The sequence below is a fragment of the Paucisalibacillus globulus DSM 18846 genome (assembly GCF_000482485.1).
GTDB lineage: Bacteria > Bacillota > Bacilli > Bacillales > Amphibacillaceae > Ornithinibacillus > Ornithinibacillus globulus.
Genome location: NZ_KI519436.1, coordinates 164657 through 326617 on the forward strand (window position 1 = coordinate 164657; position 161961 = coordinate 326617).

At 35.4% G+C, this 161961-nt stretch carries 155 protein-coding genes, 1 rRNA gene and 3 pseudogenes; 104 read left to right on the forward strand and 55 right to left on the reverse strand.

Annotated elements, in window-relative coordinates:
• The first annotated feature begins 176 nt into the window (after nucleotides 1-176).
• On the forward strand, nucleotides 177-1667 hold the full coding sequence (gene putP, locus K332_RS0114600) for a sodium/proline symporter PutP (protein WP_036689038.1): 1491 nt from the start codon (nucleotides 177-179) through the stop codon (nucleotides 1665-1667).
• 107 nt (nucleotides 1668-1774) lie between these two features.
• Here putP and K332_RS0114605 read toward each other — a convergent pair whose 3' ends face one another.
• Nucleotides 1775-2266, reverse strand: coding sequence for a hypothetical protein (locus tag K332_RS0114605; protein WP_026908126.1), 492 nt, complete (start codon nucleotides 2264-2266; stop codon nucleotides 1775-1777).
• Nucleotides 2267-2367: 101 nt separating this feature from the next.
• Here K332_RS0114605 and K332_RS0114610 point away from each other — a divergent pair, with 101 nt between their 5' ends.
• Nucleotides 2368-2874, forward strand: coding sequence for a DUF1648 domain-containing protein (locus tag K332_RS0114610; RefSeq protein WP_026908127.1), 507 nt, complete (start codon nucleotides 2368-2370; stop codon nucleotides 2872-2874).
• 114 nt (nucleotides 2875-2988) lie between these two features.
• Here K332_RS0114610 and K332_RS0114615 read toward each other — a convergent pair whose 3' ends face one another.
• From K332_RS0114615 to K332_RS0114625, 3 genes are read right to left on the reverse strand one after another with little or no spacing between them, the layout of a single operon-like run.
• Entirely contained in the window at nucleotides 2989-3771 is a 783-nt protein-coding gene (locus tag K332_RS0114615) for a hypothetical protein (protein WP_026908128.1), read from the reverse strand.
• A complete protein-coding gene (locus tag K332_RS0114620) occupies nucleotides 3761-4639 on the reverse strand; it encodes an ATP-binding cassette domain-containing protein (protein WP_026908129.1) in 879 nt (292 codons plus the stop codon). The genes K332_RS0114615 and K332_RS0114620 overlap by 11 nt, the downstream gene beginning before the upstream one ends.
• Nucleotides 4636-5013, reverse strand: a complete 378-nt coding sequence (locus tag K332_RS0114625) for a GntR family transcriptional regulator (protein ID WP_026908130.1) — start codon at nucleotides 5011-5013, stop codon at nucleotides 4636-4638. Before K332_RS0114625 ends, K332_RS0114620 begins: the two co-directional genes overlap by 4 nt.
• A 172-nt stretch (nucleotides 5014-5185) precedes the next feature.
• Between K332_RS0114625 and K332_RS0114630 the strand changes: the two genes are divergently transcribed.
• From K332_RS0114630 to rlmD, 14 genes are all read left to right on the forward strand, one after another.
• Nucleotides 5186-5908, forward strand: a complete 723-nt coding sequence (locus tag K332_RS0114630) for an MBL fold metallo-hydrolase (RefSeq protein WP_026908131.1) — start codon at nucleotides 5186-5188, stop codon at nucleotides 5906-5908.
• 3 nt (nucleotides 5909-5911) lie between these two features.
• Nucleotides 5912-6487 (forward strand): TetR/AcrR family transcriptional regulator, encoded by a 576-nt coding sequence (locus K332_RS0114635; protein WP_026908132.1) that lies wholly within the window; start codon nucleotides 5912-5914, stop codon nucleotides 6485-6487.
• Nucleotides 6488-6556: 69 nt separating this feature from the next.
• Nucleotides 6557-7180 (forward strand): GNAT family N-acetyltransferase, encoded by a 624-nt coding sequence (locus K332_RS0114640; protein ID WP_026908133.1) that lies wholly within the window; start codon nucleotides 6557-6559, stop codon nucleotides 7178-7180.
• A 20-nt stretch (nucleotides 7181-7200) separates the two neighbouring features.
• Nucleotides 7201-7797: a TetR/AcrR family transcriptional regulator gene (locus tag K332_RS0114645; RefSeq protein ID WP_026908134.1), complete on the forward strand. Its 597-nt coding sequence runs from the start codon at nucleotides 7201-7203 to the stop codon at nucleotides 7795-7797.
• 90 nt (nucleotides 7798-7887) lie between these two features.
• Nucleotides 7888-8760, forward strand: coding sequence for an AraC family transcriptional regulator (locus K332_RS0114650; protein ID WP_026908135.1), 873 nt, complete (start codon nucleotides 7888-7890; stop codon nucleotides 8758-8760).
• A 145-nt stretch (nucleotides 8761-8905) separates the two neighbouring features.
• Nucleotides 8906-9451 (forward strand): nucleotidyltransferase domain-containing protein, encoded by a 546-nt coding sequence (locus K332_RS0114655; RefSeq protein ID WP_026908136.1) that lies wholly within the window; start codon nucleotides 8906-8908, stop codon nucleotides 9449-9451.
• A gap of 39 nt (nucleotides 9452-9490) precedes the next feature.
• A complete protein-coding gene (locus tag K332_RS0114660) occupies nucleotides 9491-10222 on the forward strand; it encodes a class I SAM-dependent methyltransferase (protein WP_026908137.1) in 732 nt (243 codons plus the stop codon).
• Between the two features lie 93 nt (nucleotides 10223-10315).
• The gene (locus K332_RS0114665; RefSeq protein WP_026908138.1) at nucleotides 10316-11215 is read left to right on the forward strand and encodes a macrolide 2'-phosphotransferase; all 900 of its coding nucleotides are present in this window, start codon (nucleotides 10316-10318) and stop codon (nucleotides 11213-11215) included.
• Between the two features lie 42 nt (nucleotides 11216-11257).
• Nucleotides 11258-11626: a DUF1801 domain-containing protein gene (locus K332_RS0114670; RefSeq protein WP_026908139.1), complete on the forward strand. Its 369-nt coding sequence runs from the start codon at nucleotides 11258-11260 to the stop codon at nucleotides 11624-11626.
• A 123-nt stretch (nucleotides 11627-11749) separates the two neighbouring features.
• Entirely contained in the window at nucleotides 11750-11794 is a 45-nt protein-coding gene (locus K332_RS24880; protein WP_142305349.1) for an erythromycin resistance leader peptide, read from the forward strand.
• A 276-nt stretch (nucleotides 11795-12070) separates the two neighbouring features.
• Nucleotides 12071-13534: an Msr family ABC-F type ribosomal protection protein gene (locus K332_RS0114675; RefSeq protein WP_026908140.1), complete on the forward strand. Its 1464-nt coding sequence runs from the start codon at nucleotides 12071-12073 to the stop codon at nucleotides 13532-13534.
• 511 nt (nucleotides 13535-14045) lie between these two features.
• On the forward strand, nucleotides 14046-14966 hold the full coding sequence (locus K332_RS0114685) for an ABC transporter ATP-binding protein (protein ID WP_036689042.1): 921 nt from the start codon (nucleotides 14046-14048) through the stop codon (nucleotides 14964-14966).
• Nucleotides 14966-15922 carry an ABC transporter permease gene (locus K332_RS0114690; protein ID WP_026908143.1) on the forward strand — a complete coding sequence of 319 codons (957 nt, stop codon included), beginning with the start codon at nucleotides 14966-14968 and terminating at the stop codon, nucleotides 15920-15922. The genes K332_RS0114685 and K332_RS0114690 overlap by 1 nt, the downstream gene beginning before the upstream one ends.
• Before the next feature lie 639 nt (nucleotides 15923-16561).
• On the forward strand, nucleotides 16562-17953 hold the full coding sequence (rlmD, locus tag K332_RS0114695) for a 23S rRNA (uracil(1939)-C(5))-methyltransferase RlmD (protein ID WP_026908144.1): 1392 nt from the start codon (nucleotides 16562-16564) through the stop codon (nucleotides 17951-17953).
• A 61-nt stretch (nucleotides 17954-18014) separates the two neighbouring features.
• Here the strand turns inward: rlmD and K332_RS0114700 are convergent, their stop codons facing one another.
• From K332_RS0114700 to K332_RS0114715, 4 genes are all read right to left on the reverse strand, one after another.
• Entirely contained in the window at nucleotides 18015-19211 is a 1197-nt protein-coding gene (locus K332_RS0114700) for an aminotransferase class I/II-fold pyridoxal phosphate-dependent enzyme (protein ID WP_026908145.1), read from the reverse strand.
• A 244-nt stretch (nucleotides 19212-19455) separates the two neighbouring features.
• Complete coding sequence (locus K332_RS0114705; RefSeq protein WP_026908146.1) at nucleotides 19456-21141, reverse strand: methyl-accepting chemotaxis protein; 1686 nt, start codon at nucleotides 21139-21141, stop codon at nucleotides 19456-19458.
• A 364-nt stretch (nucleotides 21142-21505) separates the two neighbouring features.
• Nucleotides 21506-24586 (reverse strand): MMPL family transporter, encoded by a 3081-nt coding sequence (locus tag K332_RS0114710; RefSeq protein WP_026908147.1) that lies wholly within the window; start codon nucleotides 24584-24586, stop codon nucleotides 21506-21508.
• A gap of 29 nt (nucleotides 24587-24615) precedes the next feature.
• Nucleotides 24616-25119: a MarR family winged helix-turn-helix transcriptional regulator gene (locus K332_RS0114715; protein ID WP_026908148.1), complete on the reverse strand. Its 504-nt coding sequence runs from the start codon at nucleotides 25117-25119 to the stop codon at nucleotides 24616-24618.
• A 176-nt stretch (nucleotides 25120-25295) separates the two neighbouring features.
• On the opposite strand from K332_RS0114715, the gene K332_RS0114720 reads away from it, so the two are divergent.
• Nucleotides 25296-25532, forward strand: a complete 237-nt coding sequence (locus K332_RS0114720; RefSeq protein WP_026908149.1) for a hypothetical protein — start codon at nucleotides 25296-25298, stop codon at nucleotides 25530-25532.
• A 68-nt stretch (nucleotides 25533-25600) separates the two neighbouring features.
• Here the strand turns inward: K332_RS0114720 and K332_RS0114725 are convergent, their stop codons facing one another.
• Entirely contained in the window at nucleotides 25601-26341 is a 741-nt protein-coding gene (locus tag K332_RS0114725) for a type II toxin-antitoxin system Phd/YefM family antitoxin (protein ID WP_026908150.1), read from the reverse strand.
• A 211-nt stretch (nucleotides 26342-26552) separates the two neighbouring features.
• Here K332_RS0114725 and K332_RS0114730 point away from each other — a divergent pair, with 211 nt between their 5' ends.
• Nucleotides 26553-27905, forward strand: a complete 1353-nt coding sequence (locus tag K332_RS0114730) for a methyltransferase domain-containing protein (RefSeq protein ID WP_026908151.1) — start codon at nucleotides 26553-26555, stop codon at nucleotides 27903-27905.
• Nucleotides 27905-30499, forward strand: coding sequence for a polynucleotide kinase-phosphatase (locus K332_RS0114735; protein WP_026908152.1), 2595 nt, complete (start codon nucleotides 27905-27907; stop codon nucleotides 30497-30499). Before K332_RS0114730 ends, K332_RS0114735 begins: the two co-directional genes overlap by 1 nt.
• A 39-nt stretch (nucleotides 30500-30538) precedes the next feature.
• Here the strand turns inward: K332_RS0114735 and K332_RS22635 are convergent, their stop codons facing one another.
• Nucleotides 30539-31123, reverse strand: coding sequence for a TetR/AcrR family transcriptional regulator (locus K332_RS22635; protein ID WP_051359483.1), 585 nt, complete (start codon nucleotides 31121-31123; stop codon nucleotides 30539-30541).
• 201 nt (nucleotides 31124-31324) lie between these two features.
• Between K332_RS22635 and K332_RS0114745 the strand changes: the two genes are divergently transcribed.
• Complete coding sequence (locus K332_RS0114745; RefSeq protein ID WP_026908153.1) at nucleotides 31325-32059, forward strand: glucose 1-dehydrogenase; 735 nt, start codon at nucleotides 31325-31327, stop codon at nucleotides 32057-32059.
• Between the two features lie 56 nt (nucleotides 32060-32115).
• Here the strand turns inward: K332_RS0114745 and K332_RS0114750 are convergent, their stop codons facing one another.
• Nucleotides 32116-32805, reverse strand: a complete 690-nt coding sequence (locus tag K332_RS0114750) for a TerC family protein (RefSeq protein WP_026908154.1) — start codon at nucleotides 32803-32805, stop codon at nucleotides 32116-32118.
• 212 nt (nucleotides 32806-33017) lie between these two features.
• Between K332_RS0114750 and pepV the strand changes: the two genes are divergently transcribed.
• Both pepV and K332_RS0114760 read left to right on the forward strand, forming a co-directional pair.
• Complete coding sequence (pepV, locus tag K332_RS0114755) at nucleotides 33018-34427, forward strand: dipeptidase PepV (RefSeq protein WP_026908155.1); 1410 nt, start codon at nucleotides 33018-33020, stop codon at nucleotides 34425-34427.
• 83 nt (nucleotides 34428-34510) lie between these two features.
• Nucleotides 34511-36313, forward strand: coding sequence for a M3 family oligoendopeptidase (locus K332_RS0114760; protein ID WP_026908156.1), 1803 nt, complete (start codon nucleotides 34511-34513; stop codon nucleotides 36311-36313).
• A gap of 83 nt (nucleotides 36314-36396) precedes the next feature.
• Here K332_RS0114760 and K332_RS0114765 read toward each other — a convergent pair whose 3' ends face one another.
• Nucleotides 36397-37530: a zinc-dependent alcohol dehydrogenase gene (locus K332_RS0114765; RefSeq protein ID WP_026908157.1), complete on the reverse strand. Its 1134-nt coding sequence runs from the start codon at nucleotides 37528-37530 to the stop codon at nucleotides 36397-36399.
• A gap of 240 nt (nucleotides 37531-37770) precedes the next feature.
• Here K332_RS0114765 and K332_RS0114770 point away from each other — a divergent pair, with 240 nt between their 5' ends.
• From K332_RS0114770 to K332_RS24235, 4 genes are all read left to right on the forward strand, one after another.
• Nucleotides 37771-38376 (forward strand): cadmium resistance transporter, encoded by a 606-nt coding sequence (locus K332_RS0114770; protein ID WP_026908158.1) that lies wholly within the window; start codon nucleotides 37771-37773, stop codon nucleotides 38374-38376.
• A 66-nt stretch (nucleotides 38377-38442) separates the two neighbouring features.
• A complete protein-coding gene (locus K332_RS0114775) occupies nucleotides 38443-39501 on the forward strand; it encodes a permease (protein ID WP_026908159.1) in 1059 nt (352 codons plus the stop codon).
• 74 nt (nucleotides 39502-39575) lie between these two features.
• Nucleotides 39576-39767 (forward strand): DUF2187 family protein, encoded by a 192-nt coding sequence (locus K332_RS0114780; protein WP_026908160.1) that lies wholly within the window; start codon nucleotides 39576-39578, stop codon nucleotides 39765-39767.
• Between the two features lie 271 nt (nucleotides 39768-40038).
• Entirely contained in the window at nucleotides 40039-40212 is a 174-nt protein-coding gene (locus K332_RS24235; RefSeq protein ID WP_211237422.1) for a hypothetical protein, read from the forward strand.
• An 86-nt stretch (nucleotides 40213-40298) separates the two neighbouring features.
• Here the strand turns inward: K332_RS24235 and K332_RS0114790 are convergent, their stop codons facing one another.
• Nucleotides 40299-40490 carry a YbxH family protein gene (locus K332_RS0114790; protein WP_026908162.1) on the reverse strand — a complete coding sequence of 64 codons (192 nt, stop codon included), beginning with the start codon at nucleotides 40488-40490 and terminating at the stop codon, nucleotides 40299-40301.
• A gap of 200 nt (nucleotides 40491-40690) precedes the next feature.
• On the reverse strand, nucleotides 40691-41722 hold the full coding sequence (locus K332_RS0114795) for a ketopantoate reductase family protein (protein ID WP_026908163.1): 1032 nt from the start codon (nucleotides 41720-41722) through the stop codon (nucleotides 40691-40693).
• Between the two features lie 173 nt (nucleotides 41723-41895).
• On the opposite strand from K332_RS0114795, the gene K332_RS0114800 reads away from it, so the two are divergent.
• Both K332_RS0114800 and K332_RS0114805 read left to right on the forward strand, forming a co-directional pair.
• Nucleotides 41896-43380 (forward strand): methyl-accepting chemotaxis protein, encoded by a 1485-nt coding sequence (locus tag K332_RS0114800; protein WP_026908164.1) that lies wholly within the window; start codon nucleotides 41896-41898, stop codon nucleotides 43378-43380.
• A 143-nt stretch (nucleotides 43381-43523) separates the two neighbouring features.
• Complete coding sequence (locus tag K332_RS0114805; RefSeq protein ID WP_026908165.1) at nucleotides 43524-44255, forward strand: sulfite exporter TauE/SafE family protein; 732 nt, start codon at nucleotides 43524-43526, stop codon at nucleotides 44253-44255.
• 40 nt (nucleotides 44256-44295) lie between these two features.
• Here K332_RS0114805 and K332_RS0114810 read toward each other — a convergent pair whose 3' ends face one another.
• The 4 genes from K332_RS0114810 to pdxS form a co-directional block, all read right to left on the reverse strand.
• Nucleotides 44296-45900, reverse strand: a complete 1605-nt coding sequence (locus tag K332_RS0114810) for an amidohydrolase (RefSeq protein WP_026908166.1) — start codon at nucleotides 45898-45900, stop codon at nucleotides 44296-44298.
• A gap of 151 nt (nucleotides 45901-46051) precedes the next feature.
• Complete coding sequence (locus K332_RS0114820; RefSeq protein WP_026908167.1) at nucleotides 46052-46438, reverse strand: DUF2500 domain-containing protein; 387 nt, start codon at nucleotides 46436-46438, stop codon at nucleotides 46052-46054.
• A gap of 145 nt (nucleotides 46439-46583) precedes the next feature.
• Nucleotides 46584-47180 (reverse strand): pyridoxal 5'-phosphate synthase glutaminase subunit PdxT, encoded by a 597-nt coding sequence (pdxT, locus tag K332_RS0114825; RefSeq protein ID WP_036689046.1) that lies wholly within the window; start codon nucleotides 47178-47180, stop codon nucleotides 46584-46586.
• A 32-nt stretch (nucleotides 47181-47212) separates the two neighbouring features.
• Complete coding sequence (gene pdxS, locus K332_RS0114830) at nucleotides 47213-48100, reverse strand: pyridoxal 5'-phosphate synthase lyase subunit PdxS (RefSeq protein ID WP_026908169.1); 888 nt, start codon at nucleotides 48098-48100, stop codon at nucleotides 47213-47215.
• Between the two features lie 129 nt (nucleotides 48101-48229).
• On the opposite strand from pdxS, the gene pdxR reads away from it, so the two are divergent.
• Nucleotides 48230-49627 carry a MocR-like pyridoxine biosynthesis transcription factor PdxR gene (pdxR, locus tag K332_RS0114835; RefSeq protein ID WP_026908170.1) on the forward strand — a complete coding sequence of 466 codons (1398 nt, stop codon included), beginning with the start codon at nucleotides 48230-48232 and terminating at the stop codon, nucleotides 49625-49627.
• Between the two features lie 239 nt (nucleotides 49628-49866).
• On the opposite strand, the gene K332_RS0114840 is transcribed toward pdxR, so the two are convergent.
• Both K332_RS0114840 and K332_RS0114845 read right to left on the reverse strand, forming a co-directional pair.
• Nucleotides 49867-51774 carry a vWA domain-containing protein gene (locus K332_RS0114840; RefSeq protein ID WP_026908171.1) on the reverse strand — a complete coding sequence of 636 codons (1908 nt, stop codon included), beginning with the start codon at nucleotides 51772-51774 and terminating at the stop codon, nucleotides 49867-49869.
• Between the two features lie 12 nt (nucleotides 51775-51786).
• Complete coding sequence (locus K332_RS0114845; protein ID WP_026908172.1) at nucleotides 51787-52662, reverse strand: AAA family ATPase; 876 nt, start codon at nucleotides 52660-52662, stop codon at nucleotides 51787-51789.
• A gap of 202 nt (nucleotides 52663-52864) precedes the next feature.
• On the opposite strand from K332_RS0114845, the gene K332_RS0114850 reads away from it, so the two are divergent.
• Entirely contained in the window at nucleotides 52865-53290 is a 426-nt protein-coding gene (locus K332_RS0114850; RefSeq protein WP_026908173.1) for a transposase, read from the forward strand.
• A 91-nt stretch (nucleotides 53291-53381) separates the two neighbouring features.
• Here the strand turns inward: K332_RS0114850 and K332_RS0114855 are convergent, their stop codons facing one another.
• Nucleotides 53382-54740, reverse strand: a complete 1359-nt coding sequence (locus K332_RS0114855; RefSeq protein ID WP_026908174.1) for an alpha/beta hydrolase — start codon at nucleotides 54738-54740, stop codon at nucleotides 53382-53384.
• Nucleotides 54741-54884: 144 nt separating this feature from the next.
• Here K332_RS0114855 and K332_RS0114860 point away from each other — a divergent pair, with 144 nt between their 5' ends.
• The gene (locus K332_RS0114860) at nucleotides 54885-55115 is read left to right on the forward strand and encodes a helix-turn-helix domain-containing protein (protein ID WP_026908175.1); all 231 of its coding nucleotides are present in this window, start codon (nucleotides 54885-54887) and stop codon (nucleotides 55113-55115) included.
• 12 nt (nucleotides 55116-55127) lie between these two features.
• Complete coding sequence (locus K332_RS0114865) at nucleotides 55128-56027, forward strand: RluA family pseudouridine synthase (protein WP_026908176.1); 900 nt, start codon at nucleotides 55128-55130, stop codon at nucleotides 56025-56027.
• A gap of 119 nt (nucleotides 56028-56146) precedes the next feature.
• Here the strand turns inward: K332_RS0114865 and K332_RS0114870 are convergent, their stop codons facing one another.
• Nucleotides 56147-57136 (reverse strand): P1 family peptidase, encoded by a 990-nt coding sequence (locus K332_RS0114870; protein ID WP_026908177.1) that lies wholly within the window; start codon nucleotides 57134-57136, stop codon nucleotides 56147-56149.
• A 192-nt stretch (nucleotides 57137-57328) separates the two neighbouring features.
• Between K332_RS0114870 and K332_RS0114875 the strand changes: the two genes are divergently transcribed.
• From K332_RS0114875 to K332_RS23335, 5 genes are all read left to right on the forward strand, one after another.
• Nucleotides 57329-57514 (forward strand): hypothetical protein, encoded by a 186-nt coding sequence (locus tag K332_RS0114875; protein ID WP_245604705.1) that lies wholly within the window; start codon nucleotides 57329-57331, stop codon nucleotides 57512-57514.
• 26 nt (nucleotides 57515-57540) lie between these two features.
• Complete coding sequence (locus K332_RS0114880) at nucleotides 57541-59418, forward strand: ABC-F family ATP-binding cassette domain-containing protein (protein ID WP_026908179.1); 1878 nt, start codon at nucleotides 57541-57543, stop codon at nucleotides 59416-59418.
• Nucleotides 59419-59555: 137 nt separating this feature from the next.
• Nucleotides 59556-60608, forward strand: coding sequence for a C45 family autoproteolytic acyltransferase/hydrolase (locus K332_RS0114885; RefSeq protein WP_026908180.1), 1053 nt, complete (start codon nucleotides 59556-59558; stop codon nucleotides 60606-60608).
• Between the two features lie 245 nt (nucleotides 60609-60853).
• On the forward strand, nucleotides 60854-61528 hold the full coding sequence (locus K332_RS0114890; RefSeq protein ID WP_026908181.1) for a hypothetical protein: 675 nt from the start codon (nucleotides 60854-60856) through the stop codon (nucleotides 61526-61528).
• A gap of 162 nt (nucleotides 61529-61690) precedes the next feature.
• Nucleotides 61691-62770, forward strand: coding sequence for a DUF5667 domain-containing protein (locus tag K332_RS23335; RefSeq protein ID WP_026908182.1), 1080 nt, complete (start codon nucleotides 61691-61693; stop codon nucleotides 62768-62770).
• A 99-nt stretch (nucleotides 62771-62869) separates the two neighbouring features.
• Here the strand turns inward: K332_RS23335 and kynA are convergent, their stop codons facing one another.
• From kynA to kynU, 3 genes are read right to left on the reverse strand one after another with little or no spacing between them, the layout of a single operon-like run.
• Nucleotides 62870-63700, reverse strand: a complete 831-nt coding sequence (gene kynA / locus K332_RS0114900) for a tryptophan 2,3-dioxygenase (protein ID WP_026908183.1) — start codon at nucleotides 63698-63700, stop codon at nucleotides 62870-62872.
• A 10-nt stretch (nucleotides 63701-63710) separates the two neighbouring features.
• Nucleotides 63711-64355 (reverse strand): arylformamidase, encoded by a 645-nt coding sequence (gene kynB, locus K332_RS0114905; RefSeq protein WP_026908184.1) that lies wholly within the window; start codon nucleotides 64353-64355, stop codon nucleotides 63711-63713.
• Nucleotides 64355-65626: a kynureninase gene (kynU, locus tag K332_RS0114910; protein WP_026908185.1), complete on the reverse strand. Its 1272-nt coding sequence runs from the start codon at nucleotides 65624-65626 to the stop codon at nucleotides 64355-64357. The genes kynB and kynU overlap by 1 nt, the downstream gene beginning before the upstream one ends.
• A 162-nt stretch (nucleotides 65627-65788) precedes the next feature.
• Between kynU and K332_RS0114915 the strand changes: the two genes are divergently transcribed.
• From K332_RS0114915 to K332_RS0114940, 6 genes are all read left to right on the forward strand, one after another.
• Nucleotides 65789-66967: an LL-diaminopimelate aminotransferase gene (locus K332_RS0114915; protein WP_026908186.1), complete on the forward strand. Its 1179-nt coding sequence runs from the start codon at nucleotides 65789-65791 to the stop codon at nucleotides 66965-66967.
• Nucleotides 66964-68613 (forward strand): thiamine pyrophosphate-dependent enzyme, encoded by a 1650-nt coding sequence (locus K332_RS0114920; protein WP_026908187.1) that lies wholly within the window; start codon nucleotides 66964-66966, stop codon nucleotides 68611-68613. Before K332_RS0114915 ends, K332_RS0114920 begins: the two co-directional genes overlap by 4 nt.
• A 44-nt stretch (nucleotides 68614-68657) precedes the next feature.
• Complete coding sequence (locus tag K332_RS0114925) at nucleotides 68658-70148, forward strand: aldehyde dehydrogenase family protein (protein ID WP_026908188.1); 1491 nt, start codon at nucleotides 68658-68660, stop codon at nucleotides 70146-70148.
• Between the two features lie 227 nt (nucleotides 70149-70375).
• Nucleotides 70376-71548 carry a saccharopine dehydrogenase family protein gene (locus K332_RS0114930; RefSeq protein WP_026908189.1) on the forward strand — a complete coding sequence of 391 codons (1173 nt, stop codon included), beginning with the start codon at nucleotides 70376-70378 and terminating at the stop codon, nucleotides 71546-71548.
• 68 nt (nucleotides 71549-71616) lie between these two features.
• Entirely contained in the window at nucleotides 71617-72384 is a 768-nt protein-coding gene (locus tag K332_RS0114935; RefSeq protein ID WP_026908190.1) for an IclR family transcriptional regulator, read from the forward strand.
• Nucleotides 72385-72717: a DUF3870 domain-containing protein gene (locus tag K332_RS0114940; RefSeq protein ID WP_026908191.1), complete on the forward strand. Its 333-nt coding sequence runs from the start codon at nucleotides 72385-72387 to the stop codon at nucleotides 72715-72717.
• A gap of 102 nt (nucleotides 72718-72819) precedes the next feature.
• Here K332_RS0114940 and yiaA read toward each other — a convergent pair whose 3' ends face one another.
• Together yiaA and K332_RS0114955 are read right to left on the reverse strand one after the other, a co-directional pair.
• Complete coding sequence (gene yiaA, locus K332_RS0114945) at nucleotides 72820-73272, reverse strand: inner membrane protein YiaA (RefSeq protein WP_425414464.1); 453 nt, start codon at nucleotides 73270-73272, stop codon at nucleotides 72820-72822.
• 443 nt (nucleotides 73273-73715) lie between these two features.
• A complete protein-coding gene (locus tag K332_RS0114955; RefSeq protein ID WP_026908193.1) occupies nucleotides 73716-74525 on the reverse strand; it encodes an N-acetylmuramoyl-L-alanine amidase in 810 nt (269 codons plus the stop codon).
• A 161-nt stretch (nucleotides 74526-74686) separates the two neighbouring features.
• Here K332_RS0114955 and K332_RS0114960 point away from each other — a divergent pair, with 161 nt between their 5' ends.
• The 6 genes from K332_RS0114960 to K332_RS24520 all read left to right on the forward strand — a co-directional run bounded on the left by K332_RS0114960 (nucleotide 74687) and on the right by K332_RS24520 (nucleotide 80027).
• Nucleotides 74687-75532, forward strand: coding sequence for a DUF5700 domain-containing putative Zn-dependent protease (locus K332_RS0114960; RefSeq protein ID WP_026908194.1), 846 nt, complete (start codon nucleotides 74687-74689; stop codon nucleotides 75530-75532).
• Nucleotides 75533-75547: 15 nt separating this feature from the next.
• Nucleotides 75548-76348 carry an aminoglycoside adenylyltransferase domain-containing protein gene (locus K332_RS22645; protein WP_026908195.1) on the forward strand — a complete coding sequence of 267 codons (801 nt, stop codon included), beginning with the start codon at nucleotides 75548-75550 and terminating at the stop codon, nucleotides 76346-76348.
• A gap of 27 nt (nucleotides 76349-76375) precedes the next feature.
• Nucleotides 76376-77209 (forward strand): alpha/beta fold hydrolase, encoded by an 834-nt coding sequence (locus K332_RS0114970; RefSeq protein WP_026908196.1) that lies wholly within the window; start codon nucleotides 76376-76378, stop codon nucleotides 77207-77209.
• 202 nt (nucleotides 77210-77411) lie between these two features.
• On the forward strand, nucleotides 77412-78227 hold the full coding sequence (locus tag K332_RS0114975; RefSeq protein WP_026908197.1) for a ZIP family metal transporter: 816 nt from the start codon (nucleotides 77412-77414) through the stop codon (nucleotides 78225-78227).
• 224 nt (nucleotides 78228-78451) lie between these two features.
• On the forward strand, nucleotides 78452-78976 hold the full coding sequence (locus tag K332_RS0114980) for an RNA polymerase sigma factor (RefSeq protein WP_026908198.1): 525 nt from the start codon (nucleotides 78452-78454) through the stop codon (nucleotides 78974-78976).
• Nucleotides 78963-80027, forward strand: a complete 1065-nt coding sequence (locus K332_RS24520) for a hypothetical protein (RefSeq protein WP_051359485.1) — start codon at nucleotides 78963-78965, stop codon at nucleotides 80025-80027. The genes K332_RS0114980 and K332_RS24520 overlap by 14 nt, the downstream gene beginning before the upstream one ends.
• Before the next feature lie 118 nt (nucleotides 80028-80145).
• Here K332_RS24520 and K332_RS0114990 read toward each other — a convergent pair whose 3' ends face one another.
• From K332_RS0114990 to mreBH, 4 genes are all read right to left on the reverse strand, one after another.
• A complete protein-coding gene (locus K332_RS0114990) occupies nucleotides 80146-81594 on the reverse strand; it encodes an NAD-dependent succinate-semialdehyde dehydrogenase (protein ID WP_026908199.1) in 1449 nt (482 codons plus the stop codon).
• A gap of 98 nt (nucleotides 81595-81692) precedes the next feature.
• Nucleotides 81693-82895, reverse strand: a complete 1203-nt coding sequence (locus K332_RS0114995) for an acyl-CoA dehydrogenase family protein (RefSeq protein ID WP_026908200.1) — start codon at nucleotides 82893-82895, stop codon at nucleotides 81693-81695.
• A gap of 15 nt (nucleotides 82896-82910) precedes the next feature.
• Entirely contained in the window at nucleotides 82911-84068 is a 1158-nt protein-coding gene (locus K332_RS0115000) for a CaiB/BaiF CoA transferase family protein (RefSeq protein WP_026908201.1), read from the reverse strand.
• Between the two features lie 704 nt (nucleotides 84069-84772).
• Nucleotides 84773-85780 (reverse strand): rod-share determining protein MreBH, encoded by a 1008-nt coding sequence (gene mreBH / locus K332_RS0115005; RefSeq protein ID WP_026908202.1) that lies wholly within the window; start codon nucleotides 85778-85780, stop codon nucleotides 84773-84775.
• A gap of 725 nt (nucleotides 85781-86505) precedes the next feature.
• On the opposite strand from mreBH, the pseudogene K332_RS24525 reads away from it, so the two are divergent.
• The 6 genes and pseudogenes from K332_RS24525 to K332_RS0115030 all read left to right on the forward strand — a co-directional run.
• A pseudogene (locus K332_RS24525) lies at nucleotides 86506-86874 on the forward strand (CAP domain-containing protein); the annotation flags it as partial.
• Nucleotides 86875-86895: 21 nt separating this feature from the next.
• A pseudogene (locus tag K332_RS24530) lies at nucleotides 86896-87270 on the forward strand (CAP domain-containing protein); the annotation flags it as partial.
• A 93-nt stretch (nucleotides 87271-87363) separates the two neighbouring features.
• Nucleotides 87364-87882: a hypothetical protein gene (locus tag K332_RS0115015; protein WP_026908203.1), complete on the forward strand. Its 519-nt coding sequence runs from the start codon at nucleotides 87364-87366 to the stop codon at nucleotides 87880-87882.
• A gap of 110 nt (nucleotides 87883-87992) precedes the next feature.
• Complete coding sequence (locus K332_RS0115020) at nucleotides 87993-88709, forward strand: lysophospholipid acyltransferase family protein (RefSeq protein WP_026908204.1); 717 nt, start codon at nucleotides 87993-87995, stop codon at nucleotides 88707-88709.
• Nucleotides 88710-88889: 180 nt separating this feature from the next.
• Nucleotides 88890-89885 (forward strand): glutaminase, encoded by a 996-nt coding sequence (locus K332_RS0115025; protein ID WP_026908205.1) that lies wholly within the window; start codon nucleotides 88890-88892, stop codon nucleotides 89883-89885.
• A gap of 14 nt (nucleotides 89886-89899) precedes the next feature.
• Complete coding sequence (locus K332_RS0115030) at nucleotides 89900-90571, forward strand: SOS response-associated peptidase (RefSeq protein ID WP_026908206.1); 672 nt, start codon at nucleotides 89900-89902, stop codon at nucleotides 90569-90571.
• An 82-nt stretch (nucleotides 90572-90653) separates the two neighbouring features.
• On the opposite strand, the gene K332_RS0115035 is transcribed toward K332_RS0115030, so the two are convergent.
• Both K332_RS0115035 and K332_RS0115040 read right to left on the reverse strand, forming a co-directional pair.
• Nucleotides 90654-92123, reverse strand: coding sequence for a sodium:solute symporter family protein (locus K332_RS0115035; RefSeq protein ID WP_026908207.1), 1470 nt, complete (start codon nucleotides 92121-92123; stop codon nucleotides 90654-90656).
• Between the two features lies 1 nt (nucleotide 92124).
• Nucleotides 92125-92313, reverse strand: a complete 189-nt coding sequence (locus K332_RS0115040) for a hypothetical protein (RefSeq protein WP_026908208.1) — start codon at nucleotides 92311-92313, stop codon at nucleotides 92125-92127.
• A gap of 198 nt (nucleotides 92314-92511) precedes the next feature.
• On the opposite strand from K332_RS0115040, the gene K332_RS0115045 reads away from it, so the two are divergent.
• Nucleotides 92512-93054, forward strand: coding sequence for a transcription repressor NadR (locus K332_RS0115045; protein WP_026908209.1), 543 nt, complete (start codon nucleotides 92512-92514; stop codon nucleotides 93052-93054).
• Nucleotides 93055-93211: 157 nt separating this feature from the next.
• Here K332_RS0115045 and K332_RS0115050 read toward each other — a convergent pair whose 3' ends face one another.
• Nucleotides 93212-94573, reverse strand: coding sequence for an alanine/glycine:cation symporter family protein (locus K332_RS0115050; RefSeq protein WP_026908210.1), 1362 nt, complete (start codon nucleotides 94571-94573; stop codon nucleotides 93212-93214).
• Nucleotides 94574-94706: 133 nt separating this feature from the next.
• Between K332_RS0115050 and K332_RS0115055 the strand changes: the two genes are divergently transcribed.
• From K332_RS0115055 to K332_RS0115065, 3 genes are read left to right on the forward strand one after another with little or no spacing between them, the layout of a single operon-like run.
• Nucleotides 94707-95177, forward strand: coding sequence for a low molecular weight protein-tyrosine-phosphatase (locus tag K332_RS0115055; protein WP_026908211.1), 471 nt, complete (start codon nucleotides 94707-94709; stop codon nucleotides 95175-95177).
• 16 nt (nucleotides 95178-95193) lie between these two features.
• Entirely contained in the window at nucleotides 95194-95487 is a 294-nt protein-coding gene (locus K332_RS0115060) for a hypothetical protein (protein ID WP_026908212.1), read from the forward strand.
• A 27-nt stretch (nucleotides 95488-95514) separates the two neighbouring features.
• Nucleotides 95515-96336 carry a YihY/virulence factor BrkB family protein gene (locus K332_RS0115065; protein ID WP_026908213.1) on the forward strand — a complete coding sequence of 274 codons (822 nt, stop codon included), beginning with the start codon at nucleotides 95515-95517 and terminating at the stop codon, nucleotides 96334-96336.
• 113 nt (nucleotides 96337-96449) lie between these two features.
• On the opposite strand, the gene K332_RS0115070 is transcribed toward K332_RS0115065, so the two are convergent.
• The gene (locus K332_RS0115070) at nucleotides 96450-98354 is read right to left on the reverse strand and encodes a heavy metal translocating P-type ATPase (RefSeq protein ID WP_051359494.1); all 1905 of its coding nucleotides are present in this window, start codon (nucleotides 98352-98354) and stop codon (nucleotides 96450-96452) included.
• 279 nt (nucleotides 98355-98633) lie between these two features.
• Between K332_RS0115070 and K332_RS0115075 the strand changes: the two genes are divergently transcribed.
• Both K332_RS0115075 and K332_RS0115080 read left to right on the forward strand, forming a co-directional pair.
• A complete protein-coding gene (locus K332_RS0115075) occupies nucleotides 98634-99479 on the forward strand; it encodes a transporter substrate-binding domain-containing protein (protein ID WP_026908215.1) in 846 nt (281 codons plus the stop codon).
• 9 nt (nucleotides 99480-99488) lie between these two features.
• Nucleotides 99489-100190, forward strand: a complete 702-nt coding sequence (locus K332_RS0115080; protein ID WP_026908216.1) for an amino acid ABC transporter permease — start codon at nucleotides 99489-99491, stop codon at nucleotides 100188-100190.
• Nucleotides 100191-100224: 34 nt separating this feature from the next.
• On the opposite strand, the gene K332_RS0115085 is transcribed toward K332_RS0115080, so the two are convergent.
• Nucleotides 100225-101403: an MFS transporter gene (locus K332_RS0115085; RefSeq protein ID WP_026908217.1), complete on the reverse strand. Its 1179-nt coding sequence runs from the start codon at nucleotides 101401-101403 to the stop codon at nucleotides 100225-100227.
• 152 nt (nucleotides 101404-101555) lie between these two features.
• Here K332_RS0115085 and K332_RS0115090 point away from each other — a divergent pair, with 152 nt between their 5' ends.
• From K332_RS0115090 to pdaA, 3 genes are all read left to right on the forward strand, one after another.
• Complete coding sequence (locus K332_RS0115090) at nucleotides 101556-102359, forward strand: YfkD famly protein (RefSeq protein ID WP_026908218.1); 804 nt, start codon at nucleotides 101556-101558, stop codon at nucleotides 102357-102359.
• Nucleotides 102360-102530: 171 nt separating this feature from the next.
• Nucleotides 102531-103838, forward strand: coding sequence for a Na+/H+ antiporter family protein (locus K332_RS0115095; protein WP_026908219.1), 1308 nt, complete (start codon nucleotides 102531-102533; stop codon nucleotides 103836-103838).
• Between the two features lie 52 nt (nucleotides 103839-103890).
• Complete coding sequence (gene pdaA / locus K332_RS0115100) at nucleotides 103891-104682, forward strand: delta-lactam-biosynthetic de-N-acetylase (protein ID WP_026908220.1); 792 nt, start codon at nucleotides 103891-103893, stop codon at nucleotides 104680-104682.
• Between the two features lie 98 nt (nucleotides 104683-104780).
• Here pdaA and K332_RS0115105 read toward each other — a convergent pair whose 3' ends face one another.
• A complete protein-coding gene (locus tag K332_RS0115105) occupies nucleotides 104781-105668 on the reverse strand; it encodes a glycine betaine ABC transporter substrate-binding protein (protein ID WP_026908221.1) in 888 nt (295 codons plus the stop codon).
• Nucleotides 105669-106044: 376 nt separating this feature from the next.
• Nucleotides 106045-106524 (reverse strand): hypothetical protein, encoded by a 480-nt coding sequence (locus tag K332_RS0115110; protein ID WP_026908222.1) that lies wholly within the window; start codon nucleotides 106522-106524, stop codon nucleotides 106045-106047.
• 164 nt (nucleotides 106525-106688) lie between these two features.
• Between K332_RS0115110 and mbcS the strand changes: the two genes are divergently transcribed.
• Nucleotides 106689-108275 (forward strand): acyl-CoA synthetase MbcS, encoded by a 1587-nt coding sequence (gene mbcS, locus K332_RS0115115; protein WP_026908223.1) that lies wholly within the window; start codon nucleotides 106689-106691, stop codon nucleotides 108273-108275.
• 308 nt (nucleotides 108276-108583) lie between these two features.
• Nucleotides 108584-110731, forward strand: a complete 2148-nt coding sequence (locus K332_RS0115120; RefSeq protein ID WP_026908224.1) for an ATP-dependent Clp protease ATP-binding subunit — start codon at nucleotides 108584-108586, stop codon at nucleotides 110729-110731.
• Nucleotides 110732-110828: 97 nt separating this feature from the next.
• Here the strand turns inward: K332_RS0115120 and K332_RS0115125 are convergent, their stop codons facing one another.
• Together K332_RS0115125 and K332_RS0115130 are read right to left on the reverse strand one after the other, a co-directional pair.
• Nucleotides 110829-111098, reverse strand: a complete 270-nt coding sequence (locus K332_RS0115125; protein WP_156914210.1) for a hypothetical protein — start codon at nucleotides 111096-111098, stop codon at nucleotides 110829-110831.
• 159 nt (nucleotides 111099-111257) lie between these two features.
• Nucleotides 111258-111440, reverse strand: a complete 183-nt coding sequence (locus K332_RS0115130; protein WP_026908226.1) for a hypothetical protein — start codon at nucleotides 111438-111440, stop codon at nucleotides 111258-111260.
• A gap of 127 nt (nucleotides 111441-111567) precedes the next feature.
• Between K332_RS0115130 and K332_RS0115135 the strand changes: the two genes are divergently transcribed.
• The 4 genes from K332_RS0115135 (at nucleotide 111568) to K332_RS0115150 (ending at nucleotide 114511) form a co-directional block, all read left to right on the forward strand.
• Nucleotides 111568-112443: a ComEC/Rec2 family competence protein gene (locus K332_RS0115135; RefSeq protein ID WP_026908227.1), complete on the forward strand. Its 876-nt coding sequence runs from the start codon at nucleotides 111568-111570 to the stop codon at nucleotides 112441-112443.
• A gap of 147 nt (nucleotides 112444-112590) precedes the next feature.
• Nucleotides 112591-112956, forward strand: coding sequence for a GntR family transcriptional regulator (locus tag K332_RS0115140; protein ID WP_026908228.1), 366 nt, complete (start codon nucleotides 112591-112593; stop codon nucleotides 112954-112956).
• Nucleotides 112953-113807: an ABC transporter ATP-binding protein gene (locus K332_RS0115145; protein ID WP_026908229.1), complete on the forward strand. Its 855-nt coding sequence runs from the start codon at nucleotides 112953-112955 to the stop codon at nucleotides 113805-113807. Before K332_RS0115140 ends, K332_RS0115145 begins: the two co-directional genes overlap by 4 nt.
• A 2-nt stretch (nucleotides 113808-113809) precedes the next feature.
• Complete coding sequence (locus K332_RS0115150) at nucleotides 113810-114511, forward strand: hypothetical protein (RefSeq protein ID WP_026908230.1); 702 nt, start codon at nucleotides 113810-113812, stop codon at nucleotides 114509-114511.
• A gap of 193 nt (nucleotides 114512-114704) precedes the next feature.
• On the opposite strand, the gene mpaD is transcribed toward K332_RS0115150, so the two are convergent.
• On the reverse strand, nucleotides 114705-116030 hold the full coding sequence (gene mpaD / locus K332_RS22665; protein ID WP_051359487.1) for a daptide-type RiPP biosynthesis aminotransferase: 1326 nt from the start codon (nucleotides 116028-116030) through the stop codon (nucleotides 114705-114707).
• A 252-nt stretch (nucleotides 116031-116282) separates the two neighbouring features.
• Here mpaD and K332_RS0115160 point away from each other — a divergent pair, with 252 nt between their 5' ends.
• The 16 genes from K332_RS0115160 to K332_RS0115235 all read left to right on the forward strand — a co-directional run bounded on the left by K332_RS0115160 (nucleotide 116283) and on the right by K332_RS0115235 (nucleotide 134811).
• Nucleotides 116283-117449 (forward strand): hypothetical protein, encoded by a 1167-nt coding sequence (locus K332_RS0115160; RefSeq protein ID WP_156914211.1) that lies wholly within the window; start codon nucleotides 116283-116285, stop codon nucleotides 117447-117449.
• Nucleotides 117450-117478: 29 nt separating this feature from the next.
• Nucleotides 117479-118189 (forward strand): SDR family oxidoreductase, encoded by a 711-nt coding sequence (locus tag K332_RS0115165; protein ID WP_026908232.1) that lies wholly within the window; start codon nucleotides 117479-117481, stop codon nucleotides 118187-118189.
• A 22-nt stretch (nucleotides 118190-118211) separates the two neighbouring features.
• Nucleotides 118212-118403 (forward strand): thiazolylpeptide-type bacteriocin, encoded by a 192-nt coding sequence (locus K332_RS22670; protein ID WP_036689053.1) that lies wholly within the window; start codon nucleotides 118212-118214, stop codon nucleotides 118401-118403.
• A gap of 186 nt (nucleotides 118404-118589) precedes the next feature.
• Entirely contained in the window at nucleotides 118590-120989 is a 2400-nt protein-coding gene (locus tag K332_RS0115175; RefSeq protein WP_026908233.1) for a PqqD family protein, read from the forward strand.
• 64 nt (nucleotides 120990-121053) lie between these two features.
• Entirely contained in the window at nucleotides 121054-122109 is a 1056-nt protein-coding gene (locus K332_RS0115180) for a hypothetical protein (RefSeq protein WP_026908234.1), read from the forward strand.
• An 18-nt stretch (nucleotides 122110-122127) separates the two neighbouring features.
• On the forward strand, nucleotides 122128-124728 hold the full coding sequence (locus tag K332_RS0115185) for a hypothetical protein (protein WP_026908235.1): 2601 nt from the start codon (nucleotides 122128-122130) through the stop codon (nucleotides 124726-124728).
• A complete protein-coding gene (locus K332_RS0115190; RefSeq protein ID WP_026908236.1) occupies nucleotides 124679-126307 on the forward strand; it encodes a hypothetical protein in 1629 nt (542 codons plus the stop codon). The genes K332_RS0115185 and K332_RS0115190 overlap by 50 nt, the downstream gene beginning before the upstream one ends.
• The gene (locus K332_RS0115195; protein WP_084288017.1) at nucleotides 126246-128015 is read left to right on the forward strand and encodes a YcaO-like family protein; all 1770 of its coding nucleotides are present in this window, start codon (nucleotides 126246-126248) and stop codon (nucleotides 128013-128015) included. Before K332_RS0115190 ends, K332_RS0115195 begins: the two co-directional genes overlap by 62 nt.
• Entirely contained in the window at nucleotides 127993-129342 is a 1350-nt protein-coding gene (locus K332_RS0115200; protein ID WP_026908238.1) for a hypothetical protein, read from the forward strand. Before K332_RS0115195 ends, K332_RS0115200 begins: the two co-directional genes overlap by 23 nt.
• Nucleotides 129343-129416: 74 nt before the next feature.
• A complete protein-coding gene (locus K332_RS0115205) occupies nucleotides 129417-130235 on the forward strand; it encodes a lantibiotic dehydratase C-terminal domain-containing protein (protein WP_026908239.1) in 819 nt (272 codons plus the stop codon).
• Complete coding sequence (locus tag K332_RS0115210) at nucleotides 130222-130941, forward strand: SagB/ThcOx family dehydrogenase (RefSeq protein WP_026908240.1); 720 nt, start codon at nucleotides 130222-130224, stop codon at nucleotides 130939-130941. The genes K332_RS0115205 and K332_RS0115210 overlap by 14 nt, the downstream gene beginning before the upstream one ends.
• 5 nt (nucleotides 130942-130946) lie before the next feature.
• Entirely contained in the window at nucleotides 130947-131840 is an 894-nt protein-coding gene (locus K332_RS0115215; protein ID WP_026908241.1) for a hypothetical protein, read from the forward strand.
• A gap of 109 nt (nucleotides 131841-131949) precedes the next feature.
• Nucleotides 131950-132858 carry an ABC transporter ATP-binding protein gene (locus K332_RS0115220; RefSeq protein WP_026908242.1) on the forward strand — a complete coding sequence of 303 codons (909 nt, stop codon included), beginning with the start codon at nucleotides 131950-131952 and terminating at the stop codon, nucleotides 132856-132858.
• Nucleotides 132851-133609 carry an ABC transporter permease gene (locus K332_RS0115225; RefSeq protein WP_026908243.1) on the forward strand — a complete coding sequence of 253 codons (759 nt, stop codon included), beginning with the start codon at nucleotides 132851-132853 and terminating at the stop codon, nucleotides 133607-133609. The genes K332_RS0115220 and K332_RS0115225 overlap by 8 nt, the downstream gene beginning before the upstream one ends.
• A gap of 60 nt (nucleotides 133610-133669) precedes the next feature.
• Nucleotides 133670-134416: a class I SAM-dependent DNA methyltransferase gene (locus tag K332_RS0115230; RefSeq protein WP_036689056.1), complete on the forward strand. Its 747-nt coding sequence runs from the start codon at nucleotides 133670-133672 to the stop codon at nucleotides 134414-134416.
• 200 nt (nucleotides 134417-134616) lie between these two features.
• Nucleotides 134617-134811 carry a hypothetical protein gene (locus tag K332_RS0115235; RefSeq protein WP_026908245.1) on the forward strand — a complete coding sequence of 65 codons (195 nt, stop codon included), beginning with the start codon at nucleotides 134617-134619 and terminating at the stop codon, nucleotides 134809-134811.
• Between the two features lie 272 nt (nucleotides 134812-135083).
• Here K332_RS0115235 and K332_RS0115240 read toward each other — a convergent pair whose 3' ends face one another.
• The 8 genes from K332_RS0115240 to K332_RS0115280 all read right to left on the reverse strand — a co-directional run bounded on the left by K332_RS0115240 (nucleotide 135084) and on the right by K332_RS0115280 (nucleotide 140995).
• Nucleotides 135084-135860 carry an ABC transporter permease gene (locus tag K332_RS0115240; protein ID WP_051359488.1) on the reverse strand — a complete coding sequence of 259 codons (777 nt, stop codon included), beginning with the start codon at nucleotides 135858-135860 and terminating at the stop codon, nucleotides 135084-135086.
• Nucleotides 135860-136771, reverse strand: a complete 912-nt coding sequence (locus tag K332_RS0115245) for an ABC transporter ATP-binding protein (RefSeq protein WP_026908247.1) — start codon at nucleotides 136769-136771, stop codon at nucleotides 135860-135862. The genes K332_RS0115240 and K332_RS0115245 overlap by 1 nt, the downstream gene beginning before the upstream one ends.
• The gene (locus K332_RS0115250) at nucleotides 136772-136963 is read right to left on the reverse strand and encodes a PLD nuclease N-terminal domain-containing protein (protein ID WP_026908248.1); all 192 of its coding nucleotides are present in this window, start codon (nucleotides 136961-136963) and stop codon (nucleotides 136772-136774) included.
• A 22-nt stretch (nucleotides 136964-136985) separates the two neighbouring features.
• A complete protein-coding gene (locus K332_RS0115255; protein ID WP_026908249.1) occupies nucleotides 136986-138086 on the reverse strand; it encodes a DUF1648 domain-containing protein in 1101 nt (366 codons plus the stop codon).
• Entirely contained in the window at nucleotides 138087-138476 is a 390-nt protein-coding gene (locus K332_RS0115260; protein ID WP_026908250.1) for a GntR family transcriptional regulator, read from the reverse strand.
• Between the two features lie 546 nt (nucleotides 138477-139022).
• Nucleotides 139023-139139 carry a YfhE family protein gene (locus K332_RS23700; RefSeq protein WP_084288021.1) on the reverse strand — a complete coding sequence of 39 codons (117 nt, stop codon included), beginning with the start codon at nucleotides 139137-139139 and terminating at the stop codon, nucleotides 139023-139025.
• Nucleotides 139140-139204: 65 nt separating this feature from the next.
• The gene (locus K332_RS0115275) at nucleotides 139205-139759 is read right to left on the reverse strand and encodes a GNAT family N-acetyltransferase (RefSeq protein ID WP_026908251.1); all 555 of its coding nucleotides are present in this window, start codon (nucleotides 139757-139759) and stop codon (nucleotides 139205-139207) included.
• A 342-nt stretch (nucleotides 139760-140101) separates the two neighbouring features.
• On the reverse strand, nucleotides 140102-140995 hold the full coding sequence (locus K332_RS0115280) for a TIGR01777 family oxidoreductase (RefSeq protein ID WP_026908252.1): 894 nt from the start codon (nucleotides 140993-140995) through the stop codon (nucleotides 140102-140104).
• A 70-nt stretch (nucleotides 140996-141065) separates the two neighbouring features.
• On the opposite strand from K332_RS0115280, the gene recX reads away from it, so the two are divergent.
• Nucleotides 141066-141887, forward strand: a complete 822-nt coding sequence (gene recX / locus K332_RS0115285) for a recombination regulator RecX (RefSeq protein ID WP_084288024.1) — start codon at nucleotides 141066-141068, stop codon at nucleotides 141885-141887.
• A gap of 118 nt (nucleotides 141888-142005) precedes the next feature.
• Here the strand turns inward: recX and K332_RS0115290 are convergent, their stop codons facing one another.
• Nucleotides 142006-142665 carry an SDR family NAD(P)-dependent oxidoreductase gene (locus K332_RS0115290; RefSeq protein WP_026908254.1) on the reverse strand — a complete coding sequence of 220 codons (660 nt, stop codon included), beginning with the start codon at nucleotides 142663-142665 and terminating at the stop codon, nucleotides 142006-142008.
• Nucleotides 142666-142761: 96 nt separating this feature from the next.
• Between K332_RS0115290 and K332_RS0115295 the strand changes: the two genes are divergently transcribed.
• The 4 genes and pseudogenes from K332_RS0115295 to K332_RS0115310 all read left to right on the forward strand — a co-directional run bounded on the left by K332_RS0115295 (nucleotide 142762) and on the right by K332_RS0115310 (nucleotide 145805).
• On the forward strand, nucleotides 142762-143097 hold the full coding sequence (locus K332_RS0115295; protein ID WP_026908255.1) for a YfhH family protein: 336 nt from the start codon (nucleotides 142762-142764) through the stop codon (nucleotides 143095-143097).
• Between the two features lie 208 nt (nucleotides 143098-143305).
• Nucleotides 143306-143866, forward strand: coding sequence for a TetR/AcrR family transcriptional regulator (locus K332_RS0115300; RefSeq protein ID WP_026908256.1), 561 nt, complete (start codon nucleotides 143306-143308; stop codon nucleotides 143864-143866).
• A gap of 12 nt (nucleotides 143867-143878) precedes the next feature.
• Nucleotides 143879-145335 (forward strand): annotated as a pseudogene (locus K332_RS22675) (DHA2 family efflux MFS transporter permease subunit).
• Nucleotides 145336-145373: 38 nt separating this feature from the next.
• Nucleotides 145374-145805, forward strand: a complete 432-nt coding sequence (locus K332_RS0115310; protein ID WP_026908257.1) for a universal stress protein — start codon at nucleotides 145374-145376, stop codon at nucleotides 145803-145805.
• Nucleotides 145806-145872: 67 nt separating this feature from the next.
• Here the strand turns inward: K332_RS0115310 and K332_RS0115315 are convergent, their stop codons facing one another.
• A complete protein-coding gene (locus K332_RS0115315; RefSeq protein ID WP_026908258.1) occupies nucleotides 145873-146859 on the reverse strand; it encodes a metal-dependent hydrolase in 987 nt (328 codons plus the stop codon).
• Between the two features lie 88 nt (nucleotides 146860-146947).
• Here K332_RS0115315 and mutY point away from each other — a divergent pair, with 88 nt between their 5' ends.
• From mutY to yidC, 6 genes are all read left to right on the forward strand, one after another.
• Nucleotides 146948-148021 carry an A/G-specific adenine glycosylase gene (gene mutY / locus K332_RS0115320; protein WP_026908259.1) on the forward strand — a complete coding sequence of 358 codons (1074 nt, stop codon included), beginning with the start codon at nucleotides 146948-146950 and terminating at the stop codon, nucleotides 148019-148021.
• Between the two features lie 108 nt (nucleotides 148022-148129).
• A complete protein-coding gene (locus K332_RS0115325) occupies nucleotides 148130-148300 on the forward strand; it encodes a gamma-type small acid-soluble spore protein (protein ID WP_026908260.1) in 171 nt (56 codons plus the stop codon).
• A 259-nt stretch (nucleotides 148301-148559) separates the two neighbouring features.
• Nucleotides 148560-149090, forward strand: a complete 531-nt coding sequence (gene ntdP / locus K332_RS0115330; RefSeq protein ID WP_026908261.1) for a nucleoside tri-diphosphate phosphatase — start codon at nucleotides 148560-148562, stop codon at nucleotides 149088-149090.
• Between the two features lie 224 nt (nucleotides 149091-149314).
• Entirely contained in the window at nucleotides 149315-151060 is a 1746-nt protein-coding gene (locus K332_RS0115335; protein WP_026908262.1) for an ABC transporter ATP-binding protein, read from the forward strand.
• Between the two features lie 96 nt (nucleotides 151061-151156).
• The gene (locus K332_RS0115340) at nucleotides 151157-151543 is read left to right on the forward strand and encodes a hypothetical protein (RefSeq protein WP_026908263.1); all 387 of its coding nucleotides are present in this window, start codon (nucleotides 151157-151159) and stop codon (nucleotides 151541-151543) included.
• The gene (gene yidC, locus K332_RS0115345) at nucleotides 151480-152274 is read left to right on the forward strand and encodes a membrane protein insertase YidC (RefSeq protein WP_026908264.1); all 795 of its coding nucleotides are present in this window, start codon (nucleotides 151480-151482) and stop codon (nucleotides 152272-152274) included. Before K332_RS0115340 ends, yidC begins: the two co-directional genes overlap by 64 nt.
• Nucleotides 152275-152567: 293 nt before the next feature.
• Here yidC and K332_RS0115350 read toward each other — a convergent pair whose 3' ends face one another.
• Complete coding sequence (locus K332_RS0115350) at nucleotides 152568-153866, reverse strand: glutamate-1-semialdehyde 2,1-aminomutase (RefSeq protein WP_026908265.1); 1299 nt, start codon at nucleotides 153864-153866, stop codon at nucleotides 152568-152570.
• A gap of 133 nt (nucleotides 153867-153999) precedes the next feature.
• On the opposite strand from K332_RS0115350, the gene K332_RS0115355 reads away from it, so the two are divergent.
• The 6 genes from K332_RS0115355 to perR all read left to right on the forward strand — a co-directional run bounded on the left by K332_RS0115355 (nucleotide 154000) and on the right by perR (nucleotide 158431).
• Nucleotides 154000-154437 carry a potassium channel family protein gene (locus K332_RS0115355; RefSeq protein WP_026908266.1) on the forward strand — a complete coding sequence of 146 codons (438 nt, stop codon included), beginning with the start codon at nucleotides 154000-154002 and terminating at the stop codon, nucleotides 154435-154437.
• A 58-nt stretch (nucleotides 154438-154495) separates the two neighbouring features.
• On the forward strand, nucleotides 154496-154966 hold the full coding sequence (bcp, locus tag K332_RS0115360) for a thioredoxin-dependent thiol peroxidase (RefSeq protein WP_026908267.1): 471 nt from the start codon (nucleotides 154496-154498) through the stop codon (nucleotides 154964-154966).
• Nucleotides 154967-155413: 447 nt separating this feature from the next.
• Nucleotides 155414-156085 carry a sugar transferase gene (locus K332_RS22680; RefSeq protein ID WP_051359489.1) on the forward strand — a complete coding sequence of 224 codons (672 nt, stop codon included), beginning with the start codon at nucleotides 155414-155416 and terminating at the stop codon, nucleotides 156083-156085.
• Nucleotides 156086-156242: 157 nt separating this feature from the next.
• Nucleotides 156243-157193, forward strand: a complete 951-nt coding sequence (locus K332_RS0115375; protein ID WP_026908268.1) for a D-2-hydroxyacid dehydrogenase — start codon at nucleotides 156243-156245, stop codon at nucleotides 157191-157193.
• 1 nt (nucleotide 157194) lies between these two features.
• Nucleotides 157195-157752 carry a cob(I)yrinic acid a,c-diamide adenosyltransferase gene (locus tag K332_RS0115380; RefSeq protein ID WP_026908269.1) on the forward strand — a complete coding sequence of 186 codons (558 nt, stop codon included), beginning with the start codon at nucleotides 157195-157197 and terminating at the stop codon, nucleotides 157750-157752.
• A 232-nt stretch (nucleotides 157753-157984) separates the two neighbouring features.
• Entirely contained in the window at nucleotides 157985-158431 is a 447-nt protein-coding gene (gene perR / locus K332_RS0115385) for a peroxide-responsive transcriptional repressor PerR (protein ID WP_026908270.1), read from the forward strand.
• A 36-nt stretch (nucleotides 158432-158467) separates the two neighbouring features.
• On the opposite strand, the gene pabB is transcribed toward perR, so the two are convergent.
• The 3 genes from pabB to K332_RS0115400 all read right to left on the reverse strand — a co-directional run bounded on the left by pabB (nucleotide 158468) and on the right by K332_RS0115400 (nucleotide 161288).
• On the reverse strand, nucleotides 158468-160177 hold the full coding sequence (gene pabB / locus K332_RS0115390) for an aminodeoxychorismate synthase component I (RefSeq protein WP_026908271.1): 1710 nt from the start codon (nucleotides 160175-160177) through the stop codon (nucleotides 158468-158470).
• Nucleotides 160158-160754 (reverse strand): anthranilate synthase component II, encoded by a 597-nt coding sequence (locus K332_RS0115395; protein ID WP_026908272.1) that lies wholly within the window; start codon nucleotides 160752-160754, stop codon nucleotides 160158-160160. Before K332_RS0115395 ends, pabB begins: the two co-directional genes overlap by 20 nt.
• A 150-nt stretch (nucleotides 160755-160904) precedes the next feature.
• A complete protein-coding gene (locus K332_RS0115400) occupies nucleotides 160905-161288 on the reverse strand; it encodes a YgzB family protein (protein ID WP_026908273.1) in 384 nt (127 codons plus the stop codon).
• Nucleotides 161289-161864: 576 nt separating this feature from the next.
• Here K332_RS0115400 and K332_RS0115405 point away from each other — a divergent pair.
• Nucleotides 161865-161961, forward strand: a 16S ribosomal RNA gene (locus K332_RS0115405); the annotation flags it as partial.

A 161961-nucleotide genomic window follows, 5' to 3' on the forward strand; every position in this document is an offset into this window, starting at 1 on the left:
AGTGAACAGTAATATATTATATACAATATATAAAATGTTTAAAAAACATTTTATTGTATCGTAATGTGAAAGCGTTTTCTGTGATGGGGGTCAAGTGGCTTTTGTCATTGATTATAAAAATACATGGGTCTGATGCCTTGTACTGGGAGGAATGGCCAAAATAAGGAGGAGAAATTATGTCGAGTGATGAAATCTATCAACTCTTAGCCATCATCATTTATATGGTTGGGATGCTCGTCATCGGTTGGTATGCATACCGACGTATATCAAATCTAAATGATTACATGTTAGGGGGACGCTCTTTAGGTCCAGCGGTTACCGCACTTAGTGCAGGAGCAGCAGATATGTCTGGTTGGTTATTAATGGGTCTACCAGGCGCAATCTATGTATATGGTCTCGATCAGGCTTGGATTGCTATTGGACTTACGATAGGAGCCTATTTAAACTGGTTGTTTGTAGCACCACGACTTCGTACGTACACACAAGTATCCAATGACTCTATAACAATACCAAGTTATTTGGATAACCGTTTAAAAGATAATTCGAAAATTCTTCGTATTGCATCAGGAATTATTATTCTACTTTTCTTTACATTCTACGTTTCTTCAGGAATGGTAGCAGGTGGGGTGTTCTTTGAAAGTTCATTTGGACTTAGCTATCATACTGGTTTGCTTATTGTATCTGCAGTAGTTATTGCATACACATTATTTGGTGGATTCCTTGCAGTAAGTTATACAGATTTTGTTCAAGGATTAATTATGTTTTTAGCACTTATTCTTGTTCCTGTTTTTGCTATTTCCATAACAGGTGGGATAGGGGAGACTGTAGATTCTATTAAAACTGTAGACCCAGAATTATTAAGCTTTTTTGCAGGTGCATCTGCTGCAGGAATTATTTCTTCCCTTGCTTGGGGATTGGGGTATTTTGGTCAACCTCATATTATCGTTCGCTTTATGGCGATTAAAAGTGTTAAAGAAACGAAACAAGCTAGAAGAATTGGTATTGGTTGGATGATTTTATCACTAGTTGGCGCTATTCTAGTTGCATTAATTGGTGTTGCCTACTACCAACAAAACCCAGGAGCATCCCTTGCAGATCCAGAAGCTATCTTTATTGCTATTGGTCAAGTGGTATTCCATCCATTTATCGCTGGTATTATGCTTGCCGCTGTACTTGCAGCGATTATGAGTACAATATCTTCTCAATTAATCGTAACCTCTTCCGCGTTAATCGAGGACCTATATAAAGCGGTTGTTAAGAAGGATGCTTCAGAAGCAAGATATGTATTTTTAGGTAGAATTTCAATTCTAGTGGTTGCAGTTGCTGCTATGTACTTTGCTTGGACTAGAAACGAAACCATTCTTGATCTTGTAGGATTTGCTTGGGCAGGCTTTGGTGCTTCATTCGGACCTGCAATTCTATTATCTCTATATTGGAGAAAGATTACAGGTATTGGTGCACTTGCTGGTATGGTAGTGGGTGCTGTCACTGTTGTTATTTGGGGTAGTATTGAATATTTATCCAAAGAAGTATTATACGAAATTGTTCCTGGATTTGTATTAAGCTTAATTGTAACAGTTGTTATAAGTTTACTAACTTACAAGCCTAATAAGGAAATTGAAACTGAATTTGATGAAGCAATAAGATTATTAAAAGAAGAAAAGTAATAGTTTAGTAGAGGCTTAGTTAAAATTAGTCAAAATAACTTAAAATGGTTCCGCTTATCGACTTCTGATGAACGGAACCATTTTTGTTTGGTGTGTTTTTTTAAAAATCAAGTGGACTTTTTAGGTTTTGTAACAAAAATATATACGGAAACGAGAATACAGAATAACAAAGTGGAATGAAATAAAACATGGAACGTGTTAGGTACGATTCCATTCATTACAGGTAAGAAGGTATGCGTATTCCCGAACATGGTTGTATAGCTTTCGACTTTTTCTAGAGCGCCGATACCTGTAAAATAAGGGATCCACCAGCTCATCAATACTCCCGCAAAAATACATGATGGGTGGATAATAAGCCAAAGCTTAATAATCAATGGATATCTTTTACCAATGAATCTTAAAATTAGAAAGATGAAGAGAGCTATCTGTATTGCCCCAATGAAGGTAATCAGGATTAACTCATTAGTCGTTTTCTCTTGCTTTATTGCAGAAATATCATTTAGCGTGCCTAGTGGTACCCAGTCTTGAACAATCATGAATAGTAGTATAAAGCCATATCCAAGAAGTAGTGCCTTTTCAGAAAGTCGAATATTTCTCATCTTTACAAGTCCTCCATTTCATTTCTATATTTTCATGAAACTTTTAGGTTAGACATGTCGTATAAAAGTTAAGAATATGATTTTAAAGGGTGATGCAATAAATGGCTACTTCATTTAAACTACCAAAGTTAAAAATACCAAAAACCAAAAGTGAATGGGTATTTGATATCATTGGTTTAATCTTTTATGTTGGTTCGATTATATTGTTAATTACTGTTTGGAACTCACTACCGGACGAGGTACCAGCTCATTATAACGCCTTAGGTGAGGTAGACCGCTTTGGCTCAAAGTTTGAGCTTCTCATTCTACCGATAATTGGTGGATTTTTACTTCTAATGATGCAAGCTTTTGAGAAATTCCCAGAGATACATAATTATCCAAGTAGGATAAATAAATCAAATGCTGAGCAGTTTTACTTAAACAGTAGAAAAATGATTAATCAATTAAAAAATGTCTGTTTGATTTTATTTTCATTACTTGCATTTGAATCCATCTCTATTGCATTAGATTGGAATAATGGATTTGGCGGATGGTTTATGCCTATATTAATTGTTGGTACAGTTATTCCGATAGTATTATTGTTCATAAGGCAGAGAAAAATTAAGTAATGAGGCATTATTTGAACAATATTAGCAGAATAGATTCTCACAAATCCCTTCTAGCATTCCAGAAGGGATTTGGTTATTTGCTTTCGTTATGGTGCAATTACCACTGAAAGAAGTTTACATCTTTATCGATACCCGTTTTGTTATGGAACGTATCAACCAAGCTAGTAAACCAAGAAGTAGTAATAAAATCGGTATAGAAGCACTGGATGGAAGGAAGTCTAATGAAATATATTGATCAGGTAATGGTAAATCTAACGCTAATCGTAACAGTGAATCTTTAATTGTTATGATAATTATTCCAACTAATATAGAACCTAACCCAATTACGACATGGAATCGATAAAAACTAGCACCGATGAACCAACCGACAAGGAAAAAGAAAAGTATATTTAAGCTAAGTGTTGTAATAGCTAATAACCAATTACTACTAGGATCAATATGCGGTGCGATAATAAAAGCTTGCACAATATTACCCACGATATTACCATCAGTCTCCATGACAGCAGAATTAATATCTGCTTGATTTAGGGCTACCTTATCAATATTCATTACAATAAATTCGCCCAATTTAGAAACTAAAAATGCAATAATTGGAAGTGCAATGGATAGTCCAATAGAAGCAACTAGCGCACCTTTAAAATAATCCTTTCTTGTCACTCCATTTTCTACATAATGATGGAGAAAGTACGTAGATATTATTCCAATGACAAACATAGCAATGTTAGATGCGATAAAAACAGCGTTAAAGTAAGTATCTACCTCGGAGCCGTTGATGAAAGCAACTACTGTTTTACCGACCTGAACAAGGATCATGACCCCTAAGAATCCAAGAACCCAAGTACCTAGGACCGTAAGCATATCGGCAGCAACTTTAGGATAGATGGCTTTACTTTTCATTATCTTCTACCTCCTTTGTTAGGTGAACAAATAATTCGTGAAGTGAAATTGGTGCTATCTCAAGTCCTTTATCTACTGCAATTGTTCGTTCTGTTTTACTAAGTTCTCCATAAATTGTAACTGCTTTTGTATTCCCTAATTGTTCAACATTTAGTAGTTGTTTTGACTGAACAAAGTCATCCACTATTTCTGCGTTTCCTGTAATCTTAGCGCCTTTGGAGATGAGTGAATCATATTCCTCCTGAAGCATAAGATTACCTTCGTCGATAATAATAACTTCATCAAATAAATAATCCATTTCAGATACGAGGTGTGTGGAAAGGATGATGACCCTTGGATGATTTTGTTGATCCTCTAATAGTTCCTTGTAAAACATATCACGAGATGGTGCATCCATGCCTAGGTAAACTTCATCAAATATAGTCAATGGTGCTCTACTAGCTAAACCAATGATTACATTTAGAGCCGATTGCATTCCTTTTGAAAATTGTTTGATGGGCTTCTTTTTATCCAGTTTAAATCGCTTAACAAGATATTCTGCGTACTTCATATCAAAATAAGGACGATATCGTGCGACACCTTTCAATACATTTATTGCATGATCAGATTCATCTTTATAGTCTTTGTTATACATGAAAGCAACTTGTTGCATAATAGAAGCATTTTCAAATGGGACTTCTCCGTTGATTGTAATGGAACCTGAAGTTGGTTCGTGAAAGGATGCCATAATAGATAGAAGGGAGGTTTTCCCTGCACCGTTACGACCTAACAATCCATAAATTTTATAACTATCTAACTCAAAGGTTACATCTTTGAGAGCCCTATGATTCCCGTAGGTTAAACTTAAACTATTAACTTTTACATTCATTCTGTATCACGTCCTTTTATAAGTTTTATAAATCCAATCATTTCATTTTCCGTAATACCAAGTTTATCTGCTTCTCGGACGAGTTTAACAACGAATTCCTCAATAAAGGAATCTTTTCGTTTTTGAATAAGCTTCTCCCTTGCTCCTTCAGCTACAAACATCCCTATCCCTCTCTTTTTATAAAGAATACCTTCATCTACTAACTGGTTTACTCCCTTTGATACGGTGACATGGTTGATTTTATAGAAGTTTACTAGCTGATTAGTGGAGGGAGATTGGTCTCCCTCGCTTAGTTGGTTATTAATAATTTGATCTTCAATTTTTTCTCGAATCTGAATATATATAGGTTTATCTTGACCAAAAGGATTACTCAAACTTTCACCCCACTATTCTTATTAGTTATATTGTCTAATGGTTATATAGTTGTATATATAACTATAATAGTTAGTGTGAGTATTTTTGTCAATGGGAAAAGAAAATATTTTTTTGGAAGTGAAGTGTTGCAATAAACTAGTGCCATTAGTTTTATTTAGGGGAGAGATGATGATGAAGGTAACACGGTTTCAAAGTCTTTATCAGTTGACAGTTTTACCACGTATGTTTCCAGTAAATTGTTACATTTATGAGGAAGAGGACCAATTAACCTTAATAGATGCTGGTCTTCCAAATAGTTATAAAGGTATTGTAAAATTAATAAAGGAATGCAAGAAGCCATTAACAAATATTGTCTTAACGCATGGTCATGGGGATCATGTTGGTGCATTAGAACGGTTGAAGAAGAGTTTTCCTAATGCAGTTGTTTCTATATCTGTTCGTGATAATAGATTACTGCGAGGAGATACATCTTTGGACAAAGATGAACCAAAAACACAGATTAAAGGTGGAATACCAAAAGGATTAAAAGTAGTTCCAGATCTACTATTAAAAGAAGGTGACCGGGTAGGTTCATTAGAAGTTTATGAGACTCCTGGACATACTCCAGGTTCGATTTCTTTATTCGATACAAAGAATCATGGAATAATTGCTGGAGATACCTTTCAAACTCGAGGTAGAATAGCAGTTAGTGGGCAAATTGTACGGAGTTTTCCATTCCCTGCATTTGCAACATGGAATAAAGAGATAGCTCTTAAAAGTGCAAGGGAAATAGAGGCACTCAAACCTTCATTATTAGCTATAGGACATGGAAATGTAATTGAAAAACCAACAGAAAAAATTCAAAAGGCAATACTAGAAGCAGAAGAAAATATGAACATGAATCGAGTGAAATAAAATATGGCCAGAGTAGGATTAGATATAAAAAAGATTATCGAAGCTGCAACGGAAATAGCAGATAAAGAGGGGACAGAGGGTGTAACATTAGCCGCTATTGCCAGAAAGCTATCCGTTCGTCCACCATCTCTGTTTAATCATGTAAGAGGATTACCTCAAATTAAGCGAGAGTTGTCGTTATTCGGTGTGAGAAAACTCCACGAAAATATGCGGGTAATGTCTGAGGATAAGACGGGAGAAGCAGCAATTTTTGCTATGGCAAATGCCTATCTACAGTTTACACGCGAACATCCGGGCTTATATGAATATACCATAGCCCCACCGCAATCTAAAGATGAAGAAATTGAACAAGAAGGGAATAAGATTATTAGCCTCATAATAGATTCATTAAGTGATTATAAATTGTCTGAGGAAGATTCCATTCATGCTGTTAGAGGGCTAAGAAGTATTCTTCACGGATTTTCCTCCCTGGAACAAAAAGGTGGATTTGGAATGCCGTTAGATCGGGAAGAAAGTTTGAGGTTATTATTGCAGGCTTTCTTAACGGGCCTAAACAATGGAGCGCAATTCGATAAATAAGAATTGCGCTCCTTATTTTTGTATTTTATAATGAAAATATATTCATTCATTAAAAAGGAGAATTTACTTATGGAAACATCAGATAAGAAATTTGAAATAGTTAGAGCAGATAAAGCTGATATAGATGTAAGAATGCAGATGTCAAAAATATTTGCGGAAGGTTTTACACAGTGGCTAGAGTACTTTTCTAAAGATAAAAGCATTATTGCGAGTGCTTTTGCACATATGTTTGTCCCAGATCAATTTTTCGTAGCAATAGCAAATGGAAATGTTGTCGCAATGGCAGCTTGTACGGATGGAGAAACGTTATCGGTTAGGCTAGACAAAAAGGAGTTAAGGAAGCATTTAGGTTTTATTAGAGGTAGCATGGCAGGTATATTTTTGAAAAAGGAATTTGAAGCCCCTTATGAAAACTTCCCACCAAATACAGGATCGATTGAATTTGTTGGTACAGCCATAGAATTCAGAGGTCAAGGAGCTGCGTCTCAAATTTTCCATTATATAAAAGAAAATAAACCATACAACCAATACGTTATTGAAGAAGTTGCAGATACGAATATTCCAGCAATGAAATTATATGAAAAATGGGGATTTAAAGAATATAAAAGAAAACCAATACCAGAAAAAATAGCAAAGAGAAACGGTATTAATAATCTTTTATCATTGAAATACGTGAAAAATGAGGATAAATGAATCATAAGGAGGGAGATTCTATGCCAAGAACTAAAGAACAATTTGAAGCTATGAGAATGGCAACTAGGGATAAAATTCATTCTGCAGCGATAAAACTATTTGCTAAAAAAGGTTTTGCTGCAACAAGTGTTCAGGATATAGCGAATAGTGCTGGAATCAGTACAGGTCTCTTGTACCGTCATTATAAAACGAAAGATGATTTATTTAATGATCTTGTAACCTATGCTGCAATTGGATTAGAGAAAATTATAGAAACTTTCAAAACTGACTCCTCTCCAATAGAAATGATGGGTCAGTTTACATCTGAAATAATAAATGATTTTAAGAAAGATGATGAATTCGCAAACTTCCTTATGATTATGAATCAAGCTTCTACTGTAGATAATCAATCCACACAAGTTGTACATTTAAATATGCAAAGTATTGCAATGGTTGAACAAACTGCAAAGTTAATTGGGAGGGGGCAAGACCTTGGTCAATTTAAAGAAGGAGATCCTATGGAAATGGCCATATACTTTTTTGCTTCGATTCAAGGGTTATCAATGCTAAAGCTTACCATGAATGAAAGGTTCATTGCACCCAGTCCAGAAATAGTTACAGCATTTCTGATGAAGTAATGATAAAAACAATACCCGACAATCTTGTGCAAGAATAGTCGGGTAAACCAATTTTCTCTCTGCTAATCTAGGATTAAGGAGGTTACATTAGTGGATTCGCTTAAGAATATGAACAAAGCGTTGCAGTATATTGAAGAAAACCTAACGCAGGAAGTTAATTTTAAAGAAGTGGCTAAAATAGCTTTCTGTTCAGAATATCATTTTAAGAGAATGTTTTCCTTTCTCGCAGGTGTTACGCTATCCGAATACATTCGGAGAAGACGCCTTACTATAGCCGCGTTTGAGTTAACTAATAAGAATGTAAGGATCATCGATATTGCAATGAAATATGGATATAGTTCACCAGATTCTTTTACTAGAGCCTTCCAGGCTTTACATGGCGTAACTCCATCAGAAGCTAGAAATAATGGTCAGGAACTAAAAGCCTATCCTCGAATGACCTTCCAATTATATATTAAAGGAGGAAATGAAATGAATTACCGAATAGAAGAAAAAGAGGCTTTTCATATCGTTGGTATTATGAAAAGAGTTCCAATTATTTTTGAAGGAGAAAACCCAGAAATCACATCGATGTGGAAATCATTAAATCCAAAGAAGATCGCTGCACTGAAGGAAATTTCTAATGTTGAACCAGAAGGTATAATTCAAGCATCTACAAACTTTTCTGAGGGGAGAATGGAAGAAAAGGGCGAACTTGACCAATATATAGGTGTAGCGACTACAAAAGATTGTCCGGAGGGATTTATGAAATTAGAAGTTGCAGCTAGTACTTGGGCTGTATTTGATTCAGAAGGACCTTTTCCGAACACATTGCAGGAAACCTGGGGCCGTATCTATTCTGAGTGGTTTCCATCTTCAAATTATCAACAAATAGGAGGGCCAGAAATACTATCCATCAAAACGAAAGATTTAACCTCATCAACTGTAAAGAGTGAAATTTGGATTCCTGTTTTGAAGATATAATCAGACTTCAGTTATAATCTAACTTATTATGATCTTAAAACACTTATTAGCTATTCCGTTAATAGGTGTTTTTTGTTTTAATTGATATTGTAAAATGAAGAGACGGAACACTTTACTCACATTACTCAATATTAGGAGTGTTAAATTGTTAGAAACATTAACTATCATCGGTAAAAGTCTTAATGATAGAGAAATTACTTGGGGAATAGGGGGTTCGCTTCTACTTAGCTTTCACCAATTAATTACTAATCCCAATGACATCGACATATTAGTAGATGAGAATCATGCCAACCAATTAAATGAAATCATAGCACCAATGGGAGAGTCGAAGAAGGTACTACATTCGGACCCTTTTCGGACAAATTATTTCACTAAACATCGTATGAATAATACGGATATCGATATTATGGGTGGATTTGCCATACAACATAGTGAAGGAATCTATAAATTATCTTTAAATAAAGAATCCATTGTAGCCCATATAAATATTAATGGAGTAGAAATACCGTTATGTTCATTGGAAGATTGGTATATTCTTTATTGGTTAATTCCAGGTAAGCAGGAAAAAGCCGTTCTTATTGAAAACTATTTAAGAACAAATGGGGTTAAACATTCGTGGATGCTAGAAGAGGCACTAAAGCAACAATTACCATATGAAGTAAAAGAAAGGGTAAAGAAACTATTAAACTAAACCATACATAAAGGGGATTGATCTTGGTGGTGAAAACATATGAAACAGAATAAATATGATGATGTGAAATTCTTTTCAGCATATAAAAAAATGTCTCGTTCCATGAAAGGGTTGGAAGGAGCTGGTGAATGGCCAGTGTTAAAGGAATTAATACCAGACTTGCGAAATAAACATGTACTGGACCTTGGCTGTGGATTCGGTTGGCATTGTAGGTATGCCCGTGAGCAACATGCCAGTTCTGTGGTTGGTGTAGATATATCTGAGAAAATGCTGCAGAAGGCTCGTAATTTAACCAATGATCCTTTAATTTCATATATTCGTAAGCCAATTGAGGATCTCAACTTTACGGATTCACAGTTTGATGTGGTTATTAGTTCATTGGCTTTTCATTATATTGAGTCCTTTGAATCCATTTGCAAAAACGTTTATGATTGCTTAAAGCCTGGGGGTACATTTGTGTTTTCAGTAGAACATCCTATTTTCACCTCTCGGAAAGAACAAGATTGGCATTATGATGAACAAGGCAATCGGCTCCATTGGCCAGTGGATAATTATGCACAAGAAGGTTTGCGTGAAACAACCTTCCTTACAGATAATGTAACGAAATATCATCGTACGTTATCCACTTATATTAATGATTTAATCCAAGCTGGTTTTAACGTAAAGGCAGTTAAAGAACCAATGCCTACTGATATTATTGAAAAAAATATGCCTGAAATGAAAGATGAAAACCGAAGACCTATGTTTTTAATTATTCTAGCAGAAAAGTAAAACGATTTTATTAGACTATATAGAATAGCTGGTAAGTACATAGTTATCTACTTGAGTTTTAGGGAAGTATAAAGTGAAGGAGTGAATTTATAAATGAGCAAAACTAAAGATGAAGTAATGGAGATTGCAGAAAGACACGGGCTTAAACTAAAAGAAGATACATTCTGTTTCAATGAGTCAGGTTTAGACTTTCAAGTTGTATTTGCGAGAGATAAGGAAGAAAATGAATGGGCTCTACGTATTCCTAGGAGACCAGATGTATTTCCTAGAACGAAGCCCGAAAAAATAGCGTTAGATCTTATCAATCAGAATATTGACTTTGAAGCTCCTAACTGGGAAATCTACACAGAAGAGCTGATAGCTTATAAAAAATTACAAGGAGTTCCAGCAGGCACGATTGATCCTGAATTACAAGCTTATGTTTTCGAAATTGATGAAAAGAATGTACCGGAAAGCTTTTACCAGACGCTTGGAAAAGTACTAGCTACACTACATAACATTCCAAAGGAAAAAGTATCTGAAGTTGGAGTTGTAGTCCAAACACCGGAGGAAGTAAAACAGAGCATGAGAGAACGCATGGATGCCGTTAAGGAAAAATTCGGTGTTGGAGAGGCTTTGTGGAACCGGTGGCAGACATGGCTAAATGATGAAGAAATGTGGCCAAAAGAAACTGGTCTGATTCATGGCGACTTGCACCCTGGACACATACTAGTTGATAAGGAAGCTAATGTAACAGGTTTAATCGATTGGACCGAAGCAAAGGTTGCAGATATTTCTAGAGATTTTATGGGGCATCATAGAGTATTTGGTGAAGAGGGACTTGAAAAATTGATTGCAGCATACAAAGAAGCTGGAGGATATCATTGGCCAAAGATGAAAGAACATATCATTGAATTAAATGCATCATTTCCTGTAGATATAGCCGAGTTTGCTATCATATCTGGTCAGGATGAGTATGTACAGATGGCTAAAAAAGAATTGGGTTTGACCTAAAAGTAATTAGAACTGAATAATAGTGAAAAAGGAGTTTTATTTATGGGTGAAGAAACGAGAACGAATAAAGAGGTGGATCAGTATATAGAGAATTTACCGGAAGATATCCAAGAGATTACAATCGCATTGAGAGAAATTATTCTTAACTCTTCACCAAAACTTATAGAAGAGTATAAATGGTCTATGCCTAATTATTCCTATATGGGATTAACTTGTTATCTTCAAGCTAGTAAAAAGCATGTTAATCTTGGTTTTCAAAAAGGGAATGAACTAGAAGAAAAAGATACTCATAATTTGTTACAAGGTTCAGGCAAAACGATGAGACATATTCGACTGACTAAGATGGAAGATATTAAGCAAGAAGTTTTTACTACTCTTATACAAGCAGCCATGGAACTAAATGAAAAGTAGTATTTGGTAACTAAAAACCATTCTTACCCAGGCTATATACAGCAGGAAGGTATTGACTTATTCCGCAAGACTTCCTATAATGAACACTGTAAAATATAAATGTTAAGGAGGATTATTAAAAAAATGACACACGCGATGAGACTACGATTCCCAACTTTGAACTCGTAACTAAATACGTTCAAAGGCTCTGTTTGTGAATACAGAGTAAACGGGATTAGTCTGTCCTTTTTTAATAATCTTCATTTCATATAATATATGTCATGGAAAGAAAGGTGGATTTTTCTGCCTTTCTTTATTTATGTCTTTAAAATTTACCCTCCTTATAATGGTGGGTTATTTGTGGCAACCTTAGCAACCCTAATCGAATAAGGATGGGTCTTTTTCCCTTTACTCCAAATCACAGGCAGATGCTTGTGATTTTTTATTTTATTGGAGGTAGTAATAATGGAAAAAGTATGTATTGAAATTGAAAATTTAGAGCTCTCATTTTTAGATAGATTAGTATTGGAAATCCCAAGACTTGCGGTGCATCAGTTTGACCGTATTGGAATAGTTGGGAAAAATGGTGCAGGTAAAAGCACATTACTAAAGTTGATGGCGGGGCTATTCCATCCGGAAAAAGGTAAAATAAAGCGATTTGCAGATTTTGCTTATTTTGACCAATTATCTTCACCAGAAGAAAGTGAAGTAGATAATGAATTATTAGGAAAACTTTCCATTCCAAAGACTGAAATTGATAACTTTAGTGGTGGTGAGGAAACAAGGTTGAAGTTAGCGCAACTTTTTTCAACGTATCATGAAGGACTATTAATCGATGAACCGACGACGCACTTAGATCAAGAAGGTATCAAGTTTTTTATAGAAGAATTAACGTATTATTATGGTGCACTGGTACTTGTCAGTCATGATCGATATGTATTAGATCAGCTAGTTACAAAAATTTGGGAAGTGGAAGATGGTAAGGTAACCGAATATACAGGGAACTATTCTGACTATGTAGCACAAAAGGAACTACAGAAACAACAACAACTTGAAGAGCATGAAAATTTTATGAAAGAAAAAAATCGCCTTTTGAAAGCGGCAGAGGAAAAGATGAAAAAAGCTGATAAAATTACACAGGCAAATAAACAAATGTCCAAAAGAGAGGCGAATGCTAAACCGAATAAGTCGTTCATGACGAAATCGAAAGGCACGAGCCAAAAGTCCGTACAACGTGCAGCGAAAGCAATGGAGCAAAGGGTGGAACAACTGGAAGCGGTCGAGGCTCCGAAAGAGGAACAACTTATTCGTTTTCACCAGTCAGAAGCGCTAACATTACACAATAAGTTTCCGATTATGGCGGATCGTCTAACTTTAAAAATTGGTGATAAGGTACTTCTAGAAGATGCAAGTTTTCAGTTTCCATTAGGAAAGACAATAGCGATTACTGGAGAAAATGGTGTAGGTAAATCATCATTAATCCAACATATTTTACAATACGGTGATGGACTAACTATTTCACCGAAAGTAGTGTTTGGAACTTATGAACAAATGAATTATCAATTTAATCAAGAGCAGACCGTTATGGCTTATATGAAGGAGAGAAGTGACTTTAATGAAAGTAAGATTCGTTCTGTGCTTCACTCGATGAGTTTTACAGGGAATGATTTGAAGAAGAATGTACGTGACTTGAGTGGAGGAGAGGCAATTCGACTAGTTTTAAGTAGTCTGTTTTTAGGTAGATATAATGTGCTGGTATTAGATGAACCAACTAACTTTTTGGATGTTTTTTGTATTGAAGCATTGGAGAGATTTTTAGAAGGGTATGGAGGTACAGTACTTCTTGTGTCTCATGATCGATCCTTTATAAATCAAGTTGCAGATTCTGTTTATGTAATAGAAGAACAAAAATTAGTCTTGAAAAGGTAGAAAGATAAAGGGAGAAATGGGACTGTAATTCAGTAGGTAAAGTGCCTATCCTCAACTTTAGAATGGCAGAGGGTAGGTTCCTTTATTTTCTTATGTCGGCGGAAAGTATAAAAAACTTTCCGCCGCATAAGAAATGCTAACACATTCGCAAAAGGACGAACGAATGCGAGTTTTTCTAAACAGATAAGAAAGTATTCCTGTAATAAAGCAAAATGGAGGTTGTACAAAAAAAGCCTCCTTGGTAGGATACGAGGTGTCCACAGCTGATCAGCAAAAATGGACCCTTAAATAAACCAAGAAGGACTATGCATGAATTATAAACTAATAATAAATAAATTGCTATATTTCATAAATTGTTTTTTTATGAAACCTTAAATAAAGGAGAATCGTATAAAGTAAATAAGACCAAAAATAGCTTTTTTTTGACTATGCATATGAAAATCCCTAGCAAAGATTGACGAGTTTGCTAGAGTGCATTCACGAACTAGTAGTAAGTAAAGGAGTGTTATATTTGAGTGAACCTATTTTATCACTAAAGAAAGTAAATAAGAAAATTGGAAAAAAGCATCTTATTAAAGATCTTTCATTCGATGTCTATCCCGGTGAGGTATTTGGATTTCTCGGGCCAAATGGTGCTGGTAAAACCACAACCATTCGAATGATTGTGGGTTTAACCAATATTACGTCTGGTGAAATACTGGTTAATGGAAATAGCATTAGTAAAGATTATAAGAATGCAATTGAAAACATTGGAGCAATTGTAGAAAATCCAGAGATGTATCCTTATCTAACAGCGAGGAAAAACTTAATTCATTTTGGCCGTATGAGTAAGAATGTTACAAAAGAGGATATACAACATCGTCTAGAATTAGTAAGTCTAGACCATGTTAAGGATGAGAAAGTATCTCGTTTTTCTCTTGGAATGAAACAGCGACTTGGGATTGCACAAGCAATGCTTCATAATCCGAAGATTCTTATTTTGGATGAACCGACTAATGGGTTGGATCCAGCAGGAATACGACAAATGCGTGATTACCTGCGTAAAATTGCTAAAGAGGAAAATATTTCAATTCTTGTTTCAAGTCACGTATTATCTGAAATGGAATTGATGTGTGATCGTTTTGCAATTATTCAAAAGGGAGAACTTGTTCAAGTGGAAGATGTATCGAATGAGGAACAAGTTGATATAGCAAACCGCCATATTATTGAAGTGAATGATGTAGAGAAAGCCAAGGTTATCATGCAGGATGAATATCCAGAGCTAAGCATGGAAGCGCAGAATAATATTCTAAGAGTTATTGCGACTAAAGAGCAAATTGGTAGTTTCATAACATTGCTAACAAGTAAGGAAATTATTGTTTATCAAGTAATCAGAGAAAAGCAAACCTTAGAAGATAGATTCTTACAGGCTACGAACGGGGAGGTTTCCTAATGCTACTACTTAAATTAATTCAAAATGAATGGATGAAATTATTTAATCGCGTTGGTACATATGTGATGCTCGGAATATTAGTTTTGGGTGTTGGTTTAACTGCAGTTCTTCTTTATTTTAATCAAGCGGAAAGTAGTGATCTGCCAAGTGAAGAACAGTGGAAACAGGAATTAGTAGAAGCAAATGAAGGGTATGAACTGCAAGAAGAAGAAGCATTTAATTATTATTTAGAAACTATTGCTGTGAATCAGCAAGCAATCAACAATTATCGGATAGAAAACAATATTTCACCATATGAGGAAACAAATGTATGGTCCTATATGGATGATAATATCTTTTTAATACAATTAATTGGAGTATTTGTTATTATTGTCGGATCATCTATCGTTGCCCATGAATTTAACAAAGGAACGATTAAACTATTACTGGTACGCACTGCTTCTAGAACACAAATACTTGCATCTAAATTTATAACTACATTGCTATTTGGTGTCTTTTTATTAGCGGTACTCTTTGTACTGTCCTTTATTATTGGTAGTATATTATTCGGTTTTGATGGTTCATCCGTGCATTTATCGGCTATTGATGGTGAAGTAACAGAACGTTCTAGGATGCTGTTTATAGGATTGAACTATTTGGCAAGTTGTGTATCCATACTCATCCTAACAGCAATGGCGTTTATGATATCAACTATCTTTAGAAGTGAGACCCTTGCCATCGCATTGTCTGTAATGTTGTTATTTATTGGAAGTTCAATTACTGGTATATTAGCACTGTTTACTGATTGGGCTAAGTATTCCGTATTTGCAAATACCAACTTAGAGTTATACTTTACCGATGGTCCATTAATTGAAGGGATGACTCTTGGATTTTCCATCGTGGTACTAATTGTTTATCTAGTATTATTTCTATTCCTTTCCTTCTTGTTCTTTAAGAAGAGGGATGTAAGTATCTAATAAACTATGATGAATACTGATTCTATCCATGAACTCTGATATTAAAGCAATATCAGAGTTTTTTTAATCAGATAAGAAAGTATAAAAATTTGTCTTTGTTAAGTTCTTGTGTAGGAACAGCCACGTCTCACTCCGCACCCAGAGACTAGCGGACTTCCCTCACCTCATGACACGATAAAGAAGACTTGCCGATTGGCTTTGACAGAGGCTTAGTCGCACTTATACCCTTGTGGTGAAAGTCAACATCGACTCCCTACGGTCGTCGTGTTTCCTTTATCTCCTACGGCTCAGTCCAGTCCGTACGTCTCTAAACGGGTGCTTGCGCTTTTGTTCTTTCTATCGCATTCTTCTTTTCAATAGTAATTGAGACAGGAGTTTCAGTTGATCTACCAGACTATAATAGCCTTCGTGAATGAAAGTTTATGTATGAATGAATATTTTCAATTAAGCGTTGTTCGGCTATAATAGGTTAGTATGTAAAAAGGTTACTATGTTAAGATTGTATGCTAGAGGCATTTTTAGCAGTTAGGAAGGTATATAAACTTTCCGCAGGCATAAGAAAAACTAACACATTCGCAAAAGGACGAGCGAATGCGAGTTATTCTAATAGATAAGCAAAGCTTGAGAGGAGGACCAATCTTGACGACAATACAAAGTGAAACATATATTGCAGAAATCAATGATTTAGATAAGAAAGGTTCCGGACGTGCGGTGGTTTGGCGTGATGTTGGTGAGGTTAACCCAAGGAAGTTAAAACTTACCATTCCACAAACATTGCCTGGAGAAAAAGTGCAGGTAACGGTTGGACAACCGGAAAGAAAAAGAACCAGAGTAATGCCTGAGGAAATAGTAGAGGCCCATCCAGAACGAGTAGAAGCACCTTGTCCACATTTTGACAGGTGTGGTGGTTGTGTATGGCAACACTGGAGTTATTCAGGACAATTAAACCAAAAGACCGATCATGTTAAAAAGGTCTTGGAAGAACAGGGCTTTGACTCGAATCTAGTTCATAACACGATTGGTATGGACAATCCTTGGCATTATCGTAATAAAATGGAGTTCACCTTTGCAAAGGATGGTTCTTTAGGGTTACATGAACTAGGAAACTTCCGAAAAATCATTTCACTAGAAACTTGTTTAATAGCAGGTAAGGAAATGGTGGAGGCGACGATGGTAGTTGCAGATTGGGCTAAGGACCATGAGTTACCTGGCTATGATAAAGATAATCACAATGGTTTGCTTCGTCATTTGATGGTGCGTCAATCATTTGCTACCGGAGAAATTATGTTAGGTTTATTTGCAACCGAGGGTCCCGAGGGAGAGTTGAAGGTTGCTGCTGAGGACTTAGTAGAGAGAATTACTTCTAAGTTTTCTCAAGTGAAGAGTTTGATGTGGTTTAAAAATACCGATTGGGCTGACCGTACACAAGCAGAGGAAATTCATATACTTGCTGGCCGTGACTTTATTTATGATGAAATGTTAGATTACCGTTACCGGATTTGGTTTGATACCTTTTTCCAAACGAACCCAACTCAGGCACAAAAATTAGTTGAATTAGCGTTGGAAATGGGTAAACCTAAAGAAACGGAGAAAATGATTGATTTATTCTGTGGGGTAGGCACGTTCTCACTTCCATTTGCTAGCCGTGTTGGCAAGCTTGCAGGAATAGAAATCGTTGAAACATCTATTGAATCAGCAAAGCGCAATGCGACAGATAATGGAATTTCAAACACGTATTTCTTAGCGAAAGATGCAAGACGTGGGATTGATGAAGTATTAGAGAGCTTCGGCATTCCAGAACTCCTATTACTTGACCCCCCTCGTTCTGGAGCTGGTGGTAAAGTAATGCGTAGAATCGGTCGTGCACAACCAGAACGTGTAGTTTATGTATCCTGTAATCCAGATACATTTGCAGAAGATATTAAAGAACTAGAGCCATTTGGGTATGAGCTTGTAGAGGTTCAGCCGGTGGATTTATTCCCTCATACGATGCACGTGGAGTGTGTAGGGTTGTTAACTTTAAAAAAGTAATGAATTAGTATGTGGATTTTAGGGCGTAACCATTATTAGTTGGTTACGCCCAATTTATTGATTAGATTAGGACTGGACTTTTGATCTTAGAAAACGCATCTAGAATTTTTTCGATATGCTCTTCTTTATGGGTTGACATTAACCTAATACGAATCATTTGCTGCCCATCAGGAACTGCTGGACTGACTGCGGGGTTAGTGAATACTCCTTGTTCCATCAGTGCCTTCCAGGTTTTAAATACGAGCATGTCATCACCTAATATAACAGGGACAATCGGTATAATTCCATCAGGTACGCTATACCCGAGTGATTGTAATCCTTTTCGAAGCATCTGTGTATTAGATTGTAGTTTAACTATACGTTCAGGTTCTTTCTGTAGAATTTCAAGAGAGGTCATAGCTGCTGCTGCTTGTGCTGGTGGTAAACTAGATGAAAAAATATAGGAAGAACTTGTATATTTTAAATAATGAATCAGTTCCTTACTTCCTGCAATGAATCCCCCAATGGATCCTAATCCCTTTGAAAACGTACCAACGATGATATCTACTTCATCATCAAGGCCAAAGTAACTTGCTGTACCTGCGCCGTTTCTTCCAAGAACTCCAATTCCATGTGCATCATCAAGCATAATTTTAGCGCCAGTATTTTTTGCAGCTTGAACCATATTAGGGAGGTCAACAATATTACCTGACATTGAAAAAATACCATCTGAAACAATTAATTTTCCATTGTCAGCAGGTGCTTGTTGTAAACAACGACCCAGGTGATCCATATCATTATGTCTATAACGAATAATTTGATTCTTGTTCATAGACATTCCACGTGAAATGAGAGTCGCCTGTACGATACTATTATGATTGTCTTTATCACTAAAAATGAGATCATTCCGACTTATTAATGGAACGATAGCACCTTGATTGGTTTGATAACCAGTTGTATAGGTGAGGACAGCCTCTTTTCCAAGATATGTTGCTAAATTTTCTTCCAACTCCAAATGTAAATCTAATGTTCCATTATGTAATCTACTTCCATTGTTGCCAACACCATACTTACTCACGGCCTTCATTGCTGCTTCCTTTACTCTTTCATCCTGAGCAAATCCATGATAATCGCTAGAACCGGCCATTAGGACCGTATTGCCTTCTATTTTTACATATGTACCATAGTTTTCCTCAATTGTTCGATGAAAGGGGAATATAGGTGTATTGATAATGTCATCTGCCCTGGAATACGTTTTTACCTTATCGAATAAATCCATTAAAATCCCTCCTAATTTAACTTGTGTTTTTATGAGTTGATTGTATCATAAATATTCAATAAAATGTAAATAATTGTTATATTTTGTACAATTTTAAATGATTTCTTCGATTGACGGGTATTGTTAATGGAAATGGAGAAGTGTGAAGATTAATTGTTTACGTTTAACTATGAAAAAAGAAAAAGCCATTCTTTATTTAAAAAGAATGGCAGTTATTAGTTAATAAAGTATTTCAATCTCTCTTTCATTTGGTTTTGAATACATTTACCTCTGCTTGAAGCTTTTCAGCTAAGTTTGCAAGGTATTGTGCATTTGACGTAATTTCTTCATTCACAGCAAGTTGTTCTTCTGAAGATGCACTTGTTTCATTTGCTGAACTTGCGACAATGGAAGCGAGAGATTGAACTTCCATTGCGTTCTCACTGACATTTTCGGCTTTTTCTTTAACCTGTATGATGGAGCTAGATACAGATTCTACCTTCTTTACAACATCTACTACACTCGCTTCGATATCATTAAATACCGATAGTGATTCATTTGTTTTTAAAAGGCCTTCTTCAATTCTTTCTCCACCTGTAGAGACTGCTTTGACAGCATCGGTACTCGCCGTTTGGATTAAATGAACCATCGAAGCAATCTCAGTTGCTGAGTTTTTTGATTGCTCTGCAAGCTTACGAACTTCTTCAGCTACAACTGCAAATCCCTTTCCGTACTCTCCTGCTCGCGCAGCTTCAATTGCAGCATTTAAAGCTAGCAAATTCGTTTGTTCGGATATTTCCGTAATAAGTGAAGTAATCATTTGAATTTCATTTGAATGCTCTTCCATCTTTCTCATAAGTCCTGTTGTTTCTGTAAATGTACTGTTTAACGTATCCATTTGCGTGGCTACATTTGAAAGAACAGAAGATCCTTTTGAAACAAGTTTTTTCACATCATGGGTTGCATTTAACATTTCTTCATTATCATTTTCAATTTGATACACACCATCATTAAGTTCGGTCATTAATTGAACGGAAGTATTCATAAGGTGTGTCTGTTTTTCACTAGATACCATTTGTTGTTCTGCTGCACTAGATACCGCTTGTGCAGAAGCAAGACTCTCTTCTGTACTTGCTGTTAATTCCTCTGCATTTGCTGCTAGTTGTATCGATGAATCTTGTACACTATTTATGATATTTTTAATATCCGTTACCATTTTATTAAACGAAACGGCCATAGTTCCAACTTCATCCCTGTTTTTAATATTCACATGAGCTATTTCAAGGTTACCCTTTGAAACTTCTTCAAGACTCTCTGTGATTTTTTGTACGGGTTTAGAGATGTTACGACTGATAGTAATGGTAAGGATAATACTCACAATAATACTTAGTGTGGAAATGATTGCGATCATCAGCATGATGCCAGTCTGTGCTGATTCTAATTCACTTCTTTTATCATCAAGACTAGTTTGTTGGATGTCCTTTAATTGGGATAAAACAGATAATACTTCTGAATTATACTCTGTCGATTGTGCAGCATGCTGTTCAAAAGGTAAATTATTTTTACGCAAATCTATAATTTTATTATTCGATTCAAACAGTAAAAGAGTATTTTCTCGAAGAACTTCTAATAGTTTTTTAGATTCCTCATCGGTTGTTAATTCGATTAGTTCTTTTGCTTGTTCAGTACCAAGAGCTATTTCCTCGTCCATCTTTGTAATTGACTCTTCACTTCCGAACATAACAAACTCTAAAACGGCTGTTGCTAAATCTTTTTGGGTGACTTCAAGATCCGTTGCTAAGTTCATTTTTTTAAGTTCTTGATCAAACATTAAAGAATATTTATTTCCAACACTGTTCAATGAAATGATAGAAACAGTGCCAATTATTACTAATAAGACTAGTATTGAAATAAATCCAAATAACATTTTTTTCCTAATTGTAATCTTCATGCTCACATTCCTCTTGTTGTTTTTTATTTACTTTTCCATACTATGTATTTTTACAAATAAGTACTATAGTAGCATCATATCTTAAAATATAAAATGTTTAAACACACTATTATTCCCTTTACAGTTACTTTTTGCCATTTGAGTAATCTTGAACACCACTTTGAATAATATTTAATTTTAACTTAAAAAATATTTTGTTAGTATTTTTTCTATCCATTATAATTTCAAGTGCCAACCTAACCGCTTTAAATGAAGCTTACATGAATAAGAAAAAACTGACCAACTTTTCACTGTAGGAAAAGATGGTCAGTATCTTCAAGTGATGCCTTCATAAGGTTATTCTATCAGTAGAAAATAGTTATTCTCAATCGTGTACTACATCATTCAATTTCTTTTTATCTTTCTTTTTGGATAAACTTCCTAATTTCTCTGGAAGGACCATCAATGCTGGTACAAAAATTGGAAGCAGTATGAAACATAGAATGATTAAACCTAAAATAACTGCTGTAGCCAATTCAGTTAACAGTATGATTCCGGCCGGTGTTAGTGTCGCAAAGGTACCACCAAGTATAATTACTGCCGATATAATAACGCCACCTATTTGTTTAGAAGCGAGTACAATAGCTTCTTTTGGTGATAATTTAGGATATTCCTTAAAGCGCATCATTAGGAATATGCTGTAGTCAACACCTAATGAGACGACAATGATAAAGGAGAAGAATGGTACAAAGGAAGACAATCCTTCATATCCTAATATTGTTAAGAAAATAAAGTTAGTAATGAACATAGCAGCATAGTATGCACCAATAAGAGCTGCCGTTATAAACACTGGTGTCCAGAAGGAGCGAATTACAAAGAATAATACGATTAACACACCAATAATAACAATAATAGTTGTTTTATTTAAATCCCTTGATAAGATATCGTTCATATCCTTTGTTGTTGCACTTGACCCAGCTGTTCCACTTTTTGCATCTGCAAGAACAGTTCCTTTTAGTCCATTCGAAAGTGTTTCGTTTATCGTATCAATAGTCTCTAATGCTTCCGTTGAATAAGGGTCATCATTTAAAATTACGGTCATTTTTGTTGTTTTGCGGTCATTGGACAGGAATGAATCTAATGAAGCTTTGAAATCGTCATTTTCTAATGCCTCTTTTGGAATAAAGAAGTTTTTATTCGTATTTAGCTGTAATAAAAAATCATTTGTTTGTCCAATTCCATTCGATATTTGTTCTAGTCCATCATTTACCTCCGATAGTTGTTCTCCAAAGGTAGTGAAACCATTTAGACCAGAAACCAGTTGCTCTTGGCCAGACTTCATTTGGCCAAGACCTTCATTTACACTATTCATATTGGTTACAATTGTATCGATTCCTGATGATGCTTGGCCAAGTCCATCTTTTAGCTTTGTTAATCCGTTAGCCATTTGATCCAAGCCACTGCTTATCTCGACAAGTTTATCGTTTGCTGTACCAAATCCTGAAGTTACTGCATTGTAATTATTATTTAACTCATTAATTCCTTCAGGTGTGATTTCGCTTAAAGCCGTATTTAATTGATTAATTGTTTGCTTTAGCCCTTGGTAATTAGCATCGCTGTTAGAATCGGCATAACTATTACCTAAGGCTTCAATCATTGACTGCATCCCGGAAATGGCATCTTTTACACCAAGGAGTGCTTGAGCAACTTCTTGATAGTTCGTTCCCATTTCTTGATAACCGGCCTGCATCGGTGCATAATTTTCTGCAAGTGTCGCTACACCATCACTCATCATCTGTAGATTGGATTCGATTGTTGCTAAGCCATTTGAAATGGTTTCTGGGTTGCTTGTCTCATCGTCAATACCAGCTTGGATCGCCTGTAATCCACTGGATAAAGCGGTAACCCCGTCTTGAAGGTCAGCAGTACCTTCCACCATTTTATTTACTTCCGAAAAGTCAGCTGAACCTAGTTGTTCTTGAGCTTCTTTCATACCGTCGTATAGTTGGTCTACGCCATCCTTAGTTTGGGACAAGCCATCTGTTACGGTCCCCATTTGACCAGATACATAAAAGTCATCAATCTGTTCTCCGAGAGGCTGAGTTACGGATGAAACTTGTTTTACCCCATTAATATGTTTCAGTCTCTCTGTGATGTCGTCAATAACTGCTAGAGACTCGTTGTTATCCATGGTAGCATTACTTTCGATTACTACGGTAGCAGGCATAGATTGACCTTTACCAAAGTGTTCTGATACTAAATTTATAGCTTTAGAAGAAGGATAATCATTACCCAGTTCCCCAACGGTATCAAAATTCAGTTTTTCCTGATGGAAGAGAACCATTGGTCCAATTATTAGTAGAACAATGATGGTAATAATAATGGGATGCTTTGTTGCAAGAGAGGATGTTGCACCCCAGAATTTATTTTCTTTATGACCGCCTACATTTTTGGATGGCCAGAATATCTTTTTACCTAATACTTTCATAATAAACGGAGTTAGCGTTAATATTTCTAGTAATAATATCGATACACCAATGACGACAACCACACCAGATTGATAGATTGGTGATTCGGAAAAGACAAGCGCTAGGAACGCAATAAATACAGTGAGAATACTATATGCAATTGTTTTTCCTGCTGTTTTATACGTATTGACGATTGATTCATCGACGGAGTGCCCGTGTGATAGTTCTTCCTTAAATCGATTAAAAAGAAGAATATTATAGTCTGTACCAATCCCAAATAAAATTAATACCAAGAGCATTTGGGTCAGACTTGTCACTGGGAATCCAACTTTATCAATGAGTTGAGCAGCAATTCCCATGGAACAAAGATAGGAAAAGGCTACTGCTAATAGAGAAACAAAAGGGGTTACGACAGACCGAAAGGCAATAATCAGTACGACTAAAATAAAGACCACAGTCAATGCGGCACTCTTTTCAACCCCTGCTTGTGTTGCTTTTAAATAATCGTTATTTATAAAGTCTTCTCCACTAAGATAGTATTCAACAGGTGAGTCTTTTAGTTTGCTTTCAAATTGGGCTTGAATAACATCGATTTCCCGATCCATTTTATCAAGCTTATAACTGACAATTAAGGTTGTTCCATCTTCGGAGACTAGCGAACTTTTTGCATCTGGCATGTTAAAGGGATCAATCATATCTGTAATCCCAAGTTCTGAGCTACTGTCGGAGACAACTTTGACGACATCACCGATTTTTTCCATTTCGTCATTCGAGATCTTTTCTTTGTCATAAAAGACAATCAAGTTGTCGGTTCCTTTTGTAGTATCCATTTTTTCTAGCATTTTACTTGCTATAACGGATGGACTGTCACTACTTGTACCTTCTTGTCCCTTGTCTCGGAGTATGGCATTCACATCTGGTTGAAAAACAGTAAGTAATATGGTGGCAATGACCCAAATGGATAATATAACCCAACGCCATTTAATAATTCTTTTCACTTTATATCCTCCTAAAATAATTTAAATGTCTATCTTCTACGCTGGTCTTTTTCAGGAAAGTACAAAATGTCAAGGAACTCACGATTTTCCATTCCTTCTTCTATCATTTTATCCTTCACTGCCGAAACCAATAATTCCATTCCTTTTATTACAGTCTTCTGTTCATCCTGCTTTAAAAGATTCAATACGCCAACTAATGATTGATTGGTTAGTTCTGTTACACTCTCATTAATGTTATCTGCAAGTCTAGCAGATAGCGAAATATCTACTAATCTTTTGTCATTCTTATTAGGTGTTTTAACAAGATACTCTTTAGATATTAGTCTATCAACAATGTCCGAAACAGTACTTTGCGTCATTTTTAAGTTTTGTGTGAGCTGTTTAATACTAACAGTTTTATGTGCAAATACTTCGCCAATTACCCTTATTTGAGGAATAGTAACACCGTGTTCTTCCGCTGTTTTCTGAAGACTCTTCATCGTATATCGGTGAATGAAATCAATTGATTCCCCAATAAAATTAGCTGAATCCATATTTTAACCTCCTTGTAGTATATATCGTGTACGATGTATCGCATACGATATATACTAATTTGTCTTATCATATTTGTCAATGAGGAAGTAGATAAGCTTTAAGATTACCTTGTTTGTATATAAAAAATTAAAAAGAACCAAACTATAATAAAGGATAGAAATAATGGAGGTGCACCATGTCTAAACATAAACAACAAAACCCTGATAATAGAAAAAACAACGTGGAAAGACTACATGACATGATTGAAAATACGCAAAAGAAACTTCAAGAAACCGAAATAGGTTTGGAATTTGCAAGTGCGGAAGAACGAGGATCTATCAAGCAAAAAAATGAGAACCGCAGGCAATCGATTGTAGCCATGGAGAAAGAAATGAAGGAAGAGATGGAAGCACGAAAGAAAGGTGAATATTAATTAAAAGAAAGGACTGATACATAAGTAAGTTTATGTTTCAGTCCTTTCTTTTGGTGATTTATGGATTATTAAATTCTAAAAATCTGTTTAACATCTATACCCAGTCCAGTGAATACGAAAGACTTTACAACATCATCATTTTTAAAAGTAATCATGTTTTCAATGTTTTTGTCTTCAAAAAGATATACCGTTACTTCTTTATTGTCAGGATTAACAATCCAGTACTCATTTACACCACAAGACATGTATAGATCAAGCTTCTTAATCAGATCTTTTCTTTGCGTGCTTTTTGATAGTACTTCTACGACTAGGGATGGAACTCCTTTGTAATAGTCCTGTTCATTTAATTTTTCCACTAGGTCACAAATTATCATCAAGTCTGGTTGAACCATATTAATGTTTTCTTCCGTTCGTTTTAGCTCAATATCATATGGTGCAACCATTGGGGTACAATCCGTTCCCTGAAAAAAATTATAAAAAGTACCAAACAATTCGGTAATGGCTATTTGGTGAGCAGTTTTTGGTGATGAGAGCCAATAAATTTCTCCATCAATATATTCGAATCGTTCTTCCGATTCTTGGTGTAATTGAAGAAACTCATCGTATGTGGCCTTAACCCCTTCCGTACTATATATCGGTGCTTTCTCACGGATGTTCTCTGAATTAGGTAGTAGATCATCAGCTGAATCTTTAACCTTAGTCAATTTGGCAATTTCTGTACCGTTTCTTGTAATGATAATGTCTTCCTGAGTGGCTAGCATTAAATACTTTCCGAAGTTATTTTGTAACTCTGTTGAGTTAATAATCACGAATGTCACCTCCTCATTTAGCTAAAATAGCTATATTAGCTAATTTTAATTTTATCATTTTTGCTATGTGCATTACAACCAACTAACTAAGTAAAACGTTGATTTTTTTTCTAAAATACAAAACCCATATATTACTGAACAAAAGAGTGTGTCCTATAGGCATCTATGGTATATTTGTATAAAATTGGTACATGAAAATAGAGGTGTTTCGATGCAGCTAACAATAAAAGCTACAGGCAATAATGCCGAGGTAATCTCCTATTTACTTGCTAAAAATCCAAACAATCTATATGAAAGGCGCAATAATGGTCATTTCGTTCGAATGTTTTATAATAAATTTTCTCATGAAGAAGTAGAAGTGACATTATTTGTAACACCAGATCCTATTGGTCTAGCAAGAAATAGTTCCGAAACCTATGATATTACTTCTTATATTAATGATAGGGAATTTGTGGTTAGTAGTATTTTTTGTTCATTCATCAGATCATCCTTAGGCACAGCACTAAATGGAAAGCCAAAGGAAGAATACGCAGCTTGGGTAGATCATGCATTTAATATTGAATTTAGTTTTGGCCCGGTTGCATCCGATTTGTCGGATCATCAAATTATTGAATTGTTCAAGCCCCTAGGTTATGAAGTGGAAATTTCGTATGGTGAAGCCAATTATCAGATGGATATTAAAAATAAGAGTACTGCTAGATTTATAGTACTTAAAGGATTAACCACTTTACAGAATGGTTTAAGACAGCTTTTTGTTTTAATTCCTGTATTGGATAATTATAAGCATTACTACATCGATGAAAAAGAAATTGAAAAGATTGAGAGATATGGTGAGGGATGGTTAGATACACATCCACAGCGAGAAACTATTTTTCGTCGTGCGCTACGTTTTAAAGAATTATATCGTTCAGTGGAAAAGAGTACGGGAACGAACCAAAAAGGAAAAGTACTAGAAAATAAAGTACGGTTGAATGACCTTAGATATGAAAAAATAGTAGACTGCATTAATAACCTTAAAAATAAAGAGAGTATTGTTGACTTTGGATCTGGAGAAGGAAAGCTTTCCGTACGTTTAGGTTTTGTAAAAGGTGTCAGGGAAATATTGGCTGTAGAACCATCGGAGTACGCTACACTGAAAGCATTAAAACGTTTTGAGGAATTAAGTGATAAGGAAGACTTCATCCAACCAACACCTATCATGGGATCCCTTTTTTATTATGATGAAAGACTAAAATCTAAAGATATCATGGTGCTGTGTGAAGTGATTGAGCATATTGATGAATATCGCTTACCAAAAATTATGTCTACCATTTTAAGAGACTACAAGCCTAAGACATTAATCATTACAACACCAAACAAGGAATATAACCAAGTATATGATATGGGAAAAGAATATAGGCACCCTGATCATCGCTTTGAATGGACAAGGGAAGAATTTCATGAATGGTGTAATGGACAGAATCCTGGTAACTATGAATTAACATTTGATGGTATTGGGGAAGAACATCAATTATTTGGGTTTCCAACCCAACTATGTTTATTCACGCATAAGGGGGTACAATAATGGAAATCAGATTACCCTATTCCGGGATCGTATTACTAGTAGGGCCTTCTAATAGTGGAAAATCTACATTCTTAAAGAATTTGATAAATTCGAAGCAAATCCTTCCTTCTGAGGTTGTAAGTTCAGATGACTTTCGTGTGTTGGTAAGTGATGTCGAATTTATGGACTGGAAGCAAAAACCAAAGGATGAGGCAGATAGCATTTTTGACGAGTATCAATCTATTTCAAAAGAAGCTTTCTCCTTGATGGATTCTCTTATTGAGAAACGATGTCGGCTCAATAAGTTATCGTTTGTCGATGCAACCCATTTACATAGTGATGATCGTAAACGGTATATCGAGTTAGCTAGAAAAAATCACGTGCCTATTATGGCTCTGGTTTTTGATATTGACCAACATATATTACTTGCTAGGGATGAAATGCGGAAAAATCCTCGTGGAAACAGAAGGATTAAACAGCAATATCAAACATTTAAGAGAGAGAAGCGCTTTATTAAAAAGGAAGGTTACTTCGCATCTTATTTTATTTCTGATATGGATGATATTTCATTAATTAGAAAAAGTAATAATCCTGTTGAATTAGAGATTGGTAATGGAATAGATATTATTGGAGATATTCACGGTTGTTATGATGAGATGATTCAACTATTAGAAAAACTTGGATATGAGAAAAATGATGAGGGTTACTATGCCCATCCGGATGGTAGAAGATTTTTATCACTTGGAGATATTATGAGTCGTGGCCCTAATTCATTAGAGACTATTCAGTTCTTTTTAAGGCATGTGAATAATGGGCTTGCTTACATGATTGATAGTAATCATGGCTGGAAAATTGCTAGATGGTTAGATGGAAGAAATGTAACGATGAATCATGGTGACGAACGGATAGAAGAAGAATTCGAGCAATTTCAAGAAAATCTTGGAGAAGCAAGGGCATTAGAATTAAAACAGCAAACAAAGCATTTACTTTTGAAAGCACCGTCTCATTATGTGGTGACAAAGAATAATGTACCAACAGTAGTTTGTACCCATGCTGGAATAAAAGATGAGTTTATTGGTAAACAATCCTATGATATTAGTGACTTTTGTCGGTATGGAGATACAGATGGGGTGAATGATTTTGATAAACCAATAAGAAAAGATTGGACAATCCATCATAAGATTAGTTGTTTAATACTTTGGGGACATGATCCTAAACCGAAACCACTTATCATTAACAATACAATAAATATTGATCAAGGTGTTGTCTTTGGAGGAGAGTTAACAGCTTTCCGATATCCAGAAAAACAGTTTGTTTCTGTAAAAGCTAAGCAAGATTACTCTAATGGAGGTAATAATCCATTAATAGAGTGGGAGAAGAATAGGTTAAATCTACCTAATATTGTGAAGTTCATGAATGGCTATTCTGTATTGACGGATGAAATTGGAGAGGTTCATGTAGCAAAAAAACATGTCATCCCAGCTATGGATAGAGTCTCCCATTTTACTATTCCAATAGAAGAGCTTGTCTATATTCCTCCTACCATGAGTCCTACACCGAAGGCTTCTAATTTAAAAGATTATTTGGAACATCCAAAAGAGGCAATCGATTATTATCGTAGCGTAGGAATGAATCGTATGGTCGCGGAGAAGAAGCATATGGGGAGTAGAGGAGTACTTCTGATTTTTAAGGATAAAGAAGCGGCAATTAAATATATTGGTAGGGAAACACTAGGAGTCATTTATACTAGAACGGGTAAAAGATTCTTTCAGGAAGAAACTGAAAAAGAAATAATGAAGCAAATAAATGAGGGTATGCTATCCAACGACTATTTTACAACGTATGATACGGATTATGTGCTTTTAGATGCGGAGATTATGCCTTGGAATTTAAAGGCAAAAGAATTAATCAGTAGCCAATACGCCCATGTATCAGAAAATGCTATTTTAGATAGAAGCTATTTGGTCGATAAGTTAAAAGAAACGGTTCCTACAAATCAGCAATTGGAAGGTTGGCTTCGTGAGTATGAGGAGAAACTAGAACATGCGCTAGTTTTTAAGGAAGTTTTTCAAAAATATTGTTGGAATGTAGAGGGAGTCAAGGAGATTCAAATTGCACCTTTTCATGTTTTAGCTCATAGTAATGAAACGTTCTTCGATAAGCCACATACTTGGCATATGGAAATGAACCAAGAATTTGCAAAGTTAGCAGATATTTTTGTCGAAACAGAGTTCATGGTAATTGATAGTGAATCGAGCGAAGCAGAAGTTATTAACTGGTGGGAAACTATGACAAAAGATGGCCATGAGGGAATTGTGATTAAACCAGAAACCTTTATATCACGGTATAAAGGGAAGCTAATTCAACCTGCTATTAAAGTCAGAGGAAGAAAGTATTTACATATTATTTATGGGATGGACTACTTGGAACCTGAAAACCTTTCTAGATTGAAAGAGAGGAATACTTCAAAGAAGCAAAAACTTGCACTGAAAGAATTTGCACTTGGAATGGAAGGAATTAAGCGATTTGTTGATGGCGATTCATTGGAGAGAGTCCATGAATGCGTTCTTGGCGTGTTAGCTATGGAAACGGATCCTGTTGATCCCCGTCTTTAATAGTATGTGCAAAAAAAGTGGAGTAGGGCATAATATGCCTTACTCCTTTTCAATTACTTTCACATCCCCTAAAGCTGTCGTACGTAAATAGGCTAACCGTTTTCCCATTTCTTCGGGAGAGCTTTTAAACGCTTCTTTATACCAATAGATAAAGGAACCTAACATCGCGTATGTTTCATATAAATTAACAGCTTCTATATCGAACCAAACCTCATCGATTAGGGCTAGTTCTGTACGACTTATGCTAGCCATTGTTTCACAGAATTTATTCTGTGAGCCAGGAATAACTTCTCCCATTATCATTAATGAGAACACAAATTGATTGTTATACACAAATTCATATATTGGAATGAATATTGCAGGATCAGATAAGGAGAAAATATCTTTTCCTTTATAGCTTTTTCTATAAAACTGAGAAAGTTCGTCTAAGTAATCCTGAAATATGTCTGTAAGTAAAAGTGTGCTATCACTATAATGGGAATAAAAAGTTACACGATTACAGCCGGCAACTTTTGCAATTTCGGTAATAGAAATATCCTTGAATTCTTTTTCTTGAAGAATTTTTAACATTGCTTTTTTCAAATTAGAACGTGTACGTAGAAATCGACGATCTGTATTTTCCATTTATAAATCACCTTGTTTCGTGCATTCTAAAAAAAGTATACCATGATTAAAAGGAAGTTGGGTGTTATCTATTTGACTCATTATTCTAAATTAATATATTTTTATTTTGAGAGTAACTATACATTGATAAAAAATCCATTATCTGTTAATTTACACTTGTAGCGTAATAAATATTCATCATACACAAGGAGGAAAATATACATGGCTCGTTTAGAAGGAAAAGTCGCAATTATTACAGGAGCTGCTCAAGGAATGGGAGCATCCCATGCTCGTCGCTTTATTGAAGAGGGCGCAAAAGTAGTTTTAACTGATTTAAATGAAGAAAAAGGTACTGCTTTAGCAGAAGAGCTAGGGGAAAATGCATTATTTGTGAAACAAAATGTAGCTAGTCCTGAAGATTGGGATATGGTTGTTGCAAAAGCTGAGTCAGCTTTTGGTCCAGTAAATGTATTAGTAAATAACGCTGGTATCACAATGGCTAAATCTATTTTACAAACATCTGTGGAGGAATACCGCAGAATTGTGGAAATCAACCAAGTATCGGTATTTTTAGGAATGAAAACAGTAGTTCCTTCTATGCAAAAATCTGGTGGGGGCTCCATCGTAAATGTTTCCTCCATTAACGGTATTGTTGGAGGAGCAATTGGCTATACTGACACTAAATTTGCTGTTCGTGGTATGACAAAAGCGGCAGCAATGGAGTGTTCAAACTATGGTATTCGTGTAAATTCAGTGCACCCGGGTGTTATAGCAACTCCAATGGTAGTACAAGAAGACACGAAATCTGCTGTAGAGGAATTTGCTAAACATATTCCACTAAAGCGTGTTGCACAACCAGAAGAAGTTTCCAATATTGTACTTTACCTAGCATCTGATGAATCTAGTTATTCAACAGGAGCAGAATTCATTGTCGATGGTGGATTAACAGCAATGTAATATAATTATAATGAAATAGAAACCGGGTTTGTATATAAAACAAACCCGGTTTCTATTTATTTTAATGTAGTAGATTTCATCACATTCTTATTCTTATAATATGCAATTGCTAACAATAGAACAGTTACAATAATAGTAAAAATATAAGTTATCGCCCCTTCTTCTATATGAAGCCAGTCCAATATTTTTTCATCACCTATCATCATCTTTCCAGCGGTCCAGGCAAGTATGCCAGAACCAATATAGGCAATCCAAGGATATTTCTCCATATATTTTACAATGATTTTAGAACCGAATATCATGATTGGAATACTTATAAGTACGCCGATAGCTAATATGAAAATATTTCCTTTAGAAGCACCTGCAACGGCTACTACATTGTCCAAGCTCATGATCGCGTCAGCAGCAATAATTGTACCTACCGCTCCAGTAATGGAATCCTTTGCTTTGATATTACTTCCTTCCGATTCATTACTAACGAGAACGTGGTAAGCAATATAAAGAAGTAGGATGCCTCCGATAAAGTGAACTAACGGAATATCCAAAAGCAATGCAATGACTGTTGCAAAAAGAATTCTTAAAATAATTGCAAAACCAGTCCCTAAATAAATGGCTTTATTCCGATTATGTTCCGGTAACTTCCTTGTAGCCATTGCAATAACTACTGCATTATCCCCTGATAAAACTAAATCGATTGCGATGACTGTTAGTAGTGTTAGTATGGTTTCAACGGTAAAAAAATCCAATTTAATTCCTTCTTTTTTTAATATTTTTTGGCGACATGGAATAGTATACCTCTATATTAAATTCTCTTACCAATTGTTTGCGTTAATTCAAGTTTTTTATTCATAATACTTTGCATTATGTAAAAGAAACTGAAAGGGGTAAAATAGATAAGTATAGTAGGAAAAATATTTAATCAAACGTTTGTTTGAAATAATAAAGGAGTGACGACACGATGAGTTCTGTTAATTGGTTAGAAGAAGTTTTAAAAAGAAAAGATGAATTTATTAGTGATTTACAAGGTCTGTTGAGAATTAAAAGTGTATTGGATGAAGAAAATGCGAAGGAGGATGCTCCACTTGGCCAGGGAATAAAAGACGCACTACAATATATGCTTGACTTAGGTGAAAAGGATGGATTTTCTAGTAAGAATGTTGGGAATCTGGCTGGACACTTAGAAATGGGTGAAGGGAAAGAACTTGTTGGTATTCTTGGACATGTGGATGTTGTGCCTGAGGGGGACGGCTGGAGTGTTGAACCATATGGTGCAGAAGTAAAAGACGGAAAGATCTATGCGCGTGGTTCTAGTGATGATAAGGGTCCAACCATTGCGGCTTATTATGGAATGAAAATCGTAAAAGATCTCGGTCTACCATTAAGTAAGAGGGTACGATTGATTATCGGTACTGACGAAGAAAGTAATTGGCGTTGCGTGGATCATTATTTTCAACAGGAAGAAATGCCAACAACCGGTTTCGTTCCAGATGCCGACTTCCCAATTATATTTGCAGAAAAAGGAATTTCCGATTATGACATAGTACAACCTGCTCGGGACGGACAAGCTATCGGGAAATATGAATTAGTGTCATTCCAATCAGGTCGTCGTTATAATATGGTTCCGGATTATGCTGAAGCACATCTTAAAATGGATGAAATGAATACTGCCGAAGTTCAGAATTACCTTGCCTATTTAAATGAAATAAAGCTAGAAGGCGATGCTAAGTTTGTTGACAGTGAACTAGTTTTAACGCTGATTGGAAAAAGTGCGCATGGTGCGGAGCCTCGTAATGGTAATAATGCAGGTATCTTTATGGCTGAGTACCTAAAAACACTAGAACTAGACAATACTGGTAAAGAATATGTGGAAACAGTAGCTGGATTTTATGAGAAATCCCGTGGTGAGGTATTTGGTATTGCATATGAGGATGATGACTCAGGTGAATTAACCATTAATGTTGGCGTTATGAATTTCAGTAAGGATGAGGGCGGTCGTATTGGACTTAATATGCGTTATCCTGTTACATTTGATATAGATGAAGGAAAGCGAAAAATTGAAGCAACTTTAGCAGAAAAAGGGCTTCGATTGGAAAACTTTACTGATTCTAAGCCTACATACGTGAAAAAAGATGACCCGCTTATTAAGACATTACAAAAAGTGTATGAAGAGCAAACTGGGGAGAAAGCTGAACTTCTTGCGATTGGCGGAGGAACGTATTCTCGTGCATTAGACAAGGGAGTTGCCTTCGGTGCGATGTTCCCAGGTCGTGAAGATGTGATGCACCAGAAAGATGAGTATGCGATTGTAGAAGACTTATTTAAAGCATCCGCAATATATGCTCAGGCAATTTATGAGTTAGCGAAGTAAGAAGAAAGATTGCAGTGACATTTCGACATAATGTGACAATATTCGGGGAGTGACAGGCACCCCAACCAAAGGGAGAGGAAAAGATGAGGTATGTTGATACTTGGGATTTAGATACGATTTTTCCTGGGGGTACGAAATCTGGTGAACTTCAGGCTAAGCTAAAGGCGGTTCAGGAGGATATTGGGGAATATGGAAAGAGATTAAAGGATTGGGATACTAATTCAGTTGATGTTTTTAAGACAATCTTACAAGATCAAGATAAAATTGGTAAGGGACTTGGGCAATCAAGAACATTTGTCCAAATGTGGCATGACGCTTATATGAATGATGAAAATGCAAATGTAGTAATGGGTCAAATTATGAACCTTTACAGTGAAGTTCAAAAGCTCTCTAACACATTTACGAAGAAATTAGTAGCAATCCCTGATAAGGATTGGAACAGATTGCTAGAAGATAGTGATCTACAAGAAGTTTCTTTTACACTAAATGAAATCCGCGATGAAGGAAAACGTTTATTATCAGAGGAAGAGGAAAAGCTTATTGCAGAATTGAATAAGGATGGACTTTCTGCATGGAGCAGTCTATACGATACAACTGTTTCTATTATGACGATTCCATTTACCGATAAAGATGGGAAAATAACTGAATTATCGGTTGGACAAGCAATGAATAGAATGTATGCCGATCCAGATCCTGAAGTTCGCAAACAGTTATTTGAAAATTGGGAAGCAGCCTGGACAAAATTCGGTCCAATTTTTGCTGATACGATTAATCATTTAGATGGTTACAGAATCACTCTTCAAAAGAGTCATGATTATAAAAATCATTTGGAAGAGCCATTGGAATATAACCGTATGACAGAAGATACACTTAATGCCATGTGGTCTGCCGTATCGAATAATAAACAGCCTTTCTTAGATTTCCTAGGACAAAAGGCAAAACTTTTAGGTATGGAAAAACTAGGTTGGCAGGATGTTGATGCACCGATAGCAATTGGTAATACAAAACCAACTCGTTTCACATATGATGAAGCTTGCGATTTTGTAATTGAGAATTTTGCTTCATTTGGTGACAAGCTTTCTGGATTTTCGAAACATGCACTGGAGAACCGTTGGATTGAAGCAGAAGATAGACCAAATAAACGTCCAGGTGGATATTGTACAAGCCTACCAGAATTTGGGGAATCTCGAATATTTATGACATTCACAGGTTCACCAAGTGACACAAGTACATTAGCACATGAACTAGGCCATGCATTTCATAGTCATGTGATGAAGGACTTACCGACATTAAACCGTCGTTATGCTATGAACGTAGCTGAAACAGCATCTACTTTTGCGGAAACCATTATCGGTAATGCAACAGTTGCAAATGCAAAAACAAATGAAGAAAAGATTGCATTACTCAATTCTAAATTAGAAAATGCAACCGCAATGTTCATGAATATTCATGCACGATTCTTATTTGAAAATGCTTTTTATGAGGAGCGTTCAAAGGGAATTGTTTCTGAGAAAAGATTAAACGAATTAATGGTAGAAGCACAGAAAGAGGCATATGTAGATAGTTTAGATAGCTACCATCCGCATTTCTGGTGTAGTAAACTACACTTCTATATTGACAGTGTACCATTCTACAACTTCCCGTACACCTTTGGTTTCTTATTCAGCTTAGGAATATATGCCGAGTATCTGAAGAGTCCAGAGGGCTTTGAGGAAAAATATATTGCTCTATTAAAAGATACAGGTTCAATGAAAGTAGAAGACCTTGCACAGAAACATCTTGGTGTGGATATTACGAAAGAAGATTTCTGGGCAGCTGGGATACAGCTAATGGTTAAGGATACAGAAGAATTTATTCGTCTGACAAATGAAGTTGTAAATCAATAAAATAGTGGTGCCTGTTCATATAAAGTGAATAGGCACCACTTATTTTTACTTTGGTTACAGAAAATTTTGTAAACAAGAAATATCTAGGGCTTCAAAACAACTTTAATGCAGTTATCCTCTTTATCATTAAATATCTTATAACCATGTGATGCCTCAGACAATGGCAATTCATGTGTAATTATTTTTTTGGGGTCTATTTTTTCATTTATAATCATGTCATATAAATGTGGCATAAAATGACGTGCGGGTGCCTGTCCCATTTTAATCGTAATATTTCGAGAGAAAAATGGCCCTAATGGAAACATATTATATAGCCCACCATAAACGCCAGTAAGTTGCAATGTTCCACCTTTTCGAACAGCCTTTGTAGCAATTTGAATTGCTCCTAGCGTGCCACCTTGTAGCTTTAATTTTTGTCCGACCCATTCTGCTGGTGATTTTTTACCATCCATTCCAACGCAATCGATGACGATGTCAGCACCACCACTGGTTATTTCTTTTAACGTTTCGCCCATATCCTCATCTTGTGTAAAGTCGAATACTTCTGTTTTATTTATTTTTCTAGAATGCTCCAGTCTGTTTTTTACATAATCAACAGCAATAACACGTTCTGCACCTTGTTCCCAGGCAAACTGTTGCGTCATTAATCCGATAGGTCCAGAGCCAAGAACAACGACGGTATCACCTTTCTTTACACCAGCATTGACAACACTCCAGTATGCAGTAGGGAGAACATCGGATAGGAAAAGCAGGGAGTCATCTTCTAATTCACAGTCTTCTGGTACTTTATAAGGAGTGAAATTTCCAAAGGGGACGCGAAGATATTCTGCTTGCCCACCAGGATAATTTCCAAATTTCTCTGAGTACCCAAAGTAGCCTCCTGAGTCATAATGAGGATTTGAATTATCACACTGGCTTTCTAAATCATGATTGCAGTAATGACACTTGCCACATCCAACTGTGAATGGAATAACAACCCTGTCTCCTTTTTTAACTTTAGTTACATCAGGTCCGACCTCCTCCACAATTCCCATAGGTTCGTGGCCGATAATATAGCCAATAGGTAATGGGAAATTCCCTTGATACAAGTGAAGATCAGATCCACAAATAGCGGTAGAAGTAATTTTTACAATGACATCTTCTTTGTCCTGAATCTTTGGTGATTCCACATCTTTAACTGCAACTTCATATTTCCCTTGATATGTAACAGCCTTCATGATTGTCCTCCTGAAAGTTTTTTTATGAAGTTATCTTTTGCGCTATATTTAAATATATGCAGGTGTATTTAGTACGAAATGACAATATCTAAATCTTAATTTGTTGATAATTGTAGCTGTTTTGTAGGGGGATTATATTTGTAGCTTAAGTATATTCTTATCTTGTAAATCATGGTCTATCTGTTTATACCCAAGCTTATACTATACTGTACAAGCTTGTTTGTAAGGAGTGAAAAATTTATGGCTACAATTATAACGATAATCATTACTTTTATAGCAACAGGTATCGATGAAATGCTTGTTTTAATATTATTATTTGCCCATGCAAAAAGTCAAAAGCAAATATGCCAAGTTTATATGGGTCAACAAATTGGGATGACATTCATTTTAATTCTAGTAGTTATTGCTGTTTCAGGCATATCTTTTTTTACTGGGAAATGGACAGGCTTATTGGGTTTATTACCGATTTTTATAGGAATTATGGAACTATTTGAAGGTGATGAAGATAATGAAGCTAAGGGAATTCTTGATAAAATATCAATGTTTAGTAACCTTACGTTGAGAGTAGCAATCATTGCAATAGCAGGTGGAGCAGAGGAACTTGCAATTTATATTCCATATTTTACATCTTTAAATTGGAATGAAGTGATTTTAGCAATTTTGGCTTTTATAATCATGATTCCTATTTGGAGCGCTATTTGTCATATGATCGGATCGATGAAAAATGTATATAATTTTGTTAAACGATTCCAGCGTATTGTTATTCCGGTAGTTTTCATAGGAATAGGGCTTAAAGTATTATTAGAAAGTGACACGATCGAAGCAATTTTGGATATGTTTTTATAATAAAGGATAATTTTTGCAACTGAATAAAAAAATAGTGATATAATTATTCGGTTGGAGGGAAGAATTATGACTCATTCAGAAGGTTTTCACACATCACGAGGAAGTCAAAGGAAGACGTGGACTTTTATACTTATTTTTATACTAATAGCAGTAGTAGGTTTGGCATATGTAAAATGGGTTCCGTATTACCATAAAGCAGAATTGGCCAGAGCGACACATTCCATTGGAGATTCCATTTTAGGGGATTCAACAGGAGCTTCTTTACAAAGTGGTTGGGAATATGCAGTTATATATTTTAAATCTGTATGGAAGGCAGCAATTTTAGGGATTGTTCTCGGTTCCTTATTACAGGTTCTATTACCAACAAACTGGTTACTAAGAGTTCTAGGGAAGACAAGCTTTGGTAGTACAGCGGTTGGTGGATTAGCCTCATTGCCAGGTATGATGTGTACATGCTGTGCAGCACCGGTAGCAGTTGGGCTAAGAAAAAAGAACGTTTCAGTAGGAGCAAGTCTTGCTTTTTGGATGGGAAATCCAACACTAAATCCGGCTACATTAGTATTCATGACTTTTGTATTATCATGGAAATTCACATTGATACGTCTTGTGTTTGGATTAGTTATTGTTTTTGGCATCAGCTATTTAGCGAATCGTTTTGCACCAAAAGTTGACACTAATGAAATTAATAAAATGATGGAGGATGCTGAACAAGAACAAACAGGATCCTTTATGATAAGATGGTTAAAGTCGATGGGGACAATGATTTTGTATATTGTTCCAGCATATATCCTATCGGTACTTCTGTTAGGAGCAGCACGTGCGTGGTTATTCCCAGAAATTAGTGTAGAAGCGGCAAACGGTATTATTGCAATAATTCTTTTTGCTTTAGCGGGAATGCTATTTGTTATTCCAACAGCAGCAGAAATTCCAATTATCCAAACATTTATGGCATTTGGATTAGGTGGAGGTCCAGCAGCTGCATTATTGGTGACTTTACCGGCTATAAGTTTGCCTTCGATGATTATGGTTGGAAAATCCTTTCCAATGAAGGTGCTATTATTTGTAGCTGGTGCAGTAACAGTTATCGGAATACTGAGTGGTTTAGTTGGAATGTACTTTCTGTAACTTATGTGAATCTGAACTACACTCGTGAGCAATACTAGTAACAATATAAAATGAAGTAATAAAGGAGCAATAGCATGACAGAAAAAACGCAACCAAAAGTAAATGAAGGCGATACGATTGAAATTATGAATGGTGATCATAAAGGAAAGAAAGGTAAAGTTCTTATCGTCCGAGAAAACTCTGTGATTGTTGAGATTGGTCACAATAAAGTACGGGACGAACCGATAAAGACTGTGATTAACCATAAAAATTATAAGATTGTGTAGTTTGATAAAAACTGACTTTGTAAGGTAAGTTGTTCCGTATTAATGAAGAAAACTTGAAATTATAGTATAAATGTAGAGCTAGATCATATAGGATTTAGCTCTTAATTTTCTTGTTTCAACACCGTTTAATGACAATTGTTATTTTCCATCAACCAAACTACTTCTAAAGAATCAGACTATGTGCATACTAAACATAGATTAAATAAAGATAGCTATAAGGAACAAAACTTATTATAATAAAAGCATGACGAATAAAGAGGAGCTAAATACTATGTCTGAGAAAAAGAAGCTTAGTACCAGAGAAATTGTGCAACAGCAGCTGGAACGGAAAAAACAAGCACAAGCAAATAATATAAACACCACGCATGGCAAAGGGTCAGCAAAGAATATGCAAAGTCAACTTGCAAAGAAACCGAGTATGACACGCCGTAAAATGGGAAGTTAACAAAAATAGAGACATCAATTCAATGTTCAATTGAATTGATGTCTCTATTTTTGTTGTTATATCAATGATTTAATGGATGTAATGCGCTACAATCCTCGTTTTAAACAGTACTCATCTACTAATTCCTCTATTTTATTCTCTAAGGGGTACTTTCCAGAAAAGGTAAACTTTATCTCTTCCAGAAATTCTCCTTCTTGATATACATGTATTGCACCGTTTTGTTCAATCACACTGAATTCAGGTTCAAACCGATAACCACTGCGTTCTATCGCACCCAATTTCAACAACTCCTACAGATTTTATTGTTAGTATTTCACCATTTTGTTCATTTCAATTCATCTGGATTAAATTGGGGGAGTCTGTTGCTATGCAACATCAGTAAAATAGTACATATCATCAAAAAGAGGGAACGATGTATTAATGAACTGCCCCCTGTTAAGTAGACAGGGGGCAGTTCATAACTATCGTTCCCTTTCTTTTAGTTTTCTTTTAGTTCTTTAAAATAGCTTATATTTTTCTCAAAAGTAGGCACTGATTTTTCTTCTTCTGCTTTACTTACTAGTCGTACAACAAGATCATTATATGGTGTTGGAATACCTAGCTCTTTTCCTTTAGTTGCTACGACACCGTTAATAAAGTCAATCTCCGTTTTTCTTTGCTTTTCCAAATCTTGAAGCATGCTAGCTTTTAGTAATGCTTGTGGTTCGAAGGCTTTACGTGCAAATCCTACTGCCATCTGTAAATTGCTTCCATCCTCTGCAAGTTTAAAAATACCTAAATTAAATCCAGCAAGTTCAGAGAAAGTCACACCACTAGCTTCTCCAACACGAATGGTTTCATCTGCTAAACGAACGGCACTATAGACACCTACTTCGTCATGAATAACATCTCCAAATGTACATCCTAAAGCAGTAGACATACCGCTTAGTGCCACATTAACTAGGAGTTTAGACCATTTTGTTCCTACAAGGTTATCGGTAATATTAGTTCCACCAACTAGATCTAATACCTCTTTTATCGTTTGAATTCGATCAGTCATAGAACCGTCTAATTCGCCGATTTGAAAAGCGTTAGCTTGAAATGCTTCAGTAGCTGTTGTTAGCTCAGAAACACCCGGTTTTTTAAAAGTAGCGCCGAATTCAACGGAACCACCAATTACACGGTTCTGACCTAATATATGTACAAGACTTTCTTCTGGTACGCCATTTTGTAGGGATAAAACGACACTATCATCATGTAGATAGTTTTTAAGATTTGTAACGACTTCTTGGTTAAATACTTGTTTAGTAAGTAATAAAACCATATCATAGGTTCCGGACATTTCTTTAGGGGTGATTGCTTTGACAGGAATTGTCTCATCTATCGTACCCATAATGGTTGCACCGTATTCGTTTAAGGCTTGAACATGATCTTCATAGACATCGATTAGTTCTACCTTATCATTACCACGTGAGATAAGAGCACCAATTATAGTACCTAGTGATCCAGCCCCCATAATTCCAATTCTCATAATTAAAACCTCCAAATATTGTAAATGAAAGATAAGTTTGGTATCAATACAAAATTATACCCTTTTCCAAACAACTCATACAAATAAAACGACAAATTATATAATATTCGTTCAAAAAATCTTTAATTTGTCGATATAATAGTTATATACAAAATTTGGAAAGGGGATCCTTCATGAATCATCAAGATACGTACAATATACAAAGGGTTCATAAAGTGAATTTAATCTTATTAATCGCTACAGTCTTTCTTCTAGTTGTTCCAATAGTCATGGCAAGAGGCTTTAGTGATAGCGTAGGAATTATTATTGCAGGACTAGCAGTTCTTATTATTTCAATCATTAATTTTTTCATACCCATACCAGCATATATAAAGGGGTTTATTTTTGCGTTTATTCCAAGCGTAGTCGTTATTTTACTGTTTTATTTAGATGGATTTGCATTGAATAAGCATTACCTACTATTTCTTACAGTTGCCATGATTACGCTATATTTCAAAAAAGAGTTAATTTTAGTATTTGGGGTAGTACTAAATATTGCTTTAGTTGGGACATACTTTTTAAATCCAACAGAGCTATTAAGTATTGATAATAATCTTAAAGGTTTTATTACGATAATAGCTATAATAAATGGAATACTTGTGGCACTATACTTTTTAACAAAATGGGGTAGAGATTTAGTAGAGGATTCCTCTCGAAAAGAGCTTGAAACAAAGGAGTTACTTGATAAACTTCAAGAGACCTTCCAATCTATTGAATCGGGTACATTGAAATTAGATACAACAGTCGAACAATTTAATACTAATATCAAAACGATTAATGAATCTAGTAAGGTAGTATTAGAGTCTGTTCAACAAATGGCCGCTGCAATCCAAGACGAGGCAGAAAGTGTAAGTTTAGTAAATGAAACTATGGGGGCATCATTACAGAAAACTAATCACACAATGGAAATTTCTCAGGGTATTGTTAATAAATCGGAACAAACAAATGAAGAAGTACAAAATGGTTGGGAAAAGGTTGAATTAGCAACAAATCACATCCGTATAGTGAACGATGCTATTGGCACAACGACGATTACTGTTACAGACTTACAAGAAAGTCTTCTAAAAGTAAATTCATTGCTTGAGGGAATAAAGGATATTGCAGATCAAACGAATCTACTTGCATTAAATGCAGCGATAGAATCAGCTAGAGCAGGTGAGCATGGTAAAGGATTTGCGGTTGTTGCAGGTGAAGTTCGTAAATTAGCAGAACAAAGTGCTAATATTACGGTTAATATTACAGAAGTAACTAATAATCTTTTCGATAAATCACAGGAAGCTCAGGAAAAGTCATTAGCAGGTGAGCAGGCTGCTGCAGAAGGAATGAAACTACTGAATGAAGTAGCGGTCTTCTTTACGGAACTTAAAAACTCCTTTAGTGAAACGAATGATGGACTTTCAAAAGGAATGGGTGAGATTAACTCCGCCACGCATGATTTCAAAGGTATCCAAGTTCAACTTGAAAATGTGGCAAATATTTCTGAGGAAAATGCTTCTGCTACACAGGAGATCGTTTCTGCGTTGGAAAATGAACATGATTTAATTTCATCTATTAATCATGCTGTTACAGAGATTAGTGAACTAAGCAGAAATTTAAAGAAACAAGTAAATAAACAATAATATTATTCTCATAAACCACGCTTGGGCTTCATTTCAAGCGTGGTTTTTATTGGGTGATAATTAATGGTTATCAAAAGTGATACGAATTAAGTATTTTTACTTATACAAAGAAAGGACTATACTTATGGTAGGAGGTGTTAGGTATGGAGTATATGATTATTTTTTTTACGGGAATTATCTCCACAACGTTAGGAACCATTGCTGGTGGTGGTGGATTAATTAGTCTTCCAATGATGCTGCTCCTAGGAATTCCAATACACTCTGCGATTGGTGCGAATAAAGTATCGAATACCATTAGCTCTTTTTCTAGCTTTTTTCATTTGTTGAGGCAAAAGAAGATCGCAATGAAGGAGTGCTTCTGGATTATTCCGGTTAGCTTGATTGGCGGTATTAGTGGTGGTCTAGTTGCTTCCTTGATATCCGCAGAGTATCTTTATATCATTGCAATTATTCTTCTTATTTTTGCTTTCCTATCTTCCATGATTGGTAAACGGAATTTTACTGGGGGAAAAAAACTGGAACCAACGAAATTAAGTGTGCCAGGCCTCTATAGTATAGGAATTTATGATGGAATTTTCGGGCCAGGGCAGGGGACTTTGATGCTGTATCTATTTGCTTATTTAAAAGTTGACTATATACGAGCTGTTGGCTATACAAGACTAGCTACTTTTTCGAGTTGTATGGGTGCTGCCATCATGTATATCTCATCTGGAGTAATCATTTGGGGACTGACATTGACATTACTCTGTGGTTCAGTGATTGGTGCACAAATTGGTGTACGACTAGCTGAAAAATTAAAACCAGCCTATTTGAAGCCCATTTTGCGTATAGTTACCCTTGCAATAATTATCCAAGTGCTAGTGGAGAATATGTGATAATTGAAAGCCAGTTTGCTTACAAACTGGCTTTCATCATTTAATTTGTTGCATTATCATAGACTACTTTTCCATCGACCATAGTGAAAATAACGTTTGCTGTTTTAATTTCCTCTGGGGAAACAGTGAACAAATCACGGTCTAAGACTATTAAATCAGCAAGTTTTCCAGTTTCCAATGTCCCAAGTTCCTTCTCGCGAAAAGATCCGTAGGCAGGTCCAAACGTGTATGCTTTTAAAGCATCAGCTAAAGATATCGCCTCATCTTTACTCCAAACAACATTCTCATTATCAAGGCGGGTAACGGCACGGTAAATGGCAGATAATGGATTTAATCCAACAACAGGAAAATCACTACCATATACTAATGTAGCCCCAGTATCCATCAAAGTTTTTTGAAGCATATATAGCCGCATGCGTTCTTCACCAATTAAATTCTCGAAAACCTCAAAGGACGATCCATTAATATGCTCGGGCTGGATCGAAGCAAGCACTCCTAACTCTCCGAAACGGGAAATATCCTCCTGTTTAATCATTTCAATATGCTCAATGGAGTGTCTCGAGTCTCTTTTTCCATTTTGTTGTTGTGCCTCTTCAAAAGAATCAAGTGCAAGCTTTACTGCCTTATCACCAATACAGTGGAAACGAACACGGAAATTTTCTTTATCCGCTTCGATTGTCCACTTTTTAATGAGCTCTTCAGGAAATACCGTACCACCTGCTGTTTCCGGTTTATTTGTATAAGGTTCTTCTAAGTAGGCAGTATAGCTGGTAATTACGCCATCAATGAATTGCTTGAATCCAGTAAATTGCACCATATTGGAATGGTATGTATCACGAAGTTTTTTTGCTTCTGATACATCGCCGATTAAAGGAGCAACAAAATGTATGCGTGCAGTTAACTTGTCGTTTTTTTCAAAGTCTGCATAAATAGCAGCTTCTTCCGTACTCATTTCAGGAAGTCTCAGTAAATCATGGACGGAAGTTACACCAAACTGTGCAGCTTCTTGTAAAAACTGTTTCAATAACTGCTCTTTATGTTTTAATTCCATTGGCATTGCTTTTGTTACTAATCCAACAGCATGTTCTAATAACAGACCAGTAGGCTCACCAGTCATATCTTTTACGACTTCTCCAAATTCGGGGTTAGGAGTATTGTTGTTAACTCCTGCCAACTCTAGCATGGCAGAGTTTACCCAAACACTATGGAATTCCGCTTGATATAATATCACAGGACGTTCAGGAACAACTTGATCTAAAAAGGATTTATGAATACTAGAATTTGTCCAAGCATTATTATCCCATCCACTACCAATTATAATAGGAAGGTCAGAGTTTTCTAATGCGTATTCCCTAACTCTATTAGCAGCTTCTACTGCTGAGGTTGCATCTTGAAGCTGAACACTATTATTTAGCATGCTCCCTAACAAAAGGTGGATATGGAAGTCATGAAATCCGGGCATAATCAGTTTGTCCCCAAAGTCATAGAGTAAAGTGTTCTCGGTAATATACTGATTTGTTTGGTTTTTTTCTATTACTTCAATAATTTTATTTTGCCTAATTACAATCGCGGCAGATGTTGGGTGGTCGGCAGTTCCTGTGAAAACATTATTTCCTGTAATGATTATGTCAGGGGGTAGGGACATGAAATCTTTCTCCTTTTTAATGTTACTATTTTGTATATCATTTTATCCGATTGCAAAGACTTTTCCAATTCCTCTTTTGAAAAAACTTAATAAAGCGAAGGAATACTAGGTATACGAATTTTGTTATGTATCTGGATTCCTAATAACGTTTTCATTCTATATTTCGATCAAAATCTAAAAATCTACTACCTTGAAATGTTAGCGTTCCAAAGTCATTCTCGGCAAGAAGACCATATTCTTTTGCTGATAGACGAAATTCTTGTCTATCGCTGCTTTGAAATTCGAAGGTTGCGTAATACGTCGTGCTAGTATGTCCATGGTGGTCATCACCGTGATGATGATGACTTACATTTGTACGTTTACTTTTTACAGTAGCTGGTACAGATAATTGTGGGGATTGTTCATTTTTTTTCCACTCTGACATACCCCTGACTGCTCCGGTGATAAAAATGACCAAAATAATAATAAAAATAAGACCAAAAAGTATTGGGAATAAATCATCAAAAAAACTAAAACCTGCATCCATTGGGTAACTCATTTTTTTCAACCTCCCAAAAAAAGTTATATATAAAATACGGAAATTAAATGGAAAGGTTTCATTAGCAATTGAAAAATGTAATTAAAATTGGAATGGATAATAAAAAACAAACCAATTGGAGTATTCCTCTTGGTTTGTCTTATTTTTAATTTGTAATCGTTGTTAGAGATTTTACAACCATATCAACAAATATATTCAGAAATCGGTTATCACCTGTTAGTTCTGGATGGAATGAACTTACTAAAATATGCTCCTGTTTAGCAGCAACAATATGATTCTCATAGGTTGTCAGTATTTCGACATTTGCACCTGCCTTTGTAATATAAGGTGCACGAATGAAAATTGCAGGGTACTTTGTTTTCATACCTTTTACATCAAGCATTGCCTCGAAGCTTTCTTTTTGTCTGCCAAAAGCATTTCGTTTTACACAAATATCTATAAGATTGAGATGTGAGTCTGGTGATTCATGTAGCATATTTGCGACTAATACCATACCAGCACAAGTTCCGAATATAGGTTTCTTCTTAGAAGCAAATTGTTTTATGGGTTCATAGAATCCGTATCGATCAATAAGTTTTCTTATGACAGTACTTTCACCACCGGGAAGAATCAATCCATCAATATGATCCAATTGTTCTGGATGTTTAATAATGGCACTGTCATGGCCCAACGATTCAATTTGTTTTATATGCTCTTGGACTGCTCCTTGCAATCCAAGAACACCAATTGTTATTCTACGCATATTCATACAACCTTTCAGGTAACTCTAACACTCTACCAGCCACGTTCTTGCATTCTTTCTTCTTGACTGAGTTTGGAAATGTCAATCCCTTTCATAGGTGCTCCAAGTTCTTTGGATAGTTTTCCAATTAAATCATAATCATTGAAATAGGTTGTTGCTTGGACAATGGCACTTGCGAATTTTTCTGGGCTGTCTGATTTGAATATTCCCGAACCAACGAAGACGCCATCTGCACCTAGCTCCATCATTAAGGCAGCATCTGCGGGTGTTGCAACACCGCCAGCAGCAAAGTTTACCACTGGCAATCCTCCTGCAACTTTAATTTGCTTTAAGATTTCATATGGAGCTCCAAGAATTTTAGCCTCTGTCATAAGTTCATCATCACTCATCAAGGTTACTTTTCGTACCTGTGCTTGAACTTTACGCATATGACGCACGGCTTCTACTATGTTTCCTGTCCCAGGCTCACCTTTGGTTCGAAGCATGGAAGCACCTTCTCCAATACGTCTAGCTGCTTCACCTAAGTCTCTGCACCCACATACAAAAGGTACAGTGAAATCACTTTTTAAAAGATGAAATTCCTCATCAGCAGGAGTTAAGACTTCACTTTCGTCAATATAGTCTACGCCCATGGCTTCCAGTACTCGAGCTTCTACGATGTGACCAATCCGTGCTTTTGCCATAACTGGAATGGTAACAGCACGCATGACTTCTTCTACAATATGCGGGTCTGCCATTCTAGCAACTCCACCTGCCGCACGGATATCAGATGGTACTCGTTCCAATGCCATTACTGCAACGGCACCACTTGCTTCAGCAATTCTAGCTTGCTCTGCATTAACAACGTCCATAATAACGCCGCCCTTTTGCATTTGAGCCATTCCTCTTTTAACGATTTCAGTTCCTAGCACTTTTTCCAAATGAAACACTCCAATCGATTCAATATATTGATTAATACTAAAATTTTATCTTATTATATTAGGTAGTTGGCATTGTTGAAAGTGTCAGATTGATAGAGTGTGACAATGCCAGATAAGGAGATTTTAACTATGGAAATGTTGTCATGTAATCTTAATCGGGACAATGAAGTACCGTTGTATGAACAACTTTATAAATTTATAAAAAATGAAATTTTGGAAGGGCGAATTCCTTATGGGACAAAGCTGCCTTCGAAGCGGAAATTAGCTGAATTTCTAAAAATAAGCCAAAATACAGTTGAAACAACCTATGATCAATTAGTAGCTGAAGGCTATGTAGAAGGCATCGCGAGAAAAGGTTATTATGTATTAACTTATGAGGATTTGGAATATATCCAAGCGGCTAAACGACAGCAAAAGTCTTCTATGCCAAAGGAACGATTAATCCGATATGATTTTCACCCGAGCAGGATTGATACAGAAAATTTCCCGTTTGTTAAGTGGCGGAAATACGCAAAGAGCTTTATAGACCAGGAGCATCAATCCCTACTTTTAATGGGCCAAAGCCAGGGGGAATATGTGTTAAGAGAAGAAATTGCAAACTATCTCTATCAGGCTAGAGGTGTTCATTGTACAGCAGATGATATCGTTCTGGGAGCTGGAATAGAGATATTGTTACAGCAATTGATACTTTTATTGGGGCCAGAGGTAGCCTACGGAGTAGAGGATCCTGGTTATCATGTGATTTCTAGTATTCTAAAAAATTATCCCAATGAGGTTTGTCCGATTAAAGTAGATGATAGTGGTGCGCAAGTAGGTTCACTGGAACAATCAAAAATTGATGTCGTTTATGTAACACCATCACATCATTTTCCATATGGTTCTGTACTTTCTGCTAATAGACGAATTAAACTGTTAAATTGGGCAGCAAGTGGTGAAAATCGCTTTGTTATAGAAGATGATTATGATAGTGAATTTCGATATAGTGGAAAGTCAATTCCTTCATTGCAGAGTATGGATCATAGTGGAAAAGTCATTTATCTTGGTACGTTTTCAAAATCATTAATCCCTTCTATTCGGATCAGTTATATGGTGCTTCCAAAAGGATTGATGAAGAGATACCAAGAAGAGTTAACTTTCTTTCAGTGCTCTGTTTCTAGAATTGATCAGCATATTCTCGCACAGTTTATGAAACAAGGAGATTTTGAAAAGCACCTTAACCGTATGCGTAAAGTCTATCGAAGGAAAATGGAGAAGACAGTAGAATTATTAGTGCCACATCAGGAAAAATTAAAAGTGGTGGGAGATATATCAGGATTTCATATTGTCTTAGAGGTAAACAATACAATGAGTGAGAAGGATTTGGTTGAGAAAGCCAAAAATAACGATATGAGGGTTTACCCACTATCCGCTTATGCAATCGAAAAGCAATTCCATTCCCAACCGAGAATAATATTAGGATTTGCAGGAATACCAGAAGCAGAATTAGAACAAGCTATCAAGCTATTATTAGAAAGCTGGAACATATGACAGACAGGCATATAATGGTGGTGCCTTCTGAAATACGCTAAAGGCAACATCCATTCTAAAACATACTTGGATTATGCTTAATCATCGCGTCTGAAATGGAATCGGCCATTTTTTTACAGAAAAAGCTCAGTCTCCCGAGCCTTTTCTGTATTGTTTAAAGTGGTAGAAGAGTAAAAAAAGAGATTTACTTCCTGGTTAATCGACAAACTTTGACATAAATCGGGAAGTGACAGGCACCTCTAAACCAAATTCAGCAGGAGCTTTTTCAGTAATGGTGCAAAGTGTTCTGGTAGTTCTGCGACGCTTGGAATCATTAGGTGTTCTTTTCCGTATATGTTTTGCATGATGAGGTCTTCTCTTTCTTCTATTTCTCCGTTGGCTAGGAACATGCCGATTACGTCAATTCCTTTTTTACGTGCTTCCGTTACGGCAAGGTTTGTATCCACAATACCATTCTGATCATAATTTGCAGCTGCAGGTTGGCCATCGGAGAATACGAGTAGAAACTTATTCTTTTCTCTTCTTTCCTCAAGTTCCTTAGTCATTACTCGTATACTAAACCCATCTCGGTTATCTTCCTCAGGTTCCAACTGCATAATTTTTGGACCAGTTTGCTCGTAAAATGAATCAGTGAAGGAATGAATCCGATGGAAGTAATTTGGTTGATATTCTTCCTTAACCTCATTTGCATCTTCCCAAAAGCCAATAATGGAGTGGGGGATTTTCAAATAATTTAAAACCTCGTGAAAAAGAACAATACCTCGTTTAGTTTCATCCATTTTGTTATGCATGGAAGCGGAACAATCCACAAGCAATGTGAATACGGCATCGAATTCCTTGGAATCCTCATTTTTCTTATAAAAAACTCTAGGATTTTCATCGAAAACAATTGGTAACAGCTTTTTAGACAACCTTCCAAAAACAAGATCCTGTCTTGGTTGATTCTTTTTATGTTCCATGGTTTTCTCAATGGTCTTAGCAAGTTTTCGTTTATATGGTTCTATTTCTGCAACGAAGTTCTGATAGGCTTCTATATCCTCCAAAGTAGGATTAGTTGCTTCTTTATCAATCTTTTCAGCGTCCTTATTTTCTTCACCAAACTCATCGGATGAACTACCTTTACTAGAAGTTTCATCTTTCTCCAAAGCTTCCATTTCTGAGTAGTCATTTTGTTTACTTTGGCTAGATGCACCTTGAATGGAAGCCATTGCTTGATCTCCATCTTCTGTTTCACGTGCACCTCCTCCTAAAATGCTAGTTTTCGTTCCTTGTTCTAATTCGAATTGAAGGAAGTTTTGTTTGCGATTTTCATTTTTATTTTCGCGGTGCCAAGTGGAAAACTCTTGTTCAAAATATTCACTTTCATCTTGGTCAACCTCCTCGAAATCACAATTTGTAAGGGGATCGGTTCTAGTCAACTCATCAAATAAGGTATTTTTCTCGTAACGCTCGATATGACTGATTGGAAAAACAAAATACTCATTAAGTGTATCTTTGTAATCCGATAATCGAAACACAATTTGTTCAGCTATTCTTGCTGTATCCAAAGTACTTCCTGCTTCAAAAACTTGGAAAAGAAGCGGCTTTAAGTCTTCTAGCTGTTGAATTTGGTTAGCTGTTGCCTTTGGAAAAGATGGATCAGGATTATCAGCAGCAAGCTGTAAATAGATTAAACAAAAGAGTTCATCTAAAGGGAAATTTCGACTAGCATTAACAACTAACTGGGTTCCGAAATAATGCTGATAAGCTTGTCTTCTTATGGTAAAAGCTCTGACAGTTCCAGGGCGGTCGCGTTTTATAATTTCCTCTAGACGAAGATCTTCCAGTAACGCAAATAGCTGATAAGCAAATTTTGGTAATGAAGACTCCGTAATGTTTTCTATGAAAGCTTTCATTTCTGGTATAGTAGAATGCCTCAATGTGCCAAGTGCACGTAGATAAACATCTGTTTTAAGACCAGGTTCTTTAATGGTAGATTTGGTATTATCCCAAAAGCGGCTGGCAGTGAGTTTGTAATCAACGAGGTCTAAAAACGTCCCATAATTATATTCGAATTTTAAATCTACATCACCGGATAATACGGTGGCCAGGTCTTGAAGCTGTAGGAAGAGATTGGTATCGACCCTTGCATCATTAAAGACATGCATTCTTAAATTCTCCTAACTAAAATAAGTTTCCGCTAAGTTCTTTACAAACTCTTTTTCTCGTTCTTCATCAAGCTTATCAACAATGGAACGAAGAATAGCACGTTTTGGTGGGATAAGTACACTTAAATCACAAGCATCAAGTAACGCACGAATAGATGCTGCATCCTCAGAAAGTTTACCTTGTGTTACAGCTTGGATTAAGTCTGATGATAATTTTACAAATAGATTAATCATTGTTTCATCCGTTAATTTTGTATTGGATTGAATTAATTGCTTTAACTGATTGCCTTCTATATAAGGAATCTCCAGTACAATAAAGCGGTTTTTCAGTGCTTCATTTAACGGGACTGTTCCAATATAACCCTCATTAATCGCAGCGATTACCCCGAAGCCTTCCGTTGCTGTTATCACGTCATTGGTAAATGGATTTGTAATGGTTCTTCTGTAATCTAGCACACCATTTATTAATGGTAATGTCTCTGGCTTTGCCATATTTACCTCATCAATGTATAGAAAGGTTCCATGTGTCATTGCACTCACGACTGGCCCCGGGACAAATTCGATTACTTGTTTCTCTCCTTGATAGGACAATGTTTTGAAACCGAGTAAGCTTTCTGCATCTAAATCAACTGAACAGTTTACGCTAAACATAGGTTGGCTGAATAAGTTAGACAATGTTTCAGCAAACTTTGTTTTCCCTGCTCCAGTAGGACCTTTTAGTAAAATATTTTTTCCCATGCTTAAAGCAGTAATGGCATCTATTAGTAAATCTATGCTAGGTGGCATGTAGCCTCCCGTACGAATAAGCTCTTGAAATTTATTAGAGTCATTTCTTTTCTGCCTTAAAAGTTCACTAATTTCATTGGGTAATGAATAGTTTATATTCATGATGTATCACACTCCTCCAAACATTGTAAGCTTTTTTTAAGCTAATCACAAAGGGTATGTTTTTAATAGAAAAATTTTGGGGAAGGATAGTTTAAGATAGCAATTTATTCCTGTTTTGTAATGAAAGTGTAATGATGCATTTTGTATGATAAAGATATCTCACAATTATATATGGGACTATAATTAATTAGGGGTGTTGGGCATGAAAACTAAAAAGCAGCCATATAGTCGATATAGTAAACAGATAAAATTAGAAGCGGTTCGACGTGTTCTAGAGGAAGAGCAACCTGTTCAGGAGGTTATCTTAGACTTAGGCATAAGGCATCGTGATAATGTGTATGAATGGATCAAAAAATATAAAAAAGAAGGTTCTAATGCCTTTGAACGATCTATTCATCATGTGGAGAAAGAAAGTAAACAAGATTCAGTTGAAAAACAAATTGAAGAACTAAAAATGGAAGTAGAGGAATTGAAATCTTACTTACATATTCTTCTCCAAGGGGAAGAAGAAAAGTATAAAGCAATTGTAACATTGGAAGATCAGTATCCAATTGACTCCCTTTGTAGTGCGTTAGATGTACCTAAAGTTGAGTTTTTGGAGTACAGACAACGTGCTATGAATAACTAGGTGCATTTAGAGAAGCGTTACTCAGTGGGGGCGAACTACCTCCACTGAGATTAGGAAAACAAAGGAATACTATTATCATGAACGAAGTATTTTACCTGTTATCTTTAATTGAGTCAGCAATCAGTTGAATCTTTTCATCAATTTCGTGCTGGATGTTTAGTAGCCAATCATCATACATATCAAGAAACATTCTTTTTTGATAGTAGAGAACAAGTTCGTCAAATAATACCTTTTTTCTTATGGGGTCTATTTCAACACTACACACTTGTAGGGGCTGTATAAAATTAGCTAAATCAAAATAGATGTCACCATCTAAACTAATATATTCACGTCCAATTAGTAAATACGATTCTAAATTATTCGCTCGCAATATTCGTTTCAAATGATTTAATGCCACCCGTAAATTGTTCTGTGCACTACTTAAATCATTTTCTTTCCAAAATTCTTCAATCAAATCCTCTCTTGTTGAAGGGTTATGATAAGCTAAATAAGCTAGTAAATTCTTAGCTTTACGCTGATTCCATTTTCCTTCAACCTCTACACCTTTGTACTTTACAGAAAATCCATTAATGATGTTTATCTCTAAAGTAGTAAATGAGTCAGAAATTAATTCCTCAATATTATTTACAAACTCCTGTTCCATAATGGAATTAAAGTTACCAGATATACCTTCTTTAATGAAGTGTCCAACTAGTGTGGTAAAGCTATTTGGATTATCTAACGGAACGAGATTAGAGGAATTTGGCACGATATAACTTATGGATTTTTTTAAATAGCTTTGATAAAGATTCGTTTGTTGAATTGGAAATAGTGGATCTTTATCCCCTTGAATAAGTAGAACTTCTTTATCGATTGCTCTCAGATCATTAAGTGATACGGTATCTGCGACCAGTTTAAAATAGTTAAAATAAGTCCTTTGTTCCACTTTAGCATATGCCTTCATCAATAATATTTCCTTTTCAGGTGTAAGGTTATGAACAATTTGATGAATCATATTCTTCGATAGCTCCGACATATCGCCGTTAGTTACCAATTTTTTTCGCTTTTGTAATTCCTTTTGGGTTATATTCTTAGGAAAATACATATAAACAGAGGTTAAAATAATCTTTTTAACTTTTTCTGGAAACTTTTCATTAAATTTAACAGCTAAGTTACCACCGAATCCTAACCCAATCAAATGAAATCTATCTAAATTAAGTTCTGATATTAATAAATGGAAGTCCTCTAGTAATATATCCCACGTCAGAGGATCTGTCTGTCCTTTCGTTGTACCATGGCCCCTCATATCAAATGTGAGAATATGATAATATTTTTGTAGACAGGGGATTAATGGTTCCCAAGTTGTAGAGTCTAACCCCATGCCGTGTATCAGAACGATATAATCAGTATTCTCTTTTGGGGAATAATATAAATGATAATTAATATCTATTTTTTTTACTTTTAAACGCATTCGTGTATAATTCTCCTATTAGTTACTATAAAGTATTGATAAGGTGATTATAGTATAAATAGGACTATTTTACTATTTAATACTATAGTAAAAGTAGGATTGCTTATCACTTTCATGAAGTTTTAGGGGAAGGATGTGTTCTTGATGTACGTAACCATTCCAGAACTAGCAGAATATTTATCCATGAACGAACAGAGAGTGAAGTCATTGATATTACAAGGTAAAATTCGTACCATTCATGATGGGAAACAATTTCTTGTCAATAAAGGACAGTTTACTACCTATTTTGAGCAAGTTGAGAAATATAAATTGTTGATTCAGGAATATTTTCAAGAGCCAATTCCTGAAGATATTGATGTAAAAGATGAAGATTAGGAGACTTTAAATATGTCATTTCGAAACCATGAGCAACAAAGAAACAGTACGATGAATTTTGAAGTAAAGAAACAGATTGAATTGTTGCCATTCTTATTAGAACAGATGTCTAATCGGAGTAGAAACTCAGTCAAATCCATATTAACTCGTGGACAGGTAAAAATTGATGATCATATTGAGACAAAGCATAATTATCAATTGAAGCCCGGTCAACAAGTTAGCGTAATAAAAAATAAAGTTGCAGTAAAGGAAAGTACATTAATTGGATTTGAAATCTTATATGAGGATAATTCAATCATTGTCATAAATAAAGATGCTGGTATCCTTACCATTGCAACGGAAAAAGAAAAGAAAAGAACGGTTCTACATCAATTGATGGACCATGTTAGGCGAAAGAACGCTAGCAATCGCGTTTTTGTTGTTCATCGTCTAGATAAGGAAACTTCTGGTGTCATGATGTTTGCAAAAAGTGAAAAGGTAAAACGAAAGCTTCAAGATAATTGGAGGGAAATAGTTAAAGAACGTACTTATGTAGCGTTGGTGGAAGGGGAAGTAAATAAGCCAGAAGGAACTATAAAATCATGGTTAAAGGAAAGTAAAACGCATCTAATGTACTCGGTACAAGATAGGAACGGACAACTTGCTATCACCCATTACCGCCGAATTCAAGGGAATAAAAAGTTTACGCTACTTGAGACGCAATTAGAAACAGGTCGTAAAAACCAAATCCGTGTACATATGAGTGATATAGGGCATCCCGTGGTAGGAGATAAAAAATACGGCGCAACGACAAACGAAATTGGTAGACTGGGCCTCCATGCAAAAATATTATCATTTAATCACCCAGTTACCGATAAATTAATGCTGTTTAGGGCAGATGTGCCAAAGTCATTCATGGCGAAGAGCAGGTAGTCTGAAAAGGATTATTTGTTAAGGACATTTGAGTATGGAATCTAATCATGTGTTCATAAACAAGTCGCATGTGGAAGAAAAACAATGTTATCTACCCACTTTTTATCAAGGGCACCACATTAAAGTGGTGCCTTTTCAATTACTCGTCCTTGCTGGCCGACTGTAGTATCGGCAAATCTCAAGGAATTAATGATTGCTTCTTCAGTAGCTTCTGCTACTGCTTGGAATAGCTGACTCATTGCTTTATGATCGTCTCGAAGATAGGTAATAGAATCCAAATGATTATTCGCATTATGTTGATATGTATTTGCAGTTGAAAAAGCTATGGCAATATCACCACTGCCATTATCCATATGACTACCAACCCGCCCAAGCCCTGCAGCTGTTCGTTTTGCCATCCTCTTTAGTTGCCTGTCATACAGCGGTGCATCGGTTGCAATAACAATCATAATGGATCCATCCGTGCTATTTGGGTTTTTCTTTTTAGGAAAGTCTGCAAATAAGGCATCACTACTTTTACCAAAATTGCTTAGTACTAGACAACCTACCGTATATTTGACCTTTGCCGCTGTTACAATACGGGAAGCAGTACCAATTCCCCCTTTATAACCAAAGCAAATCATTCCCTTACCCGCACCGACTGCCCCTTGTTCACTGGCACTACTTTTAGCATGTTGAATGGCTTCGATTGCATGCTCAGGTTTTACGGATTGAAGTCTCATTGAATTAAGAAAACCATCATTACATTCGCCAACGACTACATTTAATGTTCCCGCTGAATTTCCAAGCTCATTATTTTGCTCTAACATATAGGTAACAGTACCTTCTATAACTGGACCTATACTAAAAGTGTTTGTGAGCATAATAGGAGATTCAATCAATCCTAATTCATCCACTTGTACAAGTCCACTAGTTTTCCCGTATCCATTAATCACGTAGGAAGCTGCTCTAACCTTTTCATAGAAAAGGTTACCTGAATGAGGGAGGATTGCGGTTACGCCACTACAAATAGTTTCCTCTTCATTTATTACTTCATATAAAGTCTTATGCCCAACTTTTACACCACCCACATCAGTAATACAATTTTTTTCCCCTTTTTGCAATACCAAAAGAATTTCCCCCTTTACTTCTACCATTACTATTATTATGTACGATATTGTATGGTTAATCACCTAATTCTTTCAATCAAACTACTAACTTTTAGAAGAACCAATAATGGCAACTTCATCCCTTCTATCGAACAAATGGAAAAATGTATTTGGGTAATGTAAACTTATACATAGAATACGGAGGGAATAACTATGAATATAAAACCTTTACTATATCAAGTTCTTATTATGGCCGCCATTTGGATTGGTATGTTATTTTTTGTCGATGATATGAATCGTTTGAGTAAGATGATTTTCTATATCGTGACATCATGGCTATTATTATTAATGGTACTATTTGTGAAAGAAGTAATTCGAAGTAAAAAGAATTCTAACTAAATTTTCTTTATGGGAAGGGCTTTTCTATGCTTACTATTGAAAACTTACAAAAATCTTATGGAGATAAGATTTTATTTAAAGATATAACATGTACGATTACAGAACAAGACCGTATTGGTTTAATTGGGGTCAATGGAACCGGAAAATCGAGTTTTTTAAAAGTAATTGCCGGTATCGATTCTTCTGAGGCGGGAAGTATTCAAGCCCCAAAAGACTATCGTATTGAGTATTTACCACAAGAGGTTGCTCTGGATCCTAATCTGTCTGTCATGGAGCAGATTTATTATGGAGAAGCAACCATTATGAAAGTAATGCGTGACTATGAAAGTATACTGCAACAATTAACGCAGGATCCTGAAAATGTTAGGATCCAAGAAACATTAATGAAGGCCCAACAAAAAATGGATGAGTATGAAGCTTGGGAAGCTAATACAGCTGCAAAAACAATATTAACTAAGCTTGGTATTTCAGATTTTAATCAAAAGATTACCGAACTATCCGGAGGGCAAAGGAAGCGTATTGCGATAGCAAAAGCATTAATTCAGCCTGCGGATCTTTTAATATTAGATGAGCCGACAAACCATTTAGATAACGAGACTGTTGAATGGTTGGAAAAGTATTTACAAAGCTTTAAGGGAGCACTTCTGCTTGTAACACATGATAGGTATTTTTTAAATCGGGTAACCAATAAAATCTTTGAACTCGATAAAGGAAATCTATATGTGTATGAAGGGAATTATGAAATATTCCTTGAGAAAAAAGCGGAGAGGGAAGAACTAGAACGCAGTAACCAACAGAAACATGCGAATACATTAAGAAGAGAATTAGCATGGCTGAAAGCTGGTGTTAAAGCTAGAGGAACAAAGCAGAAAGCTAGAATTGAACGAGTACATGAAATGAAGGAAAAGTCGTTTCATACAGACCAGAGTAATGTAGAGTTTCAAGTAGGATCTACCCGCCTTGGTAAACAGGTTATGGAATTAGTTGAAATTGAGAAGTCCTATGAGGGGCGAAAGATTATAAATAACTTTAGCCAGTTAATCATTCCGGGAGATAGAATTGGTATTATTGGGCCAAATGGTTCTGGGAAAACAACATTACTTAATATTATGGCGCAACGTATTCAAGCCGAACATGGGGAAGTAAACATCGGGGAAACAGTAAAAATAGGTTACTATACTCAAGGTGATGAAGAATTAGATGGTGAAATGCGTGTTGTTGATTATATTAAAGAAGTGGCAGAAGTAATCCACACGAAGGATGGGGCTGTCATTACTGCAGAACAAATGTTAGAGCGGTTCTTGTTTCCACGTTCAGAGCAATATAATTATATTCGTAAGCTTTCCGGTGGAGAGCGCCGTCGTCTTTACCTGTTGAAAATATTAATGGCAGAGCCTAATGTACTATTTTTAGATGAGCCTACCAATGATTTAGATACACAAACTTTAGGGGTCTTAGAGGAATATTTGGATCACTTTCCAGGTGTAGTTATTACCGTTTCCCATGATCGTTACTTCCTAGACCGTGTCGTAGAGAAGTTAATAGTATTTGAGGGAAATGGCTATATTAGTTCATTTTTAGGAAATTACAGTGAGTACAAAGAAAAATATCAACCTGAAGAAAAGAAAGTCCATAAAATAATTAAAGAAGAAGTAAAGCCGAAACAGAAAAAGAAACTTTCTTATATGGAACAAAAGGAATGGAATGAGATTGAAGCCCAAATAGCGGCCTTAGAAGAAAAGGTAATCGAGTTAGAAGAAGGAATTGGCGAGGCTGGAAGTGACTCGGAAAAAGTTCAAAACCTATTTGCTGAACAACAAAAGGTACAAGAAGAGCTTGATGTTAAAATGGAACGTTGGGAAGAGCTTTCTTTACTGATAGAAGAATTTGAAAATCAAAATTAGGATAGAATCATTGGTTCTATCCTAATTTAATAGTTAAGAAAGTAAAAGTGCTTTCCTCCGACATAAGAAAAACTACCACATTCGTTAAAAGATGAACGAATGTGAGTTCTTCTGATAGTAAAGGAAGGGTGGTTATATTGAAGCAAATCTACAGTGATGTTATACAATTTCGTGGCTCTCACTATGATTTTGGATTCATGCAGGGAGAATTATTAAAGGATTCCTTAACAATTGAAAATAGAAAACGAATCTGGAAAATACGGAAACAGCATTTTGTCATTGAAGAACAAGAAGTGAAAAATGCAATACTACCCTTTGCCCCAGGAATTTGGGAGGAATTATTAGGATTACAAGATGCTCTTCAGTGGGATATGGAGGAAGTTCTTAGAGAATTTGGAGGATATCGTCTACATTATATGCGAAGTGGCTGTTCTATATTTACGAATTCGGATTACATGATTAGAAATTATGATTATCATCCTAAAACCTATGAGGGAAGATATACCATTTTCTCCCCAACTGATCAAGGATATGCTGTTATTGGTCCTTCACAACGAATTACGGGCAGAATGGATGGAATGAATGAACGGGGTCTCGCAATTGGCTATAACTTCATGCATCGTAGGAAACCAGGCGATGGCTTTATATGCAATATGATTGGTAGAATGGTACTCGAAAATTGTGCAAATGTGGATGAAGCAGTTCAAATGCTTGAGGAAGTACCCCATCGCCATTCCTTTAGCTATGTTGTCTTAGATCAATCAGGAGAGACATTTATTGTAGAAGCGACCCCAAGAGGTACTCATGTACGTAGCTCAAATGTCTGTACGAACCATTTTGAGATACTAAAACATGAAAATCGCTACCATTTAGATGATTCCTTTAAGCGGATGGCAGCAATTAAACGTCAGGAGCATAGTGCTACGGATGGTTATCAGGCATTCCGCATGATGAATGATTCGGATAAAGGGATTTTCTCAGACCAATATAAAAATTGGGCAGGCACCATTCACACTTCAGCTTATTTTCCAAAGGAATTAAAGGCATGGTTTGCATTGGGTGGTGATCGTGAACCGGTTATATTTGATTTTGGAAAATGGTTAGAGGGTGAAAAGGTAAGGTTAAAACGGATTTTAGGAGAAGTGGATACGGACCTTCCTTTTGTGCATATGGATAAGAACATAAGATAATATGTTTAAATCTAATAATGTTACAAAAGATAAGGATAGCTTTTTTAAGTAGATAGGAAAGTATAAAAAACTTTCCGCCGACATAAGAAAAACTAACACATTCGCAAAAGGACGAGCGAATGCGAGTTTTTCTAAGTAGTTAGGAAAGTATAAAAAACTTTCCGCCGACATAAGAAAAACTAACACATTCGCAAAAGGACGAGCGAATGCGAGTTTTTCTAAACTTTTTCCTAGGAGGAATTCCTGTGAAGTTGTTTCAAGTTCGTAAAGGTCAGTTTGTCTTTTATCAAAATGAATTACACAAAGTTTATGCTGTCAAACCAATGTTTAAAAAATCTATTCATCTTTATCGGATGAAAGATATGAAACAGATATTAACAAGTGCCAATGAAATATCATTGTATAAGCCGAAACATAATGATACATTTATTTTTTATGGCAAGCGGTATACCATTGATGAGAATAAAAGGCCTAATCCCGGTGATTACATATTAATCATTAAGCCAGCACCAGATTTTCTAGATCATTATTCTTTAAATTCTATTGAAAAGGTGTCAAGTGTAGAAGATGGGAATGTTGTTACAACAAGAGATAATGGTGTAAAACATAATGAATATGTCGTATTGGTTCCGGGAAGGCAAGAGGCTAGCCAGGAAATTGCCTATTATGATAAAAGCTTAGTTCCAGAAGAACAACAAATTCAGGATGAATCTATTTCGTATTTAACAGATAGTGATGAAGACGTAATTAAACCAGTAGTAGGCGATGTCTTCCTAGACGTAGAAAACAAAACTAAAACAATGGTAATCGCCATGACAGATACAGAAGTAATCTTAGGCCATGGCAAACAGGTTCATATTACAGAATTAATGGATGAGGAAAAATATAAAGTGGTTTTTCGAATCCTTGAAGATCTTTGATGCTTAGCTCCCAATTTTCTGGGAGCTATTCTTGTATGTAGAATTTGTTAATACATAGTATGAAAGTAACATTTTTAAGTAGTTCATCAAAATAGGACATATATTTATTCAACACCCCGAATTTTCTTAATGCAATTATAATTTTGGGGAGGAAATGTATTCATGAAATTTTCAATCAAAGGTATCGTAATAAGTACAGTTTTAGCGACTGTTGTAGTAATATCTGGAGCTGCGTCAGTACTAGCAGAAGAAAGTAATCAGGGTAGTCTAACAGTCACAGAATCCAAAGATACAACGACTAATGTAGATACTGTAGTAGAAGAAACAAACTCTGATGAAATAATAACGGAAGAAGTAAAAGAAAAGACAGATGAAGTGGAAGCAGGATTAATCCCTGGAGACTTTTTCTACTTTATTGAAGAAATGCAAGAAAAAATTAAATTAGCATTAACATTCAATGATTATAAAAAGAGTCAATTTTTAGCAGAACTAGCTGCTGAACGTATTGCAGAAGCAAATGCACTAATTCAAGAAGATAAATATGAAGAAGCTGGAGAATTACTTCAAACAGCTTTAACGAATAACGAAAAAGCACAACTAACACTTGGCGAAAATGCTGACGAGGAAGCAGATTTTGAAAGTACAATACTGGATTCCGTTGAAGAAGGAACTGTGGGAGATAGTGAAGGAGATAAGGAAACTGATGAAGCGGTAGAGAAAGAGGAATCAGTAGATGTTGAAGAAGTTGCACAAGTTAAAATGAAAATTGCCAACAACATCCATGCTCTTTCAGCTGTTCTTGCACAAATCGATAATCCGAAAGCACAAGCCGCTATCATGACAAATATTGAAAAATCATTTGCAAAGTTAGCAGAGAAAATTGAGAAAAGAGCTAATAAAGATGTAAATAAGGATGAGGTTGAATTAGAAGAAGTGGTAACAGATGGAACAGTTACAGTGGAAGAATCTGAAAAAAAAGTAACATTAACTGTTGTGGCACCAGAAACAGATGTTGAAGAACTTGAAATAGTAGAAGTTGCAAAATCAGGCAATAAAAAGGCTGAAAAAGAAACTGAAAAAGCTCAAAAGAAAGCTGAGAAGGTTGTAGATAAGGCAGAGAAGAAAGCTGAAAAGGCATTAGAAAAAGCCGAAAAGAAACAAAACAACGGAAACAACGTAAATAATGGTAATAAAGGTAAAAAAGACAATGTAAAAGGCAATAATGGGAATAATAATAACTAAGTATAAGTAGTTAAAAGTGCTTAGAGGTATTTAATAAATAACCTCTAAGCACTTTTTAATACTGGTTAACAGGCTGTAAGAATCCCATTAAATTTTGACTTATAATTTTGTTCGAATTTCCCACAACTCTGGAAAAAAATAATGATCTAATACTTTCTTAAGATACCCAACACCTGAAGTGCCACCAGTACCAGTTTTATGTCCAATAATCCGTTCTACCGTTTTCATATGACGGAATCGCCACTGTTGGAACCAGTCTTCAATATCAACAAGCTTCTCAGCTAATTGATAAAGATCCCAGTACGTATCTTTATTTCGATAGACTTCTAACCATGCGTCTTCTACGGTCGGATCCTGCTCGTACTTATTAAAAAAATTTCGATTTAAAATATGCTGATTAATACTAAAACCCTGTTTACTCAGTGCTTGAATCGAAACATCATAAAGTCCAGGTGCTTCAAATGCTGTTTTTAAACGTTTATGTAGAGTAGGATTCTTTTCATAGATTTTTACAATATGGGGTGTCTTGTATCCCAGAACAAATTCAACTAATCGATATTGATACGATTGGAAACCGGAAGCATTTCCTAAAAAATTACGGAATTCCATGTATTCAGCAGGTGTTAGGGTCGAGAGCACATCCCAGGACTGAATTATTTGAGATTGTATTTTGGAAACACGAGCAAGCATTTTAAAAGCGGATTGATATTCATCCTTTTGAATGGCTTCGGTTGCAGCCTCGATTTCATGTATCATGAGTTTTAACCATAGCTCACTTACTTGGTGAATAACGATAAATAACATTTCATCGTGATGGTCAGAAAGCCGCTTTTGGCTATCTAGTAATAATTCGAGTTGTAAATAATCACCATATGTCATCTTTTCTTTGAAATCTGTATGGGCACCAGTGTCATCGGAGTAAAATTCCATTAAATAATCTTCACGCATGTTGATTTTCCTCCTTAAGCGGACGTAAAGCAGCTCGTACTGGACTACCATCTGAACCAACAATTCTTAGAGGTAGAGCAACTAACTCGTATTCCCCACTTTCTACATCGTCAAGCATGATATTTTCTAAAATATGAATACCATTACGATGAAGTGCGTGATGAGTGTCTAGCGTTTTACTAGTAATTGGATCCACAGAAGGCATATCTACTCCTAGTAAAAAAACGCCTTTTCTTGCTAGGTAGTCACCGATAGTAGGGTCTAGAAATGGTAGTACTTCTGGAAAGGACGTTGGATTATTTGGAAGTGATGTGTGAAGTAATAATCGTTTCACACCATCTAAATTAAAGTTATCTAATACTTCCGGTGTAATGATTTCATAGTTGCTAACGTCAATGACAAGTGCTTCACCGATATACGTTTCGATTGGAATTTGTTCTATGGTTTCTCCATCATTATCGAAGTGAAAGGGGGAATCAACATGGGTTCCCATATGGACACTCGTAGTAATCTTCCCTACATTAGCAGAGCCAGTTTGTTCTTTTGTAGCCGCTACTTCATATTGAAAAGGTCTATCTCCTGGCCAGTGTGCCATATCGTTTGTTAAGGGTTGTGTAATATCAATCCATTTTGTCATTAGGCAATTACTCCTCTTGTATTTTCGAATTTTTTATAACGTTCTTCTTCCATGATTTTTTTCAGAGTATGAACAGTTCTCCATACTTCTTCAAATGTATTATACAAAGCTACCGGTGCTAGTCTTATTCCGTTAGGGCTACGGAAATCAGGAATAATACCACTGGCTTTTAAGGCTTTACAAATACTTGCTGCATGTTGGTGTATTAAGTAAATATGACCACCACGACTAACATGGTCTCTTGGAGACGTTATTTCAAATGGATAGTCAGTTAACTCATTCTCCACTAATTCGATGAGATAGTCTGTTAACTGTAATGATTTTTTCCGAATAGCATTAATCCCTGCTTCATGGAATAACTCTAATGAGCCAGTTAGTGGTGCAATGCTTAAAACATGTGGTGTACCTATCTGATAAGCACCTGCTGTTTTGGCAGGGGTTAACTCATGTTCTAAGTCAAATTGTTTTTCTTTGGCAGAACTAAACCAACCAGAAAGTCCTGGTTCTTGACCAAGATGTTTCTCATTGACATAAATACCACCAACACTCCCAGGACCACCATTTAAGTGTTTGTACGTACACCAAAAGGCAAAGTCAACACCCCATTTGGACAACTCATGTGGAATGGAACCAATGGAGTGACATAAGTCAAAGCCAACAACTATCCCTCGTTCATGTGCTACTTGTGTAATCTTCTGCATATCTAAAATTTGACCGCTACGGTAAAGGACACTTGGAAGAATAATTACTGCGATATCCTCTGTCATGGCAGTAATGATATCCTTTGTTTCTAGGAAATGACCATCTTTGCTTTTAACTTGAACGAGATGTTCATCCGGTAAGTATCCCTTCAACAGAAGTTGACTCTTAATCGCGTATATGTCTGAAGGGAAATTTAATTCATCTGCTAGAATCTTTGTCTTTTTCCCTTTAGGTTTATAAAAACTAGCAAGGAGTTGGTGCAGGTTAGTAGTGGTGGAGCCAGTAGCAATAAGTTCCTCAGGTTTACCCCCGAGAAGGCTTGCAAATTGATTTCCGATTTTCTCTGATAAATAAAACCAGGGATGCTTTCCTTCCGTCCAGCCATCAATCGCTAGTGTTTTCCAGGAATCAAGGATAGTTAGTACACTTTTCTCAGAGCGTTTGGATAATAATCCTAAAGAATTTCCATCCAAATATATCTTATCGGTTGAAACATAAAATTCTTTTCGGAAATTATTTAAAGAATCATGTTGATCGAGAACTCGACTGTATTCTCTACTTGTATTCACTAAATTCACCTCTGTTTCTTTTGGTAAGCATTTTTCATATTCATTGTAACAAAAATATTTAGTTTTTTAATAATAATTGAAAAAAATAAATAATATGTTTATACTGATGTCAGATATATGAAATGGCATTTCATATATTGAAACGGAGGGATGGGTAGAACCATGTACGTGTCAAATAAGGTAAAGGACTTACCACCGTATCTTTTTTCTAAGTTCCAGAAAAGAAAAGAGGAATTAAAGGCAAAAGGTGTGGATGTTATCGATTTAGGAATTGGGGCACCAGACCTACCAACTCCAAAGTTTATTATTGATAAGCTTTGTGAAGAGGTACAACATTCTGCTAATCACCGATATTCACCCTATGATGGTAGTAAAGAATTTAGGGAAGCAGTGGCTTACTTTTACAAGAATCATTATGGGGTAGAGTTAGATCCAGAGACAGAAGTGTTAACATTAATCGGTTCTAAAGAAGGTATTGCAAATCTTATTCAAGCTGCTATAAATCCTGGTGATACGGTGCTTATTCCAGATCCAGGATATCCGGTTTATCAAACTGCGGTACACTTAGCTGGTGGTAAAAGTACGTATCTTCCGTTGAATACACAAAAAGGCTATGTACCAATGTATGACCACGTATCAGATCAGGATAAACAGAATGCCAAGCTAATGTTTCTAAATTACCCAGGTAATCCAACGGCAGCTACTGTTGAATTAAAGACTTTTTTGGAAGCGATTACATTTGGTGAACAAAATAACATAGTAGTTATCCATGATGCTGCATATGACTTAGTTACGTTTGATGGCTATAAGTCACCAAGTATTCTTCAAGTACCAAATGCGAAAGAAATCGCTGTCGAGTTTGGTTCATTATCCAAGAGCTTTAACATGACTGGATGGCGGATTGGGTATGTAGTAGGGAACAAGGAATTGATTAAAGCTCTTCACACGTATAAGAGTAATATCGATACTAGCCAATTTCTAGCCATTCAAAGAGCTGCAGCACTAGCTTTAAGAAGCAATTTATCAGATGTAGAAAAACATAGTGAAATATTTAAGGAAAGAATGGAACGAATGTATCAAGGTTTAACAGAAGCTGGTTTTCAAGTTGAAAAGCCACGGGGTTCGATATTTATTTGGCCAAAGATTCCTGCAGGGTATACATCAGCAGAATTTGCAGAAAGACTTTTGGAGGAAGCTGGGGTGATTGTAACTCCTGGTACAGCCTTTGGCCCTTCTGGGGAAGGGTATATTCGAATATCTTTATCAGTAGATTTAGAACGTATTGATGAAGTAATTAATAGAATAAAGGAATTTACAAGTAAGGGTGTGAAATCGTCATGAGTACGGGGATAAAAATAAGAATGAACGCAGCACAGGCAATTGTAGAATGTATGAAAAGAGAAAGCATAAATAAGGTATTTTGTGTACCAGGTGAAAGCTACTTACCTCTCTTAGATGCACTATATGACGAACCATCCATTGATCTGGTTTCAGCAAGGCATGAGGGCGGAGCATCGTTTATGGCGGAAGGATATGCGAAAGCTTCTCATAAACCAGGTGTAGTACTTGCGACAAGAGGGGTTGGGGCTGCTAATCTAACCATTGGGGTTCATACAGCTTATCAGGACTCCACACCAATGGTTGTTTTCCTTGGGCAGGTGCATAGTAAGTTTCGTGGTCGTGAAGGATTCCAAGAAGTAGATTTGGATCAATTTTTCAAACCGATAACCAAATGGGCAGTTGAGGTAAAGGATCCAGAGAGAATGCCGGAACTTGTTGGAAGAGCATTTCGAATTGCTCGTTCTGGAAGACCAGGGCCAGTAGTTGTTTCTCTCCCTGAGGATGTGCTTCCAATTGAAACGGAAATGCATTTTGGTCCAGTAATAACCATACCAAAACCAGCACCTTCTAATGAAGAGGTTATTTCAATGGAGAGCTTCCTCCTAAAGTCTAAAAAGCCACTTATTATTGCAGGTGGTGGCGTTAAACTTTCCCAAGCAGAGGAAGAATTAATTAGCTTTGCTGAAAAACTACAAATTCCAGTAATGGCTGCTTTTCGTCGGCATGATGTTTTTCCAAATAACCATGATTTATATGCTGGACATTTAGGCTTAGGGACACCAAAACAGGTAATTGAAACGGTCAAGGAAGCGGATTTGGTTATAGCGCTGGGAACGAGGTTGTCAGAAGTAACAACACAAGATTATTCCCTGTTATCTCCAGACCAAAAGCTAATTCATGTTGATATTGAACACGATGTGATTGGAAAGGTTTATCCTCCTGATTTGGCCATAATAGCAGATATGAAAAAGGCGTTAGAGGCATTTGAGGAGATAAAGCTAAATAGTATATGGGCAACATGGGCTGAAGAAAGTCGTCTTCGTTATGAGACTGTAAGTAGATTGGTAGTGACTGACAAAGAAGTCATCAATATGCATGTAATTCAAGCTCTTGTAGACATGTTACCAGCGGATGCATTAATCACGAATGATGCTGGAAACTTTGCAGGGTGGCTACATGGATTCTATCCCTTTACAGAAAAGAATACTTATGTTGGACCGACTTCTGGAGCAATGGGCTACGGGCTACCAGCAGCAATTGGTGCAAAGCTAGCTTTATCGAATAGGGTAGTTGTTTCGCTTTCAGGTGATGGTGGTTTTATGATGACGTTCCAAGAACTTGAGACAGCTGTAAGAGAAAAGGTGCCAGTAATTGCACTAGTATTCAACAATAATAGTTATGGAACCATCCGTATGCACCAGGAAATGCATTATCCAGAAAGAGTGATTGGAACTGATTTAGGTGCGGTTTCCTTTACTTCCTTGGCGAATGGCGTTGGAGCACAAGGATTCACGGTACATACGATCAGTGACTTCCAACATGCTCTAAATCAAGCATTGAATAATGATCTGCCATCAGTTATCGAAATCATGACTGATGTAGAGAATATCTCGGTTTCATCAAGCCTATCATCATTGAGGGGATAAGCCAATAACATATAGAAGTAAATAATATTAGGAGGTTATTACGAATGGTAGAAGTAAAAACAAAAAAACTAACAAACTTTATTAATGGAGAATGGGTGAATGTAGAAAAGACTACACCTGTTATTAATCCTGCAACTGGCGAAACAATTCTAGATGTTCCATTATCAGATGCAGATAGTGTAAATGCGGCAGTTAAAGCTGCTAAGATAGCACAAAAAGATTGGGCATTAGTTCCAGCACCACAGCGTGCGGAAGTATTATATCGAGTAGGTTATTTATTAAAAGAAAGAAAAGAAGAATTATCTCAGCTTCTAACAATGGAAAATGGCAAGGTTATTGAAGAAGCACGTGGGGAAGTTCAAGAAGGAATTGACATGGCGTTTTATATGGCAGGAGAAGGGCGTCGGTTATTTGGGCAAACAACACCTGCTGAACTAAAAGATAAATTTGCAATGAGCATACGTGCCCCAATTGGAGTAGTTGGTATTATAACTCCTTGGAACTTTCCAATCGCAATCGCAACCTGGAAGTCGTTCCCGGCAATTGTTGCTGGTAATGCAGTGGTATGGAAGCCTGCAACAGAAACGCCAATTATGGCGTATGAGCTAGCAAAAATCTTTGAAGAGGCTGGCCTACCAAAAGGTGTTATTAACGTTGTATTTGGTAGTGGGTCTGAAGTTGGTGATGCTATGGTTCATCATGACGATATTCGCGTGATCTCTTTCACGGGGTCAAATGATGTTGGACGTAATATCGCCGCAGAATGTGGTCGCCAACTGAAAAAGGTTTCCTTAGAAATGGGCGGGAAGAACGCAGTAATTGTCATGGATGATGCAGACTTAGATCTAGCAGTAGAAGGTATTTTATGGAGTGCCTTTGGAACAAGTGGCCAGCGCTGTACGGCATGTAGTCGTGTAATTGTTCATGAAGATGTGAAAGAGGCATTGGAGGAACGCTTACTAGTTGCAATGGAAAAATTAACAATTGGTAATGGATTAGATTCTGCCAATAAAGTTGGACCAATCATTAATAAAGCAGGTATCGAAAAAATTAAACAATATATTGAAATTGGAAAAGAAGAAGGTGCAAAACTCCTCGCCGGTGGATATGAGTTAACAGAAGGGGACCATGCAAATGGAAGCTATTTTGCACCAACATTATTTACAAATGTTAAAGGATCCATGCGCATCGCTCTAGAAGAAATCTTCGGTCCAGTAGTTTCACTAGTTCCAGTAAAAAGCTTTGAAGAAGCTATCGAAGTAAATAATAGTGTAACATACGGCCTTTCAAGCTCTATCTTCACAAGAGATGTAAACCGAGTATTCAAAGCACAACGCGACCTAGACACAGGAATCGTTTACGTAAACGCCGGAACAACCGGAGCAGAAATCCATCTACCATTCGGAGGAACAAAAGGCACAGGTAACGGCCACCGTGACTCCGGCACCCAAGCCCTAGACGTCTACACCGAATGGAAATCAGTATACGTGGATTACAGCGGTAAATTGCAACGTGCACAGATTGATGTGGAGTAATGTCCGAATTAATTTTTATTAATTTCACGTTATTAATCGAAGAGGAAAATTAAGTGATTGCACTGAGCGGCCCGAATACACGGAGACTCCCGCGGGAACAGTGGCAAGGGTGAGACCCCACAGAGCTTTAGCTCGAGGAGGCTCACCGCCACCCGCAGGAAAGCGGAGTGTATTCGGGACGCGGGTAGCATAAGACAATTAATATATTTCACAAAAGGAGTGATTCGATGAAAATCGGAGTACTAGGATCAGGATTAATGGGAAAAGAAGCCGCACGCGACCTAACACAAAGCGAAGGAATAACAGCAATAGGCCTAGCAGACATCGACCTAACACGCGCGCAAGAAGTAGTAGACCAATTAAACTCACCAAAACTAACTGCCTATCAAGTGAACGCATCAGATGAACAGGAACTAGCAAACTTCATGCGTCAATTTGACGTCATCATAAACGCGCTATTCTATTCCTTTAACGAAATAGTAGCAAAAACAGCAATCCAAGTCGGGGTAAACTCCGTTGATCTCGGTGGTCATATCGGACATATCACCGATAAGGTATTGGATATGCATGAAGATGCTGAAGTTGCAAACGTAACATTAATCCCTGACCTTGGCGTAGCACCAGGAATGATTAACATTCTTTCAGGCTATGGTGCTAGTAAATTAGATGAATTAACATCTATTAAACTATATGTTGGTGGAATACCGGTCAAACCAGAGCCGCCACTTGAGTATTACCATGTGTTTTCAATGGAGGGTCTGTTCGACCATTACACAGATCCATCCCTTATTATTCGAAACGGGGTAAAACAGGAAGTCCCTTCATTATCAGAGGTAGAGCGACTTCATTTTGAAAAGTTTGGTCCATTAGAAGCATTCCATACCTCTGGTGGGACATCTACATTATCAGTCTCATATCCAGACATTGATACACTTGAATACAAGACCATTCGTTACCCAGGTCACGCGGAGAAGTTCCAATTATTAGTTGATTTAAATCTTACCCGCAATGATTATGAGGTTGAATTACGAGGTCAGAAGATTAATCCAAGGGAAGTTTTCTTAAAAGTTCTTGACCCGATTGTTGAACTAGGAGATAGAGATGATGCTGTACTTCTGCGTGTTGTTGTTTCCGGAATGAGGGCCGGAGAGGAAACAACTTATCAGTATGAAATGGCCACATTTAAAGATCGTGAACATAATGTAACGGCGATGGCAAGAGCAACAGCTAATACGATTTCTGTCGTTGCGCAAATGATTGGAAATGGAACAATTGCTAAGAAGGGTGTATACCCACCAGAGCAAAGTGTACCTGGTGATGTATACATTAACGAGATGGGCAAACGTGGTGTTCAAATTAAGGAATCCGTTCAAACCGCTAGTTCTAAAGTAAAGTCTTAAAGACAATCATCCCTCTGCATAAAACGTAGAGGGACCTTTTTCTAATTGCGAACGCAAGGGGAATAGAAATGAATCAAAGTGTAAAGAAAGCACTTAATCTATTAAATTTATTCAATGAAAAAAACTATGAACTTTCACTAAAGGAAATTTCCAAACGATCCAATCTTCCAAAGCCAACAGCCTATCGTCTACTTACGACCCTTGAATCGATGAACTATGTTTATAAAGTAAAGGAAAATGAGCATGATAGTCGTTATCGACTTGGGCTTAAGCTTTTAGAGTTAGGCCAACTTGTTTCCGACCAATTGGAGGTTAGGAGAATAGCTTTTCCTTATATGGAAAGCCTAGCAAATGATATTCAAGAGGCGGTGCACCTTGTAGTAACGAACCATAACGAAGCAACTTATATTGAGAAGGTCGAAAGCTCAAAGGCTATACGATTATATACGAGGATAGGTAAGAACTCTGCTCTATATGTTGGTTCAGGACCAAAACTTTTATTAGCGAATCTATCCAAGGAAAAACAAGAGATTATTCTAAATCAAGCAGAAGCAGAGGGAAGAATTAATCGTGAAGAATTTGAACAGGAACTTCACAGCATACGCTTAGATGGTTATTCTTACAGCAATGGTGAACAAGATGAAAATACAACAGGCATATCATTTCCAATCTATGATTATCAAAGCCGTGTTGTCGCAGCATTAACGATTAGTGGTCTGTCTACTTATTTCGAAGGTGATAATCTAAATAAAATCAAAATGAAATCAGAAGAAACGGCCGCAATAATATCTAGGAAACTAGGGTTTCGTGGTTTCGTCCAAGGAGTGGTAGACTAAATGAATACCGTTTTTATTGCAGGACATGCTAGATTGCCATCTGGAATGGCTGCGCAAAATATGTATGAAACCTTAACCATCACTGCTGAAATTGATCAGAAATATGGCGTTATTGTGGCTGCAAGTTGTACGTTAGCTACAGAACATGGCCGAGACTTTGTCCATCATTTATTACGTGGGTACAGTTTGCAAGATGGTATAGAGGGACCTGTAAAAGATGTTAAAAGGTATTATATGGGGAAAGCTGGAAATGCGATTTCTTCTGCGTTAAAGGATTTATATAAGCAGTATGAGTTGTATTTGGAGAAGAGGGTCAATACCTCTTTAGAATAGAGAATATGATATCCATAAAAAGAAACAGAAACTATCAATTGCGATAGATTCTGTTTCTTTTTCACAATGCCCTTAGTAATTTGGTTAATCTAACCAAAGAAGCTAGAACCCACTTTTTTCTCTTGCTTTTTGAGTATCTCTAATATTTTTCTGAACCGTGATTGCTGCAAATATACTAAGAACGAATGACATTCCATAAAATCCTTTTTCACTTAATATAATACTTCCAGCATTATATAAACCAATTGCTATTAATGCGATTGCTATGACTAATGCAAGCCAACTAATGCCATAGTAAATATTCGTAACCGGTACCCCTTCTTCTTTGTCCCTGACAGCTTTTTGTAAGGAGACTGCAGCATATAAACCAAAGACTAAAACGGCAAAATAATAACCTTTTTCATTCAACTCCATGCCTGCATTAAACAAACCAATAAAGTAAGCAGATACACCAATTAACAGTGCAGCCCATGAAGCCCCTTTAAATGCAGCAGTTGGCTCACCTTCCACACGTGGTATTTCCGGTCTGGTTTTCTCAGTCTCATCTTTTTCCATTAATACTTCTTTCAGGTCAGACATCACTTTTCCCCCTTGTAAAATCAAAAGTAATTTACTATTAATGTTGACTTCATGATAATAATAGATAATTCGATAATAACATAATAGTTTAATAATTATTATGGGGATTTCTACCCATAAACGGTAAATTCGTATAGTTTATCTGTAAAACACTAAGGTGATTGTATAATTCGGAATATTTGTTAGAATAAAGAAGGTGAAATAGTTTGAGTAACATGTGTCATAATAACTAAAAATTTTGGACAATCTGCTTCATTTGGAGAGGAAAAGTTGCAATTAGGAGATCCTGAGAGGGAAAATTATCCGTTTGATAAAAAGAAAACGATAAGTTCAATTCTATTTCAAATTGAACCTATCGTAACAAATTCATAAGCTTGGGTTAATGTTTAGTCTTTAACCAACTAGTGAACCTTTTCTATTTATCGTTGTTCCTGGATAATAAAAGCATCAGGAACGTAACGCTTTACTTTAGCAAGATGGTTTTCTGCATTATCTCGGTTCTCAAATGCTCCTGCTTGCACCCTATACCAAACTTTTCCGGAAATAGTAATGGAGTCAACAAAAGAATTGATATTTTCTTTCTTAAGAAAAGCTACACGACCTTCCGCATTATTTTTAGCTTGGAAAGATCCAGCAATAATACGGTATATGGAAGTTGGGGAAGGGGATGGACTAGATTCCTTTCGTTTAAGGTTGAATGCACGAGCAATACCATTCACATGCCCTTGGGCAACCGTTTGTCTCCAAGAGGCATCACGCATTAATGCAGCATCCTGAGCATTATCGATAAAACCATTTTCCGATAAAATAGCAGGCATAGAAGATTCACGCAAGACATGGAAATTAGCTTTTTTCTTACCACGGTTTTGTAGTCTGTTGACACTAGTTATTTCTTCATGAAGAATATTTCGGTATTTTGCTGTTTGGGAGGAGTCAGATAGAGCGCTATGAATGTAATCCTCATAGCCACGTGCAGATCCATTAAATGAATTACAATGAATGGATACAAAATAATCAGCACCCCATGCATTTGCTTCATTGGTACGTTGATTTAAGCTTTTAGTCGCATCACTAGTTCTACTCATTTTGACAGAAACATTCTCATACTGATTGGTTATGAGATTTCGAATCTTTAACGCTATATCGAGATTAATATCCTTTTCTTTTAAGCCATTTCCTTGTGCACCGGGGTCTGTTCCACCATGACCGGGATCAAGGTATAATTTCATTTCTTTCCCTCCTTGTTCATAAATTATCTTACGTGATAGTTTATTCTTCATTTTAAGTAGCTATTGGACAAACATCTTGACTTTTGCTAATTTCCACGATTGTTCTAGGATATTAATCTAATCGTATAAGTACGAAAGGTAGAAAGGTAGATAAAGAGAGAATGAAAATTATTGATACATATCGTTCTTTTCCAGATAATCCAACATTATCAAGTTTAAGAGCGTATTATAATAATTTCCCAGATATCTTTGAGTTTTATTTTCAGGTTCATTGTAAGAATACAGATGATAGGTTAAATCAAGCCATTCGAATGTACTCCTCTGATTGGGATTCTATTAAGGAGGTGCATGATTGTATTGGTAATCTGATAGAGATTGTAGTTCAAGGATACCAATCTAACTATCAACTTCAATTTCCAATTGCTGTGAACCTAATTGTCGGTGCATACGGTTCTAATGGCTATACGAATCATCAAATTATCCCAGATATAACGTTGGCAATCGAACGATTAGAGCCTGAGGAGGATTCTTTGAAAGTACTTATTGCACATGAGTTTGGTCATGCTGCACATCATATCATTTCTAATAATCATCAAATGGATTGGAAGTCTGTTCAGTGGGACCATCCATATACCTGGTTATTACAGGAAGGTACTGCAACTCATTTTTCGAAGCAAATTGTCCGACTTTTAAAAGAGTCTATTTATTTTTCTTATGATAATGATGGGGACGAGTGGTTGAAATTTGCTAAGAATAATAAACAAGAAATAATAAAAAGGTTTACTAGTGATCTATTAAGTAAGGAAAACAATCAAGAAATCTTCAAAGAGTGGTTTTCCATTCATGGTGGAACCACATTTGGTTTCTCACGGCTTGGATACTTTTTAGCAGATGCCATGTTTCAAGATTTTGTTAAAGAGATTGGAGAAATAAATACATTGCTTTTGTGGAAGGAAGATAACTTCTTCCAAATTGTAGAAGAATGGTTGAACAAAAACAGGGAATAGATTGGAGGATTTTAAATGTCTTATTCATGGAAAACGCGTACTCCAACTATCGAAAAATTCGTATTAACTATACAAGCTAAGATAAATGAAATTTGTAACCATACCATCGTTGGTATCTACCTTCATGGTTCTTTGACAATGGGAGGTTTTAATCCAGGACGAAGTGATATAGATATATTGGTAGTTACAAATGAACCAGTGTCAGGAATAACGAAAAAGAAATTAGCACAGCTTTTTGTTTTCCATTCTAATTCTCCTTATCCAATTGAAATTAGCTTTCTAAATACGAATCAACTACAAAAATGGCAACATCCATGTCCATTTGATTTTCATTATAGTGAGTATTGGAGAGAAAGGTATGAAAGCGATTTAGATAAGGGTACTGCTAAATTCATAAATGATGCAATACATGTGGACCCGGATTTAGCAGCTCACATTACAGTTTTGAATCACCGTGGGATATGTATGGAAGGAAAGCCAATTGCTGAAGTATTTCCTTCTATACCTAAAGAAGATTATATATCTTCTATTATGGGAGATTTTGAAGATTGCTTGGAGAATATTGTTGCAGATCCTATTTATTGCATATTAAACATGCTTCGTGTGTATTGGTATCTGAAAGATGGTGTAATCTCTTCTAAACAAGAAGCCGGAGAATGGGGGATGGAGATTTTACCAACTGAGCTGAAAATAACTATACAAAAAATTGTTAATGATTATTCTAGTAGAACAGATATTAGCAGAATCCATGAGACGGAACTTCTTAGGATAAAGAATTATGTTATAGGGGAAATGAAAAAGTTAACTATTACATAATATAAACAGTAACGAGGGGGAAACAGTATGTGGAAGCAAAGATTAATAGAAACAAATAGAGGGATATTTGAGTTATTCGAAAAGGGTGAGGGAGAGCCACTTGCTGTAACGCATCATTATAGTGCATATAATGAGAAGGGGAATTCATTTGCTAATCCTTTTACCAATCATTATCATGTATACCTCATTAATTTGAGGGGGGCTGGAAACTCTGAACAAGCTAAAAATGAGAACGAATATAGTATGGATAATGCTGTGTTAGATATGGAAGCAATCCGCGAAGCACTTGGAATTAAGAAATGGGGTTTTGCAGGACATTCAACAGGTGGCATGCTCGCATTAAAGTATGCAATTATACGTATGGAATCATTAACTAAAATCATTGCTGGTGGGGCAGCTGCTAGCTTTGAATACGGAGCAGATCCAGACTCTATTTACTGCAGTAAGAATCCGAATTTTAATAGAATAGTAGAAATTATGAATTTGTTAGAAGAGCCTACAACACCAATTGAAGAACGAAGAAAAATAGGATATGAATGGGCGCTAATGTCTTATCACTCAGAGGAAAAGCTTCAAGAATCTATGAAGAAGCCGAATAGTGGCAAGACAGTAGGGCCAAGATTAGATTATTTTAGAAAAGTAGAGTATCCAACGTATGATATCCGGGAAGAAATAAAATACATTTCAATCCCAAGTTATATTTACACTGGAAAATATGATTCCCAATGCCCAATGAAATTTGGTGTTGAGATAGCAGAATTAATCCCAAGTGCTTCGTTAACTATATTTGAGGAGAGTAATCATAATCCTTTTTCAGAGCAAGAAGAGAAGTTTGCAGAATTTGTTTTACAAACTCTATAAAAGATGGGGAGAACAAAATCAAATTTGATACATATAGACCCATTTTGTCATCTAGACTCCTTACACACTTGAGTAATTTTTAATTTTCTTTTGGCCAAACTATACAATAACATTGACTATATTGTGGCTCAGGAATAAAATGTTTACTACAGGAAACATTTTAATAATTATTCTAAAGTAATTTATTAAGGAGTTCTTTATCATGATGGATTTTTTTGAGCAATTTAGCCCTACTACACAAGCTTTTATTGCCACATTGTTTACTTGGGGGATGACAGCTCTAGGTGCAGCATTAGTTTTTGCTACGAAAACCTTAAATCAAAAATTATTAGATGGTATGCTGGGATTTGCAGGTGGTGTCATGATCGCTGCTAGTTACTGGTCACTTTTAGCACCTTCCATTGAAATGTCAGAAAACAATGCGATAGCATCTTGGTTTCCAGCAGCATTTGGTTTTTTATTAGGAGGATTCTTTTTATGGGGAATCGATAAAGTGTTACCTCATTTACATCCTAATACACCAATTGGCAAAGCGGAAGGACGTCGTCACCATCAGCAAAAAAGAAGTACATTATTGGTGCTTGCCATCACCCTTCATAATATACCTGAAGGGTTAGCGGTTGGGATTGCCTTTGGGGCTCTTGCAAATGCTGGACCAGAAGCATCTTTAGCAGGCGCAATTACATTAGCACTTGGAATCGGAATTCAGAACTTCCCTGAAGGTGTCGCGGTATCAATGCCACTCCGTGCAGAGGGAATGTCTCGAGGAAAAAGCTTCATGTACGGACAATTCTCTGGAATGGTTGAACCAATTGCGGCAGTAATAGGGGCAATCGCGGTATCATTTATCGAACCACTACTGCCATATGCACTAAGTTTTGCAGCTGGTGCCATGATCTTTGTAGTTGTTGAGGAAGTAATTCCAAGCTCACATGAAAAAGGGAATAAAGATTTAGCCACGATGTGTTTAATGATTGGGTTTGTTTTGATGATGATCTTGGATGTAGCTTTCGGTTAAAAAGTCTTAAGGACGCTCAAGTTTGGGTCTGAAAATTAAATTAGGTTAAAGTGAAATAATGCTATACTACAAAATAGATCTTCTAGATAATGGAAGGTCTATTTTTTTTCGTTATCTTCAACAAGAAACGTTAACAGAGTCTTTTGATAAATGTTGTAACTTTTATCAAAGTCATCCGTTGATTAAGTAAATAGAAAAATAATAGATTGAGAGGATATGAGGTCATGGACCTGCAGATAAGGAAAGGGCAGATTAATGATTGGTATCGTGAATATAGCAATGATGTGTATAATTATGTTTATTTTTTAATAAGTGATCACGAGCATGCCAAAGATATTCTCCAAGAAACTTTTCTGCGTGCTTACAGCAGCATTGATTCTTTCAGGGGTGAAAATGTTAGAGGCTGGCTATTCCGGATTGCAAGAAATCTTACTATTGATGATATACGAAAGAAGAAACCGATTGCCTATTTCTTAGATTCCATTCCAGTTATTAAAGCAGCTGATTATACACCAGAGCAATTTGCGATACTTAATGAATCAGAACAGGAGCTTTATCTGGCGCTGAGTAAATTGAAGCTTGCTTATCGGGACGTTATTGTGTTGCGAAAGATTAAGGAGTTTTCTATTCATGAGACAGCGGCAATTCTTGGATGGACTGAAAATAAGGTGAAAGTAAATTTATTTAGGGGCATGAAAGCTCTTCGAAAAGAATTGGAAAAGGAGAATTTTAGCCATGAGACAATATGATGATTTGAATCCAGGGTTAAAATCGTTGAATCAGAGATTTGTGCTGCCAGAACAAGAACAATCCAAAATTTTATCAGAGATTAATTTGAATATGAATAAACCACAAAAAAAACGTACACCGTTTCAATGGAAGTATTATGTAGCTTCAGCTATGGCGGTGTTATTATTAGTAATCATTGCGCTTCCTTTATTAAATGGGAACCTAGATCTTACAAGTGATAATAGAACTGAAATAACACAAGGAATTTCAGAGGAAAATTCCATATCAACAGTTGCCGAAGACTCAGAAGAAGTGAGATATACTTTTAATGTTAAAAACAATCTTCCCTATGATATATACTCGATGACTTTAGAAGTTTATCAAAATGGAAAACTAATCGCTTCACCTACTAGTTTGTATGCTGATGGGTCCCCAATTAAAAAGGGAGATGTCTTCGATTTTCAGTTTTTAGAACATGATGGACTTGAAACTGGGCAAGCTGAATTAGAATTATTTGTTGCAGTAGAACCTCCGAATAATGGGGCAGAAGAGATTTATATAGCACCTAAGATATCCATACAAGTTACCAATCAAAAAGAATATGAATTTGAACTTAATGGAAATTCATTGAGTAAATACATCAATATTAAAAAGATGGGTACAAGTTTGCCAAGTGATATACCTAATTTTGTCCTAGATAGTGATTTCATGGGAATTGATTGGAACCATAAAGCGGAAAGGCTTAACCATAATATTATCGGAAATCAAAATAAATCGGGTATTATAGGTGCTGAAATGCCTAGCTTAGATGGACAAAAATGGATGTGGTATCTTTGGGGAGTTAATAATCCAACAAATACAAAATTAACTGTAGTCGGTTATCATAAAGATACAGAAACTGTTCATCAAATTCTAACAACTGGTTGGACAATTGAACTGGGAGGAGAAAATAATGGTGCGGATGCCCATATACCATCAAGTGTAAAAGTACCAGAACAAGGAGAATGGGCATTTCTTCTTTATACAAATGAAGAACTGTTTGATATTATAATTTTGGAAATCAATGAATAGTTTTATATTAAATCTGAAGCAGAAAACGTTGGAATAATTATTCCAACGTTTTCTGTTACTAGTGTCTTTTTGTATTGATTGCTAATCAGCGCATCTGACTTATATACTCTTTATTTACTTAATCAATCGCAATCGAAACTAACTTCTTCTCCAAAAATTCATCCATTCCGTGATGTCCGCCCTCTTTACCGCCACTACCAGATTGCTTAATTCCACCAAATGGCGCTTCTGGAACAGATGGGAAGACATCATTCACGCCAACCATACCGTAGTCTAATTTTTCCGCAACACGTAACGTGCGCGCAGTGTTTTGAGTGAAAATATATGCAGCCAATCCATAATCCGTATCATTGGCTTTTTTTATTACCTCATCTTCGTCTGTAAAGGTTTGGATCGGGAAAAGTGGTCCAAATGTTTCCTCATTCATAACAACCATATCATCCGTTGCGTGTTTAACAATGGTTGGAGGGCAGAAGTAACCTTTTAACTCGCCGTCCCATTTGTTTCCACCAGATACAATTTGAGCGCCTTTTTCTAGTGCATCTGCTAAATGAGCTTCTACTTTTTCACGAGCTTGCTCACTTATAAGTGGTCCAAGTTCTATTCCGTCTTCTAGCCCAGAGCCAACTTTCATCTTCTCTAGCTTTTCTTTTAATAAAGCAGTAAATTCATCTGCAATCGATTTGTGAACATATAAACGGTTCGCACAAATGCAAGTTTGCCCGTTGTTTCGGAATTTACTTGCGATAGACAATGTCGTAGCTTTGTCCAAATCAGCATCTTCAAAAGCAATAATTGGAGCATGACCGCCAAGTTCAAGCGATACTTTCTTCATCTGATCACTAGCTTCACGCATTAAGTATTTTCCGACAGCAGTAGAGCCAGTGAATGTTATAAGTTTAACATCTTTATTCGTAAGCATTTCTTTTCCGATTGCCTGTGCATCTCCGGTTACAAGGTTCACTACACCTGGAGGCATGCCGGCTTCCTCGAATATCTTCACAATTTCAATAGCTGATAGAGGAGTCTCAGGTGATGGTTTTAACACGGTAGTACAACCAGCAGCAAGTGCAGGACCTAATTTACGGGTAATCATGGATGAAGGGAAATTCCAAGGTGTGATTGCACCCACTACGCCGATTGGTTTTGGAATGACTAACATTCGCTTATGCTTAACTGAAGAAGGGATCCACTCCCCATAACCGCGAGAAGCTTCTTCTGCATACCAAAGTAAAAATCCTGCTGCACCTTTTACTTCGCCAATAGCTTCGTTCAATGGTTTTCCTTGTTCTTTTGTAAGAATTCCACCAAGACGTTTTGCATCTTTTCGCATTAGCTCTGCAGCTTTGTATAAGATACGTGAACGATGACGGCCAGTCATTTCACTCCATGCAGGGAATGCATGAGACGCAGCTTCAATCGCATCACGCGTTTCTTGTTGTCCGCCCAAAGCTACATCTGTAATGGGCTCTAGGGTTGCTGGGTTATAAACAGTTTGTGTTTTTGATTCGTCAACTTCACGCCATTCTCCATGAATGTAAATACTTTTCGTTAATGTTGAAATCATTTTCCATCCTCCCCAAAATTCTATTCGTATTACTATAAGTAAGCATAACGCACCTGCATTATTCTATCAATTTGCAGGTGCGATTTTAATCCGTTCAATTAAACTAATTCTTTATTCGGGTTCCATGCTGGTAGCATATTGTTTAAGGGCTTGTCGGTACGATAACCAAGGACATATTCTGCCTGCATGACCGTATGAATTTCACGCGTTCCTTCATAAATAACTGGAGCTTTAGAATTACGTAGGTAACGCTCCACTGGATACTCATCCGAATAACCGTAAGCACCATGGATTTGCATGGCATCATCTGCTGCTTTATTGGCAAAATCACAAGCCTGCCATTTTGCCAGAGATGTTTCTCTCGTGTTACGCTTTCCTTCATTCTTTAATTCTCCGGCACGATACACAAGCAGGCGGCTCATTTGCAGACCAGCTTCCATCTTTGCAATCATTTGTTGAACTAACTGGTGGCGACCAATTGATTTGCCAAAAGTTTCACGCTCATGGCAGTACTTTACACTTGATTCGATACAAGCCATGATTTGACCAACTGCACCAGCAGCAACTGTGAAGCGGCCGTTATCGAGTGCAGACATCGCGATTTTGAATCCTTCTCCTTCTTCACCAAGTAAGTTTTCAGCAGGAACTTTTACATTGTCAAAGAATAGCTCACCAGTATTACCAGAGCGAATACCATGTTTTCCTTTAATCGCTTTTGAAGAAAAACCATCCCATGTTCTATCAACGATAAAGGCAGAAATACCGTGATGTTTTTTTGATTTATCTGTATAAGCGAACACTAGGAAATGGTCAGCAACATCACAAAGGGAAATCCAAGTCTTAGAGCCATTCAAAATATAATGATCGCCATCTTTAACTGCTGTTGATTGTAAGGCAGCTACGTCAGAACCAGCACCTGGCTCTGTTAATCCGAAAGCACCAATTTTACTTCCTTCTGCTTGAGGGGTTAGGTATTTTTGTTTTTGTTCTTCATTTCCCCATTGCAATAGAGTCATAGAGTTTAATCCTGTATGAACAGAAACGGCAGTACGGAATGCTGTATCCCCACGTTCTAACTCCTCACACACAATGGCGAGGGCATTATAATCCATCCCACTACCACCGTATTCCTCAGGGATACAAACTCCCATTAGTCCAAGATTAGCTAACTTATTATAAATAGTAGGGTCGAATTGTCCTTCACGATCCCAATCCGTGATAAAGGGCATTATCTCTTTATCTACAAAACTTCTCACAGTATCCCGTAACATATTCTGTTCTTCTGTAAAATTAAAATTCATTTGTCATCTCTCCTATTAGTTTATATTAGATTTATGAATAGAATGTAAGATTTCCTCATTATGCTCGCCTGGGTTTGGAGGGTGATGTCTTAAGGTTGTTGGAGTCCGGGAAAGTTTTAGTGGACTACCAATCATTTTGATCAGACCAGCTGTTGGATGCCCCACTTCTAGGAACATCTCTCGAGCATGTAGTTGAGGATCTTTGGTTACTTCTTCTATATTCTGAATCGGGCCACAAGGAATATTGTTCTCATGACATTTATCCAGCCAGTAACTTGTTGGCTTTGTTAGTAAAATTTCTTGGATGAGTGGAATGATTATATCCCGATTTTCAACACGAGCAGGATTTGTTTTAAAACGTTCATCCTCACTATAGTGATCTTTCCCTAAAATTGAACAAAAAGCTTTGAACTGATTGTCATTTCCAACAGCAACCACCATTTCCCCATCCATCGTATTAAATGTTTGGTATGGGACAATATTGGCATGATGGTTACCTAGTCGGGAAGGGATTTTTTCTGACATCAGGTAATTACTTCCGATATTAACTAGTGCACTGATAGCAGTATCGTAGAGAGAGAGGTCCAGCTTCTGTCCTTTGCCGGATTGCTCTCGTTCTAGTAGTGCGGCTTGAATACCAATTGCCGCATACAATCCTGTTAAAATATCAGTAATTGCTACACCAACTTTTTGCGGACCGGATTGTTCATCACCTGTTATACTCATCAACCCACTCATTCCTTGGATAATAAAATCATATCCAGGTAAATCCTTATATGGACCTGTTTCCCCAAAACCAGTAATAGAACAGAAAACGATTCCCGGATTGATTTTGGAAAGCTGTTCATAATCAATTCCGAAGCGCTCCATCGTTCCAGTTTTGAAGTTATGAATAACAACATCTGATTCTTTAACAAGACTTTTAATCGTTTCAATGCTTTCTTGTGACTTTAAGTTGAGCGTGATACTTTTTTTATTTCGGTTTGCGCAAAGATAATAGGCACTTATGTCATTCTGGAATGGTGGTCCCCATTTTCGAGTTTCATCACTGCCACCAGGTGCTTCCACTTTGATAACCTCAGCACCGAGATCCCCAAGAATCATCGTGCAATAAGGGCCAGCAAGTACCCGAGTTAAATCAAGAACTCTTATATTCTCTAAAGCTCCTGACACGGCTTCACTCCTTTCTTAAAATTTGCATTAAAAAAGCCAATCCAAAATGAACACAGCTAATTGCTGTAATCCATAATGAACTGGCTTGAGGCTTGTTGATACAGATCAGGATTTGAACTGTGAACAAGCTAGGCAGTAAGTTAAATGATTTAATTTAAGGAAAGGTCATGTGGGATAGTGATGCAATCACTTTAACATGACTCTTTATTACAGTTTAATGTATTCTGAAAAATTTGTAAATAGGTATTGTGTAAATTTGATCAGGTGATTATCGGCTGGGAGAGTAACTATCCGCCATTCCTCAGAAATATCGGCCAGGAAAAATAACTATCCGCCATTCCTCAGAAATATCGGCCAGGAAAGGTAATTATCCGCCGTTCCTCAGAAATATCGGCCAGGAAAGGTAATTATCAGCCATTACTCAGAAATATCGGCCAGGAAAAGAAACTATCCGCCATACCTCAGAAATATCGGCCAGGAAAGGTAACTATCCGCCATTCCTCAGAAATATCGGCCAGAAAAGGTAACTATCCGCCATTCCACAGAAATATCGGCCAGGGAAAGAAACTATCCGCCATTCCACAGAAATATCGGCCAGGGAAAGAAACTATCCGCCATACCTCAGAAATATCGGCCAGGAAAAGTAAACATCAGCCATAAACTAACATAGCAAAAAAAACGAGAGCTAGTGCTCCCGTTCTACATTATTTTGCTGCTTTTTCAAGCTTTGAAATCATCTTAATAGCTTTACCAGTACCAATCGCAACAGATTCTAAAGGATTTGGTGCTAAATGAACTGGTACAGATAGTTCATTTGCAAGCCATTCTTGCATACCTTTTAATAAGGAACCACCGCCAGTAATGACTATTCCGTGATCAACGATGTCACCACTTAGTTCAGGCGGACAATTTTCTAGTGTTACACGGATTGCATGTAAGATACGTTCAAGAGATTCTTTAATTGCTTCATATACCTCATGGGAAGAGATAGAGATTGTTTTTGGTAAACCAGTAACCATATCTCGACCACGAATATCTACAAACTCTTCTTTATGATTAGGATGTGCATGACCGATTTCCATTTTTACATTTTCAGCAGTACGTTCACCAATTAAAATATTGTATTTCTTGCGGATGTACTGAATAATTTCATCATCCATCTTATCTCCACCAACTCTAACAGAACTAGAAGATACTACTCCACCAAGAGAAATAATTCCTATTTCTGCGGTACCTCCACCGATATCAACAATCACGTTAGCAATTGGTTCGTCAACTGGTAGGTCTGCGCCAATCGCTGCTGCTACAGGTTCTTCAATTAAATGAACGTTTTTGGCACCATAGCTTGTTACTGCATTATGAATAGCTCGTCTTTCAACGGTTGTACTACCAGATGGTGTACAAACAACAACATTTGGCTTACGCATGGACATGCCGAGTATTTTACTAACTTTTCTTAGGAAAGCTTTTAACATTTGTGCAGTTATTTCATAGTCCGCAATAACACCATCTCGTAACGGACGAATCGGTACAATATTTCGTGGAGTTTTACCAATCATTTCTTTCGCTTCTTGACCAACTGCTACGACTTGCTTTGTATTAATATCGATTGCTACAACCGATGGTTCATTTAATATAATTCCTTTATTTTTTGAATAAATAAGTATATTTGCAGTTCCTAAATCAATTCCAATTTCTGCATTTGAAAACATAATGAGTTCCTCCAATGATGACAAATAGTAGTCCTACTTATAACGTTCTATTTCGACATAAATTTTATGGGTGTTAAAAGACAATATAATCTTATTATCTACAAGCTAGTTAACATTTATTAGCAATTATTGGGTTAAGTCTAATAAAATAACGCTACTATATAAAATAAGGTATATTTCGTGGGAACTCAAGTTTCAATTGCTTTACATTTTAGATTAATTGTAATAAAACTGGAAAATTCATATGTAAAGAAACATGCGATAATGAAAATAATAGTTGTCGAATTCTTGTAGAAAATGGAATGAAGGAGTGATTCTTCTTGAAAACTAAATACATACGAATAGGATTACTCTTTATATTAATTACAATTTTTGTAATGCCAGGATTCATGTCTGCAGAAAGTAAAGAATTTTTTCAACGGTACTTTTTCAAAGATGGAACTTTTTATAACTATACCGCAACTACCATGGAAGACTATTTTATAATACCAAAAGAAATAGAACATGATTTTTTTGCACAGATAAACTGGAAAGAATTAAATGAACAGGTTTTGGCTTTGAAAGAAGAAAAAGAGATCGAAAAGAGTGAGCCGGATAATCATGTTCCAAAATACAAAAGACAAGAGGCTAAGAAAGAAAAATCAAAAGTAGAAGAGAAACCGACTAAAGAAAACCATCAAAAGCCTAATAAAGGGTCCCAGGAAAAAGTAATTGTCAATCAAGCTGAATATGAACAAGAGGTCCTCAGACTTACTAATATAGAAAGAGAAAAGCAGGGATTAAAGCCATTAAAGCTAGATGAAAAATTAGCTGTAGTTGCACGAGAAAAGTCGCTTGATATGGCATCCAATAGCTATTTTTCACATGATAGTCCAACATACGGTTCGCCCTTTGATATGATGAATCAATTTGGAATAACGTATTACTCAGCAGGTGAAAATATTGCAAAGGGGCAAACTACACCACAAGAAGTTGTCCAGGCTTGGATGGATAGTGAAGGGCATAAGGAAAACATTCTACATTCTGATTTTACTCATATAGGAATTGGCTTTTCCGAGAATGGATTTTATTGGACTCAGCATTTTATTAAACGTCTTGAAAACACAGTTAATCAAGAAGAATTTGAAAAACAAGTAGTGGATTTAACAAATAAGGAGAGGGAAAAGCATGGATTAGCACCATTGTCAGTTGATACAAAGCTTGCCGAATCCGCCCGTACGAAGTCATTAGATATGGCTGAACATGATTATTTTGATCATACAAGTCCAACATATGGTACGCCTTTTGACATGATGGATCAATTCGGTGTTACGTATGATACGGCAGGAGAAAATATAGCAAGAGGCCAATTTACTCCTGAGGAAGTTGTGCAGGCATGGATGAATAGTGAAGGTCATCGTGAAAATATATTAAATGCTAATTATACACATATCGGAGTAGGATTTGTGAAAGAGGATATTGTATGGACACAGCAATTTATTGGAAGGTAGATAAAGGGGACAGTAATTCAATGGATTACTGTCTTTTTTAAAATTATAGTAGTAAGAATTTTATGATAAAATAAATTGTATTGGAGGGATATGATGAAAAAGAACTATGTAATTGCACTATTAAGTTTAACTTGTTTTCTGCTGGCTTACCTTAGCTCATCCCTTTATAAAGATATAAAAGACATGAAAATTGAAGCTGGCATTCACTATAAATATTCAGTAGATGATACTCGTTATTTGCTTACAACAATTATGGAAACGAATATGGAGGAAGCGATACAGACAGAACATGGGAAACAATTTTTATCAAATCTTTATAGTCAATTGTGGGATAAAGTAGAGTTGTTTCATGAATCACCGAATCGTATTAGTGAAGTAGGAAATATGCTTTGGGAGATTGGCGAAGTGTTAGAAAAGTCATCAAAACAAGGAACGATTACAGAAGAGGAAGAATTTTTCATTAAGGAACATGCAAAAATGATAAAATTAATTTTGGTAGACATATACGGATTTGCGGGACAAGATGTTACTTGGTATGACCTTTTTAATGAGAGTGAACGAAGTAAGGAAATTAATAAGAAAATAGATCAACGTATTAATGGGGATTATTAATGTGTGAGGGAAATGCAACTAACCAATTGCGCTTTTCTCAGCTGAAATAGTTGGTTAATAATTGTTCCTTTATCATCAACGAAGTATAATGAATTGTTGGGGGGAACGTTATGTTATTTACAATAAAAATATATACATATTCTGTATTATTAGTATTAGGTAGTATCTTTAAATTACAAAAGGCAAAAAAATTATTCCAGCTGCCAACAACGGTTGAAATAAGAAAAGAGATTTTTGAAACTCCACAGAATGTTTCAGCAAAGGTTTTGAAAAAAGCAGGTACAAGTGTCCATGTCACTGGAAGAGAAAATATTCCAGACGAAGCTGTACTATATGTTGCAAACCATCAAGGAATATTCGATATTTTAGCTTTTCTAGGACACTTAGGAAAACCTATTGGGTTTATTGCCAAAAAGGAAATTAACAAGCTTCCTATCATTCGAACTTGGATGGGACTGTTAAATTGTGTTTTTATAGACCGGACAGACCGCCGTCAGTCTATGAAGGCAATAAATCAAGGAATTGAAAATTTGAAAAATGGGTATTCTCTTGTCGTTTTTCCTGAGGGAACAAGAAGTAAGGGGACAGCGTTAAGTGAATTTAAACCAGGAAGTCTCCGTTTAGCAACAAAAGCTAATGTCCCAATCGTTCCAGTAACAATCTATGGAACGTATAAAATGCTAGAGGAAAATAATGGACAGGTGAAGGGCGCATCAGTAAGTATGATCATCCATGAACCAATTTTTCCAGAGAGTTATCAGTCATTAAAGAGTGCAGAGCTTGCTGAAAATCTTCAGGATATTGTTGCAACTGGCTTGCCACAATAATACGCGAGAAATTAAAGAGGATTTAGTAGTCACCACACGATAGTATACATCCGGGCATATAAAAACAGTGAGGACAAAAGTTACCCCACTGTTTTTTATTAAACATAACATTATCCCTTAAGTAACGAAGCATACTAGAAATATGATTTTATGTTCTTTTAGAATTTGAGGTGAATTCATGTGGTTCAAGGTACAGTGAATTTAAACACGCAATTAGACAGAGAATGGATACAAGAGTATGTGGATGATTGGGTTCGGTTTTACCGTAAGGCAACAAAAGAAGGAAAAGTGGCCACGTATATTCCTGTATTGGCAGAGGCAAACCCAGAACATCTTGGGATTTCCATACATGGGAAAAATGGTATGGTAATTAGCTCCGGAGATGTTGATGTTGTTTTTACAATACAAAGTATATCGAAAGTACTTACATTTATTGTTGCTTGTATGGAAAGAGGAGTTAGTTATGTACTAGACAGAGTAGATGTAGAACCAACGGGTGAAGCATTTAACTCGATTATGCATTTAGAGATGAAAAGTTTAAACAAACCTTTTAATCCATTTGTAAATGCAGGTGCCATCACGGTTACATCTATGTTGGAAGGGAAAAATTCTCAAGAAAAACTAAACCCTGTTTTTGATTTATTGGAGAAAATAGTTGGCTATCGTCCAATCATCAATCAACAGGTATTTAAATCAGAAGATGAGACTTCCGCCAGAAATCGGGCAATCGGCTATTATTTATTGGAAACTGGTTTATTAGAATCAGATCTCGGAGTAACATTAGAAACCTACTTCAAGCAATGTTCCATTGAAACGACAGTCAATGATTTAGCTAGAATTGGCTTAATTTTGGCGAATGATGGATTAGACCCTGAGAGTGAGGAAGAGATTATCCCACGACAAATTGCTCGAACAACAAAAGCATTAATGCTAACATGTGGGATGTATGATGCATCGGGGAAATTTGCAACGTATGTTGGTATTCCTGCAAAAAGTGGTGTATCGGGTGGGATTGTAGCACTTGCTCCACCAAGGGTCCGACCAATGCAGTTTCCTTTTATTGATGGATGTGGTATTGGGGTTTATGGGCCTGCGCTTGAGGATAGAGGAAATAGTATAGCGGGGATGAAACTGTTAAAGCATATAGCATCACAATGGGATTTAAGTATTTTTTGATTGGGGGACTTTCTATGTGTGGAAGATATACCATGCTAGCTGACGAACTTGAAATTCTAGAGGAATTTGGAATCGAACAAGAAATAGGAGATTATCATCCAAGCTACAATGTAGCACCTGGCCAAAATGTTCTAGCAGTTATTCATGATGGGAAAAAGAAACGAGCAGGTTATTTGCGCTGGGGACTTGTACCTTCATGGGCCAAGGATGAGAAAATCGGCTATAAAATGATTAATGCTAGAAGTGAATCCGCACATGAAAAACCAAGCTTTAAAAATCTTATGTCTCGAAAACGTTGTTTGGTCATTGCTGATAGTTTTTATGAATGGAAAAGAAATGAAGATGGTAGTAAGCAACCTAAGCGAATCCATGTAGCTGAACGTAAGTTATTTGCATTTGCAGGGTTATGGGATAAATGGAGTCACAACGATAGGGATTTATTTACATGTACTATTTTAACCCGTGATGCTAATCCATTTATGAGGGAAATACATCATCGTGAGCCAATTATTTTACCAAAAGTAATGGAAGATGAATGGATAAAGCCAGGACGAATGGAACCAACGGAGGCAAGAGAGTTTCTTTTTCATGTAGAACCTGTTGAGCTAACTGCTTATAATGTTTCAAGTCATGTAAATGCAGCTAAGAATAATGATGAGGCTTGTATAGTGCCATTGGTAGATTAGGTTGCTGGCATAAAACTTTTAAAAATAAATTAGCTAAAAAAAAGTAAAAAGTCCGTGGGAACTAATCACGGACTTTCGCTATTTAAACCGTCTTCTTACGATGCTCTTTCATCAAATTCACAAATTCCTCAGCTTTATCCTTAGGTGCATGTGTGAAAATGCTGACCCCGACAAATAATACTGTCGATAGTATCAGTCCACAGATTCCTGCACCTAGTCCAAGTGGCTTTGTCCCAGTTGCTTCAAGCACCAATACTATTAAAGCACTAACTACAACACTGATAATAACGCCAGCAGCCGTTCCACGTTTCCAGAAAAAAGCACCTATAATGGCTGGCACGGAAACGATTAATCCGGAAGAAGCAGCAACGGATAATACTGCGATGAGGTTCAATTCTAATTCAGCAAAAGCGTAAGCTAAAATTGCAATGATAGGAATAAAGATTTTACCTGCTTTTAACTGTTTGTTATCATCAGGTCTACTTTTCATATTTCCATAAACATCTCGTGCAAACATGGACGATAACGTCAGCATAATAGAGTCAATGGTAGAAACTGCTGCAGCCAAGATACCAACCATGACAATGACACCTAAAATTGGTGGAACGGTGTCAGACGACAGTAATGATGGTGTTGCTAGGTCTGCATTCTCCAAGTCTGGAAATAACTGAAGTGCTGAGAAACCCCACATTACAGATACAAACGTATAAATAAATCCAAAGACAAGAAAGCCAATTAACATTTGGCGAAGCCCTTTAAATGAATTTGGCATAAACAACCGCTGACTTACTTGTGGATTTGAAATACTGAAAAAAAACCATGGAATCGTTAACCCTAAGAAAGTTAGAATGCTAAAATATCCATTTCCTGGCACGGATAAGGATTCTGGATGATCTACTTGAAGGTTTTCAAAAAATTGCCCAAAGCCCCCAAGTGAATTAACAATAATTAAGACAACGACTGTTGACGTAACAATCATGAATAAAGCTTGAAGCGAATCCGTCCAAACAACGGAGCGAATTCCTGCCGTATAAGAAAAGAATACAGCTAATATAACTGCTATAATAACACCTAAAGAATAGGGAATCCGATTATCAGTCATTCCCTGCAATAGATAGCCAACTCCAGCTAATTGAACAGCACTATACGGAATTAAAAATAAACAACTCATAATTGCAATAACTGCTGCTGCAGATTTACTCTGATAACGATCCCCGAGCATCTCTGATGGTGTAACATAACCATTTTTCTTTCCAGCTAACCAGAATCTTGGTCCAAAAATTAGAATTAGCGAAACTCCTGTAAAGTAAACAATTTCAAAACCAAGTGCACCAACGCCGCCTTGATAAGTTAACCCTGCTAAACCTACCATCATAAAAGCACTATATGTAGTTGCGCTATAACTAAGGGAAGATAATATCCCATTCATTTTCCTGTTTCCGATAAAATAGCCAGACATACCTGGAAGGTTGCCTTTCCGCGACAACAAGGCAACTACAGAAGCGATAATAACATAAATAATAATTCCCCAAATAATAAAACTTGTATTCAAATTACTCTCTCCAATCCCTAGTAAGAACAATGTTTGCAAGTATAATGATGATTCCAGTTATTCCCCAGAATAAAAAACTCCCATACCATGTGTGCACATTAGATAAAACGGTATAAGGAATAATATAGGCGAGAAGGATTGCAATAATGATAATCAATCCCCAAATACGCTTTGATAGTTTTCCATCCATGTTAGCTTGTCTCCTTTAGTAGATTAATAGTAATTCAATAAAAACTTTACATGTGTCTTTACACATATATTTACATAATGCGAAGTAAAAATCAATAACAAATTTGGTTCATATACGAACAAAGAGTGATAGGATATAATAGTAGATATATTATTAATTGGATAATTATACGATTTTATACATATGGAGGTCTTAGAAATGAAAGGAGAAACAAATAAAATTCTTGGGGAAAGTCGTAGAAAGTTGATATTGTCCTGGCTAAAAGAAGAAGCAGAACCCATTACAGGTAAAGAACTATCTAGCAGAACTAATGTCAGTCGCCAAGTAATTGTGCAAGATATTTCATTGCTAAAGGCTACGGGGGAACCAATCATTGCAACAGCAAGGGGGTATGTGTATTTACAGGAGAATAATAATAATCAAAAGTTCACAAGAATAATTGTGGTTCAGCATACACCTGCGCAGACTGCAGATGAACTATACACCTTAGTTGATTATGGGGTAACAATTCGAAATGTTATGGTAGAGCATCCACTATACGGAGATATCACGGCCTCCCTAATGATTAGAAACAGACGGGAAGTGGATACTTTTATAGCAGAATTGAAGAAAACGGGAGCATCTCTATTATCAAAATTAACAGAGGGAATCCACTTACATACAATTGAGGCAGATCGTGAGGATCAATTGGATGAGGCATGTAAAGCTTTGAAGCAGGCCGGCTATCTTTTTGAGGACTGATATTTTTTATTAAAAAAACTGAAATATAGTGGCTTTTTAAACATTGAATCTGTTTAATAGAAACGTACATTATTCTATTTAAGAAAAAAGGACAATTTTCTCCTAATAAGAGGGGAAAACTGCCCTTTTCTGAAGTTCACTTTTAATTCAATCCCTACTACTCTCCTGAAGCTTTTGCAAGTCTTTCTTGTTCTTTTTCTTGCTTCGCAACTTTTAAGAACTTCTTCGTTTCATAAACAACTACACCAGAAAGTCCGAGTAGACCAATTAAGTTAGGGATTGCCATTAACGCGTTCATGACATCTGAAATACCCCATACTAGATCTAGGGTTTGGACAGCACCCCAGAAGATTGCGATAACAAATGCAATACGGTAAATTGGAACTACTTTATCATTGAATAAGTATGCAAAACATTTTTCGCCATAGTAAGACCAACCAACAAGTGTTGAAAAAGCAAAAAGTACAATACCAATGGTCACAATGTGGCCACCCCAGTCACCTAGGAAATGTGCAAAGGATGCTTGTGTTAGTGGACCGCCTTCCAATCCACCACCGGCTAAGCCTGCCATAACTATTGTAATTCCTGTGATTGAACATACAATAATGGTATCAATAAATACTTGTGTCATGGAAACGAGAGCTTGACGTCCTGGATAATCTGTTTTTGCAGCAGCTGCTGCAATCGGAGCGGATCCGAGTCCAGCCTCATTTGAAAATACTCCACGTGCCACCCCGTAGCGGATTAATGTACCGAGTATTCCCCCGCTTATGGCGCTGCCTGTAAAAGCATCTGAGAAAATCAAACCAATTGCCGCAGGTACAATATTAAAATTCATCACTATGATAACCAGTCCGCCAAGTACGTAAAATAAAGCCATCACCGGAACAAAATAAGCAGTCACTTTTCCGATACTCTTAATTCCACCTAAAATAACTAAACCTGCAAATAGTGTTAATGCAATTCCAGTAGCCCAAGTTGGAATGCTAAAGGAACTCTCTAATGCATCTGAAACGGAATTGGATTGAACCATATTACCAATACCGAATGCCGCAATCGCACCGAATATAGCAAATAGAATTCCAAGCCATTTTGCATTTAACCCTTTTTCTAAGTAATACATTGGTCCGCCAGACATTTCACCTTTACTATTTTCTACACGATATTTTACAGCTAAGATTGCTTCGGCGTATTTTGTTGCCATCCCAAATAAAGCGGTAATCCACATCCAGAAAACTGCACCAGGACCACCGAGAACTACTGCTGTAGCCACCCCGACAATATTACCTGTCCCAATAGTGGCCGCCATGGCGGTTGTTAATGCTTCATAGTGACTAATGTCTCCTTTTGAAGCTTTGTCTTGTCTTTTTGGGCTAAATGCGAGTCTTAAAGCATATGGAAGTGTACGGAATTGCAAAAAGCCTAATCGTAATGTTAAGTAAATACCTGTACCAACTATCAAGATAAGAGTTGGTGGCCCCCAGACAAAACCGCTAATATCATTGATCAACTCTTGCATTTTTTTCCCCTCCTTTTTGTCCTATTATAGATATAATATTTTGAACATTCAATAAGAATTACAGGTATTTTATCATTTTACTTAATTCCTTAGATTAGTTTGCTTATAATAGACGTAAAAGGGGTAATGTACAATGATTAAGGTGTTATTTGTTTGTTTAGGAAATATTTGCCGGTCTCCTATGGCGGAAGCAGTATTTAGAGACATATTAGTTAAAGAGAAGCTAACGGATAAAATTGAAGTAGATTCAAGTGGGATTGAAGGATGGCATGTTGGGAAAATGCCTCATCATGGTACAAGAAAAATATTAGATAAACAACAGATTTCCTATGAAGGAATGAAGGCAAGACAAGTTTCAAAAAAGGATTGGAAGAATTTTAATTATATTATTGCGATGGATGACCAAAATATAAAAGACCTACAGAAAATTAATTCGCAAAATGAGGAAATAATAGTTGCTAAATTAATGGACTTTGTAGAGGAGAGAGAAGAGCAGGAGGTTCCGGATCCATACTATACAGGAAACTTTGATTACACATATGAACTAGTAACGGAAGGATGTTCTCATTTACTTTCGTATATTAGGGAAAAACACAACATATAAAAAAGGAGAGGTCCTCATGAGTAAAAGAAGATTGATTTCAAGTATTGCTATTGGAGCGGCTTTAGGGGGTGCAGCAGCACTATTTGATTGGGAAACAAGAAAATATACAAAACACAAACTTTCCATAGCGAAAGATAAATCTGTAGATATTATTAAGAATCCAGTTTTGTCTATCCACAATGCAAGAATTGCGATGGAGGAATTCAGTGAAAGCCTTGTGTTTCAAACAGAAAATGCAGCTAATGCTCTACAACAGGTAGAGAATTCAATAGCTAGAGTAACTTCAAAGCCAAAAAGACTAGAGGGCTGATATTAAGCCTGTACAGGAGGTTGAGGTTTGAATCAAGTCATTTCATTTATGAAAAAGCTAATTGGACGAATATTAGAGGAAGAAGCATTTGGCTTATCCGCACAATTAGCTTACTTTTTTCTATTATCACTTTTTCCGTTACTGGTTGTAGTCATCACCTTAGTCGGATATTTGCCAGTGGATGCAAATATATTAATACAAATGCTCGCCTCAGTTGCCCCTGCCGATTCCATGCAAATAATTGAGGAAAACGTGATGAATTTAGTCTCCGAGCAAAATGGACAATTATTATCGATAGGTATTATTGGAACGCTATGGGCTGCTTCAAATGGGATTAATGCGATTATGCGGGTATTGAATAGTGCGTATGAAGTAGAGGAGGATCGGTTTTTCATTGTATCTAGACTTATTGCTATCGGTTTAACTTTTGCAATGATTGGGGTACTCGTGCTTGCTATCCTTCTCCCGGTCCTTGGTAGAATGATTGGTATTTATTTATTTTCGTTTTTTGGATTGTCAGATGACTTTCTATCCATATGGGAAATGTTACGTTGGGTGTTAACATCCATTGTATTTTTTATTGTGTTTTTATTTCTATATAAAATTGGTCCTAACGTAAAAGTGTTTTTTCGGGAGGCGTTTTGGGGTGCTTTATTTGCAACAGTAGCATGGCAATTAACATCCTATGCGTTTTCATTCTATGTATCAAAACTAGGACATTATTCCGCAACATACGGGAGCCTTGGGGCCGTTATAACACTAATGATTTGGTTCTATATTTCAGCCTTCATCGTCATAGTAGGTGGAATCCTTAACGCAACCCTAAGCAAAATGAAAAACGGGGACTAACCAATAGGTTGAGTCCCCGTTTTAATTTGGTTACTTTCTAAACAAGTTTTGTTAATGTAAAGGAGAAATATATAGGTATTTCTTTCAGTAGCTGGAGAATAAATTTCATTAGTCTATCTTAATAACCGCAATCCATTCAAAATAACTAAAATCGTACTTCCTTCATGTCCAATAACCCCCAAAGGAAGATCTAACACTTCGAAATAATTAGAAAGAATCAAGATAGCAATAACACCAATAGAAAAAATAACATTCTGTTTCACAATTCTATTCATTCGACCAGAAAGTTTAATCCCATTCGTTATCTTAGTCAAATCATTCCTCATCAAAACGACATCAGCGGTTTCGAGAGCGACATCCGTCCCTTCACCCATTGCAACTCCTAAGTTTGCAGTTGCTAACGCAGGTGCATCATTAATCCCATCACCAACCATGGCAACGTTCTGATAAATTTCACGTAATTTCTTAAGATTGGTAACCTTTTCTTCTGGAAGGCAGTTAGCAATATATTCATCAATACCAGCTTCTTCTGCGATAGCTTTGGCAGTAAGATCATTATCCCCGGTTAACATGATTGTCTTAATTCCTTGATTGTTTAGTTTTTTAATAGCCATCTTAGCTTCATTTCGAATGGTATCTTTTAATGCATAGGCAGCAACGATTTTATCTTCCGTTTTAACAAATACGACTGTTTTACCTTCCGATGCTAAATTAGACAGAACACCACTATGAAATGATTCTGCAAGTTGTTTACCTACATAATCTGGTTTGCCAATTTGCCAAATCCTACCCTCAATTTCTGCTTCTACCCCGTTACCACTGATAGTCTTCATATTGGTCACTTGTATTTCCTTTTTACCAACTTGTTCATGACCGTACATTGTTATAGCTTTAGCCAGTGGATGTGTGGATTCATTCTCAATAGCACCAGAAATGGCAATCACTTCATTTTTATCAATATCGGAAGAAAAATAGGCATTAGTCACAATTAATTTTCCATTTGTTAATGTACCTGTTTTATCAAAAGCAATCGCCTTGATTTGGCTCAGGTTTTCTAAATGGACACCACCTTTAAAAAGAATACCTTTTCGTGCGCTATTTGAAATTGCGGATAGAGTCGCAGGCATGATAGACGCAACAAGTGCACATGGTGATGCGACAACAAGAAGAATGATTGCTCGATAAATACTGGTTTCCAATGACCAGTTAAAAAGAAAATATGGTAATAACATCATTACACCAAAAGCAATTAGAACAACTTTTACATACGTTCCTTCAAAACGTTCAATAAATAATTGAGAAGGAGACTTTTCCTCTTGTGCAGATTGAACCATATTTATAATCTTTTGGAACATGGTTTCATGAGCTTCTTTAGTAACTTCAACTGTAATCGTTCCATCAAGTGATACCGTTCCAGCTAATACCTTATCCTTTATATTTTTGGTTACTGGAATTGATTCACCGGTTATTGGACTCTCATCGATTGCCGTCATACCTTTTATAATCATTCCGTCAGCAGGAACTCTATCCCCAGCACGAACCAAAATGATATCTCCTATAATTAATTGATTTACGGGAACAATTTCTTCTCTTCCATTTGTCATTCTTGTAGCTTCTTCTGGTTGGAGCTTAAGCAAAGAAGAGATTTCCTTCTTACTTTTATTCATCGTGTACGTTTCAAGAGCTCCTGATAATGCAAAAATGAAGATTAAGATAGCACCTTCCGTCCAGTAACCAATAACTGCAGATCCTATAGCTGCAAAAATCATTAACATCTCAACATTTAGTTCTTTATTATTTATTGTTTCTGTAATTCCCTCTTTCGCTTTTGCAAACCCACCAATTACAAATGCAATACTATGCAACAATACAAATGCAGCTTCAGAAATATTCTGTTCTGATAACCAAGTCAATAGAATAATTATCCCACTAACAAGTGCCGCAATAAGTTCGACATGTGGTTGTATTTTTTTAAAAAAACCAGTTTCATCGTGTTTGGAGTAAAGGATTGGTGACATACTATTTTTAGCTTCCATATTGATTCCCCCCATAACTGAAATTAATAATCATTCGCAACTAGATTATAATCATTATTAATTAGTATATATTTTAATGTTAACATAAAACCTTGTAGAGTCAATGGAAAATTATAAATGAATTTATTGTTCTATAGAAGTATTAGTATATTAAGTAACAGAATAATTTAGTTAATCAAAGAATTTGATTAAACTAACTTCTGCTGTTACAATCAAAACCGTTAGAGAATGTATAACAGATAAAATTGGAGGGGATTTTGTATGAAAAAGTATTTAGTTTTGTCGATGTTATTTGCGGTATTGTTAGTATTAGCAGCATGTGGAAGTGATACTTCTGAAGAAAAAGTAGAAGACAAGATTTGGGATTCTATTCAAGAATCCGGTGAACTTATAGTCGGTACTGCAGGAACATTATATCCTGCCTCATATTATCCTGAAGGTTCAGATGAATTAACAGGCTATAATGTTGAAGTTTTTCGTGAGATTGCTGAACGTTTAGGGGTAGAAGTTAAATTTGAGACAATGGCTTTTGATGCGATGCTTTCTGCGCTTCAAAGTGGTCGTGTAGATATGATTCAAGCAGGACCAAGGGAAGCAAGTCGTGAAAAATTTGCTTTTTCAGAGCCTGTTAAATACTCTTTTGCTACGATGATTGTTCGAGCGGATGATTTATCTGGTATTCATACATTAGAAGATTTAAAAGGGAAAAAAGCAGGTGGGGCAGCGACAACTGTTTATAGTGATATCGCGAGAAAATTTGATGCAGAGGTAGTTACTTACGGAAATGTAACAAACGATGCTTATTTACGAGATGTCCATAATGGAAAAACAGATACAGTTATTAATGATTATTACTTACAAAGCCTTGCAATTCAAGCGTTCCCAGATTTTAATATTACTTTACATCCTGATTTAAAATTTCACCCAACAACCAATAATGTTGTTGTACAAAAAGATGCAACAACATTATTGGAAGAAGTGAATGAGATTATTGCTGAGATGAAAGAGGATGGTACATTAACGGGAATTTCAGCAGAGTTTTTCGGCGGGCTTGATGTTTCTAAGGAACCAGAAGAGGAAGTTATTGAAATCAAAGGCGTTGAATAAGGTGATATAATGTTTGAAATTGATCACGTGCAATTAAAGAACTTGTTTGATCCACAACTGGCTTGGGAAAGTCTTCCATTCTTACTCGAGGGAGTTCCAATGACAATTTTCCTCGCTATTATTGGAATGGCAATTGGTTTAATTTTAGGATTCTTTATTTCACTAGGTAGGGGTTCAAATTCCATTTTTTTAAGCCTACCTGCAAGAATTTATATTTCATTCATGAGAAGCACACCAATCATCGTATTCCTATTTTTAATTTACTTTGGTCTTCCAATCATAGGGATTAATCTAACAGCGTTTGTAGCTGCTGCAATAGGATTCGGATTAAATAGTTCGGCGTATATTGCGGAAATTTATCGTGCGGCATTATCCAGTGTGGATAAAGGGCAATGGGAAGCGGCAAAGGCACTTAATATAGGCTATTGGAAGACAATGAGGGTGATTATTTTGCCACAAGCAATTCGAATTGCAATCCCTCCACTAGCTAATGTATTTTTAAGTGTCATGCTAGGTACTTCATTAGCCGCAATTATAACTGTTCCTGAGCTATTTCAAAAATCTCAGATTGTAGCAGGGCGAACCTTTGATGCGATGACTATGTATATATTAGTTGCCTTTATTTATTGGCCACTTGGTATTGCGATTTCCTTCTTACAAAATCGCCTTGAGATTCGCTATGGGAAATATATAAAACAGGATGTCCAGTAAATGGATCTCCTGTTTTATTTTGGTTTATATCGTTCTATCCATGTATTTTATCTGCTACTCTATTTCTCTTCAACAACATTGCTACGAGTATTAAAGCTAACACAATAGCAATCATATAGAAGAATGATACCCCTGGTAAAAATTGAATAAATAAACCACCAAAATATGGACCACCTAGACTGCCGATACTGAAAGCAATACTACATAATAGGTTTCCAGCAGGTAATAGTGACTGTGGAAGAAGGTCGGTCATATAGGAAATTCCCATTGAGTATGTCGATCCTACAAACATCCCTGCTAATGTAAAGAAAATAAACAAGGCAACTGTAGACTCCTCCAGAAATGCTGCTCCGATAAAGCAAAGTAACCCAAGAGATAAAATGATTAGAAGTATTTTTCTCCTACCAATTCGATCACTTAGAATTCCAAGTGGAAGTTGTGTAAGTAAACTACCGGCTGCAAAGCAAGGAATAATCAAGGATAGTATATGTACATCATGTCCAATACGTAATCCATAGATTGGAAATGTTGCATGTAATGTGGCTTCCAAGAATCCATATGCTAATGGAGGAAGTAAAGCAATCCATGCTATTTTTGTAGTTTGAATAAATCTTTTAAGCGAACTTTCTTTTGTTGTGGTAATTACCTCGGCTTCTTCCGTATTTGGCCAATTGTTTCTTACAAACAACATGAGTGACCAAACAATCGTACTGAGTAAAGTAGAAACGATAAATGGAAGTGCCATATTCACTTCTAATAACCTCGTAAATAATGGCCCGAGTGCAAATCCAAATGAAAATGACATTCCATAAATGGAGATACTTCTTCCACGAGTGTTTTTATCCGCGGTTGAGGTTATCCATGTTTGTGTACCAAAATGTAGCATATTATCTCCTATTCCAATCGCAACCCTTAAGATAAACCAGAACCAAACCGATTGCCAAACAGGAAACAATGCTAACGAAATAATAACGAGTAAACCACCAACTAAAATTATTGGTTTGAACCCGTATTTTTGCATGGGTTTTTCCATAAATGGTGATGCTAAGAGGACACCAATGTAAAGTCCAGTTGCATGTAATCCATTTATGGAAGAAGATACCCCACCTTGTTCTAGAATGATAGCTAGAAGAGGTAGAAGCATCCCTTGTGATAAACCTGAAATCATGACAAGTAATACAAGAATCCAAAATCTGAAACGATCTAAAACCATTTTGCTCCCCCTAAAGATGATAAATATGTATAAATTTTATAACGCTCGAAAAAACTAAGGTTACTAAACTAAGGCACTTGCCTTAGTTGCACTTATGCAGGTCTAGAAAGTTTTTAAACTTTCCTTACTGCCAAAAAGAGAGGAATGGACAGATGAAGAATAAATATATCATAGCATTAATTACATTTCTACTAGTGCTCCAAGCTCCAATTATGCTTTCTGCTGCAGAAAAGAAGGCTGAAAAAGAGAATGAAAATGAATTTGAAATACCTAGTCATGTATTAGATATTTCTAAGGAAAATACATTTCCTAATTCTACAGAAGATGAAGAAGTTATTGAGCCAAGTGAATTATCCAAAGAATTAATAGACTCAACGGATGTTCCTATCACTAATCCCAATCTAATAAAGATGCTGAACGAGTCAAGCATTGATCCATCACCAATTGGTTTTGGGTATCGAGGAATGGTTTTTTTAGGACGCTGGCCACTTAGTTACGAATCTGATGATACCAATGTTAATTGGGAGTATCAAAACATAAATATTAATGAATTAAATAATCTTGGTGGTAAGGATGCTCAAAAATTAAGCTATAACCAGCAAGCACAAAAAGAAATTAAAGGAGCATTAACTAACAAGATTGCAAATCCCGATGATGTAAAACAAATGATGATCATGAAAGCAAAGCAAGAAACAAAATTACCCCTGTCCTATACAACAACAATTGGAGCAGGAACTAAAAAAGGAAATTCTTATAGTGTTCCACCGAAAAAATATGGTTTTTTACATGCTTTTGCCCCTGCTGCAAATGAAAAAGGCAAGGTAACATTCGGTGAAGTTTATATTCAGTTGAAAGGAACCAAAAAATCATTGGTAATTAAAAATGTAACAAAACAAGGAATCGGAGCATGGATTCCGGTTCAAGATCATGTGTCATTTTCGGTTGAGGTGAAATAAATAGAAGAACAGTGTAGCCCTACTTACTTGTAGGGCTACATTAACTTCATGTATCTGTTCAACATTTTTTATGGAATCAACCTAATTAATTTCTAAAAGGGTTGATTTTTTCGCTTTAGTGATTTAATATGGTAAAGTATTAAAGTGGAATTTTCTTGGGGGGAAAAGAAAATGGAATGGGTTGTAGTTGTTTCGGTTTTATTAATGACAGTATTAAGTTTGTTACGAGTGAATGTTATTATTGCTATTATAATTTCCGCGATTGTAGCTGGATTAATGGCCGGGTTGGATTTAGTAGAATCAATTGAATTACTGGTTAGTGGAATGGGAGGTCAAGCAAATACCGCTCTAAGTTATGTATTATTAGGTGCTTTTGCTATAGCCATTAGCTATACAGGAATTACATCATTATTAGTGAATTTCTTAATTAAAGTTTTGACAGGTAAGAAAACAATGTTATTGCTTGCTATAGCTAGTGTATCTTCTTTATCACAAAATGTTGTACCAGTTCATATTGCATTTATTCCTATATTAATACCGCCGTTATTAAAGTTATTTGATAAAATGCGAATCGATCGTCGTGGGGTGGCTGTTGCCTTAACATTTGGTTTGAAAGCTCCATATATTATGATTCCAGCTGGATTCGGACTAATCTTTCAAGGGATAATTTTAGATGCAATGATACAAAATGGTGCTGATATTACCTTAGGGCAAGTATCATTATCTATGATAATCCCAGGTCTGGGAATGATTGTAGGTTTATTAATCGGAGTATTCATCACCTATCGGAAGGACAAAGAGCCACTACTAGATGTAAAAGGCATGGGTGAATTTATTAAACCAATAGATGAAAATATTACGTTTAATAAAAAACATTTCCTTACCATCATTGCAATATTAGCTGCACTAGTTGCACAAATTTACACTGGAAACTTAATTGTAGGTGCATTAACTGGACTAATTTTAATGGTTGCTTTTCTTTCTGTACCTTTCTCAAAGACTGATAAGATTGTTGCTGATGGTGTAAGTATGATGAGTACTATTGCATTTGTAATGCTTGTTGCATCTGGATATGGGACAATTTTAAAAGATACAGGTGCTGTAGATGCATTAGTCGAGGTTTCTTCTGGATTCTTAGGAGATAATAAGGTTCTAATTTCATTTGTCCTTTTATTAGTTGGTTTAATAATTACAATTGGAATTGGCTCCTCTTTCGGTACGATACCAATTATAGCAGCTTTATTCGTTCCAATCTGTTTAGCTGCAGGATTTTCGCCATTAGGAACCGCTGCACTAATTGGAACAGCGGGTGCACTAGGGGATGCCGGTTCTCCAGCCTCTGACAGTACATTAGGTCCAACTGCAGGACTAAATGCTGATGGTAAACATGACCACATCTGGGATACTTGTGTTCCAACATTTATCCATTTTAATATTCCATTATTCTTCTTTGGATGGGCAGCATCACTTTTCTTGTAGTATAAAAAACGATGATTAAGCAAAAGGTAAGAAAAAAATAGGTGGGGTATCTATGCGTAAATTAATAGTAACCACCCTGATATTTTTTCTTGCCTTTTTTTCTGTGAACTTTCATGAGGCTGGAGCTCGGGGTTATGGTTGGGGATACAAGAAAAATTCAAATCACGAAATTCCGGAAGTCGGTAAGTACAGGGAAATACTAAGGGAAAATGGTGCATATTATGTAGATGAATCCGGTGAAAAAACAGTATACTTAACATTTGATAATGGGTATGAACAGGGATTTACAGATGAAATTTTGGATGTATTAAAGAGTGAAAAGGTTCCTGCTACTTTCTTTGTTACAGGACATTACGTCAATTCAGCAACAGATTTAATAGAACGAATGGTTAATGAAGGGCATATAATAGGAAACCATTCTTATCATCATCCAGATTTTACAACAGTCAATAAAGAAGTAATGGAGCGGGAGTTAGAGACATTAGAACAGGCTGTCTCTAAAGTTTCCAAACAAAAAGATATTAAATATGTTAGACCCCCAAAGGGAATGTTCAACCAACAAACCCTCCAGTGGGCAAATGAATTAGGGTATATTCATGTATTCTGGTCCTTGGCAATTATTGATTGGAATACGAATGCTCAAAAAGGTTGGCAATATGCTTATGATCAAGTAATGAATCAGATACATCCTGGAGCAATTATTCTATTACACGCTGTGTCAGAGGATAATGCAGAAGCCCTGGAAAGGATAATTCAAGATTTGAAAAAAGAAGGCTATACCTTTAAAAGTTTAGATGACTTTGTATTAAAAGATAAGATTTCACAACCTATCTATGGTTACTGAGTTCAATGCTATGTAATTCTTAAAGAATAAAATGCTCCCCTTTTCATATATTCGATGAAAGGGGAGCAAAGTTATTTTAAGATACGTTTTCAATTTACTTATTCCGCAGGTTCAAAATCTTCAAGAGAATCAACTTCCATATATGCTGGTACAGCTAATCCAATTTTAGCACCATCAAAATTCGGACCTAAATCTACAAACTCTCCTTCATACTCCTCATATAAAGCACCATGAGTTGTAGGTATCCATGGAGCCAGTGAAGCATCAGCTTCACCGTTTGAAATGGACTGGAACAATATAGCTGGATCAAGCGGAGTAAACGTAACGTTATATCCTTGTTGTTCCAATACAATTTTAGCTACATTTCCTGTAAATAATACTTCATCCCACGGCGTAGAAACTAATTCAATTGGAGTACTATCAGCTGCTTCGATTCCTTCTGTCCACGTTGTAACTACTTCTTGATTTTTATCCACCCACTGCTGTGCGACTTCAGGAATTTCTAACTCTTTGTCATTTGCCGTTAACAAGGCTGCTTCTATTTCTGGTACTTCAAATTGAATTCGATCAAGGATTTCATAGGCACCTGGTATGTCTTCCTCTAATCCTTTTCTCACTATTGTGATAGCTTGTTGCTCCTGACCAAATATTCCTTTGGGGTCATCGAGGTATTTTAAGTCCCATTTGGCAAACATATAATGAGGAGACCATGCTGTAATCATAATTGGTTCCTCGTTATCTATAGCTTCATCTAAGGCTGATAACATTGCTCCTGTTGATGATGTTTGTTGTTCCCAACCGGCAAGACTCTCATATTCTTCTATAGCTTGATTATTAAGTTCCGTTTGACCAGCTCCAGGTTCAAGACCAGTAATTGTAAAGTCCATTTTTTCACTATCGCTTTGTTGCTTTTCTTGTCCACACCCTACTAATACGATGGATAAAGTAACACTAGCAATGACTGCTAACCTTTTCCACTTTATCAAAAGAAATACACTCCTTTATCTAGTATTGCTATTATTAATAGCAATTTCATTAGTTGTCTTTAAGTGCTCCAAGTATATACATGGCCAATTAAAAACAATACTTACTTATATTCTAGGCACTATTTATATAGTATTCAAACGGCAAATAATTGAATTACTGTTCATAATATATGAACAGTTTCAAGCTGATAAACTTATCAAAGGAATTACCTATAAATCCTTCGAAATGCTCCAGCTTACACATGAATCTGTAAATGTACCAAACTATAGGGCATGTGTAAAGTAGGCGAAGATTATGATAAATACAAAGTTTTAATCCGCATATGGATTAACAACAAAAACGAGGCAGAATTTTATTCGCCCCGTTATTAAAATTTTACTCTTCCCGTATAAAACGGACACCATCGAAATCAAAAGTAAATCCCCATTCATTGTCAACTTCTACTATGGTCACACTGGCTTTTCCATTATCCTCTCGTCCAGATATAGACATTTTGGCATCTACGAAAACAATCATAAATGTATAGCCATCTGCTTCCAAAGTCTCCGCAATTTCAATGAACTCAAAATTATATTCCTCATAGTTTTTATGCCAACTATCAAATAACTCACGTATTTCTTTCTTCATACTATCGGATTGGAACTCCGGCTGTATCCACATCTGGTAGAAATTCTCGAAATCTTTCTCCATAATTACGTTTGTAACTTCATCTAAAAATGACTGAATGCGTTGTTCCAACTGTTCTTCCTCAGTTAAATTAGGACCTTTTGAATTGGAAGTAGTCTCCTTGTCTGAACAACCTGAAATAATTAGGAGGCTAATAAAACTAATGATTAATATAACCCTGTAGTTCATTAATAACACTCCCACTACTTATCATATTTTTGAATTATATGGTACAGAATGGAAATATATGTGTTAGAAATACAATGATTTGTCTGATAATGGTTCAAAATATTTATTTATAAATTTTTAAAATATTGTTATAATTGTTGAAACTAAAAAAAGGAGTTGATGGGATGAAACGCGAAGATCTAATTGCTCCAAAGAAGTACAACATAGCTATGGAAATCGAAAAACACGCAAAAGACGTTGATAGGAAGGCATTACTTTGGCTAGATGAACATGGGGAAAAGTCTGAAATTACATATGGTCAACTAATGAAAAATGTAAATAAAATCGGGAATGTATTTATAGAAAGTGGTTTGAAAAAAGGAGACAAACTCCTTGTAATGATTCCGAGAAGAATGGAGGCATATGAGGTTTACTTAGCTGCATTAAAAGTTGGTATTGTCGTTGTTCCTAGTTCTGAAATGCTAAGAACAAAAGATCTTCAGTATCGGATTAGCCATGGGGAAGTGAATGGTGTAGTTAGCTTCTCAAATTACACAGCCCAATACAAAGATTTGAACGAATATGACTCACTTATCAAGTTTTCAGTTGGGGAACCGGTAGCTGATTGGCTTTCTTTGAATGGATTAATGCAAGGTGCCTCAAGTGATTTGGAAATGGTGGAGACAACTCGGGATTGTATTGCGTTTATTTCTTATACTTCTGGTACAACGGGTAATCCAAAGGGGGTTGTTCATACACATGGCTGGGGCTATGCCCATTTAAAAACAGCACCAACTAACTGGTTATGTGTTAATGAGGGAGATAAAGTATGGGCAACAGCAGGTCCTGGTTGGCAAAAGTGGATTTGGAGTCCTTTTCTCTCCGTACTTGGTATGGGGGCTACAGGCTTTATTTATAATGGTAAATTTAATGCAGATAAATATCTCAGTCTATTAGAAGAACATGAAATTAATGTATTATGCTGTACCCCAACAGAATATCGATTAATGGCTAAAGTGAATGATTTGTCTAAATACAAACTACCAAATCTAAACAGTGCTGTTTCTGCTGGAGAGCCACTGAATGTCGAAGTAATCAACACATTCCGCCAATTTTTTGATGTCACTGTACGTGATGGCTATGGTCAGACTGAGAACACTTTATTATTAGGCGTGATGGAAAGTATGGAAGTAAAGGCTGGATCGATGGGGAAACCGACACCTGGTAATGATGTGGAAATAGTGGATGAGTTTGGAGAACCTGTTGGTGTCAACGAAGTGGGTGATATTGCAGTTCGTTTAAATAGCCCTGCATTATTTAAGGAATATTACAAAGACCCAGAACGCACTAGTCGTACGCGTAGAGGAGACTTTTATATAACCGGTGACCAAGCGCGAAAGGACGAAGATGGTTACTTTTGGTTTGAAGGACGTAGTGACGATATTATTATCAGCTCAGGTTATACAATCGGACCATTTGAAGTGGAAGATGCCCTTGTAAAACATCCATACGTGCAAGAATGCGCAGTAGTAGCAAGTCCAGATGAAGTTCGTGGAAGTTTAGTAAAGGCATTTGTTGTGCTAAAGGAAAATATTGAAGCTGATAAGGAGAAGTTAATAAAAGAGCTTCAGGATTATGTCAAAAGTCAAACGGCACCTTATAAGTATCCAAGGGAGATAGAGTTTATGAAAGAATTACCGAAAACAATCTCTGGGAAGATTAGGCGGATAGAGTTAAGGCAAAGGGAAAAAGAGAAACATGTTCAACAGTAACGTATGGGAAAAAGTAGCTTAGGGGCTACTTTTTTTATTTTAAGAAGGTAGTATCTGCATAAATTGAAGAATCAACCGATTAATGAAGATAGACAAAACCTACGTATAGTACTCCCGATTCTGCTCCAGTTGTCAGCTTAACCTCATTCGTAGCAATATTAATATCTTACTTATAAAATTTCACGAAAAAAAAATGAACAAAATACTTGAAAGTCAAAAAAGGTCAGAGTATAATGAGTTCATAAGGTCAAAGATAGTCAAAGTCAAATTTGATAGTGGTCTTAAAATGATATAGGAGGAATGGATATATGAAGTGTCAAAAATGTGGTGTAAATGAAGCGAATATTAATATGGCAATGCAAATGAATAATGAGAAGATGCAATTGCACCTTTGCAATTCATGTTTCCGTGAAATCCAAGATAATATGATGAGTATGAGTGGAAATGATTTCTTCCAAAATCCATATTTTAGTGGTGAAAATGATTTTGCATCGAACTTTTTTCAAAGTAATGGTCAAATGAATTCAAATACAACTACAAAAACGAGACAAAAACAAACAAAACGAAAAGGATTACTAGATCAGTTAGGTAGAAACTTAACAGATGCGGCTCGTGCTGGAAATATTGACCCAGTTATTGGTCGTAATCAAGAAGTGAAACGTGTTATCGAAACTTTAAATAGAAGAACTAAAAATAACCCAGTATTAATTGGGGAACCGGGTGTAGGTAAAACTGCTATTGCAGAAGGACTCGCACTTAAAATTGTAGAAGGTCACGTTCCTGCAAAGTTAATGAATAAAGAAGTTTATATTTTAGATATTGCATCACTTGTTGCGAACACAGGTGTCCGTGGTCAATTTGAAGAGCGTATGAAGCAATTAATTAAAGAATTACAAGAACGTCAGGAAACTATTCTCTTCATTGATGAGGTTCATCTACTTGTAGGTGCGGGTACTGCTGAAGGTTCTCAAATGGATGCAGGTAATATTTTAAAACCGGCATTAGCTCGAGGCGAATTACAAATTATTGGTGCAACAACATTAAAAGAGTACCGTAAAATTGAAAAAGATGCAGCTCTTGAACGACGTTTCCAACCAATCATTGTAAAGGAACCATCAAGAGAGGAAGCAGTATTAATCTTGAATGGAATTAAGGATAAGTACGAAACATTCCATGAGGTACGCTATTCTGATGAAGTAATCCAAGCATTTGTAACGTTATCAGATCGTTACATTCAAGATCGTTTCTTACCAGATAAAGCGATAGACTTAATGGATGAGGTAGGTTCACGGTTGAACTTGGCAAATGCACAAAATGATTCAATCTCTATTCAAAGTCATTTAGATGAAGTAGTAAAAGAAAAAGAAGCGGCAGCAGAGCAAGAAGATTATGAAAAGGCTGCAAACCTTCGTTATCAAGAAATTCAATTGCAAAAACAACTGGAAGCGGCAAAAGGCGAAGAACAGGTTATTGATGTTGACATTTCGGATATTCAATTGATTGTAGAAGAAAAAACAGGAATTCCTGTAACAAAACTACAAGCAGATGAACAAGAAAAATTGAAAAACATCGGAGAAAATCTACGTAAAAAAGTAATCGGTCAGGAAGCAGCAGTTGATAAAGTTGCTAAAGCAATCCGCCGTAGTCGTGCAGGATTAAAATCAAAAGAACGTCCAATCGGATCATTCTTATTTGTCGGCCCAACTGGTGTTGGTAAAACCGAGCTAACCAAAGCACTAGCAGAAGAATTATTTGGTACTCGTGAAGCAATGATACGTCTTGATATGAGTGAATATATGGAGAAACATTCCGTATCTAAACTCATTGGATCACCACCAGGATATATTGGACATGATGAGGCAGGGCAATTGACCGAGCGTGTTCGTCGTAACCCATATTCCATCATTCTGTTAGATGAGATTGAAAAGGCACATCCAGACGTACAAAATATGTTCTTACAAATTATGGAGGATGGCCATTTAACAGATTCTCAAGGTAGGAAAGTAAGTTTTAAAGATACCGTCATCATCATGACAAGTAATGCTGGGACAGGATTAAAACCAATTACAGTTGGTTTTAATCATGAAAAACATGAATCTGTTTCTATATTAGAGAACTTAAGTGCATACTTTAAACCGGAGTTCTTAAACCGTTTCGATGCTATCATTAACTTCAATGAATTATCAGAAGATAATCTAATGAGTATCATCGATTTAATGTTAGCTGAACTTACTACTACCATTAAAGAGAACAATATTGAAATCTCAATTACAAACGACGCGAAAAAAGCACTTGTTAAACTTGGATACGACCCTAAATTTGGTGCACGCCCACTACGTCGTGTTATTCAAGATAAAATCGAGGATCCATTAACAGATCTTCTACTAGAAGAAGAAAATGTGAATCATATTCACGTAGCGGTTAAGAGTGGTGATATAGTGGTAAATAAAGCTTAAACATAATAGAATGTAAAAATGCATTGGAGCTAGCTCCAATGCATTTTTGTATTTAATTAGGCAAGCAACAAGCCTACGTATTCATTAAATATGAATACTATTGAAAATAGATCCTAACATTTTCAATAGTAGACATCATAAGAGCCGTATTATACTTCTTTTCTACTGACTCTATGAAATCCTTATACTGCTCTTCTGATAGGGATTTTTGCCAAGCAAATTGGAAACGAAACAAATCATCCTCATTCTTCTCTAATGGATTAAACATCATATTCCCTTTTGTTATTAGCATATTTGCATGTGCAGCTAAATTTAGTAGTAATACTTCTAACATTTTTAGTTCACGTTCATTATAATCATGATCCACCTTTGAAACGGTCACATCAACTATAGCTACGTTAATAAAAATCTCCTCCTATAAGTTAGTTAAGCTGTTGTTTCCTCTAAAGAATGAAATAAGCTGCGCATATAAATTCCCCCTTTAACGATTCAATTTCTACAAATAGGTGGAAATTCCTTCATCTTCCTATTCTTTTTTTCCTAGATAGGACGCAAAAAATGAAGCAAATCCTAAAAATAGGAAGGAAAATGATAGATATTGCTCTTTAATCGGTACGTTATTTTCTACAAATAGTATGATACCTAACACAAGAGAAACAATCCCAACCCCAAAATTAATTTTTCCAAACAATGTAAGACCTCTAAACAAACTAACATCCCCTAATTTATCGTATATTTTCTCTTACGAATAAAAAATAAAAAGGTTTCAGATAATAATTCCCTTAGAACGTGAAAAGATAATAACTAACGAACTCTTTTCAAAGGATGTATCAGCCATGCTGCGATTCAGAAGTATTTTTCTATTTACTATTGCATTTTTCCTTACCTTTGCGGCGTTGTACAGTACACCTACCTATAGTCTGCCAGTTAAAAAAATGGAAGTACATTTTATAAATGTCGGGCAAGGGGATAGTATATTTGTAAAAACTCCAAATGACAAAAATATACTAATTGATGGTGGTCCCCCTAAGGCTGGAAAAAAAGTTGTTAACTATTTAAAGGAACTTGAGATTGAAAAAATTGATTTGCTAATTGCTACTCATCCAGACCGAGATCATATTGGAGGGCTCCCAGTTGTAATGAAAGATTTAAAAGTAAAGAAGGTACTGGATTCTGGAAAGCTTCATATTACAAGGGCATATGCAAATTATATGAACGAAATTCGGAAGCAAGAAATCCCACTGAAAGTTGCAAAAGTAGGAGAACATATTACAATTGATTCATTAATTGATTTTCAGATTTTAAATGCTTATAGCAAACGGAAAAACAATAACCAGTCCTCTATCGCTCTAAAACTTAGCTATAATGATGTGGATTTTTTATTTTTAGGAGATATTGAGGATAAACAAGAAGAAAAGATAGCAAAAAAATATGATGTACGGGCTGAAATTATCAAAATTGCTCATCATGGTTCAAAAACAAGTAGCTCAGAAAAGTTTTTAGAACATGTGGATCCAAATGTAGCAATTATTACCTACAGTAAATATAACGATTTTGGTCACCCAGTAAATCGTGTCATCAAAAAGCTATTCGATTTACAAGCAGAAATATTTTCTACTGCAGTTTATGGTGATTTAGTTGTTCATACTGAAGGAAAGCACTATCTAATCTATCCACAAAAAACACCCTTACATGGGCTATTAGAAAGTTAAGATAAAGGGATAATCTCCACCGCTTTAAAGTGATAAAGTGCTGGAGATTGTTCCTTTTTAATATTTTCTAATAATGTTGACAATAAATGCTAAGTGTTATATGGTTAGTTACATAAGTAATTAACCATTTAACGAAGGAGCCTGAAAATGAAGAACAAGTTGGATGACAACAAGCCAATATTCCTTCAAATCAAAGAACAACTAGAGGATTCAATTATAAATGACAATCTAAAAGCCGATGAACGAGTGCCGTCGACAAATGAATTTGCAGCATTTTATAAAATTAATCCAGCTACTGCAGCAAAAGGAATTAATGAACTTGTTGCTGAGGGTATCTTGTTTAAAAGAAGGGGTGTTGGTATGTTCGTTACGAACCATGCAAAAGAGCTTTTGATTGAAAAGCGTAAGAAAACTTTTGTTGAACATTATATTTTGCCATTAAAAGAAGAAGCTAAAAAACTTAATATTAGTGAAGCTGACTTAATGAATATGATGAAGGGGGAACAGGCATGAGGATTGAAGTTAACAATTTAACAAAGAAATATGGTAGCAAACTTGCATTAGATGCAGTGTCATTTATACTAGAGGAACCTAAAATATATGGACTTCTAGGTCGTAATGGTGCTGGTAAGACAACGTTTATGGAAATCTTAGCAGGCCAAATTATTGCATCTAGTGGAGATATTTTAATAGATGGAGAAAATTCTTTTGATAATCAAAGACTAACCGAATCGATTTGTTTAATTAAAGAAGGGGATAATTTTAAAAAGGATTTATCGGTGAAAAATGTATTAAAAGTTAGTTCTTATTTTTATCCGAATTGGGATGAAAGATTAGCCCATGATCTAGCAAAGGAATACAATCTTGATATAAAGGCTAAAGTAAAAGCGCTTTCTAAAGGAATGGAGTCAGCACTAGGTATTATTGTAGGCTTAGCTAGTAAAGCGCCAATTACTGTATTTGATGAACCATATATTGGACTTGATGCAGCTGCCCGGAAGAAATTTTACGATATTTTATTAAGGGAGTACGAGAAAGAACCAAGAATAATTATTTTCTCTACTCATTTGATTGATGAAGTAAGCCTAATGTTTGAAGAAGTATTGATTTTACAAGATGGAAAATTAGCATTACAAGAAGACGCAGATATTTTGCGTAATCGTGCTTGTGCGGTGTCTGGAACGATTCAACAGGTAGAGGAATTTATTAAAGACAAAGAAGTAATTACAACGAAAAAGCTTGCCGGAATGATGACGGCATATATTTTTGGGCATATGGAAGAAGCAGAAATGACTGGTCTTTCAACTGAAGGTGTACCGATTCAAGACTTGATGATATATCTCACAGAAAATAAGGGGGCTTAGCTATGAATAATCAAGTGAAAGGTCTATTATATTTTTACTTTAATGATCTTAAGCGTAGCATTTTAATATTTTGGTCTATTCTATTATTAGTTTTAGTAGTTGCCATTGCATTTGCTTATTATCTAATAGGTGTAGAGGATGGAATGATGGCGTTTGGTTTTCCATTTGCAATTTACTTTTATTGTGCTGTTTTAGGTTTTATAGCAGTGAAGGAATATATACCATTTGCTATTAAAGTAGGTGCTACTCGAAAAAATATTTTTAAAAGTCTGGGGTTATTCTTTCTAAGTATTGCCGTAACCAAAGCAATAGTAGCAAGTACGATTCAAGAGCTTGTAATACTCCTTGCCAATAACACAGATTTAACTTCCTTTATGTTTCTTCATCCAGCAATGGCTGTAGAGGATACTTGGATATACAGAGTATTAATTGACATTTGTGTTATGTTTTTCTTACTTTCTTTCATGTTTGTCATTGGTCTATTATTCTATAAATATGGGTTTGCTGGTGGGGGAGCTGTGGCGGGTGTCCTTGCAATAGGCTTACTTTTTGGAATTGCTAAAGGGTGGATTTATGAATTTGTTGCTGACCTTCTAAAGCAAACTAATATAATGTTCTTTTGTCAAATGCTAGGAATTGGGTTGTTGCTTTTCATCCTATCCTTTTTGATGGTTAGAAGGATAACGATTGAAAAAAGAAGCTAAATATGCGGGATAGTCTCTTTTTGCCTCATCACACTTCTAGAGTATCATTTTAAGCTTTGAATGGATATCATAATTCATTAAATCTGAGTATATTGCAGATGATGCTGCGATAACAACACGAAAAAGGAGAGTTTCCTCTCCTTTTTCGTGTTGTTATCGCAATAAGTTAGTCGGCGTAAATTAACAATGAAAATCAAAAAATGACTTGTTCGAATACCTTTTTGATAATTTTAACGATCTCTTCAGCTTCCTGTTTTGTTAAGGTAAATGGTGGGAATAAATGTATTCCAGTAGTACGGGGATGATTATAAAATGGATATACAATTAGTCCTTTTTGAGTGAAAATCTGGACTAATTCATTAATATGGCTATAACTGAGACATTCATAGGATTTTTTATTTTTGATTAATTCAATACCTATCATAAGACCTTTACCACGGGTTTCGGAGTAATTCTTATGGTTGTTGAGTGTAGAATGAATTTCACTCCTTAAATATTCACCCATATTCGTCACATGATTTAGTAACGTTGTATCATTAATTAATTGCAATGATCCTATTCCAGCGGCACAAGCCAATGGATTACCATTTTGTGTTGATAAATGATCGATTTGGGTATTTTGGTCTAAAAAAGCCTCATAGATTTTATTACTAATTAAAGTAGCCCCTAAAGGTAAATATCCATTATTTATTCCTTTAGACAAGCATATGACATCTGGTTCAATGTTAAAGTGCTCAAACCCAAACATCTTTCCAGTCCTGCCAAAACCGGTTGCTACTTCATCTATGACTAACAAGATATCATATTCCTGACAGAAATCTTTTAACATCTGAACATATTCCGTTGGAAGAGGAATTGACCCCCCTGAACCAAGTACGGGCTCCATTATTAGTGCTGCAATGTTTTGTCCTTCTCTATTAAATATATAATGTAATTCTTTCTCAATAACTTCAAGAATATTGCTATTATCTATAGTAGGATTTTTCTTTACTGGGGTAGGTAAAAATATCATACCGGATAAATTAGGGCCGTAGTCTTCAGATATTCCTCGATCTACTCCGCTGATGCTCATGGATCCATAATACGTACCATGGTAGGATAAGTCTAATGCGGCAATTTTATTTTTATGAGGTCTATTTTTTAGTTGGTTGTACTTACGGGCGATTTTAATGGCTAGTTCAGTAGACTCAGAACCAGTACATGTATAGACAACATTTACTATATTTTCTGGAACAAGCTCTAATAACAATTCCGCAAACTTTGCAGTAGTAGGGTTACTATGTTGTATTGGATTGACATAAGGGATTTCGTCTAATTGATTTATAATAGCTTCTCGAATTTTTGGATTACCATAACCTAATGAAACATTCCATAGGCCGCTTATCCCATCTATATAGACTTTTCCTTGCGTATCTTGAATGTATATTCCCTCCCCTCGTATTATTTCTGGTAATTTTGGTCCATATGATACGGGCTTTAAAGGGTGTACATATGGATAAAGCATTTTCTTTGTTCCCAATTATAACACCTCACTATTCTACTTTTTTATAAAACATAACCAAATAGTATTTCACATTGATAATCTACTAATGCTAATATAGCTAAACAGCCGCTTTAATTCAAGGAATATTATAATTTATGAAAATATTTTAAAAATTTATTTACTTATTTGCATAGAGGTGATAGAATTGAGACGAAATTAACAATACATAAAAAAGGTGTTGTTTATAGAGTGCTAGCTGTGGGATATGTGTATGAGGACACAAATGGTATGTTTCATATGATAAACCAATTATTAGGAACTACTATGAATGAACTAGATTCTATTGAATTAATTGATTTTAATGTTAACACACCAAATGATTTTTATTCCTTTCTTGAATACCTTAGCGTAACGGAGTATGTGGTTATTTGTGATGGTGATAGAATCCTTAAACTTGTGAACTTTTTAAACAGTAACTATCCTATCCGTTTCAATTTATATAATAATAATTTGGAATTGAAAACTGGTCATTCTACTAATCTGTTAAATAATAACCTCAAAGAATTGTTTCCTAACAAATTAGATACACTTGCTAATTTAGAAAAGGAAACATCCCCCATAAAGAATGAGTTGCATCTGATGTTAACTGGAAATTATCCATTAAACATTAAAAATAATCTTATAAAACATTTGTTTGTTGAAAAAACAGAACTATTACGTTGTATAGATAATAGTATTCTAAAGAATTGTGTTATCAATTCAATAATCTTTTATGATAAGTCAAATGTAAATATCGCATCCGATCTATTTCCAATCATGGTAAACCTTCAGAATGAGAAAGAAACAATAGAATCAATGAATCTAATTCATATGAGCAAAGAAGAGATTATGGAAGGGATAAAATCTTTTCAAAGTAGCGGGAAGGTGTTGAATAAACAGATCACCCAAGGCATTATTGATTATTCAGCGATAATGAACATGGAAAGAAATAATCGTTTATTTTATTTCGAGGAAGGCATCTACCGAGATTATGGTAGAAAGAACCTTATTACTACCAATTTTGATGAAGATTTTTACGAAATGGTAAACACAATAAGTTACATGAAGGCCAATATGATTACTCCAGCAATGGCAATATACCCCATGGTTATTAATATTTCAGCTTTACTAGAAAGACAGCAGATGTATATGGTAACCCCGTTTAATGCATTTTTTAGTAGTAGTTTTACTCAAAAACATAAAAATTTTAATTTAATTGGTTTAATAATAGATGACCAATATTATTTATATCACATTTCTCAAAACAAGAATTATAAAGTCAATAAAGTATACCTGCTTTTACTAGAGTTTTATTTAAAGAACAGTATGGATTCTATAGATTTAAAAAGCTACTTTCCTGATAAACTTGAAACCTTTAATAAAAAGTTCTATGAATTTATTGATAGGATTTCATAGAAACTTAAATGTTAAACGAGGTGTAGTTATTGAAAAATATTGTCATTATTGGTTCAGAGGGAACAATTGGCCAAGCTGTTAGAAATATTTTTAAGGATCATTTTCAAATTCGTATCGATAAATCTTTTAAAGAAGAAATATTTGAGGATACCCAAGTTATTCAATTATCTTATGATATTACATCTGATTCCGAGCTAGATAAGGTTTATGAAGTAATTAAAGAAAGAAAATTGACTATTGATGGTGTGATATATTTAGCGGGAGTTAATTATATGCGGAACTTTTTTACATCGTCATCAGACGCTTGGCAAGAAACATTTGATATTAATTTATTTGGAATTGTAAAATTCCTAAAGCGCGTGTATAACTTGTTTTCGTATAAAGTTTCCGTGGTGTGTGTTGCTTCTCAAAATGGGATTGTAGGACATGAAGATCGTATTGACTATGGACCATCCAAGGCAGCTATTATTCAATTAGTAAAGAATCTAACCGTTGATTTTGCAAAATACTCAAATAGGGATATTAAAATAAATTGCGTTTCTCCATCTTATGTATTAACAGAGGAAAATAAAGAATACTTTGAGAGTTTTCCAGGTGTAATGCTAGTTAATAGAATCCCTTATAAAAAACTTATAACACCTACCGAAGTCGCTAATGCCATCGAATTTTTAATGTCTGAAAAAAGCGATGGTATAAGGGGGCAAAATATCGTAATAGACTATGGATATACAGTTGTTTAATACTTTAAAGGAGGTGATAAATATGTCAAAAGTAATTGAAAAAGTCAATGAAAATTCAAAAATTGACCAATTGTTCGCAGATATCGAAGAACTTGAATTCATCGATATCAACGAAGCAACTGCTTTACCAGAGACAGCAGCTACTAGTGGTTCAGCATTTAGTAGCGGTTGTTCTACGTGTGGTTCAAGCTCGACGTGCTCTTCTACAACATGATTTTATTTCCAAGGTAAAACATGTTTTGAGTACTTAAGCTCAACTTTCTCTTCTACAACATGATTTCACTTCTATGTAAACATGTTTTAGAAGGGTTGTGCAATTTACTATGGGTTTGCCGACCCTTCTAAAAAATATTATACGATTTTATATAAATTGTAATTTCATGTAAAGGTTGTGACTTCGTTGTTCAAAATAAATTCTTTTGCTACACTAGTTTATTTTAAAAAAGATAGTGACAATCTGATTACAGCAGATAACCATTTTGATTTGTCCTATATACGTAATTACTTGGCTGAGCAAGGAATACATACAACACAATATCTTGAGCAAAATCCTAAATTAGTAAACGATCTATTAGATGATATGATTACCATTGGTAACAGGGTGTTTATATTTTATTTAGATGAGCAAAATTATGATATTACTCAGTTTTTTACTCAAAAGTTAAAGCAGATTGATTTTCATTTTACAATAATTTGGACAGGGTTAATCCCTAGTGATTACATGGAGTATATTTCTAAACAAAATTTTCATGACATGTTTATTTCTAATAACCTAGCGGAAGAGATATTCTCTGAGCTAATGGATTTAAGTAGTAACTATCCTAAAAAGGAAGCTACTTTCTTAACGAACAGGAGTGAGAATGGATCAATAAATCAAACTACACAATATACACCTTCTCCATATCAAACTGGAAATATACTAGCTAAACGAGTGAATAACTATAGTATTAGATTAGATTTATCTAACCTTAATAAATCTCTTGAACTAGAGTCCACCTACATAGCCAACCAACTTATTAAAGATTTCCGTTTGTTCCAATCGCAAGGTATTCAAGGTACTATCAAATTCTTAGATCATGACATTCTCGCTAATGTAGAATTATTCAACACCCTATTGAAGTCTATTAATTCAGAAGGGTATCCATTTACATTTTCGGGACAGGTTAGTTTGAACAAATTGTCAATCGATATCCTCAACACATTAAAACGAAGTAAATTTAATCAACTTGAAATCCATATACATGAATCAGATTATGAAGAAGCTCTTTCTAAAATATATACAATAGATAAGACAATAGATTCTGAAAAAATGAATATTTTGTATAGTATAAATTTACCAGAAAATATATCTATTGTAAAGAGGAAAGAACTATTTATTTTATTTGATAGGTTAGATGACATAGAGGGGATAGCTGAAAAAGTAAGGCTTTTGCCTCAGGGAGTCTCGGATGCAAATATAAATGGATTGAATTTACGGCGTGAATATCCATCATCGATAGTTCAAAATACGCTTAATCCATATAAAGCATTCTCTGCAATACCCGAAAGAGCCCTTATTAATGGATATGTATCTTTTTTAAGCGGCTATTACCCCTACGACTTTGGAGGAGGTAATAGTAAGCATATTGGTGTTCAACATAATTTCTTAAATCCTGCAACTTATAATAATTTAAGTAAGTTCTTAGGAATAAATAGTGCAATTATTAATCAATCAGAACAAAAAGATTCATTTCCTGGAGAGGAATTATTATATAGGAGTAACGGTGATTTCTTGCGTAAGAAGAATGATATATTCGACTATAACATGGCCGAGGCAAGAAAATATGGAACGTTTCTGCCACATTACCATCAAGTTTACAAAACTGATGATATGTATGTAGAAAAACTCCAAATAGACGATCATGATCGTTCAGTACAAATCAAAGTCCTAAAAGCACCTTATAGGAAAGCGAATGATTCCAGTCTATTGAATGACTACAATTTTTTGTCTATTCATACACAAGAAGACCTTGATCGCTTTCTACACGACATGGAGCACTTTATACAAAATGGACAGTTCCGTCACTTGTATGAGATATCAAGCTTATTAATGGATGGATGCAGGTGGGGGGGGCCTCGACAATGTACTCTAACGAAACTACATCGGTTCCATCTGGATGACAATCAAAATATCCTACCTTGTGGAGGGTGTAGTAAAACAGTTGGTAACATTACAAGCTCCTATATAAATGTGGTTGGTAACGCTGTAAAAATAACTGAAGAAGAGCAAGAAGTTCGAGGTTGTAGTAATTGTCCAGTAAAAGATAGTTGCTCCCAGTGTGTTATGCTACCCGATTTTATGAATAGGGAACAATATTGTGAAATTAGAAGGAAACACCACTATATAGATGAATACATAAATGCTTCCAATACAATCAAATATTTGCTGCAAAATGTATCTCTGTTCAAGGATATCAATTTTCAAGATGTAGCCGTATCTACATCAATGAAATCACATATCTTTTCAAATGATATTTCAGTAAGGAATTCTTTTGTAAAAGAACATATTTATCTTGTGTACATACAACAAACGCCAATTATCGTTGAAAGTAGAAGGTCTAAATTGTTAAAAATCAATTCCGTTGTAGCGATGGTGTTTGAAGGATTATTAAAAGGTGCCCCTGATGAAGCAATAAGCGAAGAATTAGTGAATAGATTTCAAATTAATCAAAAAGAAGCAGAAGCCATATATCAAAACACAATAGGTAGATTGCTAGAATTGAATTACATTCATAATAAGAAAATATCCGTAGTGAACTAAGTGAAAGTGTTTTTTTATGAAATATGAAGCATTAGAAAGTAGAACTAAAAAGGAGTGTTCTTGTATGCCTATAAGTATTTATAACTATGAGAAAGTTAAGATACCACTTATCTTAGAAATCACGAAGAATACTACTCTTAAGAACTTAAAAGATAGTTATTATCTTGATAATGATTGGCAGCATGGGCCTAACACAATGATCGTATTCCGTAATGGTTCTGAAGAGAAGTATTTGTTAGATGAATTAAAAGACTTTGTCCAAGAATATACAGATAGAAATCCAATAAATAAGGATTTTGTTAGACAAAGACAAGAATTATATAGAGAAAAACAAAAAACATTAGTAGAAGTTGAATATCGAGATAACGTTGATGCGGACTTATTATTTGAACATGGCCAAGTCCAAGTAAGACCTAAAAAGAGTGGAATCTATAATTCAAAAAAGCATCGCAACATCTTTGACCACTATAGAATTAGACTAAACGGAATATACTTAGAAATCTTAGAGAAGTTTAAAGATTTATCAGTCAAAGAAAAAGCACATCTGTTTTTATATCAATTCCGTTTTATAGCAACATTATATGAGGAAGGTCCGAAAAACGGTCATCTAACATTTTTATCCCATGCGCAAGGATTCTTATCCAATATTGAAGTTAGGGGGTTGAATAGTAATATCAAGGAGAGTTTTGAGAAAAAAAGAAGTGAACTATTTACTAACAATGACATAATACTACGAGATGATTTGAAAGATATAATGCTAGAGTGGGAAGCAAATTGGACTAGTATAGCTGAAGAAATGAATGAAAACTTCCGCAAAGAAAATTATGATGATTCCGAAGAGGGAGTTGGGTTAAAGCCACAGCTTGAGCTATTAAAAAGAGAAATTGCTCCTTTAAACAATGATTTTCATAGTGATTTATTAAGTTTAGATGAAACTGGTGAGCTGGAGCAATTTATTCATTCTAAAAAAATGCTTATATTTAGGGACATCGTAAATTTATTTTACTTAAGCCTCCCGTTATTTGAACAAAGTATGGCAGAGAAACAATTTTATGCCTACTCTGTTGTAAAATATTATGAAGCTTATTTTAATGGTGAAGTCCTTTATACTATCAAATAAAGGGTTGGAGGTCTAATAATGTATGTAAATCCGTTTATATTAAAAAGAGAAAATATATTAGAAAAAAGCGCCATCAAACATGAGTTTGATACGGAAATTTTTCTGGAAATAGATCATTTAGAGGGATTATTGAACGATTCCCGTGATGAAATCATTGATAATCTAAATGAACTACTAATGAAATCAAATAACTCATTACTGTTGAATGCTATTAGATATTTAAGAAAGAATAAGTTTCTTCGATTTGTTAATAGTTCAAATGAAATTAAAGAACTCGTTCCAGAAAATTTAAAGGAAGAAATTGAGAAGTTTAATAGTTTGTATAACCAATTTGTTTTTTTATCAGAGAGTGCAGAATCCATGTATAGCAATAGTTTGAAGGAAGTGAGGCAGCGATTTATTGATATCTTGAAAGAAAATTCCTCTATAGCAAACGGACTGCACATGGTTAACCCACAGATTTATTCTAAACTAACATCCTATTTACATACACCTCTTGAGGAACATAAAAGTAAACATCGTAAGGTAGAGGGCACATTATACAATTTCATTAGTCGGTCAGCTCTTAAAACAAGTCCGTTTAGCGATATAACAAATGTTGGTAGAGTTCAGTTACTTGATCAAAATATTGTTGCTGAAAACTACCATAAATCTGTTTCTTTAAATTATACATTTGTTTATAAAATGACATTTTATTATTTGTATAAATCTAATCTATTCATTGAAAATATTAACTATACCATTCCTCCATTTTCAATTTCCACAGAAAATGGGCAGCATTATATCGAGTTTCTTTCGAAAAAGGATAACACAGAGAGAGCCAAAGTGTATCTGTCTGAGGAACGTTTAGGAAAGTTAAAGATACCTAAGTCTCTTGTTGACCTTTTCAATGAGAAAGATATGGATAACTATTTAACCTTTGATGAACTTCACTCAATATTAGGTAAAGAAATTGCCAAAGAAAAAATACATTTTGTTATTCGTAACTATCTAAAAATTGGATTGCTAATACCAGTAATCGGATTTAATGAAAAAAATTACCAGGCTTTAGTTGCGGATGTCAAGAATAAGTTAGTTCACTTATTAGAAGAGAAATCCTATATCGAATTAATTACTTATCTTGATGAAATATATGACACGACTAAGCAAATTTCTTCTGCAAAAGAAATTCATGAAAAGCATTCCTGCTTTAATAAGCTAAACTCTATTTTGAAAGAAATTAAAGAACGTACAGGTATTAATTTTTCTTCTAATCAAGTCTTTTATGAGGATGGTTATTACTCAGATGTAGAATATATGGAAAGTAAGGTTCTGGATCAATTCATAAGTCCGCTCTTGCAAATACAGAAATTCACATTAATCTTCGATACTAGTATTAGATTACGTTATGAATTTGCTGCAAGATTAAAAGATTTAGGTACCCAGGATTACCTAGAAATGGATAGTGATTTCTTTTCTATATTGTTTGACCTATCAAAGGATATGATGAGCTATTGGGAAAATCCTGCATATATTGCCTCTGAACAATTTCATTCAAAAGATCTAAGGGAATTGGACAAATTAAAATTTGATTTTATGGAGGATATCAATACGCTTTGTAAACACGATGCGTCAAGTACTATCGATATCAAAGATTTGATTGATACATATATTCAAAAGATACCTGAGAAGATTCTAATGGAAAAAGGAATAAGTACTGGCGTCTTTGCTCAAATCAATCAAGACAACTTAATCATTAATTCGTTATATGAAGGGCAAGAAAGATATTCGGCTCGATTCATGAATTATTTTAAAGACTATTTAAATGAAGATGCCGATTACCGGAATTATATAAAGGATTTCTATGATGATAACAACTACTATGAATTAACAGATACATATGGTTTTAATGGCAATGTAAAAGAACAAAGACTTAGTAGAGAATGCTATACACTTGGGGTTGGAACCAGGAGATTCACAATGGAGAATAATGATTCCCTTCATATGGTGGAAGACTTTAAAGTGGACATACGTGACGGCTTATTCAGATTTATTGATGTGAATGGTGAGGAAGCGAAAATTTGTTTTAGAGGATCCTTGTCTCCAACCTATATGCCTGGGTATATTGCGATATTGTTACAAATGTTCACCTCTGGGGCGATGTATTATAAATTAGGCGAGATGGTTAAGAAAGAACATATTCCAAGAATAACGTATGGCAATATCATTCTTACTAGAAAGAGAGTTTGTTTAACATTCATCCAAGATGAATTAATTAGAAAAGAAATAGAAGGAGATTATGAGTATTATAAACGTTTGAATTTAGTTTTTTCAAAATTTGAACTTGATAAAGAATTCTTTATCGTAATTGATCGAAGCACACAATTAAATGATGAGGAACTTCTTAAGTTTAAACCGCTCTATATTAATATAGAGAATCCCTTATCTGTTAAAGTGTTTGAAAAAGAAATAGTTGATAAGTTTGATAAGTCCGTACTGAAGTTATTGTTCATGGAAGAGTATTTGAGTAATTCTGGTCCCTATGCGAAAGAATTAAATTATGAAATTTATCAGAAGGGTGGAGAGGAAGATGGAAGAGTTTTTAGTACTGAATCGGCAAAATTCAATGATTTACTTTGATGAAAATAAAAGTATTATAAAAACCTATTTTAAAGAGGTATCCATTGAAACATCACGAGAACAATATGAGTTCCTAATAGAAATACTAAATGCTACAAAAAATGAGATCGCAATTCGTGATTTAGTAGAAGAATACGAAGATCAAAAATATATAATGAAACTATTAAAAGTATTGTATGATGCAGGATCCATTTTACTCTATCCTGTTTCTAATAATTTATCATACTATTTCCAATATGGCTGGTTTAGGGTTCTGTTACAATATCTACCTACGAATAAAGATATTCTTCAAAGTTGCCGTTTATTGGTAGAAGCATCCGTTTATGTTACACAAGAAGTAGAACGACAATTACCCGAATTAAAGCTGTTATTACTAGAAAATGGTGTATCTGTTTCCGAGGAAATAAGAGGTGAACTGAATGATAATGATTGGGTCATTTGCATGGGGAATGATACTACGCATCAACAACATGTCATTGAGCTATCATTATCAATTGAAAAATTAGTCGGGGTAAAACGAGTCAACAATCAATCTTTATATCATCATAATATGGATAAGGACACTTTACTATTCAAAGAATCCTTACTATATAAGGTGGGACCATATTATGCTATGTTGTACATGATAAAATCAATCGTTGGTATATCCTTATCGGCTTTTTCTTTGAATAAAGAAGGAAAGTTTTATGAATATAATGTAGAAGTAGATAATTATAAGCAAACTGTGGAAGAATTTTCTTTTCCAGAACCCACACAATCAAAGGGAAATTTAGATTATATAGGAAGTTTTGAGTCATTCATTAATCGGAATCCTGCTATTCCGATTTCTGTTTCGGGTTGGAAGGATATTCATGGTGACTTATTCCAAATGGGATTTGCTACCTATTCCTTAACAGATAGTGTAACAAAGGATACTTTTGTTTATGCTGGTTTAGATTATATTGAAACAGCCATGAAATCTATTGTAAACGGTCTATCATACTATTTGAATAAGGATTTAAAACAAGTGAATTGGATCGTGTCTACTCCCGATTCTTATTATCTAGACAAAGTATTATTATTATTACAATATGTGGAAGAACCGTATGCGTTTTATAAGTTGGAACTATCGAATCATCCTGATAATAAATTTACCGAGTATTTACATACACTTAATGTTACTCCAGAGTTTTTTGTTAAGAAGTACAGCAACTCTAATTCTTATACGGTTTATCTATACGACCATGAAAATGACGAATTATATACGGATAGTAAAAAGACAATAACTATTGAAAATAAAATAGTTGAACTTGCATTACAATACATCTTATTAAAGAATAATCCTCAACAATCAATTTCAACTATTATAAGACCTATTGCCCATACAGAAATGGAAGAATTATTACGAATGGACTTTAGTATGTTAAATGGCTTTGAAGCGCCGGAAGAAAAAAGCTTTATAGAGAATGGACTACGTTTGTTTAAGTATTCTAACCTGCACACTGTAGAACATGCATGGAAGTATGAAGAACAATTAAATGAAATTAATTTGGTTGTTCGAAAGATTGAGGTGGAGACCAATCAAACAATTAGTGTCTAGAGAAAAGGGTTTAGTTACGCATGAGATTAATCAATATATACTTGTGGCATACGAATCTAATAAATTAGGTTGTATGGAATGTGTTCGAAAAAGGATACAAGATAAAGGTTTAAATCATTCTGTTTCCTTTAAGCCTGAAGTGAATCAACTTGATTCATTGATAGTGGAAGAACTAAAGCGGGAGGTTGTTAAGGAAGAAGGACATTACTATTTTGCCTATAATCTACTAACGAAAGAGATCAATAAACTGCTAATGATTAAATATCCTCAATGTAATGGTTGTAAGGTAGAGGAAACGATTGAAGAATTAGAAGAAAAGGCTATTATTCCAACAAATGATACAATGAATTACGGATATAGAGCAAAGTCATTTGATGAAACAATTCGTGTTTTTACTCGTGATATGGATAGCTTCTTACATCCACTGTTCGGTCTATTTGATACACATAGCCGGAACATTTCGGATAGTATGCCGCTTATCAGTTTGTACGTCACATTAGGAAGAAGAAAATTCGATGCACATGGGAGACAGGAAACTTATAAAGGCTCCTTCTTTACGGCTATGTTAGAAGGGCTTGAAAGGTTCCATGGAGTTGCACCTCCAACAACCAGTCGATATTATGCTAGCGAACAATCTCTTGCGAATCAAAAGGAGGATTTTGTATCGCTTTTTCGGTTTAGTCATTTACCTGAATCACTGTTCTCTGAAGAATTTGTGCAAGTTGAGGAATATTCAACGGATACCGATATTTTTTGGCGATATGCTTATTCTTTCAATCAGAAGAAATATAAGCTAATTCCGGAAGAGGTAATCTATTTCTCTACACATGACTTCTATGACAAGCCACATAATAAAAGGTACCTACTGGATAGTTCGAATGGTATTGCCTTGGGCTCAAATACAATTGAGGCAGCTCTTGGTGGTTTATTTGAAATTATTGAACGGGATTCCTTTTTAGTTCACTGGTACTCCAAATCCAGTCCAATAAGAGTAGAAGGAATTACAAATCTAGGAAATAAAAACATCAATTTGATGATTGCCTATTTGCAATCAATCGGATATAAGGTCCATATATTTGATGTAACACTGGAAAGTGAAGTACCTACTTTTTGGGTTTTAATAGAACTAGTAGAGGAAGATGAAGAAAAAATTGCCTTCTATACAACAGCTGGGACACATATTAATCCTGAGGATGCCATCGAATCCGCACTTGTGGAAGCGTCAACATCCATACGCTCATTCATGATGTATCAAAAAAGAATATATAAAGGGATTGTACCAACTGATTTTGTAGAGGATTATAAAAAAATAGTGAAGCTCGAGGACCATCTATACTTATATTCATCACCAAAGATGCGATTTGCTTTTGATTTTGCTATTCAAACCGATCGAGTAATGGATGCTAAGGAATTGGTAGAAAAACGCTCTACCTATTTAAATAAATTTTCCAATCAAGGGAAACTATTGGACACGCTTATTAGTAAGCTAACGATATATCATGAAATTTTCCAAGCTAATTTGTCGAGTAATACCCTAAAAAGTCTAGGCTTAAATTGCGTGAAAATAATAGTTCCAACCATGCAAAATATTGGCTTTGGTTACTTATACCAAAATATTAATCGCGACAGAATTAAACAAGCAGTTATGTTAAACGGTCTAAATGGCGAAACTGAGGTGATGAATCGTGAACCACACCCTTTTCCATAATACAAGTATTCGTAAATTAGAAAAGGACTATTATCAGAGCTATTCCGCTGATCGATATCTTAATACTGACGATTCTAGCTTTCATATACTAACCCCTTTTAGCAAAGAATACATCAATAAAGACAACCAACGATATGGTCATATCGAACAGTATACACAGTTAATTCATGATGTAATAGAACATACGCTTAAGATTAAGAGATACGATATTCTAAGTTATTATCATGATCATAATAACTCACCATCTGTAAGGAGTCTACACACTGCAAAATTACTATTTCTAATAGATGGATTATTCTATTACTACCATATTTATGATGATCAATTGTTGCTTGTCTCGCAAAGTGAAATAGATGCAAGTATTTATATGAAAGATAGATTATATATTTTCGGTTTAAGTGATGTACTTAATCTAACGAGATTTTATAGTGAATTTTCTCTGTATGCTTCACTTCTTGATGCGGGACACCTTCTATATAATGTGAAAAATGTTTTAGTTAATAAAAACATAGACTTTCTTCAACTTCAGAAATTTAATAGTAACTATTTATATGAAAATATCCATATCGATTCACGTTATAGCTATGTATCATTTGCTTTAGAGATAAGCCCTGAATATAAAGAAAGTCAACTAATGGAAAGAATACCCTATGTAACGGGCCATGATAAGAGGTTATCTGTCGACCATAATGAATTGAAACCAACAAAGTACTTAAAAGAAATTCTCGCACAGTATAATAGTTCACTAGATAGGGAAGGAAGATTTATTAATACCCATGAAATTCCCTCATTTCAATTGACCTCAACATTAATTAGAAATTCTGCACACACAACGATAGGGAATCATAATTATGGGGAAAAGTTTGAACAATTTAATCCAGTAGATGTACTTACTATCCTTAAGGACTCAAAACGCATATTTTCTAGTAATGGGATGGAGTATTGTTTTCTCATCAAATCAGATATTGGAGAATATATCTATTGGTCAGACTTAACTCGTACTAATTTAGAAATTGATTTTCGAAAGATTATGTACGATGATCATAAGTTTTTTGATTTTAAAACCTATAATATTGTATTTCTATGTTTCTCTGATAAGAACAAAGTGATCGAAAATGGATTACAGAATCAACTCATAACAGCATCGGAAATGATGCAGTTAGTGGCGTTATATTCTTCTTCTATAAGCTATGCATTTCGACCAATGAAAAATCACAATGATTATTATTTGAAAAATATCTTAACACTTGATGAGCAATACGAAATAAACTTCATGGGAGTAGTCTGTAACTCTCCTATTCAACAATTGAGTTATTACCTGAAGTAAACGAGTTAATAAATCGAACCGAGTTATAGTTTTTCTTTTTTCAAGGGTTAATCAAATGGACAAGGGGTGGTAGAATGTGGCATTCCCTACATGGATTTATTCATGATTTTAAAGCATTAGATGATTACTTACAATCAGACTTCCAAGATGTCATCCAAGATGATATGGAGACATACTTTTTTATTCGGTATTGGTTAGGTGGACCACATGTAAGGTTACGCTTTACATGTAAACCGGAAGATTATCCAAAAGTAAAAAAACGCTTCGAAGAGTCAATCGACAATTTTTTAGTTCAAAGAAATGTTGACTTAATAGATTATAAACAGTTCTATCAAAACACCGCATTAGAAAAAGAAAATATTAGAGAAACATATTGGTGTGAACACGGTTCGGTAGTTGAGTTTGTTTATGAGCCTGAGTACGAACGATATGGTGGCAGGGAAGTAATAGGGAATTCCGAACAGGTTTTTTACGAAAGTAGTGTTCTGGCTAATAAGTTAAATAACGTTCCTTTTAGTAGAAGGATTATAGTAGGCATGGACCTTATTTACTTAACATTTCAATTAGCTAAGGTAAACCATACAATTTACGGGAATTATGCAGACTTTTGGAAAGATTATAGCTCAAGTGGACAGCTGGTAGAGAACTATGCCCCTATATTGAAGCAGAGATTAAATCATTTACAAAACAATCATGTTAACCAGTTTGCGATGTATAACGATTATTTTAATTGTATAAAGAGTAATGATATTCACAAGGAAATATCGATTCTTATCTCGCATGTTCATATGACGAATAATAGACTTGGGATTTTTCCTGCAATTGAACATAATCTAGCATCTTTTATTGCTAATAATATAGGTGTAGAGGGTGAGATAGTTGAAAAGGCATGATCAGCTTTGGGATTTAACTGGTAAAAGAAATACATTAAGAGAGTTATATCATCAGAATGCAATGATATCAAAACATTATCATTCCATGCGGATTAAACCGGTAAAGAACCATCGGAAATGGGAATTACTTGAAGCGATCCCCTTAGATGAACCTAAGGCAGAGTCTTATCTGGAACAGATGCTATTTTTACGTCGAACAATAAGGGAAGTCAGTGGGAAAGATATAGATATTCAATTTATCTCAAAGCTATTAAAGTTTAGTGTGGGGATTACGGGAAGTACAGATAGTGGCTATCAGTTATTTAGTTATCCATCTCCAGGAACTACCTATGCAACAACTGTATTTATTTCAATTGCTCAAGAAGAACATATCTATATTTATCGTTATAACGCTTATGATCATTCACTAGAGAAATATGCAGAGGACTTGGATCATAGAATCGCAGATGTGATTTTTGATAAGAAGCTGTCGGAGTTTCCAATCCTGATATTTTTAGCAAGCGATTACCAGTTAATTGAGGAAGTGTATGGAGAAATTGCATATCGACTACTATGCTTGGAAATGGGGCATATGGCACAAAATATAACACTTTATAGTTTAGAAAAGGAGTATCACTCTGTATGTATTGGAGGGTACAATGAGTCACTGTTTAAAGAAATAATCGGAAAACAATATGATTTACACTATGTTGTAGTTGTGGGGTGAACGAGTTGTATGTAGTCTTAAGAGCACAATATACCGTTATGTATGCAAAGGAATTAATACTAACACATCTATTTGATGATAAACACCATTCCATAAGAATTAGCAGCACTATTGATAAAGAACTCTTAATCCAGAAATTATTATATGGATTCCTTATACCAACGGATATAAATGAGGTCTCACAAGAAGAAAAACTAATAATGATGATAAGTAAACAATTAAAGGATTCAACCTTATTAACGGAGGAAAAAACGGAGTATCGAAGGCAAGTTAATATTCGTGGGGTTCTTTTAGCAGCTAATAAGAGTGGTGTTGAACATTCCGTCATTAAGGATTACTTCGATACATTTCATAATCAAAGAATTTATACATTAGGAACTAATCACGAACTACATTCCTTTTTACTAAGAGAAGGATTATTTCAAACGAAGTCAATAGCGAAAAAGGATATAACTTCAACAGACGAGAAAAGTATTATCTTAGTCAATGAAAAGGATTTGGCTACCATTCAAGGTGAAAGAAATAAAAAGTATTTAGTTTACTCATTAGAAAGTTTAAGGGTTGGTCCTCTTCTCATACCGGGAACAACGATATGTTTAAAGTGCTATAGTAGTAATTATGATCTACAAAGAAATAATGTAGAGAATGGATATCCTGTATATTACCAAAATTTTATATTGAATTTTCTCGTTAATACAGTTTATTTCTGTCTAAATAACTTGCATCAATTTTTAGGAACAGATGTGGGTCTTCCAATAAGAAAATATTATCAATTAGCTAATCCATATTTATCACTATCTGTTACAGATGTCTATAAGACTAATAGTTGTAGTATTTGCTTCAGTGAAAGTGGTGTTGAGGAATTCAGTTATGATCAAGCTGACAAAGTACGAGTATAATCAAAAAATTAATATCAAAGGCTGTTTACTAAAAAGTTGTTGCTTTTTAATATATTAGGACCAAGTGTAATCAAATAGATTAACAAAAAAAGCAGGATGGGAGTTTAATATGATAAATATACGGGAGTTATCAAAAAACTATGGTGAAAAGCAGGTCTTAAAAGATATCAATTTAGATGTTAATGACGGGGAGATATTTGCAATACTTGGCCATAATGGTGCAGGTAAAACAACCCTTATAAAATGCATCATGAACCTGGTTGAATATAAAGGGAAAATTACATACGCATTTCCGAAAGAGGATTTGTTCAAAAATATTAGTTTACAAATGCAATCATCCGTATACGAAGAAGGTGCGAGAGTTTACGAGATATGTAATCTATATAAGAAGCTTCTGAAAAGTGATGTTGACCTAGACGAACTATTAGATGAATTCGGTTTATTATCATTCAAGAAAAGTAATATAAATAGTCTATCAGGTGGAGAAAAGCAAAAGTTGTCCATATTACTAACCCTAATAAACAAGCCAAAAGTGATTATTTTTGATGAAATAACAACGGGATTAGATATCGTAGCTAGAAGAAAAGTGTGGAGCCAAATAAAAAAAGTGAATCAAGAGTATGGTACCAATATCATTTTAACTAGTCACTTCTTAGATGAAGTGGAATACTTGGCTGACCAAGTTGTTATATTGGAAAACGGACAAGTATCTTTAACTGGTGGAGTTAAAGATATCGTAAAGCAAACATATGGAAATAAGAAAAATATTAGTTTTAAAATACCAAGTGTAGTTCCAAATTTGGAGAATGATTCTTTCAATTTAGATTTTGGAAATGTAGTGAAAAATGGTGACAGATATAATGTTGAATATGATACAGAAGATGAAATAAAGGTTCTAGAAGAGGTTAAAAGAAATAATGCTATAGATATCTATATAAAAGACTATTCATTTGAAGATGCTTTCTTAAAGAATTTAGGGTATGTCATAAACGAAAAAGGAGAAATTACACATGAATAAGATGGTAGTGTTTACGAAATATCAGACAAAGCTCTTGTTGAGAAATTATAAAACTACCGCTATTGGATTTTTAATGCCAGTATTGATGTTTGTAATTTTTAGTAATGTATTTGCCGACTTAGAAATTACTGGTACGGAATATACTATAGTAGATTATTTACTTCCTGCGTTTATTCCAATCATCATTATTAATGCCGTTATTGTAATTTATGGACACTACTATACTTTATATGAAGAACAAGGGAATCTATTAAAATATCGACTACTAGGGTTGAATAATGTTACCATCTCATTTGGTATATTTCTAGCCACCCTTATTTTTCAAATACTAGCAATACTGGCACTCGTTGCAACCGCAATTATTACATCCGATGTACCTATACCATATGGCAACCTATTATCTGTTCTCGTTGTTTTAATGGTAATCAATTTATTTCAGTTTGCAATTGTGTATTTGGTTTCATCTATTACAACGAAAAGTGCAACATATCAATCGATTTCTATCATATTATTTAACTTCCAGATGTTTTTAGGGGGGTTAACGTTTCCGCCTGAAATGTTTCCAAATTTTTTACGTACAATCGTAGAATTTATTAATCCTATTTATTATGGCTTACTAGCAATGAGGGGAGTTTGGACTGAAAAAGCAAGTGTATTTTCTTATTATCAGGAAATAGGACTTTTAGTATTGCTAACAGCTGTATTTATTGTTCTTGCAAATTTTGTAAAACAAAGAAAAGTATTAACTTAATTCCCGTCATTGTTTAATACGCACTATTACGGGTAATATTTTATTAGGGGGATACGTAATATGAATTATGGAAAGAACTTTGCAGATGTTTATAGTAAACATTTAATTCACTTTTCGATACAGGTTGCCCCAAGAATATTCAAATTTCTTTCGAGTAAAGACACGAAAAATGAAATATTGGATTTATGTTGTGGAACAGGCCAACTAGCTTATTATTTTCTTGCAAAAGGTTATCATGTAACTGGAATTGACTTTTCTGAAGATATGCTATACCATGCAAAAAAACTGAATAAGCCTTTTATTGAAACAAAGAAAGCTGAGTTTTATTGTAATGATGCCAGATATTTTTCATTGAATAAAAAATACCCCAATATTGTTTCAACATATGATGCTTTAAATCATTTAGAAGATGATCAGAGTTTACAACAATGCTTCCAACAAGTATTCCATCATTTAGAAGAGGATGGAACATTTATTTTTGATCTTAATACGAGATTAGGTCTTTCTAAAGGTGGAACTTTTATAAGGGAAGATGAAGAAATATTTAGTATCATGCAAAGCATGTCTGAACCTTCTAGAAATAAAGCTTTTACAAGGTACTACGGTTTCGTAAAAGATGACTCTTCCCATGTCTATTATAAATATGATGAAGTGGTTTATAATACCATCTACAAAATGGAAAAGGTCAAAGAATATCTTTATGATACTGGGTTTATTTCAGTCAAATTTGCACATGTAAATAATTTACTTAAAATGGTGGAAGAGCCAGAGAAAGAAGAACGCGTTTTTATTATCGCAACAAAATAATATGGAATGGGTTTCACTTACACTAAGGTTGGAAATGATTAGAATAATGAAAGGTAGTCTTTCATTTTTTAGTAGGTAGAAAAGTAAAAAACTTTCCGCCGACATAAGGAAAACTAACACATTCGCAAAAGAATGAGCGGATACGAGTTTTTCTAATGAAGATTAAACTATCCCGAAAATATAACCGAGGTGAGTCAATCATGAAAGTCTATATTAGGAATGCCATAGTTGCAGCTTTGATAGTAGCTTTAATAACTGGTCTGTTCAGTTATTTGTTCCGTGGCTATTTTTATTGGGGAGATACATTGAATGCAGCAGCAGGTACATTTATCATCTGGGCATTTTTGTTTCCACTAGTATATAAATATACTGGTTATTGTGGAAAAGAGGAATAAACCATTTTTCCAAAGTAATTAACGTGTTTTGACCAGGAGGCCGCTTCACAAAATGTGATTTAGTTTTGGTGGACTACCGAAATTACACTGCATTTGGCAATTGTAAAGTGGCTCATTTATTTTGCAATAAATGGCCGGTTGTACTTGGAAGATTGTTTGTCAAATACTGAATAAAAGAATGTAGTTAAAAGAATGGGAAATGGCTTTGGCAAGTCACGGGTATAAAAAAGGGGTTGTCGTATCCAATTTACGATAACCCCTTTTAGATTGAATTACACAGCCATTTCTTTACGTTTGAAAATTTGACTAGCCAGCAGTAACAAGATTAGGGACAATCCAAGGGTTACTGCTGCGGTTGCAAGAAGATCACTACTAATCTCACCAGAAGTCAATGATTCTAGTATATAGCTAGAAAGATTATTTGGACTCCAATCAAGAATATGTTGGAAGATTTGTGTAATAATACTCATCAACATAATTGTTAAAATAGTGAAGAAGGCAACCAAACCTCCAGATTTGAAGACAGTGTTATAAAAAATTGTTAATGAAACGACCAAGGTCAACCACATACCATAGAAGAAGAATACCGTTAAGAATTCACCAAAGGTCAGTGTTCCGAACAGAATATTGATATAATACCAACTCACAAGTAAGCCAAGGAAAAGAGATACCCACACTAGCAATAAGTAAGAGACCCATTTTGCAGTAATATAATTCATGTAAGAAACAGGCTTTACTAATACTAGTTCAGAGACACCGCTTTTTCTTTCACCAGCAATAGTCCCCATTAAGATGAGAACAATGACTAAAATTCCTAAACTACTTAATTGACTAAGACTCATCAAAATTACTTCAGTTGGTGCAAGTTCCGGTATTTCAAACACAGCCCCTTCAGGCATACCACCGACAGAATCAATAATTTGAGGTAAATAGTAAGTGGTTAGAGGATCCATGACAGACAATAAAATAATAACTAACGGTACCCAAACCCATTTTTTGTTTCGCCAGTTCTCGAGTAACTCTTTTTGAAATAACGTCATCCATTGCATTATTCGTTCACCACCCTCATAAACATATCCTCTAGTGAAGCCTTATTAATGGAAAAAGTCGTAATTTGCCATTTCTCTTTCGTTGCTAATGTTAAAATACCTTCACGAGCTTTTTTCATATCAGTCGCTGTAATTAAAAGTGTATCCCGTTCTACCTTGGCATTAGAAACACCATCTATTGCCACAACCTTTTCTTGATATAGTTGAATTTCATCTTCGACTTGTAACTCAATGACGGTAGTTTGATACTTTTTCCTTAAATCAATTAAAGATCCAGACTCAATTAATTTGCCATGATTTAGAAGTAGAAGTTCATCACTTACTTCCTCGGCATCATTTAAAATGTGGGTAGAAAATAATATCGTCATTTCTTGTTTTAATTTCTCCATCAGAACAAGTATTTCCCTACGACCTATCGGATCAAGTGATGCAACGGGTTCGTCTAGAATCAATAATTTTGGCTTGTGAATGATAGCTTGAGCAATTCCAAGCCGTTGCTTCATCCCACCTGAGTAACGAGATATTCGTTCATCTTGTGCTTCTTCAGATATCCCTACTTCTTTCAGCAATTTGGTTGCTCGTTTAGTTGCTTCACCTTTAGTAAGCTTAGCTAGTTTACCACTATAAACTAGGAATTCTCTTCCAGTCATCCACGTATGAAAGGCTGGATATTGCGGTAAATAGCCAATATATTTACGGATGTCCTGATTTTTTCCTTGTGCTTCAATTTGAATGGTTCCTTCAGTTGGTTTTAAAAGACCAGCTAAACTTCTTAAGGTTGTTGTTTTTCCAGCTCCATTAGGACCGATTAATGCAATGCATTTATGGTGGCCGAAATCAAAACTGATATGGTCAACAACAGTCTTTGAGCCATACTTTTTAGTTAGTTTCTCAACGGTCAGTAATGTCATTTAACGAGATCTCCTTCCAAAGATAAAGTACAGTACAGGCCCTATAATACTTATTAGTACGATAATTAATGCCCATAACCATTTAGGACCATTAGTTTCTTTTACTTTCACCAAGTCAACAATGGCAACAAGTAATAGAATGACCTGGATAATTAGGATAGGAGCGATTAACGCCCAGTTAATATTCACCATATACACCTCTCCAATCTTTTTTTTACATTCCCATAAGTTTAGGAATAGCAATGATAATTGAAATAATGATAATAAAGGTAATCCAAGCAAGTGGCCTTGCTAAGTTAATTGTCCAACCAACACCGAAACGCTTTTCTAAAAACAGTGCCGGATCATTTGGATTAAAATAAATCACTCCAAGTTTCCAATGTCTGTCATCATCACGATCAATAGCCTCTCCATTCGTTCCGGCAGAGATTCTTACACGACTTCCACCTTGACCAGTAGTGAATGATAGAATAATAGCCCAAAGCGTTAAGATTAAAGTGAAAACAATTGGCACAATAGATATTAATTCCGTACTGATTGGGAAAATCAATGAAAATTGAATGAACATAAATAGTAATGATAATCCAATTCCAGTACCTATCAAATAAGCGGACCATCTTCTTCTAAAAATAACATTTTGCTTCATAGACTCTTCGGGTTTTTCAGCACTAATTTGTTGTTTAGCTTTTGCAATCATTGTATTTAAGAACATGAACAATAATGTTAAATAAAGCTGAATAATAGGCATGGCTAAAACTGTACGTGGCGTTTTTGTAACAGTATTCGTTACCACTCCATCAAAGTTATATTGCATCGGTATTTGCTCTGGAATACGGTTGTAAAATTTAAAGGTTAAAGCAATGGATGCGAAAGTAATTAAGAAGGAAAAGGCAAACCAAAGATTGGAATGGTTTAGCTTATGTTTTCTAAACTCAGTACTAATAAAAACTTGCTGTGGTTTCTCCTTTCCCCAGTTTTCAGTTTGTTTTAATTGCTTCATTACCCTATGGAAGTATAGATAGATTAAAAAATGAAGAAATAAATATGCACAAACGAGTATAGAAAAGAAAATGCTAAAGGTATTCGAATCCATATCATTGAGTGTTTCAAGTACAAGAAATAAAATGGTGACAATAATAGCCGATATTCCAGAATACAGCACATACTGTTTACGAAGTTTTTTAATCCTATCTGTATGGTAGATTTCTTCTGGGATGGATACACCAAAGCTTTCCGTTCTTCTAGTCCAATAAGGAATAAACATGGTTGAAATATACGCAGGAATTAAAATAAGGAGAAGAAATATCATATTCATTTACGAGCGACCTCCTTGATAAGTTTTATATAGTGACTTACAAAGCATTAAGAATTCCTCTTCACTAATATCACGGCAAATTGATTCAGCGATAAGAGGGCGTAAATTCTTTTCTAACTGACTTTTATGACTTGCATCAGCCTTTGGTACCCCATCTGGATTAATTACAACACCTTTTTGCCTATGGATTAAAATAAAACCATCTTGCTTCAAATGTTGATAAGCTTTATTCACCGTATGAAGATTGATACCAATATCAGAAGCAAGCGATCTAACAGAAGGCAACGCCTCCCCAGGACGCAAATCCCTCCTCGCAATACCCTCAATAATTTGATGAACCAACTGCAAATAAATCGGCTCATCCGACTCAAAATCTAAATTTATAAACACATTACAGCACACTCCTTCTTTTTGTGGTGCCTGTCACTTCCCGAATTAGCTCGAAATTCGTCGAATATGTGCACAGCTCGTGTAGGGCTCTATCCACATTAATTTCATCTCGTGTTCTAACTGTTATATTTATTGTATAACAGTTAGAACGAATATGTCAATGGAAAATGATATCAACAGTGATATCCCCAAGTTATTCATTATTATTTAAGTGAAAATCAGCTTTATCCACATTATCCACAGAGGGGTATGGACAGTTATTAACAACCTAATACGGATATCAAGGGCAGATCATACGGTGTTTTTATAAGAAAATCCACAAGAGGAAAATATTCTGTGAATCGAATAAATATAACTATAAAGTGCGTGCAGGTTTTTGGAATTGACCACAATCTTAAACAGGAAGGGGCAGTAGGAACAGAAAAAATGGTCACAAGCGAAGTCAGGATGGATGTAAAATCCCAAAAATCCACCCAGGAATGGCGGAAGGATGAAATATAAAAGGTCTAGAATCTTTCCTTAAAAATTAAAAAAAGACCGAAGCTTCTAGCTTCGGTCTGCCTTTTGTCTTGCACGGTCAGCCCGCTTAAATTCTCTTTGGTAAAGCACTTCCTGAGTTTTACTTAAAAACTTATCTCTTACTTCACGTTTTTCTTTTGGCACGGCTATCCCTCACTCACAGTATATTTACTGTTTAGAATAACCAACATTTACATTTTTATACAATATTAACCGACTTCACCATCAGCATTTGCTTCCATCGTAACAAATTGTTGATAAGAAAGATAATGCTCTTTTGAAATCGCAAAGATATCATAAATTTCTTCCACTTGGTTTACTTTTTGGTAGACTTCAGGGTAAATGGTGTTTCCTAATGCAACATAAGGGAGTTTTAGAACGGCTTTTGTAGAGCGGATGTTGGTTTTTCTTACTTTCATGAAAATGGTCTCGATTTCATAATCAAAGAATAACTCATCGAAAAACTGCTCTTTTGCCGCACGATTATATCCCATCCCGAAATAAGGTTGGCCAATCCAAGTTGCTAAAAAACCGTGATTGTTTTCTATATCAAACAAATTAATCGTGCCAATAGGCTGTTGATATTCATCTACGATTGTCCTTGAAATTAACTCACCTTGTTCTTCTGCTTCCATCGTCTTTTTAGTTAAAAAGTAAAATTCATCTGTAGTATTTGCTTTATGTCTAACATATGGAAATACTTCTGGGTGTGACATCAGTTCAAATAGTACTGGCACCTCTTGTAAATCACGCTTTTTTAGCATAAAAACCCTCCTTATTTGTGCAGGAGGGTATCCAAATAAAAGGGACCCTAGTTGGAAGCCCACCCGCGAATTTTTATTAAGATCAACAAAAATTCGGGGTGGGAATCGAACCCACTAGAACCTGTTTAACAGGTGGCGCACCATTTGCCTTCCCTATTATATTTTGACAAATAGAAAAGTATAGAAATCTTTCCTACTCGCATAAAAAACTCATTCACCAGTATTATGTGAATGCATTTTTAAACGTACATCGTTTTGTGACAATACATATAATACTACGAATAACTCCAAAATGGAACTACTTTTTCAACAAAAATATCGACAAATTATGTTAAATTATTTTTACATTGATTTAAAGCATTGTTCAAGGGCTAAATCTAGGGTTGGATGATGGAATTGGTAGCCTGTTTCTAGTGCCTTATTCGGTAATACGTATTGTCCTTTTAAGATGAGTTGACTCATTTCACCAGTTGCTGCGCGAACTAGCAGACCTGGTGTAGGAAACCAATATGGACGTTTTAGACTTTTGGACAAAATTTGATTGAACTCTTTGTTTCTTACTGGTTGTGGGGCAGTCACATTGAAGGGACCGGATATGCTTTCCTTTTGTATCGCATAGATAATTAAATCAACGACATCATCCAAATGAACCCAGGAAGTCCATTGCTCACCCTTTCCTATCCGACCACCTACAAATAATTTAGTAGGAAGAGACATCAATGGAAGTGCTCCACCATTACTACCTAAAATAACACCAAACCTAGCAAGTACGGTACGAATGGAAAGTTCCTCTGCTTGTTTTGCAGTTTTTTCCCAGTCTACAACGACATCAGCAAGAAAGTCGTTCCCTGGCCTTGTGGTCTCCTCCGTAAAAATCATATCATCGGATATACCATAGTATCCAACCGCTGAACCACTAATAAATACGTCTGGTTTTTCTTCCATATGTTTCATAAGGTCAATTAACCTCTGCGTCGTTTCTATTCTACTTGTTTTAATTCTTTCCTTCTTATTCTTAGTCCAGTATCCATACAATGTTTCCCCAGCAAGATTAATAACACCATGAATTGCTGGCAAATTTTTTGTATTGTCAAAGTTAAGATATGTAGTATGTTTCGTATTGGAAAACTTCTCTGGGGTACGAGTTAAGATAAAGGAGTGGTGGCCTAGTGAAATTAATTTCTCTATTAGCTTCTTACCAACAAAACCTGTTCCGCCCGTGATTAAATAGTTCATTAAAATCTCCTCACTTTTGGTAATCTAAATTCTTATTATCATGGTATGATGGACAAAAGAGGTGATGAACTTGCTGAAGAAAATAAGTCGAATTACAACACAGAAAAAAAGCACACAACGTTATAATGTTTATATGGTTGAAGGTAATAGTGATAAATATGCATTTAGTGTTGATGAAGCAATCTTGGTGGAATTTGGGCTACGTAAAGGACTCGAGTTGGATGAACTAACGATCGATCTTTTACTTAAGAAAGATACCATACAGAAATCTTATCTTCTAGCAATTAATTATTTAAGCTACCGGATGAGATCACAAAAAGAAATAATAGATTATTTGATGAAAAAAGAAGTAATTCAAGAGCATATTGACATTATTATAGAACGGTTAACAAAAGAAGGTCTAGTTAATGATAAACAATTTGCGGAAAGCTTTACAATAACAAGAATAAACACTACTTCAAAAGGACCACTATTAGTAAAGCGAGAGCTAATGGAAAAAGGAGTCTCAGCTACAGTTTCTACTGAAGCTGTCTCTCTATATACGTATGATATACAATATGAAAAAGCATTAAAATGGGTAAATAAAAAACTTACTTCTAGTAAAAAGGATTCTTTTAATAAAAAAATCGAACAGCTCCGGATTACATTGGTACAAAAAGGATTTACCTCAGATGTAATTGGCGAAGTTCTTTTATCCGTGGTAGATAACCGTGATAATTCTGAGGAATGGGAATCGCTCATTTTTCAAGGAGAGAAGTTAGTTCGTAAGCACGCAGCTAAGAAATCGGGGTATGAACTAAAGATGAAAGTAAAAGAAGGTCTGTATCGTAAAGGATTTCAGATGGATTTGATTAATCAGTATATTGACGAGGAAATTGGAAAAGAAGATTAAGGACTTGTCGATAGGCAAGTCCATCTACGAAAATATATAATACATATCAATTAGAATTCGTAACATCAACCGTTCTCTTCAGACTAATCATGTGTGTCCATTTAAATACAAATCGAACTTACTGGTCTACTAGAATTTCCTTACGCCCGTCATCCTCATCGAAAATTTGTTTAGCTACAACTTCAGGACTTTTAAGTCTAGAAGGATCCTTCACATGATCTGATTTTTTCCAGAATGGAGTATTCATGCCACCCATATAAACCGCGGTAATCTTAAAGTCCTCCTTATCCCATTCTTGTTGAAGTGCTTCTGTAAATCCACGGACTGCAAATTTACTTGCACAATAGAGGGATTCATTTACTTTCCCACGTAAACCAGCTGTTGAAATAATCGTTAAAATTCTTCCTTTGCTCTTACGTATAAGTGGAAGGGAAGCTTGCACCGTTAATATGGTTCCTTTTACATTGGTGTTTAATGTTGCTTCAATATCCTCTACCCCGTAGTCATCAATGGAACCGAAAATTCCAATTCCGGCATTATTAATGAAAACATCTAGTTCACCAATACGCTGGAAAGCAATTTGAATAGAAGCAATTTCCCTTACATCACAAAGAACAACTTCAGCATCACCACCAATTTCTTTAATCTGAAATTGGACAAGATGTAATGGATCATTTCTTCTACCTAATAAATATACTTTATAGCCATTTTTAGCATATTCTAATGCTAGAGCTTTTCCGAGACCAGTACCAGCACCAGTTATAGCAACTGTTGGCATAAATACTCCCACCTTTTGTCGAATAATAGTGTTTAACCATTTAAATTGTCCCAGTTTGTTGATAAAATGTAAAGAGAGTCGAAGGGGGCCAAACATATGAATTATCGATATAGTGATTTATCTGTTGAGCAATTACTTAGTTTAGTTGCGGAATTTAAAGAGAAAGCACAAAAGGCTGAGCAATTAGGGAATATAAGTGAAGTGCAAATATATGAAAGAAAGATGCAGCTAGCTTTAGCATATACATTAAATCCTGAAGATTTCCATCCAGGATCCACCTACGAATTTCGTCATGATCCAGGTCATAGATTCACTATTAATTATTTAGAAGGTGTCTTTGCATGGGGACATCGTATCAATCTTTTAAATGAAGTGTATGAAAAAGAGGAAGCAATTCCGATATCGTTACTAGGAAAAAAACTGGATAAGTAAATTGGGGAAGAGCGAGTTTTATGAAACGAGCTCTTTTTTTGCTGTTTCTCTGAAAAATAAAACTATGAATGGTGTAACCGGTTTAAACATGAATGTTTAAGGATTTTTAAAAAAGTAAATAAAAATTTATAAAAAAAGTACTAGAAATTCTTTTAAAAAATTTGATATAGTAAACAAACCGGTCGGTATGTGGAGGTGTGCGACGGAAATGGATACAAGATCGCAAATAATGAAGATAGCGACAAGACTTTTCCAATATAAAGGATACAATGGTGTTGGAGTAAATGAGATTCTTAGAGAATGCAAACTGACAAAAGGTGCACTCTATTATCACTTTCCAAACGGAAAAGAAGAATTGTTAATTGTATGTCTACAGGAAATGAACATGACAATTACGAATAGCATCAAAGAAATATTTAAAAAATATCAAACTACTCATGAAGCGACCGAAGCGATGATACTTAAATTGATAGCCGATTTTAACCAAAGTGGTACAATTACAGGTTATACATTTAGTAGTATCGTAAGTGGAATGGATCACTTGAGTGAACCAGTACGGAATGCTTGCACAAGCCTCTACACGGAAATTCAAGAGATATATTCGACCAAATTAGTAGAAGATGGAGCTCCATTAGAAATGGCTGAATCTATGGCATTGATTATGACAGCTACGATTGAAGGAGCAATCATGCTTAGTTTGACGAAGAAATCACCAGAACCATTAGAGAAGATTGCACTAGTATTACCAAAGGTTTGTTTAAAGAGTTAGAAGGAGATAGGCATGGAAACACATATTCAAGTTAAAAAACCGAAAGCTATGGCATTTATTCTTATGTTAGGAGCTTTTATTGGATTATTTGGAGAAACAGCATTAAATATGGCTTTAACTAATGTTATGGAAGATTTCACAATTGAGCCAGCAACAGCCCAGTGGCTAACAACAGGTTATTTATTAATGTTAGGTATACTTGTACCGGTTACAGCTCTTATTATGAAGTGGTTTTCAACAAGGAAATTAGTAATCGGTGGAATCATTATCTCATTATTAGGTGCATTACTTGCGGCTATGTCAGTTAACTTTCCGATGTTAATGGCTGGCCGTATTGTTCAAGCAATTGGAACAGGTCTTATCCTACCGATTATGTTGACAGTTGTTTTACTCATATTCCCTATCCAAAAACGAGGAGTTGTAATGGGGATTGTCGGGTTAGTTATTACAACAGCACCAGCAGTGGGGCCAACATTATCAGGTGTCATTATTACTTCACTAGGCTGGTCTTATATTTTCTGGATGAGTGCAATTTTTTATGTATTATTACTAGTTGGAGCTTATGTTGTAATTACGAATGTATCTGAAATTACAAAGCCTAAAATAGACGTTTTATCAATTCTGCTCTCAACCATTGGTTTTGGTGGAATTATATTTAATTTAAGTACAATGGCTGAGCAACCAATCTCAGCGCTGATTGTATGGGGGCCATTATTTATTGGCGTTATTTCATTACTGTTATTTGGAATTCGTCAATTTAAAATGGAACAACCAATGGTCAATTTACGTGTTTCAAGTATCCAATGTTTACATTAGGTACTTTAATGATGTTCCTAAGTATCTTAGTTATTTTATCATCTGCAATCTTATTGCCACTATATCTAAAAGGTGCACTATTATTAAGTGCCGCATTAGCTGGCTTAATGCTTCTTCCTGGAAATGCGGTTAACGTAATTTTATCACCAATCGTAGGTACTCTCTTTGATAAATGGGGAGCACGTTACTTTGTTATTGTGGGATCTATATTTGTTTTACTTGGAAATATCATGTTCATATCGGTTATTTCATCTACAACTCCGGTTTGGCAGATAATCGTTAGCTTCATGATTTTATTTGTAGGGTTAACCCTGGTAACCATGCCTTCCCAAACAAATGCGATGAACCAGTTACCACGAAATCTTTATGCAGATGGTTCAGCTGCAATGAACACATTAAATCAAGTAGCTGGTGCAGCAGGGACTGCAATTGCCATTACTATTTTCACGATGGGTGAAAATAATCATATTGCTAATTACCCAAAGGCAACGGAACCAGAAGTATTGGCTGCCGGAGTTAAATATGGGTTCTACTTCATTACAGGAATCGCTGTAATTGCATTTATAAGTTCATTCTTTACCAAAAATAGTACAAGTTCACATGCAAAATCTTCATCTGAAAAAATTGCTAGAAATGACACAAAGGTAGGTTGAAACTAGAGGTATAATGGGAATATAGGAGGGGAAGTAGTATGGCAAATCATTATAAGAATATTATCGTAGCGGTAGACGGCTCCAAAGAAGGAGAATACGCATTTCGTAAATCAATAGATGTCGTAAAGCGTAATCCTGGGTCAACATTACACATTACTAACATTATTGATAACCGTACTCCTTATGAACGACCAGTTGTTGATCAGGTTCAAAAGCAATCAGAAGATTTATTAGTAAATTATCAAGCAAAAGCTCAGGCTGAAGGAATTGAAAATTTTAACGTAATTAGTATATACGGATCGCCAAGAAGTGCGATTTCGAAAGACGTTGCGAGTACAGTTCATGCTGATTTAATTATTTGCGGTGCAACGGGTCATAATGCCGTTGAACGTTTTCTAATAGGATCTGTATCAGAAGCAATCGTACGAACTGCCACATGTGATGTATTAGTTATCCGTACTCCTGAGTAAATGATTAATAGAAAAATGAAAATATATCAATAGAAAAACTAGTGAACCTATATGGCTCACTAGTTTTTTAAATTGGGCTATCGCCAACATATAATTTAGTTTGTAATTTATGCTCAGAAAATATCCACCCCGTATAAGAACTAATAATTTCGTTGGCTGAGTTTATTTGAACAACTGCAACAAACGGGTAGAATGTCTTAGAACGGTAGCGTAAATCAATAAAACGAACCTCTGTATAATCATCGTATTCGTTGATCTCCCAGCGATAGACTGGAGAGAAGGATAAAAATGCAGAGACATTTCTATCTGTCTTGGCAATATCAATTATTGGTGAATCAGGCAATGAAACCTTTTTAAATTCATCGACAATCTCTATATGTCCATTTTCAACGGTTCCAACGTAAAATCTTGTTTCCGTAGTAATCGCAACTCGCCAATAATTTTGCTTTATTGTTGGAGAAGTAGCGACCTTTATCGTATCCGGAAAATAGTCGTTAATCGTTCTAACAATTTCTTTTTTATCCATATATCGCTTAATATAATATAATAGAATTACTGCATAAATCAAAAGCCAAGTAGTAGCAGGATTTGCGCCAAGTATCCAAGCAACAATACCAGCTAAATGCAGTGTGAAAATATATGGATCAAAAGTATTGATAAAACCATGTGCAATCCACTTATCGGTGAATGGACGGTAAGCTTGTGTACCATAGGCGTTGAAAATATCTACGAAAACATGGACGACTACTGCTAAAGCGGTCCATCCATATAAATGCCAGAAATTAACCTGGGGGACAAAGAGATGAATTATACTTGCAATTAATATTCCCCAGAAAATTACTGCTGGGACAGAATGTGTTACACCACGGTGATGCCTAATATAGGTTGCATTATTACGTAATTTTAATACAGTATCGAAATCAGGTGCGTGAGACCCTACGATTGCACCTACGAATATAGCATGAAAGAGCACCGGATCATTATTAACTACTGGATCGAGTGTCGAAAGACCTGCAAGTGCAACTCCCATAACAATATGGGTTCCGGTATCCATTAAATTAATTCCTCCTATGTTAACTAGCATGAGGTAATATATTGATTTTTTCAGTGTGTTTTTAGTGTACCATAAAGGAAGTGTTTATATGACCAAACACATGAGTTCGTTACAGAATTTTAATATTTTAAACTTTCAAGAGAAACTTTTGACATGGTATTACGCTAATAAACGTGATTTACCATGGCGTGAAAACCAAGATCCATACAAAGTCTGGGTATCGGAAATAATGCTTCAGCAAACAAAGGTTGACACAGTAATACCTTATTTCCATAACTTTATTGAAAAGTTTCCTACGGTTTATGCTTTAGCAGCTGCGGATGAGCAAGATGTCTTAAAGGCTTGGGAAGGTCTAGGATACTATTCACGTGCAAGAAATTTACAACATGCTGTCCGTGAAGTTGTCGAGATTTATGATGGACAAGTTCCAGATAATCCTAAGGAATTGGAAGGACTAAAAGGAATCGGTTCGTACACAAAAGGCGCCATTTTATCAATTGCTTTTAATCAACCAGAACCTGCAGTTGATGGTAATGTGATGCGTGTTTTTTCTAGGGTTTTAAATATTGATGATGATATTGCCCTTGCCAAAACGAAGAAGTTATTTGAAGCTATTATTTATGAGGTAATTTCGCATGAAGATCCCTCATCTTTTAACCAGGCTATCATGGACCTCGGTGCTACCATTTGTACGCCAAAATCTCCAGCTTGTTTGATATGTCCTGTGCAAGAACATTGCCTGGGATTTGAACTCGGTATTGAGCAACAACTTCCAATAAAATCAAAGGCGAAAAAGAATAAAAAAATACCATATGCTGTATTATTAATTCGAAATGCTCAAAATGAAATTGCTATCGAACAACGACCAGATGACGGGTTATTAGCAAATCTTTGGCAATTCCCAATGGTTCCAATGCAAGATATAAGTCCTGAACTTATTGAAAATTGGTTTTATGCTAACTATGGAATGAAAATTAAATTAGGGGAAAAGAAGAGTGATTTAAAGCATGTTTTCTCTCATTTAACATGGGAGCTTGAAATCTATTCTGCCAATTTTAATCAAGATATACGTGAAGAGGGAAAACTTAAATTTGTCACTGAAGAGGAATTAAGTTCCTATCCATTTCCAGTTTCTCATATTAAAATGAAGGACTTTGTCTAGAGGATAAGCGCTTCTAATAAATTACCAAAAAATGCCTGCGTTCACTTGGATTATAAGTGGATAACAATAGTTTAAATGGAAATAGTATTATTGTCGGAGGTGATAATAATGGCTAAACCAAACAAAACTAAAGCTGGTACTAACATTCAAGAAGTAAAGCAACAAAATGCTCAAGCACAAGCTGGTCAAGGGCAATATGGTACCGAATTTGCTTCTGAATCTACAAATGCACAAGAAGTAAAAAAGCAAAACCAAAAATCTCAAGCTAACAAAAAATAACTACTTACCCTCAGAAATATAAGAAGAGCTTCCTTTCTCCCGGAGGCTCTTCTTTTTTATGTCAATTTTGGATGACTTTTGATAATAAAAACTTATAGAGAACAACATATCTTGCGTTAAGCTTTATATTTTATTCCTTTCCTATTATAATAGATAGCAAAATAGTAGGACATCCATGTCAATTTACTTAGTGGATTAAAAAAGATTGAATGTCTGACTATGGACGTGTCGCAAGTTTTTCAGAATGGGAAGGGATTAGATGGCTGCTCCGAAAGCTGGATCTGATATTAAAATACAAAGCTATAAACACGATGGAAATGTACACCGTATCTGGGAGAGCACAATGGTGTTAAAAGGAACTGAACAAGTTGTCATCGGAGCAAATGATAAAACTTTGGTTGTCGAAAGTGATGGACGGACCTGGATTACAAGGGAGCCAGCAATTTGTTATTTCCACTCGAAGCATTGGTTTAATATTATTGGTATGCTTCGTGATGATGGAATTCATTACTATTGCAATATAAGTTCACCCTTTGTTTATGAAGAAAACGCAATTAAATATATTGACTATGACTTAGACTTAAAAGTATATCCAGATATGACCTATCGTGTACTGGATGAAGATGAATACCAAATTCATCGAGAAAAAATGAATTATCCAGATGTGTTAGACAGAATACTTTACAATAATATAAAGGATTTACAGAGATGGGTCCAACAAAGAAAAGGTCCATTCTCACCAGGATTTATCGACCAATGGTACGAAAGATTCCTTACATATCGCTTTTGAAAAAAACTAACAATAACCTTGTTACAATTGTAGCAAGGGTTTTAATTTTTATGAGGTGCAGAAGTAGTATTGTCGCTTCTTAATTGATTTTGTACGATTAAGCAAGGTGAGAACCCATAGTACGAAGAGTAAGAAGGCTCACCAGACGCTCACGGAAAGTTTATATTTGGCTCGAGGACAAGGCCAGAGATATGAAAATAAATAACAAAAGAAAGTTGATGTAAATGAGCAGTATTAAGCAATACATGGAATACGTAAAACCATATAAATGGAAAATTATTTGGACTATTATGATTGGAATTGTAAAATTTACAATTCCTTTGTTAATACCATTAATCTTGAAATATGTACTGGATGACATTATTGAACATGATACATGGAATACTGACGAAAAAATCAATCATTTATTCTGGATAATGGGTCTGGCATTTGGAATTTTCTTAGTCTTGCGTCCACCAGTTGAGTATTACCGTCAATATCTTGCGCAGTGGGTAGGTAACAAAATCCTTTATGATTTAAGGGATAAGCTATTTGATCATATGCAAAAATTGAGTATGAAATATTACTCTACGACAAAAACCGGCGAAATAATTTCCCGGGTAATAAATGATGTCGAACAAACAAAGAATTTCGTAATTACTGGCTTAATGAATATTTGGCTCGATTTAATTACGATTTTAATTGCAATTTGTATTATGTTGACTATGGATATTCCTCTAACTTTTGTTGCAATTGCTTTATTTCCATTGTTTGGATTTGCGATTAAATATTTTTATGGTCGACTACGTAAATTGACACGTGAACGATCTCAGGCCCTTGCTGAAGTGCAAGGACACTTGCATGAACGAGTACAAGGAGTGCAAGTGACAAGAAGCTTTGCACTTGAAGATTATGAGCAGGAACAATTTGATAAGCAAAACTGGAAATTCCTGAATAAGGCGTTAGAGCATACGAATTGGAATGCGAAAACTTTTGCGGTTACTAATACGATAACCGATTTAGCACCGTTACTAGTTATTACTTATTCTGGGTATCATGTTATCACTGGAAGTATGTCTGTTGGAACAATGGTAGCATTCTTCGCTTATTTGGAAAGAGTGTACAGCCCTCTAAGAAGACTAATTAACTCTTCAACAGTACTAGTTCAATCTATTGCCTCTATTGACCGTGTATTTGAATTTATGAACGAACAATATGATATAGTAGACAAACCAAATGCAATCAAAGTAGAACGAGTTCATGGTGATATTGATTTTGAACATATTTCGTTCCAATATGATGAAGATTATCCAATACTTAAGAATATTAATTTACAAGTAAATCAGGGCGAGACAATTGCTTTAGTTGGTATGAGTGGCGGTGGAAAATCTACCCTAATTAGTCTAATACCACGTTTTTATGATGTTACAAGCGGATCAATCAAAGTGGATGGAATAGATATCCGGGATGTTCAGGCTCGTTCTCTAAGGAATAATATTGGTATGGTATTGCAGGATAATATATTATTCGGTGATACGGTTGCAATGAACATTAAAATGGGGAAACCCCATGCTACTGAGGAAGAAGTTATGGCAGCTGCAAAAGCAGCAAATGCGCATGATTTTATTATGGAATTACCAGATGGCTATAATACAATGGTTGGAGAACGAGGAGTGAAGCTCTCAGGAGGACAAAAGCAACGAGTTGCGATTGCTAGAGTATTCTTGAAAAATCCACCAATCCTTATATTTGATGAAGCTACATCAGCTCTGGATTTAGAGAGTGAACATATGATTCAAGAAGCAATGGAAAAATTAGCTTCTGATAGAACTACATTCATCGTTGCACACAGACTTGCGACAATAACACATGCTGACCGAATTGTTGTTATTGAAAACGGTGAGATAACAGAGGTCGGTTCTCATGCAGAGCTAATGGAGAAAAAGGGTAGCTATTATGATCTATACCAAGTTCAACATTTGGATGATTAATGTTAAAGTGGACATTATTTCCTTTGCAAAAAAAATGAAACAAACGTACTATTAAATACGTATAAAGAAAGTAGACAGATAAGGAGGTGAATACAGATGCTTTTCGATTTTATTATTGAATTATCTAGTGATTTTTCAGCTATGTATTTCTATTTTAGTGCTGTTTTAACTGTTTTATTTTCCATTCATTGGATGCCGCTAGTTGCGCAAAATGTCTATCGTGACACACGTATTACAATAGAAGGCATTCATAATGAGAAAGCTGAACAAAGTACACGTAATAATTCTATTAACAAAATGAACAAAAAGCGAAATTGGTTGGCAATGATTACAAAACGAATAGAAACACCAGATGATGATGATGAAGCATCTTCTTCCTTGTATTTCAATAGATTGAGACAATTACAAGGAGGAACAACATGCAAAAACAATCTGTATTCACATTCTTTAAGAAAACAAGTCTTATCGGTATCTTTGGATTAATATTATTACTAGCTGGGTGTTCTGGAGGGAATTCAGGAGATTCAGGATTCTTTCAACATTTTTTTGTAGAAACCTTTTCATCTTTAATCAAAAGTATTGCTGTGTTCTTTAATGATAACTATGGGTTATCGATTATTCTCATTACGATATTAATTAGACTAGTTGTTATGCCGTTTATGATTAAGCAAATGAAGAATAACTTAGTTGTACAAGATAAAATGAAAGAATTAAAGCCAGAAATGGAAGAAATTCAAAAAAAATATAAAGATAAAAAGGACCCTGATGCTCAAAGAAAGATGCAACAGGAAATGATGCAGCTTTATCAAAAGCATAACTTTAACCCACTAGCATCTTTCAGTGGGTGCTTACCGATGCTGATTCAATTTCCATTCCTAATCGGATTCTACTATGCCATTCGCCAAACACCCGAAATTGCGACCCATTCATTCTTGTGGTTCAATCTTGGGGAAACAGATTACTTGTTAGTTGCAATAGCAGTTGCCGTGTACTTCATTCAATATAAAGTATCACAAATTGGACTGGATCCAAAAATGAAAAAGCAAATGGCTTTGATTGGATTACTATCACCAATTATGATTGGAATTATTTCCTTAAATACATTTGCGGCACTTCCATTATATTGGACTGTTGGTGGTGTAATTGTTATTGTTCAAACGTTGATTTCTAAGAAAATATATTTAGCTCATAAAAAGGAGCTCGAAAAAGAATAAAATTAAAAGCCGCCTGCAAAATCTTTAATGATTTTGTAGGAGGCTTTTTTAATCAGTTACCACTATATTGAACAAACGTTTGTTTGAATAATAATTGTAGTTTGAAAATTGTGTACTGTAGGGGGATAAATGTCTTACTACCGTAGTTTTAATAACTTGTAAAGCTACAATTTTGATTTTGTAAGCTCTCTTAACTTTTCAACTAGGATACAGTATTGATAATCTGATTAATTAATCAATGTAATAGATAAACCCACTTACGGATAATCGTAAGTGGGTTTATTATCCAACTATTAATTAGAACTCATTTCCTTAAATGCATTTCCGACAGCTTCAATTGTCCTATCGATATCAGCTTCCGTATGTTCTGTCGTAATAAACCAAGCTTCATATTTCGAAGGAGCGAGATTAATACCTTGATGAAGCATCAATTTAAAGAACTTACCAAATGCCTCACCATCACTATCTTCAGCACCTTTATAGTCTGTTATCTTTTCTGTACTTCCAAAGTAAACAGTTAATGCACCACGTAATCGATTGATAGAAATAATCATATCGTGTTCTGTGGCTTTATCTAAAATCCCATTTTCCAAGCGTTCACCAAGTTGGTCAAGTTTTTCATACACGCCATCTTGCTTTAACACTTCTAAACAAGCAATTCCAGATGCCATAGAAGCAGGGTTGCCTGCCATTGTACCAGCTTGGTATGCAGGTCCAAGTGGTGCTACTTGTTCCATAATGTCCTTACGTCCTCCATAGGCTCCGATTGGAAGTCCGCCACCAATAATTTTACCCATTGCTGTCATGTCTGGCTCGATTCCGTATACTTGTTGAGCACTACCATATGTGAATCGGAAAGCAGTGATTACCTCATCGTAGATAACCAGTGCACCAACCTCATGAGTAAGGTCATTCACTGCTTGTAAAAATCCTGGACTTGGTTCTACAATTCCAAAGTTCCCAACGATTGGCTCCACAAGAACACAAGCAAGTTGATTGCCCCATTTTTCAAGTGCATGTTTGTATGCATCAATATCATTAAAAGGAACTGTTATTACATCTTGTGCCACTGATTCAGGAATTCCAGCAGAGTCTGGTGTACCTAAAGTAGAAGGGCCAGAACCAGCTTGAACAAGTACCGCATCAAAGTGGCCATGATAACTACCGGCGAATTTAATCACTTTAGTTCTACCAGTATATGCCCTTGCAACACGGATGGTTGTCATGACAGCTTCTGTACCGGAGTTAGTGAAGCGAACCTTTTCCAAAGAAGGGATTGCCTCTTTTAACAACTTGGCAAATTTATTTTCTAGTGGTGTTGGTGTTCCATATAACACGCCATTTTCTGCGGCCTTTTGAATAGCTTCTGTAATATGTGGATGTGCATGACCTGTAATAATTGGCCCATATGCTGCTAAATAATCAATATACTTATTACCATCCACATCCCAAAAATATGCTCCCTTTGCACGGTCCATATAAACTGGTGCACCGCCGCCAACTGCTTTATAGGCGCGTGATGGTGAGTTGACCCCACCAACAATATGTTTTAAAGCTTCTTCATGAAGCGCTTCAGAGTTAGTAAAATTCATTCCATTTCCTCCTATGTAATACAATTTAATACCGTATCTTATTGTAGCGCAGCCTTGTAGGAAAATAAAATGACAAGCTTTCCGAAGTCCTTGCATATGCTATAATAATGACCATTATGTAAAGGAAGATTATATGAGTGTGTTACCATGGATATTAGTTATTGCCGTAAGTTATGTAATTGCTAAAAGTATTTATGGTTTTGTATTAGGAGAGAGGAAAATTTTAGGGATAAAAATGCAAGAGAGAAGATTTTCTGTTGAAATGTTTTATTCCTTACTCATTACCTATGCAATTGTAATTCTGGGATTTGGCTTGATATATTTCATCCTGTCATTTGAAGGAATATACCTTGTAGAGGGGGGAGAGCTAAGGCAAGTAACCGCAATTGGTTCCATGATTCATTCGTTTTACTTTAGTGGGGTAACGATGCTAACCATTGGTTATGGAGACATTTCTCCAATAGGTATCGGTAGGTTAATTGCGTTAGTAGAAGCATTGATAGGATATGTACTCCCAACTGCATTTGTTATTCAGATTGTCACAAATAACCAAGAAAGAGCACAAGATTAGCCATCAATTTTTTGTAGTGTTATAGTGTGAATAAATGGATATTTGGAGGTACCTTGAAATGACATTAGAAATTGGAAAAGCAGCTCCTTCCTTTACACTACTAAATCAGGACGGTAAGGAAGTTAGTCTAGAAGATTTTAAAGGAAAACATGTTGTGTTATATTTTTATCCAAAAGATATGACACCAGGTTGTACGACTGAAGCATGTGATTTCCGTGATAACCATGAAAGCTTTGCTGAACTAGATGCAGTCATAGTTGGCGTAAGTCCAGACCCTGCAGACAGCCATCAGAAGTTTATTGGTAAGCATGATCTACCGTTCTTACTTCTAGCAGATGAAGAAAATAAAGTTGCAGAGGCTTATGATGTTTGGAAACTGAAAAAGAATTTTGGTAAGGAATATATGGGTATTGAACGTTCTACGTTTATCATCGATAAGGAAGGTAAACTACAGAAGGAATATCGTAAAGTAAAAGTGGACGGACATGTTGAGGATGCTTTGAATTTTATAAAAGAGAATTTATCTTAAAAGAGAAGGGCCACACAGATCAACAATATGTGTGGCCCTTTAATTATTCACTCGTAAAATGTCTAACTGGTCTCTCGTTGAAATTAAATCAATAGTGTGAATCCCTTTTGAATAATAAACGGAAGCCCCTTCTCTTTCTCCTTTTTTCCAACCATTCGCCCATAGTACAAATTCATAGCCAAATGGAATTCCCTTTTCCTCTGAAGCTTTTGACCAATAATAATTATTTCCAAACTCGTTTTTACTAGTAATCTCTGCGTTTTTTGGAATAGGGAAATTAAAGTTAGAATTTTCCTGAAATTAATTGTACTATAAGACTGTTCATAGATACATCACATTTTAAAGGATAAGTAATTATTACTATTACATTACTTAGTTATATACAACCCAACTTTTGAATAATATGAAATAGTTAAGTATGTACTAATGAAAAAGAAGGGTAGGTTTATGGAAATGCTAGAGTCTGCCAAAACGAAAACAAATATATTTTTACATATTAATCTTTATTTCTTTTTTAAAAGACTAATAGACATCATTGTCAGTGCTGTACTTTTAATACTACTATTACCACTCTCCCTATTTATTTGTTTAAGGATTGCAAAGAACGAAGGAAGACCAATCTTCATTAAAGAGCTTAAAGTAGGGAAAAACAATCAGACATTTACGATGTGGTCATTTCGCACGATGACAAATGGAACACGAGTAATTCGGCAATTACCACCATACCCATTTCCAAGTTCATGGGAAAAGGGAGTCCCAGATTACTTTAAAATAAAAGGAGATAAAAATGTAACCTTAACAGAAACAGGTGTGTGGCTAAAGAGATATAGATTTGAAAAGATTCCACAATTAATTAATGTCTTTAAAGGAGAAATGAGTCTAGTAGGTCCAAGTCCTGAACGACCAGAAATTGCAGATTACTACAATAACCAGCAAGTGGAGCGGCTGAAGGTGAGACCTGGCTTAACTGGTTATGCCCAAATTAAAGGGGTAACAAATGATAACCATGGTAAGAAAATCAGTTATGATTTATACTACACTCATAATTGCTCCTATAAGCTTGATTTTAAGATTTTCCTGAAAGCAACCAAACAAACCTTAAAAAGAAAGTCTAGTTGAAAGAATATATCTGGTGCTAGGTACCCATGAAGTTTTTGAGAATTTCTACATACCTGGCACCTATGTGTTTTTCTAAAATAGTTTTTAAGTTGTTCAATTATTCTATTGTGTATATTATGGATATTAGGAGTATAGCAACTTAAAGGGGGATTTCTTTTTGGTTATTCTTTTTTCAGTAAAGATTTCAGAGAAGCATCAAGAAGCATTGCTAAACAAATATCCACATGAGGATTTTATTTTTAAGGATGGAATGACTGAAGCAGAGAAGTACCTTGAACAAGCATCTGTTTTCGTAACGTACGGAGATGATTTAGACGATAACAAACTGAGAAGAGCAACGAACTTAAAATGGATTATGGTACTTTCTGCGGGAGTGGACCAATTACCATTTAAACAAATCGAGGATCGTGGAATTCTAGTTACCAATTCCAAAGGTATACACAAAACCCAAATGGCAGAGTATACCCTTTCTATGATGTTACAAATGTACAGACAAGAAAAACTTCTAATGGAGAATGAGAAGGCAGCAAGTTGGGATAAGCGCGTACGAATGAAGGAAATTAGCGGTCAAACAATTATGGTTTTAGGAACTGGTGCGATTGGTCAGGAAGTTGCTAGACTTGCTAAGGCCTTTCGAATGAAAACTATCGGTATTTCACGAAGTGGTAGAGTAGTTGACTACTTTGATGAAGTTTTAACAATCGAACAAATCAACAGTAAACTACCCGAAACGGACTTCATCGTTTCCATTTTACCAAGTACTAAGGAAACTAGATATTTACTAACGGAGGAACATTTTAATTTAATGAAAAATAGTGCAATCTTTATCAACATTGGAAGAGGGGATGTTGTTAAAAGCGAAACGATTCTGAAGGCTATCCGTGATGAGGAAATTGCCTATGCTGTTTTAGATGTTTTTGAACAAGAACCACTTCCCGAGGACCATCCGTTCTGGAAAGAAACTAACATAACAGTAACACCACATATTTCTGGTCAATCACCAAATTATATTAGTCGTGCGCTAGCTATTTTCCAAGACAACCTAGATAATTTTCAACAAGGCAAAAGCACTTATATTAATAAAGTAAATCCATCTAGGGGGTATTAAAATGAGAATTTATACAAGATCAGGAGATAAAGGATTAACATCACTAGTTTATGGGAAACGTGTCCCAAAAAATGATTTACGAGTTGAAGCATACGGAACATGTGATGAAGCGAATTCAATGATTGGACTAGCTTCAAGTTTACTAGAAAATGCAAACTGGGATGAAAAGGATAAATTCATGGAACAGATGCACAGAGTACAAACTATTTTGTTCCATGTTGGTGCAGAATTAGCAACACCATCGGATAAAGAAGTAGCATGGAAACTGAAAAAAGAACATATTGATGAATTAGAAAAACAAATCGACGAGTGGGACGGGCATCTCGAGCCATTAAAACAATTTATCCTACCATCTGGTCATCAAGCATCGAGCGCTCTACATGTAGCGAGAACAGTAACTCGACGTGCAGAGCGTCTCGCGGTAGGACTAGTAGACGAACTACCAAACCCATTAGTAGTTTCCTATTTAAATCGGTTGTCTGATTTTCTTTTTGTGGCGGCTAGATATGTGAATAAAGCGTTGAATGGTAAGGAGTTGCCTTTGAATACGGATGTTTGAGTAATGGTTTTGGCTAACTTAGTTACGGGGCACACAGTAGATAATATTGCTGCTAAATTCGAATGATTGATTTAAAAGTCAATATTTTTCACTAACCAATATAATAATATTTAACAATGAATAATATACTATTATTGACAACAATCCATAGATAAGCGTACACTAATTATAAATATTATAATATAATAATTGTGTTAGTCCTAGAATATCTCATGAAAGCGAGGTGCATGACGTGTCTGAAAATAGACTTCAAGAAGCTATTAAAATTTTAAAAAAATCGGGAGTTCGAATTACACCACAGCGTCATGCGGTGCTTGATTATCTTATGAATTCAATCATACATCCCACAGCCGATGACATTTATAAAGCACTTGAAGGGAAATTTCCTAATATGAGTGTAGCCACTGTGTATAATAATTTGCGTGTACTACGTGAAAACGGATTAGTTCGTGAATTAACATATGGAGATTCATCAAGTCGGTTTGAAATCAATCTATCTGATCACTACCATATTATCTGTGAAGAATGCGGGAAAATAGTGGACTTTCATTATCCCTCATTAGATGAAGTAGAGTCTTTAGCTCAGAAGGTTACGGGATTTGAAGTCAGCCATCACCGAATGGAAGTATATGGTGTGTGTAGAGACTGTAAAGAATTAGTTAAACATGAACAACATTAAAGAAGGGCCCTATTACATAGCGTAACAGGGCTTTTGTTATGCAAAGCGAACTTCAATCCATTCCTTCACACTATTAATAAACCAAATTCGACTACAATCTTCTATTTCATCTACTAATATAATACGTTCACTAATTATCTCCTGATCCAATAAGGATTTACGAAAAGTTCCTGCTAACAACCCACATGAAACAGGGGGAGTGTACAGCCTATTCTCTAACTCCACAACAATATTCCCACGAGTAAACTCTGTTATTTCAGCACGCTCATTCCATAATAAAACATCAAAAACAAGAGGAAAGGGTAGCAGGCTTTTATCATAATTACTCCGATTAGTCGTCTTATGATAAAGGAAAATATCTTGATGGTTAATTGGGGATTTTGCTAATGCGACCACGTGATTGTCTATAGGTTTTTCTGGTTTTACATCTATTGTAAAGCTCCCATCCTTATTTAGTAGAACTCTTATTTTCCACATACCTTTTCGATACTTATCTAAGGATTCTAATACTCTTTCCTTTAATAGACTCGGATTAAACGTAAAATTAAAATAAGTTGCTGATTTTTGTAGGCGTTCCATATGGTTTTCAAAAACAAGTAACCTACCTTCTTTTAATCCAATTGTTTCAATGAGTTGAATAGTCATTCTTGATGTTGATAGAACTTTTGCTTTTGTCAAAACTTCATCATATTCCTCGATTTCATCAGAATCCCAAGTGATACCACCGCCAACCCCATAAGTAGCGTCCCCATTACGATCAATCATGACAGTTCGGATCGGCACATTAAAAATTGCTTCCTTTTCTGGTGTAATATATCCAATTGCACCACAATATACTTGCCGAGGAGTGTTTTCGAGATGATGGATCATGTCCATAGTGCTAATTTTAGGTGCGCCAGTAATGGAACCACAAGGAAATAACGCCTTGAAAATATCCAAAATACCCTTATCTTCATCAATCTCACAAGTAACGGTTGATGTCATTTGATAAACAGTTGGATACTCTTCAATTGAAAATAACTCTGGTACAGATACCGTACCAGGCTTGGCAATACTTCCTAAATCATTACGAAGTAGGTCGACAATCATAACATTCTCAGCGCGGTTTTTCTCTGAACGATACAACCACTCGGCATTTATCTGATCTTCTATGGGAGTCTTCCCTCTACCAATGGTTCCTTTCATCGGTTTAGTCGTAAGTTTACTATCCTTTAAATGAAAGAAGAGTTCAGGGGAAGCGGATAGAATTTTAAAGTCACCAATATCTAAGAAAGCACTGTAACTAGCGGACTGTGAATTAGCAAGCTTTTGATAAAAAGTAAATGCATCACCTTGAAAGGATGCGCTCATTCTAATCGTATAATTTACTTGATAAGTATTTCCATGATAAATAGCATCTTTAATTTTGTGAATAGATTGGTAGTAGTTTTCGATACTCGTGTTGGGTAACCAGTCCGAAATATAGAATGAGCCATTTGATTTCAATTTTTCTGTTTCACTTGCATTCTTATAAATGCCAAACCAAAGAAGTGGCATAGTAGTACCTTTCATAACTTTCATAGAGGGATCAAAGGCAGGAGCGGCTTCATAAGAAAGGAACCCAGCAGCATAATAACCATCTTGGATAGCTTTTTGAACTTGTTTCATTGCAGGAATAACCTGCTCAATGTTGTATGCATCAATTATTTTAATGGGATTAATAAAAGTAGTTGAATCATTATTAAAGTCAAATTGAAGCTTGATCATTAATATGAACTCCTTTGGAAAAGAAAAAGTTTCTTAGTAATGGAAGACCACTCTCAGATAAGATAGATTCTGGGTGACCTTGAATTCCTACAATTGGATACTTTTTATGTCGTAGTGCTGCGATATCGCCTGATTCTGTATAAGCACTAGCTTCTAAGCAATCAGGTAAGCTTTCAAGTTCAACAATTAGGGAATGATATCTAGTTATTTTCAAAGGATTAGCTAAGTTTTTAAAAATATCCTTTCCATCATGTTTAATGTTCGAAACTTTTCCGTGTACTGGCTCCTTAGCTTTAATTATAGTTCCTCCAAAGGCTTGTGCAATAATTTGGTGTCCTAAGCAAATACCGATAATAGGATATTCCATATAAAGTTTCTGAACAACTTCCAAACAAATCCCTGCAGAATTGGGATTACCTGGACCCGGAGAAATTAAAATATGTGAGGGGTTCATTTTTCGAATACCCTCTATTGTAAGTTCATCATTTCTTTTAATGCACACCTTGTAATTCAGTTGGTATATATACTGAACAAGATTAAATGTAAATGAATCATAATTATCGATAACTAGAATCATATGATTTCCTCATCTCATAATTCTTTACTATAGTAGAAAAAAAACATCCACCCTCGGGTAGATGTTGTATGTTCTGGATGTATGTCGATAGAAAATTAAATCACTATGAGAACTTTAGTATCTATAATAGAAGTTGTAATTTCCAAGATTCTATTGTTTCTTCTTAAGCTCTCTTTTGTATTTACGTGAATTATATTTTTCATCAAATTCTTTACCTTCTAAATCCTTATCAAGTGTTAATGGTTGTTTGCAGTGCATACAAGCGTCCACTCGACCTAACATTTTCGTTGGCTTCTCACATGTAGGACAAATAATTGCAACAGTTTTGGTTGAGAGCATCCCTATCCAAAAGTAAACGACTGTACTAAGGACAACAGAAATAATACCAAACAAGAAAAAGATAACCATTAACCATTCTATTTTCTTCAATAGTAAGCCTATGTACATTAAACCGATTCCGGCAAAGACAAGGATTAAGGCGAAAGAACGGATTTTATTGATTTTACTTGAATAAACTAATTGAGGTTCAGCCATTCTTATTTATCCTCCTTATTATATACATGGATAGTATAGCATAACTTATACAAACAATAGTATTTTTTTCCTTGTTAGGGACATATTATTATGGATGTTCTGTTACATAACTAATTGTACTACTAGTATAGAGTAGCAAGTTGGCTTGCATTTAACGACATTCTAAATAGACCTAATAAAGTTGTTGACATTGATCTGTGAGCGTGGTAAAGTTATAGTCGTTGCTTAAATAGCTCATGTTATTTAGCGACAATAACATAAAAAATATATCGAAAAAAAGTTGTTGACATTGAATTGCCAACGTGGTATATTAATAAAGTCGCTGATTTGAGAAGCGATATGAAAGAAATAGAAAATCTTTTAAAAAAAGTTGTTGACGTAATTTAGTCGACGTGATATACTTTAAAAGTTGTCGCTTGAAGCGGCGAAAGAGATTTTGCTCCTTGAAAACTGAACAAAACAACCAGTATGTAAGGAAAAACATACCCTGTTTTTTCTATTAAAGAAATTCTAAAAGCTAGCGTGCTTTTAGTAGCTAAGAACTTAATTGACTTGTTCAATTATGATAAACAAACTTTTTTGGAGAGTTTGATCTTGGCTCAGGACGAACGCTGGCGGCGTGCCTAATACATGCAAGTCGAGCGAGTGAAACTAACTGATCCCTTCGGGGTGA

What these genes read in the sequence shown, in the direction of transcription:
- K332_RS24235 (WP_211237422.1), top strand. Translation starts at nt 40,039, where the DNA reads ATGTCTGAGAAAAAGAAGCTTAGTACCAGAGAAATTGTGCAACAGCAG.
- K332_RS0114980 (WP_026908198.1), top strand. Translation starts at nt 78,452, where the DNA reads ATGGACCTGCAGATAAGGAAAGGGCAGATTAATGATTGGTATCGTGAA.
- kynA (WP_026908183.1), bottom strand. Translation starts at nt 63,700, where the DNA reads ATGGAATTTTACTCCGATGACACTGGTGCCCATACAGATTTCAAAGAA.
- K332_RS0114765 (WP_026908157.1), bottom strand. Translation starts at nt 37,530, where the DNA reads ATGAAGGCTGTTACATATCAAGGGAAATATGAAGTTGCAGTTAAAGAT.
- K332_RS0114660 (WP_026908137.1), top strand. Translation starts at nt 9,491, where the DNA reads ATGAAACAGAATAAATATGATGATGTGAAATTCTTTTCAGCATATAAA.
- K332_RS0115240 (WP_051359488.1), bottom strand. Translation starts at nt 135,860, where the DNA reads ATGCAATGGATGACGTTATTTCAAAAAGAGTTACTCGAGAACTGGCGA.
- K332_RS0115355 (WP_026908266.1), top strand. Translation starts at nt 154,000, where the DNA reads ATGAGTGTGTTACCATGGATATTAGTTATTGCCGTAAGTTATGTAATT.
- ntdP (WP_026908261.1), top strand. Translation starts at nt 148,560, where the DNA reads ATGGCTGCTCCGAAAGCTGGATCTGATATTAAAATACAAAGCTATAAA.
- K332_RS0115090 (WP_026908218.1), top strand. Translation starts at nt 101,556, where the DNA reads ATGAAGAATAAATATATCATAGCATTAATTACATTTCTACTAGTGCTC.
- K332_RS0114920 (WP_026908187.1), top strand. Translation starts at nt 66,964, where the DNA reads ATGAGTACGGGGATAAAAATAAGAATGAACGCAGCACAGGCAATTGTA.
- K332_RS0115145 (WP_026908229.1), top strand. Translation starts at nt 112,953, where the DNA reads ATGAGGATTGAAGTTAACAATTTAACAAAGAAATATGGTAGCAAACTT.
- K332_RS0114675 (WP_026908140.1), top strand. Translation starts at nt 12,071, where the DNA reads ATGGAAAAAGTATGTATTGAAATTGAAAATTTAGAGCTCTCATTTTTA.
- K332_RS0115245 (WP_026908247.1), bottom strand. Translation starts at nt 136,771, where the DNA reads ATGACATTACTGACCGTTGAGAAACTAACTAAAAAGTATGGCTCAAAG.
- K332_RS0115280 (WP_026908252.1), bottom strand. Translation starts at nt 140,995, where the DNA reads ATGAACTATTTAATCACGGGCGGAACAGGTTTTGTTGGTAAGAAGCTA.
- K332_RS22635 (WP_051359483.1), bottom strand. Translation starts at nt 31,123, where the DNA reads ATGGAAAATACAGATCGTCGATTTCTACGTACACGTTCTAATTTGAAA.
- K332_RS0115335 (WP_026908262.1), top strand. Translation starts at nt 149,315, where the DNA reads ATGAGCAGTATTAAGCAATACATGGAATACGTAAAACCATATAAATGG.
- K332_RS0115235 (WP_026908245.1), top strand. Translation starts at nt 134,617, where the DNA reads ATGAAAGTCTATATTAGGAATGCCATAGTTGCAGCTTTGATAGTAGCT.
- pdxT (WP_036689046.1), bottom strand. Translation starts at nt 47,180, where the DNA reads ATGCGTAGAATAACAATTGGTGTTCTTGGATTGCAAGGAGCAGTCCAA.
- K332_RS0115220 (WP_026908242.1), top strand. Translation starts at nt 131,950, where the DNA reads ATGATAAATATACGGGAGTTATCAAAAAACTATGGTGAAAAGCAGGTC.
- K332_RS0114630 (WP_026908131.1), top strand. Translation starts at nt 5,186, where the DNA reads ATGAAGGTAACACGGTTTCAAAGTCTTTATCAGTTGACAGTTTTACCA.
- K332_RS0115085 (WP_026908217.1), bottom strand. Translation starts at nt 101,403, where the DNA reads ATGGTTTTAGATCGTTTCAGATTTTGGATTCTTGTATTACTTGTCATG.
- pdxR (WP_026908170.1), top strand. Translation starts at nt 48,230, where the DNA reads ATGGAAATGTTGTCATGTAATCTTAATCGGGACAATGAAGTACCGTTG.
- K332_RS0115055 (WP_026908211.1), top strand. Translation starts at nt 94,707, where the DNA reads ATGATTAAGGTGTTATTTGTTTGTTTAGGAAATATTTGCCGGTCTCCT.
- bcp (WP_026908267.1), top strand. Translation starts at nt 154,496, where the DNA reads ATGACATTAGAAATTGGAAAAGCAGCTCCTTCCTTTACACTACTAAAT.
- mbcS (WP_026908223.1), top strand. Translation starts at nt 106,689, where the DNA reads ATGAAACGCGAAGATCTAATTGCTCCAAAGAAGTACAACATAGCTATG.
- K332_RS0114865 (WP_026908176.1), top strand. Translation starts at nt 55,128, where the DNA reads ATGTCATTTCGAAACCATGAGCAACAAAGAAACAGTACGATGAATTTT.
- K332_RS22680 (WP_051359489.1), top strand. Translation starts at nt 155,414, where the DNA reads ATGGAAATGCTAGAGTCTGCCAAAACGAAAACAAATATATTTTTACAT.
- K332_RS0115225 (WP_026908243.1), top strand. Translation starts at nt 132,851, where the DNA reads ATGAATAAGATGGTAGTGTTTACGAAATATCAGACAAAGCTCTTGTTG.
- K332_RS0114995 (WP_026908200.1), bottom strand. Translation starts at nt 82,895, where the DNA reads ATGAATTTTAATTTTACAGAAGAACAGAATATGTTACGGGATACTGTG.
- K332_RS24520 (WP_051359485.1), top strand. Translation starts at nt 78,963, where the DNA reads ATGAGACAATATGATGATTTGAATCCAGGGTTAAAATCGTTGAATCAG.
- K332_RS0115275 (WP_026908251.1), bottom strand. Translation starts at nt 139,759, where the DNA reads ATGCTAAAAAAGCGTGATTTACAAGAGGTGCCAGTACTATTTGAACTG.
- K332_RS0114620 (WP_026908129.1), bottom strand. Translation starts at nt 4,639, where the DNA reads ATGAATGTAAAAGTTAATAGTTTAAGTTTAACCTACGGGAATCATAGG.
- K332_RS0115395 (WP_026908272.1), bottom strand. Translation starts at nt 160,754, where the DNA reads ATGATTCTAGTTATCGATAATTATGATTCATTTACATTTAATCTTGTT.
- K332_RS0114615 (WP_026908128.1), bottom strand. Translation starts at nt 3,771, where the DNA reads ATGAAAAGTAAAGCCATCTATCCTAAAGTTGCTGCCGATATGCTTACG.
- K332_RS0114935 (WP_026908190.1), top strand. Translation starts at nt 71,617, where the DNA reads ATGAATCAAAGTGTAAAGAAAGCACTTAATCTATTAAATTTATTCAAT.
- K332_RS0114855 (WP_026908174.1), bottom strand. Translation starts at nt 54,740, where the DNA reads ATGCGTTTAAAAGTAAAAAAAATAGATATTAATTATCATTTATATTAT.
- K332_RS0115110 (WP_026908222.1), bottom strand. Translation starts at nt 106,524, where the DNA reads ATGAACTACAGGGTTATATTAATCATTAGTTTTATTAGCCTCCTAATT.
- mutY (WP_026908259.1), top strand. Translation starts at nt 146,948, where the DNA reads ATGACCAAACACATGAGTTCGTTACAGAATTTTAATATTTTAAACTTT.
- K332_RS0114715 (WP_026908148.1), bottom strand. Translation starts at nt 25,119, where the DNA reads ATGGATTCAGCTAATTTTATTGGGGAATCAATTGATTTCATTCACCGA.
- K332_RS0115095 (WP_026908219.1), top strand. Translation starts at nt 102,531, where the DNA reads ATGGAATGGGTTGTAGTTGTTTCGGTTTTATTAATGACAGTATTAAGT.
- K332_RS0114880 (WP_026908179.1), top strand. Translation starts at nt 57,541, where the DNA reads ATGCTTACTATTGAAAACTTACAAAAATCTTATGGAGATAAGATTTTA.
- K332_RS0115040 (WP_026908208.1), bottom strand. Translation starts at nt 92,313, where the DNA reads ATGGATGGAAAACTATCAAAGCGTATTTGGGGATTGATTATCATTATT.
- K332_RS0115205 (WP_026908239.1), top strand. Translation starts at nt 129,417, where the DNA reads ATGTGGCATTCCCTACATGGATTTATTCATGATTTTAAAGCATTAGAT.
- putP (WP_036689038.1), top strand. Translation starts at nt 177, where the DNA reads ATGTCGAGTGATGAAATCTATCAACTCTTAGCCATCATCATTTATATG.
- K332_RS0115400 (WP_026908273.1), bottom strand. Translation starts at nt 161,288, where the DNA reads ATGGCTGAACCTCAATTAGTTTATTCAAGTAAAATCAATAAAATCCGT.
- K332_RS0114780 (WP_026908160.1), top strand. Translation starts at nt 39,576, where the DNA reads ATGACAGAAAAAACGCAACCAAAAGTAAATGAAGGCGATACGATTGAA.
- K332_RS0114850 (WP_026908173.1), top strand. Translation starts at nt 52,865, where the DNA reads ATGAAAACTAAAAAGCAGCCATATAGTCGATATAGTAAACAGATAAAA.
- K332_RS0115015 (WP_026908203.1), top strand. Translation starts at nt 87,364, where the DNA reads ATGAAAAAGAACTATGTAATTGCACTATTAAGTTTAACTTGTTTTCTG.
- K332_RS0114925 (WP_026908188.1), top strand. Translation starts at nt 68,658, where the DNA reads ATGGTAGAAGTAAAAACAAAAAAACTAACAAACTTTATTAATGGAGAA.
- mreBH (WP_026908202.1), bottom strand. Translation starts at nt 85,780, where the DNA reads ATGTTTTCAAATGCAGAAATTGGAATTGATTTAGGAACTGCAAATATA.
- K332_RS0114760 (WP_026908156.1), top strand. Translation starts at nt 34,511, where the DNA reads ATGAGGTATGTTGATACTTGGGATTTAGATACGATTTTTCCTGGGGGT.
- K332_RS0114810 (WP_026908166.1), bottom strand. Translation starts at nt 45,900, where the DNA reads ATGTCCCTACCCCCTGACATAATCATTACAGGAAATAATGTTTTCACA.
- K332_RS0115250 (WP_026908248.1), bottom strand. Translation starts at nt 136,963, where the DNA reads ATGGTGAATATTAACTGGGCGTTAATCGCTCCTATCCTAATTATCCAG.
- K332_RS0114635 (WP_026908132.1), top strand. Translation starts at nt 5,912, where the DNA reads ATGGCCAGAGTAGGATTAGATATAAAAAAGATTATCGAAGCTGCAACG.
- K332_RS0114700 (WP_026908145.1), bottom strand. Translation starts at nt 19,211, where the DNA reads ATGGATTTATTCGATAAGGTAAAAACGTATTCCAGGGCAGATGACATT.
- K332_RS0114775 (WP_026908159.1), top strand. Translation starts at nt 38,443, where the DNA reads ATGACTCATTCAGAAGGTTTTCACACATCACGAGGAAGTCAAAGGAAG.
- yidC (WP_026908264.1), top strand. Translation starts at nt 151,480, where the DNA reads ATGCAAAAACAATCTGTATTCACATTCTTTAAGAAAACAAGTCTTATC.
- K332_RS0115290 (WP_026908254.1), bottom strand. Translation starts at nt 142,665, where the DNA reads ATGCCAACAGTTGCTATAACTGGTGCTGGTACTGGTCTCGGAAAAGCT.
- K332_RS0114800 (WP_026908164.1), top strand. Translation starts at nt 41,896, where the DNA reads ATGAATCATCAAGATACGTACAATATACAAAGGGTTCATAAAGTGAAT.
- pdaA (WP_026908220.1), top strand. Translation starts at nt 103,891, where the DNA reads ATGCGTAAATTAATAGTAACCACCCTGATATTTTTTCTTGCCTTTTTT.
- K332_RS0114915 (WP_026908186.1), top strand. Translation starts at nt 65,789, where the DNA reads ATGTACGTGTCAAATAAGGTAAAGGACTTACCACCGTATCTTTTTTCT.
- K332_RS0115160 (WP_156914211.1), top strand. Translation starts at nt 116,283, where the DNA reads ATGTTTCATATGATAAACCAATTATTAGGAACTACTATGAATGAACTA.
- K332_RS0114930 (WP_026908189.1), top strand. Translation starts at nt 70,376, where the DNA reads ATGAAAATCGGAGTACTAGGATCAGGATTAATGGGAAAAGAAGCCGCA.
- K332_RS0114955 (WP_026908193.1), bottom strand. Translation starts at nt 74,525, where the DNA reads ATGAAATTATACCTTGATCCCGGTCATGGTGGAACAGACCCCGGTGCA.
- K332_RS0115340 (WP_026908263.1), top strand. Translation starts at nt 151,157, where the DNA reads ATGCTTTTCGATTTTATTATTGAATTATCTAGTGATTTTTCAGCTATG.
- K332_RS0115150 (WP_026908230.1), top strand. Translation starts at nt 113,810, where the DNA reads ATGAATAATCAAGTGAAAGGTCTATTATATTTTTACTTTAATGATCTT.
- K332_RS0114975 (WP_026908197.1), top strand. Translation starts at nt 77,412, where the DNA reads ATGATGGATTTTTTTGAGCAATTTAGCCCTACTACACAAGCTTTTATT.
- K332_RS0115300 (WP_026908256.1), top strand. Translation starts at nt 143,306, where the DNA reads ATGGATACAAGATCGCAAATAATGAAGATAGCGACAAGACTTTTCCAA.
- K332_RS0115380 (WP_026908269.1), top strand. Translation starts at nt 157,195, where the DNA reads ATGAGAATTTATACAAGATCAGGAGATAAAGGATTAACATCACTAGTT.
- yiaA (WP_425414464.1), bottom strand. Translation starts at nt 73,272, where the DNA reads ATGGAAAAAGATGAGACTGAGAAAACCAGACCGGAAATACCACGTGTG.
- K332_RS0114665 (WP_026908138.1), top strand. Translation starts at nt 10,316, where the DNA reads ATGAGCAAAACTAAAGATGAAGTAATGGAGATTGCAGAAAGACACGGG.
- K332_RS0115315 (WP_026908258.1), bottom strand. Translation starts at nt 146,859, where the DNA reads ATGGATACCGGAACCCATATTGTTATGGGAGTTGCACTTGCAGGTCTT.
- K332_RS0114940 (WP_026908191.1), top strand. Translation starts at nt 72,385, where the DNA reads ATGAATACCGTTTTTATTGCAGGACATGCTAGATTGCCATCTGGAATG.
- K332_RS0115050 (WP_026908210.1), bottom strand. Translation starts at nt 94,573, where the DNA reads ATGCAAGAGTTGATCAATGATATTAGCGGTTTTGTCTGGGGGCCACCA.
- K332_RS0114690 (WP_026908143.1), top strand. Translation starts at nt 14,966, where the DNA reads ATGCTACTACTTAAATTAATTCAAAATGAATGGATGAAATTATTTAAT.
- K332_RS0114605 (WP_026908126.1), bottom strand. Translation starts at nt 2,266, where the DNA reads ATGAGAAATATTCGACTTTCTGAAAAGGCACTACTTCTTGGATATGGC.
- K332_RS0115070 (WP_051359494.1), bottom strand. Translation starts at nt 98,354, where the DNA reads ATGTCACCAATCCTTTACTCCAAACACGATGAAACTGGTTTTTTTAAA.
- K332_RS0114610 (WP_026908127.1), top strand. Translation starts at nt 2,368, where the DNA reads ATGGCTACTTCATTTAAACTACCAAAGTTAAAAATACCAAAAACCAAA.
- K332_RS0115350 (WP_026908265.1), bottom strand. Translation starts at nt 153,866, where the DNA reads ATGAATTTTACTAACTCTGAAGCGCTTCATGAAGAAGCTTTAAAACAT.
- K332_RS0114820 (WP_026908167.1), bottom strand. Translation starts at nt 46,438, where the DNA reads ATGAGTTACCCAATGGATGCAGGTTTTAGTTTTTTTGATGATTTATTC.
- K332_RS0115180 (WP_026908234.1), top strand. Translation starts at nt 121,054, where the DNA reads ATGCCTATAAGTATTTATAACTATGAGAAAGTTAAGATACCACTTATC.
- K332_RS23335 (WP_026908182.1), top strand. Translation starts at nt 61,691, where the DNA reads ATGAAATTTTCAATCAAAGGTATCGTAATAAGTACAGTTTTAGCGACT.
- K332_RS0115060 (WP_026908212.1), top strand. Translation starts at nt 95,194, where the DNA reads ATGAGTAAAAGAAGATTGATTTCAAGTATTGCTATTGGAGCGGCTTTA.
- K332_RS0114795 (WP_026908163.1), bottom strand. Translation starts at nt 41,722, where the DNA reads ATGAGAATTGGAATTATGGGGGCTGGATCACTAGGTACTATAATTGGT.
- K332_RS0114735 (WP_026908152.1), top strand. Translation starts at nt 27,905, where the DNA reads ATGGAAATCAGATTACCCTATTCCGGGATCGTATTACTAGTAGGGCCT.
- K332_RS0114960 (WP_026908194.1), top strand. Translation starts at nt 74,687, where the DNA reads ATGAAAATTATTGATACATATCGTTCTTTTCCAGATAATCCAACATTA.
- K332_RS0115310 (WP_026908257.1), top strand. Translation starts at nt 145,374, where the DNA reads ATGGCAAATCATTATAAGAATATTATCGTAGCGGTAGACGGCTCCAAA.
- K332_RS0114875 (WP_245604705.1), top strand. Translation starts at nt 57,329, where the DNA reads ATGAATATAAAACCTTTACTATATCAAGTTCTTATTATGGCCGCCATT.
- K332_RS0115075 (WP_026908215.1), top strand. Translation starts at nt 98,634, where the DNA reads ATGAAAAAGTATTTAGTTTTGTCGATGTTATTTGCGGTATTGTTAGTA.
- K332_RS0115185 (WP_026908235.1), top strand. Translation starts at nt 122,128, where the DNA reads ATGTATGTAAATCCGTTTATATTAAAAAGAGAAAATATATTAGAAAAA.
- K332_RS0115295 (WP_026908255.1), top strand. Translation starts at nt 142,762, where the DNA reads ATGAATTATCGATATAGTGATTTATCTGTTGAGCAATTACTTAGTTTA.
- K332_RS0114670 (WP_026908139.1), top strand. Translation starts at nt 11,258, where the DNA reads ATGGGTGAAGAAACGAGAACGAATAAAGAGGTGGATCAGTATATAGAG.
- K332_RS0115230 (WP_036689056.1), top strand. Translation starts at nt 133,670, where the DNA reads ATGAATTATGGAAAGAACTTTGCAGATGTTTATAGTAAACATTTAATT.
- K332_RS22670 (WP_036689053.1), top strand. Translation starts at nt 118,212, where the DNA reads ATGTCAAAAGTAATTGAAAAAGTCAATGAAAATTCAAAAATTGACCAA.
- K332_RS0115045 (WP_026908209.1), top strand. Translation starts at nt 92,512, where the DNA reads ATGAAAGGAGAAACAAATAAAATTCTTGGGGAAAGTCGTAGAAAGTTG.
- K332_RS0115030 (WP_026908206.1), top strand. Translation starts at nt 89,900, where the DNA reads ATGTGTGGAAGATATACCATGCTAGCTGACGAACTTGAAATTCTAGAG.
- K332_RS0115080 (WP_026908216.1), top strand. Translation starts at nt 99,489, where the DNA reads ATGTTTGAAATTGATCACGTGCAATTAAAGAACTTGTTTGATCCACAA.
- K332_RS0115135 (WP_026908227.1), top strand. Translation starts at nt 111,568, where the DNA reads ATGCTGCGATTCAGAAGTATTTTTCTATTTACTATTGCATTTTTCCTT.
- K332_RS0114705 (WP_026908146.1), bottom strand. Translation starts at nt 21,141, where the DNA reads ATGAAGATTACAATTAGGAAAAAAATGTTATTTGGATTTATTTCAATA.
- K332_RS0114720 (WP_026908149.1), top strand. Translation starts at nt 25,296, where the DNA reads ATGTCTAAACATAAACAACAAAACCCTGATAATAGAAAAAACAACGTG.
- K332_RS0114745 (WP_026908153.1), top strand. Translation starts at nt 31,325, where the DNA reads ATGGCTCGTTTAGAAGGAAAAGTCGCAATTATTACAGGAGCTGCTCAA.
- K332_RS0114770 (WP_026908158.1), top strand. Translation starts at nt 37,771, where the DNA reads ATGGCTACAATTATAACGATAATCATTACTTTTATAGCAACAGGTATC.
- K332_RS0115190 (WP_026908236.1), top strand. Translation starts at nt 124,679, where the DNA reads ATGGAAGAGTTTTTAGTACTGAATCGGCAAAATTCAATGATTTACTTT.
- K332_RS0114845 (WP_026908172.1), bottom strand. Translation starts at nt 52,662, where the DNA reads ATGAATATAAACTATTCATTACCCAATGAAATTAGTGAACTTTTAAGG.
- K332_RS0115140 (WP_026908228.1), top strand. Translation starts at nt 112,591, where the DNA reads ATGAAGAACAAGTTGGATGACAACAAGCCAATATTCCTTCAAATCAAA.
- K332_RS0114840 (WP_026908171.1), bottom strand. Translation starts at nt 51,774, where the DNA reads ATGCATGTCTTTAATGATGCAAGGGTCGATACCAATCTCTTCCTACAG.
- kynB (WP_026908184.1), bottom strand. Translation starts at nt 64,355, where the DNA reads ATGACAAAATGGATTGATATTACACAACCCTTAACAAACGATATGGCA.
- K332_RS0114860 (WP_026908175.1), top strand. Translation starts at nt 54,885, where the DNA reads ATGTACGTAACCATTCCAGAACTAGCAGAATATTTATCCATGAACGAA.
- K332_RS0114645 (WP_026908134.1), top strand. Translation starts at nt 7,201, where the DNA reads ATGCCAAGAACTAAAGAACAATTTGAAGCTATGAGAATGGCAACTAGG.
- K332_RS0114640 (WP_026908133.1), top strand. Translation starts at nt 6,557, where the DNA reads ATGGAAACATCAGATAAGAAATTTGAAATAGTTAGAGCAGATAAAGCT.
- K332_RS0114990 (WP_026908199.1), bottom strand. Translation starts at nt 81,594, where the DNA reads ATGATTTCAACATTAACGAAAAGTATTTACATTCATGGAGAATGGCGT.
- K332_RS22645 (WP_026908195.1), top strand. Translation starts at nt 75,548, where the DNA reads ATGTCTTATTCATGGAAAACGCGTACTCCAACTATCGAAAAATTCGTA.
- K332_RS0115255 (WP_026908249.1), bottom strand. Translation starts at nt 138,086, where the DNA reads ATGAATATGATATTTCTTCTCCTTATTTTAATTCCTGCGTATATTTCA.
- pabB (WP_026908271.1), bottom strand. Translation starts at nt 160,177, where the DNA reads ATGATCAAGCTTCAATTTGACTTTAATAATGATTCAACTACTTTTATT.
- K332_RS0115120 (WP_026908224.1), top strand. Translation starts at nt 108,584, where the DNA reads ATGAAGTGTCAAAAATGTGGTGTAAATGAAGCGAATATTAATATGGCA.
- K332_RS0115325 (WP_026908260.1), top strand. Translation starts at nt 148,130, where the DNA reads ATGGCTAAACCAAACAAAACTAAAGCTGGTACTAACATTCAAGAAGTA.
- K332_RS0115195 (WP_084288017.1), top strand. Translation starts at nt 126,246, where the DNA reads ATGAAATTAATTTGGTTGTTCGAAAGATTGAGGTGGAGACCAATCAAA.
- K332_RS0114970 (WP_026908196.1), top strand. Translation starts at nt 76,376, where the DNA reads ATGTGGAAGCAAAGATTAATAGAAACAAATAGAGGGATATTTGAGTTA.
- K332_RS0115020 (WP_026908204.1), top strand. Translation starts at nt 87,993, where the DNA reads ATGTTATTTACAATAAAAATATATACATATTCTGTATTATTAGTATTA.
- pepV (WP_026908155.1), top strand. Translation starts at nt 33,018, where the DNA reads ATGAGTTCTGTTAATTGGTTAGAAGAAGTTTTAAAAAGAAAAGATGAA.
- K332_RS0114730 (WP_026908151.1), top strand. Translation starts at nt 26,553, where the DNA reads ATGCAGCTAACAATAAAAGCTACAGGCAATAATGCCGAGGTAATCTCC.
- K332_RS0114805 (WP_026908165.1), top strand. Translation starts at nt 43,524, where the DNA reads ATGGAGTATATGATTATTTTTTTTACGGGAATTATCTCCACAACGTTA.